Below are 220,293 nucleotides of genomic sequence, written 5' to 3'. Positions count from 1 at the left end.
GTGCGGATTGCCCGTGTGAAAGTAGGTAATCGTCAGGCTCCCCCCCACGTCAGAAACCCCACCCGCCGCGGTGGGGTTTTTGCGTTTACGCGGCCGACTTTGCGCGCTTCACTACTTTCCGATCCGCAACGCATCCGCGTAACCCGTCGACTTCCGACACGGTCGTCTAAAATCCGTGTCCTTCAGGCTCAGCCGGTCAGCACCTCCTCCAAACACACTAACCCCGCTTACGCGCCGGCGCTCGATCGGATCCCCCTGCGATAAAGCGGTCGAGTCTTTCGCTGGCCTCCGTAATCGCCCAAAGCGGAGCGCGATGCAGCTGCCGATCGTAGCTCGTTGCGATCGATGCAAAGAGCGCGAATCCCGCTTCGTCCAGCTTCCATTCGTTGCGTTCCCGACCTGCGTCGAACACCATCGCCGAGGCGCGGTCCGCGGCGTGGAGCTCTTCGTCGCTCATCGAGCCAAAGCCGGCATCAGCGAGGTAGCTGGTCAACAGCATGATCTGCGTGACCGTCTGCGCATCGCTCTTCGTACCGAGGCCGCGGCGCAGTGCGTCGAGCGACAGATGAACTCGCAACGCGAGATCGTCGGCGATCTGGCGCGCGATGGGCAACAGCATGGCTTTGGCATGCCGCGCGCGGGCGGCGCCAGTGTTGCGGAAAGGAATTGGTTGTGCCATGAAGATCCGAGGGGTTTGCCTGAGCACATGCAATAACGGCGCGCTTCGCAAAAGGTTGAGCCTTCATTGCGTTTTAGCCGCTTCCTTCGACGAAAACGTTTGCTGGCGGCCACTTGGGCGCAGATTGCCGGCACGTCGCGGCGTCCGTCGTCGAGCGAATTGGCACCTACATCGCCCGCGAAGCGCCGTGCACTCCCCACGAATCCAGCGGCTTTGCTTCCTATGCTTGCCCACGGAAAGGCGTCGCCGCATTGCCACCTCGCGCGCGTCCGGCCATCTGCCTCGGCGAAACCTCTCTATCATGACGATTGGAGCAACGCCGGCCAGCAAGCCGGAACGGAGCAAGTCCCGCCGGCAAGCGCCATCCAGCTGTCTTCGACCCGAGGATGCATCGATGCAGACTCATTCATCCAACGTTGTCTCGACGCCTGCCGATTTGCGGATCGACGGCGCGCGGCTGTGGGACAGTCACATGCAGCTCGCGCGGATCGGCGCGACCGACAAACGCGGTGTCTGCCGTCTAGCACTGATCGAACTCGACCGTGAGGCACGCGATCAGTTCATCGCGTGGGCGAAGGAGATCGGCCGCACGGTGCCGGTCGACGCGATCGGCAATATTTTCGCGGGGAGGACGGGGCTGCATGACGATCTGCCGCACAAAATGACGGGCAGCCATCTCGACACGCAGCCGACCGGCGGCAAATTCGACGGCAATTATGGTGTAGTGGCAGGGCTGGAGGTGCTGCGCCCGCTGGCCGAGGCCAACGTGCAGACCATCGCGCCGCTCGAGGTTGCCATGTGGACCAACGAGGAGGGCTCGCGATTCTTGCCGGTGATGATGGGCTCCGGCGTGTTCGCCGGCGCATTCACGCTCGAGCACGCGCTAGCGGCGATCGGCTATGCCGGCGAGCATCGCAAGTCGCACGCTGTCGGCGCATATTTCGAGGGGCATATCGAACAGGGGGCCATGCTCGAAGCGCACGACAAAGTCATCGGCGTCGTGCAGGGCGCGCTCGGGCAACGCTGGTACGACCTGACCGTGCACGGCATGGAAGCGCACACGGGGCCGATGGCGCTGCGCGGCGACGCGCTGCTCGTCGCCGCGGATCCGATCCATGCGTTGAACCGTATCGCGCTCGATCACGCGCCGCATGGCCGTAGCACGGTCGGCTGGCTCGACGTGCATACAAACTCGCGCAACGTCATTGCGGGCCGCGTGAAATTCAGCGTCGAGCTGCGCGCAGCCGATGACGCATCGCTCACTGTCATGGACCTCGCATGGCGTGCAGCGTGCGCGCAGGCGGGTAGCAATGGGGGCAACGCCGCCACCAACGCCGCCGCCAACAGCGCGAGCAGCAGCTTTGACGCCCCCATCACCATCGACATCGAGCAGGTCGTCTACTTCCCGCCGCAGCGATTCGCCGCGCAATGGATCGCCGAGGTCAGGCAGAGCGCGGAGCGGCTCGGTGTATCGTCGATGAACGCGATCAGCGGCGCGGGCCAGGACGCCGCCTATCTCGCGCGCGTCGCACCCAGCGCGATGATCTTAGTTCCCTGCAAGGACGGCATCAGCCACAACGAAATCGAGGACGCGCGCGCCGATCATCTGGAAGCCGGCTGCAATGTGCTGCTGCAGGTGATGCCGAGCGCGGCGTCGAGAACGGGGAGCATGCGCGCATGAAGATCCTGATCGCACGAATGAACCACGAGACCAACACGTTCTCGCCAGTAGAGACCCCGCTGGCCGCATTCGGCCGCAACGGTCCGAGCTACGGCCGCGCCGCATTCGACGAAAACAAGGGCATGCAGACCGCGATGGCCGCGTTCATCGACGCCGCCGAGCGCGTGCATGCCGAAATCGTGACGCCGATCTCCGCCATGGCGAATCCGAGCGGGCCGGTCGACGCCGCCGCCTACGATGCGATCTGCGACGCGATCGTGGCAGCCGCGACGGGTTGCGACGCGGTGATGCTCGATCTGCACGGCGCGATGGTCGCCGAGAACTCGACCGACGGTGAAGGCGATCTGCTCAGGCGCGTGCGTGCGTCGCTGCCGCACGCGCCGATCGCGGTCGCGCTCGATCTGCATGGCAACGTCACGCAAAAAATGATCGACAACGCCGACGTCATCGTCGGCTTCAAGACCTATCCGCACGTCGACATGTACGAGACTGGCGCACATGCTGCGCGCTTGCTGTTCGACATGATCGAGGGCCACGCGAAGCCGGTGATCGCGTGGCGTCAGCCGCCGCTGCTCACGCACACGCTGCGCAGCGCGAGCGTTGACGGCGCGATGAAACGCGCGCTCGATGCCGCGCGCGCCGCCGAGGCCGACGGCATGCTCGCGGTGTCGGTGCTGGCGGGCTTCTCGCTCGCCGATATCGAAGCGCCATGCATTAGCGTCGTCGTCGTGGGCAATGGCGAGCGCGCGGATGCGGAGGCGGTCGCCGAGCGCATCGCGCGGCAGATCTGGGACGAGCGCGACGATTTCGTCTATCGCAGCGCGCCACTTGCCGAATCGGTCGCGCGGGCGGCATCGCTGGCACGCGCCGCCGATAAACCGGTGCTGATGCTCGATCAAGGCGACAACTGCATGTCGGGCGGTACGTGCGACACGATGGATTTGCTCGAGGAAGCGTTGAGGCAGGGCCTCGAAGGTATCGTCAGCGGGCCGTTGTGCGATCCGCAGGCGGTCGCGGCCCTGGCGGCCTCGGGTGTCGGTAGCACGGTCACGCTCGCGATCGGCAACAAGCTCACAAACGATGCATTGCCCTCGCGTTCGCCGCTTGCCCTGACCGGCGTCGTGCGCGCGCTGACCGACGGCGAATACGTGATCAGCGGCCCGACCTACACCGGCCAGCGCGCGTACATGGGGCGCGCGGCAGTGCTCGACACCGGCACGGTGAAACTCGTCGTGACCGAACGAACGCATGAGCCGTGGGATCTCGGCGTGTTCGAGAGCGTCGGCATCGATCCGCGCCGCGCGCGTTTTCTGCTGCTCAAATCACGCATGTATTGCCGGCCGGTTTTCGTGCCGATCGCGGAGGCACTCGTCGAATGCGATAGCCGCGGCGTCACGAGTTCAGACTATGGTCTGTTCAGCTTTGAGCACGTGAAGCGGCCGGTTTATCCATTGGACCCTCACACCGAATGGACCGCGACGAACTGATCAACATGCATGCGTTTCGACAAATCGCGGCAAGGGCTTGTGCGGTCCGCATTGAGTCTCTATAATTCGCGCCTCTAAAGGCTCGTAGCTCAGTTGGTTAGAGCACCACCTTGACATGGTGGGGGTCGTTGGTTCGAATCCAATCGAGCCTACCAACGCATCTGTGACGTAGACGAAAGCGGTTCCGCTTTCGTCTACGGTCCTGTCAAATCGATCCAGTCGTTCCCTCAGTTTCGCCGCTCGGCATCACGTCCCCTTCGTTTTCGTTGTCCGCTCTTGGCTCGTGCACATTCATGCGCGCTCTCTCGCTGTTGCGTCGTCGTTCGACAATGCGCTGTACAGTTGGACCTTCCGCTTTCGCCGCCGACCCGACTGCCGTTCCCATCGCATCTTCGATCATGCGATGCCGGCAGCATCCAACGGAGCTGACGCAATGAAGAAGCTCATCAACGATGTGTCCACCGTGGTCCCCGATATGCTCGACGGGCTCATCGCGCTCAATCCCCAACTCTCGCTGTTGCAAGGCGGCACGATCGTCTTGCGCGCCGATGCCCAGGCCGCGGCCGCGCGCGGCGAGGTCGCGCTGATCTCGGGCGGCGGCTCGGGCCACGAGCCCGCGCACGGCGGCTATGTGGGCCACGGCATGCTGAGCGCGGCGGTGGCCGGCGAGGTCTTCACCTCGCCCTCCATCGACGCCGTGCTCGACGCGATACGCGCGGTGGCCGGCCCCGCGGGCGCGTTGCTGATCGTCAAGAACTACACGGGCGACCGCTTCAACTTCGGCCTCGCGGCCGAAATCGCGCGCGCCGAGGGCATCCTCGTTGAGATGATGATGGTCGCCGACGACGTCGCGCTGAGCGCGAGCGGCGATCACGCGGGCCGTCGCGGACTCGCGGGCACAGTGTTGGTTCACAAGATCGCGGGCGCGGCGGCCGCGCGCGGTTTGCCGTTGGCCGAGGTCGCGCGGCTCGCTCGGGAAGCGACCGCATCGCTCGGCACGATGGGCGTCGCGCTGACGCCGTGCACGGTGCCGGCCGCGGGCAAGCCCGGCTTCGCGCTGGGCGATGGCGAAATCGAATGGGGCCTCGGCATTCATGGCGAACCCGGCGTGGCCCGCGGCGCGCTGGAGCCGGCCGACGCGATCGTCGGCAAGCTGCTTGCAAAGATCGTCGACGATCTCGCGTTGCAGGCGGGCGAGCGCGTCGCGCTGCTCGTCAACAATCTGGGTGGCACGCCGCCGAGCGAACTCAACGTGGTGGCTGGTGCCGCGCTGCGCGCGCTTGCCGGGCGCGGCATCGAAGTCGCGCGCGCGTGGGCCGGCACGTTCCTGAGCGCGCTCGAAATGACCGGCGTCTCGCTGACGCTGCTGCGTATCGATGACGAACGGCTGAGCCTGCTCGACGCCGCCTCACAGACGAGCGCATGGCCTGCGTTGAGCGGCCGCGTCGCGCAGGTCGCGGTGCGTGCGGCGCCACCCGCGCCGCAAAGCGCGAGCGGCGCGACGCTCGCGCGTGACGCGACGCTGCGGCGCGCGATCGAAGCGGTCTGCGAGTGCCTGCTGGCGGCCGAGCCGACATTGACCGAAATGGACCAGCGCGTCGGCGACGGCGACCTCGGCATCAGCCTCGCGCGCGGCGCACGCGCGGTGCAGCTCGAACTCGATTCCTACGCGTGCGCAACCACCCCGGGCGCGGTTTTGCGCGGCACGTCGGGTCCGCTATACGCGGTGATGCTGTTGCGCGCGGCGGCCGCGCTCGAACAGTCGAGCGGGACCACCGCACGGCAATGGGCGACGGCGTTCAGCGCCGGTGTCGATGGGTTGATGGAACTGGGGGGCGCGAGGTCGGGCGATCGGACGATGGTCGATGCGCTGAGGCCCGCAGCCGACGCGTTGCACGACGCACTCGCTCGGGGCGCGTCGACGGATGCCGCATTGCAAGCCGCCGTCGGTGCGGCAAGCGATGGCACGTCTCGTACCGCATCGATGCATCCGCGGCGCGGACGTTCGAGCTATGTCGGCGAGCGCGCACTCGGTCATGCGGACCCGGGCGCGCACGCGGTCGCGTTGTGGCTCGCGGCGATTCGCGACGCGCTTCCCCGTTAGGCGCAGGCGGACGCGAACGTTACGGCGAACGCAAGGGACGAGCGCACTTTCACAGCAGGGAAAACTACGCCGCCGTCACGGCCGCAGCAGATCGAGCCCCGCGAACACCACGACGCCGCTCAGCGCGATCAGCGCCACCGAGTGCTGTCCAACGTACAGCAGCCCGGCAGCGGACCAACACGTGACAGCGAATGCGGCTATACGTTTCATGCTTCCTTCTTCTACGACTCGAACTCAAAAACCGACTCAGAAGCCCAACGTAACGGCCAGCACTCCACTGACGACACCGCACACCACCACTGCACAGGCCACCACCGTCAGCACGCGCCGCGGAAACGACCGCGCGAGCATCGCGAGCGACGGCACGCTGACGAGCGGCAGCGTCATCAGCAGCGCACCGGCGGGGCCGGCGGCCATGCCGAACGACAGCATAGCCTGAATGATCGGCACTTCACCCGCGGTCGGAATCACGAACAGCGTGCCGGCGATCGACAGCGCGATGATCCACAGCAGGCTGTTGTCGACGTCCGGGCCGATGTGCGGAAACAGCCACGCGCGCGCCGCGCCGAGAATCAGCACGAGCGCGATGTATTCCGGCACGAGCCGCAGCGTCATGCGCCCCAGAATCGTGATCCAGCGCGAGAACGCGGTGCCTGGATCGTCGGCGCTGACCAGTTGCGCGACGGCCTCTCGCGACGCTTGCGCTTCCTGCGGCGTGACCATGCGGTTCACGACGTAGCCAAGGCCGAACACCATCACGATGCCGAGCGCGAGGCGCAGGCCCATCCACTGCCAGCCGAGCACGAAGCCCATGAAGATCAGCGTAGCGGGATTCAGCGCGGTATTACCGAGCCAAAAAGCAATCGCCGCGCCCGGCGCCGCTTCACGCGCGCGCAGGCCCGCGACGAGCGGCGCCGCGCAGCAGGTGCACATCATGCCCGGCAACGACATCAGGCCGCCTTTGACGACGCTGTTGAAGTCGGCACGGCCGAGCGCGCGCGCGACCCATTGCGGCGGAATCAGCGCTTGTACCGCGGAGCCGAGCAGCAGGCCAAGCACCATCGCCTGCCAGATTGCCTTGCCGTAAGCGAGCGCGAAGTCGATCGCGGCCTGCCATGAGGCCGCCGGCGCGCTCGCGGACGTGCCCATCAGGATCGACTTGCCGATCGAATGCTGGCTCGCGGCGACGAACGCGCGGTTGTAGTACGGAAACCACTTCACATAGAAGAGGCCGACGACGGCGATCAGCAGGAACACGATCCAGCCAAGCGTGACGCGGGGTTGCCGAAGGGTTGATTGCATGATGGTTGTTGAATGTCGTTGTGGATCAACCGACGACTAGCGTGCGGGTATCGAGCTGCGCGAGCAGCATTTTCGCCTGCTCGACGATGTCGGCGTCGTTCGGGCGGAAATCGAGTTGCAGCGCGTCCGGCAACTCCTCGAAATGCTGGCCGCTGCTGCGCGCGTATGCGGGATCGTAGTGCCGTTCGATCAGTTCGCGCGCGAGTTCGGCGCGCCGGTTCTCGTCGACGAGCCGCAGCCAGCCCGTGACTCGCTCGCGGCTGTGCAGACCGATCAACCGTTCCAACTGTCCCTTGAAGTAATCGCGATGCTCGAACAGATGCGCGTAATCCTGCAACAGGAACGCCGCGCGGTCCTCGCTGCTCGAGCGCACCTCGACGCACGCGCCGCGATGAAACGTTTCGAGCAGTGCAAGCGGCAGCGTGACGGAGCCGATGCGCCGGCTTTCCGCCTCGACGAACACCGGCCGGTTCACGTCGAAGTCGCGCAGCGCGGTGACGAGCAGCGTGTCGAAACGCTTTTGCGACGGCTGCGCCACGCCCGTATACGCGCCGAGCAGCGAGCCGCGATGCGAGGCGAGCGCCTCGAGGTCGAGCGTCTGCGCGCCGGCCTCGTGCAGCGCCGACAGCAGCCGCGTCTTGCCGCTGCCGGTCGGGCCCACGAGCGTGATATAGCTGAAACGGCGCGGCAGGGTTTCGAGCCTCTCCAGCGTGGCGCGCCGGTAGCTCTTGTAGCCGCCGTCGAGTTGCCGCGCCGACCAGCCGATCATGTTGAACAGAGTCGTGACCGAGCCCGAACGCTTGCCGCCGCGCCAGCAGTAGATCAGCGGGCGCCAGTTGCGCGGCCGGTCGGCAAACGTGGTTTCCAGATGATGCGCGATGTTGCGCGCGACTAACGCGGCGCCGAGCCGCGTGCCCTCGAACGGCGACACCTGCTTGTAGGTCGTGCCGACCAGCACGCGTTCCTCGTTGCTCAGCACTGGCGCGTTGGTCGCGCCCGGAATATGGTCTTCCTCGAACTCGAGCGGAGTGCGAACGTCGACGATTTCATCGAAATCGCCGGCTTTGTCGAGGCTGACTAGAAGACTTTTCAAGGGAGTAGGGAGAAAACGGACCGCGGGAAGACCGAAATTATCGCATGGGCGGCTCGTTCGGGCCGGTTATATGCGTCCTTCCCGGGGTGCTCCAGTGACGTCCTTCAGCCGCCTGCCTCAGATGACTTCGACCCGCGCTTCCCCGCTCATCAGCTCGCCGATCACCCGTGCGTCGGCAAAGCCATCGGCGCGGAACAGCGCGAGCACTTCGTCGACCGCTTCGGGCGCGCACGACACCAGCAGCCCGCCCGACGTCTGCGGATCGGTCAACAACGCGCGGGCGGCGGACGGCAAGGTGGCGGGCAGCACCACGTCGTGACCGTAGGCATCCCAGTTGCGGCCCGATGCGCCGGTGAAAATGCCGGCTTGCGCGAGGCTCGCGACGTTCGGCAGCCACGGCAGGTCCGCGTAGCGCACGCGCGCGGTCAGCTTCGAGCCGCGCGCGAGTTCCAGCGTGTGGCCGAGCAGGCCGAAGCCGGTGATATCGGTCAGCGCATGTACGCCGTCGAGCCGCGCCAGCTCGGCGCCCGGCCGGTTCAGCTTGGTGGTCGCGCCGATCATTGCCGCGTAGCCGGCCTCGTCGAGCCGGTCTTTCTTCAGTGCCGCGGACAGAATCCCGACGCCGAGTGGCTTGCCGAGGATCAGCACGTCTCCGGCCTGGCCGCCCGAGTTGCGCTTGACGCGCTTCGGATCGACGATGCCCAGCGCGACGAGGCCGTAAATCGGCTCGACCGAATCGATCGAATGGCCGCCCGCGACCGGGATGCCTGCTTCCGCGCAGACCGATTCGCCGCCTTTCAGCACGGCCGCGATCACGTCGTGCGGCAGCACGTTGATCGGCATGCCGACGATCGCGAGCGCCATGATCGGCTTGCCGCCCATCGCGTAGACGTCGGAGATCGCGTTGGTCGCGGCGATGCGGCCGAAGTCGAATGGATCGTCGACGATCGGCATGAAGAAATCGGTGGTCGCGACGATCGCCTGGTCTTCGTTGAGCTTGTAGACGGCGGCGTCGTCGGCGGTGTCGTTGCCGACCAGCAGGTTGGGGAAGAACGGCAGCGGCGCGCTGCGCTTGAGCAGATCGGCGAGCAGGCCGGGCGCGATCTTGCAGCCGCAGCCGCCGCCGTGCGACAGGCTGGTCAGGCGGGGCGACTGGCTTGCTTGGACTTGGGTCATGGAGGCGAGAGTTGGGGTTCGTCGAATGACCGCATTATGAGGGTTGTTTTCACACTGTGCAGCGTCGGCACGGGCGCAAACCGGCCTGTATGCCGAAACCGTTTCGAACCCGTTTAGCCAGCGATAAACGGCCGCGTAAAAAATACTAATGCCGAAGGAAATGCAAACGGCATGTACGCGCGATGAAACGAATTCTTAATGCTACAACGCAATCCCGCGGCGCCGCGCGAATCGATCCGCGTCGACAGTTAACAAACCAGTTATCGCGATTCCAGAACCTCATTTATTACTGCCCGCGCCGGTCCCATACAGGCCATTGTCAAATCCGCCAGCCCCTTCGGGTTTTTCTTGACCGGCGGTTTTGCCGCGCGCGTTACCTTGCCCGCTGTCTTTCGACTGAGGTTTTTGCGATTCATGAACCGCCGAAGCAGCCGGTTCGGGCGTCGAACCCGTCGCGGACGAGCGGCTTTCCATTTGCGAAGAGCCGCGCGGCTGGGGAATCTGCGCGGAGCTGGGCGGGCTCGAGGCCAACAGCGCGGCGCCGACGAGCGCCGGCGAGGCCGCGCCGCGTGCCGCGCGACAGGAGAAAGTCGGGTAGCTCATAGGAGTGCAATATCCGCCGATCAGGTCAATGGGAGGCACTATTCGCGGATACAGCATGAATGGTGCCCAGCAGCGGGAATAAATCGTGCAGGGAGAGTGCCGCCCTTCATTCAAGTGAGTTTCGCATGTCCTCTTTAGCCGGGTGGCGAAGGCACTACGATCTCGCTGCATGTCGCGAAACGGCATCTATAATCAATTTTGTCCCCAAATGAGCCGAGGCCATGCAATGACGCAAATGACTCGGCGACAATTCCTGAAGGTCTCTGCCACGACACTTGCCGGATCGAGCCTGGCCCTGATGGGCTTCTCGCCGACACCCGCGCTGGCCGAAGTCCGTCAGTACAAATTGTCGCGTGCGACTGAAACCCGCAACACCTGCCCGTACTGTTCGGTGGGCTGCGGCATCCTGATGTACGGTCTTGGCGACGAGGCCAAGAATGTGAAGACGAGCATCTTCCACATCGAGGGCGACCCCGACCATCCGGTCAATCGCGGCACGCTGTGCCCGAAGGGCGCGAGCCTGATCGACTTCATCCATAGCCCGAGCCGTCTGCGCTATCCCGAGTACCGCGCGGCCGGGGCGAACGAGTGGAAGCGCATCTCGTGGGAAGACGCGCTAGACCGCATCGCGAAGCTGATGAAGGAAGACCGCGACGCGAACTTCGTCGAGACGACCGCGGACGGCAAGAAGGTCAACCGCTGGCTGACTACCGGCATGCTCGCGGCATCGGCCGGCAGCAACGAGGTGGGTTATCTGACGCACAAGACTGTTCGCAGTCTTGGCATGCTCGGATTCGACAATCAGGCGCGTGTCTGACATGGCCCGACGGTGGCAGGTCTTGCCCCGACGTTTGGCCGTGGAGCGATGACGAACCATTGGGTCGACATCAGAAACGCGGACGTGATTCTCGTGATGGGCGGCAATGCGGCCGAGGCACACCCATGCGGTTTCAAATGGGTCACCGAAGCCAAGGCGCACCGCAAGGCGCGCCTGATCGTGGTCGACCCGCGCTTTACGCGTACGGCGTCGGTAGCGGACTACTTCGTGCAGATCCGCACCGGTACGGACATTGCGTTTCTCGGCGGGGTGATCAACTACCTGCTGACGAACGACAAGATCCAGCACGAGTACGTGAAGAACTACACGGACATGCCGTTCATCGTGCGTGAGGATTTCGCGTTCAAGGACGGCCTGTTTTCCGGCTACAACGCCGAAAAGCGCAGCTACGACAAGACCTCGTGGGACTACGAGCGCGGCGACGACGGCTTCGCCAAGGTCGACCCGACGCTGCAGGACCCGCGCTGCGTCTATCAGCTGATGAAGCAGCACTACTCTCGCTACACGCCCGAGCAGGTCGAGAAAATCTGCGGCGTGCCGAAGGAGAAGTTCCAGCACGTGTGCGAGATGCTCGCGTCGACGTCGGTGCCGAACCGCGCGGCCACGATCATGTACGCGCTCGGCTGGACGCATCACTCGATCGGCTCGCAGATGATCCGCACCGGCGCGATGGTGCAGCTGCTGCTCGGCAACATCGGCATCGCGGGCGGCGGCATGAACGCGCTGCGCGGCCATTCGAACATCCAGGGCCTGACGGATCTCGGCCTGATGTCGAACCTGCTGCCGGGCTACATGACGCTGCCCATGGAAGCGGAGCAGGACTTCGACGCCTACATCGCGAAGCGCGCCACGCAGCCGCTGCGGCCGAACCAGCTGAGCTACTGGCGCAACTATCGCGCGTTCCACGTGAGCTTCATGAAATCGTGGTGGGGCGACAAGGCGACCGCCGACAACAACTTCGCTTTCGACTATCTGCCGAAGCTCGATAAGTCCTACGACCTGCTGCAGGTCTTCGAGCTGATGAATCAGGGCAAAATGACCGGCTACCTCGCGCAGGGCTTCAACCCGCTTGCCGCCGCGCCGTTCAAGGCGAAGAACGGCGCGGCGCTGGCCAAGCTGAAGTGGCTCGTGATCATGGATCCGCTCGCGACCGAAACGTCGGAGTTCTGGAAGAACCACGGCCCGTTCAACGACGTCGACAGCGGCTCGATCCAGACCGAGGTGTTCCGTCTGCCGACCACCTGCTTCGCCGAGGAACGCGGCTCGCTCGTTAGTTCGAGCCGGGTGCTGCAGTGGCACTGGCAGGGCGCGAACGGTCCCGGCGAAGCGAAGAGCGACCTCGACATCATGGCGGGGCTGTGGCTGCGTATTCGCGACGCTTATCGCAAGGACGGCGGCAAGTATCCCGATCCGATCCTGAACATGAGCTGGCCGTATGCGAACCCGGAAAGCCCGACGCCCGAAGAACTCGCAATGGAGTTCAACGGCAAGGCACTCGCGGACGTTACCGATCCGAAGGACACGACCAAGGTGCTCGCGAAGAAGGGCGAGCAGCTCGCGAGTTTCGCGCTGCTGCGCGACGACGGCTCGACCTCGAGCGGCTGCTGGATCTTCTGCGGCGCGTGGACCCAGGCGGGCAACCAGATGGGCCGCCGCGACAACTCGGACCCGACCGGCATCGGCAACACGCTGAACTGGGCCTGGGCATGGCCGGTGAACCGGCGAGTTCTGTACAACCGCGCGTCGTGCGACCTCAGCGGCAAGCCGTTCGATCCGACGCGCAAGCTGATCGCGTGGAACGGCAGCAAGTGGTCGGGCGCCGACATTCCGGACTTCAAGGTCGACGAGCCGCCCGAAAACGGCATGAATCCGTTCATCATGAATCCGGAAGGGGTCGCTCGGTTCTTCGCGCGCGAGAATATGGTGGAAGGGCCATTCCCCGAGCACTACGAGCCGTTCGAAACGCCGCTCGGCTACAACCCGCTGCATCCGGACAACAAGTTGGCCGTCAGCAATCCGGCGGCGCGCGTGTTCCCGGACGACAAGGCCACGTTCGGCACGCACGAGAACTTTCCGCATACGGCGACCACTTATCGTCTGACCGAGCATTTCCACTACTGGACCAAACACGCGCATCTGAACGCGATCATCCAGCCCGAGCAATTCGTCGAAATTGGCGACGACCTCGCGAAGGAGATCGGCGTGGTGGCCGGCGACCGGGTCAAGGTGAGCTCGAACCGTGGGCATGTGGTTGCCGTCGCGGTCGTGACGAAGCGGATCAAACCGCTGATGATCGAAGGCAAGAAGGTGCAGACCGTCGGGCTGCCGCTGCATTGGGGCTTCATGGGAGTCGCAAGGCCGGGCTATCTCGTCAATACGCTGACGCCCCCGGTGGGCGACGGGAATTCGCAGACACCGGAATTCAAGTCGTTCCTCGTCAAGGTCGAAAAGGCATAAGGAAAAGAGATGGCACTGCAATCACTGGACATCAGACGCGTTTCGGCCACCACCAGGCAGCCGCCGGTGATTCGCGAGCCGGCCACGGGCACGGTCGCGAAGCTCATCGACGTGTCGAAGTGCATCGGCTGCAAGGCCTGTCAGACGGCTTGCATGGAGTGGAACGATCTGCGCGACGAGATCGGCGTGAACGTGGGCGTCTACGACAACCCGCCCGACCTCACCGAGAATTCGTGGACCGTCATGCGGTTTGCCGAGTACGAGAATTCCGCCGGCGATATCGAATGGCTGATCCGCAAGGACGGCTGCATGCACTGCGAGGACCCGGGCTGCCTGAAGGCCTGTCCGGCGCCGGGCGCGATCGTGCAGTACACGAACGGCATCGTGGATTTCCACCAGGAGAACTGCATCGGCTGCGGCTTCTGCATCGCCGGCTGCCCGTTCGACATCCCGCGTATGTCGCAGAAGGATCGCCGCGTGTACAAGTGCACGCTGTGTTCGGATCGTGTGGCGGTCGGCCAGGAGCCGGCGTGCGTGAAGACCTGCCCGACCGGCGCGATCATGTTCGGCACCAAGGAGGACATGAAGCAGCAGGCCGAGGACCGCATCGTCGATCTGAAGGAGCGCGGTTTTCAGAACGCTGGCCTGTATAACCCGGACAAGGTCGGCGGTACGCATGTGATGTACGTGTTGCACCACGCCGACCGGCCGTCGCTGTATCACGGCCTGCCGGACGATCCGCGCATCAGTCCACTGGTCTCGTTGTGGAAGGGCATAGCCAAGCCGATCGGGCTCGCCATTATGGGGATCGCCGCGCTCGCGGGCTTCTTCCACTACACGCGCGTCGGCCCGAACGAGGTGTCCGAGGCCGACGAAGCCGCAGCCGTCAAGGAAGCCGAAGAAGCACGCCGTTCGCGGGAGGGTACGCAATGAAGCACTCTGAGCACACCGATTTCACGGACGTAGCGGGCAACCGCCTGATCGTGCGCTATACGCCGAACGAGCGCACGAATCATTGGATCACCGCGATCTGTTTCATCCTGCTTGCGCTGTCCGGTCTCGCGATGTTCCATCCGTCGATGGCGTTTCTGTACGCGGTACTCGGCGGCGGGCAGTGGACGCGGATTCTGCACCCGTTCATTGGCTGCGTGATGTTCATCTCGTTCCTGATTCTTGCGTTGCGCTTCTGGCATCACAACTATCTGGACCAGGCGGATATCCAGTGGATGAAGCAGATCGGCGACGTGCTGAACAATCGCGAGGAACGCCTGCCCGCAATCGGCAGGTACAACGCCGGGCAGAAGCTGCTGTTCTTCGTGATGGTGATCTGTATGCTGCTGCTGTTGCTGAGCGGCATCGTGATCTGGCGGCGCTACTTTTCGTTCTATTTCCCGATTGGTGTGATCCGGCTCTCGGCGCTCGTACATGCATTTGTGGCGTTTTTGCTGATCGTCGGCATCATCGTGCATATCTATGCGGCGCTGTGGGTCAAGGGCTCCGTGGGTGCGATGACACGTGGCACCGTCACGTATGGCTGGGCGCGCAAGCACCATCCGAACTGGTTCAGGGAAATCATCGGCAAGTAAATACGCTCCATGGACTCTGCTCCGATGCGGACTCTAATGCACTGGACGCAGCGCCCCTCGCACCGGGCCGCCGCGCCTCGTCGATGACGGGCGGCGGCCCTTCAGTTTTCAGAGGTCGATATCTTGACTCAACGCATTCTCGAAGCCGCCGACATCGAGTCGCTCGATCCCTCGGCAATACCCCGCATCCGCATGCCCGAGCGGCTCGCGGTATTCGCGCCGCGCGCCGCGCGCCTGCGTCAGCTCGCCTCGCGCGGCAATCCGATCGCCGGCTACCTGCGGCTCATGGCGGCGCTCGCCGATGCCCAGCAGGCGGTGCTCGCGCACTTCAAGGCCCAGCCACCGAGCCCCGAGCTGATCGCGAGCGCGCAGCAGTATTCGATGCCGCTGATTCCGGCGCTGTCCGGCGCGCGCGATCCGGCGTGGCGCGACGTGCTGCTACAACTGCTCGACAAGGTCGAAGCGGCGGGTCCGTTGACGCCGCCGCTCGTGGCGTTGTTCGCGCGCCTGCGCTCGCTCGACGTCGCTGCGCTCGAAGCGCAGGCCGACGCGATCTTCGCGCAGCGCTTCGCCGACGTCGAGCCGGCGAGCGCGCCGTTCATCATGGCCGCGCTGCAGGTCGTATGGACCGACCTCGCCGCCGACATCGACAAGCGCGCCGTACCGTACCTCGACACACCGGGCCTGTGCCCGGTGTGCGGCTCGCATCCGGTGGCGAGCACGCTGCGCATTGGCGGCGCGTACGACAACTATCGCTATCTGCAATGCGGATTGTGCGCGACCGAATGGCATATGGTCCGTAGTAAATGCTCGAACTGCGATTCGACGAAGGGCATCGCGTACCAGGTAGCCGGCTCGCCCGACGCCGACGCAGCCGCGCGCGAGGCCGAATCGAAAAACGCCGCGCTGAAGGCGGAGTCGTGCGACGAATGCCATACTTACCGCAAGATCGGCATCCAGGCGAAGGACTACGAGTTCGATCCATTCGCGGACGACCTCGCGAGCCTCACGCTCGATCTGCTGATGGGCGCGGAAGGTTACCGGCGCGCGTCGCCGCATCCATGGCTGTGGCCGGAGCAGACGGCCGGCGCGGCCGAACCAGAGGGCGACGAGTCGGCCTGACGGCGACCTGACCGGAGCCAAGTTCAAAACGACATAAGGATTGCTCGTGAGCGATGTGAGCAGCTCGGCATTGCGCGCGCTGATGGCGCGCGTGCCGTCGGTGGACAAGGTGTTGGCGTCGGAAGAATTCGCGCCGCTCATCGGCGCATACGGCCGCACCCAGGTACTCAACGCGCTGCGCGACGCGCTCGATGCGTGGCGCATCAGCGCGCAATCGGGCGATGCGGCGGCCAACCCGGCGGTGAGTGCGCTCGATACCGCGCAGCTGCATGCGTCGGTCGCCGCGGCGCTGCTCGCGCGTAACGCGTCGCGGCTGCGCAGCGTGTTCAATCTGACCGGCACCGTGTTGCACACGAACCTCGGCCGCGCGCTGCTGCCCGATGAGTCGGTGCGCGCCGTGATGAGCGCGCTCACGCAACCGGCCAACCTCGAGTTCGATCTCGCCACCGGCACGCGCGGCGACCGCGACGATCTGATCGACGATCTGATCTGCGAGCTGACCGGCGCCGAAGCGGCGACCATCGTCAACAACAACGCCGCCGCGGTGCTGCTCACGCTGTCCGCGCTCGCGGCGAAGAAGGAAGTGGTGGTGTCGCGCGGCGAACTCGTCGAAATCGGCGGCGCGTTTCGCATTCCCGACATCATGAGCCGCGCGGGCGCGAAGCTGCGCGAAGTCGGCACGACGAACCGCACCCATCTGAAGGACTATGAACAGGCGATCAACGCGCGTACCGCGCTGCTGATGAAAGTCCATGCGAGCAACTATGCGATCAGTGGCTTCACGAAGGAAGTCGGCATCGAAGAGATCGCGCCGCTTGCGCACGCGCGCGGGCTTGCGGTCGCCGTCGATCTCGGCAGCGGTACGCTCGTCGATCTCGCCGAATGGGGCTTGCCGCGCGAGCCGACGGTGCGCGAGACCGTCGCGGCCGGCGCCGATCTGGTCACGTTCAGCGGCGACAAGCTGCTCGGCGGCCCACAGGCCGGGTTGATCGTCGGGCGGCGCGATCTGATCGCGAAGATCAAGAAGCATCCGCTGAAGCGCGCACTGCGGGTCGGCAAGCTGACACTCGCGGCGTTGGAGCCTGTGCTCCAGTTGTATCGCGCGCCGGAGAAGTTGACGGAGCGGCTGACCACGCTACGGCTCCTCACGCGGCCCGCCGAAGATATTCACGGCGCCGCGCAGCGCGTGTTACCGGCGTTACAGCAGGCGATCGACGCGCGCTACAGCGTGGCCGCGGAGCCGATGTTCAGCCAGATCGGCAGCGGCGCCTTGCCCGTCGACGTGCTGCCGAGCTATGGCCTCGTCATCAGGATGACCGACGGCAAGCGCGGCGGCCGTCATCTGCTCGCGCTCGAAAAGCAGTTGCGCGAGATGGCGCGGCCGGTGCTCGGCCGGATCGCCGACGACGCGTTGCGGCTCGATCTGCGCTGCCTCGAAGCCGCCGACGAAGCGCAATTGATCGCACAGCTGATCGCGCAACCGAAAAGCAACTGAAGGACGGGCACGCATGATCGTCGGTACTGCTGGGCATATCGACCACGGTAAAACGAGCCTCGTGAAGGCACTCACCGGCGTCGACACGGACCGGCTCAAGGAAGAAAAAGCGCGCGGCATTTCGATCGAGCTCGGCTACGCGTACGTACCGCTCGACAACGGCGACGTGCTCGGTCTGATCGACGTGCCGGGCCACGAAAGGCTCGTGCATACGATGACCGCGGGCGCGAGCGGCATCGACTTCGCGCTGCTCGTAATCGCCGCCGATGACGGCGTGATGCCGCAAACGCGCGAACATCTGGCGATCGTCGAACTGCTCGGCATCCGGCGCGGCGCAATCGCGTTGACGAAAGTGGATCGCGTCGACGACGAGCGGCTGCGCGAAGTGCGCGATGAAGTGAGCGCGTTCGTCGCTGGCAGCGTGCTGCGCGACGCGCCGGTATTCGATACCTGCGCGACGCGCGCGGGCGATGCGGGCGTCGCCGCGCTGAACGCGCATCTGCGCGAGCAGGCCGCCGCATGGCGCATGAAGCGCGACGACGGCCTGTTCCGCCTCGCCGTCGATCGCGTGTTCACGCTCGCGGGGCAGGGCACGATCGTCACCGGGACCGTAGTGGCGGGCAGCGTGAGCGTCGGCGACACGATGCTGCTCGCGCCGAAAAACGAACCGGTGCGCGTGCGCAGCATCCACGCGCAGAATCGCCCCGCCGAAACCGGTCGCGCCGGCCAGCGTTGCGCGCTGAATCTGGCGGGCATCGAGAAGAGTGCGATCGAGCGCGGCGACTGGATCGTCGATCCGCGACTGTCGCAAGCGAGCGAGCGCATCGACGTCGCGTTGACGCTGCTCGCCGACGCGCCGCACGCGCTCGAACATTGGGAGCCGCTGCACGTGCATCTCGGCACGCAGCATCAGGTTGCGCATGTCGCGCTGCTCGAAGGCGACACGCTCGCGCCCGGTCAGCGCGCGCGCGTGCAACTCGTGTTCGAGCGGCCGCTGTGCGCGGTGTCGGGCGATCGCTTCGTCGTGCGTAACGCTCAGGCCAATCGCACGGTGGGCGGCGGGCACGTGCTCGATGCGTTCGCTCCGGCGCGCAAGCGGCGCTCGCCGGAGCGCTTCGGCTGGCTCGACGCGATGCAGTCGCTGCTCGACACCGGCTCACTCGACGCGCTGTTCGCGCGCGCACCGCACGGTTTGTCGCGGGCGTTGCTGGAGCGCCTCACGGGGATGCCGGCGGCGGCGCTCGCGTTGCCCGCCCCGACACGCACGATCGAACTGCCGGGCCATGACGCGCTGCTGGTCGCGGACGCGACATGGCACACGCTCGAGGGGCGCCTGACGAGTGCGCTCGCGCAATACCACGAGCGCTCGCCCGACGAACTCGGCCCGGACGTGTCGCGCTTGCGGCGCATCGCGGCGCCACCGGTCGACGACGCGCTGTGGCGCGCGCTGGTCGACGATGCGGCGGCGCGTGGCGAGCTCGTCAGACGCGGACCGTGGCTGCATTTGCCCGGCCACGCCGTGACGCTCGACGCCGCCGATCAGGCGCTTGCCGCGACGCTGCTGGCCGAGATCGAGGCGGGGCGTTTCGATCCGCCGTGGGTGCGCGAGCTCGCGAACGCGCACGGTGTGCCGGAGCAGCGCGTGCGTCAGTTGCTGCGCAAGCTCGCGCGTCAGGGCGAGCTGTTCCAGGTCGTGCACGACCTGTTCTATCACCAGAAGGTGATTCGCGAACTTGCGTCGATCGCGGCGGCGGAGGCGCACAAGAACGGCGGCACCGTGGCGGCCGCGCCGTTTCGCGACGCGACCGGGCTCGGCCGAAAACGCGCGATCCAGCTTTTGGAGTTCTTCGACCGGGTTGGGTATACTCGCTTTCACCGTGGCCTGCACCTCGTGCGCACGGATAGCCGCTGGCTCGATCTGCCTTGACCTGGCTGGCGGTCTGTTTCTATCGGGCTCGCGTCATTCAATCACCGTAGGAAGGCATTCGTATCCGGTGGTGCGGCTGGGCTTCAAACCCAGTTGAGGGCGTCAGACGCTCTCGGGTCGGTTCGACTCCGGCTGCCTTCCGCCACAAGGCTTTGCGGGATTTCGGCATCTGTTTTTTTGCCCGATCTTTTTTCCGCAAATTCCGCGCTTTTCCGCAAATCGTCGCCAATCACAGGCCCTCACCGTTGTCATTCTCCAGTTCAAACGGTAGTTGGAGAGTTTCATCGTAGGCTGGAGCGATGCGATCCAGTTTGTCCTTGAAGTCGCGCCATTTATTGCTGAGTTGCATGACGGTCACTACCTTTGTGATCAATTCTCTAAGACGAGGATCTCCCACATCCGGGGTAAGCAATCGGTGGAGCTGATGCTTCGGTCGACCTTCCGCGTTTTTTTTGACCTTTGCTTTGAGTTCTTTCCATACGCCTGGAGCGAGCCTCCGATAGACAATGTCATTAGTAAGATGGCCAAAATATGGTGGTCGCTTGACGGAATCGGGCTCAAATGGCAAGCCGCGAAGACGGAACATTTCTTCATAGAACTCTGCGGGAAATTTCCTGACGTATGGCTGAAGTTCCTTGGCAACAAACGCTTCGAGGATTTTCGCCAGCGCATCCCTAGCACGATCTTTCTGATATCCCGTCGCCTCGTCAACGAGAGCAATGATGCCGACGCGTGCGAAGCCTCGCACTAAGATTTCGCACTGTTCCGCGATGTGCATTTGTTGCGGTTGAAGAACTCCAGCACTGCGCGCAGAAAGTACAGACTCGCAGATATCAGCCAGAATCGTTGCCGGATAGCCATTTACCGGAACACCACCATGCGGGGCGACAAACCGAATTGGATTTCGGATCGCCGCCGTTAACTGTTTGTTTGTATAGGGGGAAACAGCTTTCCCACTGAAAAAACTGGGCAGTCGGTCGGCGCCGCTTCCCATGCCCAGGCCCGCAATCAGGCCGCGTTGAGACAGTACGCGCGTCCCGTCTTCGAGCACGTAACACGGAATCTCGACATCACCAATACGCAGTGGGTGATCCGCCGAGCCGTGGGTCGCCTTCGGCAATTCCTTCTTTGCTTCGCGTGCAGCTACGGCCTTCTTCGCCCGCTCTTTGCGCTGCTCCGGCGTTAGCTTTGCCGCCGCCGCTTTGCCGCCTTTTGCTCTTCCGCTTATCTCAGCCACGACCAACTCCCTCGATTAAGGAGTTCGCATCTTATCTTGCTTCGAACTTGAATGCAAGATACATCTATCATTAAAGTGGAAAGTTAGATATTTTATGCATTCTGACCATCGAGGGGCGTTTTGACCAAGAATCAGCGGGTCGGTTTGATCTTGTCGCCCCGGCGGTTGCGCACATAGTGCTCGGTCATGGCCACTGACGTGTGGCCGAGCTGCTTTTGGGCCTGTCGGATATCGCCGGAGCTGTCAGTCTTGTCTGTGCCGGCCTTCGCACGCAAATCCCTAAACTGGAAATCCTTATCGGCTACGCCGGCAGCACGGCGTGCTTCGCGAAAGCGTCGCTGCAGCGTGTCCAGTAGCATCCGCTGACCCTTCTCATTGACGACCAGCGCGGTACTCACCACCTTACATTCCGCCTTGCGCCGGCGGATGCGATCAATCACGGCTTTCAATTCGCCGGACATCTCCATGCGGAGTTTCTTCCCAGTCTTCCCCTGATCGATGTTCAGAAAGTTGTCGCGAATATCGCGCTCATCGTATAGGAGCGTGTCCTGCGGTCGCTGCCCGGTGAGATAGGCCAGATCCATTGCATCGCGAGTGGGGACGTCGGCCTTTTCGTACACCCTTGTGAATATCTCATCCTCGACATAGACGTCACGCCCCGTCTCGACATTCTTTCTAACGCCAAGACAGGGGTTTGCAGCCTTCGTCAGCCCGATCTCGCGCGCGAAATTGAACGCGTGGCTGAGCACCTCAATATCGCGGTTCGCGCGAACGTGACCGGCATTCGCCGGCACAACCCGGTTCTTCGATTTGTACCATTCGACTGTTTTCTTGTGACGCCAATACATGTACTGCTTGATATGTACGGGCTCGATTTCATCGAGCGGCGCGTCGTCGCCAAAAAACTCTTTCAGCAGCCCAATCTGCACGAGATTGGCGCCCTGACTGCTGGCGGCTTTTCCGGGGATGATGTCGCGGATATACGCGTCAAAGGCGGCTTTGAGCGTGGGAACGAATCCCTTCGGTATCTGTTCCTGCTCGATTTCTGACCAGCGCTTCACCGCCAGCACGAAATCGGTGCCCAGCGACTCTTCGCGCCGTGGCTTGCCGCCCAGGTCGTAGTAGTAGTACGTGACCTTCCCGCGGTGGCGGGCTCGCATTCGTGGCGGTAGGTTTTTGTTTCGGGTGGGCTTTCGTCCCATGTCTTTAACCAGCCATCATCATCTTGGGCTAGGTCGTTCGTAGGATGGTCTTGTTTGTCTCTCCGATCTAATCTGATGTTCAGCCGGGGCATTTGCGCGATGCATGTCGTCAAACGCAAACGCACCCTTCTGTCATCAACGGAGCGCTCATGTCGGAACCCTATAAAGTTGCTGTACTGATTGGCAGTCTTCGCCAGAAGTCCCTCAATCGCATGCTGGCCAACTCACTCGCGCAGATTGCACCTCCAAGGTTGTCGCTGCACATCGTGGAGATAGGCGCGCTGTCTTTATACAACCAAGACCTCGAGGACGACACGCCGTCAGCCTGGAAAACTGTCAGAAACGACGTGTCAGCAATGGATGCGGTTCTGTTCGTTACCCCGGAATACAACCGCTCCATTCCAGCCGTGCTCAAGAATGCTGTCGATGTTCTCTCCCGGCCTCACGGAGCAAGCGCATTGTTAGGGAAACCTGCGGCCGTTGTCACCTCGTCGCAGGGAGCAATGGGCGGGTGCGGTGCGAACCATCACCTTCGGCAGTCGTTGGTTTGTATTGGCGTGAACGTCATGTCCACGCCTGAAGCATACGTAGGCGGCATGGCTAGTCTGTTTGACGAGCAAGGTGTCTTGACCAATTCCGGAACCAGTCGGTTTCTGGAGGAATTCATGGCCGCATTCTCGCAATGGATCGAGCGGTTTGCGAAGGGCTAGTCTTTACAGGAAGCCCGTGCGGATATGGTGACGGCGAACGCGTCGGGCTCTCGCACCGGCATGGGCGCCAATGCTGCATCGGCTGCAGGGAATGCCACGGTTGGCTCAACTGTCGCAGGCGTACGCAACACCGTCTCGGTCAGCACAGGCGACGGATGCGCAACTGGCCGGCGAGCGCAGCCGTTTTCGAGCAGTGATGGATCGTTCGCCCTACGAGCGCTGCATGGGTTAGACGCGTTGCACGCCGAAGTCCTTGAGCGCATTGCTTGGCATGTCGACGGCCTGCTCGGTAACGGCGTTATATAGCGACGCGCACTCGTCGGACTTCCAGTGACGCTCCGAAATGACTGAAACGTCATCCAGCAGCCATATCGTGTTAACGATCGAATTCCGATAATGACAACGAGATCATTCCAGTCCACTCGAGACTGACTGGGCGAGCAAACCGCAATCGATGCAGTACGCGAAGAGCAATTGATGTTGGCTCGAGTCTCCATGCTGGGCGGCTCGCGGCATGATTGTCGCCGGATATGCTCTCGGATCGCCGACGTGATAGTCTCGGCCTCAGGTATTCAATCTTCACGCCGCCCCGGACCAACATGCACACACGGTGGACCACCGACGACATTGCGCCGCAGACCGGCAAACGAGTGCTCATCACGGGAGCGAATAGCGGTATCGGCTATCAGGCCGCGCTGACGCTGATGCGCAAAGGGGCACGGGTCATCCTGGCATGCCGCGATAATCGACGCGCAGAAAAAGCTCTCGCCCGCCTGAAAGCCGAAGTTCCCGGAGCAAGCGCGGAACTGGCGATCCTCGAGCTCGCTTGCCTCGCGTCCGTCCGCTCGTTCGCGCAGAAAGAACTCGCGGAGCAACGCCGCATTGATATTCTGGTGAACAATGCCGGCGTCATGGCGCCGCCGAAACGTCTTGAGACCAGCGACGGCTTCGAGCTGCAGTTCGGCACCAATATGCTCGGCCATTACGCACTCACGGCGCTGCTCATGCCCGCTCTCGAACTTGCCGCGGCTGAATCGCCTGACCGGCCACGCGTCGTGACGATTGCTTCCATCGCGCACAAGCAGGGGAGAATTGATTTCGACGATCTGCAGTCGGAGAAGCATTATTCGCCGATGCAGTCGTATCGCCAGTCGAAGCTGGCGAATTTGATGTTCGCCTTCGAGCTCGACCGTCGACTGCGCGCGGCGAATTCCCGAGTCATGTCTGTAGCCGCCCACCCCGGGGTCGCGAACACCAATCTGTTTCGTTCCGGCGATCGTTCCCCGCTCTCACGTGCTGCTCGCAGCCTCGCTGGCCACGTTATCAGCGCCGCGCTGAACAGCGAATCCGCCGGCGCGCTGCCGACGCTCTACGCGGCGACGTCGCCCCACGTCGATGACGGCGGCTATTACGGGCCGCAAGGTTTCCTCGAGGCACGCGGGCGCAGGATCGGCGAAGCGAGTGTCGCGACGCAGGCCATGGATGAATTGACCGCCCAGCGTTTGTGGCAGGTATGCGAATCGCTCACGCAGATTCGCTTTCATCTGCAGTCCGAGCGGACCGCGTGAGTTGGACGCACGATGCCGCCGGATTTTTTTTGAATCGCGCTAATTGAACGACAGGTTGCAGCACCATGCGAATACTCATTATCGAGGACGAGCCGAAAATGGCGTCCTATCTCCGCAAGGGCCTCATGGAAGCGAGCTTCCAGGCGGATACCGCCCTTGATGGCAAGGAGGGCCTCTTCCTTGCGCTTAGTGAAGACTACGATCTGATTCTGCTTGACGTGATGCTGCCCGAACTCGACGGGCTCGAAGTCCTCAAGCGTATACGGGAGAAAAAACATACGCCGGTACTGCTGTTGACGGCTCGCGACACGGTCCAGGACAAAGTCGTCGGGCTCGAGTCCGGTGCGGACGACTACCTGTCCAAACCGTTCGCCTACGCCGAATTGCTGGCGCGGGTCCGTGCGCTGCTGCGAAGGCCGGCGCAGTCGTCGGTCACTGTTTTGTGTGTCTCCGACATGGAGATCGATCTGGTCAGGCGGCGCGTGCGGCGCGGCAACGTGCGCATCGAATTGACGGCTCAGGAGTTTGCACTGTTGAAGTTGCTCGCCGAGCGCCAGGGCGAAGTGCTGACCCGGGCTTTCGTGACTTCCCACGTGTGGGATATCAACTTCGACAGCGACACCAATATCGTGGACGTGGCGGTCAAGCGTCTGCGCACGAAGATCGACAGCCCGTTCGAAAACAAGCTGTTGCATACGGTTCGCGGCATGGGCTACGTGCTGGAGGACAGGGCATGATTGGGGCCGGCGCGCCGTATTCACTGCTGAAGCGGCTCGCGCTCGCGTTTTCGATTCTTGCCATCCTGGTGCTTTCGCTCGCCGGCGGCCTTCTCTACCATACGCTCTCACTGGAACTGCGACGCCGCGACGACAGCGAAATTGCCGAGAAGCTTCAGGAGTTCATGGAGCAGGCTCGCACATTGGGCAGCGCGGTATCGGTCGCGCAAAACGGTGCGGTATTTCAGGAGGCGCTGCTTTCACATCCCGCGGTGTCTTTCGCGATATCCGGCGGGGGTGGTGAACTGTTGGTGTACACCGGGGGACGCGGGCAGCATCTGGCATCCGGGCTGGGCAAAGACGCCGAGTCTGGTCCGTTCACCTGCAATCCGCCGGTCGTCGGGCCTGCCCGCTGCGTTGTGGGGCGAGAAAAGCTGTCGTCCGGCGAGACGATCCAGATCGTTCTCGCGCACGCGGCTCATGTACGGCGCTCGGTGCTGCGCGCTTTTCAGGAGGACCTATTGCTCGTGCTCGTCGGCGGTTCGCTGCTGATGGGCTCACTCGGTTATGCGATCGCGAAACGGGGTCTCGCGCCTGTGAAAACGATCGGTGCTCGCATTTCCAGCATCGAGGCACACAATCTGGACAATCGCTTGCCGATGGGCGGCGGCCCCGTCGAGCTTCACGACATAGCTGTCCCGGTCAATCGCATGCTCGACCGGCTCGAGCGCGCCTTCACGCGCCTCTCGCAGTTCTCGTCGGATTTGGCGCACGACATGCGCACGCCGCTCGCGAATATCATCAGCTCCTCGCAAATCACGCTGTCCAGGCCGCGCACGATTGATGAGTACGAGACGCTCATCGATTCGAATATCGAGGAGTGCGAGCGACTGCAGCGCATGATCGAGACCATGCTGTTTCTCGCGAGGGCGGATCATGCCAGACAGCAACTCAAGCTAGGGTCGCTCGACTGTCAAAGCGAATTCGCCAAACTCACCGCATTTTTCGATGCCGTCGCGGAGAATAAGAGCGTTCGGTTCTTCATCGATGGGCCCGTGCAAGTGCGAGCCGATCCGACGCTGTTCAGGCGCGCCGTCAGCAATCTGCTATCCAATGCGCTGGAGCATGCCGGGACCGCGTCCGAAGTCGTGCTACGAGCGTTCCGCTCGGGAGAGTATGTGGCCGTGCAGGTCATGAATAACGGCGAGAGCATTCCGCCCGAACATATCGATAAAATCTTCGAACGCTTTTATCGCGTCAATGCTGCCCGCGAGGGATCGGCGAAGAATACCGGGCTCGGTCTTGCGATCGTCAAAGCGATCATGGAATCGCACCGAGGCAAGGTCGAAGTGCTGAGCCGCGCAGGCAGCACGGTGTTTACGCTGTATTTTCCGGCTCTCGTCTAAAGCGCGGCGCGCCGCGCCGCAGCCCGTTCTCCTCCTCTACCTCGCGCACGTCGCCAGCCTTAATGTCAAAAATGACATTCAGCCGCAATGTGTGTATCAGCCGCAGATTTCGATAATCGACACCAGGCGATCGAGGACATTAAGTCCTCGCTCTTCGAGTGTGTCAGGTCAATTCGATTCTGCGAGGGACTCATTGAAAACCAACTACCAGAGACGCCTGTATGCGTCCGTCGCCGGGGCCGGCTTGATCGTTCTGTGCGGCGCCTTCGCGATTCATTCGCGGACCACGTGGGCAACGGCCGAACCCGTAGCGGCTGAATCTGCCACGTCAGCGGTAGCGAGCAGTACGCCTACCGTTTCCAGCGCCGTCGACCTGGCGCCCGAGGCGCTCTCGAACCTGCATCTGCAGATCGCCGACGCGGCGCTTCGCCCAGGCGTGCGGACCATCACCGCGCCGGGCGTGATCGCCTTCAACGGCAAACAGCTGGCACAACTGAGTTCCCCATCCAGAGGTCGGATCGAGGCCATCGACGTCGCGGTTGGCGACCACGTGCGTGCGGGGCAGCGACTTGCCGTGCTCGACGAGTTCGACCTCTCCGATGTGCGCAGCCAGCTCGCCAGCGCGCAAGCCGCGCTCGCCGATGCGACGGCCGCAGCCGACGCGGCACACGCCGCGCTCGCGCGCGGCACTGAGTTGGTCGACGCCGGCGGCATTGCGCAAAGCGAACTCGAGCGCCGTCGCGCGATGGCGGCCAATGCCGATGCCACGCTGCGCTCCCGGCAAGCGGATCTGCAGAAATGGCGCGGCATGACACAACGATTGATGCCGATCGATGCCGCCGCGAAGGCAAAAGGCGACATGCGCACCCTTGCCGCATTGAGTCCGCGCGACTCGCTCGGCGCCGTGGTCGCGCCATTCGACGGTGTCGTCACGGCGGTGAGTACGGCCGCCGGCAACATCGTCGATACGTCGCAGTCGCTCGTCACGGTGACGGATCTGTCGACCGTGTGGCTGCAAGTCAGCGTGCCGGAACACGACGCCGCTGCCGTGCACGCGGGTCAGACAGTCGCGGTGAACGTCGATGCCTATCCGAACCAGCCGTTCAGCGGACGCGTCATCGACGTCGCGGATCAGGCCGATCCGAATACGGGCACCGTCACGGTGCGTTGCGAAGTGCCGAACCCCGGCGGCCTGCTGCGCGCCAACCTGTTCGCCACGGCAAACATCGCGGCGCCGCTCGGCCACGATTCCGTGCTGGTGCCCGATTCCGCGTTACAGGACGTGAACGGGCAGACGGTCGTATTCGTGCCTGCGGGTCAGGGTCACTTCCTCCCGCGTACGGTCCGTACCGGCGTGGCCGAGAGCGGCATGACCGAGATCGTGAGCGGGGTCACGGCCGGAACGCCGGTGGTCGCCGACGGCAGCTACTGGCTGAAGGCCGCGCTGATGCAAACCACCATTCCCGACGAAGGCTGAACCGCGAGCGCAGGTCATGATTACGAAGATTGTCGATGCGGCGCTGAAGAATCGCGCCATGGTACTGATCCTGGTCGCCGTACTGATCGCCTTTGGGCTCGTCAGCATGCAGCGACTGCCATTCGATGCGCAGCCCGATATCTCGCCGGTCCAGGTGCTCGTGACGACGCAAGCGCCGGGGCTCGCTCCGGTCGATATCGAACGCTCGATTACCGCGCCCGTCGAACTCGCCCTGCAAGGGTTGCCCGGCATGCAGGCGCTGCGCTCCATTTCCCGTTATGGGCTGTCGGTCATCTACGTGCGCTTTGCCGACGGCTCGAACATCTATCAGGATCGCAATCTGATCGGCGAGCGCCTGCAGACGGTGCAGCTTCCGCCCGGAACAAATTCGCCTCAGATGGGACCGCTGTCGGATGGCCTGAGCGAGATCTATCAATTTCAGGTGCGTGGCCACGGGCAATCGCTGATGACGCTGCGAACGTTGCTCGACTGGCAGATCGCGCCGAAATTCCGCGAAGTGCCGGGCGTGGTCGACGTCAACGTGAACGGCGGCGAATTGAAGACCTACGAAGTGCAGGTGGCGGACGACGCGCTCACGCGCTACGGCCTTTCGACCGCCGACATCTTCAATGCCGTGCAGATGAACAACGGCGCAACCGGCGGCGCGACCATCGAGCACAACGGCGGGGAGGCCATCATTCGCGGCGAAGGGCTGCTTCGCAACGCGACTGACATCGGCAACATCGTGTTGCGCACCGAGCCGGATGGCACGCCGCTTTACGTTCGCAATGTCGCGCGCGTCGTCGAGGCGCCGATGCCCCGGCTTGGCGCGGTCACGCGCGACGGCCAAGGCGAAGCCGTTGTCGGCGTCGTTCTGATGGGACTCGGGCAGAACACGCGTATCGTCGCGCAGCGGGTTCAGGACGCCGTCAAGGAAATCAACAGGACGCTGCCGCCCGGCGTCGAAATCGCACCGTACTACAACCGCGCCGACCTGATGAACCGCGTGCTGCATACGGTTGCTCACAACATGGTCGAAGGCGCCGTGCTCGTGATTGCCGTGCTGCTGCTGTTGCTCGGCAATGCGCGCGCCGGCCTGATCGTCGCGCTGGCGATTCCTTTGTCGATGCTGGCCGCGGCGATCGCCATGTACAGCGCGGGCATGTCCGGCAATCTCATGAGCCTGGGCGCCATCGATTTCGGCCTGCTCGTCGACGGTGCGGTGGTCATGATCGAGAACATCGTACGGCGGCGCGCGGAAGCACCGGCGCGGCCCATGCGGGCGGTCGTGCTCGAGGCATCCCGGGAAGTGGCGCGGCCCGTCACGTTTGCGGTCCTGATCATTACCGCCGTCTATCTGCCGATTCTCAGCCTCCAGGGCGTCGAGGGAAAGATGTTCCGCCCGATGGCGTTGACGGTCGTGTTCGCGCTCCTCGCGTCGCTCGTGATCACGTTGACCGTGATGCCCGTTCTCGCGAGCTTTCTGCTGCGCGGCAAGGTGGCCGAACACGAGAGCCGCATCATCCATTGGATACGGCGGCGCTATGAGCCGGTGCTCACGCGCGCGGCGCATCGTCCCGTGCTGACTATCGGGCTTGCCGTGCTGCTGCTCGCGCTCGCGGGCGTTCTCGGCTCGCGCCTCGGTGCGGAATTCCTGCCGCGTCTGGAAGAAGGGGCGCTCACGGTCACGACCACGAAGCTGCCCGGCATTTCCGTGCCGTCGGCGGTCGAGTCACAGACGATGGTCGAGCGAACGCTAATGCGCTTTCCCGAAGTCCAGTCGGCAGTCACGCTCGGGGGCAGTTCCGAGATTCCCACCGATCCGATGGGTGTCGAGCAAAGCGACACTTTCATCATGCTCAAGCCGAAATCGGAGTGGAAGACCGCGCAGACTCAGGAGGGACTGGTCGAAGCGTATTCGGATGCGCTCAATCGCGCGGTTCCCGGCCTCACGCTCGATTGGGCCCAGCCGATCCAGATGCGCATGGACGACATGCTGGCGGGCGTGCAGGCGGATGTAGCCGTGATGATTCACGGCAACGACCTCGACGCGTTGCACGATACCGCGCAGCGTATTGCGAGCGTGATCGCTCGCGTGCCGGGAGCCGCCGACGTGCAGGCGCAACAGACGGTCGGCCAGCCGTACTTGCGCATCATCGTGAACCGGGATGCGGTGGCGCGCTATGGCCTCAATGCGAGCCAGGTGCTCGACGTGGTGCAGGCGCTTGGAGGCCGCACGGTTGGCTCGATTTCGAATAACGATGGCCGCTTCGACATACGCGTTCGTCTGACGCCGCAAGACCGCACTGATGTGGCGCGAATCGGCGCGCTACGCGTGAGCAACGGCACGGGCAAGGCCGTGCCGCTCGCCGAAGTCGCCGACATCCGGATGGAGCCCGGTCCTTCGACGATCGAGCGCGAAGAGGGGCAGCGCGTGATCATGGTGCAGGCCAACGTGCGCGGCCGCGATCTCGCCGGGTTCGTGCTCGCTGCGCAACATGCCGTGGCCACGCAGGTCAAGCTTCCGCCCGGGTACAGCCTGTCCTGGAACGGCAGCTTCAAGAATCTGCAGGAGGCGATGTCGCGGCTCTACGTGGTCGTGCCCGTCGCCCTGGCGGTGATCTTCGTCCTGCTTTATCTGATGTTCGACAGCGTGAGCCTGGCGGCACTCATCTTCTTCAACGTGCCGTTTGCGGCAATCGGCGGGATCCTGGCGCTCTGGACTCGCGGCCTGCCGTTCAGCATTTCGGCCGCCGTCGGCTTCATCGCGCTGTTCGGCATTGCGGTGTTGAACGGGGTCGTGCTGGTCAGCTACATCGTCGAGAAGCGGGCGAGCGGCCTTGGCGCTATCGAGGCTGCGCGGCAGGCTGCCTTGACACGGCTGCGTCCCGTGCTGATGACGGCGACTGTCGCGAGTCTGGGCTTCCTGCCTATGGCTTTTTCCACGAGTTCCGGCGCGGAAGTTCAACGGCCGCTCGCCACGGTGGTGATCGGTGGACTGATATCGGCCACGCTGCTGACCTTGCTGGTGCTGCCGTCCCTGTACCCGTGGTTCGACCGCCGCAAGCGCACGGTGCCGCAAGAGCAGACCGTACCGGAATACGCAGAATGACACAGGGTGCTACTCACATGATCACCTTCAAACGTTCGTCCAGCCTGTTGATACCGTTGCTGCTCGCGGGTTGCGCGGTCGGTCCCAACTTCACGCAGCCTGCCGCACCGGCTGGAGCCGGCTATACGCAAGCGCCGTTGCCTTCGAGGACCGCGGCGGCGGCCGGCGCGGATGGGCCGGCGCAGGACTTCGTCGCCGGCGGCGATATACCCGGGCAATGGTGGACGCTGTTCCAGTCTCCGCAGTTGAACCAGCTGATCGATCGCGCGTTCAGGCGCAGCCCGACGATCGACGCCGCACACGCTGCGCTCACTAGCGCGCGCGAAAACATGCTGGCGCAGGAGGGGGCGTTCTTCCCCAGCATCGGTCTCGATGCGTCGGGCAGCAGGAACGGGACGCCGACTGCGAGCCTCGCACCGGTCGCGGCGAACAACCAGCGCATCTATTCGCTCTACACAGGCGAGCTGACCGTTTCATATTCGCTCGACGCATTCGGCCTGAATCGCCGGACCGTCGAATCGGCGGCCGCGCAAGCCGAGAACCAACGCTTCGAACTCGAAGCGGCCTATCTGACGTTGAGCAGCAACGTGGCGCTCGCGGCGATCGACGAAGCGGCCTTGCGAGGTCAGCTTGCCGCGCAAGAAGAGATGATCAAGGCCGACACCGAACTCGCGGACATCGTCCGCCGTGAATACACGCTCGGCGAGGCCGCACAGGCCGATCTGTTGCAACAGCAGGCTGTGCTCGCCCAGGCGCAAGCGGCGTTGCCGCCGCTCGAAAAGCAACGGGCGCTACAGCGCGATGCGCTGACTGCTCTGGTGGGAGGCTTTCCGAATGAAGACCTGGCGGTGCACTTCGATCTGGCGGACCTGCACCTGCCTGACAATCTTCCGGTGAGTCTGCCGTCCAGGCTGGTCGAGCAACGCCCGGATATTCGCGCCGCTGCCGCCACGCTGCACGCGGCCTCCGCACAGGTCGGCGTCGCCATCGCCAACCGGCTGCCGCAGATCTCACTGACCGCCGCACTGGGCACCTCACCGAATGCTCTCGCCAACGCGTTCACGCCATACAACCAGTTCTTCGACGTGGTCGGCAAGGTCGCGCAGCCGATCTTTCAGGGCGGGGCGCTGCTGCACCGCCAGCGCGCCGCACAGGCGGTCTACGAGCAGGCCGGGGCGCAGTATCGCCTGACGGTCATCAACGCGTTCCAGAACGTTGCCGATGTCTTGCAGAGTGTGCAAGCCGATGCGAAGACGCTGGAAGCGTCCGTGGCCGCCGAACAGGCTGCATCGCGCAGCCTCGAGATCGCTCGCCGGAAGCTGCAGACGGGGGAGATCGCTTACCTGTCCGTGCTGACGGCACAGCAAAGCTATGAAACGGCGCACGTCGCCGCGATCCAGGCGAGAGCTGCGAGGCTCGCGGACACGGCGGCGCTCTTTCAGGCCGTCGGCGGCGGTTGGTGGAACAGGTCGGACGCGCTGGTCTCGAGCGCGGCGCTGAAAGAAGCTCATTGAGTCGGAACACACGACACATTCCTCATGATACGAACTCTCATTGGCCTGATCTTCGTCGCTCTGCTGAACGGCTGCGCCTATTCGTCGGCACAGGCTCACCGTGCGCCGCTTGCGCAGACGGCGACAACCCGGACCGTCGACTATGCGGGCCTGCCCTGTGGCAATCAGCAAGTGCACGTCAAATCGCCGGCGTGCTACTTCCCGCGCGAAGCGCAAATACCTGCCGCCACGCTGCAGGCGGGGACGGCGTCATCGCATTGAGTACGACGCATTGCGCCCGGCAGTCGAAGCGTCCAGCTTGCCGGGCGCGCTGCCGACTCGACTGGGCGTGCGACAGCATCGACCCGCTCGCGGCGCTGATGTCCTGCTTCGCGCCCGTGCAAGCATTTGGGCGCGCTGGAACAAGTCCACGGAATTTCGTTCACCTACCCTTGGTTTCGTGCGATGCAACGAGGCGTACATAGGGTGGGCCTTTGACATCTGCCGTTCAGGAGTATGGGGATGAACACAAATATTGTCGGTCATGGACGTGGCATGCCGCGCGCGGGCGGTTTTGGCCGCCGCTGGCGCGAGCTGCTTCTCGGCGCTGCCAGTCTGCTGGCGCTGATGATGTCGGGTCACGCTCAAGCCGCCGCGCCGGTGCCCGCCGAGTGCGCCGCGTTGCAGGCGAAATACCCGCAATTCAAGGGCAAGACGCTGATCAACGCGATCAACCCGCACACGCCGGGTTACGAAGCGCTGGACCCGAACGATCCGACGAAATACATCGGTTTCGACATCGATCTCGGCGAGGCGATCGGCAATTGCCTCGGCTTCAAGATGGCGTACAAGCCTGTCGCGTTCTCGGCGCTGCTGGCGACGCTGCAAAGCGGACAGGCCGACATCGTGATCTCCGATATCTATGCGACCGAGGAGCGCGCGAAGGCGGCAGACTTCATCACCTATTCGAAAGTGTTCGACGGCGTGCTGGTTGCGAAGGGCAATCCGAAGAAAATCAGCGGCATCAACCAGACGATGTGCGGCACGACCGCTGCGGAGAACACCGGCTACGTCGAAGTGCCGCTGATCCAGAAGCTCGCACCGGCTTGCAAGGCGGCGAACAAGCCGGAAGCTGCCGTGCAGCTGTACGACAACAACGCGAACGCAATCCAGGCGATTCTCTCAGGCCGCGCCGATACCTACATCAACGACGTCAATACGGTGGACCAGGCGGTCAAGGCGTATCCGGGCCAGCTCGAAAAGGCCAATGCGGTGACACTGCCGTATTCGATTGGTATCGGCGTACCTAAAACGAATCCGGCAATGCGCGCGGCGGTAATGGCGGCGCTCGTCGCGATCCAGAAGTCCGGCACCCAGACCGAGCTGCTGAAGAAGTGGTCGCTTGGTGCTGAAAATCTCGAAACTCCCAAGCTGATTGCCTCGAACTGATGAATTTGTTCCTGCACTATGTCGGCCTGCCGTATCTGTTAAGCGGCATCGGCTTCACCATCGCAGTCACGCTCCTCGGGCTGGCTGGCGGTCTGATCGTGGGACTGGTGCTCGCGAGCATGCAACTGAGCAAGGTGGGGCCGCTTGCCGTCATCGCGCGCGGCTACACGGTGATTTTTCGCGGAACGCCGCTGATCCTGCAACTCGTGTTCGCGTACGACGCGCTGCCGCACATCGGTTTGAAGTTGAGCGCGATGGGCGCCGCGGGTCTCGCGCTTGCGGCGAACGAGGGGCCGTTCATCGCGGAAATCCTGCGCTCCGGCGTGCTCGGCGTCGACCGTGGGCAAGTTCTTGCGGCGCAGGCGCTCGGCATGACGCCGACCGTGTTGCTGCGCCGTGTGATCGCGCCGCAGGCGATCCGCACCATGGTGCCGGCGCTCGGCAACGAATCGGTCAGCGCGTTGAAGAACTCGTCGCTGGCCTCCGTGATCGCGGTCGACGAACTGACCTTGCGCAGCACGCAACTCGCGTCGTCGACGTTTGATTTCTTCTCGATCTTCTTTGCGTCCGGGCTGATGTATCTCGTGCTGACCGGCTTGATTGCCGCGATCCAGCTATTCGCCGAAACCGCGCTCGATCTCGATCGCAGTCCGTCCGGACGCTTTGCGCGACTGCTGCCGTGGCGCCGGGCCGCGCTCGCCGTGGAGCCCTCCGCCGCAAGCGCGACGCTATCCGTCGGTGCGCCGCTGGACGCCGCGCCCGTGCCGGTTGCGCGCAAGGCCCATGCGGAGCGCGCAAGCCGCTACGAACTACTGCAGACGCAGAAAGCGGCGGTGCAGGTGAAAGGGCTAAGCAAGCGTTACGGCAAGCAGACGGTGCTCGACGGCTTCGACCTCACGGTCCGCTTCGGCGAGGTCATTGCGCTGCTCGGGCCGAGCGGATCGGGCAAAAGCACGCTACTGCGCTGTATCAATCACCTGGAGCAGTGGGATGCCGGCGAAATCCGTATCGGCGGCAAACGCATCGGTTTTCGGGTCGACGGTCAGCCAATGACACAGGGCGACCTCGCCAACGAGCGAGCGAGTGCCGGCGTCGGCATGGTGTTCCAGCATTTCAATCTATTTAGCCATCTGACGGCATGCGAGAACATCGCCGGGCCGCTGCGCTGGGTGCACGGGATGCCACCGGCCGACGCCGAGCGCCGCGCGCGCGAACTGCTCGAACGCGTCGGCCTCAGTCATCGCGCGGATGCGTTGCCGCGACATCTGTCGGGCGGACAGCAGCAGCGCGTCGCGATTGCCCGCGCGCTGGCGCCGAATCCTCGCGTGCTGCTGCTCGACGAACCGACCTCCGCGCTCGACCCCGAACTCGTCGGCGAGGTACTCGACGTGATTCAGCGGCTCGTGGACGAAGGCGGCCTGACCATGATCATCTCCACGCACCAGTTGCGCTTTGCCGATCAGGTCGCCGATCGTGTCGTGTTCATGAGCGGCGGCGCGGTGGTCGAACAGGGACCCACGCATGAAGTGCTCACCCAGCCGCGCCATCCGTTGACAGCTCGATTTCTGAGCGTGATGGGCGCGGACGACCGGCTCGAAGTCGCGTCTTGACGGCGCACGCCATTCAGCATCGCCCGGCCGTTCGTGCCGGGCGTCTTACGAGGTTCGAACAGACATGAAGCACCATACACTCCCGGTTTCGCCTGAAACGGTTCACTGGGGTTACTTCAGCAAACAGGTCGCGCCCGCGTTGACGCTGCGTTCCGGCGACCGGGTCACCATCGAGACGCTGACCCACCATGCGAACGACGACCACGAACGGATGGTCGCGGGCGACCCCGGCGCCGAAAGCATCTTTCAGTGGACCCGCGAGCACAAGGCCATGCCGCGCCGGGGCGCGGGGCCAGCCGACGGACCGTTTACGCTCGGCTCGGGCGAAGGTGTCGGTGTGCATCTGCTGACCGGGCCGGTCGCGATCGAAGGGGCCGAGCCGGGCGACGTGCTCGAAGTGCGAATCCTCGACGTGCGCCCGCGGCCGAGCTGCAATGCGTGCTATCGCGGCCGTTGTTTCGGTTCGAATGTCGCCGCATCGTGGGGCTTTCATTACCACGATCTCATCGAGGAGCCGAAGCCCCGTGAAGTCGTGACGATCTTCGAGCTCGATACCTCGGGCGAGCCATTTGCGCGTGCGGTCTACAACTACGTGTGGACGCCGCAAACCGACCCGGACGGCGTGGTCCACGCGATGATCGATTACCCGGGCGTCAAGGTCGACCCTACGCTGGTGAAGAAACGCGAGAACATCCTGCCGAACGTGAAGGTGCCGGCCAGGCTGCATTTCGGCACGATGGGGCTCGCGCCGGCGGAGCTCGACTATGTCAGCTCGATTCCGCCCAGCTACACCGGCGGCAATATCGACGATTGGCGCGTCGGAAAAGGTGCGCGGATGTATTACCCGGTCGCGGTCGAAGGCGCATTCTTTTCTGTCGGCGATCCTCATGCGGCGCAGGGTGACAGTGAACTTGGCGGTACGGCGATCGAAACCTCGCTCACCGGCGACTTCGAGTTCGTGCTGCACAAGAAGAATGACCTCGGCGGCACGATTCTCGAAGGCCTCACGCACCCGATGCTGGAAACCGACGACCAATGGTCGGTGTACGGATTCACTTTCGCCAACTACCTGGCGGAACTCGGCCCGGCCGGACAGACCGAGGTGGCACAGCACGCGAGCCTCGACAAGGCAATGCGCGACGCGTTCCGCAAGCTGCGCCGTTTCCTGATGACCGTGCACAGGCTAAGCGAGGATGAGGCCATTGCGCTGATGTCGGTCGCCGCGGATTTCGGCGTCACACAGGTGGTCGACGGCAATTGGGGTGTGCATGGATCAATTCGCAAGAACGTCTTTGTCGGCGGCGCCGGCCGCTGAGACGTCCCGCTCGGGCCGCGGGCGATTCGCCGCGCGTGTGCGCGGGCGTCCCGTATGCGTCAGTTCAGTGCACAGGGGCGTTGCTGGTGCCTGCGCGCGCAATCATCGCGGTCGGGCGGCCACCGGCGCTCGGGCCGCCGCGCCCTCGCGATGCACCCGACCCGAGTTGGTGCGGTTATTGCTTTTTTGGGCGACCCGTACCGCTCGTCGAATCTGTCCTCGGGTAGCGGGCGTTGCGCTCGTGCGACGCGCGTCTGTTCTGGAGTCAACGTTGGATTTGCTGCGCTTTACTACCGAGTCCTATTCGGAGGCCGAACGGCTTCGCGCGTGGGTTAAAGCGCTTGACACGATGGGGTGGCGTAGCGGTGCGATTGCTTCTGTGCGGGCGTTGCGTGGCACGATCGTCGCGCAGAGGTCGCCCGGCGGTTTTGATCTGGGCCTGCTGGCGTCGGTGGCGCAGACGCTCGAACCAAATGCTGCCTGTGGCGACGGCGTGCTGATTGTGCTGCACCTTGACGGTGTGGCGACGCTGCAGGCAAACAGCGGACGTCAGCCTCTGGCAGTGAACGACCTGGTCTTTCTGCCGTCGGGCGAAGGCGCCTCGCTGCTTTTCGCGACCGATTTCCGCGCTTTTGTCGCGCGTGTACCGCGCTCGGCGATCAGGGGGCGGCTGTTTGCATCGTCGATGAACGCCGGCCGGATCGCCGGAGATGTCGGTGTCGGGCATGTGTTTTCCGGTTTTCTTGCGTCGCTTGCGGAAGGCGTGGAGACGATGTCCGCCAACGACCTGCGTCCGCTCGAGCTCGCACTGGTCGAGTTTCTGGTGGCGATTCTGTCCGTGCAACAGCGCGAAACGCCGCTTAGCGGACTGACATCGTCACAGGCGGCCATCTTCTCGCGCGTGTGCCGCAGTATCGATGCGCAGCTTGGCGACCCCAACATCAGCCTCGCGCGTCTCGCCACAGAGGAGCGCGTCTCGCAGCGCTACCTGCAAAAGCTGTTCGAAAGTGCCGGCCAGAGCTTCTCCACGTATTTGCGGCTCAGCCGCCTTGAACGCTGTAGGGCCGAACTCGTCGATCCGCTCCACGAAAAGACGTCGATTTCGGATATCTGTTTTCGTTGGGGCTTCAACGATCCGGCGCATTTCAGCCGTGCGTTTCGCGAGCAGTACAAGACGTCGCCGCGCGCCTTCCGTCATGAAGCGAGCCTCGATTTGGCCCGGCATGTGGTGCAGCGCATTTCGCGCGGATTGCCGCTCAACACGGATGCGCTGCTGGTTCCCGCGAAAGCGTCGTCGCGGGAAGCAACGCTCGACGCTGCCGGTGCGATCGTAGCCAGTCGCCCTGTCGACACGCGAACCGGCTCGAGGCAGGCAATCAGCAGCCGGTCCGGCAAGCCGCGCCACCATCTGTTGCGTGCAACGGCCAACACGGTACATTGGGGCTATTTCTCGCACGACCTGAAGCCGGTGCTCGAAGTCGACAGCGGCGATAGCGTGACGATCGAGACGCTGACGCAGCATGCGTCGGACGACTGGGCGCGTATGGTGGCCGGCGATCCAGGCGCTGAAAGCGTGTTCCACTGGACCGCCGAGCGCAAAAACGTGAACCGGCGCGGCGCCGGACCGATCGACGCATCGATCTACGGTCGAGGCGCAGGCGAAGGGTTTGGGGTGCATATCTGCACCGGCCCGATTGCGGTACGTGGCGCCGAGCCGGGCGACATACTGGAAGTCAGGATCCTCGAGGTGCATCCGCGGCGCTGCGCGAATCCGCAATTCAGCGGGCGGGCGTTCGGCAGCAATGCGGCCGCGTGGTGGGGTTTCCATTACCGTGAATTGTTGACCGAGCCTAAACCGCGCGAAGTCGTCACGATTTATGAACTCGACGCAGAGCCCCGGCCGGACCAGGGCACGCCCTTTGCGCGAGCGGTCTACAACTACCGCTGGACGCCGCAATGCGATCCGTTCGGTGTCGTGCATCCGACCATCGACTATCCGGGCGTTCCGGTCGATCATTCCACCGTTGAGGAAAATTATGGAATTCTCAAGGGTGTCAAGATTCCGGTGCGCCCGCATTTCGGTCTGATCGCGGTCGCGCCGCAACAGGACGGTCTCATCGACTCGATTCCGCCGTCCGCGTTCGGCGGCAACCTGGACAACTGGCGCGTCGCGCAGGGTGCGAGCGTCTATCTGCCGGTGGGTGTTCCCGGCGCATTGCTGTCGGTCGGGGATCCGCACGCATCGCAGGGCGATTCCGAGCTATGTGGGACGGCGATCGAATGCTCGCTGACCGGCGAGTTCCAACTGATATTGCACAAGAGAGCGACTTTGACCGGCCAACCGTACGCGGATCTCACGTATCCGCTCGTCGAAACCGCCGACGAGTGGGTACTACATGGATTCAGTCATGCCAACTATCTGGCTGAATTCGGCACGCACGCGCAGAGCAAGGTCTACGAGAAGTCGACGCTGGATCTCGCGATGCGTGACGCGTTCATCAAGACGCGCCGCTTTCTGATGACGACCAAGGGCCTTACCGAAGACGAAGCAATCTCGTTGATGTCGGTCGCAGTCGACTTTGGTGTGACACAGGTCGTCGACGGCAACTGGGGTGTGCACGCGATCATCCGCAAGGCCTTGTTCACGGAATAATCATCTTGTCGTGCGCGCGCGATCGGTCTGCCGAAGCGGTGCGCACGGTGCTTTCCTTTTTCCGGAGTTACCGCGAATGGATGTATCTACAAAATTCTGGATGGTCGAGGGCGGCCCGACACCGGTAGGCCCTTTCTCCCATGCAACCGAGCACGACGGCTGGGTGTTTCTCACAGGCCAGATGCCGACGTCGCCGGAGGACGACAACGCACCGCTTCCCGAAGGCGTGGCCGCCCAGACGACACGAGTGATGGACAATCTGATACTGGTGATGAAGGGGATGGATCTGGGCCTCGAACATGTCCTTTCGGCGCGGATTTTCCTGACCGAATTCAAACGGGATTACGCGACGATGAACGCCGTCTATGCAGCTTATTTTCCGACTGGGAGATTGCCGGCGCGGACCTGTATCGGCGTAACCGGATTGGCGCGTGACGCGCTCGTCGAAATTGACTTCATTGCTCGCAGGCCGGGTTGAACAGCGACTCGATGCAGCCGTTATACCTGGCAGTCAATGTGCCCATGCTACCGCGTCGTCTCGACGGTCACCTCGCCGTGCAACAGGAATGAGGTCATCTCAGGTGCGTCGCGACGGGCATCGGTCACGAGCGTCCACTCGCGTTCGAGCGGTGTCCAGTGTTGCTGGCTTGCGCGGTCCAGCTTGTGCGAGGTGACCAGTACGAAGAGTTGGGCAGCCTGCCTGATGACGCATTCCTTCAGGTAGGCCTGCTCCGCTGACGCCTCGCAGAGGCCTCGGTCAGCCACCACGCCGTCCGCGCCGAGAAATGCCTTGTCGACCGACAGGCGGCTCAAGGCAAGCTGCGCAAGCGGGCCGAGCGTGCTCATGCTGGTGGGACGCAGATCGCCGCCGATCAGCGTGACGGGCACTTCGCTCGCAGCGAGCGTGTTGACGGCCAACAGATTGTTGGTCACGACGCGAACCTCGCGACGGCCGGCGAGCAAACGTGCCATTGCCGCGGTGGTGGTGCCGCCGTCGAGAAAGATGGCGTCGCCATCCTGCACATGGCTCACGGCCACGCGCGCGATGGCCTCCTTTTGCTCGCGAAAACTCTCGCGGCGGCTATCGAGCGATTCCTCGGGTTCGTGAAGACCGAGCGAAGCGGCCGCGCCTCCGTAGGTGCGCACGATGCGCCGTTCGTCGGCCAGCGCGCGCAGGTCGCGGCGGACCGTCGCCTCGGACATGCCGAAGTGCTCGCACAACGCGCTGACATCGGTCATGCCGGAGAGGACGGCCTGCAGCATTGCCTCGCGGCGGTTCGTAACTTTCATGGTGATGGTTTGCCCGGGTGGTGCGCCGTGTAAAGGCGTCGAATCGCGTAAGTGTAATCAAACGGTGCGCCGCGCGAATGTGCCCGCCTGCGGCTGCAGGCGGGCTGCGTCAAATTGACTGAATTGATTGAATCGATCAATTCAGGCGGCAAGCCCAGCGCCCCCATAATTTTCAAAATTCCAGGCTGTAAAAAGGGCTATTCCAGAAATGTTTGCGCGAAGCAGAGGGCGGGCGTACACTCACGAATGATTGAATCGATCATTATAGTGATCATATCGATCACAAACAACCGTGAGACAACTATGGCCCAACTACCCATCAAGCGCGCAATCGAACGCGTACCCGGCGGAATGATGATCGTCCCGCTCCTTCTCGGCGCAGTCATCGCCACCTTTCTGCCGGGCATGCCGAAATTCTTCGGCTCCTTCACGAATGCGCTGTTTACGGGTGCGTTGCCTATCCTTGCTGTGTTCTACGTGTGCATGGGCTCGTCCATCGATATCAAGGCGACGCCCTATCTGCTGAAGAAGGGCGGCGCGCTGTTTGCCGCGAAGGTGGGGACGGCGATTGTCGTCGGTTTCGTGCTGGGCCATTTTCTTGGCGAGATGCCCGTCTCCTCCGGACTGTTCGCCGGCATGTCGACGCTCGCGGTGGTCGCCGCGATGAACGACACCAACGGCGGCCTCTACATGGCGTTGATGGGGCAATATGGCAAATCTGAAGACGTCGGCGCGTACACGATCATGTCGCTCGAATCCGGCCCGTTCCTCACCATGGTCACGCTCGGCGTGGCCGGGCTTTCGGCGTTTCCCTGGCAGACGCTGGTCGGCAGCGTCCTGCCGCTGATGGCCGGCATGCTGCTGGGCAATCTCGACCGGGAAATGCGCGCCTTTCTTGGCCGCGCCGTGCCGGTCATGATTCCGTTCTTCGCGTTGGCGCTCGGTGCGAGCCTCGACCTGCACAAGGTATGGCAAGCGGGCCTGCTGGGCATCGGCCTCGGCATTGCCGTGGTGATCGTCACGGGCATTCCCCTTTACCTGACCGATCGGCTGACGGGCGGCACGGGTGTCGCTGGGGTGGCGGCCGCCAACACGGCGGGCAACGGCGCGGCGGTGCCGGCGCTGATCGCCGCGGCCAACCCGGTCTACGCTGAAGCCGCCAAAAGTGCGACGCTGCTGGTTGCCGCGTGCGTGGTCGTGACGGCCATCGTCTCGCCCATACTCACCGCGGCTGTCGCAAAGCGTGTCGCCACGCGCACGGAAGCGAGAGACTCGACCGTCGGAGCGACACGTTGAGCATGACCAAACTTCTGATCGTCGCCGACGACCTGTCCGGCGCCGCCGATTGCGCGATTGCCTTCGCCGCTGCTGGTCTGCGCACGGCGGTGAGCCTCACGGCGGCGCAGGCGATACCGCACGCCGAAGTGATCGCGGTGGATACTGACACGCGCCGTATGTCGCCCGCTGACGCGGCACGTTGCACGGGCGCGGCGTGGCAGGTATACGGCGCGCCGGCCTGCCGGTTGTACAAAAAAATCGATTCCACCTTGCGCGGCAACTGGGCCGCCGAAGTCGCCGGCTTGCAGCCGCTCGCGGGGCTCGCCATTGTCGCGCCCGCTTACCCGGCAACCGGGCGTACTGTGTGTGACGGCCGGGTCTTCGTGCACGGCATTCCGCTCGAAGAGACCGAAACCTGGCAGCTCGAACACGCTGAACGTTCTGTCGATCTCGCGACGATGCTGGAGTCCGCGGGTCTCACCACGGCGCTGCTGACGGTCGCGGCGCTGCGCGGCGATCGGCGGGCATTGCGCGAGACGCTTGGCGCGGTGATGCGCGGCGGCATGCAGGCGCTGGTCGTCGATGCGCAAACCGATGCGGACCTCAGGGCGCTCGCCGAGGCCACGGCGTCGCTGGACGGCGCGTTCTTCTGGGTCGGCTCCGGCGGACTGGCTCGCGAGCTGGCTTTGGTGAGCGGCCAGTCCTCGCCCGCGCCGGACCAAAACGCGGCGCCGCCGCAGATGTACCGGCAGGACGGCGCGGTGCTGATTCTGGTCGGCAGCCTCTCGGCGGTCTCGGAGCAGCAATGCGCGATGCTGCGCGAGCGTGCGGGCATCGCCGAGTTCGTGGTGCCGCCCGCCTTGCTGCGAGACGCCGAGCGGCATCCACAATGGCCGGGCTGGCAGGCCCGCGTGGCCGCTCACCTTGGCGAACGCACCGATCTGCTGCTGCGAATCGGGCGCGACGAAGCGTTCAATCCGGCCGAAGGTGCGCACCTGTCGAAGGCGCTGGCGGCGCTCGTTGCGCCATCGTTTGCGCATCTCAGCGGACTGATCGCCACCGGCGGCGAAACTGCGCGCGCGATGCTGAGCGCGGTCGGTATCGCCAGTTTGCAATTGCTGTCGGAGATCGAGCCGGGCGTCGCGGTAGCGCGTCCGCATGGCCGCGAGCACCTCAGGATTGTCACCAAGGCCGGCGCATTCGGCAGCGCGCATGCGCTGTACGGCGCTTACCTTCATCTGAGGAGCGCGACCGACTCCGCGCACGGCGGGCCGGAAGTCAACAGCCCGGCCGGCCCCTCCACACCCTCAACGGCTCGCAACGCGAGCCCACGGAATTCAGCCAAAACACTATGAGCAACTACCTTCCTGTCATCGGCATCACGATGGGCGACGCAGCCGGCGTGGGTCCCGAGATCGTGGTCAAGAGCCTGACGCACGAGTCGGTCTATCAGCAGTGCCGCCCGCTTGTCATCGGCGATGCGGCACGCCTCGAACGCGCGAATGAGATTCTCGGCGGTAGCGCCACGGTGCGTCGTATCGAGAACGCGTCGGAGGCCCGCTATGAGTCGGGGACCATCGAGTGTATCGACCTCGCGCTGATTCCCGTCGACCTGCCATTTGGCAAGCTGTCGGCACTCGCGGGCGACGCCGCCTACCGCTACATTGCGCGCGCGGTCGAGCTGGCAAAAGCCGGCGAGATCGACGCGATCTGCACGGCGCCCTTGAACAAGGAGGCGCTTCACGCTGGCGGTCACAAGTATCCTGGCCACACCGAGATGCTCGCATATCTCACCGGCATCGACGAAGTCTCGATGATGCTCGTCGCGCCTAAATTGCGCGTGATTCACGTGACCACGCACATTGGCATCATCGATGCGATTCGCAAGATCGAGCCGGGCCTCGTGCAGCGCACGATCGAACGCGGTCATGCGACGCTCGTGAAGGCCGGCATCGCCAATCCGCGCATCGCGGTGTGCGGCATCAATCCGCATGCGGGCGAGAACGGCCTGTTCGGTTACGGCGAGGAAGAAGAAAAGATCGTTCCCGCGGTGCAGCGTCTTCGCGAGCGAGGCTGGGACATTGAAGGTCCGTTGCCTGCCGACACGCTTTTCTTCCGCGCCGGACGCGGCGATTTCGACCTGGTGGTCGCGATGTATCACGATCAGGGTCACGGTCCGGTCAAAGTTCTTGGGCTGGAGGCGGGTGTCAATGTCACGGTCGGTCTGGAGGTGATCCGCACCTCGGTCGATCACGGCACGGCGTTCGACATCGCCGGCAAGGGCATTGCCGATGAGCGCAGTCTCCTCGAAGCCTTGCGTCAGGGCGCCGAGCTCGCCACGCGGCGAGCCTGAAGCGCGGCGATGGGAGTACCTGTGCGCAGAACCGCGGACTTTCACCAGAAGCTGCTGGAGGCCGGCGTCGCGCTGTTTGCCGAAACCGGCTATCACGGCACCGGCGTGAAGGACATCGTTGCGCGCGCCGGCGTGCCGAAGGGTTCGTTCTACAACTACTTCGACAGCAAGGAAGCGTTTGGCGCGGCGATCCTGCGTCACTACGCGGACGAGCAGGCGGCAGAGTGGCAGCAGTATTCGATCGAAGCGGATGCGCCTGATCCGCTGCTCGCGCTACGCGGCATCTACGAGCGCATGGTGGCCGACTACGAGGCTTGTGAAGATCGTTGCGGATGCCTGCTAGGCAATTTTGCCGGCGAGATCGCGCAGTCGAGCGATCTGTGCCGTCGTGCGGCGCGCCTGACGGTCGACGAATGGCGCATGCGTTGTGCGGAGTACCTGCGCAGAGGACAGGAGTTCGGTTCGGTGCGCCGCGATCTTCCGGCTGAAGCAATGGCAGACCTTTTCTGGAACATGTGGGAAGGCAGCCTGTTGCGGATGAAGCTGGAGGACTCGGTCGAACCTTTGAAGGCCTGTGTGCATTCGATGTTCGATCTGTTTTTCAAGTCCCGGCAATAACAGTAAGCGAGGTCGGCGCGCCGGGCGGCGCGCAGTCGCTCTGCGGTGCGCGGTTTGTCCGCAGTTGAGACGACCGGTCATATCAATGCAGGAAAGCAAGGTCCCCATGCAAAACTTCATCTTCCACAATCCAACTCGCATTCTGTTCGGCGAAGGCCAGATCGCCGCACTCGACACCGAGGTCCCGGCCAACGCGCGCGTGATGATCACGTGCGGCGGCGGCAGCATCAAGAGCAATGGCGTGCTCGCGCAAGTACAGGCAGCGCTCGGCGAGCGCCCCTATTTCGTGTTCAGCGGCATCGAGCCCAATCCCACCTACGAAACCTTGATGCAGGCGGTCGAGTTGGCACGTGAGCGCGACCTCGACTTTCTGCTCGCGGTCGGCGGCGGCTCGGTGATCGACGGCACGAAGTTCATCGCGGCCGCACTGAAGTTCGACGGCGAGCCGTGGGACATCCTCGCGAAACAGGTCGAAGTGCGCGACGCGATGCCGTTCGGCAGTGTGTTGACGTTGCCGGCCACGGGTTCCGAAATGAACAACGGCGGCGTGATCAGCCATCGCGCGAAAGGCGACAAGCTGCCGTTTCGCAGCGATGCAACCTATCCGCGATTTTCCGTGCTCGATCCGGTCACGACCTACTCGCTGCCGCCGCGGCAGATCGCCAACGGCGTCGTCGACGCATTCGTTCATGTCGTCGAGCAGTACCTGACCTATCCGGTCGATGCGAAAGTGCAGGACCGCTTTGCCGAAGGGCTGTTGATCACGCTGACCGAAGTGGGTCCGCAGGCGCTTGCAGAGCCGCACAACTATGCCGTGCGCGCCAACCTCATGTGGACCGCGACGCTCGCGCTCAACGGCCTGATCGGCGCAGGCGTGCCGCAGGACTGGGCGACTCACATGCTCGTCCACGAAATCACCGCGCTGCACGGGCTCGATCATGCGCAGACGCTCGCGATCGTGCTGCCGGCCATGCTGAGCGTGCGACGGCAACAGAAGCACGCCAAGCTGCTGCAATACGCGGAGCGCGTCTGGAACATTACCGAGGGTAGCGAGGACGAGCGCATCAGCGCGGCGATCACGGCAACCCGCGTGTTCTTCGAGCGCATGTCGCTCGGGACCCGGTTGCGCGACTATCAGATTGGCGGCAGCTCCATCGGCACGCTGATCAACAAGCTCGAAGAGCACGGGATGACGGCGTTGGGCGAGCACGGCGACGTGACGCTCGAAGTCAGCCGCCAGGTCTATCAACTTGCAGTCTGAGCGATCCCGTGTCCGCTTGACTGTTCTCCTGGATTATCACCATGAAGATTGGATTCGTAGGTCTTGGCTCGATGGGCGCCGCAATTGCGATGAACCTGATCGAGTCGGGGCATGAGGTGCATGTTTTCAACCGCACGGCCGCGAGGGCGGAGCCTTTGCGCGCCGCTGGCGCACGGGTCGCCGCAAGCCCGGCGCACGCCGCGGAGTCGGCTGACGTCGTTTTCACGATGGTCGCCGACGATGCCGCGCATGCCGCCGTCACGTTCGGCGAGGCCGGTATTGCTAACGCGCTGCGACCGGGCGCGCTGCATATCTCGATGAGCACGATTAGCGTGGCGGCCGCGCAGGATCACGCGGCGCGCTACCGCGAAGCGGAGCTCCCTTTCGTGTCCGCGCCGGTATTCGGCCGGCCCGACGCCGCTGCGGCGCGCAAGCTCTTCATCATGGCCGCGGGCGAGGACACGCATCTCACCGTCGCGGTCCCGCTTCTTGAGCAACTCGGACAGTCGGTCGGCATCGTCGGCACGGATCCTTCGCAGGCGAACCTCGTGAAGCTGATCGGCAATTTCATGCTGTCCGCGATCATCGAGACTTTGGGCGAGGCCTGTGCGGTGGCCGGCAAGGCGGGCATCGACCCGATGCGCCTCGTCGAATTGCTGACGAGCGCGAACTTCAACGCGCCGCCGTACAAGATCTACGGCCCGTTGATCGCGTCCCAGCAGTTCCAGCCGCCGGGTTTTTCGTTGCCGCTCGGCCAGAAGGACAACCGTCTGATGCTGGCGGCCGCCGAGGCGCTGGGAGTGCCGTTGCCGCTGGCGAGCCTCGTGCGTGACCGCTTCCTGACCTTGCGTTCGCAAGGGATGGGCGCCGCGCACGACTGGTCGGCGGTAGCGTTGTGTGCGTTGTCCGATGCGGGCATGAGCAAGCCGGTCCACTTCCCGACCTAGCCGCCTCGCGACTGATTCGGCGGTCTTCACGCTGAGCCCCTGAACGGCTTACTGCTGCCGTGGCCAGCCGCGGCGGCAGTAAGCCGTTCAGGGGCTACCATCCGAATCTTTGCCGGAGACTGTCTGCACTGAACGAGGGTGTGAGCCCCACGGCGAACATTGTCATGTCATCGGTGAAAGCGCACGCGTGCGGTCATCGAAAGTAGGGGAATCGGAGCCGTCGCTTCGTCGCACACGATATCGCGAGCCAAGCGCTCCGCTTAGTCACAAGCTGAAGGCCATTCATCAGCGGTCCAAGGATGGCGACCTCGCCTCGAGTGTCAACGGGGCATTCAGTTGATGTCGTGGCCGACCCGCAAACTCTTTCCGATAGGCTGCGGGAGTCGTCTTTTTTAGTGCGCGAAATTGACGGTTGAAATTGGCAACGTTGGGAAACCCCGAATGCGCGGCGATAACCGACACGGGCCATGAGGTGTCTGCGAGCATTCGACATGCGTGACCGATTCGCACACGGCTCACATACTTCCCGACACTTTCGCCGATATGTTGAACAAAATATCGATTGAGTGTGCGCTCTGAAAGGGTTGCGGCGGCGGCTAATTCCGCCAGTGTCAGCCGTTCGGCAAACCGTGCCTCGATAACTGCCAACGCCCGATTTATCCGCTCCGGCTCGTGGCCGGAAGGCCGCCCCACGTTGCCCTGATCAAATGCGCTGGCGGACGCGAGTGGCCGTGCTTCCTCATCGGCCAATGTGCACAGGATGTCCAGCGCAACGCTGAGTCTCTCTCTGGGAGACACTGACAAAAGACCCTCGAGTCGGCTACGCACCGTTGCCCCGGCTTCCGCTCTGAACGCAAGGCCGCAGGCAGCGCGTCGCAGAAGCCGATGAAGTGCTTCGTACTCGGGGCAGCAATCTGCCAGTCGTCGCGCCCAGTCGCCTTCGAACCAGATGACGATAGCGACCTGCGGGGCGCTGTCGTCGATCGAACGGTTCGACGACCAGGTATGAGGCAAGTCCGGCGGGACGAGCACCAGGTCATCGCCCTCGTACCCGGCGATCGAGTCACCGATGTAGCGCTTGCCACGGCTATTCATCGTCAAGGTGAGTTCATATTCCGGGTGATGGTGCCATTCGAACGGTATACGCGGAAGCTTCCGGTGATAAACCCGCACGGAGCATCCGGCGCTCATCTCGACATGTTCGTATAGAGGCTTCATGGCTGGAATCGCAAAGAAGTTGACCTTATTGTATCACCCGTCCATCGTGGCCCAGGCTAAGCTTCAGTCATCAAAGAGCACCAGGAGACGCCACCATGGAATCCCTTCATATCGACGATTTGCCGACCGCTATTCGGGCGGTTAAAAAGCTGTTGCGCGCCGGCCTTCCGAACTATAAGGAAGTATTCCAGCAGGTCGAAGCTGAAATTCAGCGCAAGGTCGCTACCATCGTGGCGCAGCGTGCCCGCGGTGAGTCGGTCATTCCTGAAATCCAGTATGCGGATATCGCGGCTGACCGGGTGAGCGCCGCGCAGATCGCATCGATCAAGGATCGAGGAGCCTGCGTCGTCCGGGGCGTGTTCAGCCGCGAGCGCGCTGAAGGCTGGGACGCGCAGGTCGCTGAGTATGTCGAGTCCAATGACCTCGACGAAAAACTCGCGCATCGTGCAGAAGACAAGTACTTCGGCAACCTCGCTTCGAGCAAGCCCCAGATCTATGGCATTTACTGGTCGAAGCCTCAGGTCGAAGCGCGCCAGGCGCCCGAACTCACTCAGACGCGCGTCTTTCTGAACCGCCTCTGGAAACACGACAGCGAAGGGCGCGTTCATTTCGATCCGGACCGCGTTCCGGTGTACGCGGACCGGCTGCGACGTCGCCCCCCCGGCTCGGAGTCGCTCGGGCTGTCTGCTCATTGCGACGGTGGGTCAGTCGAACGTTGGCTTGACGACAATTTCCGGCGTGTTTATCGACACGTGTTTAGTGGCGACTGGCGCCGCTACGACGCGTTCGATGCCGCGTATCGCCCCGAGGCGAGAGAGATTCCGTCACCGACTGTCTGTTCGATGTTCCGTACTTTCCAGGGCTGGACAGCGCTCACTGCGCAAGGTCCGGGAGACGGCACGCTTCAGCTTGTGCCAATTGCCAACGCCATGGTGTATGTGTTGTTGCGCGCTCTCCAGGATGACGTGCCAGACGACGATCTGTGCGGCGCATTACCTGGCCGCGCACTTTCGATCAAGCGGGAGTGGCATGGTCCGCTTCAAGAAGCGTTGTCCTCCATTCCACTGATGCAGGCAGGGGACACCGTCTTCTGGCATAGCGACGTGATTCACGCGGTCGAAGATGCTCATCGTGGCAAGGGCTACAGCAACGTCATGTACATATCGGCTGCGCCAGCGTGTGCAAAGAACGACGCCTACCTTAAACGCCAGCTGCCGACCTTTCTCAACGGAGATAGCCCGCCGGACTTTCCTGCGGACAATTTCGAAGTCGACTTTGTCGGACGTGCGGCTGAGGCAGACCTGACTGAACTCGGCAAGGACCAGATGGGCTTTACGCTGTGAAACGCCCTCGCTGGGGGTTCAAGGCAATCGCCGATTCGTAGGCGGGTAGCCTGGTCGGTTCGGGGTTAGCCAGGCGGCCCGACACGATCCGGCCAGGCTCTCTGGCCGACGCGCGATGCATCAAGGGGACAGAAGTCTATTGCCGCTGGCCTGCAACGCGACGTTCTGTGCGGGTGGGATCGATCGACAGAGACGGGTGGCGCCCCGCGGAGCCCACGCTTGATTCCCTGACGACCAGCTGCGGAATGGCGAAGTACTGCACGGGTGGTTCTTTTCCGTCCGCCGCTGGATCGAGCCTGGCCAGCAGCGTCTCACTCGCGATCGTGCCGAGTTTGTCCGCGCCGGCGGAAAGAGTACTGAGCGGCGGATTGGTATGTTCTGCCGCCACCACATTGTCACAGCCAACGACCGCGAGCGCCTTGCCCGCACGTTTGCCCATTCGGTCCAGCTCATGCAACACGCCAAACGCAACCTGGTCGTTATAGCAAACCACCGCCGTCGGACGAGGCCGCATCTCGAAGATGGAGCGGACTGCCTTGCGACCGCCATCCGGAGTCAGTTCAACATCGATGATCCACTCGTCGGCGACAGTCAGGGCATGACTGGCCATCGCCGTGAGGTAGCCCTGCCTGCGCTGGTTCGCAACCGCATACCCGGTTCGATTGCCGGCGAATGCGATACGTGTGTGGCCCTGAGCAATCAGATGTTCCGTCGCGAGAGCGAATCCAAAGCTGTTGTCGACTCCGACCGTGTCGACATCCGTGCCCATCGGTCGCATGACAAGGACAAGTGGAATTCCCCAGGACTTGATCTCGTCCGGCAGTTGCTCAGGTGTTCCCAGCGCAGGAGACATGATCAGGCCGGCCACATTCTGCTCACGCATCGATTGCAGAACACGGGTTTGGGTCGCGACGTTTTCGGCAGTGTGCGCCATCAGCGTCGTGTATCCGGACTGCGCGAGCACCCGCTCGATGGCGACGAGCAGCTCGACGAAGAAGGGGTTGGTAAGGTCATTAATGACCATGCCGACGATGGTACTTCGGGTCCCGCGCAGGTTTGCTGCGCCGCGGTTGTAGACGTACCCGAGGAGTTGTGCCGCCGCCCGAACCTTGTCGGCCGTCTCCGCCTTGATTTTCGGGCTCTGCTGAAGGACCAGCGAGACCGTCGACTTGGATACGCCCGCAGCCGCTGCAATGTCCTGAATCGTCGGAACTGTTTTCATGTTGCTTTGCACAATTGGAACGTTCCAAAAAGTATTTGACACGGTGAAATGAGTCTACTACAGTTGGTTGGAACGATCCAATAAACGCTAGTTGGATCGTTCCAATGGAGAGAGACAATGACTTCCAAGATTCGCTGGGCGCTGATCGGCGCCAGCACCATAGCCGACGAGTGGATGGTCAACGCGATCCGGTCGCAGCCGGACGGCACGATCGAAGCCGTCGTCAGTGGCAGCGCCGGGCGCGCTCGCGAGTTCGCCGACAAGCATCGGATTTCAAAGTCCGGCACGAACCTCGATGAGATCCTCGCCGATCGCGACATCGACGCGGTCTACATCAGCAGCACCAACGAAAAACACCTGCCTCAGGTACTGGCGGCCGCTGCCGCCGGCAAACACGTACTCTGCGAAAAGCCGCTTGCGCTCTCAGAGGCTGATGCGAGCCAGATGATTGAAGCGTGCGCCGCCCATCAGGTTGTCCTCGGCACGAACCATCACCTGCGGTGTGCAGCGACACACCGCCGTCTGCGTGAACTCATCCGTTCAGGCGCGGTGGGCACGCCGCTTTACGTGCGAGTCTTCCACGCGGTCTCCCTGCCGCCGCACCTGCGCGGCTGGCGAATCGAGCGCCCCGATGCGGGCGGCGGCGTCGTGCTCGACATCTCCGTGCACGACGCTGACACCCTTCGCTTCATTCTGGATGCAGAACCCGTCGAAGTGAGCGCGATGACCTCGTCCGGAAGCATGGGTACACGCGGCCTCGCCGACGGCGTGATGGGAATCATCCGGTTCAGTAACGGCGTGCTTGCTCAGATACACGACGCGTTCACCGTGCCGTACGCACCGACCGGCCTTGAGGTTCACGGTACCGAAGGCTCGCTCATCGCACGTGACGTGATGACCCAGCGCGCCGTTGGAGAAATCGAGCTGCGTTCAGCAGCAGGCTTCGAAATCATCGAGGTCGTCCACCAGGACCTTTATGTCACCGCGGTCGCCCAGTTCCATCGCGCTGTTCTACTCGGTGAGGATCCCGCAGCAACCGGCCGGGACGGATACCGGTCACTGGTTAGCGCGCTTGCGCTTCAAGAGTCGGCTTCGACCGGTGCACACGTCGCCGTCCCGCAGCAGTACGCGCGCTGAGTCAGGATGAGGAGATTTATTGTGGGTTCCAGCAAAGTTATTTCGATGGCGACTGCCGCAGGCCTGATCAACGATGGTGACGTTGTGACCGTCAGTTCGTCTAGTGGCCTTGGCTGCCCCGACGCCATGCTGGCGGCGATCGGGACGCGCTTTGAAACCGAAGGCCATCCTCGAGCACTTTCGCTGCTGCATCCGATCGCAGCTGGCGACATGTATGGCGTCAAAGGCGTTGATCATCTGGCGAAGCGCGGTCTTATCAAGTCGATCATCGCCGGTTCGTTTCCCAGCGGCCCATCGAGTCTACCGATGCCCGACATCTGGCGGATGGTCGTCGACAACGAAATCCGCGCATACAACCTCCCGAGCGGGGTGATGTTTGACATGCATCGGGACGCGGCCGCGAAGCGCCCTGGTGTCCTCACCAAGGTGGGGCTCGACACTTTCGTCGATCCGGACCGGCAGGGCGGCGCAATGAACAGTCTCTCGGAATCCGAGCCGATCGTGGACAAGGTCACGTTCGCGGGCGAGGAGTGGCTCTTCTTTCCGAATATCGTGCCGCGCGTCGCTATCGTGCGTGCCACCACAGCGGATGAGCGGGGCAACCTGTCTTACGAACACGAAGGCGCGCTGCTTGGCGGCCGCGACCAGGCGCTTGCGGTGCGCAATAACGGCGGCATTGTCATCGCCCAGGTCAAGCGAGTCGTGAAGGCTGGGTCGCTCGGTACGCAGCAGGTGCATATTCCGTGCAACCTCGTTGACTACGTGGTCGTGGACCCCGAGCAGAAACAGACGACGCAGATCGAATACGACCCGGAGATCAGCGGCGAAATCAAGGTTCCGGACAGCGAATTTGCATTGGCCGACTGGAACGCAGAAAAGGTGATTGCCCGTCGCGCGGCGATGGAGATCGCCGACGGAGACGCGGTGAATCTTGGCTTCGGCATTTCGGCCAACGTTCCGCGCATTCTCCTTGAAGAAGGACTCAACGGCCGGGTGACGTGGGCCATCGAGCAGGGTGCGGTGGGCGGTATGCCGCTGCTCGGCTTCGCCTTCGGTTGCTCGGCAAACGCCGACGCGATCATGCCGTCGCCTTCGCAGTTCATCTACTTCCAGGGAGGCGGCTTCGACGTTTCGCTGCTGTCGTTCCTGCAGATCGACCGCAACGGCCACGTGAACGTGTCGAAGCTGCCCAGCAAGCCGTACCTGACTGCCGGATGTGGCGGCTTCATCGACATTACGACGCACGCGAAGAAGCTCGTCTTCTCGGGCTTTTTCACAGCCGGCGCGAAGCTGGAGGTCGGTCACGGACGGCTGACGATCCTTCAGGAGGGCAAATCGAAGAAGTTCGTCGGCGAGGTCGACCACGTCACGTTCAGCGGCCGCATGGCGCAGCAGCGTGGTCAGCAAGTGCTGTATGTGACTGAACGCTGTGTGCTGCAGCTCACGAAGGAAGGTCTTGAAGTGATCGAAGTGGCGCCGGGCATCGACCTGAACAAGGACGTGCTTGAGCAGGCGGACTTTCCTCTGATTGTTTCACCGGATCTGAAGACCATGAATGCGGCGATTTTCAGCGAATCGCCGTACGGCCTGCAACTCGGGGAGGCACGTCGTGGCTGATATCGATGGAATCCAGTTCGAGCGCAGCGGCGCAGTCGCTGTTGTCACGTTGAACCGCCCCGAGAAGCTCAATGCCTTGACTCCACCAATGCTGATGCGTCTGGAGGCGGTCGCCGCTGAGCTTGATACGTGGACCGATGTGCGCGCCGTGGTCCTGACGGGTTCGGGAACGAAGGCTTTCTGCGTGGGTGCGGACATCAATGAATGGTCCGCGCTGACGCCACTTGATATGTGGCGTCAGTGGGTACCGCGCGGACACAGGATCTTTGATCGTTGGGCTGCGCTTCGTGTACCGGTCATCGCCGCTATCAATGGACACGCGCTCGGAGGCGGGCTGGAGCTTGCCGCAGTGGCGGACATCCGGATCGCAGACCCTGCCGCGACCTTCGCGCTTCCGGAAGCCGGTATAGCGACATGTCCGGGTTGGTCTGGCACGCAACGGCTTGTCTCGATCATTGGGGCGAGCAAGGTCAAGATACTCGCGCTCACCGGCAGACGTATCGACGCCACGCGCGCTCACGAGATTGGTCTGATCGACGAGCTTGCGTCAGCGGGCGGTGTATTGAACGCCGCGCTGGAGATGGCCGAACAGATCGCCCGTCTCGCGCCCGTGTCGGTGCAACTGACCAAGCAACTGGTGAACGCGGCAAATGGCGAGGGTGCTGCGGCCACCCTTGAGGCAATGGCGGGTGCATTGGCGGCAACCACCGCGGATGCGCGTGAGGGAATGCTGAGCTTTCGCGAAAAGCGGCCGGCGAACTTTGAGGGTAACTGACATGACGACTGCAAACATGAATCCGGAACTGGCGCCCTTGCTTGTGGCGTCTCATAAGACTGACTTCGAGGTGTATCACGGTCGCCTCTACATCGACGGGCAGTGGCGCGAGGCTGGTGGCGGCGAACGTGTCGAGCGGCTCAGTCCGGCTCACGGCGAGCTGGTCAGCACCTATGCCGTGGCGACGCCCGAGGACGTCGACGCGGCGATCGACGCAGCCCATCGTGCATTTCACAACGGCCCCTGGCCAAAGATGAAGGGAGCGGAGCGTGCCCGCGTGCTGCTGGCGGTCGCGGATGGCATCCAGGCCCAGATTGAGCGTCTTGCGCTAATCGAATCGCTGGAGAACGGCAAGCCGCTCACCCAGGCGCGCGCGGAGGTCGCCGGTTGCGTCGATCTGTGGCAGTACGCTGCGAGCCTTGCTCGCACCACCAGCGGTGACGCCTACAACACCTTGGGCGAGGACATGCTTGGACTGGTGTTGCGTCAGCCGATCGGGGTGGTCGGCATCATCACGCCATGGAATTTTCCGCTGTGGATCCTGTGCCAGAAACTGCCATTCGCGATGGCAGCGGGCTGCACATGCGTGATCAAGCCCAGCGAGCTGACGTCCGGCACGACCGTCATGTTGATGGGGATCCTTGAAAAGGCCGGCGTGCCAGCCGGGGTCGCGAATGTCGTGACGGGCAAGGGCTCACGCGTCGGTCAGCCTCTCGCCGAGAGTCCGCGGGTCGACATGCTCTCGTTCACGGGTTCGACCCATGTGGGGTCGATGCTCGCCGGGGTGGCCTCGAAGAAACTCAAGAAAGTCGCCCTGGAACTGGGCGGCAAGAATCCTCAGATCGTTTTTCCGGACTGCGACTGGGATGCCATGGTCGACGCGGTCGTGTTCGGCGTGTACTTCAATGCCGGCGAATGCTGCAACAGCGGTAGCCGGGTTCTGGTGCATGAGTCCATCGTGGAGCGGTTTGCGGCTGCTGTTATCGAGCGCGCCCGCGAAGTGCCTGTCGGCGATCCGCTTCATCCTGATGCGAAGGTCGGCGCGATCGTCAGCGAACAGCAAATGAACGACATCCTTGGTCATATCGAGACCGGTGTCTCGGCAGGTGCGAAGGTGCGTCTTGGCGGCGGGCGTTACGCAAGCGCTAACGGCCTTTATCTGCAGCCGACCGTCCTGACCGATGTCACCGCAGACATGAGTGTCGCAAGAGAGGAAATTTTCGGCCCTGTCTTGAGTGTCATCGCGTTCCGCGATCTGGATCATGCCATCGAAATCGCAAACGACACGGCGTACGGCTTGTCGGCCGCGGTGTGGAGCAGCGATATCGATACTTGCCTGAAGGTCGCACGCGGTGTCGACGCAGGGACGATCTGGGTGAACACCTTCCTCGACGGATATCCGGAACTCCCGTTTGGAGGATTCAAGGCGAGCGGCGTCGGTCGCGAACTCGGCAAGCAGGCGGTCGAGGACTATACGGAGACGAAGACGATTCAACTGCATATCGGAGAACGCAAGAACCTCTGGTTGCCGGCGAAGAAATAGCAGGCAGGAAATAAGCCTCGGGCGGGAGGGGCCGCCGGGAAAAGACTGAAAACCCTCTCCATCAGAGAGAGCAACCCATCTGGAGTGAGACATGTTGAGGAAGACACTTTTTGCACTCGTGGCAGCCATCGCCGTCAGTGGCAGTAGCGCGGTATCGGCGGCCGACACCAAATCCGTCGAAGTGATGCACTGGTGGACCTCGGGCGGCGAAGCCCGTGCGCTGGAGGTATTAAAGGACGGTTTGAAGCAGCGCGGATACGCCTGGAAGGACGCACCGATTGCAGGGGGCGGCGGCGAAGCAGCGCGCACGGTGCTGAAAGCTCGCGTTGCATCCGGCAATCCGCCTGACGCCATCCAGATGCTCGGCTTTACCATTCCTGAATACGCGTCGCAGGATTTTCTGACCAACCTCGATTCGATCGCGGCAAAGGAAGGATGGGACAAGCTCGTGCCCGGTCCGATTCAACGTTTCTCGAAGGTCGATGGCCATTGGGTAGCGGTGCCGGTCGACGTTCACCGGACCAACTGGATCTGGGCGAACAAGAAGATTTTCGATCAGTTGCACCTGACTCCGCCGCAGACGTTCGACCAGCTGGTTGCCGATGCCGCCGTGATTCGCAAGGCTGGCTACACGCCGCTCGCCCACGGCGGGCAGCCGTGGCAGGAAGCGACGATTTTCGATAGCGCCGTCATGTCTGCCGGCGGCCCGAAATTTTATACCCAAGCCCTTGTCAATCTCGATCCTGCCGCGCTCGGCTCAAAGACGATGGAAAAGGCATTCGACCAGATGCGCGCGCTGCGCGGTATGGTCGATCCGAATTTCCCGGGTCGTGACTGGAACCTCGCAACGTCGATGGTCATCAACGACAAGGCCGCGATGCAGATCATGGGCGACTGGGCGAAGGGTGAGTTCGTGAACGCCGGCAAGAAGGCCAATGTCGACTACCTGTGCTTCCAGTATCCCGGCACCCAGGGCGACTTCATCTTCAATACCGACCAGTTTGCGACGTTCAAAAAGAGCGATGCCAGCGTGCCTGGTGAAAATGCGTTCGCGTCGACCGTGATGGACAAGGGCGTCCAGGCGAAATTCAATCAGATCAAGGGAGCGATTCCGGCGCGTCTCGATGTGCCTTCCGATGGGTTCGACGAGTGCGGCCAGAAATCGATGGCTGATCTTCGCTCCGCGTTGAAAAGCGGCACGATGGTGGGCAGCTTCGCGCACGGACACGCAATGCCCGATGGGCCGAAGAACGCGGTCTATGACGTCGTCACGCATTTCTTCAACACCAACGAGTCATCTGCCGATGCGGTGAAACAGCTGGTCGACGCTGTCAACAACGCCAAGTAGGCCGTTCACCGTCTTAAAACTCACGGGGGCGCGCCAGCATGCCCCTGCGAAGACCCGATGCTCCCGAAGTAGAGGTGGTTGCCATGCACACTACACACCGGACCGTCCATACCTCGTCACGAGGTACGACGGACGAATCCCAGCTTCACGACAAACGCCGGTCAAGCCTGAGAAACCGGTTCGAGCAGGTATTGCCAAAGCTCGTGTTGTCGCCCACGTTGATTACGACGCTGATCTTCGTCTACGGTTTTATCGTCTGGACCACGGTCCTGTCGTTCACGCGCTCACGCGCGTTTGCCAATCTGCACTGGGGCGGCCTGATGCAGTACGGACGCGTCTGGACACATCCGCGCTGGCACGTTGCGGTCACCAATCTGGGAATCTATGCATCGCTGTATGTCGTCCTGTGCATGGGGATTGGGCTGGGCCTCGCCATTCTTCTCGACCAGCGCATCAGGGCGGAAGGCGGTCTGCGCGCGATCTTTCTTTATCCGATGGCGATCTCCTTCATCGTAACGGGCACAGCCTGGAAATGGATACTGAATCCCGGTCTCGGGCTGACGAAGCTTTTCCACGACTGGGGTTGGACCAGTTTCAGGTTCGACTGGATCATCGATGATCGAATGGCCATTTACACCGTGGTCATCGCCGCGGTGTGGCAGGCGTCCGGCTTCGTCATGGCGATGTTCCTCGCAGGCCTGCGGGGTATCGATCAGGACATGGTCAAGGCCGCGTCGATCGATGGGGCAAGAATGCCGGCTATCTATCGACGCATCATCATTCCGCAACTGCGTCCGGCTTTCGTTTCCGCGTTCGTGATCCTCGTTCACCTCGCGGTCAAGAGCTATGAACTGGTGGTGGCCTTGACAGGCGCAGGTCCCGGCTATTCGACGGAGTTGCCCTCGACGTTCATGTACTCATTCACCTTCACGCGAAACGAGTTGGGAATGGGAGCGGCGAGTGCGGTCATGATGCTGTGCACGGTCGCCGCGATCATGGTTCCGTATCTCTATTCAGAGCTTCGTCCGCGCAGCGGCAGCGGCTCGCATTAGTCCAGTCAGGAGATCGTCATGTTGAAAAAAGGCTGGGACTCGCCGCAAATGGTGATGGGCAAGCATAACTACGTATCGAGGATTGTGATCTATGGACTGCTGGCGGTTTTTGCCGTCGTCTATCTGATCCCGCTCGCGGTAATGATGCTGACGTCGTTCAAACCTCTTTCGGAGGTGTACAGCGGGAACATTCTCGCGTTGCCTCGTGCATGGACACTGGAGCCGTGGCTTAAAGCCTGGGGGGAAGCCTGCGTTGGCCTCGATTGTTCTGGCGTGAAGGGGTTTTTCTGGAACTCGACACGGATGGTCATTTCCGCCGTTGCGATTTCTACCTTCCTTGGCGCGCTCAACGGGTACGTGCTGACCAAATGGAGATTCAAGGGCGACAACATCCTGTTTGGACTCGTGCTGTTCGGATGCTTCATCCCGTTCCAGATCGTGCTCATTCCGATGGCTACCTTCCTCGGGAAGATCGGACTGGCACAGTCCATTACGGGTCTCGTCTTCGTGCACATCGTCTACGGTCTGTGCTTTACGACTTTGTACTTCCGTAACTTCTATGTCGCGTTTCCCGATGAACTGGTGAAGGCCGCAATGATCGATGGAGCGCGCTTTTTCAGGATCTTCCTGCGCATCCTGTTGCCGTGTTCCGGCGCCATCATCACTGTAACGGTGATCTGGCAGTTCACCAATATCTGGAACGACTTCCTCTTCGGTGCTTCATTTACGACGGGCGGCACGGCGCCGATTACGGTCGCACTGAACAACATCGTGAATACGTCGACGGGCGTGCGTGAGTACAACGTTCAGATGGCAGCCGCCGTGATTACCGCGCTGCCCACTCTTCTGGTCTATGTGATCGGCGGCCGCTATTTCGTGCGCGGCATGATGGCCGGTTCGGTAAAGGGGTAAGGAAATGGCTTCTCTGCATATTTCAAATGTCCGCAAGGCCTACGGCCCGACGGAAATCCTGAAGAACATCAACATCGATGTGACCGATGGCGATTTCCTTGTACTTGTCGGGCCGTCCGGTTGCGGAAAATCGACCCTGCTGTCGCTGATCGCGGGACTCGACACTATCTCCGGCGGGGAGATCCGGATCGACAACGACCGTGTGAACGACCTGCATCCCAGCGAGCGGGATATCGCGATGGTCTTTCAGAGCTACGCGCTGTATCCGAACATGACGGTCGGCCAGAACATCAGCTTCGGTCTCGAGATGCGCAAAGTGTCGAAAGTGGAGAGGGATAAGGCCGTCGCGGACGCTGCAAGACTGCTTCAGATCGAGCACCTGATCAAGCGCCGCCCGGGCCAACTCTCGGGCGGTCAACGGCAGCGTGTCGCCATGGGACGGGCGCTGGTGCGGGACCCGAAAATCTTCCTGTTCGACGAGCCGCTGTCCAATCTTGACGCAAAACTGCGCGTTGACATGCGCACCGAAATCAAGAAGCTGCATCAACGGCTCGGCGCGACCATCGTGTACGTGACTCACGATCAGATCGAAGCAATGACACTCGCGACCCGGATTGCGGTGATGAAGGGGGGCGTGATCCAGCAGTTCGGCACGCCAGCCGAGATCTACAGTACGCCGGCCAATACCTTTGTCGCGACGTTCATGGGCTCCCCGTCGATGAACCTCATTCCGGCAGTGCTCTCAGCCCGGAACGACACACTCGTTCTGACGATGGGCGAAGGCAGTGCAGCGGTTAGCCTTGATCTGCCGGACCAGTCCGCCGCAGTCGCGCGATACGCGGGCAAGAAGGTGATTGCCGGCCTTCGGCCAGAAGCGATCGGTGTGGAATCCTCGCGGGTCCCGGATGCGGTGCGCGAGGTAGCGGTGAAGGTGCTGGTCATGGAGCCCACGGGACCGGACACGCTGGCGGCGCTCGAAATGGGCGGGGTCGAAGTCGCGGCCCGACTGGGCGCCGACATTCCGCATAGCCCGGGCGAGCACTGCAACCTGCGGGTCGATCTGTCGAAGCTGGTCCTCTTCGATGCGCAAACGGAAGAAAGGATAGCGTGATGCATGCCGATGTCGTCATCGTTGGTTCGGGCGTCGGCGGCAGCGCGATTGCCCTGCAACTCGCCGGTACGGGTGCCAGTGTCGTAGTGATCGAGCGGGGCGACAATCTTCCCCGCGAACTGCAGAACTGGGACGCGGAAGCCGTATTCGGCCAGCTCCGGTATCGCACGCGCGATACTTGGCTCAACGGCGCTGGCGAGCGCTATCGCCCTGGCCAGTACTACTTTGTCGGCGGGCATACGAAGTTCTTCGGCACCGCCATGTTCCGGCTGCGTGAAGCCGACTTCGAAGAACTCGCGCATGAGGAAGGCGTGTCGCCCGCGTGGCCCATCAAGTACCAGGACCTCGAAAAATACTACGACCAGGCCGAGGAACTGTTCGGTGTGAGAGGGTCCGCTGGTCAGGATCCGACCGAGCCGCCGAGATCCGTCAATTATCGTCATGGACCGATACCTGACGAACCTGTGATTGGCAGGCTCCGGGAGAAGCTTAGGCAGCAGGGCCTGCATCCGTTCTTTATGCCGGCTTCGGTCGATTTCGGCGACGGCGGCGCGTGCGTGCGCTGCGGCACATGTGACGCTTTTCCTTGCCGCATTGACGCGAAAGGAGACGCCGAGATGTGCCTGTTGCGCCCCGCGCTGAAACGAGGAGGCGTGTCCCTGCTGACGGGCGCGCGCGCGACACGACTTGTGACCGACCCGACAGGGCGAAGAATTTCGAGCCTCGAAGTTCAGACGCGGGACGGTCCGCTTACGGTCACTGGCGACACGTTTGTGCTGTCGGCAGGGGCGATCAATAGCGCCGTTCTGTTACTCGCCTCGGCTAACGACAAATTTCCGAACGGGCTTGCGAACACGTCTGGAGCGGTCGGGCGGTACTACATGAACCATAACTGCACCGCGATTCTGGCAATCGACCCGAAGACGGTCAACGACACCCGTTTTCCGAAGACGCTTTCGGTCAACGACTTCTACTTTGGCGGCGTGCATGACCGGTGGCCACTGGGCAATCTGCAAATGCTGGGGAAAATCCGTGAACCGATGCTTCGTGGCGCGCTTCCGTATGTGCCGAGGAAGCTTCTGGAATACATAAGCCGTCACAGTGTCGACCTTTACGCGATGTCGGAAGACTTGCCGAGCGCCGATAGTCGCGTAGAGCTAACGTCGTCCGGTGACATCCAGCTGACGTGGAATCGCACCAACCTTAAACCGCACCAACGCTTCGTGCAGAAAACGAAGGGTCTGCTCAAGGATGCGGGCTATCCGCTGGTAGTCAGCAGACGCTTTGGCGAGGACACGCCGTCCCATCAATGTGGGACTGTCCGGTTCGGCAATGACGCTGGGTCCGCGCCGCTCGATCCGTTCTGCAAGGCGTATGACCACCAGAACCTGTACGTCGTTGATGCGAGCTTTTTCCCCTCGTCTGCTGCGGTCAATCCGGCACTGACGGTAGCAGCCCAGGCTCTACGGGTCGGCGAACACCTTCGTTCGGAGCTGACGCGCAGCCGCACGGCTAGCGGAGACCACGCTTTTGACGGAGGCCGACATGCCTGATGACGCAATGCAACCTCTCGCAGCGCTCGTCACGGGCGGCCGCCGCGGAATCGGGCGCGCGATCGCTGTGGAGCTCGCGTCGCGCGGCTATGACGTGGCCATTACCGACGTCGTCGATGACGAAGAGACCGCTCTGACGCTAAGGGCGATTGAGGACCAGGGACGGCGGTCCCTCTTTGTCCAGGCGAATTTGCAGGACGTAGCGTCACACACGCGAGTGCTCGAACGCGTGCTGGCATGGTGCGGCGATCTGGATTGCCTGGTGAACAACGCGGGAATCGGCTCGCCCGCGCGTGGTGATCTGCTGGATGTGACTTCTGAGGCGTTCGACACCGTGCTTGGAGTGAATCTGCGCGGAACCTTCTTCATGACTCAGGCGGTTGCTCGCCATATGTTGAGCGCAGAGCCAGATCGCCCGCGCGCGATTATCACGGTCTCGTCGGTATCAGCCACGATGGCGTCACCTGAGAGGGCCGAGTATTGCCTCTCGAAGTCCGCTTTGCCGATGATGACAAAACTGTTCGCACTACGGCTTGCTCATGCAGGCATCCCGGTTTTTGAGGTGCGGCCGGGGATTATCCGGACGCCGATGACCGAAGCGGTTGCGCAGAAGTATGAGGCGCGTTTCAAGGAGGGGCTCGTTCCCATGAACCGTTGGGGCGAGGCTGACGATGTCGCGAAGGCGGTCGGCCAGCTTGCGGGCGGTGCGTTGCGGTTTGCCACAGGCAGCGTGCTCCAGGTTGATGGTGGCCTCTCCATTTCTGCCTTTTGAAGGTGAGCAGCATGAAGACCGACAGCTACGACTACATCATTACGGGCGGAGGGTCAGCCGGTTGCGTACTGGCGAATCGCCTGAGCGCCGATCCTTCCATGACGGTTCTGCTGCTTGAGGCTGGCGGCGGCGACCGGAACCCGCTTTTCCACATGCCCGCTGGTTTCGCGAAGATGACCAAGGGCATCGGTTCATGGGGCTGGCATACCGTGCCTCAAAAGCATCTGAAGGACCGTGTCTTGCGCTTCACCCAAGCGAAGGTCATCGGTGGCGGCTCGTCGATCAACGCGCAGATCTATACGCGCGGCGTGCCAGCGGACTACGACGAGTGGGAGAGCATGGGTGGCGCAACGGGCTGGAGTTACCGCGATGTACTGCCTTATTTCAAACGATCGGAGAACAATCAGCGCTTCGCGAATGAATACCATGCCTATGGTGGCCCGCTAGGCGTGTCAAATCCGATCAGTCCTCTGCCGGTCTGCGAAGCGTTCTTCCAGGCGGGTCAGGAGATGGGCATGCCTTTTAACGCCGACTTCAACGGCGCTCAACAGGAAGGTCTCGGCTACTATCAGCTGACGCAGTTCAACGCGCGGCGCGCATCGGCATCCGTCGGGTTCCTTGAGCCGATCCTCGGGCGGCCGAACCTCACTGTCAGGTTACAGTCACAGGCGCTGCGCGTAATCGTCGAAGGAGGGCGCGCAGTCGGCGTAGAACTGGTCAGTGGAACCGACCGCACGCCAGTTGTTGTGCGCGCGAGGCGGGAAGTGATCGTGTCTTCCGGGGCCATTGGATCCCCCAAGCTGCTGATGCAATCAGGCATCGGCCCGGCTGATCATTTGAGGTCAACGGGTGTACCCGTCGTGCATGACATGCCGGGCATCGGCTCCAATCTGCAGGACCATCTCGACCTGTTTGTCATCGCTGAATGTACTGGCGATCATACGTACGACAAGTACAACAAACTCCAGCATGCAGCGTGGGCAGGCCTGCAGTACCTGCTTCTGAAGAAGGGCCCGGTTGCTTCGAGCCTGTTCGAGACGGGCGGCTTCTGGTATGCGGACGGAATCGCCGCGACACACGCCCGGTCGCCCGACATCCAGTTCCATCTCGGCCTGGGTTCAGGAATCGAAGCGGGCATGGCGAAACTTCGCCATGGCGGCGTCACCTTGAATACCGCATATCTTCGGCCCAAATCGCGCGGCAGCGTACGTCTGGCAAGTGCCGATCCTGCGACAGCGCCGCTGATCGACCCGAACTACTGGTCGGAGCCGGAAGACCGCCATACAGCGCTCAAGGGCCTGCGCCTTGCGCGCGAGTTAATGAATCAGCCCGCGTTGAAGCGTTTTGTGCAGACGGAAGTCCTGCCCGGTCCGCGTGTCAACACGGACGACGAGCTGTTTGATTATGCGTGTGCCAATGCCAAGACCGATCACCATCCGGTCGGTACGTGCAGGATGGGGCGCCCAGAGGACGAACATAGCGTAGTCACACCTGAGCTGCGAGTGATTGGCATTGACGGACTTCGCGTGGTCGATGCCTCCGTGATGCCGCTCATTCCGTCGTGTAACACCAATGCACCGACCATCATGGTCGCGGAGAAGGCAGCCGATCATATCCTCGGTCGCATCCCGGCGCCAAACGCTGTGCGTGCCAAACGAGGTGCGAACGAGATCCCGACATCGACCGCCTTCTGAGAGATAGCCATGAAAATCCTTCTGCCAACCCGTAATGGCGAATTGAATCCGTATACGTTGAAGACCTTGGAGGAGAACATCACGCTGGAGTCGAAATGTGAGTTCAATCGCGTGGCATACGCTGCAGCGCATGTCGTGGTTGATCCCGCGCTCGGCTATGAGCCGTGGTCGGACGCGCCGGCGATCGATTGGGACAGGACGCTCGCGTTTCGAACCTATCTGTACGGCCTCGGTTTCAAGGTTGCCGAAGCCATGGACACCGCGCAAAGAGGCATGGGTCTGGGCTGGAAGACGGCATCCGAACTCATTCGCCGAAGCATCGCGCACGCGAGAACTATCCCGGAAGCGGATCTAGCCTGCGGTGCTGGCACCGATCATCTGGACGACCGGCGGCGGCATAGCCTGTCGGATGTGATCCAGGCGTACAAGGAGCAATTCGAAGTCGTGGAAGCGTCCGGTGGCCGGGCCATCATGATGGCAAGTCGTGCATTGTGCGCCGCGGCCCGATCGCCTGATGACTACAAGAAGGTGTATGAAGCTGTACTTGCCGAGAGTCGCAACAAGGTCGTGCTTCACTGGCTGGGCGAAGCATTCGACGCTTCGCTCGCAGGATACTGGGGCGGTAGTGACGTTCGCGCCGCAATGGCAACTGTACTCGACATCATCCGCCAGCATTCGGGCAAGATCGAAGGCATCAAGATTTCGTTGCTGAACGCCGAATACGAGTGCGAGCTTCGCGCCCAGTTGCCGGACGGCGTGCGGATGTATACCGGTGACGATTTCAACTACGGCGATCTGATCGCAGGTGACAGCACGGGCATATCGCACGCGTTACTGGGCATATTTGATCCGATTGCACCAGTCGCGGCGAAAGCGCTGGGCCAGTTGGCCAGAAACGATATCGCGGCCTACCACGACACGATGCGACCCACGGTGGCGCTGTCGCGTGAGCTCTTCAGTTCGCCGACACAGTACTACAAGGCGGGGGTTGTCTTCCTCGCGTGGCTGAACGGACATCAGGACCATTTCTCGATGGCCGGCGGCATGGAGTCGGCGCGGTCGGTGCTGCATTTCGCCGAAGTGTTCCGGAAAGCGGACGCCTGTGGCGTGTTGATCAGGCCCGAACTCGCCACGCAGCGAATGAAAGCCTTCTTGCAGGTGCGGGCAGGAATCGTCCAATGAACTGGATCGCAATGGCTGCGGACCGGATTACGCGGTGAGAGGGTGAGATGCCGAGTAGAGCCTTGAGTTTGAAAGATGAGACATTCGATCAACAGGCGATGCGATCGATGTTGCCTGCTTTCAACGCGGAAGTCGCGCAAGCTTGGAGAGATCGTTGTGAATATCGCGTCCCGTCGCAGCCTTCCTGTCGCCGTGAGTGCGGTTCATCCGCGCAGTGCGCTCTTCTATTGCGCGCTGGAAGGAAGCTGTGCAGACAACGGCCAATGGATTCGCCGCAAGGAGAAGGGCCCCTACGAAGCCTTTTTGAAACCGTTTCTTAGTCTCTTGATCTTTCGACCTCTCAATCTCTCGAAGGCGCAGCGCATGCACTCACACGCTGCGCCCAAGCGCATCGTCACAAACGCGGCACCGCCGCAATGCCGATCCTGAAGTTGCCACGCGTATCGTCGGCGGCCTGACCGCGCGCTTCGTAACGTTGCTGCACGACGCCGTTCTTGCCGAAGCCGGGGATCATCGAACGCGGCGAGCCGCGGCGCAGCCACAGACGCAGCAGATGACGACGCCGTTGCGGCTCCGGAAAATCCGTGAAGCGCGTGCGCGAATGCAGCGCCGCGTAGTTCGAGAGCCACTGGATATCGCCGGGCCGGAAATCCATCGCGAGCGACATACCCGGCTCGTACGTGATTGCCTCGAACAGTTCGAGTACCTCCTTCTGCTCAGGCGTGAGCCGCGGCACTTCTGGATAGTCCTGCGCGGTCAGGATATACAGCGATCCCGCGTACATGCTGAACACGCCGTCGACGAAGCTCACGATCGGCGAAACATACGTATTGGCAGGCGAATTGTGGTCCTGGCGGCGCCAGTCCCAATGAAACGGCTCGAGCAGCAAAGGCGCGAGGTCGGGCCGGCGCTTGAGGATTTCGTTGTAGATCTCCGCGCCGGACACGATGCACGAGGCGCCGCCTTCGAGCGCGGGGCGCAGGCACATCAAGGCGACCACATCCGAGCTGTCCGAGTGAAACGGCAGCAGGTCGCGGATCTTGGCGGACAGCGCGTCCGGATCATCGAGCATCTTGTCGGAGGTCGCGTAGACATGATCGAGCAGATCGCCGAGTTCGTTCTGGCGGATCGGGTCGCCCATATGCAGACCGAGTATGTAGTAGATCGCCGCCGACATCGCATCGGAATAGAGATGCGTGCGCAGCCCGCGCACGAGGACGAAGCCGCGGCCTTCGTCGATGTCGCTGCACCATTCGTCGATGGCGGCGGCGCATGCGTTTAGCGGATAGTCGGACGCCTTGACGAAACGCAGGTCCGGGTCGTCTTCGACGAAGCGCCGGCCGAGCGCCTCCAGTTCTTCGATCTGGTCCTCCTTCAGATAGTAGATCCAGTCCTGCTTGTCGAGGAGCTTGTCGCCGCGCCAGGCGGCGGCGCCGGAGACAGGGGACAGCGCTACGGAAGTCGTCATGATGGTCTTGGGGGAGTGGTGACTAAAAACGTGATCGTCGATCACGAACGTATCATGGCCAAATTGATGCGTGCATTCTTGTCTGCAGGCGTACGGCCTCTTGCCGCTTCAGTTTTTATACGACGATGCGGCGCTCAGGCGCTCAGGCGCTTGAGCGCGGGCAGATAGCTGTCGGTGGCAAACGGGCCGAGCATCGAGAGAGCCGCAAGCAGCAACGTGAGCGAGCGGATTTGCATATGGACGACATCGCTCAGCCGTCAGACGGGCTGGTTCGTCGCCGCGAGCATGATCTCGCGGATGCAGACGTTTTGCGGCATTTCATAGGCGAAACGGATCGCCTCGGCCACTTCCTCCGGCTGCAGGATGACGCCGCCGATCGACTCCTTCCACATCTTGAAGCCGGCCTTGATCGCGTCGTTGGTGGTGATCGTCTGCAACTCGGTATTGCACGCGCCCGGCGCGATCAGCACCACGCGCACGTTATGTGGCGACACTTCCTCGCGCAGGTTTTCCGACAGCGCATGTACCGCGTGCTTGGTGCCCACGTAGGCGACGTGTTGCGGATAGGTCTTGCGTCCCGACGTGGAACTGACGTTGATGATGGTTCCGCGCCGCCGCTTGACCATGCCCGTGAGCACTGCGTGCACGCCGTTCAGCACGCCCTTGACGTTGACGTCGAGCATGCGGTCCCATTCCTCAGGCGGCTGCCCGGTCATATCGCCGAGCAGCATCACGCCGGCGTTGTTGATGATGGCATCGGCGGGGCCGAACTTCGCCTCGGCGGCCTCGACGGCGGCGGCGAGCGCTGCGCGATCGGTGACGTCGACCTGGCGGCACAGCGTATTGGGCAATTCCAGCGACTCGAGGCGCTCGAGCCGGCGCGCGAGCAGCAGCAGCGGATAGCCGAGCTGCGAGAGCAGATGGGCGGTCGCCTCGCCGATCCCGGAACTCGCGCCTGTGATGATGACGAGACTCTTCGACATGTTCTTTCCTTTGAGCGGTGAGCTTTGAGTAATGGCAACGCCAACTGCGGCCTTGCGAGCTTAGGACGAAGCGCCGGCCGATGCTTGTCTGCGCGCGCGTGAACTCTTGCCGAAAACCCGGCTTTTTGACGGGTGAGACGCGAAGTTTTTTGACGGGGTATTAGTCAATTCGCCGCGCGCATTTGGTCAAGATTTGCCGAAATTGCCTGGATAGCGTTGAACGTATCGAATTTCGCTGCCTGTAAGGCACGCGGCAGCGGTTCGTTTTGAACAACTCCGTTCCCCTCTATCCAGGATCACGCTAATGAAAAAGTATTTGACGGGCACTGTCATGCTGGTTGCGATGAGCGGCGCGCATGCGCAGAGTTCGGTCACGCTATACGGTCTCATCGATGCCGGCTTCACCTACATCAGCAATCAAGGCGGCGGCCGTCTTTATAAGTTCCAGGACGGCGCCAACTTCGGCAACCGCTTCGGCTTCAAGGGCAGCGAAGATCTCGGCGGCGGTCTGAAGGCCATCTTCACGCTGGAAAACGGCTTCTCGCTCGGCACCGGCCAGTTGCGCAACAACGGCGCGCTGTTCGGCCGGCAGGCCTTCGTCGGCATTGCGAGCCCTTACGGCACGGTGACGATGGGCAACCAGTATGACTTCATCGCCGACTACATCACCCCGTTCAACCTGAACGGCTATGCGAGCGTCTACGCGGGGCACATGGGCGACATCGACCGTATTTCCGGGGTGCAATTGCCGAACTCGGTGAAGTACCAAAGCCCGACCTACCGCGGCTTTAGCTTCGGCGGCATGTGGAGCTTCGGCAACGTGGCGGGCAACTTCAAGCAGAACAGCGCGTGGAGCGTAGGCGCGGGCTACAAGGACGGCGGCCTCAGTGCGGCGGCGATCTACGAGCGCCTTTACGACGTCGACATCTATCCGTATGCGCAGTTCGGCGTGTTCAATTTCCTCGGCCAGACGGTCGCGACGCGCAACTCCGACGGCAGCGTGACCGATCTCTTCTACTCGTCGCCGTTTATCGTCGACAGGCAGTCGGAGTTCGGCGTCGGCGCGAGCTACACGCTCAACAGGCTCACGCTGTCGGCCAACTTCACGTCGACCCATCTGCAAAGCACCACCGGCAGCGCGACGATGAACGTCTACGAAGCCGGCGCGATGTATTTCGTGCGGCCCGATATCGCGCTGATCGGCGGCTATCAATACACGACCTGGGATCACACGCACTGGCATCAACCCACGCTGGGCGCGCAGTATTACCTGAGCAAGCGCACGAACTTCTACGTGAACGTGTCGTACCTGCACGCGCAGCCGGGCGTCGACGCGAACCAGGGGGCGGGCTTCTATTCGCTGCCGCCGAATTCAAACACGCAATTGACTTCCCGCATCGCCCTGATTCATCAGTTCTGACGCCGTCCGGCCCGCGCGCGAAAGGCAGGAATGCGTGCGCGCGCCGACAAGACAGCGTGGTTTTGTCCTCTTAACCTGATGCCATGCCGTGACAGTTTCACGGCCTTAGCGGCAACGAGGCGCTTCGCGCAAGGAACGGATTTCTCCATGACTACACGCAGAAACTTCATCCAGATGCTGGGCGGTACGTTGGCGGGACTCGCCACGCAGGCCGCCGGCACCCTCGGCGGCCTCGGCGCACTGACGGCGAGCAGCGCCGCTCTCGCCGCGAACGCGCCACTCACCATCGCCTTTCCGACCGACGTGCCGTCATGGGACCCGCTCGTGCGCGTCGCGCCGAATCCCATCTCGATCTACCGCAGTGTCTACGACGCGGCGCTTGACATCGACGCGAAGGGCAAGCTCGGCCCGGGGGTCGTCACCGCGTGGCGCTGGAAGGACACGGCGGGCAAGGTGCTGGAGCTCGACTTTCGCCGCGACGTGCTGTTCCACAACGGCGACAAACTGACCTCCGACGACTTCAAGTTCACGCTGTTCGATCGCCTGCAGGCCGACAAGTCGCTGCAACTCGGCGGCATCTGGTGGGCGCTCGAAGCCATCGAAACGCCGACGCCCACGCGCGCGGTGATGCACTTCAAGGTGCCGATGGTCACCGCGCCGGCGTTCCTCGGCTACATGGGCAGCTACATCCTGCCGCGCAAGTACTTCGAGCAGGTCGGCGCGACCGGCTTCATCGCGAAGCCGGTGGGCTCGGGGCCGTACCGGCTCGTCGCGTATGAGCGCGATTCGCGCGTGACGCTCGCCGCATTCGACAAGCACTGGCGCGGCGCGCCGAAGATCCGCGATGTCGTGTTCCAGGTGGTGAAGGACCCAACCGCGCGCGTTGCGGCCGTGCAGGCGGCGCAAGCGGATGTCTCCGGGATGCTGCCGTTGCGTGAGGCGGTGCGTCTGTCGCAAGGTGGCACGGACGATAGCAAGATTACGCCTACCATCGATTCGTATCTGATCCATATGATCAACGGCGGCCCGACGCAGGACCGCAATGTCCGCCTCGCGATGCATCACGCGATCGACAAAGAGGCGTTGGTGCACGCGTTCTTCAACAACGTGCCCGCGCCGATGTCGACCCCCGCCGCGCCCGGCACGCCTGCGTTCGATCAGGACTACAAGTTCGCCTTCGACCCCGCGCTGGCGAAAGCGCTGCTGGCGAAGAGCGGCTATTCGACGGACAAGCCCGTGCGCGTGAAATTTCTCGCGACCAACGGCGTGTATCCGAGCGATTACGACATGGCCCGCGCGATCCAGCAGATGTGGAAGAAGGTGGGCATCGAAGCGGAGTTGAGTCCGATCGAAACCGCGCAGTTCTTCTCCCAGGCCGTCGCGGGCACGCTGCCCGGCCCGACCTTGTGGATGTGGCAGAACGGCAGCGGCGACCCGGAACTGTCGGCGGGCTCGTATCTGAATCCGAAGACGGGCTTCTCGGTGTGGCGCAGCGCCGACGTGTCGCCGCATCTCGACCCGCTGCTCGTCGAACTGGATGAAGCGAAGCGCATCGCGGGCTACAAGGAATTCCACCGTTGGGCGGTCGGCGAAGGTTACGCGCTGCCGCTGATGCAGGGTATCGCCACGGCGTCGTATCGCAAGGGCGTGCGGTACACGCCGTTCCTGAGCGGCTGGATGCTGCCCGCTTACTGGAGCGCGTGAGCGCGCGCCGTGGATCCGTCAGAGAGATCAAGAGAATTGGCAATGGTCAACAAACCCTTCAATCCGAAGTTCGACGCCGCTTTCTTTGCCGCGCTGGAGCGCTCCGCCATGCATGTCAGCCAGGCGGAAACGCTGCCGCCTTCGTGCTATACGGACCCCGACTTCTTCGAGTTCGAGAAGGAAGCGCTCTTCAATCACGAATGGCTGTGCGTCGGACGCGAAGACTGGATCAGCAATCCGGGCGACTACTTCACGACCTCGATCGTCGGCGAGCCGCTCGTCATCACGCGTAATGCGAAGCGGGAGATCAAGGCGATGTCGTCGGTGTGCCAGCATCGCGCGATGGTCGTCGCCGAAGGTTTCGGTAATGCGCGCGCGCTGCTGTGCCCGTATCACCACTGGGCCTACTCGCTCGACGGCGAACTGATCGCCGCGCCCGCGATGGACGAGACCGAAGGCTTCGACAAAAAGGACTTCTGCCTGCCGACGATGCAGGTGGAGTGCTGGCAAGGCTTCATCTTCATCAACTTCGATCACGCCGCGCCGCCGCTCGCGCCGCGCCTCACCGCGCTCGACGCCGTGCTCGGCAACTTCGATCTGAAAAGCGCCGAAGGCCCGCGCCCCGAGCGGCCGTTTCACTTTAAGTGGAACTGGAAGGTGATGTTCGAAAACAACAACGACGGCTATCACGCGAACCGTCTGCATCACGGGCCGTTGCACGACTTCGTGCCGAGCGCGCTCGCGACTTTCCCGCCAGAACTGCCGCAGGACACGGCGGGTTACTACCGCTTCAACGGCACACTGCACGTCGACGCGGCGTTCAACCCGACGCAAAAGGCGTTGTTTCCGCGCTTTCCCAAGCTCACGGACGAAGAGCGCAAGCGCATGCTGTTCGCTAATCTCCCGCCGACGCTTTCGCTCGTCGTGACCGTCGATAGTGTGATCTACATGATCCTGCGCGCCGATTCCGCGGGCACGCACTATCTCGATCAGGGCGTGCTGTACGCGCCCGGCACGATGAAGGATCCGCTCTTTGCCAAGCGTGTCGAGATGAGCACGAGCGCAGTGTCGGACATCATTGCGCAAGATCTGCATGTCGACGAGATGGTGCAGGTGGGCCTGCAGTCGCGCTATGCCGTGCGCGGGCGCTACTCATGGCAGGAGCGAGCGCAGCAGGAACTCAACGCGTGGCTCGTGCCGCGTTATCGGGCCACGTTCCAGCGCATGAGCGAGACTGCCGCCAGCGCGCAGGGCCGGCTCGCCGCGATCGACGTGGTCGTCGCGGACTGACGACGAGACGCCTATGAGCACGTCCATCGAAGTGAGCACGCCGCGTGAGCGTGGCTCGTTCGCGCAGCATCGAGCGGTGAAGTTCGCGCGGCGAGTCGCACGCCGCGTGGTCATATTGCTGGCGGTGTCCGTCGTGATTTTCGGCGCGCTGCGGCTGTTGCGCTCGGACCCGGCGGCGATGCTGCTGCCGCCGAACGCGAGCGTCGCGCAGATCGCCGAAGTCAGACACACGCTCGGGCTCGATCAGCCGCTTGCCGTGCAGTACCTGCACTGGCTCGCGGGCATGCTGAGCGGCGACTTCGGCCGCTCGGTGCAGAACGGGCAGCCGGTCGGCGCGCTGATCGCGAGTGCATTGCCGACGACGCTGCAACTACTCTTTGGCGGTCTGCTGCTCGGCATCCTCGCAGGCATCGTGAGCGCGGTGTATGCGTTCAGCCGGCGCGATACGCTTGCCGAGCGTCTCTGCGAAATGCTCAACGGCCTGGCGATGGGGGTGCCCGATTTCCTGTGGGGCATCCTGCTCGTCCTACTGTTCGGCATCGCGCTGCGATGGCTGCCGTTCCTCGGGCCGATCGACAATGCGTATGCCGTCGCGCGTCACACCGGCTTCCTGCTCGTCGATACGCTGCTCGACGGTCAGTGGGCCGCGTTCGGCAATGCGCTCCAGCATCTCGTGCTGCCGTGCATGGCGCTCGGCATGGGCATCGCGCCGTCGCTCATGCGCATCCTGCGCTCGAGCCTGCTCGATACCTACGCCGAGGAATACATCCACGCGGCGCGTTTGCGCGGCCTCACCGAAGCACAGATTCTGCGTCAGCACGCGTGGCGCAACGCGGCCCTACCGACGCTGAACATTCTCGCGATGCAAGTGAGTCTCTTGATCGGGGGCACGCTGCTCGTCGGAAAAGTATTCGGTATGCCAGGCATCGGCACGCTGATGATCAACGCGATCGGCGCGCGCGATTTGCCGGTGATCGAAGCGCTGGCGCTCATCTACGCGGTCGTCGTCCAGTGCTCGAACGCCGCCGCCGATGCGCTCGAAGTCCTGCTCAATCCGCGTCTGAGGGTCGCATGAATACACCTTCTGTTTCTCAGCCGGCCGTGCGGCCATCGTCGCTTTCGCGCGCCGCACTGTGGCGCATCGCCCGCGAGCCTCGGGTGCTGTTCGGCGCGACCGTGCTGGCGCTCCTCGTGCTCGCCGCGCTGTTCGCGCCCGCCGTTGCGCCGTTTCGTCCGGACGATCAGGATCTGCTCAACACCTTGCTGCCGCCCGCTTGGGCGCCGGGCGGTTCGAGCGAGCACCTGTTCGGCACCGATTCGCTCGGCCGCGATGTGCTTAGCCTCGCGCTGTACGGCGCCCGCATCGCGGTGCTGGTGGGCTTTATCGCGCCGCTCGGCACCGCGCTGATCGGCTGCGCGCTCGCGCTTCTTGCGGGCTGGTGCGGCGGCAGGATCGACTGGGCCGTGCTGCGTGTGGTCGAAGTGTGGATGTCGTTCCCGGCGGTGGTGCTTGCGCTCGTGCTGGTGGTCGCGCTGTCGCCGAGCATTGCCAACGTGATCATCGCGTTGATCTTCGTCGACTGGACGCGCTTTTGCCGCGTGCTGCGCGCGGAGGTCGTCGTGATCCGGCGGCGCGACTACGTGGCGGCGGCGCGCATCGCGGGCGCCGGACCGCTCGCGACGATTCTGCGCGACGTGCTGCCCGCGTTGCTGCCGACGCTCATCACACTGATGAGTCTCGAGGTCGGCATCGCGATCGTCGCGGAGTGCAGTCTGTCGTTCGTCGGGCTGTCGGCGGACGCGAGCCAGCCGAGCTGGGGCAGCATGATTTCCGATGGCCTCGCCAACGTGTTCAGCTCACCGTGGGGCCTGATTTTGCCGATCGCCTGCATGGTGCTCTCGGTGCTCGCGACGACCTTCCTCGGCGAAGGCTTGCGGCGCGCGACCGACGCGCGTCTTCTCGAACGCTCGGAGCAACGCCCATGATCGGGCTCTTCAAGACTTCAGCGCGAGCGGCGGCCGTCGCGACCAGCGCGGGCTTCATGGACGATGCGCTGCTCACGCTCGTCGCGCTCAATGTCGAGTGCGACGGCGTCGCGTTGCTGCGCGATATCGCGCTGTCGGTGCGGCGTGCCCGCACGCTGGGGCTCGTCGGCGAATCCGGCGCGGGCAAGAGCATGCTCGGCCGCGTGCTCGCGCGCAGCCTGCCGCGCGGCTTCGAATTAAACGCGCAGACGCTGCGTTTCGCGGGCATCGATCTGCTCGGCGCGAGCGCGTCGCAACAGCGTGCGCTGCTCGGCAAGCGCATCGCCTACATTCCGCAGGAGCCGATGAGCGCGCTCGATCCGACGCTGGCGATCGGCAAGCAGTTCGCGCTGCATCTCGCACGGCTCGGCGTCGCAGGGCGCGAGCGCCGTCAGCGCAGCATCGACGCGCTCGCGGAAGTGCTGCTGCCCGCCCCGGCGAGTTTGCTGGCGCGCTATCCGTTCGAGCTGTCGGGCGGCATGTGCCAGCGCGTGTGCATCGCGATGGCATTCGCGAGCAATCCGGACCTCGTCATCTCCGACGAAGCCACCACCGCGCTCGACTCGACCACGCAACGCCACGTCGTCGAATTGATGCGCGAGATGCAGGCGCGGCGCGGCACTAGCGTGATTTTCGTCACGCACGACATCGGCCTCGCGCTGCACGCGTGCGACGACATTGCCGTGCTGTATGCGGGCGATCTGGTCGAATCAGGTCCGGCGCGGGAGGTGGTTGCGTCTCCCCGCCATCCGTATACGCGAGCGCTGTTGCGCGCCAATCCGTTGCTCAAGGGCGAACGCGTGCGCGTGGAGCCGCTGAACGGCCACATGCCGGGTTTCGAGGAGCTGCCGGCGTTGCGCGGCTGCCGCTTCGCCGCGCGCTGTGCCGCTGTCACGCCCGCCTGTGAGAGCGCGCCGATCCCTTTGCGTGACGACACCCGCGCCGGCGAAGCACACGCCGTGCGCTGTCTACGCGCCGGTGCATTGCCCGATGATCCTGCACGCGCGCCGCTCGCCGCGCGCACGGTGATGGCGACCGCGCCGTTCCTCGAATTGCGCGGCGTCGGCAAGCGCTACGAGAAGTCGTCGGTGGCCGCATTGCGGCCGCTCGATCTGAGCGTCGCGCCGGGCGAATTCATCGGCGTGGTCGGCGAAAGCGGCAGCGGCAAGAGCACGCTCGGGCGCCTCGTGATGGGGCTCGACACGCCGAGCGAAGGACGGATTCTGCTCGACGGCATGCCGCTCGACGCGAGCCGCGCGATGTGGCGCAAGCGCATCGAGGCGATCCAGATGATCTTTCAGGACGCGCGCGCCGCGCTCAATCCGCGCCGGCGGCTCGCGAGCATCGTCACGCAGCCGATGGAGAGCCGTCCGCATCTACACGTGGACCGCGCGCGCCGCGCGCTCGATCTGCTCGACGAAGTCGGGCTCGCGCAGAGCTACGCCGCTCGGTTTCCATCGCAACTATCGGGCGGGCAGCGACAGCGCGTGAACATCGCGCGCGCGTTGTGCGAAGTGCCGCGCCTCCTGGTTGCCGATGAAATCGTGTCGGGGCTCGACGTTTCGGTGCAGGCCCAGATCATGGAGCTGCTGCTCGCGCTGCGCGAGTCGCACAAGATCGCGCTGATGCTGATCTCGCACGACCTCGCCGTCGTCCGCTATCTGTGCTCGCGCGTGATCGTGATGCAGCGCGGCGTCGTGGTCGAGGCCGGGCCGACCGAATCCGTGCTCGCGAATCCGCAGCATCCATACACCCGCAGCCTGATCGACGCGGCGCCGCACGTCGCGCAGGCCGCTTCAATTTGCCGGCTCGAACGCCTAAACGTATAAGCGCATAACGACCATGTCCCTGAACCCGACCCGCATGCCCGTGATGTTCTTCGGCCACGGCAGCCCGATGAACGCGCTCGACGACAATCGCGCCACCCGCGCGTGGGCGTCAATGGGCACCGCCGCCGGTACGCCGCGCGCGATCCTGATGATTTCCGCGCACTGGCTCACCCACGGCACGGCCGTCACCGCGATGCCGCAACCGCGCACGATCCACGATTTCGGCGCGTTTCCGCCTGCGCTGTTCGCGCAGCGCTATCCCGCGCCCGGCGATCCCGAACTGGCGCAGCGCATCGCGAAGTTGCTCGCGCCGCTGCCGGTGGCGCTCGACGAGCGCTGGGGTCTGGACCACGGCGCGTGGTCCGTGCTGCTCAAGGCGTTTCCCGCTGCGCAAATTCCGGTCGTGCAACTGAGCATGGACCGCAATCGCGATGCGCGTTACCACTACGAACTGGGCCGCGCGCTGCGGCCGCTGCGCGACGAGGGCGTGCTGATCGCGGCGAGCGGCAACATCGTGCACAACCTGTCGGCGATGGACTGGGGCACGCCCAACTCGGGCTACGGCTGGGCGCAGACGTTTCACGATCACATCGCGAGCGCGATTGCCGAAGATCGGCCGACCGACGTGATCGACTACGAGCGCATGGGCGCGCCCGCGTTGCGCTCGGTGCCGACGCCCGATCACTACTGGCCGGTGCTGTACGCGCTCGGCGCACGTCACGCGGGGGACGCCGTGAGCTTCGCCAGCAACTTCCTCGAATACGGCTCGCTCGGCATGCTGAGCTTCACGCTCGGAGAGTCGGCCGACGCACGTATGCGGGGGACCGCATGAACCTGCACGAGGCACCGCATCTGCAGGTCGAGGCGCGCCTGAAGCTGCGCGTCGTGAGCCGCGCGAAGGTCGCGCGCAACATCGTCGCGTTCGAGTTCGAAGCGGCCGACTATCTGCCGCTGCCGGCCTTCGAGGCGGGCGCGCACCTCGAGATCGACTGCGACGGCCTCGCGCGGCAATACTCGCTGTGCAGCGATCCCGCCGACGCGATGCGCTATCGCGTCGCCGTCCAGCACGACGAGGAGGGCCGGGGCGGCTCGCGTTTCATGTGCGAACGGGTGCAGGTCGGCGACGCGCTCGACGCGCTCGGCCCTCGCAATCACTTCCCGATGACAATGGCGCCGCTGCCGCCTTTGCTGATTTCGGGGGGCATCGGCATCACGCCGATGCTGTCCATGGCGTGGTCGCTGCACGCTGCGGGCGCGCGCTTCGCGCTGCACGATTTCGCGGCCACGCCCGAGCGCCAGGCCTTCGTCGAGGAGATCGCGCGGGCGCCGTGGAGCGCCAATGTCACGCGTCACCTCGGGCGTTGCGACGACTTCGCGACGCTGATCGGCCGCTTCGAAGCGGGACGGCATCTGTACGTCTGCGGACCGTTCGCGATGATCGATGCCGTGCTCGACACTGCGCGCGCGCTCGGCTGGTCCGACGATCATCTGCACTGCGAACGCTTCGCCGCTCCGTCCTCAACGGGGCGCGAAGCGCCTGCACGAGCCGGCCTTCCGTTCGATGTGGAACTCGCGTCGACCGGACGACGCGTGAGCGTTGCGGTAGGACAGAGCGTGTGCGCCGCGCTCGCGGACGCCGGCGTGCATGTGCCAATGTCTTGCGAGCAGGGCGTGTGCGGCTCGTGCATTACGCGCGTGCTCGACGGCGTGCCCGATCATCGTGACTGGATATTGAGCACAGAAGAGCAGGCCTCCGGCAAGGTGTTCACGCCGTGCTGCTCGCGCTCGAAGACTCCGCTTCTCGTACTCGACCTCTAACTTTCGACGAGCAATTCCATGGCATTGATTCCGACCGAAGGCGCAGCGCGTGTCCATATTGAACCCAGCGCGCTGCACACCTTGCGTGCGACGCGCGAGAACGTCCACTGGGGTTATTTCGACGCATCGCTCGCGCCCGCATTGACAGTGCGAAGCGGCGATCTCGTGTATGCCGAAGCGCTCACGCATCACGCGGGCGACGCGCCCGATCTGATGATGGACGACGCGATGCGCGCACTCTGGCGGGCTATTCCCGAACACGACCGCAATCCGGGCGTGCACATCATGACCGGCCCGATTCATGTCGAAGGCGCGCAGCCGGGCGACATGCTCGAAGTGCGCTTTCTGCATATGACGCCGCGCTGCCGCTACGGCTCGAACCTCGCGGCGAATTGGGGCTATCTCTACAAGGAGATGGGCGAGAAAGAGCGCGTGACCATCTATGAACTCGACGAAGGCGCGAACCACGCGTCCGCCTTGTACGCCTACGATTTCAAGGGCAAGTATCTGACGCCCGGCACCATCACCGATTGCCCGGTTTGCGACCGTCAGCCGGCGCTCGATGGCGTGCGCATTCCGGCGCGCCCGCATCTGGGCACGGCCGGCGTCGCACCCGCCGTCGACGGCCGGGTGAGCACGATTCCGCCCGGACGCCACGGCGGCAATATCGACAACTGGCGCATCGGCGCCGGCGCGACGATGTATTACCCGGTGCAGGTGGCGGGCGCTTTGTTCTCGATCGGCGATCCGCACATCTCGCAGGGCGATGGCGAAATCAGCGGCACGGCCATCGAGTCGTCGCTGAACGTGACGATGCAGATCGTCGTGCGCAAGGACTTTTCGTTTCCGACGCCGCTGCTGGAAACCGCCGACAGCTGGATCGTGCACGGCTTCGATCCGCGGCTCGAGCGCGCGTTGCGCAATGCGTCGCTCGATACGATGCTGCTGCTCGAAGAACATGTTGGGCTGTCGCGCAACGACGCGTATTCGCTGATGAGCGTGGCGGGCGATGTCGGCATCACACAGGTCGTCGATTCGACGCTCGGCGCGCACGTGCGGCTGCCGCGCGGTATCTTCCCGAAGCTTGGCAAGAAGTGAACCGACTGCGCGAGATCGAATCGTTCGTGAGCGTCGTCGATGCGGGCGGTTTCGCCGCGGCGGCGGACGCGAGCGGCGTGTCGCGCGCGCTGATGTCACGGACCATTCAGGGCCTCGAAGCCCGCCTCGGCACGCGGCTCCTGCATCGGACCACGCGCAAGGTCGCGTTGACCGCGGCGGGCGAGGCCTACTATCGCTCGTGCCGCGACATCCTTGAGCAGCTCGATACCGCCGAGCGGGCCGCGCAGGACGAGCGCAGCCGCGCGTCGGGCGAGCTGCGCATCAGCGCGCCGGTCAGTTTCGGCATCGCGCATCTCGCACCGTTGTGGGCCGGGCTGTTGCTGCGCGCGCCCGAGGTACGGCCTGTCATTGCGCTGTCCGACGCGCTGGTCGATATAGTCGCCGAAGGATTCGATCTGGCCATTCGCATCGCCCGGCCGGTGGCATCGTCGCTCGTGCATCGCCGGCTGGCGAGCACGCCGCTCGTGATGTGCGCGTCGCCTTCGTATCTCGAACGGCATGGCGTCCCCGGCACGCCGGCTGATCTGTCGGCGCATCAGTCGGTCGCATATGGCTACTTCAGCGAGCGGCACGAATGGCGCATGCGCGAGCGTGCGACGGGGCGCGAGCATACCGGCCGGCCGCGTCCGGTGATGAGCGCCAACAACGGCGAGACCTGCGTCGCCGCCGCCGAAGCGGGCGTCGGGCTGGTGCTGCAACCTGCGTTTCTCGTTATGGACAGCGTTGCGCGCGGGCGCCTCGTGCCGGTTCTCGACGAATTCACGCCGCCGCCCATCGGCATCTATGCCGTCTATCCCAGCCGGGTGCAATTGCCCGCGAAGACGCGTGTGACGGTGGATTACCTCGCCGAGCAATGGCGCGATGCGCCGTGGACCGCTGCGCCCGCGCGCGATTGATCACGACGGTGCAGCGTGCACAAACAAGAGTCAGACGGATCGTTCGCGGGGCAGGAATCGCGGCAAACGGGCCTGCTTATCATTCATCTGACATGGTGCGGCAATTGCATACATTGACGAAGATCAATGAATGTCGGAGAGCAGGGTATGTCGCTAAAGTCCTGGCACTTTTCCACGCAGGCGATCTCGACCGAAGAGCGTCCTCAGGTCTGGCGTGACGCGATGAACGCGGCGTGTCTGCCACACGACGCCGCGCCGATCAATGAGGGCTTCGAGGGCGACGTGGTTGGCATCGTCTCGCCGACGGGCATCGAGTTCTCTCGCGTGCGGGCCACGCCGCTGACCATCTCCGGCAGCTTTCGCAATCAGCAGGCGGCGCTGTGGCTCGCGTTGCTGCTCGAAGGGCGCTCGATGTTTCTCGGTTCCAACGAGCGGGTGCCCGTCGCACGCGGAGACATGCTCTACGGACCGTGCGGCAGGGATTCGACGCTGGAGTTGCGCGCGGATTTTCGCCTGCTTTACGTGCGCGTGCCGACCACTTTACTGCACCCTGGGCTCGTCGATCCGCGCCGACTTACCTGCGGCGTGCTGCCGGGCGACTCGAGCCTGACGCGCGTGCTGGCGGCGATGCTGCGGGCCGTCGGCGACGAGCTGGAGGGCCTGGACGCCGAGGACATTCACCCGATCGAGGTGGCGCTGTCGGAGTTTCTGGTCGCGAGTCTCGCGAACCATCACGCGGTGCACACGCTCGGTGACCGCAAGCGCTCGGAGCATTTTCTGCGCATCTGTCAGTCGATCGATCAGCAGCTCGGCGATGTGGAACTGTCGCTGAACACGATCACGGAGCAGCAGCGCGTTTCCTCGCGCTACGTTCAGAAGCTCTTCGAGGATGCGGGCATGAGCTTTACGGGCTATGTGCGCGACCGGCGGCTCGAGCGTTGCCGGCAGGAGTTGATGAGCCCGGCGCATCGGGGCCTGTCGGTGTCGGAGATCTGCTTTCGCTGGGGTTTCAACGATGCCGCGCATTTCAGCCGCAGCTTTCGCGCGAAGTTCGATATGACGCCGCGTAGTTGCCGCAAGGAGAGCGGGGTGAGCGGTGACGTGTGAGGCGTGAAGCGTGAGCCCTCGGGCGTGAGACCGACGGCCTTACAAAAACGCAAAAACCGCCTCTGCCGGTCAGGCAGAGGCGGTCTGCATCGTCAGACCAAGTGGCTGGATCAGCGTTTGATCCACGTCGGCGAGATCTGCACACCGAGACCTGCCCCATAGCCAAGATAGATGTTCAGTCCGGCGACGGCTTCGAGATAACGCGCGTTCTTGAGGCCACCTGCATCGACGCTCGAAAAGCCCATGGACTCGGCCACGGCGGCGACTTTCTGCTTTGCGTCCGGTATGTCGCTCGCGACGAACACCGAAGCCGGCTGCGACGGGAACGCCGCGCCGCCGTCGAGCACTTGCGCGAACAGCGTGTTGAACGCCTTGACGACCGACGCGCCGGTCAGCTTCGCGATTTCCTCGGCGGCCGACGTGGTGTGACCGATGTTGAGGCCCATGTAGTCGTCGGTCAGCGGGTTCGTCACATCGACCAGCACCTTGCCTTCGAGCGATCCCAGTTCGGCGAGCGCGGCGGCGGCATTGCCGTACGGCACGGCGAGCACGACGAGTTCGGCCTCTTTCGCGGCACCAGCCAGCGACGCGCTTTTGGCGCCATATTGCGCGGCCACTTTTTCTGCGCCTTCGGGCTTGCGGCCGGTGACTTCAACCTGGTGACCGGCAGCGCTCAACTGCTTGACCATCGCCGCGCCAACATTCCCATATCCGACTACCGTGATTTGCATTTCGCTTCTCCTTGTTGAGTTTCGTTGGAGAAGAATTTACGTGAGGTGTCCAATACGATAAATGCCGAGGATGTTGACAATGTGTTGACCGGTGAGTCGTTTGGCCGGATGGCGGCGGCGCGTGTCTGAGCGCGGCCATGTGTGGTTGTGGGTCACGCTGGTTGAAGCAAGCGGCTGCGCCGTGCACAGCCTCCGTGAATCAGTGCACCGAAACACACTGCGAAACGGTCCACGATGAAGCGCGCCTGGCTCTGCGCCGCACGACTTGTGCCGTCAGGAAATAGTCGTCGATAGTCGCAAAGCCTTTCCGGATAAGCATTTGAGGTCTGTGCCGGCAAATCTGGCACAAAGCCTGCGTTCCATCGCTCGACTTGTATTCAAGATTGAACTCATGGAACGCATTGCTCCGTTCAAGGTTCGCGCGCTGCTAGACGCCTATCGTCAAGGCGAAACATCGCCAGGCGACACGGTCGCCACAGTGCTGCAACGTCTTGCCACCACCCATCGTCCGGAAGCGTGGATCCTTCGCGTGTCCGAAGCCTCGCTCGTCGCGCGCGCCACCGAACTCGAACGTCTGCTCGCCGACGAGGGCCCGGCGCTCTTCGCCCGCATGCCGCTCTTCGGCGTGCCGTTCGCGGTGAAGGACAACATTGACGTCGCCGGCCTGCCGACAACCGCCGCATGCGATGCCTTCGCCTACACGCCGGACGAAACGGCGTTCGCGGTGGCGCGTCTGCTGGACGCGGGCGCGATTCTCGTCGGCAAGACCAATCTCGATCAGTTCGCGACGGGTCTCGTCGGCACGCGTTCGCCGTACGGCGCGGTGCGTCAGATCACGCGCGATGAATACGTGTCGGGCGGATCGAGCTCCGGTTCGGCGATTGCGGTCGCGACGGGCATCGTCGCGTTCTCGCTCGGCACCGATACCGCGGGTTCCGGACGCGTGCCTGCGGGCTTCAACGGGCTGGTGGGGCTCAAGCCGTCGCTCGGGCTCGTCAGCAAGCGCGGCATCGTGCCGGCGTGCCGCACGCTCGATACGCTGTCGGTGTTCGCGCACGACGTCGCCGATGCCTGGCAAGTGCTCGATCGGCTCGCGTTCTACGACCCGCACGACGGTTACTCCAGGCCGCTGCCCTCGCGCGGTTTGCAACACGCGCCATTGCGCATCGCGATTCCCGACACGCTCACGTTCTTCGACGACCACCACGCATCGGCCGCCTTCGCCGCGACCATGGACGGCATCGCCAGGCATCTCGCGTTGACTCCGTCGACATTCGACTTCGCGCCGTTGCAGCAGATCGCCGCGCTTCTTTACGACGGCCCGTGGGTGGCCGAGCGCCGCGCCGCGCTCGGGACGTTTTTTATGACGCATCACCACGATATCGACACAACCGTCGCGAAGGTGATCGGCCAGGCGGAGCGTTTCGATGCGGCCGCCGCATTCGACGGGCAGTATGCGCTTGCGAGGCTGGGGCGCCAGGCAACAGCGCTTTTCGAGCACGCCGACGTGCTGATCGTGCCGACCACGCCGACGCACCCGACCATCGCCGAAGTGCAGGCCAACCCGGTGGAGGTGAACAGCCGTCTGGGCGTCTATACGAACTTCGTCAATCTGCTCGATCTGTGTGCGCTCGCCGTGCCCGGCGTGCCGCGCGCCGACGGTCTGCCTGCGGGCGTGACGCTGATCGGACCATCGGGCGCGGACCAGCAGCTCGCGTTGCTCGGCGCGCGTATTCAGGCGCTGTTCAGCGAAGCCGTCGAGCAACGCGATGCCGACGCGATCGCGAGCCAGCCGCTGCCGATCCAGGAACCGGTCGTCATGCTCGCCGTGGTCGGTGCGCATCTGCGGGGCGAGCCGTTGAACTGGCAACTGCTGCAAGCCGGCGCGCGCTTCGTCGAAGCCACCACGACCGCGCCTCGCTACCGGCTCTATGCACTCGCCGGCACGTTGCCGCCGAAACCCGGTCTCGTGCGCCGGACGGGCGACGTGGCAGGAGGCGAAGCCATCGCTATCGAACTGTGGGAAGTGCCGCTGCGCACCTTCGGCGCGTTCGTCGCCGCCGTGCCCGCGCCGCTCGCCATCGGCACGCTCGAGACCATCGACGGACGCAGCGTGAAGGGCTTCGTCTGTGAGCCCTCGGCGATCGAGCACGACGCGGGCGCCGTCGACATTACCGCTTACCGCGGCTGGCGCGCGTATCTCGCGCACCGCGCGCCGCAGCCGAACGCCTGATGCCCGTCATCGGAAATCCAGCATTCAGAACGCAGTGCACGACCAACTCAAGCAAACCACACCATGACTCAACGTCGCGACTTCATCAAGCAGGCGGGCGCGTTCGCGCTCGGCAGCCTGCTGCCGCTCGAAAGCGTGTTCGCTGCAGAAAAGCTCACCGTCGGCGTGATCTACGTCGGCTCGAAGGGCGACTATGGCTACAACCAGGCGCAGGCCCAGGCAGCCGCGGTCATCAAAAAGATGCCGAACGTGAAGGTGGTCGAAGAAGAAAATGTGCCGGAAACGGTGGCCGCGCAGAAGTCGATGGAAGCCATGATCGAGCAGGACGGCGCGACGCTCGTTTTCGCCACCTCGTTCGGCTACTTCGATCCGCACGTGCTGAAGATGGCGGCCAGGTATCCGAAGGTGCGTTTCGCGCATTGCGGCGGCCTCTGGAAGCAGGGCAACCCGCCGAACATCGCGAGCTACTTCGGCTACATCGACGAATGCCAGTACCTGAACGGCGTCGTCGCGGGCCACATGAGCAAGAGCAAAAAGCTCGGTTTCATCGCGGCCAAACCGATTCCGCAAGTGCTGCGCAACATCAACGCGTTCACGCTCGGCGCGCAGTCGGTCGATCCGTCCATCACGACACACGTCATTTTCACGGGCGACTGGTCGATGCCGGTCAAGGAAGCCGAAGCGACCAACAGTCTCGTCGATCAGGGTTGCGACGTGCTGACCTGCCACGTCGACGGTCCGAAGGTCGTGATCGAAACGGCGGAGAAGCGCGGCGCGATGAGCTGTGGTTACCACGCGAGCCAGGCGGCGCTCGCGCCGAAGGGCTATCTGACGGGCGCCGAGTGGGACTGGGCGACGCCGTACAAAACGCTCGTCACTCACGCGCAGACCGGCACGCCGCAGCCGAACATTCTGCGCGGCGGCCTCAAGGAAGGTTTCGTGAAGATGTCGCCCTATGGCGCCATGGTGACGGCCGCCGCGAAGACCAAAGCCGACGCGGTCAAGGCGCAGATGATGGCCGGCCAGTTCGTCATCTTCAAGGGCCCGCTGAAGGACAACAAGGGCGGCACCGCGATCGCGTCCGGCACGGCCTACGCTCAGACCGACATCACGCTCGAAAGCATGAATTATCTCGTCACGGGTGTGGTGGGCCAGATCTGATCCAGCGTGCTGACAGCGCAATTCGCGCAATTGAAGGAGAGACCATGCGTGCTCATGCTTCCACGGTGACGTCGTCCGGCATTGCCCGCGCGCTGCTCGGCGTGCTGCCCGCACTGCCGACGCTCGCGGCGGTCGCCGGCACGCTGCTGCTGTTCGCGATCTTTCTGCTCGTGCAGGGCCAGCCCGCGGGCGACGCGATCGTGCTGATCGCGCAAGGCGCATTCGGCTCGGCGTTCGCGTGGCAGAGCACGCTGCTGCGCGCCGCGCCGTTGATGCTCACCGCGCTGTGCGTGGCGCTGCCTGCGCAGGTCGGCCTGATCGTGATCGGCGGCGAGGGCGCGCTCGCGCTCGGCGGACTCGCTGCGGCCATCACGCCGCAACTGCTGCCGCACGGCACGCCGTGGTTCGTCGCGACGCCCGCGATGGCGCTGGCGGGCATGATCGTCGGCGGTGCGTGGATCGGCACGGTCGGCGCGTTGCGGCAGTGGCGCGGCGTGAACGAGACCATCAGCTCGCTGCTGATGTCGTATATCGCGATTGCGTTGTTCAAGCATCTGGTCGAAGGGCCGTTGCGCGATCCGGCGAGCCTGAACAAGCCGTCGACGCTGCCGCTGCCCGATGCGTTCACGGTCGGCTCGCTGCCGGGACTCGATGTGCATTGGGGACTCTTCTGGGGCGCGCTCGCGTGCGTCGGCGCGTGGATCTTCGTGCGTCACAGCACCAAGGGTTTCGCGATGCGCGTGACGGGCGGCAACGCGCGCGCCGCGCGCCTCGTCGGCCTGCCAGTCAACTCGCTCGCGTTGACCGCATGCGTGCTCGGCGGCGCCGCCGCGGGACTCGCCGGCGTGTTTGAAGTCTCGGCGGTGCAGGGCAGCGCGAACGCGTCGCTGCTCGCGGGTTACGGCTACGCGGGCATCCTCGTCGCATTCGCTGCACGGCAGAATCCGCTCGCGATCATCGCGTGCGCGCTGATGATCGGCGGCATCGAGGCGAGCGGCAGTCTGCTGCAACGCCGCCTCGATCTGCTCGACGCAACGACGCTCGTCTTGCAAGGGCTGCTGTTCGCAAACCTGCTCGCGTGGGAAGCGCTCGGCGGCCGGCTCGCCGCGTGGCGCGTGAAGTTGCAGGCGGTCGCGCAATCCGGACTGCCGCATCCGCTGGAGCAAACTCATGCCTGATCTGCACTCGCCCGTTGCCGTGCTGCTGCTCTCGCTCTTTGCGGGCGCGATTCGCGTCAGCACGCCGTATCTTTTCGTGAGCCTTGGTGAATGCCTGACCGAGAAGGGCGGTCGCGTGAATCTCGGGCTCGAAGGCATTCTCGTGTCGGGCGCGATGAGCGGTTACGCAGGCTCGTACCTGACCGGTTCGCCATGGCTGGGCGTGCTTGTTGCCGGATGCGCGGGCCTGCTGCTCGGTTGCCTGCACGGACTCGTCTGCTCGCTGCCGCGCGTGTCCGACATCGCGTTCGGTATCGCGTTGATGCTGTTCGGCACGGGCCTCGCGTTCTATCTCGGCAAGCCGTTCATCGAGCCGCAGGCGGCGATGCTGCGCTCGTTCGACTTGGGCGCGTGGAGCGCATCGCCGCAATTGCATAACGCGCTGCATGTGAATCCACTCTTTCTGATCGGCGTCGTGCTTGCGTTCGTTCTGCAATGGGGTTTGCGCTCCACCCGCTGGGGCATGACGCTGCGGCTCGTCGGCGAAAACGCGGAGAGCGCACGGGCGATGGGCTATCCGATCACGCGCGTACGCATCGCAGCGACGGCGGTCGGCGGATTTTTCGCGGGCGTCGGCGGCGCGTATCTGTCGCTCGTTTATCCGGGTAGCTGGAATGAAGGCCTGTCGAGCGGTCAGGGGTTGATGGCCGTCGCGCTCGTGATCTTCGCGCGCTGGCAGCCGCTGCGCTGTCTGTGGGCGGCGCTGCTGTTCGGCGCGGCCGGCGCACTCGGCCCCGCGCTGCAGGCGGTCGGCGTGACGAGCGGCTACTACCTGTTCAACGCCGCGCCGTACGTGCTCACGCTCGCAATCATGATCGTCAATTGCCGGCCGGATCGCACGCTCGCAGGTGCGCCCGGCGAACTGAGTCTCACGCGCTGAAACCGCCGAAGCGATCCACCTACTTTTTGTCTCACCAGGAGTCCGACATGGCCCGTTTCATCGAAGCCCGACCGTATCCGTGGCCCTACGACGGCGCGTTGCGCGCCGACAATACGGCGCTCATCATCATCGACATGCAGACGGACTTCTGCGGCATCGGCGGCTATGTCGACAAGATGGGCTACGACCTGTCGCTGACGCGCGCGCCGATCGAACCGATCAGCCGCGTGCTGGCAACGATGCGCGAGCAGGGTTTCACCATCATCCATACCCGCGAAGGACACCGGCCCGATCTGTCGGATCTTCCCGCCAACAAGCGCTGGCGCAGCCGCCGCGCGGGCACGGACGGCATCGGCATCGGCGACGACGGTCCGTGCGGCAAGATCCTCGTGCGCGGCGAACCGGGCTGGGACATCATCGACGAGCTCGCGCCGCTGCCGGGCGAGATCGTCATCGACAAGCCGGGCAAGGGCTCGTTCTGCGCCACCGATCTCGAACTCATTCTGCGCATGCGCGGCATCGTCAATCTGGTGCTGACCGGCATCACGACCGACGTGTGCGTGCATACGACGATGCGCGAAGCGAACGACCGCGGCTTCGAATGCACGGTTCTCGCCGACTGCTGCGGCGCGACCGACAAGGGCAACCACGACGCGGCACTGAACATGGTGCTGATGCAGGGCGGCGTGTTCGGCACGGTGTCGGATTCCAGCGCGCTGATCGCGGCGCTCGGACGCTGATCATGTCGACGCTCGCCAGCATGAAACCGCTGCCGTCGCACACCGGCGCGCTCGGCATCGAGGTGCTCGGCGCGAGCAAGCGCTTCGGAGCTTTCCGCGCGCTCGACGACGTGACGCTCAAGGTGCGCGCAGGCACGCTGCACGCGCTGCTCGGCGAGAACGGCGCGGGCAAGAGCACGCTCGTGAAAGGTCTCGTCGGTTATGGCGTGCTCGACAGCGGCCAGATCGCCGCGGACGGCCGCGAAGTGCGCATTGCTTCGCCCCGCGATGCGCAGGCGCTCGGCATCGGCATGGTGTACCAGCATTTCACGCTGGCGGCGGGTTTGTCGGTGGAAGAGAACCTGCTTCTCGCGCGTGGCCGGATGCCGTGGAAAATCGACTGGCAAGCCGAACGCAAGGCGCTCGGCGCGTTCATGCGCGGCATGCCGTTCCGGCTCGCACTCGACACGCCGGTGTCGAGTCTCGCGGCCGGCGAAAAGCAGAAGCTCGAAATATTGAAGCAACTGTATCTGCGTCAGCGCTTCCTGATTCTCGACGAACCGACCTCGGTGCTGACGCCGCAGGAAGCGGACGAAGTGCTCGGCCTCATGCGCGATCTCGCGACGCGCAGCGAACTCACCGTGCTGATGATCACGCACAAATTCCGCGAAGTGATGGCCTACGCGGACGACGTCACGGTCCTGCGCAAGGGCCGCTTAGTCGGCAGTTGCGCGGTGCGCGACACCGACCGCGACCGCCTCGCATCGTGGATGATGGGCAGCGACGTCGGTTTCGACGCGCGCGCGACGGCCGGCATCGACGACGTGCGGCCTGCGCGCAGGCCGCTTGTCGCCGATGCGCCGGTGGCGCTCGAACTGTCGGCGCTGACGGTGGTGGACGATCGCGGACACGCGGCGGTGCGCGATGCGTCGCTCGCGGTGCGCGCGGGCGAGATTCTCGGCCTGGCAGGCGTGTCGGGCAATGGCCAGAAGGAGCTGATCGAGGCGCTGGTCGGCCAGCGGAGCGTGCGATCGGGCGACATGCGCGTGAAGGGAGAAGCGTACCGCGCGACGCGCGAAGCGATGACGCGCCTGAAAGTCTTCGCGTTGCCCGAGGAGCCGCTGCGTAATGCGTGTGTCGCGAATCTGAGCGTCGCGGAAAATCTCGCGTTGCGCGACTTCGATCGCGCGCCGTTGCGCGCGGGCGGCTGGCGGCTCAACCGTCGCGCGTTACGCGAACGCGCCGAACAGCGCGTTGCCGAGTTCAACGTGAGGCCGCCGGTGCCGGAGCGCGCGATCGGCACGCTGTCGGGCGGTAACGTGCAGCGCGCGGTACTGGCTCGCGAACTCGGCCAGCCGGTCGATGTGCTGATCGTCGCCAATCCGGTGTTCGGCCTCGACTTCGCGTCGGTGGCCGATATACACGCGCGCATTCTCGCGGCCCGCGACGCGGGCGCGGCGGTGCTGCTGGTGAGCGAAGACCTCGACGAGTTGCTGGAACTGGCCGACCGCATCGCAGTAATCGCGGAAGGGCGGCTCGTTTTCGAAACCGCCGTGGAAAACGCGGACCGCGTGCTGCTCGGGCGCCACATGGCGGGCCACGGCGACGATCGGCAACCCGAAGCGGCGGACACCGCCGCCGCCTTTCATGGAGCATGACAGATGAGTTCGAGTGGACTCGGCGGATTGAACCGCTCGCCCGCGGGCGTCGTAATCGGCCTCGTGCAATTGCAGAATCCCAATGTAGAAACGCCCGCGCAGCTCGCGGCGCAGACGCAGCGCGTGGTCGAACTGGTCGGCAAGGCGCGGCGCAACAACGCGGCGATGGATCTCGTCGTGTTTCCGGAATACGCGTTGCATGGCCTTTCCATGCGCACCGACGACGCGATCATGTGCAGCCTCGACGGCCCCGAAGTGGCCGCGTTCAAGGCGGCGTGCGTCGAGCACCGCATCTGGGGCTGCTTTTCGATCATGGAGCGCAATCCAGGCGGCAATCCGTACAACAGCGGACTGATCATCGACGACAAAGGCGTGATCCAGCTCTACTACCGCAAGCTGCATCCGTGGGTGCCGGTCGAGCCGTGGGAGCCGGGCAATCTCGGTGTGCCGGTCTGCACCGGGCCGCGCGGCGTGAAGCTCGGCCTCATCATCTGCCACGACGGCATGTTTCCGGAGATGGCGCGCGAAGCCGCCTACAAGGGCGCAGAAGTGATTCTGCGCACGGCGGGATACACCGCGCCGATCCGCCACGCGTGGCGCATCACCAATCAGTCGAACGCGTTCCAGAATCTCGCGCAGACGGCGAGCGTCTGTCTGTGCGGCAGCGACGGCACGTTCGATTCGATGGGCGAGGGCGTGTTCTGCGATTTCGACGGAACGGTGATCGTGGAGGGAAGTCATCGCCCGGACGAGGTCATCGTCTGCGAGATGCGGCCCGATCTCGTGCGCGAGGCGCGTATCCATTGGGGCGTCGAAAACAACATCTATCAGTTCGGACACCGCGGCTACGTTGCGGTGAAGGGCGGCGCGCAGGATTGCCCCTATACGTTCATGCATGACATGGTGCGCGGCGAATATCGTTTGCCTTGGGAGGCCGAGGTGCGCGTGACCGATGGCACGCCTTGCGGCTTCGCACCGCCGGAACGCACTTACAAGGGGTGACTGCCATGCCGACCGTCAACCAGGCGTTACCGTCGCCGTTCGCGTTCGAGCCGTCGAAGACGGCGCTCGTCGTGATCGACATGCAACGCGATTTCATCGAGGCGGGCGGATTCGGCGCGGCGCTCGGCAACGACGTGTCGCTGCTCGCGGACATCGTGCCGGATGTCGCGCGGCTGATCGCGCATGCGCGCGCGCACGGCTGGCACGTCGTGCACACGCGCGAATCGCACGTGCCTGATCTGTCCGATTGTCCGCCGGCGAAACGTCTGCGTGGGCAGCCGAGCGCGCGCATCGGCGACAAAGGGCCGATGGGACGCATACTCGTGCGGGGCGAACCGGGTAATGCAATCATCGACGCGCTCGCGCCGATTGAAGGTGAACTCGTGATCGACAAGCCGGGCAAGGGTGCGTTCTACGCGACGCGGCTCGGCGAAGAGCTTGCGATGCGCGGCGTCACGCATCTCGTGTTTGCGGGCGTAACGACTGAAGTGTGCGTGCAGACCTCGATGCGCGAAGCGAATGATCGCGGTTACGACTGTCTCGTGATCGAAGGCGCGACCGCGAGCTACATTCCCGCGTTCAAGGAAGCAACGCTGGCGATGATCCGTTCGCAAGGCGGCATCGTCGGCTGGACTGCGACGCTCGAACAATTGCTGGAGGCCGACGCTTGACCACATCGCCTGTCATCAACGACCCGGCGATCGTCGCCGAAGTGACCGCCGTGTTCGAAGCCTACGAACGCGCGCTGGTCGATAACGACATCGACACGATGAACGTGTTGTTCTGGGACGCACCGGAAACGGTACGCTATGGAATTGCCGAAATCCAGCACGGCGGCGAGGAGATTCGCGCGTGGCGGGAATGGTGCGTGCCGGTGCCGGCTTCGCGCAGACGGCGTCGCACGATCGTGACGACGTTCGGCCGCGACTATGCGACGGTCAGCACCACGTTCACCAGCGACGCCACGCCGCTCGTCGGCCGTCAGATGCAGTCGTGGGCGCGGCTTGGCGCGCACGATGCGCCGTTCGGCGGCTGGATCGTGGTTGCTGCGCACGTGAGCCTGATCGAAGCGCCCGATGTGCCCGACGTGCAAGCCGCCCACGGGAAACGCGGATAATGCCGGGACGATTTGCAGGAGACTGGTCATCGAACCCAAACGGCTGACCGAAGCTAAAGACCCGATCGACGAACCCGACGACGTGGCGCCTGATGCGTCGAAAGTCGTCTACGGCGCGAACCCGCTTGCCGAGCAGGTGTATCTGCAACTCAAGCAGGACATTTTCGACTTCCGGCTGTTTCCGGGCGATCGCTTCTCGGAGACTGACATCGCGCAGCATTACGGCGTGTCGCGCACACCGATGCGCGACGCGCTGTTCCGTCTGCTACGCGAAGGCTATCTGGAAGTCGGCTTTCGGCGCGGCTGGAAAGTGTGCAACATCGACTTCGAGCGGCTCGATCAGCTGTACGACCTGCGCATCGTGCTCGAACTGGCTGCTATAGAGCGCGTGACGAGCGGCTCGAACAATCGCGCGATCGACGCGCTCAAGGCCATCTGGTGCGTGCCGCGCGACGCACGCGAGACCGATCCGGCGCGCATGTTCCGGCTCGACGAAGGCTTTCATCGCGGGCTGGTGGAAGCGACGGGCAACGCCGAAATGCTACGCGTGCATAACGAAGTGACCGAGCGCATTCGCATCGTGCGACGACTCGATTTCCTGAAGCCGCATCGCACCGACGCAACCTACGACGAGCACGCCGCGATGCTCACGCTGATCGAACGCGGAAAGCTCGCCGAAGCGGGCATTATGCTGCGCGCGCATGTCACGCAGAGCAAGCTCGAAGTTCGCAAGATCACTGTTTCGATGCTCGCGCAGGCGCGGGACAGCAAGTTGCCGTTTGTGAGTTGAGGTAGGACGGGTCGTGACTGATTTTCACGTCGCGAGCGGCCAATTTGAATGGAATGAACGCCCCCCACCCAGTCGGTCCGTGTGTGCGATCCACTGCTATGCGGCACTTCTGTCAGTTGGAGAAGTGGTTGATCATACTCATCTGGTCAACCGAACCATGGGATCTGTCATGGCACATATGATCGTGGGTGTGGACATCGCAAAGAACGTAATGCAGGTTCACTGGGTGGATCCGGATAGCGGCGAAATCGTGATACATCAGCACCCAGGGCCGGTCTGATCGCTATGATCTTCCATTCGCAGCAGGCGCCCCGCATTGGCAATTACAATGAACGTGCCAAGGTTATGCAACAGCGCGATCCAGACGGCGCTTAACGTGCCCGTCGCCGCCAGCACAATCACCGCGACCGTCCACCCCAGGCCGATCGCTACATTGGTGGTCGCCGTGTGCAGGCAGCGCCGCCCAAGCCGCACGCAGGTCACAATACGTCGCAGATCGTCGCCGAGCAGGACGACATCGGCCGAGGCCACCGCGATGTCGATGCCGCGCTCGCCCATTGCAATGCTGGTAGGCCCCGCCTTGATGGCAAGCACGTCGTTCAGGCCGTCGCCGACCATCAGGGGATGATAGCCGGCCGCCATTTCCTGCACGACATAGTCAAGCTTGTCATGCGGCAATGCCTGAGCTACGACGATCCCAATACCCGTTTCCGCCGCGAGCTTGCGAGCAATGGGTTCGCGATCGCCGGTCAGAAGAGTCTGACGCGTCAACCCGAGTTCCCGTAAGTCGGCGAGGGCGTCCTTCGCCTCCGCGCGCAGCGCGTCGGCGAAACCGAACCACGCCAGCAAGCGGCCGTTCAAGGCGAGTCCCACGCAGGGACCCTCGATCTCGCGCGGCGGTTGCGGCAAGGCCTGCACGTAGTCCGCGAGCAAACCGTGGCGGCCAAGCACGGCGACGCCTTCAGCAGTATCGGCCACGATGCCGAGGCCTCTCAGTTCGCGAGCCTGTTCGAGCGGCGCCTCTTCGACGCCCGGATTGGCATCCGCCGCATAGCGCACCAGCGCGCGACTCACCGGATGCGCACTGCCTCCGCCAAGGCGCCCCGCCAGTTCCAGCACCTGCGAAGCATCGACACCCGGTTCCAGCAACACCTGCTCGACGCGCAATTCGCCGTAAGTCAGCGTGCCGGTCTTGTCGATCACCAGCGAATCGATCTGCGCAAACTTGTCGAGAAACGCTGCGTTCCTGAACAGGATGCCGTGCCGCGCGCCCGCGGCGATTCCGGCAATAGCCGTGGACGGCGCGGCGAGCACCAGCGCGCACGGGCACGCCGCAACGATGACCGCCAGCATCGCCGAGGCATTCGCCGAGGCGAACCATACGATTGCCGCGATCAGCAGGACGAGACACAGATAACCGCCCATGTAGCGCTCGAGTATCTGCGTAATCGGTGGCTTTGCCTGCTCGGCTCGCTGCATCAATTCGATGATCCTGCCGAGTGTCGAGTGTTTGCCCGCGTGCGTGACGTCGATGCGTAGCGGACCGTCGAGATTCATTGCACCGCCGAAAACGGCTGTCCCCTGCGCGACGTCGAGCGGCACGGACTCGCCGGTAATCGGCCCATTGTCGACGCTCGACTGGCCATGCTGGACGACGCCGTCGGCGGGAATCCGTGCGCCGGCCACCACTTCGATCTGGTCGCCGGCCCGCAGCGCGTCGTAGGGCACTTGTTCGATCGAACCGTCTGCCCGAATGCGTCGCACCTTGCCCGACGCCAGCCGGCCGAGCGCCCGGATCGCCTCCTGCGAGCCGAGTACGCTGCGCTCTTCAAGCGCGTGGCCGAACGTCATGACGATCGGCAACAGAGCCGCCGTGGCCATATCTCCCACGGCCCACGCAGCCAGCATCGCCAGCGCGATCAGGCGGTCGGTCACGCCGTGCAGACTGGGCGACTTGAGGCTATGCCACGCGCTTGCGAACACCGGTCCGGCCACGACCAGCGACGCAAGTCCGGCGAGTACCTGCGCCAGCGTTTCATCCGCCGGGGCGAAAGCATGCCACGCTGTCGACAACACCAGCAGGCCGCCGGCCAACAGCGCAAGCGCGACGTGCCGCGTCATCGCCCGCTGTTCGTTTGCCGACAAGGCGATCGGCCTGCCCTGAGTGAGGCCGTCGGTGTGATTCGCGTGCGACGCGTGGTCGTCAGTGTGTCCTGGGTGCCCGATCCTCGCGCTCATCTCGCATTCCCCGGCAGGATCAGGTTCGATGTGTTGTGCGGGTCGACGGTCGTCACGCTGGCCGCTTTCGAGAGGATCAACTGCACCCGGTCCCGATAGACGCGCGCGAGAAGGCCCGGATCGCTGTTATTGCGCAATGGCGCTTCCAGTTGCTGAATGGTCAAGGTTTTCGCCCGTGCGGTGGCGACGCGTTCAACGGCACTCGCCTGTGCGTTCTGCACGATCCGGTCCGCGTCCTGTTGGGCATCCTGCCGGGTCTTCTCGGCGGCTGTGCGTGCTTCGGCCATGCTGCGCTCGGCCACCTGCAATGAGGTCAGGACCGAATTGAACGCACTGACGGCGGCAGCAGGGAATGCGGCCTCGACATCGACTCGCGCAACTTCGACGCCGAGTCCCGCATGCTGCGCATCGAGTTGCCTCAGGTGTCGCTCGATTTCCTGCGCGAGATCGCCGCGCAAGCGCTCACGCTTGACGGCCAGTTGCTGATCTGCCGACAGCCGTTCCGGCCGCGCGACCAGGATCGCATCGAGGTTGCGCTGCGCCACAACCGCGACCGCCGACGCCGACACGATCCGCTCGAGCGCGGCATCGAGCCGGTCTTTTTGCAGGACATAGGCGTAGGCATCGACCACCCGGTAATACAGCGTGGCATGCAACTGCAAGACGCCGTTGTCGCCGGTCAGCAGGTAACCCGAGCCGGCGAGCGCATCGGGCAACAGCGCGCCGGCTGCCGGCGCGGCTGGCAAACCACTCGGTCCTGTCGCGCCGTCCGTGTCGGACAAGGGCGGCACTTCCGGCAAATGGGCGTCCGCGTCGCGCGCGCGCGGATCGCGTTCGAGCGACTGAATGCGTTGTTCGAGCACGCGCGCACTGCCAGGCACCATCAGGGTCGACTCGAACGGACGCGGCCAGGCAACCAGTAGTCCCGCGTCCTGGGTGCGCACGAATGCGCCGAAGCGCAGCACGACCGCGCGGCTGTCGGGCGGAATGCGCCGGATGTTTGAACCGGCCCATGCGCATGCGGCGAGAACAGTGACGGCTACCACGAACCAGAACGAGACCCGAACCGCCTGTGCGCCGGGCCCGAGCGGCGGCAAGCTGGTGTCCGTGGTCATCGCGCGGCCCTGGAATTTTTCGACGCCGACGCAGATACCATGCCCGCGTCCGCCTGCCGCGACGGCTCGGCCCCCAGCTCGACGGGCCCTCGCACCAGCGCCTGGAACGGCGCCGCATCGGTGCGCAGGATCAGGTTCGTATTGGCGCTGACCACCGAGTCGAGCGTGTCGAGCGAGCGCAACATCGTATAAAGGCGCGGATTGCCGGCATAGGTGTTGCCATAGATCGCGGCGGCGTCCTGGCGGGACTGCGCTTCGATCTGCGCAGCATTCACGTTCGCGTCGGCAACCGCCAGACGGGCGTCGCGATCCGCGTCCGAGCGGATCTGCGCGGCCTCGCGATTGCCGTCCGCCGTGCGCTGCGCAGCAACCGTCTCGCGCTCCGCGCTCATCCGGCTGACCGTCGCCGCGAGTGTCACCGCGGGCAACGTCAGGCGCTCCAGTCCCACTTGAACGACATGCACGCCGTAGGCCGAGTAAAGCTGCGCGTCGATCTGACTGCGCAGTGCGTCCTCGAACGCGGAGATGCGTACCCGTGAGGGATCCGTGTTGACGAGCGACGCCAGCTCGAAGCCGGCCGACGTGGTTTGTAATGACGAACCGAGCAGCGAGCGGATTTGCTGCGCGGCCTCGTCGGGCCGGTTGCCCACGGCCCGAACAAAGCGGCGCACGTCGTTCGGATCCGCAGCGACTTTCCACGCGACGTAGGCCTGCACGATGATGCGCAAGCCGTCACGCGTACCCACGTCCTGCAAGCCACTCGATGTCGTATGCAGGCGCAGATCGACCGGCACCGCCGCCTCGATCGGCGCGGGCAAACGCCACGCGAGACCGGGTTCGAGCAGCACGCGCACGGGTCGCCCGAAGCGCGTGATCACCGAGGCCTCACCCGCCCGCACCGAAATGAAGCTCGCCACGACAAACGCGATGACGACGCACAGCGCGGCAAGCAGGACGCGCACGTAGAATGGACCGCCGCGAGCCGCCTGTCCGTTGCCGTGATCGTGGTGGTGATGCCCGTGGCCATTGGTATGCGAATGGAACAAACTCATGAAGTCACCTTGAGAACAGCCTGTCCGGCGTGTGGCGCGCGCATCAGTTGCTACGACGGAAGCCGGCGAGATCGCCGGCCGTGAAAGTGCGCAGATCGAGGGTCGCGCGCTGGTCGGCGACCAGCCGGTCGTCGATCACCGTGATGCGCGCGTTCTGCAATCCACGCTGCAACCGCGCCAGGTAGTACTCGAACGCAAAGGCCGGTCCGCCCAGACGGTATGCCACCGTGTCGGCGGCAAAATCGATCTGCTGCACATGCGCCGACGCAAGCGTGTCTGCCGCTCGCGCCGAAGCCTGAGCGACCCCGGTGAGCGCCTGTTGCCGTGCATTGCCCAGCACTTGCGCCGCGAAGCCATGCGCCCTGGCGACACTTGCCTGCGCGCGGATCTGCGCGGCCTGCACGTCGTGATAAGCCGAGGCAGCGCCCGCTGGCGGGTGCACGCTCTCGATGACGACCGCCACGACTTCGATGCCGCTCGCGAGCTGATCGAGTTGCCGCTGAACCGCGCCGCGCACCTTTTCAGCAATGGCGGTCTGGCTTGTCTCGAGCAAAGCCTGCAGCGTATGCGAGGCGAGGTAGTGCATCACCTCGCGATTGGCGATCGAGCGGACCGTGCCTTCCGGATCGACCGACCGGTACAGCGCGGCCCGCGCGGCAGCGTCGCTCAAGCCCACGCGGTAATCCAGCCGCACATCGGCGTTGACGATCTGAAAGCTCTGCTGATCGCCGGTGGCGCCGGCGATCACTTGGCTCGTCTCCCATGGATGCCGGACGTCCCAGAGACGGTTCAACTGCTCAGACGTCGGACCGTCGGCGTCGACGGAGGGTGCCGCGACGCTGCTGTCCTCTGCGCCACCCGAGACGATGAGTTGATGCACCGCGCCGTTGTCGACAAGTCGGGCCTTGCCGAACGGCCAGGGCATGCCGATATGCAGCCCGGGCGACCACACGGCCACCGGCGCGCCGAATCGCTCGTATACCGCGCGTTGCGAAGGGTCTAGCACCACGACGGAGGTCAGCAACCACGCACAGACGGCCATCGTCACTATCGTGGCGGGTAACAGCCGCATGACACTGCGCAGCACCCAGTTCTGGCGCAGATCGATGCCATAGCGGTCATGCAATTCGGCGCCGATCGACGCCAGCGGCGAGCGGCGATAATGCAATAGTCCGGCAAGCACGCTCGATGGCACATGCGTCGCATGTTCACCGGCGCGCGGCGGGAAGATCCGTAGAAGAAGCGTGCGCACCGCCATTTCGACGGCAATGGCCGCACAGAAGACTGCGGCAATATGCACGACCAGATCGAGCGTCATATGCGCGTAGACCAACCATCCGGCCGACAACGCCGCCCCGAGTGCGCACAGGAGTAGAACGCGCAGCAGGCCCGCCAGCGACGCGGACAGCGAGTCACGCGAGCGCTGCGCGTCGTGGGCGTAAAACCGTTCGGCAACGAGCGTGAAAAAAGCCAGAGTCTGCGCAGCCGCGCCGCTGACGATCGTGAGGGACGGCGCAACCATCGCGTGGATCAGCACGTCAGGGGCCAAGGGCTGGAACGCCATTGCGGCGATCGCCACGGACAGTCCGGCGCACATTGCAACGCACCAGGGCTGCCAGCGAAGGATGCGCACGAGGTTGCTGAAGTCCGGCTTTCCGGCGTCGCGCGAGACGACTTGCTTCACGAAACTTACGCCGCGCTTCCAGTTCGATTCCTTCTCCGGATACGCCGGTGCGCGCGCTGCCGATGAACGCCAGAGCGCAACGACAAGCACGTTCAGGCATGCGCTCGCCATCACCGCGCTCCAGCGCAAATCGATGGGCACGCTCTTCGACAGGCTCAAAACGCCCAGCACCCCTGCCAATGCCGCAGCCACCCATCCGGGCAGCAAGGCATCGTTACGTCCGGCCGACCGCTCACGCGCGTCACTTTCTTCCCGCCTCTCCCGCGTCGACATCAGCGATCCTTACCAATCAATTACAAACTGTGTGAGGAACAACGTCCCTGAAGGCAGCTGCCATGATCTGCGAGGCGCAATTTAACGCGTCAGGTGGGGAAACTCAAGGTTGTCCGTCGACAGGAATCAACGGCCATAAAGGGAGCAGACTCTGGAGGTTGTCGCGACGCCATCTTCCGTGCCACGGTCCGGCCGCACCGCGATCAGGCATAACGGGCACGTCGAAGATCTTGTGCTGCTGCGAGCCTTGCCTGCATCAGGCGCGCTCATTCTGCATGAACCTAGGTTCGCGAAACACCTGCCAGCGACCAGGCTCGTGCCCGGGTCCATACCTGCCCCACTCCGTAACAGGCGGCCCCAAGGATGCCGACGAAAAAACCGACTGGCCAGTTGGAGACATAGGAGAGGGCGATCGATGTCCACACCGTAACGAGCGAAATTCCAACCGACACGCATATCGCAAGAATCGGCCGGTCAGTCAGCGAGCGGGCCGCAGCCGCGGGCCCGATCATCAGGCTGAACACCAGCAGCGCGCCTACTACCGGGAGCGCCATTGCCGTCGCAAGCGCCAGGATGCTCATGAACGCAAGTTCCATCGCGCGGCTCGATACGCCTCTCGCCTTCGCCAGATCGGGCGATACCGAACTGAGCAGGAGTGGCCGGAAGAGCACAACCGTAACCGCAATCGAGAACCCGCTGATCGCGGCAACCGGCGCGAGATCGGTGTTGCTCACGCCCAATACTTCGCCGAAGAGAAGGGCATAGACCGCTTGTGAATACTCGCTCGTCATGCTCAGGAACAGCGCCCCGAGGCCTAGCAGCGTGACGAGGCACAGGGCGGTTGCGACTTGGTGACTTCCGCGCCGGCCCAGCCAACTGATTCCGAACACGCCGAGACCAGCGAAGACGATCAGGCCGAAGAGCGGATTGATACCGAGCAGGCTTGCCGCTGCAGCACCCGGAAAGGTGCCGAGCGGCAACGCGTGCGCGGCGAACGAGGCGCCTCGAATCACCACGAAGAATCCGATGAATCCGGCGACCGCTGCTACGATGCTCGCCACGATCCATGTGTTGGTCATGAAGCTGGAGAACATGGTCAGGCCTCACCCGCTTCACGGGTGTTCAGGGCAATCCGCGCGCCCGTTGGGCGCTTTCGTACCGGTCCGGCGCGACCTGTGATGACATACAGGGCGAAGATGAGCGTCACCACGAAGAAGCTCACTGGCCAGCCGTGCCCGCGTGTCCAGTAGTAGCTGTCGTACGCGAGCAGGATGCCACCCCAGGTCGTGCCCAGGCCGATTAACGCGGACAGACCCGTGGCCCAGCCTGGCCGCTTTGCCACCCTCAAGGCGATCGCCGCCGGACCTATCAGGAGTGCGGTCGACAGGATGGCGCCGACGGTAATGGCTGATAGGGAAACGGCCAGCGCCAATACCAGCAGGTGCAGGAGTCCGACCGTCCGTACCCGCACGCCCATGACCGCGGCCAGCTCTGGGTCAACGGAGCTGAGCAGCAAGGGACGATAAAGCACGCCCGCGGCAATCAACGCCCCCGTACCCACCGCCAGCGCAAGCGGAATGATCGATGCCGGAATGGCGAACATTGATCCGAACATGACGGTGATGGCCGCTCCAGTCGTGCTTTTCGATGTCACGTCGAGGTAAAGAAACAGCGCGGCAAGACCAAGCCCCGCGCCCAGCACGACGCCGGTCACAAGGTCGCGCTCACGGGCGCGGCGCACCCGCACCAGTTCCATGCCGCCCGCTGCCATGACCGCCATGATGAGAAATCCCAGCAACGGGTTGATGCCGAGCAGGAACGACGCAGCACCGCCCGCGCTGCTGACGTCGGCCAGCGCGTGGCCGGCGAAGGACTGGCCCTTCATGACGGTGAATACGCCAATTACACCGGACACGACCGCGGCGCCGCCGCCGACTGCCATCGCGGTATGCACCGGTTCGCTGCTAAAGAAGCCCGGTTCAAAGATCAGGGTGAGCAGGGAATCCATCTTGAATCAGGGAACCTGCGCAATGTGGGCGGGGTCTCGCCGAACGGCGGCAAGCATTTCGGCCTCGGTGCCGGCGGCAATCACCAGCACGCGGCCGTGCACGCGGACGACATCGATGTGATAGCCGTACAGTCTGCTCAGGACCTCGGTACGCACCACTTCGTACGTCGCCCCGCTCGCTGCGTGGCCATTGGCGAGGTAGACGATCCGGTCCATCACCGGCAACAAGGGATTCATGTCATGCGCCGAAAGCAGGACCGCAAGCCCGTGCTCGACGCTCAGGCGGCGCAACAGCGCGACAATTTCGGCGACGCTGCGCATGTCGAGGTTGGCCAGAGGTTCGTCCAGCAACAGCAGCCGGGGACGGCGAACCAGAGCGTGTGCGATCAGTACCCGCTGCTGCTGGCCTCCGGATAGTTCCCCGATGCGCTGGTCGGCGAAAGGCTCTGCATCCACGGCTTTGAGCATCCCGTCGACCGCCTCGCGGCGCTTGATCGACGGTAACGGCAAGCCGAGCCTGTGGCCCTCGAGGCCGAGCGACACCAGATCCCGCGCACGCATCGGGAGGTAGGGGTCGAGCGCGATCTTCTGCGGGACGTAACCCACCGAGGTCAGGCCGCGCGCACCATTGATCCTGATGCTACCTGCACTCGCTACCTGGAAGCCGAGGATCGTACGCAGCAGCGTGGTCTTGCCCGAACCGTTCGAACCGATAAGGCCGCAGAACTCTCCCGCTTCCAGACTGAAACTCACCTCATGTAGCACGCTGTGCCCCGGGAAAGAGACGCTCACCCGGTCGACCGCAAGGACCTCATTGCCAGGGCACATGCGGCTCACTGCACAGCCTGCAAGGTTTCGGTGGACACTTTGGAAGTCACAGCCTTTTCCAGGGCATTGACTTCCGCCAGCATCCACGACTGGTAAGTAAAGCCGGGGGTTGGCATGGTCTCGTAGACGCCGACCACCGGAATACCATTTTTCCTGGCCAGATTGAGGAACGACTGGGTGAGCGCATCCGTGACCTGCTGGTTGTAGACGAACACCTTGACCTTGCGGTCCGTGTACAGGCTGTTCTGTTTCGTCACGTCCTGCGGAGAGGGATCGGTGCCGTTCATGATCGCCGCCTGCAGGCTGAAGGGTGTGGCGATATCGGTGCCGACCGCTTCGAGCATGTAGTTGGCGACCGGCTCCGTCACCGCGACAGGCGTTTTCGCATAGTGCGCCTTGAACGATGCAATTGCAGCCAGCCAGGGCTTGAGTGATGCGTCGAACTTCTTCACGTTGGCTTGAAAGTAGGCTGCCTGCGCGGGGTTCAATGCGGAAAGGTCCGCCGCCACTGCCTTCGCAACCACCGGCATGGTTTTCGGGTCGTACCAGAGGTGCGGGTTCGGCGTGCTGTCGGGCAGGCCGAGCAGGTGTTGGGCGTCGATGACCTTGCGTTTGCTATTGGGCGCGGCTGCAATGATCTTGTCGGCCCAGGCGTCATATCCCACGCCGTTCTTGACGATCAGATCGGCGGAAGCAATCTGCGCTGCCACCTTCGGGTTGACCTCGAAGGCGTGTGGATCCGTATTGGGATCCGTTTCGATCGCGCTCACCTGAACGTACTTGCCGCCGATCTGGGCGATGACGTCGGCGTACTCGTTTTCCACACCGATGGCGTTGATTACGCCAGCCGCCGCTGATGCCGCCATGGCGCTTTCCTGATGCACGGCAAGCAGTACCAATGCAGCCAAAAGGCTACCGATGGGCTTTCGTGCGGCGCGCCAAACAAACCGGTTTGGCTGTCCTGAACTCCAGGATAAGCGGTGCTGAACGGAGTTGTGAAGCGTGGCGGCGATTTTCATTGGCGTTTCTGGTCACGAAAAATAGAATTCCGATAGACTTAGATGCGTTATAACATAACAAATGTGGTGTCCAACGTTTCCACCGGACAGACGGGCCGTCCCGAACCGTGGCATCAGCTAGGCGGGCTGTCACCGCATTGGGGGCACCTCGACCGTAACCATTCGCTCAGCGCCCGGGCACCTCGGTGGGCGAACATGCTTGAGCGCGTGCCGCTCACAGGAGAATGCAATGCAAGATGCAACCGGCTTCCAGCGTATCCCGACAACCATCCTGACCGGCTTCCTCGGTGCCGGAAAAACGACCTTGCTCAACCGCATCCTGACCGAGCATCACGGCGGACGCGTTGCGGTCATCGAAAACGAGTTCGGCGAAGCGGGCATCGACAACGAATTGCTGGTGCAGGACGGTAACGAGCAGATTGTCGAAATGAACAACGGCTGTATCTGTTGTACGGTGCGTGGCGACCTGGTGCGTATTCTTTCGACGCTCGCCGCGCGACGGGAGTCAGGAGAACTCGCGTTCGAGCGGGTCATCATCGAGACAACGGGACTTGCCGATCCGGCGCCCGTCGCGCAAACGTTCTTTGTTGACGATGTCGTGCAGGAGAAATACTTGCTCGACGCCATCGTGACGGTGGTCGACGCGCGGCATGGCGGCGAGCAGCTCGACGAACATCACGAAGCGCAGGAGCAGGTCGGATTCGCGGACCGTATCCTCGTATCCAAGGTGGACCTCGTTGGCGAAGAGCAGGCGCAGCAACTGATGCGCCGGTTGCGGCAGATGAACCCGCGCGCGACGATCAGGCCAGCACATTTTGGCGAGACGGACCTGAAGCAACTGCTCGACATCCGCAGCTTCAGTCTGGATGCCATCGTCGACATCGAGCCCGATTTCCTTGAAGACGTTTCGCACGAGCATGACGACGATGTGACGTCCTTCGTCTACCGCACTACTGCGCCTCTGGATCGCGACAAGCTCGAGGCGTTCTTCAGCGCCACGGTTGCGATCTATGGTGCCGCGATGCTGCGCTACAAGGGCGTGCTGAACCTGGCGGGTGTCGACCGCCGCGCAGTGTTCCAGGGCGTACACATGATTTTTGGCGCGGATATCGGTAAGTCCTGGGGCGCGAATGAAACGCGCGAAACCCGGATTGTTTTCATCGGCAAACAGTTGCCACATGATCTTTTCAAGGCGGGCCTCGACAATTGTATGGCTGACGAAGTCCTGCAGAACTGACACGAAGGATCGCAAGCCTGTTTGCCGCGCACACGCCTCGGCCAGCAGGCTGGCCATGTCGATTCGTGCGATCTTTTTCACCACGTTTGAGGCTCCACTGTTTCCATGCACAAGCTCCCCGTCACCGTACTGTCCGGCTTTCTCGGCGCGGGCAAGACCACGCTTCTGAACCACGTCCTGAATAACCGCGAAGGCAAGCGGGTGGCCGTAATCGTGAACGATATGTCGGAAGTCAACATCGACGCTCAACTGATTCGCGACGGCGGCAGCCAGCTCTCGCACATCGACGAAAAGCTCGTCGAAATGAGCAACGGTTGCATTTGCTGCACATTGCGCGAGGACCTGCTGATCGAGATCCAGCGGCTCGCGCGGGAGAAGCGCTTCGACTATCTGCTGATCGAATCCACGGGCATATCCGAGCCCTTGCCGGTGGCGGAAACCTTCACGTTCCGCGACGAACAAGGTCACAGCCTCTCGGATATCTCTCGCCTGGACACGATGGTGACGGTCGTCGACGCCTATAACTTTGTGCGCGACTACGGTTCCCACGACTTCCTGGCGGATCGCGGCGAAACGATGGGCGGGGAAGACCGCCGCACCGTGGTCGATCTGCTGACCGAGCAAATCGAGTTCTGCGACGTGATCGTGCTGAACAAGACGGACCTTGTGAGCGCAAGCGATTTGGAGTTGGTCAAAGGCGTGCTGCGGGTGCTGAACGCCCGCGCGAAGATCGTCGAAAGCCGCTTTGGCCAGGTGCCGATCGGGCAGGTTCTCGATACCGGCCTGTTCGACTTCGAAGCCGCTGCGCAAGCGCCTGGGTGGCTCAAGGAGATGCGCGGCGAACACATTCCCGAAAGCGAAGAATATGGCATCACCAGCTTCGTCTACCGCGCGCGCCGTCCGTTTCATCCGCAGCGTTTCTTCGAGTGGATTCAGTGCGAATGGCCGGGCGTCGTGCGCTCGAAGGGGTACTTCTGGCTAGCCTCGCGCAACCATGCGGTCGGCGAATGGTCGCAAGCCGGCGCGATCTCGCGTCACGGACGCGCCGGGACCTGGTGGGCGGCCGTGCCCAGCCACGCCTGGCCGCAGGAGCCCGAAGCACAGGCGATGATCCGAAGCCGCTGGCATGAGCGTTTCGGGGATCGTCAACAGGAACTGGTCCTGATCGGCACCGGAATGGACGAGGCAGCCTTGCGTGCGTCCTTTGATGCCTGCCTGCTAAGCGAGGACGAACTGGCCCGTGATGAAGTCGCGTGGCACAAATTTACCGACCCGTTCCCTGAGTGGACGCAGTAAGGTGTGTCCACCCAGGCAGTAACCTGGCACCAGGCATACTCAATCGCATTGAGGTACTTCGCGTGCCTAGTGCGGGGCACTCAGGCGAGTTCAACCGGGCCGTGGTCGTCGCAATGATCGCCGTGCGGATGGTGCAGGTGGCCGTTGACCAGGTAGTCGACGTGATCGCCATGCGGTACCGCATCGTGGCCGCATGCCGGCCCGTGGACATGTCCCGGCTCATGACCGCCGCAGTTGGAAGTACATTGATCCGGATTTTTTGCGCTCACCTCCACCCGGTGTTCGTCCACGTGATCGCCATGGGGATGGTGCAGGTGACCATCATGCAGATAGTCAATGTGATCGCCATGCCTTATCGCAGTGTGTCCGCAGTTCGGACCGTGCTGATGGTCATGATGGGCATGATGCGGTTCGTTGCAGGTGCTCATAGCGATGCTCCTCGACTCACGTGATAGTGAACGCATGACGGGGGCTTCGCGGCGTGCCAGCAACCGGCAACGGTTAATCCGGCCAGATGTTAAGCGATCCTCCTCACGCACGGCGAAGCCAACGCCCTTTGTTTCCCCCTAAATGATGCCATACCCCCAATAAAGTAAACGCGTCCGTGCCTTAATTAACTGGCGCGGCGGGTGCGATAGTCGGAAAACATCGGGGCTTGCCTTGCAGGTCAGCGGCAAAACGCGTCATTCCTCCTTCGGTGGCACATCAAGTTCGGAACGGCGGATGCTCCACACACGTGTTCAGCCATGTCGCTGATGACACGCTTTACGTGCTCGTCAGCTGCTACATAGAAAATCTGTTTCCGCCGATCGGCGCGCAGCAGCCGGGCTGCTCGCAAAAACCGCAGGTGATGAAAGAGTCACGTCGCCAATAGATGACGCACCGCCGCATGCATGGAAATACTGCGGTTGCCCGTCCTTTGCCCAGTTCGACCGACGTCGAATGGCTGGGTCCCAGGCTCGAACGTGTACGAAGGGTCGAATTGAGCGATTAGCTATCCGCAACCGAGCGATTGCGGCTGCACCTTCAAGGTGGGGCCGTCGCGAGGCCTGATGTCCGTGCCGGGGCGCGGCGTGCCGGACTTGTGGCCAGCCGCGCTCGCAACAGGTCGTCGGGATATTTGCCAAAATGTGAACGTCGTTTATGATAGCGAATGGACGGCCGCAGTCTGGCGGCGATCTAACGCTAGTCGTAGGCGGGTGCTCTGTCATCTCGCAGGTATCCGGCTCGGCTTTAACCTTTACGCCGAAAGTTGTTGGTAGTTATGAGGCGTGGGCCAGACTACAGGAGGAGCTCGCCGTGCCACGCGAAGCCGTCACCGCCTGCCGCATCTGCGCCGGCAACTGTTCACTGCGCTTGACCCTGGACGACGCCGGACGCGTCGTTGCTGCGCGCGGCGATCGCGACAATCCGCTCACGCGCGGCTACGCCTGCATCAAGGGCGCGTATCTGCATGAGGCGCATAACAGCGCCGAGCGGCTCCTGCACCCGCTCAAACGGCAGCCCGATGGCAGTTTCGTGCAGATGCCGCTTGATGTAATGCTGGCAGAGATCGCGGCGCAACTCCAGGCACTGATCGAGCGCCACGGCGCCGATGCGGTCGCAGCCTTTCGCGGCACCATGAACTACTCTAACCTCGCCGCCAGTCATATGTTGCCCGCCTTTCTCGCGGCGCTGGGTTCGAATTCGTTTTTCTCGACAATGACCATCGACCAGTCGGCCAAATGGGTGGCATTTGAGCGACTGGGCGGCTGGGCTGCCGGCAAAGATCCGTACGCGCTCGCCGACGCGCTATTGTTCGTCGGCACCAATCCGCTGGTGTCGCTATCCACGTTCAACTTTGCATTGCAGAATCCGGTCAAGCAACTCCACGAAGCGAAGGAACGCGGCCTGAAGCTGGTGGTGATCGATCCACGAGAGACAGAGACCGCCCGCCATGCCGATGTCTTCCTGCAGGTGCTGCCGGGCGAGGACCCGACCGTCCTGGCTGGCCTGCTGCGCATCATTCTGTGTCGCGGCTGGCACGATGCTGAATTCTGCGCGCGCTACGTCAAGGACCTGCGACGACTGGCGCGCGCGGTCGAGCCGTTCACGCCCGAATACGTCGCCCAGCGCGCCGGCGTAAGCATTGAAGGGCTCGAAGCCGCCGCTGCGGCCTTCGCGGAACCCGTCCGGGAGGCCGGCGGCCTGCGCCGCAAGCGCGGCTCGGCCGCGTCGGGAACCGGGCCCAATATGGCGCCGCACTCCAATCTGGCCGAGCATCTGGTCGAATGCCTCAACGTCGTGTGTGGCCGCTTCGCTCGCCCCGGCGACCCTGTACCGAATCCCGGCGTGGTCGCCCCACGCTACCAGCGCCGCGCCGGAGTGATTCCGCCACGCCGTTCCTGGGAATCCGGCTGGAAGAGCCGTGTCGGCGGCTATGGCATGCTGTTCGGCCAGAAGATGAGCGGCACGCTGGCCCAGGAAATCACTACGCCTGGCGCCGGCCAGATCCGCGCGCTGTTGGTCGACGGCGGCAATCCAGTCGATGCCGTGCCCGACCAGCGCCGCATCGCCGATGCGCTGCGCCAACTGCAACTGCTGGTATGCATCGAGCCATTCATGACTAACACTGCGCGGCTCGCGCACTATGTGATTCCACCGAAGCTGATGTTCGAGCGCGCCGACCTGCATTCGCGCGACTACGAGTCCTACATCATGTTCCAGCCTTACGCACAATACTCGGCCGCCGTGGCGACGCCGCCGGAGGAATCCGAAGTCGTGGACGACTGGTTCGTATTCTGGGATCTGGCGCGGCGCCTGGGCAAGACCATCATATTCGACGACGTTCCGCTCGATATGCGCGCAGCTCCGACCATCGACGAGCTGCTTGCGATCCTGGTTCGCCACGGTTCGATCTCATTCGACGAACTGAAGCTGTACCCACAAGGGAAAATCTACGAGATCGAACCGATGATCGTGCAGCCCGGCGAGCCAGCGAATACCGCGCGCTTCGACGTGATGCCCGACGATGTCGAGCGCGAACTCGCGGGCGTACTGAACGAAGCGGGGGCGCCGGCGGGGTTCACGCATCGCCTGGCGGTGCGGCGCGTGCGCGACGTGCAGAACACCATGTACCACCACCTGCCCGCGGTCCGCCGGCGCATGCCGTTCAATCCGGCCTTCGTGCATCCCGATGACCTGGCTGCTCAAGGACTGACCGAAGGCCAGTGCGTGATCATTGTTTCGCCGCACGGCCGCATTCGAGCTATCGTCAAAGCGGACGCCGCTCTGCGCCGAGGCGTCGTGTCAATTCCGCACGGCTGGGGGCCGATGCCCGACGAGGAGCCCGAACCCTACGCCGGCGCCAATCCAAGCCAGTTGCTCAGCACTACGGTTGGCCTTGATCCGATCAACGCCATGCCGGTAATGAGCGCGGTGCCTGTACGCATCGAAGCTGTAGACTGAATCGCAAGAGAGAATCCCCCGGTTCGAATCGAATGGTTTGTTTTCGAGCACGACGATGCAGCTACCCGGCCGTCCTGCCTTGCCCGAAATCTGGCGAGCGAACCGAAGACACGACGCCACCACAACGTCCAGCAGCTCTGCGTGACGCTCGCGCATCCGATCGTCGCGCGCGACTATGCGGGGCCGGATATCGCGATTCGTCCGTTCGTGCCGGCCACGCGCTTTCAGACTTATTTGCTGTTCCCGCCGCATAGGCCGCGCGAGCGGCTTGCGTCGGCGTTCGTCGACGTCTTGCGCGGCTTACACGACGAACTGCTCGCCGAGGTACTGCCGCCGACGCGCAATGCGGCGCCTCGCGGGCGGTTGAAGCAGCGGGCAAGGGCTCGAGACGATTACCCCAATATCGCGCGTATTAGATCAGTTCGACCACGCGGGCTTTGGCCACCGTTGCGCAGAGGTTTCCCGATATGCAGTTGACCGAATATCAGCAGTCGAAAAGGCCGGTAGCCCGGCAGGCGACGGAACCTGATTGTCGAGCGTCGGTGGACGATTCGGATGAGCGAGCGGGGCGTACAGCAGGCCCAACGGCTTGCTAGGTCTTCGCAGATGCAGACCGCGCTCCGCACGCGCGAATCACGAGTTGCACGACGTGTTCGGTGGCTGCATGGAAGGCTTTTTGCGATAGTGCACGCTTGCCGCTGAGCGCGCGTATCTGCGCATCGGAATCCGCGTAGTGCTGCGTCGTGGCCCAGATCATATACATCAGCGTTTGCGCATCCACGTTCGCGAGCAGGCCGCGCGCAACCCAGTCGTCGATGACGGTCACGCGCGTGTCGAGCCACGGCTTCACGCGTTGCGCGAGGATGTCCTGCATGTGTTCGGCGCCATGAATGATTTCGTTTGCCCATACCTTCGATCCAAGCGGCCGCCGTCGGGACAACTCCATCTTCGCGCGCACATAGCCGCCGATCGCTTCGACAGGGTCGTCGCTCCCTTCGAACGTGTTTGCCGCGCGATGCCAGTCTTCGAACAGGTCTTCGAGCACGCGACGATAGAGCGCGAGCTTCGTCGGGAAGTAGTAATGGACATTGGCTTTCGGTAAGCCCGCGCGTTCGGCGATCATCGCCGTGCTCGCGCCATCGAAGCCGCGCTCCGCAAACACGGCCTCCGCGCACGCCAGAAGGTGCGCTTCGTTGCTCTCGCGAATCTGGGCCTTGCGTCGCCGCAAAGGTGGTGCTGAATCGTCGTTATCCGCTTCGCTCAACATTGTGTCGTCGTGTTTCATCGTGGGCCTCGGTGCCGCGTCGCGCTTTATTCTAGCCGCTTGCGTCAGCGTCGACATAGCCGTTCGTGCCGCCTTGTCATGCGAACAAAAAGACATGCTGCATCGCTATGGCATGCTTCTCGCTCTCATCGGGAACTGTTTCGGTTCGCACAAAAGACGTTGATTTGATGATTTTAATCGGCTACAACCTGTCCAACCGGACAGGATTCGCAGCAGGCTTCATGGTCAGGGTTTACCAAGACTGTGATCCGACGTTGCAGGCATTTGCGCAACGCACGCCGCGGGTGCATCGATGCCCCAAAGCGAATCCCGATTGTGTAGCCGATGCACCAGTTTCACTTCGTCGCGAGGCAATGCAAGGCGTCTCGCGGTTGAACTGCAAGCGTGTTGATCGAGAGGAGCAAGACGAATGAATGCGGTATCCGAAGGGTTGAAACAGGGACTCGATACGTCGATCGCGGTCAACGGCAAACGGTTGTGGGATAGCCTCATGACGATGGCAAAGATCGGCGCGACGAAGAAGGGCGGCGTCTGCCGTCTCGCGCTCACCGATCTCGACAAGGAAGGGCGTGACCTCATCGTCAGTTGGGCGAAGGAGGCGCGCTGCACGGTGAGCGTCGATCAGATGGGCAATGTGTTCATGCGGCGCGCGGGCTCGAACCCGAATGCGCTGCCTGTGCTGACGGGCTTGCATGCCGACTCGCAACCGACGGGCGGCCGCTTCGACGGCATCTACGGCGTGCTCGGCGGGCTCGAAGTGATTCGCAGCCTCAACGACCGCAACATCGAAACCGAGCATCCGATCGAAGTCGTGATCTGGACCAACGAAGAAGGTTCGCGCTTTGCGCCCGCGATGGTGGCATCGGGCGTGTTCGCCGGTGTCTTTACGCTCGACTATGGGCTCTCGCGCAAGGACGTCGACGGCAAGACGATCGGCGAAGAGCTGAAACGTATCGGCTATGCGGGCGACGTGCCGTGCGGCGGCCATCCGCTGCACGCGGCGTTCGAATTGCATATCGAGCAGGGTCCGATACTCGAAGCCGAGCACAAGACGATCGGTGTCGTCACCGATGCGCAAGGTCAGCGCTGGTACGAAATCACGCTGACGGGCCAGGAAGCGCATGCGGGCCCGACGCCGATGCCGCGCCGCAAGGACGCATTGCTGGGCGCGGCGCGTGTCGTCGATCTCGTGAACCGTATCGGCCTGGAGCACGCGCCGCTTGCATGCGCGACGGTCGGCATGATGCAGGTCCACCCGAACTCGCGCAACGTGATTCCGGGCCGCGTGTTCTTCACGGTCGATTTCCGTCATCCGGACGACGCCGTGCTCGCGAAGATGGATGCCGCGTTGCGCGAGGGGGTTTCGAAGATTGCGGGCGGCATCGGCCTCGAAACACAGCTCGATCAGATCTTCTACTACGAGCCCGTCAAGTTCGACGCGGCATGTGTGAAGTCCGTGCGCGTCGCCGCCGAACGCTTCGGTTATTCACATCGCGACATGGTGTCGGGCGCGGGCCATGACGCGTGCTATCTCGCGCAAGTTGCGCCGACATCGATGGTGTTCGTGCCCTGTGTCGATGGGATCAGTCACAACGAAGTCGAAGACGCGACGCCCGAATGGATCGAGGCGGGCGCGAACGTATTGCTGCACGCGATGCTGGAGCGCGCTTGCGAGAGCGACTCTTAGGCGCGCGATGATGCTGTAGCGTTGCAACGCTTCACCCTTGAAACACGCCGTCCCGGCTTCGCTCGCGCAAAGCCGGCAGGCACCGCTACGTCCTCATTTTGATGAAGGAACGTGTATGGCCATCAAGCAAACCGGCGACATCGCGGCGCACCGTCTGTCGTCCGAACAGCTTTCGTGCGAGTTCGATGATATTGCGCCGCTGCTTGACCCGACGGCCGCCGCGGCGGCTGCGAGCCGCTGTCACTACTGCTACGACGCGCCATGTGTGCAGGCCTGTCCGACGCAGATCGACATTCCAGGCTTTATCCGCAAGATCGGCAATGGAAACCTGAAGGGCGCCGCCACCGATATTCTCTCCGCGAATCCATTGGGCGGCATGTGCTCGCGTGTGTGCCCGACGGAGATCCTTTGCGAAGGCGCCTGCGTGCGCAATCATCAGGACGCGCAGCCCGTGGCGATCGGCGCGTTGCAACGGCATGCGACGGACTGGGCGATGGGGCGCGAGGCTGTGCAGTTCGAACGCTCAACGGATAGCGGGCGTCACGTGGCCGTCGTCGGCGCGGGGCCGGCGGGGCTTGCGTGCGCGCATCGTCTGGCGGTGGCGGGTCATCGCGTGACGATCTACGACGCCCGCGATAAAGGCGGCGGCCTCAACGAATACGGGATCGCAGCATACAAGACCGTCGACGACTTCGCGCAACGGGAAGTGCAATGGCTGTTGTCGGTAGGCGGAATCGAGTTGAAGACTGGCGTCGCACTCGGCCGCGATATCACGCTCGATACGTTGAGGCAGCAACACGATGCAGTGTTTCTTGCGGTCGGACTCGCTGGTGCGCGCGTCCTGGAACTCGAAGGCGAGTCGCTGGACGGCGTCATGAACGCTATCGATTTCATCGCGCAGGTGCGTCAGGCGAGAGACCTGTCGACCGTGCCCGTGGGGCGCCGCGTGATTGTGATCGGCGGCGGCAATACGGCTGTCGATGCAGCCGTGCAAAGCCGCAAGCTTGGCGCCACGAGCGTGACCATGGTGTACCGGCGCGGCGTCGAATCGATGAGCGCGACATGGGCTGAGCGCGAGTTCGCGCAGAAGCAAGGCGTGACGCTCGTCACCCATGCAAAGCCGGTGCGATTGATCGGCAGCGATGGATCCGTGACAGGCGTCGAATTCGAACGCGCTGCAAATGGCCGCGGCACGGAGCGCTTCACAGTGGAGGCCGACATGGTGCTCAAAGCAATCGGTCAGACGCTGGTATCGATCGGACTCGATCACGAACTGTTGACGTTCGATCAAAGCCGCATTGCAGTCGATGCGGACATGCGTACGTCGTTGGACAAAGTTTGGGCAGGCGGCGATTGCACGGCATCGTGCGGCCTTGATCTGACGGTGCAGGCCGTACAGGACGGCAAGCTCGCGGCGGCATCGATCGATGCGGTTTTCGCGCTCGCCTCCGTGAAGGCGGCCTGAAAGCGCGATATCGAAAGCAAACGCCAACGCACGCAACGCCGCACGAAAACCGAACTCCACGGAGCCGAACATGGCCGATCTACGCTGCACGATTGCCGGCATCACATCGCCGAACCCCTTCTGGCTCGCTTCCGCGCCCCCGACCGACAAAGCCTATAACGTGAACCGTGCATTCGAAGCGGGCTGGGGCGGTGTCGTGTGGAAGACGCTCGGGCTCGATCCCCATGTGGTGAACGTCAGTTCGCGTTACGGCGCGGTGCAATGGAACGGCCAGCGCATCGCGGGTCTTAACAACATCGAACTGATCACCGACCGTCCGCTCGATGTCAATCTGCGCGAAATCAGGCAGGTCAAGCGCGATTGGCCCGAGCGCGCGTTGATCGTCTCGCTGATGGTGCCTTGCAATGAGCGCGACTGGAAATGGATTCTGCCGCTCGTCGAGGATACCGGCGCCGACGCTGTCGAACTGAACTTCGGTTGTCCTCATGGAATGAGCGAGCGCGGCATGGGTTCGGCTGTCGGCCAGGTTCCCGAGTATGTCGAGATGGTTACCCGCTGGGTGAAGGAATGCACGAAGCTGCCGTGTCTGGTGAAGCTCACGCCGAACATCAGCGACATCCGCATCGGCTCGCGTGCCGCCTACAAGGGCGGCGCGGACGGTGTGTCGCTGATCAATACGATCAACTCGATCGTCGCGGTCGACCTCGACCAGATGGCGCCGATGCCGACCGTCGACGGAAAGGGCACGCACGGCGGCTATTGCGGCCCCGCCGTCAAGCCGATTGCGCTGAACATGGTCGCTGAAATCGCACGCGATCCGCAAACGCCGAATCTCCCGATATCGGGCATAGGCGGCATTTCGTCGTGGCGCGATGCGGCCGAGTTCATGGTGCTGGGCGCCGGTAGTGTGCAGGTGTGCACGGCAGCGATGCACTGCGGCTTTCGCATCGTGTCCGATCTCGCGGACGGTCTGTCGAACTGGATGGACGAAAAAGGCTACGCGACGCTCGACGATATTCGCGGCCGCGCCGTGCCGAACGTCACCGAGTGGAAGTATCTGAACCTCAAGTACGACATCAAGGCGCGCATCGATCAGGACAAGTGCATCCAGTGTGGCCTCTGTCATATCGCCTGCGAGGACACGTCGCACCAGGCGATCACGCGCGAGAAAGAGGGCAAGCGCCATTTCGAAGTGATCGATGCGGACTGCGTCGGGTGCAATCTTTGCATGCATGTGTGTCCGGTCGAGCAATGCATCACGATGGAGCGTGTCGATAGCGGCGAGTACGCGAACTGGACCACGCATCCGAACAATCCGGTGCATGTCGTCGCAGACGCACCAAAAACGGCTGATGCACAGCAAGCGGCCAAGGCAGCCTGAAAAAGCGGCAGCACCCACAGTCAACGAACGACCAAGTGGAGATCCATCGATGAAGCAGACAGCGCAATCCGCCGGCGCGTCCGATGCGACCGGCGCGCACGGCGGCAGTCTTTATAACGACGACCTCGCGCCCACGGGCCCGGCGCAGCGCACATGGAGGTGGTATCACTTCGCCGCGCTGTGGGTTGGCATGGTGATGAACATCGCGTCGTACATGCTCGCGGCGGGCTTGACGGAGGCGGGCATGTCGCCGTGGCAGGCGGTGTTGACCGTGTTGCTCGGCAATGTGATCGTGCTGGCGCCGATGCTTCTGATCGGACACGCGGGCGCCAGGCACGGCATTCCGTACGCGGTGCTCGTGCGCTCGTCGTTCGGCACGCAGGGCGCGAAGCTGCCCGCGATGCTACGCGCGATCGTCGCGTGCGGCTGGTATGGCATCCAGACGTGGCTCGGCGGCAGCGCGATCTATACGCTGCTCAATATCCTCACGGGTAATGCGCTGCATGGCGCGGCGCTGCCGTTCCTCGATATCTCGGTCGGACAGCTCGCGTGCTTCCTCGCGTTCTGGGCGTTGCAGATCTACTTCATCGTGCATGGCACCGATTCGATTCGCCGGCTCGAAAGCTGGTCCGCGCCGATCAAGGTCGTGATGTGCATTGCGCTGGTGTGGTGGGCGACGTCGAAAGCGGGCGGCTTCGGCTCGATGCTGTCAGCGCCCTCGCAGTTTGTACCGGGCGGCAAGAAGGAAGGGCTTTTCTGGGTGACGTTCTGGCCAAGCCTGACCGCGATGGTCGGCTTCTGGGCAACGCTCGCGCTGAATATCCCTGATTTCACGCGCTTTGCGAAGACGCAGCGCGATCAGATGGTCGGCCAGACGATCGGATTGCCTGTACCGATGGCGCTGCTTTCGGTGATCTCGGTCGTCGTTACGTCGGCCACCGTCGTGATCTATGGCAAGGCGATCTGGGACCCGATCGATCTGGCGAGCCGCATGACGGGTATCGGCGTCGGCGTCGCGCTCATCATCCTCACGCTCGACACGATGTGCTGCAATCTCGCCGCGAATCTCGTCGGCCCTGCATACGACTTTTCGAGTCTGTGGCCGAAGGGCATTTCGTATCGCACGGGCGGCTTCATGACGGCGAGCATCGCGATCGTGATGATGCCGTGGAAGATTCTCGCGACCACTCAGGGCTACATCTTTACCTGGCTCGTCGGCTATTCGGCGCTGCTTGGTCCTGTCGCCGGCATCCTGATGGTCGACTACTTCTTCATTCGCGGCACGCGGCTCGACCCGCGCGAACTGTTCGACGAGAACGGCGAGTACAGCTATTCGGGCGGCTGGAACATGGCTGCCGTTGTCGCGCTAGTGATCGGCGTGCTGCCTAATTTGCCGGGCTTTTTGCACACGGCGTTCCCCGCATCGTTTCCGAACGTGCCAGGGTTTCTCAATACGCTCTACACGTATGCATGGTTCGTGGGACTGGCGCTTGCATCGATCGTCTACGGCACATGGATGAAGCTGCGCCGCAGTCAGGGCGCGAGCATGGCGAACGCGTGAAATTCGTGATCTGAAGGAGGAGGCAACAGATGACAACCCTGATTCGCGGCGGCACGGTGATCGATTCCGACCGCACGCACAGAGCCGATGTGTTGATCGCGGACCCGCGGGACGGCGGCACGATCCTGCAGATCGATCGCACGATCGAGCCGCCCGAGGGCGCGCAGGTCGTCGATGCGCACGACCAGTACGTAATGCCTGGCGGCATCGATCCGCACACGCACATGGAGCTGCCGTTCATGGGCACAACGGCTAGCGACGACTTCTATACGGGCACGGCCGCGGGCCTGTCGGGTGGCACGACGAGCATTATCGACTTTGTGATCCCGAGCCCGAAGCAGCCGCTGATGGATGCGTTCAGGCAATGGCGTGGCTGGGCGGAAAAGGCATCGTCGGATTACGGCTTTCATGTGGCCGTGACGTGGTGGGACGACTCGGTCTATCGCGACATGGGCACGCTCGTGCACGAACATGGCGTATCGAGCTTCAAGCACTTCATGGCCTACAAGAACGCGATCATGGCCGATGACGAAGTACTCGTGAACAGCTTCTCGCGATCGCTCGAGCTCGGGGCGCTGCCAACGGTGCATGCGGAGAATGGCGAGCTCGTGTTCCAGTTGCAAAAGCAGCTATTGGCGAAGGGTTTCAAGGGGCCGGAAGCGCATCCGCTGTCGCGTCCGCCCGAAGTGGAAGGCGAGGCGGCCAATCGCGCGATTCGCATTGCGCAGGTACTCGGTGTGCCCGTGTACATCGTGCACGTTTCGGCAAAAGAAGCCGTCGAAGCGATTTCGCGCGCGCGCAATGAAGGGCAGCGCGTGTTCGGCGAAGTGCTGCCGGGGCATCTGGTGATCGATGAGTCTGTGTATCGCGACCCTGACTGGACGCGCGCTGCCGCGCATGTGATGAGCCCGCCGTTTCGCACGAGCGAGCATCGCGAGGCGCTGTGGCGCGGCCTGCAATCAGGTCAGTTGCATACGACAGCCACCGACCACTGCGTGTTCTGCGCATCGCAAAAGGCGATGGGACGCGAGGACTTCACGAAGATCCCGAACGGCTGCGGCGGCGTCGAAGACCGGATGTCGGTGCTATGGCACGAGGGGGTGAATCGCGGACGCATCACGCCGAATGAGTTCGTGCGCATCACGTCGACGAATGCCGCGCAGATCTTCAATCTGTATCCGCGCAAAGGGGCCGTGCAGGTGGGCGCGGACGCGGATCTCGTCGTTTGGGATCCGGCTGCGACGAAGACGATCTCGGTGAAAACGCATCATCAGAAGGTCGACTTCAACGTCTTTGAAGGGATGAAGGTGCAGGGCGTCGCGATGCACACGTTCACGCGCGGCGCGCATGCGTGGGCGGACGGTGATCTGCGCGCGCAGCGTGGCGCAGGGCAATACCTGAAGCGGCCGCCGAACGCTGCCTACTACGACGCGGTGCGTGTCGCGAACAAGCTGAAGGAGCCGCATCCCGTCGAACGCTGAGGTACTGCGGCTTTTGTTCGCGACGCTGCGCTTTCGTTGGTTTCTTGCCTGACCGGCGACGTTCGCCGGTCCGACGACTTGAGCAGGTGTTTCGAACAGTCGAAGTTGAGCGCGCTTATTGAGGCGCTTTACTCAGCGCTTTCCAAACGACTTTTGCGGCGGTCCGAAATGCGTCCAGATCAGGCGCGTTATCTCCGGCTCGACGGATAAAAACGACCAGGCCTTGCAAGTGCGAGACGAGCAAAGCACCTCGGAGCGCGCATTCCCCAGACGTCAGCGCCGGGTTTATCTTCGCAACAAGACTCGCAAAGATTTCCTGGAATTCTCCCGTGATTTCCGCCGTCAAATCGCGCGCAAAATCCTCATGCTCGGCCAAACTCCACGATTCGAGGGCGAAGGCGCTCGTGCTGGTGCCAGGCCGCGTCAGTGCAGCAAACGCCTCGTCGATGATCGCATCGAGGCGGGCTTCCGGCGATCGAAGCTTATCCCTGGCGAGCGTTCGATAAAGCTCAAGGTAGCGGTTGGCCATCGCTCTCAACGTGGCTCGCAACAGGTCTTCCCGGGTACCGAAATAGTGCTGCAAGGTGCTCAGGCGAATACCCGCATCGCTCGCCACACGGCGTTGGGTGAACCCTGCGTTACCTTCGGTAGCGAAAACGCTGATCGCGACCTGGAGGATCTCCGGCACGCGCGTTGTTCTGTTGCCTCGCCGCCTGGGCTCGGCTGGCGCGCTCGAGCCTAGCATTTCCGCCGATGTGATCGTCATTTCTTTCATCTGCGCCCAACTCCTCAGTGACGGGTTATCTCCGCAGGACAGTTCCTTCCGGCCGCCGAAATGGTGCGCCCGACTCGGCTCGCGCCTGGCTCAAGAGGTGATTCCTCAGTCAGTGTCTCCGCGCCGCCGGGCAACCGAAGCAGCCATCCCTTCTTGTCATCCGACGTATGTATGGTAGGTCAAGAAACCAATTAAACACAGTTTTTAACATACTCCCAATCACGGGCTTAACGATCAACTGCTTCGGTCTGACCCACGGAGTGGTCGCTAAATCCTCGTACTTATTGGTACTTCTACCCTCCTTACTGGTCTTGATCATTGGTCTATCGACCACTAGTATTTGGTCATAAGACCTATTTCAGCGGGTCTGTTGCTGAATGCGTCGAGGCAAGTTCGCGACCTGATCTATCCGCACGAAGCGCGCGCCGGCGACGAATCCGCGGCCGACTTGCACACCGAATTCCTCGAGGACGTGGCGGCGTGACGGCGCACGGCAAGGGGCGCGGCCGATCAACGGCCATGGGGTTGAAGGAGCAGCAGATGAACACCGATCAGAAGTCCTTGCGATGGTTGATTGACAAATGGCTGGCGCCCACGCCGGCTATGCCGGTCCGCCTGAAGCGATACGGTCGTGCAAACTCGAGCCAGAGACGCTGCGTGCGCGTGGAGTCGTTGCGAACGACCGGCTCGCTGGCCATTTTCTTCTTCCGGCACGATGACGGATCGTGGCGCGTGTTCCCGCCCGCGTCCAGACGGCCAGTGATGCATGCCTACCAATGAACTGGATAGACAGACCTGGCACGTCAGCACGGGAAATCTGGTCCGCCTGGTCGGCCGTGTGATAACACGGCCGGGGTCGCATTTTTAGTACAAGCCGCGGTTTCGCGTTACCGATGTCTGGAATCGTCCGGCCTTAAATGCTGCCTGGTGCTCGCCATACTGTGCAGATGGCGAGCGCCAAGGAGATCCTGCCTCGGAGGGGACTGCGATGAAACGGCGTGCGGGAGGTGTTGGAGTAGTGGGCGCGCGGTGGGCGTTGTGAGGGTCCTGGCTGTCGCATGGTGAGCTTGGGACCTGTCCAATGAGCAGGTATTCAACGCGCACTGCGCTTATCACGCATGGAACTGCATGTTTATCGTCCCGTTCCGGGCTGGGCACTTCCCTATGTTCCCAGGAGCTCATCGAGACGGTCTTGCTGGATGCCGGGAGGTCCGCGATGCGCGCTTACCGGCTTGCGGCGTGAGCGACGGGTCGATAGTCGGGCGATCTGAGGAGAACGCAATGAACATCCTGGAACTGGCGGGGAATGCCGGAATGCTGGTCGTACTTGATGGCAGGATCGGTTGCACCGACTACCGAAGCGTCCATGGAACCCTGGATGCGTTTCAGCGTTTTGTTCATGCGTTGGAGTCGGCATTGGCGAATGGTGAGGAACCCGATTGGTCTCGGTGTCCGGGAGGAGGCCCGTGCGCCGAGTCTTCGTCATCTTGACAGTAGAAGCGCACGCGCGCCAGACCGGCAGCGGCGCTGTCATTCATCAAGTTGTCCCCCTCTTGCTAACGGCCATTTTCTGCAGCGGACCGTGACGCGCTCAGCGGTGCCGTCATGCATGCAGTGGGATGGCGTTGTTACATGAGTGTTGCGTCGCAGTCGTGCGATCAACGGGCCTTTCGGCGTTGTCGACTTGACGTGGACCGCGTGAGTTCTGCCGGTAACCTATGGCGTCCTCATTAATGTTTACGGTTGGCGGCTTCGACAATTGTCCACCGCTGCCAGGCGGCGAATCGCGCCTCAAGTTCGTTGTAATGGCACGATGCTTCTGACGGATCGGTCCGAACGCAACGCCTGCGTGCGCTGCGGGATGCGGAATCCTTTCATGCGTGTGAAACAGGGATTTTGCTTTGTTCATCCAGACATCTTTCCCGCGCGCCTTCTCAACCTGACAGCGACGTCTCGGCAGCACCACTCTTGTCGATGGTTACGGTTTCGGGCGCGCCATTCTGATCGATGGCCTTCTCGAAGTACCGTCGGGCGGCAACTGGCTTCTGGGGGGGCGCATGCGTGTTCGCTCGGATTGATCCCGCGGGACAACTGCGAAGAAGTTGTGGACGCGAGGGACCTTGATCCAGACGGCGTTTGCCTGGACCGCGTGCAACTGCACCGGGCCGGTTATGCATGCATAGCATGCCATTCGGCCGGATCGTCTATCGCGTCCGGTCAACTGCACGTTGGATCCCGCGAATACGGAGCGCATGAACCAAGGTGGGAACATCTGTTTTGCACTCCGGCAAGATCATCGAGTGTCACGTCGCGCGCAGAATGAGCGGTAATGGAAGAGGTTGTGGCGTAACCAGCCTGGACGAGGATTTCTCGACTACCGCGCGCAGCGCGAGACATCAGGGTTAGCAGGACCGCCGGGGACGCTCTGATATCGTGCGATGTTTCTCGGGCGTCGTACAAACATAAAGAACCGAGCCGCCATGAATCGCATTGTATTTGCCTTTTTCTGCCTCGAACAACATCGTCGCGCGATTGAGTCGTCTTTCCAACGGGCAGACGGCGCAATGCACCCCGTCATAAAGAGCCTTGCTAAAAGCCGCATCGTGCACTAAAAAACATCTACTTGCTTCGCATGTCTACTGGCCGCCCGGCCAATGCAATGGGCGCCTCCACCCCAGCGAGCGCGACAGTCCATGAGTCTTCTTGAGCTCAGAGGCGTTTCCAGACATTTCGGCGCCATTCAGGCCCTGATCGACGTAACGCTCAGTCTGGAACCAGGTCAGGTGGTCGGGCTCATGGGCGACAACGGGGCTGGGAAATCGACGTTGGTGAAGGTCGTCGCCGGCAACTTTCCGCCTTCGCACGGCGAAATCCTCATCGATGGAAGGCCCGTGCATTTCAACAAGCCGGTCGACGCGCGCGCTCGCGGCATCGAGGTCGTCTATCAGGATCTCGCGCTTTGCGACAACCTGACAGCGGCCGCCAATGTCTTTCTTGGCCGCGAACTGCGGGTCGGGTTCGGGCCAATCCGCGTGCTCGATCACGCGACCATGTATCGGCGCGCCGGTGAACTGTTCAAGGCACTGAAGTCCGAGACGCGCCCGCGCGACCTCGTCCGGCAAATGTCCGGGGGGCAGCGGCAAGCCGTGGCCATCGCCCGCACGCGCCTCTCGGAAGCGCGGCTCGTCCTCATGGACGAGCCGACCGCCTCGATCAGTGTCCGGCAGGTCGCCGAGGTGCTCGATCTCATCAAACGCCTGTCCGAACACGGTATTGCGGTCATCCTCATCAGCCACCGCATGCCTGACGTATTCGCCGTCGCCCACCGCGTGGTCGTCATGCGGCGCGGGCGCAAGGTCGCGGACAAGAAGACTGAAGAGTCCTCCCCGGAAGAAGTGACCGGTCTCATCACCGGAGCCATCGCCGCCGCCTGAACCTGCCTCGCACGGGAGACCCAATGTTGAACGACGCACCGCGAAGGCCCCCTCCAATGCCAACATTGCTCGATGATCCACAGTCCGCGAGGACGCATACCCGCTGGTCGGGACTGCTTGCAAGCCAGGTGTTCTGGGTCGTGCTGGCAACGACCGTCGCCTGCCTCGTCCTTTCTTTTGCGACCTCGACCTTCGCGACCTCCGAGAACCTTTTCAATGTCACGCGAAACTTTGCGTTCGTCGCCATCGTCGCGCTCGGCATGATGGCGGTAATCGTCACGGGCGGCATCGACATTTCGGTCGGCTCGACGATCGGCATCAGCGGCATCGTGCTCTCGGTCGTCATGAACGCGGGCTACCCGATCTGGGCCGGCATCGGCATGGGGCTCCTGACCGCCGGGCTCGTCGGTCTCGTCAACGGCGTGCTCATCGCGTATCTCGGCATGCAGCCTTTCGTCGTGACGCTCGCCATGCTGAGCGTCGGCCGCAGCCTCGCGCTCGTGATTTCCCGCAGCCGGACCATTTTCGATTTCGGTCCCGATGGCAGCAAGCTCCTTGCGCTCGGCGGCGGCGCGACGCTCGGTGTCGCCAACCCGGTGTGGTTCCTGATCCTGCTTGCGCTGCTGTTCTGGTTCGCGTTCGGCTGGACGCGCTGGGGCCGCTACGTCTTCGCGATCGGCGGCAACCGCCATGCGGCGAATCTGACTGGAGTGCCGGTGCGCCGCATCGTCTGCTCCGTCTATATGCTTTGTGGCCTCATGGCGGGCGTCGCGGCGATTCTCGAAGTCGGCTGGCTAGGCGCGGTGACGACAGGCCTCGGCACCGGCGATGAATTGCGCGTGATCGCTGCCACCGTGGTCGGCGGAACCAATCTGGCCGGCGGGGTCGGCAGCGCCTTCGGAACTGTCGTCGGCGCGGCGCTCATCGAAGTCATCCGCAACAGCCTGATCCTGCTCGGCGTCGACGCGTTCTGGCAGGGCACGGTGGTCGGCACCTTTATCATTGTCGCGGTGCTCTTTAACCGGCTCGGCGGCGAGCGGCAAGGAGATTGAAATGTCTTCGGATGCACCGGCCGCATCGCGGCGGGTGCCGCAGGAGGCGGGCGCGGCCGGATCAGACGCGGAACTGGCGGACGCACGGTTTCACAAGACCGCAAGATTCCGCTCAAAGGCCGAAGCCCGATTCCGGGCCTGCCGTGGGAAACGTTGTGAAACTGGGTGGGCAGACATGGGCACCGTAGAGCCGGCGCCGAACAGGAGGAAACCATGAAGAATCTATGGATGTGTCTTGCTGTGGCTGGAGGACTCGCAATGCTGGCGTCTCCAGGCTTCGCGGCGGACAAAACCCTCGCGCTGGTGGTCAAGGGTCTCGACAACCCGTACTTCGACCTCATGCATCAGGGATGCGAACGGGCGAACAAGGAACTCAACAAGCAAGGCTACAACTGTTACTACACCGGCCCCGCGACCGCTGCGGACGAGAGCGCGCAGGTGCAGATCATCGACGATCTGCTGACCAAGGGCGTCGCGAGCATGGCAATCTCGCCTGCGAACGCGCCGGCCGTGGGGGAGGTGTTGCGCCGCCGCGGCGGATCGATCCCCGTCATCACCGCGGATGCCGATCTGTTGCCGAAGGATGCCTCGCTGCGCAAGGCCTACGTCGGCACCGACAACTACGAGCTGGGCGCCAAGCTCGGCGAGCAGTTGAAGATGCTGATGCCGAAGGGCGGCAATGTCTGCCTCGTGATGGGCAATCCGGCGGCGGAGAACATCAACCAGCGGGCCCAGGGCGCGCGCGACGTGCTCTCCGGGAAGAAGGGCATCTCGAAGCTCGCTGGCGAGAACGGCTGGCATGAGATCAGTGGCTGCCCGCTCTACGTGAACGACGACGCCGCCAAGGCGAACCAGATGATGCAGGACACGCTGACCGCCAACCCCACGGGTCTTGACGCCTTTCTGCTGGCGGGCGGCTGGCCGCTCTTTGCGCCGCAGGCCTTTTCGCAGGTCGTCGCGCCGATCATGGACAAGATCAAGAACGGCAAGTTCGTGATCGTCTCGGCGGATACGCTCGGGCCCGAATTGCAGGCGCTCAAGGAACGTAAGGTGAATGTGCTCGTCGGCCAGCGGCCCGAAGAAATGGGCTACCGGGCCGCGATGGTCATGCGTGACCTCGCGCAAGGCAAGTCGGTGCCTCCGGTCATCCACACAGGACTCGACGTCTGCACGTGGAAGAACGCCGACACTTGCCTGAAGCATTGAAGGTCCGGCGGCCCACGTGGATCACGATGACGCGCCACCGCGAGACTCGCTAAGAGCCTCGTGAGCGTCCGGGCGTTACGCCGCTCCCCGCCGGGTGCGCCGGGGACTGCCCGGTGGCATGGGCGCCACCGGTCATCGGTGCAATTGACGATGCGTGGCGACCCTTCTCGCGACATGTCCGCTCAAAGTGGTTCGTTTCGCAACTCAACCCAGTCGCACGCGGGTAACTTTACCGTCCGCATCGGTGGGTGCGACCTTCCTGATGTCACTCCCGACCCAGCGCACTTCAGAAGATTTCAGATGCGATCGCATCGCCGCTTCTGCAGCAATAGGGTCACCTGCTTCCAGCGCATGCAGGACTTTTTCGTGCTCCTCAACCGCAGCCATCCATGTGGCCGTATTTTCAGCGAGTTCGCTAATCCTCGCCCCGATCGGATCACGCCTCGCGTCAAACAGATCGGCCACATACCGGCTCAACACCGTATTGCCGGCCGCTTCCGCGATGATCAGGTGGAACTGCCGGTCCGGTTCCAGAGGAGATTTGCCGGCGGAGGCGAGGCGATGCATCGCCTCCACGCTGCGCCGCAACCGGTCCAGAAAGCCGGCTGTGAGCCGCGTGCTGGCGAGCACGACGAGGCTGCCTTCGATCACGGCCCGCGCCTGCATGATTTCCGTCGGACTTTCGCCTAGCACAGCCAGCGACCCTTCACTTTCGTTTGCGGTTTCGCGCACATAGACGCCCGAACCCATACGGGTCTCGACGCTGCCGCCGATTTCCAGGGCGATCAACGCCTCGCGCAGAGATGGGCGCGAAACACCCAGTTGCTGCGACAACTCGCGCTCGGCCGGCAGTCTCGAACCCGGAGGGAAATCGCCTCCGTGGATGAGGCCGCGAATCTGGTCGGCGACCAATTGGTAAAGCCGCTTTGGCTCAGTCTGTTTCATTTTGCTGCCGGAAGAAAAAAATGGCCCGGTCGTCCCTCGACCGGCGATCAAGTCTACCACGCAAGCCCGGCAAGGCTTTGCGCACATTCGGCAGGAACGATACGGGTTTGTACCTGGTAAGGCCAATATCGACAGGATACAAATTGGCTTGACCAACTGCGCGATTTATTTTCTAATCTGCCTCAGATTGGCCTGACCAACACAATAGCGCCGTAGATCAAAGAAGGAGACACGCGTGACAGATCTGAGCGCCGACCTTGCACCGCGCGCCGTGAACGGCTTCGCTCCGAAGGAACCCCCGGAGCTACTGAAATTGAGCGGGCTGGGCAAGCGGTTTCCGGGTGTCGTTGCACTGGAGGACGTGCACTTCGAATTGCGCCGCGGCGAAGTGCACGCGATTTGCGGCGAAAACGGCGCCGGCAAGTCGACCCTGATGAAAATCGTCAGCGGCCAATACCAGCCCGATGCCGGCACGATCGTTTTTCGCGGGATGGAAAGGCGGTTCGCATCCTCACTCGAGGCACAGGAAGCAGGCATTGCGATCATTCACCAGGAACTGAATCTGGTGCCCCACCTCTCGATTGCGGAAAACATCTACCTGGCACGCGAGCCCAAACGCGGACCGTTCATCGATCGCGCACGACTGAATGGGAACGCCCAGCGCGCGCTCGCCCGCATTGGATTGTCGTTGCCGCCCACCAGGCTGGTGGGGACGCTGTCGATCGCCCAACAACAGATGGTCGAAATCGCCAAGGCTCTCTCGCTCGACGCCCAGGTGCTGATCATGGACGAACCCACTTCGTCGCTCACCGAATCCGAAACCATGCACCTGTTCCGGATCATCAAGGAGTTGCGCGAGAACGGGGTCGGCATTGTCTACATCTCTCATCGTCTCGACGAAATGAAGCAGATCGTCGACCGCGTGACGGTGCTGCGCGACGGACACCACATTTCAACGGACGATTTCGCGGCGACCAGCATGGATGAGATCGTTGCGCGGATGGTCGGCCGGGCGCTGAATGATGCGTACCCGCCGCGCCGCTCGGTCGTGACGCAGGAGGTGCTGCTGCGTGTCGACAATCTGTCGCGCGCACCGGCATTTGGGCCGGTTTCGTTCGAACTGAGGCGAGGCGAGATTCTGGGCTTCGCCGGTTTGATGGGCGCAGGGCGGACCGAAGTGGCACGGGCGATTTTCGGCGCTGACCAGCCGGACGGAGGCGAGATTCATATCGGGAGCGAGCGCGTCTCGATCCGCTCGCCTATCGACGCGATTCGCCACGGCATCGCGTATCTGTCGGAAGACCGCAAGAGCGACGGCCTCGCGCTGAAGATGCCGGTCGCGACCAACATCACGCTGGCCAATATCGAGGCGGTGTCGGGTCGCGCCGGCTTCATCCGCTTCGCCGAAGAAGCGAGCATCGCACAGCGTTACGTTGAAACGCTCGGAATCCGCACGCCGACGGTCCATCAACTCACGCGCAACCTGTCCGGCGGCAATCAGCAGAAGGTTGTCATCGGCAAATGGCTGTTTCGCGAATCGAAGATTCTGTTTTTCGACGAGCCCACGCGCGGCATCGATGTCGGCGCGAAATACGCGATCTACACGCTGATGGATCAGCTCGCCGCGCAGGGCATCGGCGTCGTGCTGATCAGTTCGGAATTGCCCGAGATCCTCGGTATGTCCGATCGCATCGCGGTATTCCACGAAGGCCGGATCGCCACGATCCTGGAGACGCGCCACACCAATCAGGAAGAAATCATGCACTTCGCATCGGGACGAAATCATGCTTGAAATAACATCCGAACAGACCACTACGGTCGACACCAGCGCGAAGCTCCGGCGTCGCGACCTGATTCAGAAATTCGCCGCGCTCGGCAGTCTGATCATGCTGGTGGTCGTCTTTTCATCGACCAGTTCCGCGTTCTTCTCGCTCGAAAACGGCATGACGGTCGCTTTGCAGGTGACGTCGATTGCCTATCTCGGCGTGGCGGCAACCTGCGTGATCATTACGGGTGGAATCGACCTGTCCGTGGGTTCCGTCCTTGCGCTGTCAGGTGTGGTTGCCGCGTTGCTCGTCAAGGCTGGCGTGCCGATTCCTCTCGGCATGTTCGGCGGCGTCGTGGTGGGCGGCCTGTGCGGGCTCGTCAATGGCCTGTGCGTCACGCGTATGGGTCTGCCGCCCTTTATCGCCACCCTCGGCATGATGCTGGTCGCGCGCGGTCTCGCGCTTCAGATCACGGGTGCGCGCCCGGTTTCCGGACTCGGCGACGCTTTCGGCGAACTCGGAAATGGCGCGTTGTTCCGCATCTCGCATGTCGGAGCGGACGGATTCCCCGATACGGTATTTCCGGGGATTCCTTATCCCGTGATCATCATGGTCGTGCTGGCGGTGGCTGTATCGATCATGCTGACGCGCACCTCGCTCGGCCGGCACATCTACGCGGTCGGATCGAATGCCGAAGCCGCGCGGCTCTCCGGCGTCAATGTCCGACGCGTCACCTTATTTACCTATGTGCTGTCCGGCGTACTCGCCGGTCTGACGGGGTGCGTGCTGATGTCGCGCCTCGTCACGGCGCAACCAAACGAAGGCGTCATGTACGAGCTCGATGCGATCGCGAGCGCCGTGATTGGCGGGACGTCGCTGATGGGCGGCGTCGGCACGATTTCGGGTACGGCCATCGGTGCGTTCGTCATCGGCGTACTGCGCAATGGCCTGAACATGAACGGCGTATCGAGCTTCGTCCAGCAAATCATCATCGGACTGGTCATTCTCGGCACGGTCTGGATCGACCAGGTCAGAAACCGTCGATAAAGCACATCGAATGATGCCATTCGAGAAGTCCAACAAAGCAGTGCAATCACCAACCAAGGAGTGAGACATGAAAAAGATGTATCTGGCATTGGCCGCCGCACTTTTGACCGCAGTGACGGCCCACGCGAATGCGGCGAGCGGAGAGATCGCCGTGATCGTCAAGACGGCCAACTCGAATTACTGGCAGAACGTGCAAAAGGGCGCAACGGAGGGCATGAAAGGGCTGAACGGCTACACGATGACGTTCCAGGGACCGGCGACCGAGTCAGCCGTGGCGGACGAAGTCAATATGGTCGAGAACGCGGTGAACCGGCATGTCGCGGCGATCGTGCTCGCGCCGTCCGATCCCGATGCGCTGGTCCCGGCAATGAAGAAGGCCTGGGAGGCAAAGATTCCGGTCGTCCTGATCGATTCGCTCGTGTCCGATTCCGGCAAGCAGTATTACCAGTCGTTTCTCTCGACCGATAACGACAAGGCCGGTGAATTGTGCGCGAAAGCAATGATTGACCGCGTCGGACAGACAGGAAAAATCGCTGTGATGTCGTACGTGGCCGGCGCGGGTTCTGAGATCGGCCGCGTGGGCGGTTTCCGGAAGTATCTCGCGCAGCACTCGAAGCTCCAGATCGTCGGACCGTTCTACTCGCAGTCGCAGATGGCGACCGCGCTCAATCAGACGACCGACGTGCTGTCGGCCAATCCGGATCTGAAGGGCATCTTCGGTGCGAACGAACCGACCGCCGTGGGTATGGGGCGTGCGTTGGCGCAGTCCGGCAAAGCCGGCAAGGTGGTCGCGATCGGTTTTGACGGCAACCAGGACCTCCAGGGCTTCGTCAAGGACGGCACCATCCAGGCCATCGCTGTTCAGGGCTCGTATCAGATGGGCTACAAAGGTGTCAAAACAGCGGTGGAGGTCATCGAACGCAAGCCGGTTACGAAGCAGCTGGATACCGGTGTCGTGATGGTCGACAAGAACAATATCGATCAGCCGGTCGCGAAGAACGTGTTGTATTGAAGCGCGGCGCGGACGACGCCTGACGGCGTTGTCCGCCCTTGAGGACTGCGCCGTTCAAGACACGCTGTAAGGCGTTGGACATCCGGCAACGAATCCCTGGAAACGGAATTCCTGATGAAAGCAAGTGATCTGCGTGATCTGTCGCGTGGGGCAGTGCAACTGAGCGCACTCGGTATGGGCTGTTCGCAACTTGGCGGCTTGTATCGCACGATGCCGCCGGAACAGGCGCGCGCGCTGATGGACGAAGCATGGTCGCTCGGTCTGCGCTATTTCGACACCGCGCCATTCTACGGGTACACGCTTTCGGAGCGCCGCGTGGGCGACGCGCTGTCAGCACGGCCACGCAACGAGTTCGTGCTGAGTACGAAAGTCGGCAGGCTTCTTCGGCCGGATCCGACTGTTCAAAGCGGCGATGACGGCTGGGCTGAACCGCTCCCTTTCCGACCGCATTACGACTATAGCTTCGATGGCGTAATGCGGTCTTTCGAAGACAGCCAGCAGCGTCTTGGTATTCCGCAGATCGATCTACTGTATGTGCATGACGTCGGTCGAATGACACATGGGGATGCAAACGTCGAATTCTGGAAACAGCTGACCGAGGGAGGGGGCTTCCGCGCACTCGACACGCTGCGTGGTGCAGGGCAGGTCAAAGCCATCGGTCTTGGAGTGAATGAATGGCAAGTTGTGCACGAAGCCATGCAGGAGATACAGCTCGATGTGACGTTACTCGCGGGCCGTTATACGCTGCTCGAGCAGGATTGTCTGTCGCCGTTTCTCGACGATTGCGTACGGCATGGCAATTCGATCGTGGCCGGCGGTGTGTTCAATTCCGGTGTGCTGGCAGGTAATGGCAAGTTCAATTACGGGGACGCCCCCGCCGGTGTCGTGTCGCGCGTCCACCGGCTGGCTGAGGTTTGCCGCGAATTCGAGGTTCCGTTACCCGCGGCGGCACTGCAGTTTCCCCTTGCGCATCCCGCGGTTGTGTCGTGCGTGGTCGGCGCGCGCAGTGTCGAACAACTCCGGCAGAACGTCGCGTGGTTTGAGCAGGCGCTGCCAGCCGGATTGTGGCGGGAGCTGAAGTCGGGCGGTCTGATCGCGGACACCGCACCTGTGCCCGAGGTGGTCCAGTGAGCCTGCGTATCGACGCACATCACCATTTCTGGCACCTCGCGGCGCGTGTGGGGCATTGGCCGCCTGCCCGCCTCGAAGCGATCTATCGAGACTTTGGGCCGGCCGATTTTGAACCGCTGCTTGAACAATGCGGCATCGACGGAACCGTCCTGGTCCAGTCCTTACCGGGCAGCAAAGACACCGGGTTCCTGCTCGAATTGGCGACCGGTCACTCTTTTATCCGTGGCGTGGTGGGATGGGCCGACCTGAAAGCACCGGACGCGCCGCAAACGATCGATGCTTTGGCCCGCCACCCGAAGCTGAAAGCGCTGCGGCCGATGCTGCAGGATCTTGCCGACGACAACTGGATCGACGACCCGGCATTGCGACCGGCGATCACGGCGATGCTCGCGAATGACCTTGCATTTGATGCACTGGTCGTCCCGCGTCAGCTCCCCGGACTGGTCGCATTCGCGAGGCGATATCCCGGTCTGCGGATTGTTATAGATCATGCAGCCAAGCCACTGATCGCTATCAGGCAACTGGAGCCGTGGCGAAGCGCCATGGACGATCTGGCCAAACTCGAAAACGTACATTGCAAGCTGTCCGGCTTATGGACGGAAGCGCCGCCGCACACGGACGTTGCTGCTTTCGATCCCTACATGGAAACGCTATTCCGATTGTTCGGTGCCCGCCGTCTGCTGTGGGGGAGTGACTGGCCTGTCCTGCGGCTCGCATCAGGCTTCGGCGACTACGCCGGGTGGCTTGCCGCCTGTGAAACGTACTGCGAGCGGTTTGCCCGTGGTGAGGATAAAGACGCCGTGTTCGGCGGCAACGCTTATCGCTTCTACCGGCTCGAAGAATAGGGAGAGTGTGATGCAACGAATGGGAATGGTCATCGGCATTGATCCGCAGCGCGTCGACGAATACAAACGCCTGCACGCGCAGGTGTGGCCGACGGTGCTCGATCGCCTGAAGCGCTCGAATGTCACCCGCTATTCGATTTTCCTGCGGGAACCCGAGAACCTGTTGTTCGGTTACTGGGAATACGTCGGAACTGACTATGAAAGCGATATGGCGGAGATTGCGAGCGACCCCGAAACACAACGTTGGTGGAGCCTGTGCGGTCCGTGCCAGAAACCGCTGCCGAGTCGTGCGCCGCCGGAACACTGGGCCCGGATGGAAGAGGTCTTTTACCTCGAATAGGTGTCGTCGCAACATCGCACTCGTTTGATCTCGCCGTAAAGAGACAAATTAGCCGAGCCCGCATCGAAACCGGATCATGGCTTCGCGGGTCCTGTACTTGAAAGAGGAAACCTCATGCTCACCGTTATTTGTGAAACTCCCGGCGTACTGCGCTCCGAGACGCGCTCAATGCCATCGCGAGACAGCGGCGAGGTGTTGCTACGAGTGCGACGCGTCGGCGTATGCGGCACTGACCTGCACATCTTTACCGGCAATCAGCCATTTCTAGCGTACCCCCGCGTGATGGGACATGAACTGTCGGGGACGGTCGAAGAGGCCGATGCGGATTCCGGCCTGGCCGTCGGCGACCCGGTCTACGTGATGCCCTACCTGTCATGCGGTCAGTGCATTGCTTGCAGGAACGGCAAAACGAACTGCTGCGTGAACATTCAGGTATTGGGCGTCCACCGTGATGGCGCATTGACGGAGTATCTAAGTCTGCCGCGTCAGTTCGTTCACAAGGCTGAAGGGATCACGCTCGATCAGGCGGCAATGATCGAGTTTCTCGCCATTGGCGCGCACGCGGTTCGTCGCGCGGACGTTCAGGCGGGACAGCGCGTGCTGGTAGTCGGTGCAGGTCCGATCGGTATGGCCGCAATGATCTTTTCACGTCTGCGCGGGGCCACGGTGACGGCGCTCGATACACGGCTCGATCGTCTCAACTTCTGCGCGGAGAAAATTGAAGTGGCGGCTACCGTGCAGATCGGCGATACCGACATCGACGAACTGACGAAACTCACCGACGGCGAATTCTTCGACGTGGTCTTCGATGCGACGGGTAATCCGGCTGCCATGGAGCGCGGCTTCGAGTTTATTGCGCAAGGCGGAAAATATGTGCTGATTTCCGTGGTGAGAGACCAGATCACTTTCTCCGATCCGGAGTTCCACAAGCGCGAAGCCACGCTGATCGGAAGCCGCAATGCGACAGCGGAAGATTTCGAAACTGTGCTCAGAGCCATGAGTGCTGGCCAGGTGCCCGATGCGGCACTCAATACACACCGGATGAAACTTGCCGAAGTTCCCGCGGAATTTCCGAAACTGCTCGAACCGTCCGCGGGCGTAGTGAAAGCCATCATCGAATGCTGACGATCACGCATATCGGATATCAGCCATGAGCCAGCCAATTCTTCAGTTCGGGACCAGCCGCTTTCTTCAGGCGCATGTCGACCTGTTTGTTTCGCAAGCCATGGTGCGCGGTGCCGCGCTCGGCGGCATAACGGTCGTGCAGACGACCAGCAGCGAGGCAAGTCAGAAGCGCATTGCCGCGCTGGCAGGCGGCGGACGATATCCGGTACGGATTCGAGGTATGCGTCACGGAGCACAGGTGGACGAGATGCTGAGTGGCGACGCGGTACGCGCAGCCTGGCACGCCGAGACTCATTGGAAACAGGTGCGAGATGCCGTATCGGAACATGCCCAAGTGATTGTTTCGAATACGGGAGACAGGGGGTTCTGGCTTGATGACAGGGATACCGCAGCGCTTCTGAATCATCCGGAGCGCGTGCCACATAGCTTTCCGGCCAAGCTGTTGGTGTTGCTTCATGCCCGTTGGGAAAGACATCCTGATGCGCCGCTTTCTCTTTTTCCGTGCGAACTCGTGGTCAACAATGGCGATACGTTGCGCGAACTCGTCGTGACACTGGCGACGACATGGCGCCTGCCGGAGTCCTTCACTACCTATCTTCGAACGCGTTGCATATGGGCCAATTCCCTCGTCGACCGCATCGTTTCGCAGGCAATTGAACCGGTAGGCGCCGTTGCCGAGCCGTATGCGCTCTGGGCAATTGAGCAGCAGCCGGGACTGGTTTTGCCCTGCACTCACGAAAACATCGTGTTGACTGACAATCTGCAGCACTTCGAGCGTCTGAAGCTGTTCATGCTCAATCTCGGTCACAGCTATCTGGCGCAGCGCTGGCTAGAGGACCGCAGGCCGGTTGACGAGACCGTATGTCAGGCAATGAACGACCCGATCCTGCGCGCCAACCTGGAAACTGTCTGGGCGGAAGACGTGCTCCCGACGTTTGCGGCCCTGGGTCAGCGCGAGCGGGCTCTCGCGTATCTCGTCGAATTACGCGATCGTCTACTCAATCCATTTCTCGAGCACCGGATAGCGGACATCGCGCAGAATCACACCGAGAAATTGCAGCGGCGTTTTTTGCCGCTCGTGCAACTTGCCGACAAGCTCGGTGTGAATCCTGGACCACTGCGAATACGAGCGATGCTGGAGCGCGTCGCATCGGTTTAGGAACTGCCTCGGGAACATGAACACGGAATCGGATTCTTTGATTCTCTTGCGCGCGTCGTGCGGTGCCGGCCGAGGTCGAGTGAATCTCGGGACGGCGACGTTGCGCACGCGTGCATCGGTCCCGGCTGGCCACAAAGTGGCTGTGCGTCTCATTGAAAAGGGCGCTCCCATTCTGAAGTACGTCGGGTCATCGGTATTGCCACGCGATATCGAGGCGGGGCAGCATGTTCATACGCATAACGTCGAGATGAGCGCAGTCGGCGACGAACACATCCGTTGTACCGCGTACGAAGCGCCTGAACTGAACGAGTCGCCTGCTTGAAAGCCACGCGGGCATAAAGTCGATCCTGCTTCCGTCCCGCGTTCGTGACAGTAGCCGTAAATATCTGGCAGGCTCTCTGCATGCCGAAGTCGCCCGTTCTGGGAAAAGGCATTGCTTTAATCCGCGCTTCCCGAACTTGCGCCAGACCATGCAAAGGCAATCTGGCACAGGCAGAACCGGGCGAAAAAACGAGCATTAGCAGGGTGCGGAAATACCGACTGGGCGGGGTGCGCAGCCATACGGGGTTATTTCGGAAGCTGGGTCGGGACTTGCGTCGATGCCTGTGTCAGAAGCTGGTTCGGAAGCTGCGTCGACGCTTGCGTCGGAAGTTGCGGAAGTTGCGGAAGCTGCGGAAGCTGTGGAGGTTGCGGAAGCTGCGGCCTATCCTGTGAAAGCTGCTTCGTGGAGGGTTGCCCGGCGGACGCTGGCTGCTGCGACGGCAATTGCTGCGGCAGATTGTTTTGCGCAAACACGGATGTGCTAGTAAGGAACGCGAACAGTACAAGGAAGGTCTTTTTCATTTCAATTCTCTACAGTTGGTTGTGTTGATTTTGATGCGATTAGCAGCGGCAGGCCGTATCAACGCGCCGCCGAGGTTGCCTTGTAACGCCAGGACGCTGTTGCGGTACTAAAGTCGACGGGGTTATCCGACGCTACGTTGTCTGACCGGAGGAAAGCGGACGAACTAGTCACCCCGCCGTAGTTGTTGAACGCCTGTCGTTGGGCTTCCACGCGGGCTAACACCGCCTGAAAGTCCATTGCATGTTGCGTACCGGCGCTCATGCGTTCGTGGTAGCCGACCGTTTGACGCTGAACCGGTTGCGCAGCCGCTTGCTCATACGTTTGCGGACCATTGTCGTTAGCGAATGCGGCGGTCGAGAACGACAGGATCGACGCGACAACAGGGGCGGGGATGAAGCTCTTCGACTTTGGCATGAACAGACTCCATATCGAGCGTCGGGTGCAGGAGACGCGGTGTTAGGGGAACAACGGTCTGGCGAAGCCTTGAGTGCTGTTTGCCAGTTCGTTGAGCGCCAGTTTAGTCACTTACCGTCTGCTTACAAGCATCCCCGGGACAACGGATAGTTGCCGTCGCTGCAAGGTTGCAGCCGATTGCGCTGAAGCGGTGCGCGCTTCTTTAGTGTGTCTGGAGGCAGGGGCGGTGCGGACCGTCTGCATGACACGCAGCACATTCGCTTCGACGGCATCCGCTGGGTATCGGAATACGTTCCGCTTGCTGTTCTTATGTCAGCGATTCGCGATTCACGCAAACCGTGTATTGAAGGCCTCGCAACTCATAATTGCGCGCGTCGAATGGCGGCGCGCTTTGCTTATACTGCGTCCACCTGAAATACGCTTCGTTTTTACGCAGGAATACTTATGGCACACCAACTTACTTTCCACGCCGGATCATCGAACACGGACGTCATTCACGACATCGTTCAGCACGCGTTGCGCAGCGCTGCTACGGCCTCCACCACGAATGGAGCTATCGATGTGCTTGGTCAGGCGCTACTCGAGGTCGAGCGCCTCGCCGCGCACCCGAGCGTTCTGACGCACTGAGCCCTCTGCGCGTCTGCGAACTGGCCGGGAATCAGACCGGCAGCGCGGCGCACGGCGTACCGGCGATGGCGGATGCAGCGCGGTTCGATATTTAGAATCAATATTGACTGAACGCGCTAATGTGATAACATTATCACATAGTGGCCCGTGTGCGAAGTTGCTGTAGGCGAGTCGCCGCAATGCCAGCGCACGCCGCATCAACCGTGGAGATGTCACCCATGACTGCTCAACCAGACCTGAACGATTCGCTGCATCGGTGGCAGGAATGACGCGACGACCGCGCTTCTTTTTCGCCTTGCTGTGCTCGTTCCCGCTTGCTGCGACGGTCTGCGGTTGTTCCACGACCGTGGTGCCCACACCTCGCGTCATCGCGATTGTCGTTCCCGCGATGCCAGCACCGGCAATGATGTCGCCGCCCGATCGGATGGCGCCTCCAATGTGGATCGAAGTCACCGGGCAACCCGGCGGCCGATCGCAGACAGGCACCAACAAGCCGGCGACGCCGCAAGACCCGTCGCGCCAGCAGGGCGATGACAGGTGGCCCCACAGCGCGGCTAGCGGCGCGACGCCGATCTGACGGATGCGCCGCGCGGCGACCTCTGCATCGCCGGCTCCTGCGGTTAAGACGGATGCTTCCGCCGATGCTTCGACCCAACGACCAAAGCCACTCGATCACTCGCCCAGTGGGGGCGCTTATGACTGTATACCATCGTCAATCTCTGTTTTGGGGCGCCGTTGCGTTAGCGGCCGGCGTGTTGCTGTGGAACCTGCGTGCCGTTCTCACGCCGTTTCTGCTCGGTGCGCTCGTCGCATACATTTTGCAGCCGGGCGTGGAGTGGCTGGTACGCCATCGCATTCCACGCGGCGTTGCGGCGCTGGCGATGATGTCTTTGTTTGCTCTGTCCGTCGCACTCGTCATGTTGCTCATGTGCGTAGTTGTTCAGAAGGAAGGGCCCGAACTCCTCAGGCAAATTCCATTTATCGTCGCAAAACTCGATGGATGGCTGAAGCCGCGTCTGGCTTTTCTGGGACTGGATTATTCGCTCGATGTGACGAATATCCGCGACGCGCTGGCGGCGCGTCTCAAAGCGGACGGGCAGGGCGCGATGCTTGCCGTATGGCAGTACCTGCGCACCAGCAGCAACGTGATGATCAATGTCGTGAGCAATGCGGTGCTGATGCCACTCGTCCTGTTCTATCTGCTGTACGACAGACACGAGGCGTTCGCGCGCATGGCGAGCTTCGTGCCGCGGCGCTGGCTCGGCAAGACACGGGAATTCGTCGGAGAGATCGATTGCATGATGTCGCAGTACCTGCGCGGGCAACTGCTGGTGATTGCAGTGCTCGCCGTGTTCTACCCGACTGTCCTGACGATCGCAGGGTTGGATCTGGCGGTGCCCGTCGGCCTGTTTAGCGCGCTTGCCGTATTCGTTCCCTATATCGGCTTTGCGACCGGCCTCGCGTTCGCGCTCCTTGCGGCGCTGCTGCAATTCGGTGACTGGTATGGCCTGGCCGTGGTGGTCGCGGTGTATGGCGTCGGCCAGATTCTTGAAAGCTTTGTGCTGACGCCGAGACTGGTTGGCGAGCGCATCGGCCTTCATCCGCTCGCGGTCATCTTTGCGTTGCTGGCTTTTGGGCGGCTGTTCGGATTCTTCGGTGTGCTGCTCGCGTTGCCGGTCAGCGCCATCATCGCATCGGCATTGCGGGAACTGCGCCACCGCTATCTCGCGAGTGCGCTTTACCAGGGCTGACCGGCATCGCGATCGCCCGATTCGATGTCTGGGCACCTGCCCCGCCTACCCATCAACCCGACACCGCACCGGGCGGCCGCGCCTGCAACGGTGCGGAAACACCGCGCTAATTGCACTGTCACGGCAAGCTCGGAGCATCGGGAACGGTGGGCAGTGGACGTCGCGCGATCCGCTCGGCCTCTACACGTGTGAGACCGAACGCCTGCAACACAATGGCGGCGGTTCGCTGGGCAAACTTGTCCTCCTTCGAGCGAAGCACCTTTCGCGCACGAACAGTCCGCTTCGACGAGATGGCCAGTTGCAGTTCGGCGGCAATTCCCGCGAGCACCGTGCCAATCACGGAGATAACGGACACGAGCCGGTCCGCGATCACAAAGCGCCTTTCTGAAATGCCCTTCTCGCTATCGCGCAGCAGGCGCAGGCCGAGACCCCTGCTGAGCAGGCGCGGCGACAAACCTTCGCGAATGAGGAGTTGCCCCCAAACCGGCTCGCGGTAGGCCCGCAGAAGCGTGTGACGGACTGAGACGGCGATCACTTCCGCTGGATCGGACAACCCCGCGGCGAGGCGATCGAGCGTATCCGCAAATTCCTCGAACAGCCATTCGATGAGCGCCGTGAAGATGCCTTCCTTGGATTCGAAGTGGTTATAGAAGGAACCGAACCCGACGTCGGCTGCCTCGGTGATTTCGTTAATGGTGACGGAGCTCAAACCCTTGGCCGCCACCAGTTCCAGCGCAGCGTCGAGCAGGCGCGCGCGCGTCTCGCGTTTGCGACGGGCACCGCGCGGGTAGCTTCTGTTGATCGCGTCGCGGGACGCACCTGGCGCCTTGAGAGAGCGTCCGCGGCTCGCGCGCGGTTTGGGGGCTTGTGGCATGTCGGCTCCGTAGTCGTGATTATTCGATGTCAGGATTCTAGATACATATGTCATAGTTGACAATAGACTCAGTATTGGGTCTAATCTCACCCCAGACGCCGACAACCGGACGTACGAAGGACCCAACGATGCCGACGGAGCAAAAAAATTCCGTTAGCGGTCGATCCCAGGTCCTCGGCCGGAACTGACAGACCAGCAGATCACCGGGCGGTAGGCATGAGCGGACGCTGCCCCACGTACCGATTGCGTGGAGGCACATCGAGATGGCAAGTACCGACATGCACGTCGATAAGTAGGACTAACGTACCAACGAACCTTGTTTTATGCGTCCGCGCTGATAGCGAACCGTGCTTGCTGGCACTCGGGTTTGCACGGCATCGGGAAATTTTCTTACCAGCGTTATCACCCGTCTTGTGAACATCGTGAAACATTCCGGCCCTATCGCGCAGGCGCCTGCGCGTCGCTTCTTACCTTCCCTCGTCCAATCGCCGCAGTGCGCACGCGTGGTGCTTGCGGCTTGCTGCGCGGTCATGCTCGCGGCATGCCACCAGCGCGAAGCCGCCGCTCCAGAGCCGAAGCCCGTGGTCGCCCTGGCCGTCCACGCTGACGGGCGCACGGCAAGTGCGTCGCTGCCGGCTCAAGTGCAGGCGCGCTACTCCACGGCGCTTTCGTTCAGAGTGGGCGGCAAGATCATCGAACGGCGCGTTCGCCTCGGCGATGCCGTCAAGGCGGGACAGGTCGTTGCGCTGCTCGACCCGACCGATCTGCGCAGTAACCTTGCTAACGCGCGAGCGCAGCTCGATGCCGCCGAACACCGGTTCGTCTTCGCGAAGCAGCAGCTCGATCGCGACCAGGCGCAGGCGCAAGCAAACCTGATTGCACCGGCGCAACTCGAACAGACGCAGGACGCGTACGCATCCGCTGTTGCGCAGCGCGACTCGGCGCTCGCCCAGATGGCGCTCGCCTCGGACAATCTGCGCTATGCGACGCTGCCAGCGGACCACGACGGCGTGATTACCTCGGAGGACGCCGACACGGGCCAGAACGTTCAGGCAACCCAATCCATCTATCACCTCGACTGGACGGGCGACGTGGATATCGTCTGTGACGCGTCCGAGCGCATGCTGAGCTCGCTGACAGTCGGCAGCATGGCGCGCGTGAGCCTGCCCGCGTTGCCCGGCAAGACCTTCGAGGCCCGCGTGCGCGAGGTGTCGCCTAGCGCGGATCCGCAAAGCCGCACCTGGCGCGTCAAGCTCACCCTGAACGCGCCCAGCCCCGCAGTACGCCTCGGCATGACGGCCACCGTTGCGTTCGATGTCGGCGGTGACGCGTCGGGCGCACAGCCGTTCACCGTGCCGGTGACGGCGCTCTTTCATCAGGGCGAGAACCCTGCTGTCTGGGTGGTGCGTACCGGCACCGACACACTTGAACTGCGTCCTGTGACGGTGCAGCGATACGACGAGCGCACGGTCTCCATCGCATCGGGCCTCCGCGACGGCGACCGCGTCGTGGTGCAGGGCGTACACGCCGTTAGCACGGGCCAGCACGTGCAGGTGGTGGCGCCCCTGCATCGGGAGGATTTCCCGTCATGAACTCCCGTGACCAAGAACCCGTGCGCGAGAGCGCGCCTGTCCCGTCTTCCGGGGCAGACAAATCTGGCGAAGGCAGCTTCAATCTTTCCGCCTGGGCGTTGCGTCATCAGCAGCTCGTGATCTTTCTGATCGGGCTCGCCACGCTTTTCGGCGTGATCGGTTATACGCAACTCGCGCAGTCGGAGGACCCGCCGTTCACCTTCCGCACGATGGTGATCAAGACCTACTGGCCTGGTGCGACTGCGCGCGAGGTGCAGGAACAGATCACGGACCGGATCGGCCGCCAGCTACAGGCCGCGCCGAACATCGACAACATCAAGAGCTACTCGCGGCCTGGCGAGTCGATGATCTTCTTCGCCATGAAGGACTCCGCGCCCGTCAGGGAAGTGCCGGACACCTGGTATCAGGTGCGCAAGAAGGTCGGCGACATTGCCGCGACGCTGCCGAAGGGAACCGTCGGCCCGTTTTTTAACGACGAGTTCGGTGACGTCTACACCAACATCTATGCGCTTGAGGGCGACGGCTTTTCGCCGGCGCAACTGCACGACTACGCTGACAGGCTGCGCACCGTCCTGCTGCGCATACCCGGTGTGGCGAAGGTCGACTATTTTGGCGACCCCGATCAGCACATCTTCGTCGAGATATCGAATGCGCAGCTCACGCGGCTTTCGATCACGCCGCAACAGCTCGCTCAGGCGATCGACGCACAGAATGCCGTGGCGCCCGTCGGCACCATCACGACCGCGGACGACCGCGTGTTCGTGCGCCCGAGCGGCGCGCTCAAGGATGTGCAGGCGCTCTCCGACATGCTGATCACCATCAACAGGCGCACGTTCCGGCTGGGCGACATCGCGAAGGTCACGCGCGGTTATGACGACCCGCCGGCGACCCAGATGCGCGTCGGCGGCCAGGCGGTGCTCGGCATCGGCGTGACGATGCAAAAGGGCGGCGACGTGATCGACCTCGGCAAGGCGCTCGACGCAAAAGCCGCCGAACTGCAGGCCACGCTGCCGGCAGGTCTGAAACTCGCTCCGGTTTCGAGCATGCCGCACGCGGTCAAGCACTCGGTGGACGAGTTCGTGAGATCGGTTGGCGAAGCGGTGGCGATCGTGCTGGTCGTGAGCCTGGTCTCGCTCGGCTTGCGCACCGGCACGGTCGTCGTGATCACGATTCCGATCGTGCTGGCGGTGACGGCACTGTGCATGCACATGTTCAATATCGGCCTGGACAAGGTTTCGCTCGGTACGCTCGTGCTCGCACTAGGCCTGCTCGTCGATGACGCGATCATCGCCGTCGAAATGATGGCGGTGAAGCTGGAGCAGGGCTGGAGCCGGGCGCGCTCGGCAGCGTTCGCGTACACCAGCACGGCATTCCCGATGCTGACGGGCACGCTCGTCACCGTATGCGGCTTCCTGCCGATCGCGCTCGCCAAATCGAGCACGGGCGAATACACGCGTTCGATCTTCGAGGTGTCGGCCATCGCGCTGATCGTTTCGTGGTTCGCGGCCGTTGTGCTGGTGCCGTTGCTGGGTTATCACCTGCTGCCGGAACGCAAGCCTGAACCCGGCGGTGCACACCATGATCCGCATGAAATCGGCAACACCGGCTTCTACCGGCACCTGTCGGGATGGGTTGCGTGGTGCGTCGAGCGTCGCTGGGTCGTGCTCGGCGTCACCGTCGTGCTTTTCGCGATTTCCATGCTGGCCTTCACGCGCGTGCCGCAGCAGTTCTTCCCGAACTCGGAACGGCCGGAACTGCTGGTCGATCTGCGGCTGCCGGAAGGCGCCTCGTTCGAAGCGACGCTGCGTGAAGCGAAGCGCCTGGAAAAGGTGCTCGACGGCAAAGCCGGGATCGCCCACTTCGTCGACTTCGTCGGCACCGGCGCGCCGCGTTTTTACCTGACGCTCGACCAGCAGCTTCAACAGCCGAATTTCGCGCAGTTCGTGATCACCGCAAAAAGCGTGGAAAACCGCGAGGAACTGATGCGTTGGCTCGACGGCAAGCTCGAGAAGGATTTCTCCGGCGTGCGGGCGCGCGTCTCCCGGCTCGAGAATGGTCCGCCGGTCGGCTTCCCGATCAAGTTCCGCGTGAGCGGCGACGATATCGCGACCGTGCGATCGATTGCTCAAGAAGTGTCGGACAAGGTCCGCGCCGATCCCCGCACGCGCAACGTCCAGTTCGACTGGGACGAGCCGGCGGAGCGCTCGATCTCGTTCGAGATCGATCAGAACCGCGCGCGCCAGCTTGGTGTCACGTCGGAAGACGTGTCGAACTTCCTCGCGATGACGCTATCGGGCTACACGGTGACGCAGTACCGCGAGCGCGACAAGCTGATCAACGTCGATCTGCGCGCGCCAAAGAGCGAACGAGTCAATCCGGCGCAGCTCACGAGCCTCGCGATGCCGACACCCAACGGCCCGGTGCCGCTCGGTTCGCTCGGACACGTGCGCAATACGCTCGAGTACGGCGTCATCTGGCAACGTGACCGCCAGCCGACCATCACGGTGCAGGCGGACGTGCGCGGCGACGCGCAGGGCATCGACGTGACCCACGACATCGAACGTGCGCTCGCGGCGCAAACCGCCAGGCTGCCGGTCGGCTATCGCATTCAGGTGGGCGGCGCGGTCGAAGAAAGCGTGAAGGGCCAGACGTCGATCAATGCCGAAATGCCGTTGATGATCATCGCCGTGCTGCTGTTGCTGATGATCCAGCTCAAGAACTTCGCGCGGACCTTCATCGTCGTGCTGACGGCGCCGCTCGGCCTGATTGGCGTCGTGGCCGCGCTGCTGCTGTTCGGCAAGCCCTTCGGCTTCGTCGCGCTGCTGGGCGTGATTGCCATGTTCGGCATCATCATGCGCAACTCCGTGATTCTGGTCGACCAGATCGATCAGGATATCGCGGCAGGGCAGCCGCGCTTCGACGCGATTATCGGCGCCACCATAAGGCGTTTCAGACCGATCATGCTGACTGCCGCCGCCGCCGTCCTCGCGCTGATTCCGCTGCTGCGCTCGGGCTTCTTCGGTCCGATGGCGACCGCGCTGATGGGCGGTATCACGATCGCGACGGTACTGACCGTATTCTTCCTGCCCGCGCTGTACGCGGCGTGCTTCAGGGTCCGGCACGACGAGCGCGGAACGCAACCGGTCGTCGCCGAGCAGATGGAGGTTTGATGATGAGCTTCGCCTACAAGACATCCGTGATGGCCGTGGCTGTGGCCATCGCACTGACGGCCTGCACGTTCGGCCCCAACGGCGCGCCCCCGGCGATGCCTTCGCCTGCGCACTACGGTGCCGGGGCACAGCCGGCGAAGACCGTCGCAGCGGGCGGCGTGGCGCAGCAGTTCGATATCGGCGCAGTGGGCGTTCCGCAATGGTGGCAGCTTTACCGGTCGGATGCGCTGAGTGCACTGGTCGAGGAAGGCTTGCGCAACAGCCCCACGCTCGGGGCTGCGCAGCGGACGCTCGCAGCCGCGCAGCAGGAACTGCGCGCCCAGGTCGGCGCATCGACGCTGCCTTCAATCGATGCTGTCGCACAGGTCGATCGCGGACGTTCACCGCTTGTGCCCGGCATTGGCCCCAGCGAGGTTCGCTATAACTTTTTTGCCGGACAGTTTCTCGCGTCCTACACCTTTGACCTGTTCGGTGCGACGCGTTCGGCGAATGCGGCCAGCGCCGCTCGCGTAGACGTGCAGGCGTATCAACTGGAGGCGGCGCGGCGCGCGCTCGCGGCAAACATCGTCGGTACGACGATCAGCGCGGCGGCACTCGATCGCCAGATCGCGCTTACCGAACGGCTCGTCGCCGTGGCCAGGACGGTCGCGGACGAGGACCAGCACCGCTACGCACTCGGCTCGGTCTCGCGTGCGCAGGCGCTTGCGTCGACGCAGGATGCGGCTTCGGCTGCGGCGAGTCTTCCTGCGTTACGCCAGCAGCGCGCCACAGCCCTCCATGCGCTCGCGGTGCTGATGGGCCGCACGCCGGACAACGCGCCGGCCGTTCCCGACCTCGACAGCCTGACATTGCCCGAACACGTGCCCGTCGTGGTGCCGTCGGATCTGCTGCGTTCGCGCCCCGACGTTCAGGCAGCCGACGCCGCCGTGAAGGCCGCTGCCGGCGATGTCGGCGCGGCGACCGCGCAGCTCTTTCCGAGCCTGTCGCTGACGGCCTCGATGGGCCGCGGGGGCTTTAGCTGGCCGGCGGTTCTCTCGGGCGCGGGCGGCTTGTGGGCGATCGGTGCGAGCCTGTCGCAGCCGATTTTCCATGGCGGGGCGCTGTTCGCGCACCGCAAGGCGTCGATCGATGCTTACGATGCGGCGGTGCTGAACTACAAGTCCACCGTTCTGTCGGCGTTCCAGAATGTCGCGGATTCGCTTGCCGCACTGGATAACGACGCACAGACACTCGCGTCGACCGAAGCAGCGGCACAGGCAGCGCAGGCGGGGTTCGACGATACCGCGTCGCGCCGCCGCATGGGTTCGCTGCCGTCAACGGCGGAGCATGCCAGCGAGCAGCGCTTTCTCAACGCACGGATCGGCGCCGTGCGCGCGGCAAGCCAGCGCATGACCGATACCGTCGCACTGTTCCAGGCGATGGGCGAACTGCCGCCGGGCCAGCCGCAAACAGCGTCGGCGCAATGATCGCGTGTCGATGAAGACGGGAAGAGCGACCTGCCGATCAGGCCGCTCTTCCTCGACTGTACCGGCGGGTATCGGAGCAGTCGTTTCATATCCGAAATAAGAATGCGCCCACGTGCAGGAAGGTCAAGACGGACTTCACGTGCATCGAACGCGCCAGAACTTCAGGTTGTCCGGTTCCTGTATGGACTATAAGAAACTGATCGCCTGTCACGAGTGCGATCTGCTGTTTCGCAAGCCTCTGCTACAGGGCGGGCAGACTGCGAGCTGCTCGCGCTGCCGTGCGAGCCTGGAAGGAACGCAGGGAGCGAGCGTGCCCCTCGACCGGATTGGTGCGCTCACCGTTGCAGCTTTGATCACATTCTGTATTGCGCAGGCTTTCCCGGTTATACAACTGCAGACCAACGGTATGACGTCGGAGGCGACGCTATTCGGCGCGGTGCAGTCGTTGTGGACGGGGCACATGCGCATCGTCGCAATGATGGTCTTGTGTTCGGCGATCCTGTTTCCGCTAATCGAACTCCTCGCCCTTCTCTATGTGCTCGTTCCGCTGCGCCTTGGCAAGGTAGTACGTCATTTCAATCGAATGCTTCGCGTCGTGCAGCTCATCCGTCCATGGGGCATGGTCGAAGTGTTCATGCTCGGCGTGGTCATCACGATCGTGAAAATGGTCAGCATGGCGCGGGTGATCCCTGGGCCAGGACTGTTTGCATTCGGTGCACTCACGTTGATGTTGGCATTTCTCTCGACTTTCGACCCGCGCGTGCTCTGGTCAACGCGGGACGAAATAAAGTTTCGACGACCCGCTGAGATCCGCTGGACCAGAGTGAAGCACAGGTGTGCCCCGCGAGCCCCGACGTTCTTCGGGCGGAAGCCCGCGGCGGCGGCGCATATGACGGCGCGGCGCGCCGGGCTCATAGCCTGTCATACCTGTGGACTGGTGCAGAAGCACATCGCGGCGTCCGCAGAGCAGCGCTGCTCGCGGTGCGAATCGGTGCTGCACACGCGCCGTCCCGACAGCGTGACGCGCACGTCGAGTCTGGTTCTTGCCGCTGCGCTCGCCTACATACCCGCGAATCTGTTGCCGATCATGCACGCGTCATCCCTCGGCCACTCGGAGGACGACACGATCCTCGGCGGCGTGGCGTACTTCTGGACTTCAGGCGACTGGCCACTCGCCGTCGTCGTGTTCGTAGCCAGCGTCGTGGTGCCGATGCTCAAACTCGCCATTCTCACGCTGCAGATCGTAGCGGCCCGTCGCAGTCCGGACTGGCAGCCGCTCGAACGCGCGAGGCTGCATCGGCTCGTCGAGTGCGTTGGCCGGTGGTCGATGCTCGATGTCTTCGTTGTCGCACTGACGGTTGCGCTGGTGCATTTCGGTTCGTTTGCCGTTGTCACTGCCGGTCCGGGCGCGCTGGCTTTCGGCGCGGTGGTGGTTCTCACCATGCTGGCGTCGCATCAGTTCGATCCGCGGCTGATCTGGGACAACGTTCGCTGCGGGCCAGCGCGTGGTTCACGGCGATGAACGAATACCGTTCTAGCGGCGTCCGCACTCCTAAATAACCTCATATTTTCGAACTACTCTCCGAGCGATGCATCTTCCCACGCCACCCAGACCTGACATCAAGTCGCGAAAGCGCTGGATTCCCTCTCTCATCTGGTTAGTGCCGCTCATCTGTGCGCTGATCGGTGTTGCGCTGGTAGTCAAATCCATCACCGACAAGGGACCGACAGTCACGGTCACGTTCAGCAACGCTGAGGGCATGGAGGCGGGCAAAACGAAGGTCAAATACAAGGACGTGGAGATCGGTTCGGTACAGGCGGTCACGCTGTCAAAGGATCTGCAGCACGTCATCGTCACGATCGAGCTGACCAAACAGGCAGAAAAGTTCGCGAGCCGGGGCACGCGTTTCTGGGTGGTTCGCCCGCGCGTGGGCGCTAACGGCATCTCGGGCCTCGGTACGCTGCTGTCGGGCGCGTATATCGGTGTCGACGTCGGGCAGTCTTCGGAAAGGCAAACCGCATTTGTCGGCCTCGAAAGACCGCCGATCGTCACTTCCGGGCAGCCGGGGCATCAATACACGCTGAGAGGCGACTCCTTGGGCTCCGTCGATATCGGCGCGCCGATTTTCTACCATCGCATCCAGGTAGGCCAGGTGGTCGGTTTTTCGCTCGATCCGCATGGCACCGGCGTCATCGTCAATGTTTTCGTCAATGCCCCGTTTGACCAGTATGTCGGCACCAATACAAGGTGGTGGCACGCAAGCGGTGTTGACCTCCGCCTCGATTCGAATGGATTGAAGCTCAATACGCAATCTCTGGCGACAGTGGTCGTCGGAGGCCTGGCGTTCCAGTCGCCGCCGGGTCAGGACGCCGGACAACCGGCCGCTGAGAAGGCCATATTCCGACTCGCATCGGACGAGTCGGACGCGATGCGCGAGCCCGACGGCGCGCCGCTCAATGTGGTGATGCGGTTCAACCAGTCGCTGCGCGGCCTGTCTGTCGGCGCTCCTGTCGACCTTCGAGGCATCGCGCTGGGGCAGGTGACGGACATCGGTATCGAATACAACGAAAAGGAGAAGAGTTTCAGCATGAAGGTATCGCTGGCGCTGTATCCCGACCGGCTCAGCCGGCGCTCCAACGAAGCGCTACCGGCTCCGAACTCGCAGGGTGGTCATGAGTTGCTGGAAAACCTCGTCATGGAGGGAATGCGCGGTCAGTTGCGAACCGGCAACCTGCTGACAGGCCAGCTATTCGTGGCGCTCGACATGTTTCCGAAAGCGCCTCGGGCGAGCGTCGATGTACACCGCAATCCTATTGAAATGCCGACTGTGCCTAACACCCTTGACGAACTTCAGGTGCAGATCGCCGATATTGCGAGGAAGCTGAATCAGGTGCCGTTCGACAAGATCGGAGCCAACCTTAACGGCGCACTTGAAAACGCCAACAAGCTGTTCGGGCACATGGACACAGAGGTCGTTCCGCAAGCCCGCGACACGCTGGCGGCTGCGCAGAAAACCTTCAGTACCGCCGAAACGACGCTCCGGCAGACCGCGCCCCTGCAGTCGGACATCCAGGATGCGATGCAGGAACTGACACGCACCCTGCAATCCCTCAATGCGCTCGCCGATTATCTGGAACGTCATCCCCAGGCGCTCCTGTTCGGCAAGAAAGGAGACCAACGGTGAAACTGATCCAATCCCGCGCGCGGCGCGCGATCGCCCGTATTGCGACCGTCATGGGTCTGGCCGCGCTGAGCGCCTGCGCTTCCCCGCCGGCCCGCTTCTATACACTCGGCACTGACAGCGAACCGACGCGTGCAAATGTTTCGGTCAGTCCGGCCTTCTGGATCGACATGCGCACGGTGAAGGTGCCGGTTTCAGTCGCAAGGAGCCAGTTCGTCGTACACGTCGATGCGGCGCGCGTCAGGGTTCTGGAAAACGAGCGCTGGGCATCGCCGCTTGCAGACGAGATCCGTAATGCGCTGCTCGCGGCCGCGACTCGGCAGGCGGGCGGCCCCGACACGTACCAGCCGGGTCACGCCGAGGACGCTCGCACGTATCAGGTCTCCGTCGACGTGCAGCGTTTTGAATCGTGGCCCGGCTCACACGCGCTGCTTGACGTCACCTGGAGTGTACGCAAGTCGAACGACTCACGAACGTTGACCTGCCGCAGCATAATCAGCCAGCCCGTATCGGCCGGCTACGATGCACTCGTCAACGGCCATCGAGTCGCAGTGAGAAGGATAGGCACTCAAATTGGCGAAGTCGTCCGGGAATTTTCGACGGCGCCGTTCGTGTCCGCCGTTGCACCGGCGCGCATGCCCGCGAGTACGAGAAGTTCGGCGTTGGCATGCCCGGCTCCGGCGGGTTGAGCCGATACAGGAATTAATGCGCAACGCAGCGGGAGGGAAATGGAACAATCCCGTCGCCGCAACTATGCCGGCACATTGACGCTCGTCGGGACCGATGCTTGCAACAGCAGCGGGAACGACGATTCCTGCTTGCGCAGGGAGGTCGATGACCTGTGCATCGCGCTCTTTGATCGCTGGTGCGAACGCCGCGAGATCGCGCCACTCGTCTACCTGCTCCATGCGTGGCCGTTTTTGCCGTCGGCGCCTCAACCGGTCAGAGTTGTGTCGCGAACGCTTCACGATCTTTCGAGGTTCCACAGCGAAGCTCTCGGCGGTAAGGAGCGCGAGCTGATTGCCAGCGTGAAGGCTTCAGCAGGTGATTGAGTATTAATCGCTAGTGGCCCGACGGGCTTCTTCGCCGGGCCGCACCCGGCTGAGTTCAGGCCGATCAGACCGATGGCACCGATCGGACCGGACCTCTGAGTTCAATCGGCGTCGACAGTCTCCTCCACGACCGGCAGCGGACGCGCTGCAATCTTCTCCGCCTCCGCACGCTTGAGCCCGAGTGTCTGCAGCAGCACTGCAGCCGTGCGCTCAGCGAAGTGCTCCCCGCTGAAGCCAAGTTCCTTAAGTACGGCTGCCGCGGGCGCGCCCGGAGCGACGTAGTTCAGCTCGGCGGCAATCACACAGAGGACAGTGCCGCCGACCGAAAGAACTCCGATGAACGGGTCGGCGACCACGAAGCGCTTCGCGGCAATACCGTTACTGATGTCGCGCAGCAGCCGCTGGCCGAGCCCGCGGCTGAAAGCGCGCGCTGAAAACCCTTCGCGTATCAGGAATCGTCCCCACACGGGATCGACGCGGGCGCGCATCACGGTATGGCGCACGGAGACGGAAATCACCTCGGCCGGATCGGAAAGGCCACCGGCGAGCCCATCCAGCATGTTCGCGAATTCCTCGAACACGGTGTCGACAAGCGTCGCGTAAATCGCCTCTTTCGATTCGAAGTGGTTATAGAACGAGCCAAAGCCGACATCGGCGGCTTCAGTGATTTCATTGATCGCGACGCCCTCCATGCCCTTTTCGGCCATCAGCCTAAGGGCGGCGTCGAGCAGGCGCGTCCGCGTCTCGCGCTTGCGACGTGCACCGCGCGGCTCCCGTCCTTCGGCAACGGCAACGGGGGCGACCGGCGCGACCGGCGCGGCACGGGTGGGACGTTTTGCTGTCCGGGGATTTGTAGTGTTCGGCATGATGGATCCAAGCTTGGTTATGCCTAAGTATAGATCGTAATGTCTAGGTTGACAAAACACTCAGGAATGACTTTAATGTCATTAAGACGGCCCGAACGCGAGCCTTTCATACAAATACAACAGACAACAGCCGGAGTGACTGTGGAGACAGCAGCAAAGGACGGCGCCGCGCCGTCGAGCCAGAATGGCCGAGTTCGTCCGCACGGGCGCCCTCATGTAGTCCGGGCCCGCTACCTGGTTGGTGCGGACGGCGCGAGCTCACTGGTTGGGCAGCAATTAAAAGGCAAGACTTTCGCCGAAGACTGGCTGATCGTCGATGCGCGACATGTTCCGCGCCCCGTTGACCACATCGAATTCATCTGCGATCACCGTCGACCGACCCCCAGGATGGTCGCGCCTGACGGCCGTGAGCGTTGGGAATTCATGCTAGGGCCTGGCGAGCGTCGCGAGGATATGAAATCGGAGACGCTCATCCGGGAGTTGCTCTCACCATGGGGCAATGTCGACGACATGATCAACGAGCGCAAGGCCGTGTATCGCTTCCATGCACGCACCGTTGATGCATTCAGCAACGGTCGGGTGTTTCTCGCAGGCGACGCGGCCAACATCACGCCCCCGTTCGTCGGGCAGGGCCTGGTTGCAGGACTTCGGGACGCCGCCCCATGCGAAGGCAATGATCAACCTCGCAAAGTTCATGGGCAAGCTCGTCATGCCGCGAAGCGGCGCCGTCGCGCTCCTGACTCATGGATTGATGCGCGACCGTCCGGCCACCGACGTGAACCGTATCGTGCGGGAGAGTCTTGCGTTGCTGTGTAGTCCCGTCGGCGCGCTCGCGCTGGAAGTCCAATACGCAATCCGAACTGTCTGAATCCTTTTTAGCCATGAAACTCACTACTGCGCAACCGGCCCGTCATCCCAATCCCACGACCAGAGCGTCGGCATTAGCCTATCTGATGTTCGACCGGCCGGATCTCGAGAAAGCCGAGCAATTTCTCAATGACTTCGGGCTTCGAACTGTATCGCGCGGTGAAGCGCTATTGCTTCTACGGGGAACGGGTGCTTCGCATTTCTGCTATGTCGTCCGGAAGGCGCCGAAATCCCGGTTTATTGGTTTTGGGCTACAGGTCGACAACAAGGCCGATCTTGATGCACTTGCAAAGCTACCTGACGCTTCGGCGGTCGAACGCTCGCCCTTGCCCGGCGGCGGTTATGCAGTACGACTGACCGACCCTTCAGGCTTTCGCGTCGATGCGATATGGGGCCAAACGGCAGCCGCAACGTTGTCCCATCGGCCGCCTTTGTCATTCAACTCCGTGGATGCGACGGTCCGGATCAACGGGACGCAGCGACCGCCCGAAGGCGCGCCGGACGTTATCCGGCTCGGACACGTCGTGCTCGAACTCGTTGACTATCAGGAAACCTGCGCGTGGTATACGCGGCATTTCGGCCTCATCCCAAGCGACGTGCAGGTGCTTCCCGATGGCTCGCCCGCCGTCGCGTTCATGCGGCTCGATCTCGGCGACAAGCCGTCCGATCACCACACGCTCGCGCTAGCACAGGGCTTTTTACCCACCTATAGCCATAGCGCCTACGAAGTCGTCGACGCCGATGCGGTCGGCATGGGCCAGCGCATTCTGCGCGACGAGGGCTGGACCCATGCATGGGGGATCGGCCGACATATCCTGGGCAGCCAGGTGTTCGACTACTGGCAGGACCCGTGGGGCGACAAGCATGAGCACTATTGCGACGGCGACCTCTTTACGGCGGACGCGCCGACGGGTGTCCATGCGGTGAGCCGCGAGGCGATGGCCCAATGGGGACCGACGATGCCACGCAGCTTCACGAAGCCCAGGTTCACACCCGCGCGCGTCGTGGCACTTTTCAGAAACCTGCGCCGCAGCCCCGACCTGACGTTGAGCAAGCTGCGTACGTTGGCGAAGCTTTTCGCCTGAACCACCGCACTTTCAGAGAATCCGGAGATCGATAAATGGCACTTCACGTTCTGCATTACCTTCATGATGGCCGCGCCCAGTGGGGCGTAGTCGCCAATGGCGCCATCACGCCGATTCCTGGCGAATTCAAGTCGACCGCCGAGTTTATTGAAGCCAATCCCGTCGAACGACTGGCGGTACTGGACGGTTCTCCGATTGCCGAATCGGATGTGCAATGGTTGTCGCCCGTGACCGCCAACCAGCAGTTCATCTGCCAGGGCGCGAATTACCGCCAGCATATGATCGAGTCCGGCATGGACCCGGATGTGAAGAAATTCAACATGATCTTCACGAAGGCGACGAGCTGCATCGCTCCGGCCGACTCGTCCGTGGTCAAGCCAAACGAGGTGCAGTTGCTCGACTACGAGATCGAACTGGGTCTGCTCCTCAAACGCGACGTCACGTCCCGCGCAACGGTCACCGACGAGAACCTGCATGAGTACATTGCTGGTGCCGTGATCGTCAACGACTACTCCGCGCGCGATATCCAGATTCCGCAAATGCAGTTCTACAAGGGCAAGAGCTATCGCACGTTTGGCCCAGTGGGTCCTTACCTTTGCCTTCTTGAGAAACAGGATATTCCGAAGTTAAAGGAGCTCGTGCTGACGCTGACGGTCAACGGAACGGTCCGCCAGAATGACTCCACTTCGGGTCTCGTCTACAGCCCGGCAGAGACCTTGACGGAGCTTTCCGGCGTGCAAGATCTGCACGCCGGCGACCTGCTCGCGACGGGTACGCCCGCCGGCTGTGCACTGAGCATCCCGTCGCCCGAAAAGCAGCGTGCCGCGGCGCAGCTGCCTGAAGCGGAAAAATGGCGCCTCTTCCTGAAGATGCAGGCGGAAAGGCCGCAGTACCTGAAGGTGGGGGATGTCGTGGAGGCGCATATCGTCAGCTACGATCGCTCGATCAATCTGGGCGTGCAGCATAACGTCGTTGTGGAAGAGGCAGCATGAAAGGCGTCGCAAACCTGGACGAAGTCCTTGCCATCGAAACCCAAGGGCTGCCGGCGGATCTCCCGACGAGCACCTACGAGATGATCTGCCGGGGCGCGGCGATTAATCCATCGGCACCGGCACTTTCGTTCTTTGCAACGGCCGACGACTATCGGAACGCCGAGTGCTGGACATACAGTGAACTCGTGCGCGATATCACGCGCACCGCGAACATGTTCTCGCGCCTCGGAGTGCAACGCGACTCAGTCGTCGCATACGTTCTGCCCAACCTCCCTGAAACGCACTTCGTGATCTGGGGTGGGGAGGCCGCTGGAATTGTCTGCGCGATCAATCCATTGCTTGAACAGGAAGCCATCGGCCAACTCCTCAACGCTGCAGGCGCCAGCGTGCTGGTAACACTGGCGCCGTTTCCCGGAACTGATCTTTGGCAAAAGACACAAGCGGTGCTGCACAAGGTCCCTTCGCTGAAGGATCTGGTGCTCGTGAATATGGCTGAACGCGCGACAGGGCCGGAACAGTTCGCGGCGCTGATGCTGCAGCGTGGCGAGTGTTCAAGGCTGCATGGCGAGGGTGGTGTGCGCAGCGTGGTTCCTGCGCATATAAATATCCACGACTTCGGCGCTGCCATCGCGCAGGAGTCGGGCACGGCACTTCGTGGCGCGCGGCACTTCGGCGCCGACGACGTGTCCTCGTACTTCTGCACAGGAGGTACCACGGGACTGCCGAAGATCGCGATGCGCCGTCACGGCAACGAGGTGGCTAATGCCTGGAGCACGGGTCAGTTCTTCGGTGACAGCGTGGGGCCGGGCAAGACCATTTTCTGCGGACTGCCGCTCTTCCACGTCAACGCCGTCATGGCGACCGGTCTTCTGCCTTTCTCCAGAGGCGCCCACGTCGTGCTCGGCACGCCGCAAGGCTATCGCGGCGACGGCGTCGTCAAACGTTTCTGGGAAATCGTTGAGTATCACCGCATCAACTTATTCAGCGGCGTCCCGACACTTTATGCTGCGCTACTTGATATTCCTGTCGGCGAGCACGATGTCAGCTCGCTCGAATATGGACTGTGCGGTGCGGCTCCCATGCCGGTCGAAGTTTTCCGGACCTTTCAGGAAAGAACGCGCATCAGGATTCTCGAGGGCTATGGTTTGACCGAGGGTACCTGCGTGAGCAGCGTCAATCCGCCTCTGGGCGAGCGCAGGTTGGGGTCGATCGGGCTTTGCATTCCGGGCCAGGCGATGAAAGCCGTCGTCGTCGACACCGACGGCAGCTATGTGCGGGATTGCGGTATTGATGAGGTCGGTTTGCTGATCATTTCCGGCCCGAACGTTTTTCTCGGATATACCATGCCCGAGCAGAACAAGGGTCTCTGGCTGAACCTCGGCGATGGCAGGCGCTGGCTCAATACCGGTGACCTCGGTCGATGCGATGTCAAAGGTTATTTCTGGCTTACCGGTCGCAAAAAGGAAGTGATCATTCGTGGCGGTCACAACATCGATCCGGCAGCGATCGAGGAACCGCTTTATCGCCATCCTGCCGTCAAGATCGCGGCGGCCGTCGGTCGTCCCGATGCACACGCCGGGGAATTGCCGATTGCCTATGTCCAGCTCAAGCAGGGTGCAACCACGACCGAGGACGAACTAGCCGAGTTTGTGCGACTCGAGATCGGCGAGCGCGCGGCACTGCCGAAGCGGATCAGAATCGTGGATGCGATGCCGCTCACTGGCGTGGGGAAGATTTTCAAGCCGGCGCTGAAACAGCGTGAGACGGCAGACGCGTTAGAGTCGGCTCTCGTGGAAGCTGGCGTCGAGGGTGCAACCGTTAGCATCATCGAAGATGGTTCGCGCGGGGTTTCACTCCACGTCGAGCTTCCCGACCCCGCGCTCGAAGCACTGGCGACTTCCATTCTCGGGCGCTTTCCGTTCGCATTTTCGCTTTCGGTTGTCGCGAGGCCATCACGGACAAAGCAATGTTGATGTCACGGCGGCGACGGGGACGCCAAGCTGGCCAAGGTGATAGGAGCCTGGCATCAACGGACGTGTCCGGTCACGCGCACGCGGCCCGATGCCGCGTTCCAAACGCCAGTGTCATGAGTTAAAAGCTCACGTCGGTTTAGAGGGAAGAGGACGAGTATTGCTTCAGAACGGTCCTTGCGTTCGCTTGTTGAAAAATGGCTCGGGCCAATATCGGCGCCGGTTGGATTATTTTTCTTTCGTCCAGCAGGCGGTACGGAGGATACAAAACTACGACAAAGATAACGCGAAAGCGTATTTCCACATGACGTGTACGAGGCCGCAGCGGTGCTAGAGAAATTGATGCTGTATTCATGTCACTTAGTATGACTACCTAATCAGATGGAACCGGTGGCCTTGATATGCGCACGGGGCCTAGGAGGAACGACGCAGCGACCCGGGACGGCGCGCCGGATTGGTTCCACAGGATGCACCACGGGTTCACAAAAATGCCCGGACAACGAGACAGGAGAAGACACGTGATGAACTACAGACGAATGATCCGCTCTGCCAGTATGGCGGCTTGCCTCTGCTCGGCTGCGCATACCGACAATGCAAACGCCCAGTCGGCGGGAAGCATTACGCTGTCGACAGGATGGCTTCACATTGCGCCACAGGGCGACGCAACGCCACTCACCGTGGAGAGTATTGGCGGCGAAACGGTGAATCGCCAATTAGCCGGTACCGGGGCGCATGCGACGTCAACGGATACGGTGGGAATTAACACCGAGTACTACGTTACGGACAACATTGGCGTCGCCATGCTTCTGGGACTGCCATTGACAGTGAATCTGGTTGGCGACGGGACGCTAGCGAAGTATGGCAACCTCGGCTCGACGAGGCCGATGCCGCCCGCCATCGAACTTCGATACCACCTCTTTTCAGCCGGCTCGAAATTCCGTCCATTTATCGGTTTGGGCGTGAACTACACGTGGTTCACCCAGGTTCGGACGACCAATAGCCAGTTTGTCACTGATAGCGTTGGTCCCGGTGGTTCGGCACACGCAACACTCAGTTCATCGTGGAATCCGGTATTCGAGATCGGGGCAAGTTACGCGATTACAAAACACTGGGCTGTCGGAACCTCCGTCAACTACATGCCGGTTAAGACCATGCTTACGTTAGATGGTCAGACCGCGAATGGAACGCAGATCGTTTCCAAATCGACGCTCCGACTCAATCCCCTTAGCGTCTTCGTGAACGTCGCCTATGCGTTCTAGCGCGTACGACTCGCTAATGCACCGATCGAGAGATTTGAATGCCCATCGAAGAGATCGACTACGTGATTTTTCGCGCCCCGGGCCTTGCAGCGGTCCGCGACGTCATGCCACCGCTAGCGCACCCCGCTTCCCTTTGGATCGAATAATGAAACGACAGGTCCTCAAGACTATTCTTTTTGCTTTGCCCAAGGTTCTTGACCTGACGGCACGCCGCTTTCCCGCTTATCGTGACCGCCTGAAGGAGCGCGATCTCGTGGCCTGGATCGGACTCGCGGATCAAAGCATCGGTCGCGTCATCAAGCTCAGGAACGGACGCGTCCGTTCTAGCGCCGGCAGGCATCCGCGGCCCGACGTGAGCATGGTCTTCAAGGATGTCGCCACCGCCCTGAAGTTCCTTTCCCCCAACCCGGACCAGGGCGAAATCATCCACGCTGCCAAGAACTTCAAGGTGGTCACCGAGGGCGAGGACGAACTGCTGGTTTGGCTCATGCAGACCCTGAGCATGATGCGGACCGTCGGCCTGCCGATGGGCACGCCTTTGCGCGACGGCACCCGCCGCTACACCACCTGCACCAACGGCGGGCCTCTGTTCGTCTACGTCAAGGATGGCCGCATCGTTCGGGTGACTCCGATCGAGCTGGACAGCACGGATGCACCAAGTTACGTGATCGAGGCGCGCGGCCGCCGTTTCAGCCCGCCACGGCGTAGCCTGGTCGCGCCCCACGCCTTGACGCTCAAGTCGCTCGTCTATTCCGACAAGCGCATCCTTCATCCCATGAAGCGGGTCGACTTCGACCCTGACGGCGAACGCAATCCCCAGAACCGGGGCAAATCCGGCTATGTGCGTATCGGTTGGGACGAGGCGCTGGACATTGTCGCCAGGGAAATCAACCGGCAGAAGCGCGTTCACGGTCCCGGCTCCATCACCTTCCCGATGTCGTCCCATCACCAATGGGGCAACGTGGGCTATTACCTCAGCGCGCTGACGCGCTTTGCCAACCTGATCGGCTTCACCCGGGTCGCGGCCAATCCGGATAGCTGGGAGGGCTGGTACTGGGGCGCCATGCATCATTTCGGCAACTCGATGCGCGTCGGCGTGCCATCCGGCTATGGTGGCGTCGAAGATTGCCTGAAGGAAGCCGACATGATCGTCTTCTGGTCCTGCGACCCCGAAAGCACCAACGGGGCCTATGCGGGATTCGAGGGGACTCCGCGGCGCCTGTGGGCAAAGGAACTCGGCATTGAGTTTGTTCATATCGACCCGCACTGCAACCCGACCGCGCAGTTGCTGGGCGGCCGCTGGATTCCGGTCCGACCACAAACCGATGCTGCTCTCGCCACCGCCATCATGTACGTATGGGCCATGGAGGGCTTGTACGACGAGGATTACATCGCCACCCGCACGACCGGGTTCGACGAGTGGAGGGCCTATCTTCTGGGCGAATCCGACGGCGTTCCCAAGACGCCCGAGTGGCAGGAGGGCGAAACGGGCGTGCCCGCCAAGGACGTCCGTGCGCTTGCGCGCCGATGGGGGAACAGGAAGGTCCATCTCGCGGTCGGGATGACCGGCGCGGGATTCGGCGGCGCGGGCCGCGGTGCGACCGGAGCGCAATGGGCGCGCTGCATGATCATGATGATGGCGATGCAGGGCTGGGGCAAACCGGGGGTCAATTTCGGCTGCCTTGAGGCCGGGGTGCCCCACGACCTCCATTTCTATTTCCCCGGCTACGCGGACGGCGGTATATCCGGCGACCTGGCGTGGACCGCCAATGCGGTAAACAATTACCAGCGCATGCCGCACATTCTGTCCATGAATCCCGTCAAGCAATTGGTCCCGCGGCAGCAACTGCCGGAGGCCATCATCAACGGCCATGCGACGGGCTACCTCTGGGACGGCATGTCCCAGGAAGCCCAGTTCGCGCCGTTCAGCTACCCCATGCCCGGATATTCGCCGATCCACATGATCTACCGCTACGGCGGGTCCGCCTTCAGCACGGTGACGAATTCCGGACGCTGGGCTGAAGCCTACCAGCACCCGAGCATCGAGTTCGTGGTCAACCAGTCGATCTGGATGGAGGGCGAGGCCCAGTTCGCCGACATCATCCTGCCGGCGTGCACCGCGCTGGAGCGCTGGGACATCGGCGAATGGGCGAATTCCGGCGGCTACGCCCATCATGGGTTTAGCACGGTCAATCATCGGGTGATGACGCTGCAGCACAAGTGCATCGAGCCTTTGGGCGAGTCCCGTTCCGACTACGACATCTTCGCCGCCATCCTGACCCGGCTGGGCCTTGGCGGGGTGTTCACCGAGGGATGCAGCGAACTGGACTGGGTCAAGCGGGTCTTCGACTCGTCGGACCTGCCTGATCACGTTTCGTGGCGCGAGTTCTGTCGCAAGGGCTATTTCGTCGTGCCGCCCGAGAAGCCCGAGTTGCGCCATCCGGTGGACATGCGCTGGTTCGCGGAAGGCCGGCGCAAGGATCTGCAGGAACCCCATCCGCTGCCGTCGCAGTTCGCCGAAAAATTCGGCATGGGTCTGCAGACACCGAGCGGCAAGCTGGAGTTCGTGCCCGAGTTGCTGAAGCGGCACACCGCGGACAATCCCGAGCGGCCGCCGCTAAACCGATATATGCCCTCATGGGAGGGGAGGCGCTCGGACCTGGCTCAGCGCTATCCGCTGCAGCTGATCGCCACCCACAGCCGTTACAGCTTCCATACCCATTGTGACGGCAAGAACTCCGCGGTCAACAGTGTCGAGGACCATCGCGCGCTGATTGGCGGGCACCGCTTCTGGCTGCTGAGGCTTGGTCCGGCCGACGCGGCTATTCGAGGCATTGCCCATCGCGACCTCGTCAAGGTGTACAACGACCGCGGCGCGGTGATCTGCGCGGCCGACGTCTCGGCGCTGGTCACCGCGGGAGTGGTCAAGTCGTACGAGGCGAGCGCCGAGTTTCAAATGATCGAAATAGATGGCGAGCGAGTCGAGATAGGCGGTTGTATGAACGTGCTCACCCCCGACCGGCCGCAAACCGCCGGAACCAGCAGTATGAGCCCGAACTCCTGCCTGGTGCAGGTCGAGAAGTGGCGAAGCGCCGAGGCGTTCGTGCTCGGTCGCGCAGCGTGAGGACTACAGAATGAGCAAGTTGAACCTGGTTATCAAGGTCGGGCGTTGCGAGAACTGCCAGAACTGCGTCATTGCCGCCCGGGACGAGCACGTCGGCAATGACTTCCCCGGTTATGCCGCGCCCGCCGCAGCCAGCACCGACAGCCCCGTTCGCATCCTGCGGCGCGTTCAGGGCGACTCGCATATGGTTGAGACCACGTATCTGCCGGTCATGTGCAACCACTGCGACGAAGCGCCTTGCATGCGAGTGGGCGGCGACGCCATTCGCAAGCGCGCCGACGGCGTCGTCATCATCGATCCGGACAAGGCGCGGGGCCGCAAGGACATCGTGAAGTCCTGCCCGTACAAGGCGATCGTCTGGAACGATGAGCTGCAACTGCCGCAGACCTGGATCTTCGATGCCCATCTGCTCGACCAGGGCTGGCCGAAGCCGCGTTGCCAGCAGTCGTGCCCCACCGACGTCTTCGAGACGGTCAGGCTCGATGACGCAGCGATGGCCGAGAAGGCCCAGCGCGAGGGGCTCAAGGTATTGCGGCCCAACCTGGGCACGAAGCCGCGCGTGTGGTACAGCGATCTCGAGCGCTGGGAAACCTGCTTCATCGGCGGAAGCGTCAGCGCCCGGATGGAAGATGTGGTCGAGTGCGTCACGGATGCGGCGGTCGCCCTGTACCTCGGCAATCAGAAGGTCGCCGAAACCGTCTCTGACGGCTTTGGCGATTTCCGGTTCGGCGGTCTGGCCAAAGGAAGCGGCATGTACCGGATCGAAATTCGTCATGCCCTCGGCAGCGCCTGGCGCAAATGCGAATTGGGGGGCGAAAGCGTTTACCTGGGCGAGGTCAGCCTCGCCCAGTCGACCAACGGTATGGAAGTCGCGAGATCATGAGCACCGCAACGAAGCTGCCTGGCATGCGACGGGCGGACCGCTCACGCTTCAGGATAGGCGACGTATGCAGTCGCCGACCGACTCAAGGGCGCACGCTATCGCCCGAAGATCTTCCAACCGGACGAAGGAGCTCATGACGTCCTCGCGCGGCGCGCCTCTGCGCTTTTTCCGATGGGCGTCTGGATGCCTTGGTCCGGAATACCAGTGCGCGGTATGACTGTTCCGATTTCCTCTCACGTTTGCCAGATGTCGTTGACTTTATTGACAACAAAATCAGATATGAGTCTAATGTCGCATCAACCGCGAGGCAGCCTACACGGGCGTCGACGGAATCATTGCAAAAGCCGTCATCTGACAAGCGCGCCGATCTGGCCGGCACCGCAGATGACGGCCTGACCGGTACTTTATGCCATGAAGCGGGACCGCCTGACACGGGCACAGCGCAGAGAGCAGACGCGCGAAAGCCTGCTTGAGGCTGCGCGGAAGATGTTCGTTAAAAAGGGATTCGCCGCGACAAGCGTGGAGGACATCGCTGAGGCGGCTGGCTATACGCGCGGCGCATTCTACTCAAACTTCGGGAGCAAGCCGGAGCTGCTGATCAGGTTGTTGCGCCGTGACGACGATAGGGCGCGGACGAATCTCCTGTCGATGATGGAGAAGGGCGGCACGCCCGATGAAATGAAGGACCGCGCCATCGCGTGCTACAGCCAATCTTTTATTGAACACCATTGCTTTCCACTTTGGGTCGAGGCCCAGTTGCTCGCGTGCAGGGACACCCCGTTTCGGGAGCGCATTAACGCCTTCCGGCAGGAGAAGCTGGAACAGATCAGCGTGTACATCCGCATGCTTTCGGAGCGCAACGGCAGGCCATTGCCCCTGCAGGCCGAGGCTCTCGCGGTTGGCCTGGCGAGCCTGTGCGAGGGCGTGCAGTTCTTCAGGATGTGTAGTCCGCAAACGGTGAGCGACAAGGTGCTGCAGACAGTCCTGGCTGGATTTTTTTCGTGCATGTTGTGGCGACCGCCGGAGGAAACAGTCTACGACGGTCATCGCCTGGACGCACCCGGCTGAGCCGCGAAAGTCAGAACGCCACCGCGCACGAGGGCCCGTTCCGTTGCGAAGGCCTGACACGATAAAGGTGAAGCGGCAACCGCTCGGGCAAGGGGCCGTGGATACCAGGGTCGGCAGCAGCACAAATGAGCGGAATGAACCGGGTTCGGTGTTGAACCACCTTGTCGAGGCTATCAGCACCACTACGGCAAGGAACTGCGCATGGGCGCACCACAGCGACTCATATGACTGGATCTACTGGCACAGCCCATTTCCCGCGGCAACTCCTTACGAGTGAACGCGGCATGGCGGCGCAGAGCTGTCGCTAAGGCGACGCGACCGCTCGATAAGTGGCCGTGGGCGTCAGTCGGAGACATCGACAGGTGCCACTCGACCCCTTCACTACAGCACACTGGCCGCCCAAGCAGGCTAGACGTCCCGCTACGGCTATTTTTCAGGCGGCGCACAGAATTTCGATTCCCGACGTGCAAGGAAGAACGGGATGAGGTCGGGGCCGACCCGCCGTTCGCGCTCTTTTCATCTGTCACCCATATCTGACGTGTGGAACATGTCTGATTGCATTGTCAACTGTGACGAAAAGCCGTAAAATTCACGCGTGGATGAAGCGTGCGATGGGAGCGTCGTTATGACTGACGGCGCCCGGGTCGTCAACGCTACTCGTGATGGGCGCGAAGGTCTCGATAGGTGGGAAATCAGTGAAGGATACAGTCTCCGGACAGGCGCTCGGGTTGCGCCAGACGTTCGCCAAAAGTACTGCGCGTGTGGTCGCTGTCACAGCCGGCTCTGAGAGATCGGGCTGCACGGCTGCCGTCGTCCATCTCGCGATAGCGCTGGGCAAGCAAGGGCTGGACGTGCTCGTGGTGGACGAGTGCCCTGGCGACGGATCGGCGAGCGCGGTGCTCGGCGCGATCCGGGCAGCGGGCGGGTCCGCTTCCGTGCCGAATGGCAGGCTGCCGCGTGTGCTGCCGGTAGAAAATAGTCGATTGCCGATCGCCATCACCGGCCCCGGCCATACGAATGAACAACGCTACGGAGCCATCGAGCACGACGCGGTGCCCGCCACCGCCCCTGATGTCGTACTGATCGACGCTGCGCTTAGCGACGATGGCGCACTTTCACCGCTTGCCTCGCAAGCTCACGATGTGGTGCTCGTCACGACGATGACGGCGGATGCTGCAGCAAACACGTACGTTCGCATGAAGCACCTGCATCTCACGCAAGGGATCGCACAGTTCCGCATCGTTATGAATCGGGTCGAGAATCAAGCGGACGCTCACGCGGTTCTGGCGAGCCTCAGCGGAATTGCTCGCGATCATCTGGCTGCCTCCGTTCTTGATGGAGGCTGTATCAGAGCCGATCCCTGCATTGCGCGAGCCGCCGAGCTGCCGTGCGCTATCGCAGATGCGTTCCGTCCTTCCCCCACCGCGGACGATTTTGCGCGTCTCGCTACCGATCTCCAGTCGTGGCCGCGGTGGCCTGCAGGCTCGTGGCGGGAACCCATGTCAACGCTGCCTGGCGTCTGCACCACGCGCCCGTGGGCTTGCTCGCCGTTTATGAACGCCCTACGGTTGGTGCCTGCGCGAGAGACATCGAAAACGATGTGCCGCATCTATAAGCCGCGCTTCAATTGACAAGGATAGTCCGAGCTACCGTTTTCAGATCAATTTTCAGTATGACGAAACATCTACCTTTATCTTGTCCGGTCGCAATGTTCTGGCCGCGGGCGAAACGCTAAAACCATGGAATATATCGAAAGCTTGCGCCTATTTCGCGCAATTGTAGAGGTCAAGAATTTCCGGCGGGCTGGGGAAATGATGGACTTATCGCCATCGGTCGTTTCGCGGGCGATCGCATCGTTGGAAGAGCGGCTCGGCACCCGGCTTTTTCACCGCTCCACCCGACAATTTTCGCTGACGGAAGCGGCAGAGCGCTTTTACAACGGCTGCACTCGGATCCTGGATGATCTCGACTGTCTGGAAGCCGACGCGGCAAGTCAAGGTCGACTGCCTGCGGGCGCCCTCAGGCTGGTCGCACACACGACCGCCGCGCTGACATGGCTTGCACCACTAATTGCGTCATTCAAACTCAAATATCCGAGCATTACCGTGGACGCCACGTTAACCGAGCGGCCAGTCGACCTGACAGCGGATGGTTACGACGTCGGTATCGTTTTGCCTTTCATGCTGGCGACGGATTTGGCCGTGACGCGACTTCTCCATAGGCTTCCGTTGGTGATTGTTACCACGGAGGCTTATCTGGGCAGGCGCCCTCGGCCTCGGCATCCGGCTGACCTGGCAGACCATGTATTCGTCACTGTTCCGCCTTCGATGCACAAGCCATTCGTCACCTTTCGAACGGAGCACGAAAACGTCGCGGTCCCGATCCACTACGAAATTACATCGAACAACCCGATCTTTAATCGTGACATCGTGCTCCAGGGATTCGGCGTCGCTCTGCTTCCGATTACGCTGGTAGAGCACGATATAAAGGCCGGGCGGCTGGTTCGCCTGCTTGAGCAGTTCGAGATCGCAGATACGACGGCCGAGGTCCGCCTGGCTTACATGGGACGCACGCTGTTACCCCCGAAGGTGAGGGCGTTTATCGACCACACGTCGCAGTTCTTTGAGGACGGCGCCGAAACGCCTCCTCGAGCTCGTTAGACTGCGGCTGGGCACAGCATCGATTTCTCGAGTTCGCGCACATGGGTGCTGATCGGCAAAGGAGGTTGATTGGCCATGAGCCGAGTGCCCGGCCGGTTTGAACCGCCCGGCCCGGTGAAACACGGCGAGCGGCATCGTCCCGGCTTGCCGGTTCGCCGATGCCGCTCGTTAACTCTAACTGTAGAAGCTTGCGGCTTTCATCGTTGATGGCGCCGACGACAAAGCACTGAACACCAACGGTTTCCGCGCTGCTAGCGACTGCATCGATCGAACGCACCAGAAGGTGTTCGCCGAGGCCTCACTGCGCGCTTATCGAGTGATCCGCGACAGCGGTTGCAATGCGCTGCGCAGCCGCGGTCAGCTGCTTAAGCAGCTTGCCATGATCCATGAATTCGAAACGTTGCAGCGATGTAACCAGAGCAAGCGCAGCGCTCGCCTGCGGGTCACTGGAAAACAGCGGTACGCCGATCGAAGCCATTTGTGCCTCCAGCTCGCCGCGCGAAATGTAATAACCTGACTTGCGTATCCGCTGCAGGCCGTGCCAGAAGTCCTCAAACGTATCGCCCATGCCCGTGGCACGAATCTCGGCTGCGTATTTTTCGAACAGTCGCTTGAGTCGCGCCCGCGGTAGTGTCGCCAGAATCACTTTTGGGGCGGCCCCCAAAAATAGCGGCCGGGGGCGGCCCCTGCCGTACGCGAGATCGAGCCCACCACTCGAACTCTCCCGATGAGTATCAACAATTTTCTCGTCAAACATCCTTGTCATGACGCAATCGCAGCCAGTCTGTTCCGATAGCTCGCGCATCAGCGAATGCCCGATGGAAAAAAACGGGTCGATCGTACGCAATTGATAATCCAGGGTCATGACCCTGGGTCCCAATGTGTAGCTGCCACTGCCGAGCCGAGCAAGCAACCCGGCGTCGACCAGTTCACGCAAATAGCGATAAGCCGTCGGAGTTGAGCAGCCGATCATGGTGCAGATTGTCTCCAGTGACCACACTGGTTTCTCGATCGAGAAGAGATCGAGAATCGAGAGCATTTTGGACGAGCTTGACATCGCAGCGTTTTGAACGAAAGTGGGGCGGGAGTAGCCGCTATTGTAGCGAAGGCCGCGTTGCTCCCGCCCGCACACGTCTGTCAGGCAATCCCCATCTTCTCAGCCATGCGTGCCTGCCACGCTTCTCGTGGCTCAAATCCGGGCAGCGAGCGAGCATGGTTTTCGACTTCCTTCATCAGCAGGTCGTCGGGGAGCGACATATCCACCGACACCTTCGTCGGCTGGCTGACGTACCACGGCGTGTCCACGAACAACTCGAGTCGATTGCCTTCGGGGTCGCGCGCATACACGGATACAGCGTTGCCGTGAGTGGTGGGCTGGATGTCGGTTGCGCCGCTTTCGGCGAGACGTCCAAATAATTCCCGCAGCGTGGCGAGACTGTCGGCCCGCAGCGAAATCTGGTTGATCACGTTGAACGACACGCGGTCGGGGCGGCCGGTGGCAAGCACGATCTGGTGATGCTCCTTCGGGTCACGGCTCAGGAACACCAGCTCGACCGGACCATTCGGCCCGGCAAGTTTGCCGGCGTCGGTGATCGTGAAGTCCAGTAGCTCCGTGTAGAACCGCGTCATCGTGGCCAGGTCCCTGACGTACATCCCGACATGACTAAAGCTCAGTCCCTTGCGCATATCTGTCTCCTATAAAAATCGTATTGTGATAATGTGCCAAAAAATAGCTCGACGCACAAGCGATCTGATGGATATATTTATCACCATCAGATAATGACAAAATTGGAGACGATAGACATGTATGACGTCGCAGTCATCGGGCTCGGCCCCGTGGGCGCAACATTCGCCAATTTGCTCGCGAGATACGGATTGACAGTCGCGGTATTGGAGCGAGAGTCGGCCCCGTACGCACTGCCTCGCGCGGTTCATTTCGATGCGGAATGCATGCGCGTATTTGACGCGATTGGCGTCGCGCACGAAGTCGCCGCGTCTTGCCACATTTCGCCGGGCATGAAGTTTGTCAACGCTAGCGGACAACTGCTGGTGGATTGGCCGAGGCCACGGGAAATCGGCGCGCAGGGCTGGCATTCGAGCTATCGTTTCCATCAGCCGGACCTCGAGCGCATCCTGCGCGCGCGACTGGCCGAGCAGGGAAGCGTCTCGGTGCAATTGCGCAGTGAGGTGTACGCAATCGAAGAGTCGGCCAGCCATGTCCAGGTCAAATACGAGGACCTCTCCTGCGGCAAGCTCAAGACCATCGAGGCGGCGTATGTGGTGGGGGCCGACGGCGCCCGCTCGCTCGTGCGCCGACTGATGGGCAGCGAAATGACCGATCTGGGGCTCCATGAGCGCTGGCTGGTCTTTGACGCGGTGCTGAAACGTCCCTGGTCCGTGCTGGGCGATCACAGCGTCCAGTTTTGTGATCCCGCCCGGCCCGCTACTTACGTGCGTGGAATTGGCGATCGCCGTCGCTTCGAAATCATGCTGCACCCCGGCGAAGACGCTGCCGAAATGGCACGGCCAGAAACGGTCTGGTCGCTGATCGAGCGCTGGATGACCCCGGACGATGCCGAACTCGAACGCGCGGTGGTGTACACGTTCCATGCGCTGGTCGCGCAACGCTGGCGCCGCGGCAGGCTGATTCTGGCGGGCGATTCCGCGCACCAGACGCCGCCCTTCCTCGGGCAGGGCCTGTGTGCCGGCGTTCGCGACGCCGCGAACCTCGCGTGGAAGCTCACGGCCGTGTGCCGCCACGGGGCTGACGGCACACTGCTCGATACGTACCAGGACGAGCGCGCGCCGCATGCGAGCGAGTACATCAAGCTGGCCGTGGAACTCGGTCGCATCATTCAGGCGCGGGATCCGGAAGAGGTTGCCGAACGTGACCGGGCGCTGGCTATCGCGCCGCGGATGCTGCGCAGCCTGAGTCCGCGCCTGGGCGAGAGCGATCTGCGTGTGGCGCAGGCGGCAAGCGGCATCGTGGCGCCTCAGCCGATGCTCGCGGGTGGACAGCGCCTCGACGTGATCGCCGGTCAAACGTTCGCCATCCTCGCCAGGCCGGGGCTGCTGGATACCGCGTCTGCCGAAGCGCTGCGCGAGCGGATGTCGTATCCGCTCTCGGTGATCGATGACGGAAACGCCGAAGCGATGGACTGCCTGAAGGAGTTCGATGCAGCGGCGATCGTGATTCGCCCGGACCGCTATGTCTTTGGTACGGCCTCGGACCTGCAGCAGTTGCTGGCGCTCGTCGATGGTCTCGGTCGGATTATCGAAGCTGGAAAATCGCCGGCCCCGGTGTGCTGATGGGGTCAATCGTCAACCGTGGGAGCGCCGCCTGTGTTGAGGCGCGCCACGGGCATCACTTTTAACAAGTAGCAGTCGAAACCTGGAGATTTACTCATGAAGTTCGTCAGCTTTTCCCGCAGCAACGCGAACAGCTTTGGCGCAGTCACCGAGCAGGGCGTGGTCGACATCGGCGCGCGCCTGAACCTGACGGACCTGGGCGCGGCACTGCGTCAGGTCGGCATCGATGCGCTCAAGGATCTGGGCGCCAGGTCAGACGCTGACTTCGCGCTGTCGGACATCAATGCGTATCGCCCGGTCGTCGCTGATCCGGACAAGATCCTGTGCGCTGGACTCAACTACGACGAGCACGTGCAGGAAACCAGGCGGCAACGCACCGAGCGCCCGACCATCTTCATGCGGGTCGCTGAATCGCAAATCGGCCACGAGCAAGCGATCCTGCTGCCGCCGGAGTCGGATCGGCTCGACTATGAAGGCGAGATCGCCGTTGTGCTCAGCAAGGGCGGCCGCCGCATCTCTGAAGACAAGGCCTACGAGCATATCGCCGGTTTCGCGTGCTACAACGACGGCAGCATTCGTGACTGGCAGATGCATACGTCGCAATGGGGCCCGGGCAAGAACTTCGAGGCGACCGGGGCATTCGGACCGATGCTCGTCACGTCCGACGAGATCGGCGAGACCGAAGCGCTGACGCTCGAGACGCGCCTGAACGGCCAGGTCATGCAGCATGCGACGACGGACATGCTGATCTTCTCGATTCCGACGCTGATTGCTTACTGCTCCAGCTTCATCACGCTCAAACCGGGCGACGTGATCGTGACCGGCACGCCGGGTGGTGTCGGCGCCAAGCGCAACCCGCCGGTCTTCATGAAGACCGGCGACGTCGTCGAGGTGGAAGTGAGCAAACTCGGCGTACTCCGGAACCACATCAGCGCTGAATGAGGCCTCAGGAACCGGCTCCATCTGGTTGCCGATAGCTGGAATTTATCGTCAGCTGACGGGCGCTTCGCCGACGGCGGCAGGTCTTCGATACGCGCGGCGACGTATTCGCGTCGCATCGAAGGTTCGCCGTATTCGAATAGGTCGACAGGAGCGATCGAATCCGTCCATGGATCTGAATGGGGCGGCTAGCTTTAAACAACGGATGCTTCGTAGTCGCGCCCGGCCTCCAGTAGTGATTGCAAGGCAGAAAAATTACATCACAAGAGATGATCGCACGTATGTGCAAATCACCACGGTAACGCCTCAAAAAACACCAGGAGACAACTTTATGGATATCCGCGAAGCGATCAAGAACCGGCCGATGCAATCGCAACAGATCGTGGTGCTTGTCATTTGCATTCTGCTCACGATGATCGACGGTTACGAGATCATCGTGCTGCCATTCGTCATGCCGCATCTGGCGAAGGCGTGGAAGCTGAGCCACGTTGAAGTCGGCTATCTACTTAGCGCGAGCGTGTTGGGAATGGCGATTGGCGCGGCAATCATCTCCCCTCTGGCAGACCGGATCGGGCGACGGGCTCATATCCTGCTGTGCCTTGTGCTGGTTACCGTCGGTATGCTGTTGTCCGCCCGAAGCGAGAATTTCCGCGAACTCGTCGTTGTGCGGGCGTTTGCCGGCCTGTTCATCGGCGGCTTGATCGCCAGTATCAATGTTCTTGTTTCGGAATATAGCTCGGACAAGTGCCGTGGCGTCGTGATGGGCCTATATGGCATCGGCCTGCCGCTCGGCTCCGCGCTCGCCGGAAGCGTCGTGGAGCCGCTCGTCGCGAGCTACGGATGGCGTGGGCCGCTCGCATTCGGTGCGCTGCTGACCTTGACGATGACTGCCGTTGTGAGCGCGATGTTGCCGGAGTCGGCCGAATACCTGATTGAGCGCCGCCCAAAACGAGCGCTCGAGAAGTACAACAAGATCGCTGCCCGGCTCGGCCACCCGCCATCCACCGCGCTTCCTGAGGCTTGCCGCAAAAGCGACGGACCGGCTCTCGCGGTCGCGGTGAATATGATTTTCGGGGGCCTCATGCTGCGCCGCACCGCGTGCCTTTGGCTAGGCTACGCGGGACTTATCTCCGCCTTTTATTTCGCAAATGCCTGGACCGCGAAGCTGGTCGCGGACGCGAGCGGAAGCCCAGCGTACGGCGTGCGGGTTGGGATGCTCATCATGATCGGCGGTGTCATCGGGTCGTTGCTGTTCGCTGCCCTGTCGCTCAGGATCCGTCCAGTTATTGCGACTGCACTCGTTCTGACCGGCGGCGCCGTCGTGTATACGGTGTATGCCACGTACTTCAGGGATGTCGCACTGGCCATCCCGCTTTCCATGCTGGTCGGCGTCAGCGCGAGCGGCGGCGTCTGTGCCTTCTATGCGATCAGTCCGCCTATCTATCCTGCGATTGTGCGAGGGACAGCAGTTGGTCTGATGATCGGATTCGGACGTGCCATTTCTGTCGTCGTCCCAATCTGGACGGGCTACATGCTGTCCGTCGGCTGGACACCGTCGACGTTATATCGCGTGTTCGGCGGTGTGCTGGGGGCTGCCGCCCTGTTCATGCTGCTTTTAGATCAGGCGCGCGCCGCGCAGGTACCCGATGTCGGAATGCACGGAGCCGCCGATAAGTACGGGGGATGAATTCGTTGTCGACATGAAGACGGACGTGACCTGTATCAGTGAAGCCGTCTGCTAGACCAGAGGATCTCCGCCCTGCAATTGCGTAATTGCATGCCCTGATTTGTCCCGCCACTCGGCGGCTGATCACCTGAATATTCCAGAGCGCCATCCGTGGCGAATTGCGTCGATTTTATCAATATGGATCGCTAATTAACATGCACGATAACCATTTCGAAGCGGTCCCGAATCGCCAGATCGGCGTCCGCATTACCGCTGCCGGCGGCCCCGAAGTTCTGGTTCCGGTCGAATTGCCGGTCCCGGAGTGCGGCCCTTCGGACGTTCTGATCCGTGTCGTATCGGCCGGCGTAAATCGCCACGATGTCAATCAGCGTCGCCGGGGTCCCGACAACGTTCATAGCCCTATCCCGGGACTCGAAGTCTCCGGTGTCATAGTGGGTATCGGTCAGAACGTCACAAACGTCAGGATCGGCGATGAGGTATGCGCTCTCGTCAATGGCGGCGGCTATGCGGAGTATGCAATTGCCGACGCGGGACAGGTATTGCCCATTCCGCCTGCGATCTCGTTGCGCGATGCCGCTTCGCTGCCGGAAGCGCTGTTCACAACGGTACACAACTTCTTCAACGTGGCGAAACTCGCTCCCGGCGAATCCGTCCTGATCCACGGCGGTACGAGCGGCGTTGGTACTGTGGCGACCCAGGTCCTAACAGCACGAGGCCACGCAGTCTATGCGACATGCGGGACCGACGAAAAGTGTGCGCTGGCGGAGGCGCTCGGCGCGGTGAAGGCGTTCAATTATCGGACGGTCGCCTTCGCGGAAGCCGTGCAGGCAGTCACTGGGGGGAAAGGTGTGGACGTCATCCTCGACCTGGCCGGCGCCGCCTACGGTCGCCAGAACATCGAGGCGCTCGGCCGCCGGGGCCGCGTGGTGCATCTGTCGCCAGGTGGAGATGCCGAACTGTCCTTTCCGCTGCGTGAACTGATGCGCAAGGAGGCAGTAGTGACGGGTTCCTTGCTGAGGCCGCTGCCGGACGACGAGAAGGCGGCCATCGCGTGCTGGCTGTACGCGCAGGTGTGGCCTCTGCTCGGCACCGCGATCAAGCCGATGATCGCGCGACGTTTTCCGCTGAAACAGGCGAGCGCTGCGCACGAGGCCCTGGAGCGAGGCGAAGTGGCGGGCAAGATTCTGCTCGACGTTATGGAATCATCAAATTAAAGAGCGTGTGCGAGACCGACAATAAAATTCGGGCGTCTCTACATATGCGCGCGGAGTTGCCAGCATTAAAGGTTTGATCGGGCAATTCCGCCTTATCCAGTTCTCGTCAAACACTGGAGGAGACCTATGAAAAAGTACGGATTGACGGGCTTGACCCTGGTGGCAGCAACAACATACGCTCAAAGCAGCGTGACGTTGTACGGCATAGTTGATACGGGCGTGGCTTATTACAACCACGCGGCAGGCGGCGGTTCGTTTGTCGGTGTGCCATCGATCACCGGCGAAGTACCGTCCCGCTTCGGCTTGCGTGGAAGCGAAGATCTCGGGGGCGGGCTCAAGGCGCTGTTCAACCTCGAGAGCGGTTTTGCCCCCGGCACCGGCGCACTCGGATACGGCGGACGGCTGATGGGCCGTACCGCAGACGTCGGGCTGAGCTCGTCATACGGTACTGTGCTGCTTGGCCGCCAGTTCAATATGACCTACTACGCGCTGGCTTACGCCGACATCATCGGGCCATCGCTGCACTCGTTCGCTAACTTCGATCCGTATCTGGCCAATCCGAGAAGCGACAACTCGGTCTCCTACACCGGGAAATTTGGTGGACTGACGGTTGGCGCGACCTACAGCTTCGGCCGTGACGCAGCCGGGCCCGCCGGTCCGCCGGCGACCAATTGCGGCGGCCAGGCGCCGGGTGACTATCTGGCCTGCAAGCAGTTCACCGGCATGCTCGCATACGCGGGCATCAATTATGGCTTCGCGGGATCCTACGACCAGATGCGTGGTGGAAAGGGAGCGTCTGCGCCGCTCACGAGCAGCGCCTTCACCGATACGCATACAGTGGTCGGCGCTTACTACCGGTTCGCGCAAGCCAGGCTGGGAGTGGGCTGGATTCATCGTATCGTCGACGCTGCGGCCGCATCGGTGCGCTCCGATCTGTATTTCGGAGGGGTCAACTATACGCCTGCGCCTCAGTGGTCACTCGACGCTCAGGTATCACACTACATCGCGCATGGGATCTCAAATGCGACGCTGGTTGCGGCACGCATGAACTATCTGCTTTCGAAGCGCACATTCGTATATGCGCTTGCTGGCTACATGTTGAACAGCCAGACCAGCGCGGTTTCGGTGGCGGCAGGCGGCACGGTCGCGCCGGGCGTGAACCAGACCGGTGCCATGCTGGGCGTCCAGCATCGTTTCTGATCGCTGGCGATCAAGTCCATCACCAGGCACCGGTATAGATGAATGCCGTCATCTTCAATGGGCCTGTCTGGCGCAGACAGGCCCGTGTCTGACGGTGTATTGTTGCGGCGACCGGCTCGTCGTATTCGAGTTGTACTCGAACATATCTGGCTACTGCGCGACGAGCTGAATGATTGTAGAAACCGGCGTCGATGTTTTTGATCGGGAAAACTACGCATCTAAAAAAGATTCGGACTTTCCCTGCCAACTTGATCAAGCCATCCGAAGTTCTAGCAGCGCGAGGGGGCGGGGGCGACACCATCCCAGGACCCGGCTCCACACGGTGAGACGATGGGCGGCCGAGGATCGCCAGCCCTGAAAGCGCACTCCGATGTGTGTTGCGTCGAATGGAGTAGCGCCGAGGCGCTTGCTCCTGCCGAAAAACGCGAGCGTGGTCGGTGTGCCAAGGTCAGTAACCTGGCGGAGGCGGCGTATCGTAGGCTGGCGGAGGCGGCGTATTGTAGGCCGGCTGCAATCGCGTCGCTTGCTCTTGCGTCCGATACACATCGGCGGCGCTGCGTGGGACCGGCACACGCTCGCCATTTGCGTACATGCACTGAATGTACGCCTGGTCGTAGCGGTGTTGAAGGCTGGTGGCGGAGCTTTGCGCCATGCCGGCGCCGATCATGCTGCCGCCGAGCAGACCCGCGCCCGCGCCGACCGCTGCGCCACGGCGGCCGCTGAACGCCGCACCGGCCGCCGCGCCGAGCGCGGTGCCGACGGCCGTACCGCCGAGGGCGCGGGTCGCTGCGGCCTGTTGGGTGCTCACGCCGCCGGTCTGCTGGGAAGCAAATTGCTGGCACGTCGCGTCATCGGCGCGGAATTGATCGAAGGACTTGCCAGTGCCGGGCAGGGCCATCACAGTGGGACCTGTTGGCATGCCAGCACAGCCGGCCAGGGCGATGGTGCCGGCCAGGCTGACGACGGCGGCGACTACCGCAGATGCGCCCCGCTTCGCGCGCGATTGCGGGGAGATGGAATTCATTTCGCTCATATCATTTCGGCCCGGTTGGCCTCACGGGTACTTCCACCCAGCCGCTCGAACATCCCTTCACGTATGGGTAATATTTTTTGTCACCGGGCAATACCACCAGGTATCCGCCGGCGGACTCGTTTGGGTTTTCTCGACATAGACGGTGGGCGGGGCCGACTGGACCGACTGGACAACGACGGGGACAGGTGCAGCGTAGACGACCGGGGGCGGCGCGACGAAGAGGGGGGGCGGAATGCCAACTAAAACCCCCACCCTCACATGCGCTTGCGCGGTGCTACTCAGGCATACGGCTGTCGTCGCGATCAGGGCAAGCACAGCTATCCTCAACCTCATAAGCTTTCTCCTATTCGATGAAGCGGCGCCGTCACCATCGGCGCCTGACGGACGGCACCGTCTGACGAAGGGCAGCGCCCACATGCCGTACGAGTTTGCAGTCAAGGTGCCGATCACAACCTTCGGATGATCCTGAGGAACCCGTGCCTTTCGCCGAGCCGTGCGTGCGGAGGTGGTATGCCTGCGTCGCTATGGTCAAGCCGGGACAAGTCTGCAACTCGCCCACCTTAATGCCCAATCAACCTTCGCTGTAGATCGAACGATACGAGGCCAACTGAGCGGGAGTCGTTGCCACCGCAGCTGCGGAGCCCGATTTCACGCAACCATAGCCACTGAACGCCTGCTGTTGAGCCGCCACGCTCGCGAGCGCGGCGTGTATGTTCGCCGGATAGGGCGCGTCACCGTTGGTGCCGTTGTAGCCCGCTTGCAGTCGGATGACTTCTTCGCGCACTAGCTCACGCGTGAGAGGACCGTTGCCCTGCGCGGACGTGCCCGTGGGCAGAGCGATGACTGACATGACGGTGAGAAAAGGCATGAACGCTTTGGCCATAATGAAGCTTCCAATCTCGAGCGCCTGGAACAGCAGACGCGGGGTTAACTAAACAACGACCAGGCGAGGTCTTGAAGCCCGCATGCCGGTGCCGTTGAAGTCCGTCATCTTCTTATGGATTAGTCACAAATAGCTCTCGTCAATACATTGTTTCCGTGCTTGAAACCGCTGACTTTCGCGGCGCGTTGTGCGGTCTCCGGTGCATTGGCCTATCTACTGGCCGCGGGTGTAGGCCTGCCCCATCCGGTCTGGGCTTCGATGTCCAGCCTGATCGTCTCTCAGGAAAGCCTCGACCAGACCCGCCATACGATCGTCGGGCGGATCGCCGGCGCTGTGGTCGCCGTCCTGGTGGGCGAGGTGGCGAACCAGGCCGGTGTCGGGACCGCACTCCAGATCGCAGCAGCGGTTGGCCTGTGCGCACTATTCGCGAAAGGCAGGCCGTCCATTCGCGTCTGCCTGTGGACTTGCCCGGTCGTGCTGTTGACTATTTCTCCGGGGTCATCGGTCGCTCACGCAGGATTGATGCGGGCCAGCGAAGTGATTCTCGGTGCACTCGTCGGCGGTCTGATCCATCGGCTCATGCACTGCATGACGGCGGGGCGCTTTCGGCGTCCCTCAACGACGGCGTAGCGCAGGAAGGCAACGTCCAACGGTCCTCGCCAACCTGGACGTCGACCGCGCGGCAACGCTCGCCGCTCCGTCAACATGGGCAACGCCCGCTTTTGACAGTCAACCTTTCCATTTATTTTGGCCCTCGCGATCTTGGGGATTGTCATTCTTCTGCTCTTGAAGTGATCGGCAAGGCTGATGCGAAACCGTGCGCGTGCTGACCCCGCTCGCGGTGCGATACGGGGTGCGCCTGACGTGCGGGTCTCTGTCGCCAATAGCTGGTCCGGGTCGATCAGATTGTTCAGGTACTTCGAGGACTGGATCTTCGTGTCCTCCGGCAGATGGCCATCGGCCTTCATCTCACGCGCCGCCCGGTGTCAGGCGGCATACCCACCGAGCGTGATCGTCTCCGGCGAGATCTCGATTCGTCCGCGCTTCAAGATGAACTGGTTCGTTTGGAAATATGGCGTATCGTGTGAAGCAGGACAAGGGGGCGCAGCCAGGCAGGGCCGCATCGCTCCCTCTGCAGAACGGGCCGCCGAGCGAAACAGTTACAAGATAAGTATTGACGCTGGTCCGCCCGGCGGGTAATGTGCCGTTCGAAGTTCAAGAAGTTCGATTGCTGTTCATCAATTGCTCGCTCCTCAGCGGTATTCGTTGTCCTCTCCCTCCTTGAAGCTTCACACACTCTTTACTAGAGCAAATCTTCGTATTTTTCCTCAAGGATTCTTCATGGATACCGGCACCGTTAAGTGGTTCAACGACAGCAAAGGCTTCGGCTTCATCACCCCGGACAAGGGCGGCGACGACCTGTTCGCTCACTTCTCCGAAATCAGGGGCGACGGCTTCAAGACACTGGCTGAAAATCAGAAGGTGAGCTTCGAAACGAAGCAAGGCCCGAAGGGGCTGCAAGCGGCTAACATCAAGCCGATGTAATGTTGAAGGGCCCCGGCCTCCCGCGACGGATGCCGGGTTGCAGCGATACCCTCGCGGAGCTTTGTCTCCCTCAGTTGGCGCGGTCGATCCTGATTGGCATCTGTTTATTGAGCAGCTTGCCAAGCGCCATACGCCTCGTTGCGCCTCATTCTCCCCCCAGGCTTCAACGCCATTTTTCGCTTTTCGACTGCTTCAGAATTCGGCTCGAATGGCTTTGAATCGGCGCACCCGTGCACTTTTCGCACGGCACGTGCGCGCTCAAATATCATTAAAATTAAAATGCAAAACAAACAAGTTCAACAATACAGCGGCTATGCCGTCCAATCCTCGGCGCATCGTTTGCCCGACGGTAGCTTCTCATCTAACCTGCTGCTCGAATGCATTGATAGTGCGCGAGCCGAAGGCCGCTACTCGTTCTATTCCCTCGAATATTTCAAGAGTGAAGAGCAGGCGTTGCAGCACTCGACCCAGTGGGCACGCAACTGGGTCGACACGCGCGGTTAAAGACGACGCCACGGTTCGAAACACCCAACGCATCTGAGGCGCCAGGGCGGGTACAACAAAACGCCCCCACATCACGCGAGATCCCGATTGCACATCGTCGGCACGCATGGCGGACAACCCCCCTTCCTTGTGGCCCCGCCGATAGTGGCGGAGCAGATGGCGGTCTTTGGTTACAATGCAGGACTAGTTCGCTTCGCAAATGCCCAAAGAAGAACTGCTGGAACTCGACGGTATCGTTGAGGAAGTGCTGCCAGACAGCCGTTACCGCGTCACGCTCGACAATGGCGTGGTGGTAGGGGCGTATGCGTCCGGTCGTATTCGCAAGAATCACATTCGCATCCTTGCGGGCGATCGGGTAACGCTGGAACTCTCGATGTACGACCTGACGAAAGGACGAATCAATTTTCGACATAAAGATGAACGGAGCGGTGGCGCAACGCAAAGAGCCGCATTTCACCGTCGTTGATGGCGCGATACGCGACCGTCGGCTGTGACCCTTACCTGTGCCGCGACGCCGCGTGCACATCCACATCACCATTCGCCATTGCTGCCGGATCTCAACCAAGGAAAAAAATTGACTACCGTAATTCTGAAAGCCGACGAGCCCATGGAAGTTGCAATACGCCGTTTCCGTCGCGCGATCGAGCGCACCGGCTTGATTCCCGAGCTTCGTGCCCGGACAGCCTATGAAAAACCTACCACAGAACGCAAGCGCAAAAAGGCTGCTGCAGTGGCGCGCCTGCGCAAGCAGATCAAACGGTCGTTGCCGCCGAAAAAGCGGTACTGATCCGGAACTGCAGAGCAGCCATGCAGAAGCGGCCGTCCAGTGCACAGCCGGATGTCTCGTGTAACCTTCGCATGGGGAACCGCTTCTGATCTTGGCCGAGTGACACCGGTTGAATCCGCTTTCGCATACCGGTCACTCGATTTTCTGCGATCGATAGACCGCTTCAGGTCGGGCGCTGCCCTTCGCGGCGGGTAGCCAGCGGCCAGGAGCGGCGGCAATACATCTACGCAGTCGCCAGGAGATTAGAGTCACCTGCCCCTCGTCCCCTTTATAATCCGGCATGACTCCCTCCACTCCCCATGCAGCAACCCGACGACCGGAACCGCCCACGCGATTCATCGGTTTGCCGATTGCGCACACTTCAGCGGCCCATTCGCCTTCCACGCATTTCGAACGCTCGCGCCACGAGCCGCACGGGTCGGTCGTATGAAGATACCTAAACGGCTTGCACCGCTTCTCGACGAAGGACTCATCGACGAAGTGATCGGCCAGTTGATGAGCGGCAAGGAAGCAACAGTCTACCTCGTGCGCAGCGGCCACTCGATGCGCTGCGCAAAGGTCTACAAGGACGCTAAGCAGCGCAGTTTCCGGCAAGCCGCGTCGTATCGGGACGGCCGCAAGGTCAAGAATAGCCGGCAGGCGCGTGCGATGGAAAAAGGTACTCGCTATGGCCGCCAGATGCAGGAAGAGTTGTGGCAAAACGCCGAAGTCAACGCATTGTTCCGACTTGCCGATGCGGGCGTGCGCGTGCCGCAACCCTATATTTGTACCGATGGCGTGTTACTGATGGAACTGGTGGTCGACGCAGCGGGTGACGTCGCGCCACGCCTCAACGACGTCCATCTGACCGAAGCGCGCGCCCTTGAACTGCACGCCCTCCTGCTTAACGAGGTTGTCCGCATGCTCTGCGCGGGTGTGATTCACGGCGACCTATCCGAATACAACATCCTGCTGGCAGCTGATGGGCCGGTGATCATCGATCTGCCTCAGGCCGTCGACGCAGCTGCCAACAACGAAGCCGCTTCGATGCTCAAGCGTGACGTCGACAACCTGGCTGCGTACTTCGGACGGTTCGCACCGCAAATTCTCAGCGCGGATTACGGAACGGAGATCTGGGCGCTGTTCGAAGCAGGCGGGCTGCAAGTCGATGTCAAATTGACCGGACGCATCGAGCTCGACACGCGGCCAGTCGACCTCGATAGCGTGCTGCAGGAACTCGAAGAGACACGTCTTTACGAAGACGCGCGAGTGCGGCGCCAGCAGGAACTGAGCGCAGACTGATAACCGTGCTCGATGTACCCCGGACGATTGCCCCGCGATAAGGTCTTCGACGAATGTCGCACCAGCAACCGGTTGCGCACCGTCAGAATATTCGAGTTCGGCCAGAAAGGGCCACTCGTCACCATTTTCACTCGGGCGTGCAGACGTCAACTCCGCTACCCGCGACCAGCCATTCGGCTTGCGTAGGTGAACTTCGTTGACGCCTCTGGCAAAGACAGCTCAGGCAACCAATAGGAGACGATGGCAATCGGTCGAAGTCGTATGCCTGGTCGGCGCTGAACAATTCGTCTCTCGTGCCGCCGGAATCACACCATTGCGTCCACAGCAACGTCGCGCTTGAACAGAGCCGTGAGAACGAAGAAACAAAGAAGCCACAGTCTCCTTGGGAGTACCCGAGGTTGTGATCCGCGCCGCACTGCACCGCGTTCATCGGCCTCGATAGCGCGCCTACGAGCCAGTTGCGATCAGGCGTTCCGTGCCTTCGTGTGACCGATGGTTGGCTCGACTGCACTTCGCCGCCGATACAACGCTCACTGCGAGGCGACGTCAGGGCAGTGAGCGAACCTGTTCCGCGGGACAGGGCGCTCGAGCCCGTGGCTTTTGCGTTTGCCAGGACAAAGGAATCCACCGCGCACAAAATACGGGAACACTGCATGGACGTGGGGGACTGCTGACATTTTCAGCACCCTTGCGCATGCGAATGCGTCCGGTCGCCGCCAATATCGGCTTTATGTGCCAGCGGAGGCCGCCGGCGAGCCGCTGCCACTGCTTGTGATGTTGCACGGCTGCACGCACGACGCACACGATTTCGCAGCGGGCACGCCGGTCTTCCGGTTCGATGTGCGCACAATCCGCTTTCGCGCTCGCGGCGAAGAAAAGCGGCACATATGCCCGAAAGGCTGGCACGGGCAACAGGACACGGCCTTTTTCCCAAAGTGGCCACTCATCGCCTTTCATGGCAACGCGGATGCCACGGTTAACGTAGCGAATGCCACGCGACTCCTGCACGGCGTTAACCCCTGCCTGACCACGGTAGAAAACCGCGTCGAATACATGAGGCCGACTTGCCTGCACTGTCCCGTGGCGGGTCTTGGGCGACAATATGGACGCGGATCTATGGGACATTCATGGAGCAGGGCTCGCGTGGGCGGGCGGCAACGCACGAGGCAGTTACACGGCCCCCACAGGTCCGGATGCGAGTGCCGAAACGCTGCGCTTCTTCCTTGATCATCCGCAACCGCAACAGTGCCGTCCTGTCTCGTGCTAACTGCGATTGCGACAACGTGGCGTCCGTTCTGCATATAGAGCATGTCGGCCATACAGGCACAGCGAAATGGTATGCCAATTCGTAAATCGATCGAGGCGTGCCGATTCGCAGCTTCGCAGCGCATCCGGTCTTCGGATCGCTTCGTCTGCAAAATGGCCCCGCGCGTGGAACAGTTACAAGATAAGTATTGACGCTGGTGCCACTCGGCGGTTAGGGTGTCGCATGAAGTTCAAGAAGTTCGATTGCTGTTCATCAATTGCTCGCTCCTCAGCGGTATTCGTTGTCCTTTCCCTCCTTGACGCTTCATACGCTCTTCAACGGAGCACATTTTCCCGTTTTTTTCTCAAGGATTCTTCATGGATACCGGTACTGTTAAGTGGTTCAACGATAGCAAAGGTTTTGGCTTCATCACCCCGGACAAGGGCGGTGACGATCTGTTCGCTCACTTCTCCGAAATCAGCGGCGACGGCTTCAAGACGTTGGCTGAAAATCAGAAGGTGAGCTTCGAAACGAAGCAAGGCCCGAAGGGTCTGCAGGCAGCTAACATCAAGCCGCTGTAAAGTTTGAAGGGCCCGGCGTCCCGCGACGGACGCCGGGTTGCAGCGACATCCTTGCGGAGCGTTGTTTTCTAAAGTGGCGCGTTCGCTCCTGGCTGCATCGGTTTCGCCAGCACCTTGCCAAGCGCCATACGTCTCGTTGCGCTCACTTTCCCCTCTGGCATTCGCGCCACGTCTTCGCTTTCCGACTACTTCAGATTCGGCCTGAGATGCCTTTGAATCGGCGTAGCTATGCACATTTCGTAAGACACGCGCGCACTCGACATTATTAAAACTAAAATGCAGAACAGACAAATTCAACAATACAACGGCTATGCCGTCCAGCCCTCGGCGCATCGTTTGCCCGACGGCAGTTTTTCCTCCAACCTGCTGCTCGAACGCGCCGATAGCAAGCGCGCGGACGGCCGCTACCAGTTCTATTCGCTCGATTACTTCACGAGTGAGGAGCAGGCGTTGCAGCACTCGACACGCTGGGCACGCAACTGGGTCGACACGCGCGGCTAACGGCGACGCCCCAGTTCCGCGCGCTCAACGCAACTTAGGCATCAGGACGCGTGCAATAAGGCGCGCGATCGATCGGTTACTTTCCGTTTTGAGCTGGGCGCTCAGTGCGAACTTCTGGATTTTCTCTATCGACGTCTTCGGCATTCTATACACGGCATCGAAGTCTACGACGCTCATGAGCTTTCAGACCAGGTCGAAGTGTGAACGCAGGCGCGGGCGGACGGCAATCACCCATCGGTCACTATGCGGCCGAGATGGAATGGACAAGGCTTCCCTTCGGACATGACGGTATCTACTTCGTGTTCGACGCCTGAGGAGGCGATGACCGGAACTGGCAGCAATGCGGTCGCATTGGCATAGCCTGCCGAGCATGTGGCGACTGACGATCAGAAGGTCAACTTCTTTATCATGCACATTGTTGATGGCGTGCCCCTGGCGCGCGCGAACACGGGTACCTTCTGCATAGACTCGGGTTCTGGCTTTAGCACTCAGGGGGATTCCAGGATGGTGCGATCAAAGCCGTCAGTATCAATCAGCATTTCGGCGTAGGCCACCGACGCGCGCCTTGCGTCGCCGGCATTCACGAAGGGCCTTTTGCCGGGCACACGGAATAAGCGACTTCGCGGGTTGTCCGTCATGGAATCCGGGTCGCTGATGCGAATCGACGCATCGAATCCTTCCTCGTAATTGTGACCATATCCCGGTTGAGTCGTGCGATGCGGATACACGAGTAGGGAAATATCGAGACCTCGATAATGGCGGACGGTTGTCATCAGGTCACTCCTTTTGGCCGCAGCAAGCAGCACGTTTTTGATCGTTGTGCAGGTTTGGCCGAAGGAGATACGCCCCCGAGCCACACCGACGAGGCGACCGGAACGACGTTTCCTGGCTAGCTGTCCGGTACGCGAATACCCGAGCTTCGTGCTTAACATCCGCAAGCGTTCCCTCACCCGGCATTCCGCTCACGTTTGTCCGATCGGGCACCGCACTGTCCCGAACTCACGAAGTGGGTCGCTCCCGTATCCTTGGCCAGCCTCATCGCGCGTGGCAAGCAGACGCTGTTGATCGTGGCGTTCTTGGAGAGTTTCAACGTAAGCGTGGAGGTGGAACTAGGCAGACAGCCGTCGCCCGGCCATCTAGGTAAACGCTATGGCAATCCGGGCAGTGCCCCCTTTGCCGACCTTAACTTTCAAGGTACGCGCGACAGTACCATCGGTCAATACAATTCTGGTAACAGTCGCTGCGCCGCCCGATGTAACCCGTTCCAGCGTATAGTGAGTCATACCCCGTGGAGTGACCAACATGTCGACACACCCGTTTTTTCTCTACAAGGGGTACGAACTTCATCCCCTTGTCTTTCCCCGCACATTCAGTCGCTTTGACGGACATTCCCGTTACGCGGAAGGTTATGAAATTGCAGTACGGATATGTCGTCCGGCGGCGACAGCAATTCCCTCCGCAAGCCGGGTCTTCAGGCTGAACCAAACGCATACATTCTCTGACTTCGGTACGGCAAGGCGAGCCGCCCGGCAGCAGGGGAAGGACATCGTCGACGGAAAGGTGAGCGGCGCTTCGGTCATCGACATATGAAAACGCCGCTGACGGGCAGCATCTGTCGATGTGCTCGATCGTGCGACGAATTGCTGCCTACCTGATGGCCGATCTGATCGTCGCACCCACATAAAAGGCGGCCAGCACCTCCAGCTTTTTGGCGACCGGCATGGCAGCATTCCGCTGCGCAACGGACCCTTTACCCGGCGGTGAGCATACCTCATTGCCGGAACAGCGGGACAGGGCTGCAATCGACGTGCTGCTCGGGACGCTCGCCGGCGATCACCTTCCCGAACGATTCGCGATTTGCCCATCCCCGAAGATTCGATGTGGCCGGTTGCAAAAACGTACCGCAGACCTGCAAGTCGAGCAGCAATTGGCGTCGCTGGCTCACGCCGTCTCGTCGCCCAATCGGGCCACGCGCTCCCAGCTGTTCCGCGTCGAACACGTACCCCCGAAATGAAGTCGGTCCGGATAGCCGTTGCATGTCACGCTCGGCAATCGCGTGGTCGCGGATGCGTCCGCCTCTAGCCAGAGGCGCCAACACCGCATCGGTCTCCTCGCGGGCGGTCGGGTAACGCTGACACTCCTTATGACCTGACGAAAGGGTGAATCGATTTCTGCCAAAACGGGCGAACGGGGCTGCAATGCAGTTTCGCGCGCTTCGTTCCGCCGTCGTTGAATTGTTGACGTCGAGACTGCTTGCCGCGCATGTCGGAGGCGCGCTCTGCGTCGCCACATGATGAGCCTGAGAAGAGAGGCAGTCCGATGTGGATCTTCGGATCGCCGCCGCCTACCGGCGCTGCGGTACGTAAGTGCCGGGTTGACTTGCATGTTCCCTGTGCTTCTCTGACGGCGCCTGAAGCACGAGTTTTTCTGTACAAATCCATCAATGGGCGTAGCATGAAATCGTCACTCTACCTGCGACCGTTCCTCGCGTCCTTAAGCTGCGTGCCCGACGGAATCGTAGATACGCTTTCACCCAGAACCGAAACGTGGCCGACCTCCTGAAGGGCAGCGGACGCAGTGGCACACGTCACTACGCTCCGTCTTTTCCGCTACACAATGAGACGGCCTCAAAGGTACCGATCACGACCGGTTCCCGTCTCTACCGCAGGCTCGAACTTCATCCGCTGATGGTTGCTCAGAGCCGTTGCAAACATTGGAGTTTGGTATGGAAAGAAATGACCTGCTGAAATGGATTCGGTGCAACGGTGCTGACATCGTCGATCGGTTTCTGCCGCCCGGCGCACAGGGCGAACTGGATAGCCTCATCCATGACCGCCGTCACGAGATCGATGCGGGCGCGTTTCTGATGTTCATGTCGATTCGTACGCTTCTATGCGAACGCGGCATGGCAAGCTGCGAATCGGATCGCGAGGCCGGACAAATCATGGCCATGCTGAGCACCTAGGTCGCGCTTTTCGACGCTCCTCTGAGACAGTCGCAATCGAGCGATAACCCCAAAGGAATACCATGCGCTTCAATTCCACCCTGATCGTTATCGACCCGACCCCCCGGCGGGCCGACGGCGAGTACATGGCCCACGCACGCATCAGCGGCAGCCGTGCCGACGGCACCGGGTACGAGATTCATTCGAGTGGCGATCTGGCAGGCTTCGACGCACGCGAGGACGCGATAGCCTACGCGAAGAACTGGGCGCAGGACTGGCTGCACGCGCGTTTCGGGTGACAGACGTCTGACCTGGGGACGCGACGAGAGAGGGATTCCCTGGTCCGCGAAGTCTGCAAATCCCTGGCTACTGCTTCCAGAATCTGCTGCGCGTCGTCTCTGCTCGTGGTTTTACACCTGCCGGGACGCGCCTATTCCATCGCCGGTCCTCACAGACCGACCACGACTGCATGAAGCAAATCCGCAGCATCGTCGCAACAGGAAGGGTGTGCGCCTCGAGTGCCAATTCGGCTCGTGCTGCTCCATCCACGCGATCAGCCTCGATGGCCCCTCGCACGTCATTGTGGATTTGCGCGGGTCTTTCCAAACTGACGATTTAGTCCGCGGTTCGGGACGTCGCACTTCCTCGCTCAGCCGTGAAAGCTGAAGCGGGAAGAAGCAAGGTGTCAGTCGCCGCCGTGGGACTCTCGCGTCGCCATTATTGTTTCATTGCGCCAGTTGCGTTCGAGTTTGACGCGCCTTGAGGCGACATCGCGTGCTCACGCTTCTGCATCAATGTGCCACTGGCGGGCTTGCTATTGCCGGCGTCCGCAGCACGGCCCATGCTCTGGCCAGCGGCACCCGGCTGCGCGTTTTCAGTATCACGGTTTGCTGGCGCAGCTTTGCCGGTATTGGTCTGCGCAAATGCGCAAGCGCTAGCGATGATGGAAATTGCGCTGATTCCTGCCATTATCCACTTCATGATCGTCTCCGGTTCGGGAACTGCTTTTCTATGTCTGACCTAGTGCAGCACGACGCATGCCCGGAGGAAGTGGCAAACAATAAGCGTGCGCTGTTGCCGCCCGCGAGAAGGTCGGAATGCGAAGCCCCAAGAAGTTAATCGACTTAATAATTACTTGCCCGATTTACGTTCTGGTACGTGTTTTCGTGACGGCTTGGGTCATGTCAACGATCACGGGAGTTCCTTGCCGCGAACGCGGATGCGCCGCCGTTCAAATTCGCGGGACGGCCGATTAACTCAATCAGGCCGCTTTATGCCAAATGAATCGCGCCATTAAAACCGGCCACCCGGTTGCCCGTCTCCGGTTCGGGGTTCACCACTTCGCTGGAAGCTGGCTATCCGTTCCCCTTGCCGCTTGGACCGGGCTTCGTGCTCGAACCTCAGATGCAGGTTATCTGGCAGCACGTCGGGTTGAACGAAGCCAATGACGGGCTAGGTCCGGTCGACCCCGGCTCCACGTCAGGCGTGACCGGGCGGCTCGGGCTGCGTGGTCAGTGGACCATCTAACGCGCCGGCGGAGACGTATGGCAGCCGTGTGCGCACCAATCTCTGGCGGGACTGGGGGCTCAGGCAGCGACGACATACTCCGGCGCCGAGCAGGTGCCACTCGGACAGCAGTTCACGCGTATGGACTTCGCCGCAGGCGTGACGGCGAAGCTCAACACACGTATGAGCCTGTATGGACAGTTCGGCTATCAGTTCTCGATCAACGATTCGGTCAGTGGCAGCCAAAAGGGCGTCTGGGGCGACGTCGGTTTTCGCTACGCCTGGTGAGCAGCCGTTCACTGCAGGTCTCGCGCTGAGCGAGAGTAGATACGGCAGCCTGTAACCGCAGGCGGGATGTTCGGCACGAATCCTGCGATTCTTCACGCAGCAACGATTCTTTCCTATGCTTAAAGCAACGGGCGAGCCCCCCGGAGCTGCCATCGCCGCGTCGCAGGGGCGGGGGGCCGCGCGCCTGCGCCGTGACATCGAATCAAAGCAGCCGTTCGCGCATGTTTCGATGACTCACCGGCTACCGGGCGGTCTGGATGGCAACGTTTGGACTACCCAGCAAACGAACGGAGCGTGGCGATGAAGCGGAGCGAGTCACCCCAGCCGGTCACGATGCTCGAAGCACTGATACCGATCGCTGGCCTCGTCTTTCTCGTCAGTCTGTCCTTCTACCTGTTCGGCGATGGTGGTGCGAACGGGCCGAACCAGGTGGCACTCGTCGTGGCGACCATGCTGGCCGTATTTGTCGGTTGGCGTCGCGGTCATTCGCTCGCTTCGCTGGGCGAGGCCGCGAATGCAAGTGTCAGTTCCGGTATCGGCGCGATTCTCATCCTGTTCGCAGTCGGCGCGCTGATCGGCACGTGGGCGCTCTGCGGCACGATCGTCGCCATGGTCTATTACGGGTTGAGATTGCTGAGCCCGGACTACTTTTACGTCACGGCGGCTGGAGTCTGCGCGGTGATCTCGTTTGCCATTGGGACCTCGTGGACTGTCGCGGGTACGATCGGAATCGGCCTGATGGGCATTGCGCACAGCATGGGCCTGAGCCCCGCCATAACGGCCGGTGCGGTGATTTCCGGCGCTTATTTCGGCGACAAGTCTTCACCGCTCTCGGACACCGCGAATCTTGCGGCCGCTGCCGCGGGTGTCGATCTGTATCAACACGTGCGCGAGACGCTGCTGACATCACTCGTCGCGATTGTCATCACGCTGGCCGTGTTTTATCTGCTTGGCCGCCCGGGCGCCTTCGATGCGAGCGCGGAGGTTGCTGCAATGCAGAGCGCATTCTACATATCGCCCGTGCTGTTCCTGCCGCTCGTTCTTGTCGTCGTGCTGACGCTGTTCCGGCTTCCGCCCTTTACCACCATCTTTCTTGGCGCATTGGCGGGTGGCGTGGTTGCAGTTTTCGTCGAGCCAGCGCGAGTGCTCGCATTTGCCTCCGCGCGAGAGGGCGTGCCGATCCCGATTGCGATGCTCAAAGGCGTATGGCTTGCGCTTGGGAGCGGCTACAAGTCCACGACTGGAAATCCAGTGCTTGATACGCTCCTCACTCGCGGCGGTATGGACAGCATGTTGAATACTATCTGGCTGATCATCACGGCACTGGCATTCGGAGGGGTGGTCGAGAAGTGCGGTGCGATAGAGCGCCTCATTGCCCCGGTAGTCGATTGGGCCAGGAGCGGCGGGGCGCTGGTCGGTTCCCTGGTCCTGGCGACCATCGCGACGAACATCGTTACGGCAGACCAGTTCATCGCAGCCGTGCTGCCGGCCCGGATGTTCAGGAGTGCATTCGCGGCACGCGGCTACGCGCCCATCGTATTATCGCGTTCCGTTGGTGATTCGGCCACGACCACAGGCGCGCTGATCCCCTGGAACAGTTGCGGCGCGTTTATGGCAGTGACCCTTGGCGTGCCGACACTCAGCTATGCACCCTATGCCGTATTTTGCGTGGTAAGTCCGTTGCTGACGGTGGCGATCGCCTACGCGGGTATCCGCATGCCACGCGTCCCCCCTGCCCAAGCCGAGACCTCAACGGCAGGCGGCCCCCCAACTCCGGTCCATGAAGACACCAAGCAGAATTGACGGGTATGCTTACTCGAGTCGTGAGGCACCCTCGCTCGTGGCCGATACCCGGCGCGCATTGCGTTTCCAACCTATTGCAAGCATTCTTCCGTCCGACGAACCGTCGGCAATACTGTAAGGAGCAGTCAAGATGAAAATGCAACGAAACGCTCCCCGGATCGCGTCCATGATGCTCGCCGCGGCGTTCACACTGGTTCAGGCAGGCGTCGCAGAGTCGCAGACGGCTGCTCCGCAGAGCGCCAGCGAGATCCATAGGACCGGCATGCCCGAGACGCAGCAGCAGGGCGACATATCGTTCGTGACCGGCGGAGTCGGTCGCGACGAGTCGACTGCGCTGCGGCAGGCACGAAGGCAGTGGCCGTTGTCTCTGCAGTTCACCGGTCCCGGGGCGAGCTATGTGGCCGACGTCCAGGTGAAGATTGCCAAAGCTGGCGGCGCGACCGTGTTCGAGGCCACGTCGAAGGGGCCCTACATGCTCGTGCGGCTGCCTCAAGGGCGCTATACGGTCAACGCCACTTACGGCAGCGTGACCAGAAGGGAGACCGTGAACGTCCGCGGCAATGGCAGCGCGCGTGCGACGTTCGCGTTTCCGTCCACCCACTGAGCGCAGTCCCGACGCCGCGCCGCAGGTCGCGCGCGTCGCCTTCGTTTGACGACGGGCCAGGACCCAGCCATAGGCTTATTTGGCTTTTACACGCCAGTATCTGTACTTTTGCGGAACGAAAGCCTCATGCCTTGAGCACGTTCTTCCCCTTCGTCCCGAGCAAGGGCAAGTCGCGGATCCGCACACCGGTCGCGTCGTCGATCGCATTCGCGAGCGCCGCGGCGGCCGGGCCTTGCGCCGCTTCTCCGACCCCGAGAAATGGCAGGCCCGGCCGGTCGATCAATAGCACGTCCACGCGTTTCGGTACGGACGAGAAGCGCATGATCGGATAAGTGCTCCAGTCATAGCTCGTGATGCGTTGCGGGTCGAAATGCGTTTCTTCATAAAGCGTCCAGCTCGTGGTTTGCAAAATGCCGCCTTCGATCTGATTGCGCACGCCGTCCGGATTCACGATCTGTCCGCAATCGACGGCTGCTACGACACGCTCGATGCTGAGCTCGCCGGTATCGCGCATGACCGTCACGTCCATCGCGACGGCAAGGTAGGCCATCAGGTTCTTGTATTGGGCAAACGCAAAGCCGGTACCGTGCGAGCGCGGGCTCGAGTCGCCCGTTCGCGCGCTGCGGGCTCGCCAGCCGAATTGATCGACTACGGCGCTAATGACGCCATGCGCGCGCGGATCATCGAGATGTTTGAGGCGAAACGCAACGGGGTCGGCGTGCGCGGCTCCGGCGAGCTCGTCGATGAAGCTCTCGATCGCGAACACGTTCATGTGCGCGCCGAGCGAGCGCATGGCAGAGACGCGTATCGGCATCGTGGGCACGAAGTGATGCCGCACGTGCAGGCCGGGCACGCGGTAAAGCGGAATGCTGTTGCGGTCGCCTCCGCCTTCCGGCATCGGAATCGGCTTCGGCGGCGCGGGGGTGAACGGTTGCGCAAGGAGCTGCGCGGGCAACAGGCGCCCCGCATTCTCGATGCGGTTGTTATGTGTGTTGCTCCATAGCTCGTAACGCCAGTCGGCAAGCGTGCCTGCCGAATCGAGCGTTGCATGCGCCTCGACCGTCATGGCCGGGCCGAACGGCTCCCACATGTGTTCCTGTTCGCGCATCAATTGCACGCGCACCGGGCGGCCAGGCAGCTCGCGTGCAACGAGGGCGGCGTCGGCCGCGACATCGTCCGCGCCGTTGTGTCCGTAGCAGCCCGAACCTTCCACATGCACGCAGCGCACCTTGTCGGGTGGCATCGCGAGCATTTCGGCGATGCCCGCACGCAGCGGATAGACGCCTTGCGTGTGCGTCCACACGGTCATCACATCGTTGTCGAGCTGCGCGACAGCGCACGATGGCCCAATCGAGCCATGCGTCAGATACGGCCTCGAATAGCGCGCCCGCAGCGTCGCCACAGGCGCGGCCGCGCCCGTCGCTGCGCCCTGATCGGCCACCGCGATTTCCTGCGAAGGCAGACTCATCAGCAGCGCGTGAACGTTCGCCGGATCGGGCAGCGGCGGCCCGGCCTGCCATTGCGCGGCAAGCGCAAGCTCGCGCATCGCGAGGATCGCGCGCCATTCGTCGTCGGCGACCACCGCGAGGTAGTTGCCGTTGCGCACGACCTTGATGACGCCGGGCAGCGCTTCGACGCGCCCGCTATCGACTGCGACGAGGCTCGCGCCATAAGACGGCGGCCGCACGACGCGGGCATGCAGCATGCCGTGCGGCCGCAGGTCCTGGACGTAGCTCGTGCCGCCCGTCACCTTGCCCGGTATATCCACGCGCGGCAGCATATGGCCAATCAGCGCGTAGGCCGATGGCGGCTTTTTCGGCGCGTCGGGCTGCGCGTTCTGATGGAGGTCCGCGTATTGCACGGCTTCGCCATAGCTCACGCGTCTTCCGTCGGCGGCAATGACGGCGCCGTCGCGCGTCGTCAGGGCCGCTGCGTCGACGCCCAACTGCGACGCCGCGCTCGCGACCAGCAGCGCGCGCACCTGAGCGGCGGCGTTGAGGATTGCGGTGCCGCTGTCCGCCATCGTGTGACTGCCTGCGGTGTAGCCTTCGTTCGGCGTTGCGGCGGTGTCGGCGGTGATCAGCTCGATCGCATGAGGCGCGAGATCCAGCTCTTCCGCGGCGACCTGCAGCAGCGCGGTGCGAATGCCCGTGCCAAGCTCCGCCTTGCCCGTGAATACGCTCACCTGGCCGTCACGGCCGACCTTGATCCACGCATCGAGCAACGGCGTGCTCTTGAGACTGCCCGGCAGCTTCGGGGCGCTCGCGGTGAAGGTGCCCGCTTCGGTGGTGGTTTGCGCAAGCGCGGCCATGCCGGGCACGATCGCGAAGCTCACCATCAGCGAGCCGCCAACGAGGAAGCGGCGCCGCGCGGGGTCATCGGGGCCGATGCCGTGAGCGACGGAGAACGGGCGGCCGTCGCTCACGACTGCGCTCCCTCGTCCGTTCGCGGCGAAGCCGTCGCGACTTGCCGGATCGCCGCGAGAATGCGCATGTGCGTGCCGCAGCGGCACAGGTTCGGCTGCATGTAGCGGCGGATCTGTTCATCGCCTGGGTGCGGGATTCGCTCCAGCAGCGTGTGCGCGCGCATGATCATGCCGGCGATGCAATAGCCGCATTGCGCGGCTTGCTCGTCAATGAAGGCTTGCTGAAGTGGTCCCGGATGTTCCGCGCTGCCAAGTCCTTCGACGGTTCGCACTGGCCGGTCGCCAACGGCCACGACCGGCATGAGGCACGAGAACACCGGCTCGCCGCCGACGCTGACCGTGCATGCGCCGCATTGACCGAGACCGCAGCCGAACTTCGCGCCATCGAGCTGCAACTGGTTGCGCAGCACGTAGAGCAGCGGCGCTGACGGGTCGACATCGACCGTATGACTGACACCGTTGACGTTGAGTGTGATCATCGTGGCAGGCCGTCCTTGCGAAAATGCGCGACCGCGCCGGCGTCGAGCGAGGGCCATGCGCCGCGGGTAGTGAAGCGCTCGCGCGTGTAGTTGGCGAGCTCCGCTATCTGCGCATCCGTGAATGTGTTGGCCAATGATGGCATGAAGGGCGCGCTATCGCTTTCGTGCCAGTCGATTCCATCGAGGATGATACGGACCATGTTGCGTGGGCTGTCGGCGTTGACGGCCGTGGAAGGGACAGCGACGGTCGAGCGTCCCCGCTCGACATCGGTGCGCCTTCGGCATGGCACGATGCGCAGGCCGCGGAGAATAGATTCGCGCCGCCGCCGGGCGCGGTGGACACGGGCGCGGCGGAAGCGGAGGGCGAGGCGACCGGATGCTCCGGCACGCCCGGGCCCCCGGACGGCAACGCCAGCAGATACGCGGCAATCGCCTCTACGTCGGAGGCGGACGCGTCGGCGAGCATGCGCGTGACCGGGCGCATCGGACCCGCCGCCGCCCCATGGGCGCTCGCGAGGCCCGTGCGCAGATAGCTGACGAGCTGTGCCTGCGTCCAGGGCGTGGGGCGTGAAGCGAGGTTCGTCAGCGCGGGCGCATCCCATCCGTCGATCGTGCCGCCTTGCAGCGCGCGGTCGCGGCGCTCGGCACCGAGGCGGTTGAGCGGCGTGTGGCACGCACCGCAATGACCGAGGCTTTCGACCAGGTAACGCCCGCGTACGACGTCCGGCGCTTCGGTCGGCGACGGTGGTGGTTCGGTACCGGTATGCAGGTAAAAAAGATTCCACACGGCCATGATGGGCCTGAAGCCGAGCGGGAAGATCAGCTCGTTGTGCGGCGCAGGCGCCTTGACGGGAGCGCGACTCATCAGCCACGCATACAGCGAGCCCATATCGGCATCGCTGATGTGCGTGAAGTGCGGATACGGGAACGCGGGATAGAGCAGATGGCCGTCGCTGGACACGCCGCGCCGCATCGCGCGCGCGAACGCGTCGAGCGACCAGCCCCCGATACCCGTCTCGTTGTCCGGGGTGATGTTGGTCGAGTAAATGACGCCAAACGGTGTTTGCAGTGGCAGTCCGCCCGCGAGGGGCAGGCCGCCCGTCGCGGTGTGGCACGCGACGCAATTGCCAACGGCCGCGAGCTTCGCGCCGCGCGCCGCGGCCGCGGTATCGCTGCCGGCCGCGAAGGGTGCGGTCACGGCATTCGGCGCGGGCTCCCGTGCATGCGCGGTGGGTCCGCCGTATGCGGCCATGAGGGCAACCACGACAACGGCCACGCCTGCACTCGCCACCCGTCCTTTCATCTAGCCTCCATCGCCGAGCCGTCCGCATCATGGTTCCAGACTACGTCGCGCGGCTCCAGGTGGCGCAAGCCGCGTTCCTGATATTCACGGAAGTCTGCGGCTGTCCGCCGCTCCGCGGTTCGCCGCCGTCTACAAGGACGGAAGCTCCAGTGGCGAACAGCGGCAGGTCGCGATAACGGTCTCGCCTAGCCGGCTGCGATCGCGATGGCGATCTGCACGAAAAGCACCTTGACGATGGTCATCGACGGAAAAATCATCGCGTACATGACGTCGGGCTGATCCGTCGGCGCGATGCGGTTGGCGAAGGCGAGAATCGCGGGATTGCCGGTCGCCCCGCAGATCACGCCGACCGATGTATCGAAAGACAGTCTGAAGACCCACAGGCAGCACACAGCCGTGACGCCGACCAGCACCAGCAGCGTGATCACGCCATAAAGCAGCAGCAGCGGTCCGGCGGTGCCGACGGTCGCGACGAACTTCGGTCCGCAAGACAGGCCCACCTGCGCGAGAAAAATCGTCAGCCCGAGATTGCGCAGCACGAGATTTGCAGAGAGCGGCATCACCCACACGAACGGTCCGTTGCGGCGCGCCTTGCCGAGGCACAGCGCGACCAGTAGCAACGCCGCGAGACCCAGGCTGAACGCGCCGAGACCGGGCGCGCGCAGCGGGATCGCGCCGACCAGCAGCCCCGCTGCCGCGCCGATGCCCAGACAGATGAAACTGAGGTCGGCCGTGCCCTTGATCGAATCGCCGAAAAACGCGCGGACCCTCGCGCGATGCGCGCTACTGACGAGCAGGCCGACGCGGTCGCCAGCTTCGAGAACGAGCTCTGGCGTCGACAGTAGATCGGCGTCGCCGCGCCGCACGTGCGCGACCGCGCAGTTCACGCCATCCGGAAAGCGCAGATTGCCGAGCGCCGTGCCGACGACTGACGGACTCGACGCGAACACGCGCATATAGTCCAGGTCTTCCCGATGACTCGAGATACGCCCGGGCTGTAGCTCGCCGCAGAGCGCCGTTGCTTCGTCGAGCGGGCGGCGCTCGGTGGCGGTAGCAAGAAGGACGTCGTCGACGCGCAGCGTGAAGTCGTCGCTGGGCAGCTGATTGTGATGCGCGCGCCGCACGGCCGCGATCACTACGCCGGCAGGCAGGCGAGTCGAGAGCTCCGACAGCTTGAGACCGAACAGACTGGCATTGCGCAGCGCGATTTCCGCGGTCTCCAGCACCTTCGCAGACGGTTTCGATATTTTGGCTTTCAGGACTGAGTTCAGCACGTAGAGGAATAGGATCGGCCCGGCCACGCCGAACGGATAGGTGACGCTATAAGCCACGGCGGCATTGCTGCTTTTCATCGATGCGATGGCAACCTGCAGGCTCGCCGTGCTGGTGCCGCTGCCGGCGAACATGCCGAGCGCATCGGCGAGCGTGATGCCGAAATGGATGAAGGCGCACGCCACGAGACCCGAAGCGATCACGCCCAGACATGCGGCCGCGTTGGCCTTCACGCCTTCCCGGCTCGTGAGTCCGCGGAAGAACTGCGCGCCGTACTGAATGCCGATGCCATACAGAAACAGCAGCAGACCGAGCGTGCCCAGCAACGCCGGCGGCGCGGATTTCGGCGCGAACGCGCCGAGCGCCAGTCCAACGAACAGCACGGCCCCCGAGCCTAGAGCCACGCCCTTGATATTGATTTCGCCGACCAGGTAACCGAGCGCGATGGTCAGAAAAAGCGCGAACAGCGGCTGAGTTTCGAGGAAAGTTCTGACTGCTTCCATGCCGCCCCCTATAGGTGGACAAAGCAACGCGACTGAGCGCTTCCACCGGGCAGGCCTCGCGTTCGACGCGCGGCAGTTGCTGACGATACTCGTTGCTGCTATCGCATTGCGCCTGCGAGGTTGCCCGAGCCGAGACCCACGATCAGATCGAGTGCGCCGTTCTTCAACGCTTGCGTCGTGACCACGCCCGCCGCTTTCAATGCGGCCGCGTCGATGCGCGACGCGTCCGATAGCTCGACACGCAAGCGCGTGGCCGCCAGCGCGTCGAGCTTCCTGATGTTGGCCGCGCCGCCCAGCGCCGCACGAATCTTTTCCGCGCGCTCCGTTTCCTGCGGCGAGTTTTGCACCGAGGCGGCCACAGCCGCTGGAGCCGCCGCCGCGCCTTCCACACCAGGCACTCCGGCCGCCGGCAAATCCGCTTCGGCGCCCGCTGTCTTCAGATAGTCATGCATGTCGGTTTTCATGTTCTCCGACAACGGCCCGAAGATCGCCTGCACGCCGTTGCCAACGCGCACCACACCCGCGGCACCGAGCGCCTTGAGCTTGTGCTCGTCGACGCGCGCCGGGTCCTTCACGGAGATGCGCAGCCGCGTGATGCAAGCGTCGAGACTCGTGATATTGGAGCGGCCGCCAAAGGCGAGCACGAGTTCGCGCGAACGTCCTCCCGCGCCGCTCGCGGCAACCGCCGCTGTTTCCGCCGCGTCGTCCTCGCGGCCGGGTGTCTTGAGGTTGAAGCGCGTGATGACGAAGCGGAACACGCCGTAATAGATCACCGCGTAAATTGGACCAAGGATGAAAACGTACCACGCGTGCGTGGCCTTCCCGCCGATCAGGTTGAACATCAGAAAATCGATGCCGCCTTGCGAAAACGTGAAGCCCATGCGCATGCCCAGTGTGTTCGCCACGAACTGCGCCGACGCCGCGAGGCATGCGTGAATCAGGTAAAGCACCGGCGCGACGAACAGGAACGCGAATTCGATCGGCTCGGTGATGCCGGTGAGGAAAGAAGTCAGCGCGGCCGAGACCATCATGCCGCCGACGGCCACCTTCTTCTCCGGCTTCGCGCAATGCCAGATCGCGATCGCCGCGGCCGGCAGGCCGAACATCTTGAACAGGAACGCGCCCGCGAGGATGCCCGCGGTCCGGTCGCCCGCGAAAAAACGGGTGATGTCGCCGTGAACCGTCCTGCCGGTCGTCGGGTCGAGGTAGCTGCCCATTTCGAAGAAGAACGGCACGTTCCAGATGTGATGCAGGCCGAACGGAATCAGCAGACGTTCGACGAAACCGTAGACCGTCGCGGCGGTGCGCGGGTCGGAAACCGCCGCCCAATGCGAAAAAGCCTTGATTGCGCTGCCGATCGGCGGCCACACGAAAGACAGGATCGCGCCGAGCACGATCGAGCCGATCGCGGTCACGATCGGCACGAAGCGCTTGCCGGCGAAGAAGCCGAGATAGGCCGGCAACGTGATCCGGTAGTAGCGGTTGAACATCCATGCCGCAAGACCACCGGCGAGGATGCCGCCGAACACGCCGGTCTGGATCGACGGTATGCCCATGATCGTGTCGGTTTCGACGCCCTGGAGCTTGCCGATCACACCCAACGTAGCCGTCATCACCAGATATCCGATCGTTGCGGCGATGCCCGAGACGCCATCGTTCTCGGTGAAGCCGAGCGCGACGCCGATCGCGAAGATCAGCGGCAGGTTGCCGAAGATCACGTCGCCCGCGTTCTTCATCAGCGCGAGCACGACGGCCGGCACGTAACCGTGAAAGTCGGTGGCGCCGAGACCGAGCAGCAGGCCGGCCACCGGGAGCACGGCGACGGGCAGCATCAGCGATTTGCCGATCTTCTGCAAGACTCCGAAGGCATGCGAGAACATGGCTGATCTCCTGTTGATCCGCTCACTCGGCAAAGCGCGACAGATGCGCGCGGACTTGCGCGGCGGTGCCCAGACACAGCACCTCGGCGGCGAGCTTCCTGGCTTCTTCGGTCGTCACGCGTGCAAGCTGAGCCTTGATCGAACCGACCGCCGGAATGCTCACCGAAAGCTCGTCGATGCCAAGGCCGACGAGCACCGGCACCGCCATCGCATCCGAGGCGATGCCGCCGCAAATGCCGACCCATTTGCCATGCTTGTGCGCACCGTCGACCGTCATGCCGATCAGACGCAACACCGCCGGGTGCAGCGCGTCGGCCTGCTTCGCGAGTTGCGGATGGCCGCGGTCCATCGCGAGCGTGTATTGCGTGAGATCGTTCGTGCCGATCGAGAAGAAGTCGACTTCGCGTGCGAGCGGCTCGGCGATCAGCGCGGCCGCGGGGACTTCGATCATGACGCCGACTTTCACGCTCGCTGCGCGATCGCCGGCTTCTTCGAGCAGGATCTTGCGCGCTGCCCGCACCTCCTCGATCGTGGCGATCATCGGGAACATCACGTGCAGATGCCCAAGCGGCGCCGCGCGCAGGATCGCGCGCAGTTGCGTGCGGAAGATGTCGGGACGCTCCAGGCTCACCCGCACACCGCGCAGGCCGAGAAACGGGTTGTCTTCCTTCGGCAGCGGCAGATACGACAACGGTTTGTCGCCGCCGACGTCGAGCGTGCGGACCACGAGCGGCCGCTCGCGGCCAAGCGCTTCGGCGACGGCGCAATATTCGGCGGCCTGTTCGTCTTCGGTTGGCGCGGTGTCTCGCGCGTCGAACAGGAACTCGGAGCGCAACAGGCCCACGCCTTCGGCGCCGGCCGCGACCGCGTCGCGTGCTTCCTGCGCATTGCGGATGTTCGCGACGACCTCGACGCGGTGGCCGTCGGCCGTCATTGCGAGTTTGGTTGCCGCGAGCTTTTCGTCTTCGCGTTTGGCGGCCTGGCGGCTGATGCGTTCGCGCGCCTTCTCGAGTTCCTCGGCGCTCGGGTTGCGCCGCAAGCTGCCGCGCGAACCGTCGAGCACGACGGGCGTGCCGTCGGCGAGTTGCAGCGCGCGCGCGTCGATACCGCAGATCGCCGGAATGCCGAGCGAGCGCGCGAGGATCGCGACGTGGCTCGTCGCGCCGCCGCTCGTCGTGCAAAAGCCGAGCACCTTGCTGCGATCGAGCGACGTGGTGTCGGACGGCGACAGTTCCTCGGCAATCAGGATCGTTTCGTCCGGCACGTCGATCTGCGCCTGCTTCACGCCGGCGAGCAGCGCGAGTACACGGCGGCCGACGTCGCGGATATCGCCCGCGCGTTCGCGCAGCAGCGGATTGTCGAGCTTTTCGAGCGTGCTTGCCTGCTTCTGAAACGCATCGCGCCACGCGAACCCCGCGCCCTTTCCCGCGCTGATGCTGCTGATCGCGGCGTCGTTGAGGTCAGGATCGTCCAGCAGTTCGAGATGCGCGTCGAGAATCTGCGCTTTCGACGGATCGGTGAGCGTCGCCTTGAGCGCCTCGATCTGCTGACGCGCCTGATGCTGGGCCGCTTCGAGTTGCGCCCGTTCGCGTTGCGGCGACTCGCCCGCTTCGTTCACCTCGATGACCTGCTGGCGGAACTGCACGATCCTGCCGACCGAAAGCCCCGGCGAAGCGGATACGCCGATGAATTCGTTGGTGTCGGCGGGAGCCGCTTCGGTCGGTGCTGGCACCGGCGCAGCCGGCGCGGTTGGCGCAGCCGCCGCGGGTGCGGGCGCGTCGCCGGGCTTTTCGCCCGATCCGTCGGCAAGCAGACGCGCGACGGTGCTGGCCGCCTCCGCCGCGTCGGGACCGCGGGCCTCGACGCGCAGCTTGTCGCCGAACTTCGTTGCGAGCCCCATGATCGCGACGACGGACTTGGCATTTGCGCTGGCGTCGCCGCGCAGCAGCCGGATCTCGGACTTGAATTTCTTCGCCTCGACCGCGACGACCGCGGCGGGCCGTGCATGCAGGCCCGCTGGATTCGGCAGCGTGATCTCGTCGGAGAGGATCGCGCCGGTGGCGCTGGCCGTGTCCTTGTCCTCCATGCTGCCGACCAGCTCGACGTACAGCGCGACGTCGGTGCCAGCGACGACGAGCCCTTTCGCGGGAACGTAGCGCGTGACGAGATCGCCATTGGCGATCACCATTTGCGTGAGCAGGCTGGTTGCTCTTGCGCCGACCACGATTGGGTCGAAGCGGATCAGCGGCGTGCCCGCCGCGACGGCGTCGCCTTCCTTGACCAACGGCATGAAGCCCTCGCCGCGCAGCAACACGGTGTCGAGCCCGATGTGCAGCAGCACTTGCAGACCGTTGTCGCCGGTGATCGTCGTGGCGTGGCCAGAGCTATGGAGTTGCGTGACCTTGCCGGCTAGCGGTGACAGCAGTTCATCCGAGGTCGGATCGATCGACACGCCATCGCCGACCATCTTCTGGGCGAAGACCGGATCGGGCACGCTCTCGAGAGGAACCAGTACGCCCGACAGTGGCGCCATCAACCCGATGCGCAGAGGACGCTGAGGAGCTTTCATCGCCAAGACTCCTTGTACATTGACGCTCGCCTGAGGTGGCTCGACTCGAGCCGCGTGAGCGCGACATTCACACGTGCGGTCGGCACCATTGCCGCTCACGCCGCTCACCCACTTGTGAGCGGCGCACGTTACAAAAGCGTCGGAGACAAAAACTCGGGAAGCCAAACAAGGTCGCGCACGTCGACCGGGATGAATGGAGAAACGTCAGGCGCGCTCCGATGGCGCTGTTTGCGTTTGCCGGGCCGCCTCGCACCCATGCATAACCCTTTGCACCGTGGTCCCGGAAAAAAGGACCCGGAAAGCGCTCTGAAAAAGAGCATATGTTACTGAGCGCAGATTGCAAGACAAGACGATTTCGGACGGGAACGCCTGAAATTTGCAATTTCCTGGCGGGAGATGGAGCGGTCTTTATTAATTGGCGTGTGACGCGTTCAATAATCTGTGTTTTATCCGCTTAGCGAAAGGCGGCGGCCCGACAAGACGCTCACCCTTTCCTGTTCAGAGTAGATCCGTGACGACATCCACCCAATTCCGCGCCCAACTAGGCGGCTACGGATGCAATCGGCATATTGGGGCGGCTCTCTTTCCCGAAATATGATTTTTCTAGCGCATGGAGGGCGCGCTGATAATCAGGGGACTGGAAGAGCCGTACGCGGTCGTTTCGCGGGACTAGCTGACTCATAGCGAGATATCGCCGCAGAGGCATTGTTCAGCCACACCTTCTAGTCTTTTCATCGGACGACTCTTTTTCTGACATGAGACCCAGCCTAAAGTACGAGACTTCAATCTGGCATCAAGGTCGTCATGCAAATCGATACACCTGCAATCCCGGCATCGTTGGAAGGACATTCAACCTCCGCGGGTCAATGGCTCTCCGTCATAGCGGTAGCGGTAAGCGCATTCGCTTTCGTCACTGCCGAGTTTTTGCCTGTCGGGCTGTTGCCACAAATCGCACACGACCTCGGCGTGTCGACCGGTGTCGCGGGGCTCATGGTCACCACGCCCGGTGTGATGGCCGCGATATTGGCGCCGACGCTGATAGTCAGCGCGGGCCGCATGGACCGCCGGTACGTTTTCCTGCTCCTCACTGCGGTACTGTTGATCGCGAACATCGTGTGCGCGATCGCACCGAACCTCGCGATCATGCTCGTAGGACGGGCTCTGCTTGGCGGCGCGCTGGGTGGCTTCTGGACTCTGGCGACGGCGGCGGCTCCTCGACTCGTGCAAGCAAAGGATGCCGCCAAAGCGACCGCGACCATTCTGACCGGCGTGACCTGCGCAACCGTGATCGGCGTGCCGCTCGGGACGTTTATCGCGTCGTTTGCATCGTGGCGCATGGCGTTCGCCGCCACCGCGGGCCTCGTGTCGCTCGCCTTGGTGGCGCAGGCGTTCCTCGTGCCTTCGTTGCCGTCGGCATCGGCGTTGCGGATCGCCGATTTCAAAACCCTGCTTGGCCGGCCTCATACGAGGTTGAGCATGGTGATGGTCGCGCTCGTCTTCGGCGCGCATTTCTCGACCTACACGTATATTGCGCCGCTGCTCGAACATGACTTCTCGTTGAGCGCCATCACGCTGTTGCTGTTCGGATTCGGTCTGATCGGCTTCTTCTCCAATGCGTTGACATCGATGGTGATTTCGGAACATCTAAAGAAATCCGTCGCCGCGATGGTTCTGCTGCTATTAGGCGCGATGTCGTCGATGTTGCTGCTCGAACATTCGCCGATCGGCGAGACCGCGGGGATGCTGCTGTGGGGAATCGCGTTCGGAGCGCTTCCGCTTTGCTTCAGCGTGTGGATTCAGCGCGGCACGACAGACCTGCCCGAAGCGGGGTCGGCCATGTTCGTCAGCATCATCCAGGTGGCGATTGCGGTGGGCTCGGCAGTGGGGGGCACCATTGTCGACCGTGCGGGCGTTCACGCTAACTTCACGCTGGGACTTGGACTCGCGCTACTGGGCCTCGTGACACTGCAACGGCTTGCTGTATTGGAACGACCAGCCACGGCGGCTTCCCTTGATTGCGCCTGTGATGCGTCGGTTGACTGACGCGTCGAGTCAGTACGTCGCGTGACCGGACCGCACCGCGCTAGCCAGCTGTGGCGACCGCCAGGCGACCGAATCCGTCAACCAGCCGTCTTCACGACTCTGGGTTGAAACGGGGCGTTGAGCGGCACGTCGCCAGCGGCCTCGTTGCGGGCGGCGCTCGTCGATAGATAGCGCAAACAGCACACGCGCAAAAAAGACGCGAAATTCAACGGCTCTTCGCCGCGCAAGGCGACCAGTTCGTCGTGAAGCTGCACCACGAACTGGGTCGTCGTCACGTTCTCGCGGTTGGCGATTTCCCGAAGCACGTCCCAGAAGAGATTTTCGAGCCTCACCGTGGTCACGACGCCATGAATCCGCAGCGCGCGCGTACGCGACTCGTAGAGGATCGGATCAGCGTTGACATAGACGTTGCACATACGTTCAGCCTTTCTCGCGAATGATGACGTCGCAGGACGCGAAGCGCGCGGCGCGGGCGCTCATGCCGTCGTGATCGAGCGTAACACGGTTGGTCGCCCGCGATGCCGCGCCTGGGTCGAGGCGCGCTCCTTCAATGCGAGATGCGCGTGCCCAGCAGCGCAAGGAACTGCGCGAGCCAGTTCACGTGCGAGGTCCATGCGGGCGCGGTGACGAAATTCTCGTCGGTGATCGCGTCAGGCCAGTCGAGCGCCACGTACTCCGCGCCCGCGAGCTTCACTTCGGGCGCGCAGGCCGGATACGCCGAGATGCGCCGGCCTTCGATCACACCCGCCGCAGCCAGCAGTTGCGCGCCGTGGCAGACCGCGGCAATCGGCTTCTTCGCTTCGGCGAATTGGCGCACCCAGCCGATCACTTCGTCGTTGAGCCGCAGATATTCGGGGGCGCGACCGCCGGGCACGAGCAGCGCGTCATATTGCGCGGGGTTCACCGATGCGAAATCGGCGTTCAGCGTGAAGTTATGGCCACGCTTTTCGGTGTAGGTCTGATCGCCCTCGAAGTCGTGGATTGCGGTGCGAATCGCGTCGCCCGCGCGCTTGTCGGGCGCGACGACGTCCACCGAATGCCCGACTGCCGCCAGTGCCTGAAACGGCACCATCAGCTCATAATCTTCGACGAAATCGCCGGCGATGATAAGAATTCGCTTTGACATGCTTCGTCTCCTCTCGAATGGGGGTGGGAAATGGCGAGGCGGACGCGCGATCGTGGTGTGAAGGCGGCGGCCGTTGAGAAGTAATATAGCGATCGACGCAGTGGGCCAGGTAATACGCGGCTAAATGCCGACCAGGGATTTCACTGAGCTGAACGGAACTCAGCCCGAATGCGGCAGACGATCGCGGTAGGTGGAGCGGTCGGTGTCGCCATGATCTGGCCGAACAGCCTCGGCATCGCGGTTTTCACGGTGGTTGCGGTGCTGGCGGCCACTGAGTTTTTCCTGCTTCCACCAAGCGAAAGAAAAAGAGTCGCGCTCCATTCGAGCGCGACTCTTTTGTCATTGGGAACGTCCATTCAACCGCGCAGGTTCGACACACATCGCTGCAGCACCTTGCGCAGCGTATCGACCGGGATTTCCGTTACTCCGTCCAGCATGGACGCTTCGAGCGCGTCGATCGCCGAATCGCATTCCCGCAGTACCCGACGCCCTTCGTCGGTCAGAAACAGATGAATCAGTCGACCGTGGGTAGGATGCCCCACGCGTCCGACCCAACCGTTGGCTTCCATCGTCTTGACAACTTCGTTGGCCGACTGCGGCGTGATGAACGAGCGTTCGGCGAGTTTCGCGTTGGTCATCGCGCCGCTGGCGCTGATCACGGAGAGCGCGGTGAACTGAGGCAAGGTCAACCCGAATTCACCCAGTACATCGATCAAACTGCGTTTGAGCAGACGGTCGAGTTGGCCGACCACATAGGAAACGCGGGCAGGTGGCGCACCGGTTTTCGTTGAACCGGCCTGTTTGGCAAGGGGCGTTCGCCGCTTCTCCATTGTCTTGATCATTATCAGGTTGTCTTAGGTGTTTCTACCAGGCATATCATATTCTACTTTCAATATCAGGGCACCTGAGACTAGACTCATCATCAATTCCAGGGGCGCTGTGGGAAGGATTCTGATAAGTGACGCAAGATCATTGCCAGAAATCTTCTCCTTCCCATGGCCGCTTCGTCGAAGAACGAAGCGTGGCTCGCCTCTGGCAATTCAATCAAACGTGAAGGAGACGTCATGTCAAGTGTTGCTAATCGGTCGAGTGCGGTGGACTCCAGTACTGCACTAACGTTGGCATTGTGCTTTCTCGTCGCGGTGCTGGAGGGTATCGACCTGCAGTCCACCGGCGTTGCGGCGCCTCGAATGGCGCACGAGTTCGGCTTGTCGGTCAGCCAGTTGGGGCTCGCTTTCAGCGCCGGTATGTTGGGGCTTTTGCCGGGCGCGATGATCGGCGGCAGACTCGCCGACCGGATCGGCCGCAAGCGCGTTCTGATGATCTCGATGGCGATTTTCGGCATCTTCTCGATCGCGACCGCGCAAGTCTGGAGTTTCGAAAGTCTGCTGATTGCTCGCGTGCTGACGGGCATCGGGCTCGGCGGCGCGATGCCGAACCTGATCGCGTTGTCTTCCGAGGCGGTCGATGCGCGTCACCGCAACACCGCGGTTAGCGTCATGTATTGCGGTATGCCGCTCGGCGGGGCGCTTGCCGCATTGATCGCCGTACTGAGCGCGGGTCCGACCGCGTGGCGTCATATCTTCTACGTGGGCGGAGCCGGACCGCTGATCATCATTCCGCTGCTGATGGCATTGCTGCCTGAGTCGCGCGAATTCGCCACCGAATCGCGGGAATTCGCGACGGCGGACAAGCCGCTCCTTTCGACGCGTGAAGTCCTGTTCGGCGAGGGGCGCGCCGCCGCGACGATCGGTATCTGGATCAGCTTCTTCTGCACGCTGATCGTTCTTTACTTCCTGCTGAACTGGCTGCCTTCGTTGACCGTGGGGCGCGGCATGAGCCGTTCGCAGGCCGGGATTGCCCAGATCTTTTTCAACGTCGGCAGCGTGATCGGCGTACTGGGCATCGGTCTGCTGATGGACCGGTTCAGACAAGGCCTGTCAGTCACGGCAATCTATGCGTGCATCGTCGGTGCATTGGTCGCGCTTTCGCAAGTCGCCAGCATCGAGACGCTGTCCGTTGCCGTGCTGTTTGCCGGAATGGGCGTCGTCGGTGCGCAGTCGATGCTGTATTCGCTGTCCGCCGCCAGCTATCCGACCAGCGTGCGTGGTACGGGAGTCGGCGCCGCGGTGGCGGTGGGACGCGTCGGCTCGATTGTCGGCCCCTTAGCCGCTGGGCAATTGCTTGCTATGGGAAAGAGCTCGGCGCTCGTCATCGGCGCGAGCGTGCCGGTGACGATCATCGCGGCGATTACAGCATTGCTCGTCATTCGCTCCAACGCCGCGAAACGCTAACTCTTCGTTGATGGACCCAGCTGGCCCGGCGTTTTCGCGCCGGGCCATTTTTCATGCGTCATTCGTGATTCGTCGTGGCCTCGGCCCGCAGATCAAGCAACCTGACGGCGTTCTCCTTCAGAACGAGCGGCTTTACTTCGGGCTTGATGTCGAGCGTATCGAAGTCTTCGAGCCAGCGGTCCGGGCGGATCAGTGGGAAGTCGGACGCGAACAGCACCTTGTTGCGCAACAGCGTGTTCGCATACTTGACCAACTCGGGCGAAAAGTACTTCGGCGACCAGCCCGACAGATCGATATACACGTTCGGCTTGTGCAGCGCGATCGACAGCGCCTGCTCCTGCCATGGCCAGGAGGGATGCGCGATCACGATCTTCATGTCGGGGAAGTCGGCGGCGACATCGTCGAGGTAGATCGGCTCCGAATACTTGAGACGCAAACCGCCGCCGCCGCGCATGCCCGAGCCCATGCCCGAGTGCCCACTGTGAAATACCGCCGGCAGCCGGTACTCGGCAATCACTTCGTAGAGCGGGTATGCCATGCGGTCGTTGGCGAAAAAACCCTGCATCGTGGGGTGAAACTTGAAACCGCGCACGCCGTGCTCCTCGATGAGCCGCCGCGCTTCGCGCGCGCCGAACTTGCCTTTGTGCGGATCGATGCTCGCGAACGCGATCATGATGTCGCGGTTGTTCTGCGCGAACTCCGCGACCTCTTCGTTCGAAATGCGGCGGCGCCCGATGTTCGCTTCGCAGTCGACGGTAAACATCACGAAGCCGATATTGCGCTCCCGATAGTGCTCGATCGTTTCGGGAATGGTCGGGCGACGCCCCTGTTTGAGCACGGTGCCGAAGTATTTGTCGGCGGCTTCGTCGAATTCTTTTGCAAACAGGTCCGGCGGTTGGCAGCACGACACCTCGGCATGCACGTGGGTGTCGATGGCCTTCAGTTGATCGATGTTCAATGGGGTCTCCTATGTGTAATTAAAGCTGATGCGTCAGGCTGAGCGAAGATTGCGCACGCACATCAACAGCAGGTTTTTCAGCATCTGTGAACCGTGTTCATCGATTTCCCCGAGCATCGATTGCTCGACCCTGTCAGCGGCACCGTCGCACTGAGCCAGCAATGTTTCGCCGGCCTTCGTCAGCGACAGCAGGCCGACGCGACGGTTGAGCGGACCGGCCACGCGCGTCACCCAGCCATTCGTTTCCATCGATTTGACGACCGCGCTGGCCGCTTGCGGCGTGATCAACGAGCGCTGCGCGAGTTGTGCGTTCGACGAACGTGCGCGCGCCCGCAGCACCGACAGCGCGGTGTATTGCGGCAACGTCAGACCATGCGAGGCAAGCGCTTCGGAAAGCTGCCGCGTGAGAATCTTGTCGAGCTGCCCGGCCAGGTAGCTCAGACGCACCGGAGCGGCAGCGTGCCTTCGATCGCGCAGATTGCGCCGCGCCGTGGCGCGCGCTGTCGTTTCAGACCCTGACGGCTTTCTCGTGATCGTCGGCATAGGCGGTTAGGGGTTTGTACCAAGACATCTATATTGTACTTTACTTATCAGGTCACCTGATATTAAATTGAGTTCAGGCCGCGAGGGCGGCATTGATACGGAGAAGCAGATGAGTTACGAAGGACGCTGGAAAACGGTCAAGGTCGCGGTGGAAGGCGGAATCGCCTGGGTCACGTTCAATCGTCCGGATAAGCGCAACGCGATGAGCCCGACGCTGAACAAGGAAATGATCGACGTTCTCGAGACGCTCGAACTCGACGCCGAAGCCCAGGTTCTCGTGTTGACCGGCGAAGGCAGTGCATGGACGGCCGGCATGGATCTGAAGGAATATTTCCGCGAAGTGGACGCGGGCCCGGACGTGCTGCAGGAGCGGATTCGCCGCGACGCGAGCCGCTGGCAATGGCAATTGCTGCGCATGTACTCGAAGCCGACGATCGCCATGGTCAACGGCTGGTGCTTCGGCGGTGGCTTCTCTCCGCTCGTCGCCTGCGATCTCGCGATCGCCGCGGACGAAGCCGTGTTCGGCCTGTCCGAAATCAACTGGGGTATTCCGCCGGGCAACCTCGTGAGCAAGGCGATGGCAGATACGGTCGGTCATCGTGAAGCGCTGTACTACATCATGACGGGCGACACCTTCACGGGTCCGCAAGCCGCGAAGATGGGTCTGGTGAACAAAAGCGTGCCGCTCGCGCAACTGCGCGACGAAACGATCGCTCTCGCGGCGAAGCTGCTGAACAAGAACCCGGTCGTGCTACGCAACGCGAAGCATGGCTTCAAGCGTTCGCGCGAACTCACGTGGGAGCAGAACGAAGACTACCTGTACGCGAAGCTCGACCAGGCGAACTATCGCGATCCGGAAGGCGGCCGCGAACAGGGCCTCAAGCAGTTCCTCGACGACAAGAGCATCAAGCCGGGCTTGCAGACCTACAAGCGCTAAGCGGCGCACTTCAGCGGGACGACTGAGGAGACGAACACATGCATCAAACGAACCTTTTGATTGGCGGCGCGAAACGTGCCGCGTCGAACGGCAAGACCTTCGAGCGCATCAATCCCGCGACGGGGGCGGTTGCCACCCGCGCCGCGGCGGCCACCGTCGAGGATGCCGATGCGGCCGTCGCCGCCGCAGCGCGCGCGTTCCCGGCATGGGCGGCGCTCACGCCGACGGAGCGACGTAGACGCCTGCTCGCCGCCGCCGACCGCATGGACGCGCGCACGGCCGAGTTCATCGAGATCGGCGCGGCCGAAACGGGTGCGATGGCGAACTGGTACGGCTTTAACGTCATGCTCGCGGCCAACATGCTGCGCGAAGCCGCGGCGATGACGACGCAGATCGACGGCGCGGTGATTCCGTCCGACGTGCCGGGCAGCCTCGCAATGGCCGTGCGCCAGCCGTGCGGCGTCGTGCTTGGCATGGCGCCGTGGAACGCGCCGGTGATCCTCGCGACGCGCGCGCTTGCCATGCCGCTCGCGTGCGGCAACACGGTCGTGCTGAAGGCATCGGAAGGTTGTCCCGGCGTGCATGCGCTGATCGGCGAAGCGCTGAACGACGCGGGTCTCGGCGAAGGCGTCGTCAACGTGCTCACGCATGCGCCGGAAGACGCGCCCGCGATCGTCGAGCGTCTGGTCGCCAATCCTGCCGTGAAGCGTGTGAATTTCACCGGTTCGACGCGTGTCGGCCGCATCGTCGCCGAGCTGTCCGCGCGCCATCTGAAACCCGCGCTGCTCGAACTGGGCGGCAAGGCGCCGGTGCTCGTGCTCGACGACGCGGACCTCGACGCTGCCGTCGAGGGCATTGCGTTCGGCGCGTTCTTCAATCAAGGGCAGATCTGCATGTCGACGGAACGCGTGATCGTCGATCGCAAGGTTGCCGATGCGTTCGTCGAGAAGCTCGTCGCGAAAGCACGCACGCTGAAGGCAGGCGATCCGACACAGCCGGGCTCGATCCTCGGCACGCTCGAGAGCGAAGCCGCCGCGCGGCGCATTCGCGCGCTGGTCGAAGACGCCCGCGAAAAGGGTGCGAAGTTGCCGCTCGGTTGCGAGGTGAAAGGCGCGATCATGCAGCCGGTGATCGTCGAGAACGTGACGCGCGAGATGAAGCTTTATGCCGATGAATCGTTCGGCCCCGTGGTGACGGTGCAGCGCGTGGACGGCGACGAAGAGGCGCTGACGGTCGCCAACGATAGCGAGTACGGCTTATCGGCCGCCGTGTTCAGCCGCGATATCGGGCGCGCGATGAACGTCGCGAAACGCATCGAGTCGGGCATCTGCCACATCAACGGCCCGACCGTGCACGACGAGGCGCAGATGCCGTTCGGCGGCGTGAAGGCCAGTGGTTATGGGCGCTTCGGCAGCAAGGCTTCGATTCCCGAGTTCACCGAGTTGCGCTGGATCACCGTGCAGACGAGTCCGCGTCATTATCCGATCTAGGCGTCGGCTCTGGCCGCAACGATTGCGGCCACCCCATCCTTGCATGAAATGGCACAACTAGGAGACAGGTTTTGGAATCGGAGCACAGCCACGCAAGCTCTCTGGCGACCGGATACCGGAGCGTCGCCATCGGAGCGCCTTCAGCGCGGATCGAGAAACGCGGCGACTGCTGGTACCTCGAGACACTTGAACCTCTGGGTCCGTTTCCGGAGCGCTTTACGGACCGCCTGCTGAGCGGCGCACGCGCGCATCCCGACCGGCTGCTCGTCGCACGACGCGATGCCGCAGGCGCGTGGCAGGGCATCACGTATGCGCAGATGCTCGAGCGCGCGCGTGCGATCGGGCAGGCGCTGCTCGATCGCGATCTCAGCGCCGAACGCCCGTTGGTGATCCTGTCGGGCAACAGCGTCGAACATATGCAGCTCGCGCTCGGCGCGATGTGGGCGGGTATCGCTTATGCACCCGTTTCGCCGGCCTATTCGTTGATGTCGGGCGATTACGGAAAGCTGCGCCATGTCCTCGAACTGCTCAAACCGGGTCTGGTCTACGCGGACGATATCGGCGCATACACAGCGGCGCTCGATGCCGCGCTGGGAAGCGACGTCGAACGTGTCAGCGCGGTGCCCGCGCCAAACGCGTCGAGAGTGACGCGCTTCGACGCATTGCTCGACACGGCCCCGCGCGACGTCGACGCTGCCAACGCGCGCGTGAACGGCAACACGATCGCGAAGTTCCTGTTCACGTCCGGCTCGACGAACCTGCCGAAAGCCGTGCCGACGACGCATCGCATGCTGGGCGCTAACCAGCAGATGCTGCTGGAAACCTTTCCGCAGTTCGGCATCGAGCCGCCGGTCCTCGTCGACTGGCTGCCGTGGAATCACACATTCGGCGGCAGCCACAACGTCGGCATCGTGCTGTACAACGGCGGCACACTCTATATCGACGACGGCAAACCCGTGGCCGGCAAATTCGACGAGACGCTGCGCAATCTGCGTGAGGTCGCGCCGACCATCTACTTCAACGTGCCGAAGGGTTGGGAAGAACTGACCATCGCGCTGGAAAAGGATGCGGCGCTGCGCGAGCGGTTTTTCTCGCGCGTGAAGATGTATTTCTTCGCGGGCGCCGGTCTGTCGCAGGCGGCGTGGGAGCGTCTCGAGCGCGTAACGCTCGAACATTGCGGAGAACGCATCCGCATCATGGCCGGTCTCGGCATGACCGAGACCGCGCCGTCGTGTCTGTTCACGACGGGACCGATATCGTGCGCCGGCTATATCGGCTTGCCGCCGCCCGGGTGCCAGGCCAAGGTCGCGCCCGTCGATGGCAAATTCGAAGCGCGCTTTCGCGGCCCTCACGTGATGGGCGGTTACTGGCGAGCATCGCCGGCGCTTCAGAGCAGCGTGTTCGACGATGAAGGCTACTACCGCACAGGAGACGCCGTGCGTTTCGTCGACCCGCAACGTCCCGAACTGGGCCTGATGTTCGATGGCCGCATTGCGGAGGACTTCAAGCTTGCGTCGGGAACGTTCGTCAGCGTCGGGCCGATGCGCTCGCGCATCATCAGCGAAGGGGCGCCCTACGTTCAGGATGCCGTCATTACGGGGATGAATCGCGACGAAGTGGGCGCGATGATTTTTCCGCGCCTCGACGCGTGTCGCTCGTTGGCGGGTTCGCCCGCGGATGCGAGCGCCGAGGACGTGCTCAACACGGCCGCCGTGCGCGCTTTCTTCAGCGAACTCCTCGCGCGGCTGAATCGGAGTGCGACAGGCAGTGCCTCGTTCATTGCCCGCATGCACCTGCTGAGCGTGCCGCCGTCGCTCGACCTCGGCGAGATCACCGACAAAGGCTCGATCAATCAGCGCGCCGTGCTCCAGCACCGGGCCGCGCTCGTGGAAGCGATGCACATGGCCGACGCCGCCGACGCGACGGTGATCCATGCGCGCAGAGGCAGCTAGTCCAGCGACAGGAAGAAATGACGTTGACTTATAAGGCGCCGCTACGCGATATGCGCTTCGTAATGGACGAGTGGCTCGACGTCACTTCGTGGTGGCGCGACGTGCCCGACTGGCAAGACCTCGACTCGCAGACCGCGCAGCAGGTGCTGGAGGAAGCGGCGCGTTTCGTCGAGGAGCGCATCGCGCCGCTCAACGCGAGCGCCGATCTTGAAGGATGTCGTTTCGACGCGGGCAAGGTGACGACGCCCGCGGGTTTTCGCGAGTCCTACGCGGAATTCGTCGAAGCGGGTTGGCCGACATTATCGCTCGACACCGGGCACGGCGGACAGGGCCTGCCGCAGCTTCTCGACGTCGCACTTCAGGAAATGCTCGCGGGCGCCAACCATGCATGGTTGATGTCGCCCGGGCTCACGCACGGCGCGACGGCATGCTTGCAGACGTATGGCAGCGAACGCGTGAAAAAGGCATTGCTGCCGAAAGTCGCGAGTGGTGAGTGGCTATCGACGATGTGTCTGACCGAGCCCCAGGCCGGCAGCGATGTCGGCCTGATCCGTTCGCGCGCGACTGAAGCACCGGGCACCGACGGGTATTTCATCGACGGCAGCAAGATCTTTATCAGCGGCGGCGCGCACGATCTGACGGAGAACATCGTTCATCTGGTGCTCGCTCGAGTGCCTGATGCGCCGCCCGGCACGAAAGGGTTGTCGCTGTTCGTCGTGCCGGAATGGCTGGAAGACGACGACGGTGGGCGTTCGTGCAATGGTGTCTATTGCGAAGGCATCGAAAAGAAAATGGGCCTGAAAGGCAGCCCGACCTGCACGATGCGCTTCGAACGCGCATTCGGTTGGCTCGTCGGTGAAGCGCATCGCGGTCTCGCGTGCCTGTTCGTGATGATGAACGCGGCGCGGCTGCAGGTTGCGATGCAGGGCCTCGGGCATGCGCACACCGCGTGGCAACGCGCGCACGCTTACGCGCAGGAGCGCGCGCAGATGCGTGCAGTGAGCGTGCCGGCCGGTGCGAACGTCGCACCGGGAAAGGCTTCGCCAATTGCGTTTCATCCGGCCATGCGGCGGATTCTGATGGAGCTGCGCGCGATCGTCGAAGGCGAGCGCGCGATCGGTTACTGGACCGCGCATTGGCTCGACATCGCCGCACGTCATGCCGATGCCGCCGAACGGGAACAGGCGGCGCAGCTCGCATCGCTGTTGACTCCGATTGCAAAGGCGTTTTTTACGGCCAACGGTTTTGGCGCCGCATCGAACGCGCTGCAGGTGTTCGGCGGCTACGGATACACCCACGAGTACGGCATTGAACAGACGTTGCGCGATAGTCGCGTGTCGATGTTGTACGAAGGCACCAACGAAATTCAGGCGATCGATCTGCTGATTCGGAAGGTGCTGCCCGATGGGGCGGTGGCGTTCGATGTGCTGCTTCGCCACGTGCGCGCGGAAGCGCGGCTGTGCCAGGAGTCCGATCCGCCGGTTCGTGCCGCCGGCGCGAAGCTCGCAGAACTCGCACAGACAGTGGAGAGCACGACACGGTCGATCAAGGCACGCCACGCGCAAGACCCGGAGACGGCCTACCGGGTCGCGGACGACTATCTCGCGATGCTTGGCTGGATGCTGCTGGCGTTCGCATGGGCGCGCGCGCTGCGAATCGCGACGCCGCAATGCGAGGCGGAAACGTTCTATATGGAGAAGCGGGAGACGGGCCGCTTCTTCTTCGACTACCCGCTCGCGGCCTTCGCTTATCGCCGCAGCCTCGTTGAAGCCGGTTGCGAGGCAACGCTGCCGTACGTTTGAAAGTCAGCTCGAGCAACACCTGCCAGATCAATACCGCTCGGCCACGTATTTAAACGGATAGTCTGGTTCCTTATAACCGTCGGGCTTTTGCCGTTTCGGCAGCGAGACTTTCTTGCGGGCAGGCTGCTTGTACGGAATTCTCTGAAGCATGTCGCTGATGATGTTCAGTCGCGCGCGCCGCTTGTCGTTTGAATTCGCTATGAACCACGAGGCATAGTCGGTGTCCGACGCCGCGAGCATCTCATCGCGGGCACGCGAGTAGTCATACCATCGGCTATAGGATTTCAGGTCCATCTCGGTCAGTTTCCAGACCTTGCGACCGTCGTTGATGCGTGCCTCGAGACGTCGGGTCTGTTCCTCGGGGCTGACCTCGAGCCAGTACTTGAGGAGGATGACCCCGGATTCGACGATCGCCCGCTCGACGAGCGGCACGGCCTTGAAGAACTTCTGCACTTCCTCCTCGGAGCAGAAACCCATCACGCGCTCGACGCCGGCGCGGTTGTACCAGCTGCGGTCGAAAATGACGATCTCGCCCGCGGCCGGCAAGTACGGCACGTAGCGCTGCACATACATCTGGCTTTTTTCACGTTCGCTAGGCGCGGGCAATGCAACGACGCGGAAGACGCGCGGACTGACGCGCTCGGTCATCGCCTTGATCGTGCCGCCTTTGCCCGCGCCGTCGCGTCCCTCGAAGACGACGCAGACCTTGCTTCCCGTTTGCACGACCCATTCCTGCAGCTTGACGAGCTCCACGTGCAGATCGAAAAGCGCCTTGCGATATTCCTTGTACGACAGCGCCCTGTCTTGCTCGGGCTGCCCGTTTTCCGACTTCGCTTTGGCCATTATCTTCTCCCCAGCGCGGACTGTTCCAGCGTACTACGCAATGATCCATTCCCACGGTAGAGCGCGACGCGAAGCAGGGCCATACGACCTTGGTCCAATATCGCCGGTACAGTGCGCGCTGTATGCTGCGGGCGTCTGCTCGCGTCTGCCCGATCCGACTGTCCTCGTCGCGCCTCGTCCGTATGCCAGCAAAGGGCGGGTTCGGTTCACGTCATCGCCACAGGAGGCCTCATGGACGCCACGGGTCACACGCAGCAGGAAAACGTCGGCGATAGGGAGCCGGTTCTCGATGTCGTCGATCGAGTGTGCGAGTTATGTTTCGGCCTCTTCATGGCGCTGACGTTCGTCGGCACCGTCTCGGCCGTCGGCGCGGGTGCCGACGCGGGGCACAAGATGTTCTACACGGCGCTCGGCTGCAATCTCGCATGGGGCCTCGCGGACGCGGTGATGTTCCTCGTGCGTACGCTGGTGGCTCGCGGCAGGCGTGTGACGCTTGCGCATTCCGTGCGGAGCCAGCCGAATGCGGCCGCGGGCGTTCGGACGCTTCACGACGCAATGGCCGCGTGGCTCAGACCGTTGATCGGCGAGACGGAGCTCGAGTCCATCCGCAGGCGTGTTGCGGCGCGGCCGGATCTGCCGCAGCGAGCAGTATTCGTGCGCGACGATTTCATCGCCGCCGCGGCTATCTTTATGCTCGTAGTAGCCGCAACATTCCCGGTCGCGTTGCCCTTCGTGCTGTTCGCGAACGTTCCGACTGCGTTGATCGCCTCCCGTGTCTTGACCATCGCGATGTTATTCGGCAGCGGCATGGCGCTGGGGCATTACGCGGGATTTCGCGGCTGGCAGGCCGGCCTTGCGATGGCGGCGGTCGGCGTCCTGCTCACCGTGGCGATCATCGCGCTCGGCGGATGATCGAGGTCGGCCCCCGCCAATCAGCTTCGCTGGCTTCGCGTTTCATTCATCATCGACACCGCGCTTCCTGTAAGACCAAGGTCCGATTCCGCAGCGGTTTCAGCGTGACATCATGTATCTGCAAGCGTTGTAGTCGTCGCATCCGGATACCGAAGAAAATCGACGGGCGGCGATGGCATTGATGGTTCCTTGGGCGGCTATGCCGCTTCACGGCGGAGAAAAAAGATCGAGGCTTCCAGCCATCAGGACTGGCGACTCGGATCGTAACCAGAACGGAGTCGATAGTGAACAGACGGAACTTTGTGCACACGCTCGCGCTTACATCCATGGCCGCGAGTCTGGCTTTGGCGGGTTGCACGACGACCGGAGGCAGTGGCGCGAGCGCCACTACCGACGCCGCCAAACGGCAGGAGATCGATGCGGCCGTGAACGGTGCGCTGTCGAAATTGTTCGATACGGTGCAAGGCTCGCACGAACTGGTATCGAAGGCGCAGGGCGTGCTGGTGTTTCCATCGGTGAGGAAGGCGGCGTTCATCGTCGGTGGCGAGTACGGTGAAGGGGCATTGCGCGTCGGGGGAGCGACGGTCGGCTATTTCAGTACCGCCGCGGCATCGTTCGGATTGCAGGCCGGCGCGCAGTCGACCGCCGTGTTCTTCCTGTTCATGACGAAAGATTCGCTCGAGAAATTCCGCAACGCGAAGGGCTGGTCGGTGGGCGCCGATGCTTCGGTTTCACTGCTGAAAGTCGGCGCTACCGGCGCGATCGATACCACGTCGGCGACCGCCGATGTCGTCGCGATGGTCTTGACCAATACGGGCTTGATGGCCGACCTGTCGCTGGCCGGCACCAAGGTTACGCGCATGAATCTGTAACAGGGCGCGGCAAGCAGCGGCATTCGATCGAATCGTCATGGCGCTGTCACACGGCGGCGCGGCTATCGCGCGTTGCGCGGTTTCGTTACAGCGAGGCCGCGCGACACGCTACGCGTGCCTTGGCACGGCGACGCGAAGCGGATAGTTTTTGGCGGACTCACCCCACTTAGCCTCCCTATCATCCCTCCCGTTGTTCGCACGAAACGCTGCGAGCCAGATGTGCTCGCGACTCGCAGCGACGCTCCCTGTAATCTGCACTGACCGTCCTGTTTATTCAATACCGGTAGAAAAGACGAAGCCGAAACACGCGTTCTCGCCGCGGTGCCGCGTTTAGTCATCTGGCTGGCATAATTTTATTTTTTCGTGGTCGATGAATGCAAATGATTCGTACTGTAATAGCGGGCGATAAAAACGTTGACTTGCGTCAAAAAAATCGCCGACCAATTAGTTAAATTGGAGAATTAGCGTTGGGTATACCCGCTGACTCTGCGATTCGCGATGCATGAAAGCTTTATGGTTGGAAGTTTTCATCTGAAAGCGCTATCTCGCCGGGCTTCACGGGCTAGTGCAAATCCGTCACGTTGCAGGGAACATTGCGGCTCATACGGCGACGTTGCCAGTTTGCTAACTTTCTGTGCGTGCAAACGGACGGCACGGACACTGCCTCGCCCGGCAATAATTAACTGCCTAACAAACTCTGTCGCCATTTTCCGATTGATGGCGGACAACGCAGAACACTATTGAGTAGTTTCCCGAGTAAGCGGCATAAATTAAGGTAACCCTTCGGTAAGTGATTCTGGATAGCCTATACTGATTTCCAGCCACCAGGCGTGCGAAGTACCGATTGTGAAGTCGATTATGTGGTTCGAAGCCCAAAGATAAAGACGTCGCAGTTGTACGGAATCCGTTCGCACTGGACCCGGAGGTGCCAATGATTAATCTGATCGTGCACGGCAGACAACTGGCGATCGGGGTAGCGGGAATTCTCGCGGCGCTGCACGCGCAACCGCGCCACATGGGTCAAAGCGGCCCGTCACAGATCGACAATGCGCGCAACGACGGTGCTCCACTATCCGGACACGACCGTTCCAGACAGTTGTCACCCAGGCATCACCGGTTTCAGCGCGCTCGCAGCATCCCCGGCGTGTCGAGCCGACAGAGTACCCGCGATACCCGCGATACCCACGAGCCGCCGTACGCGTTGCCGGCATGGCGGCGCTATGTCGCCGCTTGCGCGTCGTGGCTGCGAGGCGAAGGCGATAGCAGCACGCGGCGCATGCTCGACGCGAGAATGCCGCTGTGCGAGACGCTCGAAATGTTGCCGGTTCCGATCGTCACGGTCGATCACCGGGACCAGATCATCTTCGCGAACGCGCGGGCCGCGCAACTGTTCGGCTACACCAGGGAAGAGCTGATCGGCGCGCCGACCGCCAAGCTCTTTCCGATCGATGGCATCAATGTCGATCGGTCGGGCCCAGGCAATCGTGGCGCGAAGATACAAATCCGCGGCGTCACGACCACGCAGGTTTTGATCGCGCGGCGGCGCGATGGCGGCGGCTTTCACGCGGAGGCGGAAACCACGCGATGCCGTGTGCACAATCAGGAATTGCGGATCACAGCTATATCGGAATGCAGTGCGTGCGGCGAAGTCGATGGAAATACAAGGGATCTCGCGCATCTCGCGCGCGTTTCTTCATTGGGCGAACTCGCCGGATCGCTCGCGCACGAGTTGAAGCAGCCGCTTACCGCGATCCTGTTCAACGCGCAAGCCGCACGCAAATTCATGGATGCGGAGACGACCAACGTAGTGGAGCTGCGCGAAGCGCTCGAAGACATCGTCGCCGACAATTGCCGCGCGAACGAGGTGCTGCAAAGGATTCGCGCATTGGTGCGCAAAGGCGATGTCGAGTTGCAGTTGCTGGACGTCGGCAACGTCGTGCGCGACATCGCGATGCTCGTGCACAGCGATGCGTTGACGCGCGGCGTGCGCACGAGCTTCGACATTCCGGAGAATCTGGCGCTGATTTGCGGCGACAAGGTTCAGCTTCAGCAGGTGATCCTGAACCTGCTGCTCAACGCTTTCGACGCGGTCAAGGATTGCCCTGCCGCGGACCGCCTCGTCGAAACGACGGCGCGTGTGGAATCGGACGGACTGGTACGGATAACGGTAAAAGATCGCGGCCAGGGCCTCGACGTCGACAGCATGGAAAGGATTTTCCGGCCATTTTTCACCACCAAACCGCAGGGGCTCGGACTGGGTCTTTCGATCAGCCGCACGATCGTCACGGCGCACCGCGGCCGGCTATGGGCGGAAAACAACGAGGGCAAAGGGGCATCGTTTCACGTCACGCTTCCCGTCGCGACCGATATCCGACAGAGACTCGTGCCCTGATCATCATGAACCAGACCAACACTCGCGTCTTCATCGTCGACGACGACGACAGCGTGCGCAGCGCGCTCGCCCGCTTGCTGCGCGCCTCCGGCTACCAGGTCGAATGCTTCGACAGTCCTGAGGCCTTTCTCGAACGAGCCGATTTGACGAGCATGCCAGCCTGCCTCGTTCTCGATCTGCAGATGCCTGGCATGACGGGACTCGAAGTGCAGCGCAAGCTCGATCAGCTGCTGCCGATCGTATTCCTGACCGGGCACGGCGACATCGGCTCGAGCGTCGACGCGATGAAAGGCGGAGCGGTCGACTTTCTGCCCAAGCCGGTGCGCGACTCGCTGTTGCTCGCCGCGGTAGATCGCGCGCTCGCGCGCGCGTATGTGGAAAGCAGGCGGCGCCACGAACGCGAGGAAATAGAAGAGCGGATGCGGCATCTGACCCGCCGCGAACGCGAAGTCATGGAACTCGTCGTGACTGGCCGCCTGAACAAACAGGTTGCGAGCGATCTGGGCGCGGCCGAAAAAACGATCAAGATTCATCGGGCCCGCGTGATGGAGAAGATGAAGGCCCGCTCGATCGTCGACCTCGTTCATCTGGTGCGAAAGGGCGGCGTTTGTACGGCCGACGAAGAATAATCGCGCGAACCAGGCGCCGACTCCCGCGTCGCGCCGCCACTCCAGCGGTGCTGGCCGACACCGCTAGTGGACCAAAGTCTTATATCTCATCGGGGTTTCAACCAGTACGCTAAGGCATCAGTGGTCCACTTTCCGGAGCGACTGCGCGTTCGCGCTGTCATATGGTCAACCCTAACCAATTCGTTGCGGTGGTCGACGATGACGAGTCGGTGTGCCGAGCCATCAAGCGTTTGCTGCATTCCGAAGGTATCAGGTCGGAGACGTTTTGCAGCGGTGACGAGTTCTTGAATGCGCTTGCGGCAATTCCGTCGTATCGGCCTGCCTGCGTGATTCTGGATGTCCAGATGCCGGGAACCAACGGCCTGGAAGTCCAGCGTCAGCTCGCGCAAATGGGCGTGCCGGTCATCGTGATTACCGCCTATGACGATCTCTCCGTCCGCCAGACCGCGCTCGCGGCCGGCGCGGCCGCGTATCTGCGCAAGCCTTTCACCAGCGCGATTCTGTTCAAGGCGGTCGAGGTGGCCATCGGCGGTCCGCCGACACCCTGAACGCGCGTCTTCGCGCCGGATGATATGAGACCAAGGTCCGATTGTCGCCGTTTCTTCGGACCACCAAACTGAACTCAGTCAACGCGTCGAACCGAACGCCGGCTGCGCCGCACCGAACTCGAAACCGGACAGGTTGTGGCGCATGCGTGCCTTTGCGCGTGCGATGCGCCGCGCGGAATGCGGCAGCGTTCAAGGATAAAAGCGGGAGCGCACGTGATGAAATCAATTTCGGTTTGTCTCGCGATTCTTCTCGGTACCGCTGCGATGCAGGTGGGCGCGGCGGACTTCGACGGCAGCAAACGGCTGATCTGCGCGACGATCGACGCGCACGCCTGCGATCCGGGCATCGCCTGCACGCGCGCGTTGCCCGCGGATCTCGGTCTGCCGAAATTCCTGACTCTCGACTTCGACAAACGCGCGGTCGTCGGTCCCGCGCGCACGACGCCGATGCTGTCGGTCACCAAGGAGGCGGATCAGCTCCTGATCCTCGGCAATGAGTTGGGCTTTGGCTGGACGCTGGTCGTCGATTCGACGGACGGCGAGATGACGCTGACGATCGCGAACAGAAACGATGCCTTCGTGCTGTTCGGCAACTGCACGCCTTTGTGATCAGACGGAGTGCGCGATGAAAACCGTACCCGTGTCCCTGGCCTCGCCGCGGCCACATTCTCGCGGCGCTCTCCCATTGCTCGCCATCATCGCGGCGCTGACGCTGCTCACGTGGCTCGCGTCGTGCAAGAAGGCACCACCGCCGCCGGTCGTCGCCGCGCCGGAAGTGACCGTGATGACGGTGACGCAGCAGGACACGCCGGTCGACTTCGAATTTACCGCGCAAACGCAGAGTTCGCGTGAAGTCGAGATCCGCTCGCGGGTGGACGGCTTCCTCGACAAGCGCATGTACACCGAAGGCGCGTTGGTCAAGACGGGACAAACGATGTTCCAGATGGACCGCAAGCCGTTCGAGGCCGCGCTGCGGACCGCGAAAGGTCAACTGGCCCAGCAGCAGGCGCGTCTCGAAGTCGCCAAGGCCAATCTCGCGCGCGTGGTGCCGTTGGCGGCGCAGAACGCGTTGAGCAAGAAGGATCTCGACGACGCGGTCGGCAACGAGAAGCAGAGCGCCGCCGCGGTGATCGCCGCCCAGGGCGAAGTCGACACCGCACTGCTGAACCTCGGCTACACGACGATCAAGTCTCCGCTGAACGGCCTGTCGAGCTTCGCGCGTCAGCAGGACGGCAGCTACGTGACGGCCACCTCGAACGGTTTGCTGACCTACGTGTACCAGCTCGATCCGATGTGGGTGAACTTCAGCATCTCCGAGAACGAGATGCTGAAGTACCGGGATGACATTGCGGCAGGACTATTGAGGTTTCCCGCGCACAACGATTTCGTCGTGCATCTGATCCTCGCCGATGGCTCGCCCTATGCCGAGCAAGGCCAGATCGACTTCGCGAACCCGGCGTTCAACACCGAAACGGGAACCTTCCTCGTGCGTGCGACCTTCGAAAATCCGAAGGGCACGCTGCGCCCCGGCCAGTTCGTGCGGGCCCGCGTCTCGGGCGCGATCCGTCCCCACGCGACACTCGTGCCGCAGCGCGCGGTGTTGCAGGGCGCGAAGAGCCACTTCGTGTGGGTCGTCGGTAGCGACTCGAAGGCGCATCAGCGCGTCGTCGAAGTCGGCGACTGGCAGGGCGATAACTGGTTTGTTTCGGACGGTCTCAAGGCGGGCGAGCGCATCGTCGTGGACGGCGCGCAGCGCGTTACCGCGGATTCGCAGCTAAAGATCATCAAAACCCTGGCGGCCGGCGGGAAAAGCCCGGCGGCGGTGGCGACGGCTGCGTCGCAAGGCGCCGCGGCAGCGCCCGCCGCCGAGTGACGGGGCAGCCGCCATGAACATTTCGCGCTACTGCATCGATCGGCCGATTTTCGCGTCAGTCATTTCGATCGTCATCACGCTCGGCGGCGCATTGGCGATGTTCTCGCTGCCGATCGCGCAGTACCCCGACATCACGCCGCCGCAAATCACGGTGTCCGCCACCTATCCGGGCGCCAGCGCCGAGGTCGTCGCGAACAACGTCGCCGCACCGATCGAGCAGCAGGTCAATGGCGCGGACAACATGATCTACATGAACTCGTCGAGTTCGTCGACCGGCAGTATGACGCTCAACGTGTACTTCCAGATCGGTACGAACCCCGAACTGGCCCAGGTCGACGTGCAGAACCGCGTGAATCTCGCGCTGCCGCAACTGCCGCAATCGGTCCAGGCGCAGGGCATTCAGGTACAGAAAAAGTCGCAGGCGTTCATGATGGTGATCGCGATCTATTCGCCCACCAACCGCTACGATGCGACGTATATCGCGAACTTTACGAACATCTACGTGCTTGACGCGATCAAGCGGATTCCGGGCGCGAACCAGTCGAGTATCTTCGGCACGCCAGACTACGCGATGCGGATCTGGCTGAAGCCCGACCGGATGGCGCAGCTGGGCGTGACGGCCGCCGACGTGCAACGGGTCGTCGCGAACCAGAACCAGCAGTTCGCGGTGGGCAGTATCGGACAGTCGCCGACCAGCGGAGCGGTCCAGCAATCGTTCGCGGTCACGACCACGGGGCGCCTCGCCGAGCCTTCGCAGTTCGACAACATCATCGTGCGCGCCGCGAGCGGCGGCGCGGCGATCGTGCGGCTCAAGGACATCGGCCGCGCCGAGCTCGGCCAGAAAGACTACTCGATTCGCAGCCGCTTCCAGGGCAAGCCGGCCACCGTGCTCGCCGTGTATCAGCAGCCGGGCGCCAATGCGCTCGACGTGGCGAAGCAGGTGCGCACGACACTCGCGGAACTGAAGAAGTCGTTTCCGGAAGGCATGAGCTACGAAATCGCGATGGACACGACCGAGTTCACGCGAGCGTCGATCTCGGACGTGATCCATACGTTCTTCGAAGCGCTGGTGCTCGTCGTGATCGTCGTGTTCGTATTCCTGCAAAGCCTTCGCGCGACGCTGATTCCGATCATCGCGGTGCCGGTGTCGATCGTCGGCACCTGCATGTTCATGCTGCCGCTGGGCTTTTCGATCAACATGCTGACCTTGTTCGGCATGGTGCTCGCGATCGGTATCGTCGTCGACGATGCGATCGTCGTGA

At 62.7% G+C, this 220,293-nt stretch carries 183 protein-coding genes, 2 tRNA genes and 6 pseudogenes (1 of these 191 only partly in view); 141 read left to right on the top strand and 50 right to left on the bottom strand.

Going from position 1 to position 220,293, the window contains the following annotated elements; translation table 11 throughout:
* Positions 1–217: 217 nt before the first annotated feature.
* A complete protein-coding gene (locus HDG39_RS16645; protein ID WP_184007022.1) occupies positions 218–679 on the bottom strand; it encodes a hypothetical protein in 462 nt (153 codons plus the stop codon).
* 394 nt (positions 680–1,073) lie between these two features.
* Here HDG39_RS16645 and HDG39_RS16640 point away from each other — a divergent pair, with 394 nt between their 5' ends.
* From HDG39_RS16640 to HDG39_RS16625, 4 genes are all read left to right on the top strand, one after another.
* Positions 1,074–2,360 (top strand): allantoate amidohydrolase, encoded by a 1,287-nt coding sequence (locus HDG39_RS16640; RefSeq protein WP_184006992.1) that lies wholly within the window; start codon positions 1,074–1,076, stop codon positions 2,358–2,360.
* Positions 2,357–3,847, top strand: a complete 1,491-nt coding sequence (locus HDG39_RS16635; RefSeq protein WP_184006991.1) for a M81 family metallopeptidase — start codon at positions 2,357–2,359, stop codon at positions 3,845–3,847. Before HDG39_RS16640 ends, HDG39_RS16635 begins: the two co-directional genes overlap by 4 nt.
* A 78-nt stretch (positions 3,848–3,925) precedes the next feature.
* Positions 3,926–4,002 (top strand) — tRNA-Val (locus HDG39_RS16630).
* Between the two features lie 278 nt (positions 4,003–4,280).
* The gene (locus HDG39_RS16625) at positions 4,281–5,951 is read left to right on the top strand and encodes a dihydroxyacetone kinase family protein (RefSeq protein WP_184006990.1); all 1,671 of its coding nucleotides are present in this window, start codon (positions 4,281–4,283) and stop codon (positions 5,949–5,951) included.
* A 75-nt stretch (positions 5,952–6,026) separates the two neighbouring features.
* On the opposite strand, the gene HDG39_RS35085 is transcribed toward HDG39_RS16625, so the two are convergent.
* The 5 genes from HDG39_RS35085 to HDG39_RS16605 all read right to left on the bottom strand — a co-directional run bounded on the left by HDG39_RS35085 (position 6,027) and on the right by HDG39_RS16605 (position 10,125).
* The gene (locus HDG39_RS35085) at positions 6,027–6,161 is read right to left on the bottom strand and encodes a hypothetical protein (RefSeq protein ID WP_260327971.1); all 135 of its coding nucleotides are present in this window, start codon (positions 6,159–6,161) and stop codon (positions 6,027–6,029) included.
* A gap of 36 nt (positions 6,162–6,197) precedes the next feature.
* Entirely contained in the window at positions 6,198–7,253 is a 1,056-nt protein-coding gene (locus HDG39_RS16620) for a permease (protein ID WP_184006989.1), read from the bottom strand.
* Positions 7,254–7,278: 25 nt separating this feature from the next.
* Positions 7,279–8,346 carry a tRNA 2-selenouridine(34) synthase MnmH gene (gene mnmH / locus HDG39_RS16615; protein ID WP_184006988.1) on the bottom strand — a complete coding sequence of 356 codons (1,068 nt, stop codon included), beginning with the start codon at positions 8,344–8,346 and terminating at the stop codon, positions 7,279–7,281.
* 117 nt (positions 8,347–8,463) lie between these two features.
* On the bottom strand, positions 8,464–9,522 hold the full coding sequence (gene selD / locus HDG39_RS16610; RefSeq protein ID WP_184006987.1) for a selenide, water dikinase SelD: 1,059 nt from the start codon (positions 9,520–9,522) through the stop codon (positions 8,464–8,466).
* A gap of 279 nt (positions 9,523–9,801) precedes the next feature.
* Complete coding sequence (locus tag HDG39_RS16605; protein WP_184006986.1) at positions 9,802–10,125, bottom strand: beta-xylosidase; 324 nt, start codon at positions 10,123–10,125, stop codon at positions 9,802–9,804.
* Positions 10,126–10,351: 226 nt separating this feature from the next.
* Between HDG39_RS16605 and fdnG the strand changes: the two genes are divergently transcribed.
* From fdnG to HDG39_RS16570, 7 genes are all read left to right on the top strand, one after another.
* Positions 10,352–13,420, top strand: a complete 3,069-nt coding sequence (fdnG, locus tag HDG39_RS16600; RefSeq protein ID WP_184006985.1) for a formate dehydrogenase-N subunit alpha — start codon at positions 10,352–10,354, stop codon at positions 13,418–13,420.
* Between the two features lie 9 nt (positions 13,421–13,429).
* Positions 13,430–14,353, top strand: coding sequence for a formate dehydrogenase subunit beta (fdxH, locus tag HDG39_RS16595; RefSeq protein WP_184006984.1), 924 nt, complete (start codon positions 13,430–13,432; stop codon positions 14,351–14,353).
* Positions 14,350–15,006: a formate dehydrogenase subunit gamma gene (locus tag HDG39_RS16590; RefSeq protein ID WP_184006983.1), complete on the top strand. Its 657-nt coding sequence runs from the start codon at positions 14,350–14,352 to the stop codon at positions 15,004–15,006. Before fdxH ends, HDG39_RS16590 begins: the two co-directional genes overlap by 4 nt.
* 123 nt (positions 15,007–15,129) lie before the next feature.
* On the top strand, positions 15,130–16,128 hold the full coding sequence (fdhE, locus tag HDG39_RS16585) for a formate dehydrogenase accessory protein FdhE (protein WP_184006982.1): 999 nt from the start codon (positions 15,130–15,132) through the stop codon (positions 16,126–16,128).
* Positions 16,129–16,174: 46 nt separating this feature from the next.
* Positions 16,175–17,623, top strand: coding sequence for an L-seryl-tRNA(Sec) selenium transferase (selA, locus tag HDG39_RS16580; protein WP_184006981.1), 1,449 nt, complete (start codon positions 16,175–16,177; stop codon positions 17,621–17,623).
* Positions 17,624–17,636: 13 nt separating this feature from the next.
* Complete coding sequence (selB, locus tag HDG39_RS16575; protein ID WP_184006980.1) at positions 17,637–19,550, top strand: selenocysteine-specific translation elongation factor; 1,914 nt, start codon at positions 17,637–17,639, stop codon at positions 19,548–19,550.
* A 49-nt stretch (positions 19,551–19,599) separates the two neighbouring features.
* Positions 19,600–19,695, top strand: a tRNA-Sec gene (locus HDG39_RS16570).
* Between the two features lie 84 nt (positions 19,696–19,779).
* Here the strand turns inward: HDG39_RS16570 and HDG39_RS16565 are convergent.
* Positions 19,780–20,787, bottom strand: coding sequence for a P63C domain-containing protein (locus tag HDG39_RS16565; RefSeq protein ID WP_311666231.1), 1,008 nt, complete (start codon positions 20,785–20,787; stop codon positions 19,780–19,782).
* Between the two features lie 131 nt (positions 20,788–20,918).
* Positions 20,919–21,989 (bottom strand): tyrosine-type recombinase/integrase, encoded by a 1,071-nt coding sequence (locus HDG39_RS16560; protein ID WP_184006978.1) that lies wholly within the window; start codon positions 21,987–21,989, stop codon positions 20,919–20,921.
* Between the two features lie 149 nt (positions 21,990–22,138).
* Here HDG39_RS16560 and HDG39_RS16555 point away from each other — a divergent pair, with 149 nt between their 5' ends.
* The 13 genes from HDG39_RS16555 (at position 22,139) to HDG39_RS16495 (ending at position 39,976) form a co-directional block, all read left to right on the top strand.
* Positions 22,139–22,699 carry an NADPH-dependent FMN reductase gene (locus tag HDG39_RS16555; RefSeq protein ID WP_184006977.1) on the top strand — a complete coding sequence of 187 codons (561 nt, stop codon included), beginning with the start codon at positions 22,139–22,141 and terminating at the stop codon, positions 22,697–22,699.
* A gap of 599 nt (positions 22,700–23,298) precedes the next feature.
* Entirely contained in the window at positions 23,299–24,267 is a 969-nt protein-coding gene (locus tag HDG39_RS16550) for an oxidoreductase (protein ID WP_184006976.1), read from the top strand.
* Between the two features lie 65 nt (positions 24,268–24,332).
* Positions 24,333–25,004, top strand: a complete 672-nt coding sequence (locus HDG39_RS16545) for a heavy metal response regulator transcription factor (RefSeq protein WP_184006975.1) — start codon at positions 24,333–24,335, stop codon at positions 25,002–25,004.
* The gene (locus tag HDG39_RS16540) at positions 25,001–26,389 is read left to right on the top strand and encodes a heavy metal sensor histidine kinase (protein ID WP_184007021.1); all 1,389 of its coding nucleotides are present in this window, start codon (positions 25,001–25,003) and stop codon (positions 26,387–26,389) included. The genes HDG39_RS16545 and HDG39_RS16540 overlap by 4 nt, the downstream gene beginning before the upstream one ends.
* Positions 26,390–26,582: 193 nt before the next feature.
* Complete coding sequence (locus tag HDG39_RS16535; RefSeq protein WP_184006974.1) at positions 26,583–27,866, top strand: efflux RND transporter periplasmic adaptor subunit; 1,284 nt, start codon at positions 26,583–26,585, stop codon at positions 27,864–27,866.
* A 16-nt stretch (positions 27,867–27,882) separates the two neighbouring features.
* Positions 27,883–30,978 (top strand): efflux RND transporter permease subunit, encoded by a 3,096-nt coding sequence (locus HDG39_RS16530; protein WP_184006973.1) that lies wholly within the window; start codon positions 27,883–27,885, stop codon positions 30,976–30,978.
* Positions 30,979–30,995: 17 nt separating this feature from the next.
* Positions 30,996–32,492 (top strand): efflux transporter outer membrane subunit, encoded by a 1,497-nt coding sequence (locus HDG39_RS16525; protein WP_184006972.1) that lies wholly within the window; start codon positions 30,996–30,998, stop codon positions 32,490–32,492.
* Between the two features lie 24 nt (positions 32,493–32,516).
* Positions 32,517–32,753 carry a hypothetical protein gene (locus HDG39_RS16520; RefSeq protein ID WP_184006971.1) on the top strand — a complete coding sequence of 79 codons (237 nt, stop codon included), beginning with the start codon at positions 32,517–32,519 and terminating at the stop codon, positions 32,751–32,753.
* A 240-nt stretch (positions 32,754–32,993) separates the two neighbouring features.
* The gene (locus tag HDG39_RS16515; protein WP_184006970.1) at positions 32,994–33,920 is read left to right on the top strand and encodes an ABC transporter substrate-binding protein; all 927 of its coding nucleotides are present in this window, start codon (positions 32,994–32,996) and stop codon (positions 33,918–33,920) included.
* Positions 33,920–35,530, top strand: coding sequence for an amino acid ABC transporter permease/ATP-binding protein (locus HDG39_RS16510; RefSeq protein WP_184006969.1), 1,611 nt, complete (start codon positions 33,920–33,922; stop codon positions 35,528–35,530). Before HDG39_RS16515 ends, HDG39_RS16510 begins: the two co-directional genes overlap by 1 nt.
* 64 nt (positions 35,531–35,594) lie before the next feature.
* Positions 35,595–36,845: an acetamidase/formamidase family protein gene (locus tag HDG39_RS16505; protein WP_184006968.1), complete on the top strand. Its 1,251-nt coding sequence runs from the start codon at positions 35,595–35,597 to the stop codon at positions 36,843–36,845.
* A gap of 271 nt (positions 36,846–37,116) precedes the next feature.
* Positions 37,117–39,498 carry an acetamidase/formamidase family protein gene (locus HDG39_RS16500; protein WP_184006967.1) on the top strand — a complete coding sequence of 794 codons (2,382 nt, stop codon included), beginning with the start codon at positions 37,117–37,119 and terminating at the stop codon, positions 39,496–39,498.
* A gap of 76 nt (positions 39,499–39,574) precedes the next feature.
* Complete coding sequence (locus HDG39_RS16495) at positions 39,575–39,976, top strand: RidA family protein (protein WP_184006966.1); 402 nt, start codon at positions 39,575–39,577, stop codon at positions 39,974–39,976.
* 47 nt (positions 39,977–40,023) lie between these two features.
* Here the strand turns inward: HDG39_RS16495 and HDG39_RS16490 are convergent, their stop codons facing one another.
* The gene (locus HDG39_RS16490) at positions 40,024–40,788 is read right to left on the bottom strand and encodes a DeoR/GlpR family DNA-binding transcription regulator (protein WP_184006965.1); all 765 of its coding nucleotides are present in this window, start codon (positions 40,786–40,788) and stop codon (positions 40,024–40,026) included.
* A 303-nt stretch (positions 40,789–41,091) separates the two neighbouring features.
* Between HDG39_RS16490 and HDG39_RS16485 the strand changes: the two genes are divergently transcribed.
* The 6 genes from HDG39_RS16485 to HDG39_RS16460 all read left to right on the top strand — a co-directional run bounded on the left by HDG39_RS16485 (position 41,092) and on the right by HDG39_RS16460 (position 47,245).
* Complete coding sequence (locus HDG39_RS16485; RefSeq protein WP_184007020.1) at positions 41,092–42,084, top strand: 2-keto-3-deoxygluconate permease; 993 nt, start codon at positions 41,092–41,094, stop codon at positions 42,082–42,084.
* A gap of 2 nt (positions 42,085–42,086) precedes the next feature.
* Complete coding sequence (locus HDG39_RS16480; protein WP_184006964.1) at positions 42,087–43,421, top strand: four-carbon acid sugar kinase family protein; 1,335 nt, start codon at positions 42,087–42,089, stop codon at positions 43,419–43,421.
* Complete coding sequence (gene pdxA / locus HDG39_RS16475) at positions 43,418–44,419, top strand: 4-hydroxythreonine-4-phosphate dehydrogenase PdxA (RefSeq protein ID WP_184006963.1); 1,002 nt, start codon at positions 43,418–43,420, stop codon at positions 44,417–44,419. Before HDG39_RS16480 ends, pdxA begins: the two co-directional genes overlap by 4 nt.
* 21 nt (positions 44,420–44,440) lie before the next feature.
* Entirely contained in the window at positions 44,441–45,037 is a 597-nt protein-coding gene (locus HDG39_RS16470) for a TetR/AcrR family transcriptional regulator (protein WP_184006962.1), read from the top strand.
* 106 nt (positions 45,038–45,143) lie between these two features.
* Positions 45,144–46,298 (top strand): alcohol dehydrogenase, encoded by a 1,155-nt coding sequence (yqhD, locus tag HDG39_RS16465; protein ID WP_184006961.1) that lies wholly within the window; start codon positions 45,144–45,146, stop codon positions 46,296–46,298.
* A gap of 41 nt (positions 46,299–46,339) precedes the next feature.
* Positions 46,340–47,245: an NAD(P)-dependent oxidoreductase gene (locus HDG39_RS16460; protein ID WP_184006960.1), complete on the top strand. Its 906-nt coding sequence runs from the start codon at positions 46,340–46,342 to the stop codon at positions 47,243–47,245.
* Between the two features lie 285 nt (positions 47,246–47,530).
* Here HDG39_RS16460 and HDG39_RS16455 read toward each other — a convergent pair whose 3' ends face one another.
* Positions 47,531–48,463 carry a helix-turn-helix domain-containing protein gene (locus tag HDG39_RS16455; RefSeq protein WP_084754396.1) on the bottom strand — a complete coding sequence of 311 codons (933 nt, stop codon included), beginning with the start codon at positions 48,461–48,463 and terminating at the stop codon, positions 47,531–47,533.
* Positions 48,464–48,558: 95 nt separating this feature from the next.
* Between HDG39_RS16455 and HDG39_RS16450 the strand changes: the two genes are divergently transcribed.
* Entirely contained in the window at positions 48,559–49,806 is a 1,248-nt protein-coding gene (locus tag HDG39_RS16450; RefSeq protein WP_184006959.1) for a DUF1479 domain-containing protein, read from the top strand.
* 136 nt (positions 49,807–49,942) lie between these two features.
* Here HDG39_RS16450 and HDG39_RS16445 read toward each other — a convergent pair whose 3' ends face one another.
* Positions 49,943–51,028, bottom strand: coding sequence for a LacI family DNA-binding transcriptional regulator (locus tag HDG39_RS16445; protein ID WP_184006958.1), 1,086 nt, complete (start codon positions 51,026–51,028; stop codon positions 49,943–49,945).
* A 117-nt stretch (positions 51,029–51,145) separates the two neighbouring features.
* Here HDG39_RS16445 and HDG39_RS16440 point away from each other — a divergent pair, with 117 nt between their 5' ends.
* From HDG39_RS16440 to HDG39_RS16385, 12 genes are all read left to right on the top strand, one after another.
* Positions 51,146–52,165 carry a Gfo/Idh/MocA family protein gene (locus HDG39_RS16440; protein WP_184006957.1) on the top strand — a complete coding sequence of 340 codons (1,020 nt, stop codon included), beginning with the start codon at positions 51,146–51,148 and terminating at the stop codon, positions 52,163–52,165.
* Positions 52,166–52,210: 45 nt separating this feature from the next.
* Entirely contained in the window at positions 52,211–53,782 is a 1,572-nt protein-coding gene (locus HDG39_RS16435; RefSeq protein ID WP_184006956.1) for an acyl CoA:acetate/3-ketoacid CoA transferase, read from the top strand.
* A complete protein-coding gene (locus HDG39_RS16430) occupies positions 53,775–54,557 on the top strand; it encodes an enoyl-CoA hydratase/isomerase family protein (RefSeq protein WP_184006955.1) in 783 nt (260 codons plus the stop codon). Before HDG39_RS16435 ends, HDG39_RS16430 begins: the two co-directional genes overlap by 8 nt.
* Positions 54,558–54,573: 16 nt before the next feature.
* Positions 54,574–56,100 (top strand): aldehyde dehydrogenase family protein, encoded by a 1,527-nt coding sequence (locus HDG39_RS16425; protein WP_184006954.1) that lies wholly within the window; start codon positions 54,574–54,576, stop codon positions 56,098–56,100.
* A gap of 91 nt (positions 56,101–56,191) precedes the next feature.
* Positions 56,192–57,448, top strand: coding sequence for an ABC transporter substrate-binding protein (locus HDG39_RS16420; protein ID WP_184006953.1), 1,257 nt, complete (start codon positions 56,192–56,194; stop codon positions 57,446–57,448).
* Positions 57,449–57,486: 38 nt separating this feature from the next.
* Positions 57,487–58,500, top strand: coding sequence for an ABC transporter permease subunit (locus tag HDG39_RS16415; RefSeq protein ID WP_260327954.1), 1,014 nt, complete (start codon positions 57,487–57,489; stop codon positions 58,498–58,500).
* A 54-nt stretch (positions 58,501–58,554) separates the two neighbouring features.
* On the top strand, positions 58,555–59,412 hold the full coding sequence (locus HDG39_RS16410; RefSeq protein ID WP_409259172.1) for a carbohydrate ABC transporter permease: 858 nt from the start codon (positions 58,555–58,557) through the stop codon (positions 59,410–59,412).
* A 4-nt stretch (positions 59,413–59,416) separates the two neighbouring features.
* Entirely contained in the window at positions 59,417–60,523 is a 1,107-nt protein-coding gene (locus HDG39_RS16405; RefSeq protein WP_018424419.1) for an ABC transporter ATP-binding protein, read from the top strand.
* Entirely contained in the window at positions 60,523–62,076 is a 1,554-nt protein-coding gene (locus HDG39_RS16400; protein WP_184006951.1) for an FAD-dependent oxidoreductase, read from the top strand. The genes HDG39_RS16405 and HDG39_RS16400 overlap by 1 nt, the downstream gene beginning before the upstream one ends.
* Positions 62,069–62,848, top strand: a complete 780-nt coding sequence (locus HDG39_RS16395) for a 3-ketoacyl-ACP reductase (protein WP_184006950.1) — start codon at positions 62,069–62,071, stop codon at positions 62,846–62,848. The genes HDG39_RS16400 and HDG39_RS16395 overlap by 8 nt, the downstream gene beginning before the upstream one ends.
* An 11-nt stretch (positions 62,849–62,859) precedes the next feature.
* Positions 62,860–64,542, top strand: a complete 1,683-nt coding sequence (locus tag HDG39_RS16390; protein ID WP_184006949.1) for a GMC family oxidoreductase — start codon at positions 62,860–62,862, stop codon at positions 64,540–64,542.
* A 9-nt stretch (positions 64,543–64,551) separates the two neighbouring features.
* Complete coding sequence (locus HDG39_RS16385) at positions 64,552–65,724, top strand: dihydrodipicolinate synthase family protein (RefSeq protein WP_184006948.1); 1,173 nt, start codon at positions 64,552–64,554, stop codon at positions 65,722–65,724.
* Positions 65,725–66,118: 394 nt separating this feature from the next.
* Here HDG39_RS16385 and HDG39_RS16380 read toward each other — a convergent pair whose 3' ends face one another.
* Complete coding sequence (locus HDG39_RS16380) at positions 66,119–67,192, bottom strand: TauD/TfdA family dioxygenase (protein WP_184006947.1); 1,074 nt, start codon at positions 67,190–67,192, stop codon at positions 66,119–66,121.
* Between the two features lie 257 nt (positions 67,193–67,449).
* Positions 67,450–68,175, bottom strand: coding sequence for an SDR family oxidoreductase (locus HDG39_RS16375; RefSeq protein WP_184006946.1), 726 nt, complete (start codon positions 68,173–68,175; stop codon positions 67,450–67,452).
* 304 nt (positions 68,176–68,479) lie between these two features.
* Between HDG39_RS16375 and HDG39_RS16370 the strand changes: the two genes are divergently transcribed.
* The 11 genes from HDG39_RS16370 to HDG39_RS16320 all read left to right on the top strand — a co-directional run bounded on the left by HDG39_RS16370 (position 68,480) and on the right by HDG39_RS16320 (position 81,383).
* Complete coding sequence (locus tag HDG39_RS16370) at positions 68,480–69,595, top strand: porin (protein WP_184006945.1); 1,116 nt, start codon at positions 68,480–68,482, stop codon at positions 69,593–69,595.
* Positions 69,596–69,742: 147 nt separating this feature from the next.
* Positions 69,743–71,299 (top strand): ABC transporter substrate-binding protein, encoded by a 1,557-nt coding sequence (locus tag HDG39_RS16365; protein WP_184006944.1) that lies wholly within the window; start codon positions 69,743–69,745, stop codon positions 71,297–71,299.
* Positions 71,300–71,341: 42 nt separating this feature from the next.
* The gene (locus HDG39_RS16360) at positions 71,342–72,589 is read left to right on the top strand and encodes an aromatic ring-hydroxylating oxygenase subunit alpha (protein WP_018424429.1); all 1,248 of its coding nucleotides are present in this window, start codon (positions 71,342–71,344) and stop codon (positions 72,587–72,589) included.
* A 13-nt stretch (positions 72,590–72,602) separates the two neighbouring features.
* Positions 72,603–73,664, top strand: coding sequence for an ABC transporter permease (locus tag HDG39_RS16355; protein ID WP_184006943.1), 1,062 nt, complete (start codon positions 72,603–72,605; stop codon positions 73,662–73,664).
* Positions 73,661–74,575: an ABC transporter permease gene (locus HDG39_RS16350; protein ID WP_221305761.1), complete on the top strand. Its 915-nt coding sequence runs from the start codon at positions 73,661–73,663 to the stop codon at positions 74,573–74,575. Before HDG39_RS16355 ends, HDG39_RS16350 begins: the two co-directional genes overlap by 4 nt.
* Positions 74,572–76,443, top strand: a complete 1,872-nt coding sequence (locus HDG39_RS16345; RefSeq protein ID WP_260327951.1) for a dipeptide ABC transporter ATP-binding protein — start codon at positions 74,572–74,574, stop codon at positions 76,441–76,443. Before HDG39_RS16350 ends, HDG39_RS16345 begins: the two co-directional genes overlap by 4 nt.
* A gap of 13 nt (positions 76,444–76,456) precedes the next feature.
* Entirely contained in the window at positions 76,457–77,275 is an 819-nt protein-coding gene (ygiD, locus tag HDG39_RS16340; RefSeq protein WP_260327950.1) for a 4,5-DOPA-extradiol-dioxygenase, read from the top strand.
* Positions 77,272–78,261, top strand: coding sequence for a PDR/VanB family oxidoreductase (locus HDG39_RS16335; RefSeq protein WP_184006942.1), 990 nt, complete (start codon positions 77,272–77,274; stop codon positions 78,259–78,261). The genes ygiD and HDG39_RS16335 overlap by 4 nt, the downstream gene beginning before the upstream one ends.
* A gap of 18 nt (positions 78,262–78,279) precedes the next feature.
* Entirely contained in the window at positions 78,280–79,359 is a 1,080-nt protein-coding gene (locus HDG39_RS16330; RefSeq protein ID WP_184006941.1) for an acetamidase/formamidase family protein, read from the top strand.
* Positions 79,356–80,276, top strand: a complete 921-nt coding sequence (locus tag HDG39_RS16325; protein ID WP_184006940.1) for a LysR family transcriptional regulator — start codon at positions 79,356–79,358, stop codon at positions 80,274–80,276. Before HDG39_RS16330 ends, HDG39_RS16325 begins: the two co-directional genes overlap by 4 nt.
* Positions 80,277–80,423: 147 nt before the next feature.
* Positions 80,424–81,383 (top strand): helix-turn-helix domain-containing protein, encoded by a 960-nt coding sequence (locus HDG39_RS16320; RefSeq protein WP_184006939.1) that lies wholly within the window; start codon positions 80,424–80,426, stop codon positions 81,381–81,383.
* Between the two features lie 110 nt (positions 81,384–81,493).
* Here HDG39_RS16320 and HDG39_RS16315 read toward each other — a convergent pair whose 3' ends face one another.
* Positions 81,494–82,150: an NADPH-dependent F420 reductase gene (locus HDG39_RS16315; protein ID WP_311666366.1), complete on the bottom strand. Its 657-nt coding sequence runs from the start codon at positions 82,148–82,150 to the stop codon at positions 81,494–81,496.
* Between the two features lie 355 nt (positions 82,151–82,505).
* On the opposite strand from HDG39_RS16315, the gene atzF reads away from it, so the two are divergent.
* From atzF to HDG39_RS16265, 10 genes are all read left to right on the top strand, one after another.
* On the top strand, positions 82,506–84,347 hold the full coding sequence (gene atzF / locus HDG39_RS16310; RefSeq protein ID WP_184006937.1) for an allophanate hydrolase: 1,842 nt from the start codon (positions 82,506–82,508) through the stop codon (positions 84,345–84,347).
* Between the two features lie 63 nt (positions 84,348–84,410).
* Positions 84,411–85,508 carry a BMP family ABC transporter substrate-binding protein gene (locus HDG39_RS16305; RefSeq protein WP_184006936.1) on the top strand — a complete coding sequence of 366 codons (1,098 nt, stop codon included), beginning with the start codon at positions 84,411–84,413 and terminating at the stop codon, positions 85,506–85,508.
* Between the two features lie 44 nt (positions 85,509–85,552).
* Positions 85,553–86,686, top strand: a complete 1,134-nt coding sequence (locus tag HDG39_RS16300) for an ABC transporter permease (RefSeq protein ID WP_184006935.1) — start codon at positions 85,553–85,555, stop codon at positions 86,684–86,686.
* A complete protein-coding gene (locus HDG39_RS16295; RefSeq protein ID WP_184006934.1) occupies positions 86,679–87,605 on the top strand; it encodes an ABC transporter permease in 927 nt (308 codons plus the stop codon). Before HDG39_RS16300 ends, HDG39_RS16295 begins: the two co-directional genes overlap by 8 nt.
* Before the next feature lie 47 nt (positions 87,606–87,652).
* Positions 87,653–88,345 carry a biuret amidohydrolase gene (biuH, locus tag HDG39_RS16290; protein WP_184006933.1) on the top strand — a complete coding sequence of 231 codons (693 nt, stop codon included), beginning with the start codon at positions 87,653–87,655 and terminating at the stop codon, positions 88,343–88,345.
* Positions 88,346–88,347: 2 nt separating this feature from the next.
* Positions 88,348–89,982, top strand: coding sequence for an ABC transporter ATP-binding protein (locus HDG39_RS16285; protein ID WP_184006932.1), 1,635 nt, complete (start codon positions 88,348–88,350; stop codon positions 89,980–89,982).
* Positions 89,983–89,985: 3 nt separating this feature from the next.
* Entirely contained in the window at positions 89,986–90,984 is a 999-nt protein-coding gene (locus HDG39_RS16280) for a formamidase (protein ID WP_184006931.1), read from the top strand.
* Positions 90,985–90,989: 5 nt separating this feature from the next.
* The gene (locus HDG39_RS16275; RefSeq protein WP_184006930.1) at positions 90,990–91,655 is read left to right on the top strand and encodes a cysteine hydrolase family protein; all 666 of its coding nucleotides are present in this window, start codon (positions 90,990–90,992) and stop codon (positions 91,653–91,655) included.
* On the top strand, positions 91,652–92,101 hold the full coding sequence (gene hpxZ, locus HDG39_RS16270; RefSeq protein WP_184006929.1) for an oxalurate catabolism protein HpxZ: 450 nt from the start codon (positions 91,652–91,654) through the stop codon (positions 92,099–92,101). Before HDG39_RS16275 ends, hpxZ begins: the two co-directional genes overlap by 4 nt.
* Positions 92,061–92,891: a GntR family transcriptional regulator gene (locus HDG39_RS16265; RefSeq protein ID WP_221305760.1), complete on the top strand. Its 831-nt coding sequence runs from the start codon at positions 92,061–92,063 to the stop codon at positions 92,889–92,891. Before hpxZ ends, HDG39_RS16265 begins: the two co-directional genes overlap by 41 nt.
* Positions 92,892–93,149: 258 nt before the next feature.
* Here HDG39_RS16265 and HDG39_RS16260 read toward each other — a convergent pair whose 3' ends face one another.
* Genes HDG39_RS16260 through hflK form a run of 4 tightly spaced genes read right to left on the bottom strand, consistent with a single transcriptional unit; the run spans position 93,150 to position 98,875 of the window.
* Positions 93,150–95,129, bottom strand: coding sequence for a heavy metal translocating P-type ATPase (locus tag HDG39_RS16260; RefSeq protein ID WP_221305759.1), 1,980 nt, complete (start codon positions 95,127–95,129; stop codon positions 93,150–93,152).
* A complete protein-coding gene (locus HDG39_RS16255; protein WP_184006928.1) occupies positions 95,126–96,244 on the bottom strand; it encodes an SPFH domain-containing protein in 1,119 nt (372 codons plus the stop codon). Before HDG39_RS16255 ends, HDG39_RS16260 begins: the two co-directional genes overlap by 4 nt.
* Positions 96,241–97,296 carry a protease modulator HflC gene (gene hflC, locus HDG39_RS16250; protein WP_184006927.1) on the bottom strand — a complete coding sequence of 352 codons (1,056 nt, stop codon included), beginning with the start codon at positions 97,294–97,296 and terminating at the stop codon, positions 96,241–96,243. The genes HDG39_RS16255 and hflC overlap by 4 nt, the downstream gene beginning before the upstream one ends.
* Positions 97,297–97,339: 43 nt before the next feature.
* Complete coding sequence (gene hflK, locus HDG39_RS16245) at positions 97,340–98,875, bottom strand: protease modulator HflK (protein WP_311666257.1); 1,536 nt, start codon at positions 98,873–98,875, stop codon at positions 97,340–97,342.
* 58 nt (positions 98,876–98,933) lie between these two features.
* On the opposite strand from hflK, the gene HDG39_RS35080 reads away from it, so the two are divergent.
* Positions 98,934–99,338 (top strand): hypothetical protein, encoded by a 405-nt coding sequence (locus HDG39_RS35080; protein ID WP_260327943.1) that lies wholly within the window; start codon positions 98,934–98,936, stop codon positions 99,336–99,338.
* Between the two features lie 196 nt (positions 99,339–99,534).
* Here the strand turns inward: HDG39_RS35080 and HDG39_RS16240 are convergent, their stop codons facing one another.
* From HDG39_RS16240 to HDG39_RS16225, 4 genes are all read right to left on the bottom strand, one after another.
* Positions 99,535–100,347, bottom strand: coding sequence for a metal ABC transporter permease (locus HDG39_RS16240; protein ID WP_184006926.1), 813 nt, complete (start codon positions 100,345–100,347; stop codon positions 99,535–99,537).
* 2 nt (positions 100,348–100,349) lie between these two features.
* The gene (locus HDG39_RS16235) at positions 100,350–101,261 is read right to left on the bottom strand and encodes a metal ABC transporter permease (protein WP_184006925.1); all 912 of its coding nucleotides are present in this window, start codon (positions 101,259–101,261) and stop codon (positions 100,350–100,352) included.
* Positions 101,262–101,267: 6 nt separating this feature from the next.
* The gene (locus tag HDG39_RS16230; protein ID WP_311735892.1) at positions 101,268–102,014 is read right to left on the bottom strand and encodes a metal ABC transporter ATP-binding protein; all 747 of its coding nucleotides are present in this window, start codon (positions 102,012–102,014) and stop codon (positions 101,268–101,270) included.
* A gap of 80 nt (positions 102,015–102,094) precedes the next feature.
* Complete coding sequence (locus HDG39_RS16225) at positions 102,095–103,108, bottom strand: metal ABC transporter solute-binding protein, Zn/Mn family (RefSeq protein ID WP_260327942.1); 1,014 nt, start codon at positions 103,106–103,108, stop codon at positions 102,095–102,097.
* Between the two features lie 229 nt (positions 103,109–103,337).
* Here HDG39_RS16225 and HDG39_RS16220 point away from each other — a divergent pair, with 229 nt between their 5' ends.
* The 5 genes and pseudogenes from HDG39_RS16220 to HDG39_RS35075 form a co-directional block, all read left to right on the top strand.
* Entirely contained in the window at positions 103,338–104,345 is a 1,008-nt protein-coding gene (locus HDG39_RS16220; RefSeq protein ID WP_184006924.1) for a CobW family GTP-binding protein, read from the top strand.
* Between the two features lie 105 nt (positions 104,346–104,450).
* Positions 104,451–105,641, top strand: a complete 1,191-nt coding sequence (gene zigA, locus HDG39_RS16215) for a zinc metallochaperone GTPase ZigA (RefSeq protein ID WP_184006923.1) — start codon at positions 104,451–104,453, stop codon at positions 105,639–105,641.
* A gap of 113 nt (positions 105,642–105,754) precedes the next feature.
* A complete protein-coding gene (locus HDG39_RS16210) occupies positions 105,755–106,093 on the top strand; it encodes a hypothetical protein (RefSeq protein ID WP_184006922.1) in 339 nt (112 codons plus the stop codon).
* An 847-nt stretch (positions 106,094–106,940) separates the two neighbouring features.
* Positions 106,941–109,088 carry a molybdopterin-containing oxidoreductase family protein gene (locus HDG39_RS16205; protein ID WP_184006921.1) on the top strand — a complete coding sequence of 716 codons (2,148 nt, stop codon included), beginning with the start codon at positions 106,941–106,943 and terminating at the stop codon, positions 109,086–109,088.
* A gap of 141 nt (positions 109,089–109,229) precedes the next feature.
* Positions 109,230–109,565, top strand: a pseudogene (locus HDG39_RS35075) (hypothetical protein); the annotation flags it as partial.
* A gap of 115 nt (positions 109,566–109,680) precedes the next feature.
* Here HDG39_RS35075 and HDG39_RS16200 read toward each other — a convergent pair.
* Positions 109,681–110,373 (bottom strand): TetR/AcrR family transcriptional regulator, encoded by a 693-nt coding sequence (locus HDG39_RS16200; RefSeq protein ID WP_184006920.1) that lies wholly within the window; start codon positions 110,371–110,373, stop codon positions 109,681–109,683.
* Positions 110,374–110,782: 409 nt separating this feature from the next.
* Between HDG39_RS16200 and HDG39_RS16195 the strand changes: the two genes are divergently transcribed.
* From HDG39_RS16195 to hydA, 5 genes are all read left to right on the top strand, one after another.
* Entirely contained in the window at positions 110,783–112,060 is a 1,278-nt protein-coding gene (locus tag HDG39_RS16195) for a Zn-dependent hydrolase (protein WP_184006919.1), read from the top strand.
* A gap of 115 nt (positions 112,061–112,175) precedes the next feature.
* Positions 112,176–113,525, top strand: a complete 1,350-nt coding sequence (locus HDG39_RS16190; protein WP_184006918.1) for an NAD(P)-dependent oxidoreductase — start codon at positions 112,176–112,178, stop codon at positions 113,523–113,525.
* Between the two features lie 70 nt (positions 113,526–113,595).
* Positions 113,596–114,906, top strand: a complete 1,311-nt coding sequence (gene preA / locus HDG39_RS16185; RefSeq protein WP_184006917.1) for an NAD-dependent dihydropyrimidine dehydrogenase subunit PreA — start codon at positions 113,596–113,598, stop codon at positions 114,904–114,906.
* A 49-nt stretch (positions 114,907–114,955) separates the two neighbouring features.
* Complete coding sequence (locus HDG39_RS16180; protein ID WP_184006916.1) at positions 114,956–116,467, top strand: NCS1 family nucleobase:cation symporter-1; 1,512 nt, start codon at positions 114,956–114,958, stop codon at positions 116,465–116,467.
* A gap of 29 nt (positions 116,468–116,496) precedes the next feature.
* Positions 116,497–117,948, top strand: coding sequence for a dihydropyrimidinase (gene hydA / locus HDG39_RS16175; RefSeq protein ID WP_184006915.1), 1,452 nt, complete (start codon positions 116,497–116,499; stop codon positions 117,946–117,948).
* 115 nt (positions 117,949–118,063) lie between these two features.
* Here the strand turns inward: hydA and HDG39_RS16170 are convergent, their stop codons facing one another.
* Positions 118,064–118,723, bottom strand: coding sequence for a TetR/AcrR family transcriptional regulator (locus HDG39_RS16170; RefSeq protein ID WP_184006914.1), 660 nt, complete (start codon positions 118,721–118,723; stop codon positions 118,064–118,066).
* 540 nt (positions 118,724–119,263) lie between these two features.
* Between HDG39_RS16170 and HDG39_RS16165 the strand changes: the two genes are divergently transcribed.
* Positions 119,264–119,503 (top strand): hypothetical protein, encoded by a 240-nt coding sequence (locus HDG39_RS16165; protein ID WP_184006913.1) that lies wholly within the window; start codon positions 119,264–119,266, stop codon positions 119,501–119,503.
* A 1,178-nt stretch (positions 119,504–120,681) separates the two neighbouring features.
* Here the strand turns inward: HDG39_RS16165 and HDG39_RS16160 are convergent.
* Positions 120,682–120,759, bottom strand: a pseudogene (locus HDG39_RS16160) (IS6 family transposase); the annotation flags it as partial.
* 657 nt (positions 120,760–121,416) lie between these two features.
* Here HDG39_RS16160 and HDG39_RS16155 point away from each other — a divergent pair.
* From HDG39_RS16155 to HDG39_RS16145, 3 genes are all read left to right on the top strand, one after another.
* Positions 121,417–122,157: an ATP-binding cassette domain-containing protein gene (locus HDG39_RS16155; RefSeq protein ID WP_184006912.1), complete on the top strand. Its 741-nt coding sequence runs from the start codon at positions 121,417–121,419 to the stop codon at positions 122,155–122,157.
* 56 nt (positions 122,158–122,213) lie between these two features.
* The gene (locus HDG39_RS16150; protein WP_018424474.1) at positions 122,214–123,209 is read left to right on the top strand and encodes an ABC transporter permease; all 996 of its coding nucleotides are present in this window, start codon (positions 122,214–122,216) and stop codon (positions 123,207–123,209) included.
* 258 nt (positions 123,210–123,467) lie between these two features.
* Complete coding sequence (locus HDG39_RS16145; protein ID WP_018424475.1) at positions 123,468–124,415, top strand: sugar-binding protein; 948 nt, start codon at positions 123,468–123,470, stop codon at positions 124,413–124,415.
* 204 nt (positions 124,416–124,619) lie between these two features.
* Here the strand turns inward: HDG39_RS16145 and HDG39_RS16140 are convergent, their stop codons facing one another.
* Entirely contained in the window at positions 124,620–125,360 is a 741-nt protein-coding gene (locus HDG39_RS16140) for a FadR/GntR family transcriptional regulator (RefSeq protein ID WP_184006911.1), read from the bottom strand.
* A gap of 244 nt (positions 125,361–125,604) precedes the next feature.
* Between HDG39_RS16140 and HDG39_RS16135 the strand changes: the two genes are divergently transcribed.
* The 9 genes from HDG39_RS16135 to HDG39_RS36035 all read left to right on the top strand — a co-directional run bounded on the left by HDG39_RS16135 (position 125,605) and on the right by HDG39_RS36035 (position 134,107).
* A complete protein-coding gene (locus tag HDG39_RS16135; RefSeq protein WP_184007010.1) occupies positions 125,605–127,152 on the top strand; it encodes a sugar ABC transporter ATP-binding protein in 1,548 nt (515 codons plus the stop codon).
* Complete coding sequence (locus tag HDG39_RS16130) at positions 127,145–128,173, top strand: ABC transporter permease (RefSeq protein WP_018424478.1); 1,029 nt, start codon at positions 127,145–127,147, stop codon at positions 128,171–128,173. The genes HDG39_RS16135 and HDG39_RS16130 overlap by 8 nt, the downstream gene beginning before the upstream one ends.
* A 67-nt stretch (positions 128,174–128,240) precedes the next feature.
* Positions 128,241–129,185: an ABC transporter substrate-binding protein gene (locus tag HDG39_RS16125; RefSeq protein WP_184006910.1), complete on the top strand. Its 945-nt coding sequence runs from the start codon at positions 128,241–128,243 to the stop codon at positions 129,183–129,185.
* A gap of 114 nt (positions 129,186–129,299) precedes the next feature.
* Positions 129,300–130,316, top strand: a complete 1,017-nt coding sequence (locus HDG39_RS16120; RefSeq protein ID WP_184006909.1) for an aldo/keto reductase — start codon at positions 129,300–129,302, stop codon at positions 130,314–130,316.
* Positions 130,313–131,161, top strand: coding sequence for an amidohydrolase family protein (locus HDG39_RS16115; protein ID WP_184006908.1), 849 nt, complete (start codon positions 130,313–130,315; stop codon positions 131,159–131,161). Before HDG39_RS16120 ends, HDG39_RS16115 begins: the two co-directional genes overlap by 4 nt.
* Positions 131,162–131,186: 25 nt before the next feature.
* The gene (locus HDG39_RS16110) at positions 131,187–131,501 is read left to right on the top strand and encodes an L-rhamnose mutarotase (RefSeq protein ID WP_260327932.1); all 315 of its coding nucleotides are present in this window, start codon (positions 131,187–131,189) and stop codon (positions 131,499–131,501) included.
* 114 nt (positions 131,502–131,615) lie between these two features.
* On the top strand, positions 131,616–132,626 hold the full coding sequence (locus tag HDG39_RS16105; RefSeq protein WP_184006906.1) for a zinc-binding alcohol dehydrogenase family protein: 1,011 nt from the start codon (positions 131,616–131,618) through the stop codon (positions 132,624–132,626).
* Positions 132,627–132,651: 25 nt separating this feature from the next.
* Positions 132,652–133,785 carry a mannitol dehydrogenase family protein gene (locus HDG39_RS16100; RefSeq protein WP_018424484.1) on the top strand — a complete coding sequence of 378 codons (1,134 nt, stop codon included), beginning with the start codon at positions 132,652–132,654 and terminating at the stop codon, positions 133,783–133,785.
* Between the two features lie 16 nt (positions 133,786–133,801).
* Positions 133,802–134,107 (top strand): SAF domain-containing protein, encoded by a 306-nt coding sequence (locus HDG39_RS36035; RefSeq protein WP_184006905.1) that lies wholly within the window; start codon positions 133,802–133,804, stop codon positions 134,105–134,107.
* A 579-nt stretch (positions 134,108–134,686) separates the two neighbouring features.
* On the opposite strand, the gene HDG39_RS16090 is transcribed toward HDG39_RS36035, so the two are convergent.
* Positions 134,687–135,043, bottom strand: a complete 357-nt coding sequence (locus HDG39_RS16090; protein ID WP_184006904.1) for a hypothetical protein — start codon at positions 135,041–135,043, stop codon at positions 134,687–134,689.
* 444 nt (positions 135,044–135,487) lie between these two features.
* Here HDG39_RS16090 and HDG39_RS16085 point away from each other — a divergent pair, with 444 nt between their 5' ends.
* The gene (locus HDG39_RS16085) at positions 135,488–135,670 is read left to right on the top strand and encodes a hypothetical protein (protein ID WP_184006903.1); all 183 of its coding nucleotides are present in this window, start codon (positions 135,488–135,490) and stop codon (positions 135,668–135,670) included.
* 695 nt (positions 135,671–136,365) lie between these two features.
* Complete coding sequence (locus tag HDG39_RS16080; RefSeq protein WP_184007009.1) at positions 136,366–137,421, top strand: AI-2E family transporter; 1,056 nt, start codon at positions 136,366–136,368, stop codon at positions 137,419–137,421.
* A 118-nt stretch (positions 137,422–137,539) separates the two neighbouring features.
* Here HDG39_RS16080 and HDG39_RS16075 read toward each other — a convergent pair whose 3' ends face one another.
* Entirely contained in the window at positions 137,540–138,295 is a 756-nt protein-coding gene (locus tag HDG39_RS16075; RefSeq protein ID WP_184006902.1) for a TetR/AcrR family transcriptional regulator, read from the bottom strand.
* A gap of 530 nt (positions 138,296–138,825) precedes the next feature.
* Here HDG39_RS16075 and HDG39_RS16070 point away from each other — a divergent pair.
* The 7 genes from HDG39_RS16070 (at position 138,826) to HDG39_RS16040 (ending at position 148,757) form a co-directional block, all read left to right on the top strand.
* Entirely contained in the window at positions 138,826–139,887 is a 1,062-nt protein-coding gene (locus HDG39_RS16070; RefSeq protein WP_221305771.1) for an efflux RND transporter periplasmic adaptor subunit, read from the top strand.
* Complete coding sequence (locus HDG39_RS16065; protein ID WP_184006901.1) at positions 139,884–143,057, top strand: efflux RND transporter permease subunit; 3,174 nt, start codon at positions 139,884–139,886, stop codon at positions 143,055–143,057. The genes HDG39_RS16070 and HDG39_RS16065 overlap by 4 nt, the downstream gene beginning before the upstream one ends.
* 2 nt (positions 143,058–143,059) lie before the next feature.
* Positions 143,060–144,523: an efflux transporter outer membrane subunit gene (locus HDG39_RS16060; RefSeq protein ID WP_184007007.1), complete on the top strand. Its 1,464-nt coding sequence runs from the start codon at positions 143,060–143,062 to the stop codon at positions 144,521–144,523.
* A gap of 181 nt (positions 144,524–144,704) precedes the next feature.
* Positions 144,705–146,045, top strand: a complete 1,341-nt coding sequence (locus HDG39_RS16055; RefSeq protein WP_184006900.1) for a paraquat-inducible protein A — start codon at positions 144,705–144,707, stop codon at positions 146,043–146,045.
* A gap of 67 nt (positions 146,046–146,112) precedes the next feature.
* On the top strand, positions 146,113–147,708 hold the full coding sequence (locus HDG39_RS16050; protein WP_184006899.1) for a PqiB family protein: 1,596 nt from the start codon (positions 146,113–146,115) through the stop codon (positions 147,706–147,708).
* A complete protein-coding gene (locus HDG39_RS16045; RefSeq protein ID WP_184006898.1) occupies positions 147,705–148,394 on the top strand; it encodes a PqiC family protein in 690 nt (229 codons plus the stop codon). The genes HDG39_RS16050 and HDG39_RS16045 overlap by 4 nt, the downstream gene beginning before the upstream one ends.
* 39 nt (positions 148,395–148,433) lie before the next feature.
* Positions 148,434–148,757 (top strand): hypothetical protein, encoded by a 324-nt coding sequence (locus HDG39_RS16040; protein WP_184006897.1) that lies wholly within the window; start codon positions 148,434–148,436, stop codon positions 148,755–148,757.
* 101 nt (positions 148,758–148,858) lie between these two features.
* Here HDG39_RS16040 and HDG39_RS16035 read toward each other — a convergent pair whose 3' ends face one another.
* Entirely contained in the window at positions 148,859–149,623 is a 765-nt protein-coding gene (locus tag HDG39_RS16035; protein ID WP_184006896.1) for a TetR/AcrR family transcriptional regulator, read from the bottom strand.
* A 156-nt stretch (positions 149,624–149,779) separates the two neighbouring features.
* On the opposite strand from HDG39_RS16035, the pseudogene HDG39_RS16030 reads away from it, so the two are divergent.
* From HDG39_RS16030 to HDG39_RS15985, 10 genes and pseudogenes are all read left to right on the top strand, one after another.
* Positions 149,780–150,380, top strand: a pseudogene (locus tag HDG39_RS16030) (FAD-dependent monooxygenase); the annotation flags it as partial.
* A 124-nt stretch (positions 150,381–150,504) separates the two neighbouring features.
* On the top strand, positions 150,505–151,575 hold the full coding sequence (locus tag HDG39_RS16025) for a VOC family protein (protein WP_184007006.1): 1,071 nt from the start codon (positions 150,505–150,507) through the stop codon (positions 151,573–151,575).
* 35 nt (positions 151,576–151,610) lie between these two features.
* A complete protein-coding gene (locus tag HDG39_RS16020; protein WP_184006895.1) occupies positions 151,611–152,567 on the top strand; it encodes a fumarylacetoacetate hydrolase family protein in 957 nt (318 codons plus the stop codon).
* Complete coding sequence (locus HDG39_RS16015; RefSeq protein WP_184006894.1) at positions 152,564–154,540, top strand: acyl-CoA synthetase; 1,977 nt, start codon at positions 152,564–152,566, stop codon at positions 154,538–154,540. Before HDG39_RS16020 ends, HDG39_RS16015 begins: the two co-directional genes overlap by 4 nt.
* 518 nt (positions 154,541–155,058) lie before the next feature.
* Positions 155,059–155,796, top strand: a complete 738-nt coding sequence (locus tag HDG39_RS16010; RefSeq protein WP_184007005.1) for an OmpW/AlkL family protein — start codon at positions 155,059–155,061, stop codon at positions 155,794–155,796.
* Positions 155,797–155,941: 145 nt separating this feature from the next.
* Entirely contained in the window at positions 155,942–158,920 is a 2,979-nt protein-coding gene (locus HDG39_RS16005) for a molybdopterin-dependent oxidoreductase (RefSeq protein ID WP_184006893.1), read from the top strand.
* Between the two features lie 10 nt (positions 158,921–158,930).
* Positions 158,931–159,803 carry a 4Fe-4S dicluster domain-containing protein gene (locus HDG39_RS16000; RefSeq protein WP_184006892.1) on the top strand — a complete coding sequence of 291 codons (873 nt, stop codon included), beginning with the start codon at positions 158,931–158,933 and terminating at the stop codon, positions 159,801–159,803.
* 411 nt (positions 159,804–160,214) lie between these two features.
* Positions 160,215–160,871 (top strand): TetR/AcrR family transcriptional regulator, encoded by a 657-nt coding sequence (locus HDG39_RS15995; protein ID WP_184006891.1) that lies wholly within the window; start codon positions 160,215–160,217, stop codon positions 160,869–160,871.
* 662 nt (positions 160,872–161,533) lie between these two features.
* A complete protein-coding gene (locus HDG39_RS15990) occupies positions 161,534–162,502 on the top strand; it encodes a MinD/ParA family ATP-binding protein (protein WP_184006890.1) in 969 nt (322 codons plus the stop codon).
* A gap of 108 nt (positions 162,503–162,610) precedes the next feature.
* Positions 162,611–163,531, top strand: coding sequence for a LysR family transcriptional regulator (locus HDG39_RS15985; protein ID WP_184006889.1), 921 nt, complete (start codon positions 162,611–162,613; stop codon positions 163,529–163,531).
* A 298-nt stretch (positions 163,532–163,829) separates the two neighbouring features.
* On the opposite strand, the gene HDG39_RS15980 is transcribed toward HDG39_RS15985, so the two are convergent.
* Both HDG39_RS15980 and HDG39_RS15975 read right to left on the bottom strand, forming a co-directional pair.
* The gene (locus tag HDG39_RS15980) at positions 163,830–164,570 is read right to left on the bottom strand and encodes an IclR family transcriptional regulator (protein WP_184006888.1); all 741 of its coding nucleotides are present in this window, start codon (positions 164,568–164,570) and stop codon (positions 163,830–163,832) included.
* Positions 164,571–164,668: 98 nt separating this feature from the next.
* A complete protein-coding gene (locus HDG39_RS15975; RefSeq protein ID WP_184006887.1) occupies positions 164,669–165,217 on the bottom strand; it encodes a VOC family protein in 549 nt (182 codons plus the stop codon).
* Between the two features lie 117 nt (positions 165,218–165,334).
* Between HDG39_RS15975 and mhpA the strand changes: the two genes are divergently transcribed.
* The 5 genes from mhpA to HDG39_RS15950 all read left to right on the top strand — a co-directional run bounded on the left by mhpA (position 165,335) and on the right by HDG39_RS15950 (position 171,880).
* Positions 165,335–166,840: a bifunctional 3-(3-hydroxy-phenyl)propionate/3-hydroxycinnamic acid hydroxylase MhpA gene (gene mhpA, locus HDG39_RS15970; protein WP_184006886.1), complete on the top strand. Its 1,506-nt coding sequence runs from the start codon at positions 165,335–165,337 to the stop codon at positions 166,838–166,840.
* A gap of 96 nt (positions 166,841–166,936) precedes the next feature.
* A complete protein-coding gene (locus HDG39_RS15965; RefSeq protein WP_184006885.1) occupies positions 166,937–167,782 on the top strand; it encodes a fumarylacetoacetate hydrolase family protein in 846 nt (281 codons plus the stop codon).
* Positions 167,783–168,110: 328 nt separating this feature from the next.
* A complete protein-coding gene (locus tag HDG39_RS15960) occupies positions 168,111–169,466 on the top strand; it encodes an MFS transporter (RefSeq protein ID WP_184006884.1) in 1,356 nt (451 codons plus the stop codon).
* Positions 169,467–169,660: 194 nt separating this feature from the next.
* Positions 169,661–170,680 (top strand): NAD(P)H-quinone oxidoreductase, encoded by a 1,020-nt coding sequence (locus tag HDG39_RS15955; RefSeq protein ID WP_184006883.1) that lies wholly within the window; start codon positions 169,661–169,663, stop codon positions 170,678–170,680.
* A gap of 126 nt (positions 170,681–170,806) precedes the next feature.
* Positions 170,807–171,880 carry a porin gene (locus HDG39_RS15950; protein WP_184006882.1) on the top strand — a complete coding sequence of 358 codons (1,074 nt, stop codon included), beginning with the start codon at positions 170,807–170,809 and terminating at the stop codon, positions 171,878–171,880.
* Positions 171,881–172,328: 448 nt separating this feature from the next.
* Here the strand turns inward: HDG39_RS15950 and HDG39_RS15945 are convergent, their stop codons facing one another.
* On the bottom strand, positions 172,329–172,904 hold the full coding sequence (locus HDG39_RS15945; protein WP_409259168.1) for a YMGG-like glycine zipper-containing protein: 576 nt from the start codon (positions 172,902–172,904) through the stop codon (positions 172,329–172,331).
* Between the two features lie 580 nt (positions 172,905–173,484).
* The gene (locus HDG39_RS15940; RefSeq protein WP_184006880.1) at positions 173,485–173,796 is read right to left on the bottom strand and encodes a DUF4148 domain-containing protein; all 312 of its coding nucleotides are present in this window, start codon (positions 173,794–173,796) and stop codon (positions 173,485–173,487) included.
* A 159-nt stretch (positions 173,797–173,955) separates the two neighbouring features.
* Here HDG39_RS15940 and HDG39_RS15935 point away from each other — a divergent pair, with 159 nt between their 5' ends.
* Entirely contained in the window at positions 173,956–174,426 is a 471-nt protein-coding gene (locus HDG39_RS15935) for an FUSC family protein (protein WP_184006879.1), read from the top strand.
* A 260-nt stretch (positions 174,427–174,686) separates the two neighbouring features.
* On the opposite strand, the pseudogene HDG39_RS35630 reads toward HDG39_RS15935, so the two are convergent.
* Positions 174,687–174,818: pseudogene (locus HDG39_RS35630) on the bottom strand (IS6 family transposase); the annotation flags it as partial.
* A gap of 319 nt (positions 174,819–175,137) precedes the next feature.
* On the opposite strand from HDG39_RS35630, the gene HDG39_RS15930 reads away from it, so the two are divergent.
* The 8 genes from HDG39_RS15930 to HDG39_RS15895 all read left to right on the top strand — a co-directional run bounded on the left by HDG39_RS15930 (position 175,138) and on the right by HDG39_RS15895 (position 180,241).
* Positions 175,138–175,341, top strand: coding sequence for a cold-shock protein (locus HDG39_RS15930; protein WP_017773014.1), 204 nt, complete (start codon positions 175,138–175,140; stop codon positions 175,339–175,341).
* 279 nt (positions 175,342–175,620) lie between these two features.
* Positions 175,621–175,845 (top strand): hypothetical protein, encoded by a 225-nt coding sequence (locus tag HDG39_RS15925; RefSeq protein ID WP_184007004.1) that lies wholly within the window; start codon positions 175,621–175,623, stop codon positions 175,843–175,845.
* A 199-nt stretch (positions 175,846–176,044) separates the two neighbouring features.
* On the top strand, positions 176,045–176,311 hold the full coding sequence (gene infA, locus HDG39_RS15920; RefSeq protein WP_184006878.1) for a translation initiation factor IF-1: 267 nt from the start codon (positions 176,045–176,047) through the stop codon (positions 176,309–176,311).
* Between the two features lie 108 nt (positions 176,312–176,419).
* Positions 176,420–176,632: a 30S ribosomal protein S21 gene (gene rpsU / locus HDG39_RS15915; RefSeq protein WP_026226536.1), complete on the top strand. Its 213-nt coding sequence runs from the start codon at positions 176,420–176,422 to the stop codon at positions 176,630–176,632.
* A 426-nt stretch (positions 176,633–177,058) separates the two neighbouring features.
* Positions 177,059–177,913: a PA4780 family RIO1-like protein kinase gene (locus HDG39_RS15910; RefSeq protein ID WP_018424490.1), complete on the top strand. Its 855-nt coding sequence runs from the start codon at positions 177,059–177,061 to the stop codon at positions 177,911–177,913.
* 732 nt (positions 177,914–178,645) lie between these two features.
* Positions 178,646–179,140 carry a PHB depolymerase family esterase gene (locus HDG39_RS15905; RefSeq protein ID WP_311735891.1) on the top strand — a complete coding sequence of 165 codons (495 nt, stop codon included), beginning with the start codon at positions 178,646–178,648 and terminating at the stop codon, positions 179,138–179,140.
* A 396-nt stretch (positions 179,141–179,536) separates the two neighbouring features.
* Positions 179,537–179,740 carry a cold-shock protein gene (locus HDG39_RS15900; RefSeq protein WP_012428559.1) on the top strand — a complete coding sequence of 68 codons (204 nt, stop codon included), beginning with the start codon at positions 179,537–179,539 and terminating at the stop codon, positions 179,738–179,740.
* Positions 179,741–180,016: 276 nt separating this feature from the next.
* Complete coding sequence (locus HDG39_RS15895) at positions 180,017–180,241, top strand: hypothetical protein (RefSeq protein WP_184006877.1); 225 nt, start codon at positions 180,017–180,019, stop codon at positions 180,239–180,241.
* Between the two features lie 488 nt (positions 180,242–180,729).
* Here HDG39_RS15895 and HDG39_RS15890 read toward each other — a convergent pair whose 3' ends face one another.
* Positions 180,730–181,014 carry a hypothetical protein gene (locus tag HDG39_RS15890; protein WP_018424492.1) on the bottom strand — a complete coding sequence of 95 codons (285 nt, stop codon included), beginning with the start codon at positions 181,012–181,014 and terminating at the stop codon, positions 180,730–180,732.
* 529 nt (positions 181,015–181,543) lie between these two features.
* Between HDG39_RS15890 and HDG39_RS15885 the strand changes: the two genes are divergently transcribed.
* Positions 181,544–181,831 carry a hypothetical protein gene (locus HDG39_RS15885; protein ID WP_084754409.1) on the top strand — a complete coding sequence of 96 codons (288 nt, stop codon included), beginning with the start codon at positions 181,544–181,546 and terminating at the stop codon, positions 181,829–181,831.
* A gap of 181 nt (positions 181,832–182,012) precedes the next feature.
* Here the strand turns inward: HDG39_RS15885 and HDG39_RS15880 are convergent, their stop codons facing one another.
* A complete protein-coding gene (locus tag HDG39_RS15880) occupies positions 182,013–182,186 on the bottom strand; it encodes a hypothetical protein (RefSeq protein WP_184006876.1) in 174 nt (57 codons plus the stop codon).
* 780 nt (positions 182,187–182,966) lie between these two features.
* Here HDG39_RS15880 and HDG39_RS15875 point away from each other — a divergent pair.
* Both HDG39_RS15875 and HDG39_RS15870 read left to right on the top strand, forming a co-directional pair.
* Entirely contained in the window at positions 182,967–183,206 is a 240-nt protein-coding gene (locus tag HDG39_RS15875; protein WP_184006875.1) for a hypothetical protein, read from the top strand.
* A 62-nt stretch (positions 183,207–183,268) separates the two neighbouring features.
* Positions 183,269–183,484 carry a hypothetical protein gene (locus tag HDG39_RS15870; RefSeq protein ID WP_018424494.1) on the top strand — a complete coding sequence of 72 codons (216 nt, stop codon included), beginning with the start codon at positions 183,269–183,271 and terminating at the stop codon, positions 183,482–183,484.
* Between the two features lie 418 nt (positions 183,485–183,902).
* Here HDG39_RS15870 and HDG39_RS15865 read toward each other — a convergent pair whose 3' ends face one another.
* A complete protein-coding gene (locus HDG39_RS15865) occupies positions 183,903–184,166 on the bottom strand; it encodes a hypothetical protein (RefSeq protein ID WP_184006874.1) in 264 nt (87 codons plus the stop codon).
* A gap of 330 nt (positions 184,167–184,496) precedes the next feature.
* Here HDG39_RS15865 and HDG39_RS15860 point away from each other — a divergent pair.
* From HDG39_RS15860 to HDG39_RS15850, 3 genes and pseudogenes are all read left to right on the top strand, one after another.
* Positions 184,497–184,979: pseudogene (locus tag HDG39_RS15860) on the top strand (autotransporter outer membrane beta-barrel domain-containing protein).
* Between the two features lie 300 nt (positions 184,980–185,279).
* Positions 185,280–186,782 (top strand): Na+/H+ antiporter NhaC family protein, encoded by a 1,503-nt coding sequence (locus HDG39_RS15855; protein WP_184006873.1) that lies wholly within the window; start codon positions 185,280–185,282, stop codon positions 186,780–186,782.
* 130 nt (positions 186,783–186,912) lie between these two features.
* Entirely contained in the window at positions 186,913–187,386 is a 474-nt protein-coding gene (locus HDG39_RS15850) for a carboxypeptidase regulatory-like domain-containing protein (protein ID WP_184006872.1), read from the top strand.
* A 124-nt stretch (positions 187,387–187,510) separates the two neighbouring features.
* Here the strand turns inward: HDG39_RS15850 and HDG39_RS15845 are convergent, their stop codons facing one another.
* From HDG39_RS15845 to ptsP, 6 genes and pseudogenes are all read right to left on the bottom strand, one after another.
* Positions 187,511–189,811, bottom strand: a complete 2,301-nt coding sequence (locus HDG39_RS15845) for a xanthine dehydrogenase family protein molybdopterin-binding subunit (protein WP_184006871.1) — start codon at positions 189,809–189,811, stop codon at positions 187,511–187,513.
* Positions 189,808–190,290: a (2Fe-2S)-binding protein gene (locus HDG39_RS15840; RefSeq protein WP_184006870.1), complete on the bottom strand. Its 483-nt coding sequence runs from the start codon at positions 190,288–190,290 to the stop codon at positions 189,808–189,810. The genes HDG39_RS15845 and HDG39_RS15840 overlap by 4 nt, the downstream gene beginning before the upstream one ends.
* Positions 190,287–191,593 (bottom strand): annotated as a pseudogene (locus HDG39_RS15835) (c-type cytochrome). Before HDG39_RS15835 ends, HDG39_RS15840 begins: the two are co-directional and overlap by 4 nt.
* 185 nt (positions 191,594–191,778) lie before the next feature.
* Positions 191,779–193,368, bottom strand: coding sequence for an aspartate:alanine exchanger family transporter (locus tag HDG39_RS15830; RefSeq protein WP_184006869.1), 1,590 nt, complete (start codon positions 193,366–193,368; stop codon positions 191,779–191,781).
* 98 nt (positions 193,369–193,466) lie between these two features.
* Positions 193,467–195,248: a PTS glucose transporter subunit IIBC gene (ptsG, locus tag HDG39_RS15825; RefSeq protein WP_184006868.1), complete on the bottom strand. Its 1,782-nt coding sequence runs from the start codon at positions 195,246–195,248 to the stop codon at positions 193,467–193,469.
* A 22-nt stretch (positions 195,249–195,270) separates the two neighbouring features.
* Positions 195,271–197,817, bottom strand: coding sequence for a phosphoenolpyruvate--protein phosphotransferase (ptsP, locus tag HDG39_RS15820; protein ID WP_184006867.1), 2,547 nt, complete (start codon positions 197,815–197,817; stop codon positions 195,271–195,273).
* Between the two features lie 804 nt (positions 197,818–198,621).
* On the opposite strand from ptsP, the gene HDG39_RS15815 reads away from it, so the two are divergent.
* Positions 198,622–199,860 (top strand): MFS transporter, encoded by a 1,239-nt coding sequence (locus HDG39_RS15815; protein ID WP_184006866.1) that lies wholly within the window; start codon positions 198,622–198,624, stop codon positions 199,858–199,860.
* A 77-nt stretch (positions 199,861–199,937) separates the two neighbouring features.
* On the opposite strand, the gene HDG39_RS15810 is transcribed toward HDG39_RS15815, so the two are convergent.
* From HDG39_RS15810 to HDG39_RS15795, 4 genes are all read right to left on the bottom strand, one after another.
* A complete protein-coding gene (locus HDG39_RS15810; RefSeq protein ID WP_184006865.1) occupies positions 199,938–200,276 on the bottom strand; it encodes a ribbon-helix-helix domain-containing protein in 339 nt (112 codons plus the stop codon).
* Between the two features lie 131 nt (positions 200,277–200,407).
* On the bottom strand, positions 200,408–200,986 hold the full coding sequence (locus HDG39_RS15805) for a DJ-1/PfpI family protein (protein WP_184006863.1): 579 nt from the start codon (positions 200,984–200,986) through the stop codon (positions 200,408–200,410).
* A 159-nt stretch (positions 200,987–201,145) separates the two neighbouring features.
* Positions 201,146–201,307 carry a hypothetical protein gene (locus HDG39_RS15800; protein ID WP_184006861.1) on the bottom strand — a complete coding sequence of 54 codons (162 nt, stop codon included), beginning with the start codon at positions 201,305–201,307 and terminating at the stop codon, positions 201,146–201,148.
* Between the two features lie 35 nt (positions 201,308–201,342).
* Positions 201,343–201,828 (bottom strand): MarR family winged helix-turn-helix transcriptional regulator, encoded by a 486-nt coding sequence (locus HDG39_RS15795; protein ID WP_184006860.1) that lies wholly within the window; start codon positions 201,826–201,828, stop codon positions 201,343–201,345.
* A 222-nt stretch (positions 201,829–202,050) separates the two neighbouring features.
* On the opposite strand from HDG39_RS15795, the gene mhpT reads away from it, so the two are divergent.
* Complete coding sequence (gene mhpT / locus HDG39_RS15790) at positions 202,051–203,280, top strand: 3-(3-hydroxy-phenyl)propionate transporter MhpT (protein WP_184006859.1); 1,230 nt, start codon at positions 202,051–202,053, stop codon at positions 203,278–203,280.
* Between the two features lie 58 nt (positions 203,281–203,338).
* Here mhpT and HDG39_RS15785 read toward each other — a convergent pair whose 3' ends face one another.
* On the bottom strand, positions 203,339–204,238 hold the full coding sequence (locus HDG39_RS15785) for an amidohydrolase family protein (protein WP_184006858.1): 900 nt from the start codon (positions 204,236–204,238) through the stop codon (positions 203,339–203,341).
* A 33-nt stretch (positions 204,239–204,271) separates the two neighbouring features.
* On the bottom strand, positions 204,272–204,685 hold the full coding sequence (locus HDG39_RS15780) for a MarR family winged helix-turn-helix transcriptional regulator (RefSeq protein WP_311666292.1): 414 nt from the start codon (positions 204,683–204,685) through the stop codon (positions 204,272–204,274).
* Positions 204,686–204,890: 205 nt separating this feature from the next.
* Here HDG39_RS15780 and HDG39_RS15775 point away from each other — a divergent pair, with 205 nt between their 5' ends.
* The 4 genes from HDG39_RS15775 to HDG39_RS15760 all read left to right on the top strand — a co-directional run bounded on the left by HDG39_RS15775 (position 204,891) and on the right by HDG39_RS15760 (position 210,962).
* Positions 204,891–205,718: a p-hydroxycinnamoyl CoA hydratase/lyase gene (locus tag HDG39_RS15775; protein WP_090810398.1), complete on the top strand. Its 828-nt coding sequence runs from the start codon at positions 204,891–204,893 to the stop codon at positions 205,716–205,718.
* 38 nt (positions 205,719–205,756) lie between these two features.
* A complete protein-coding gene (locus HDG39_RS15770) occupies positions 205,757–207,208 on the top strand; it encodes an aldehyde dehydrogenase (protein WP_184006855.1) in 1,452 nt (483 codons plus the stop codon).
* 71 nt (positions 207,209–207,279) lie between these two features.
* Positions 207,280–209,160 (top strand): feruloyl-CoA synthase, encoded by a 1,881-nt coding sequence (locus HDG39_RS15765; RefSeq protein WP_184006853.1) that lies wholly within the window; start codon positions 207,280–207,282, stop codon positions 209,158–209,160.
* Between the two features lie 17 nt (positions 209,161–209,177).
* Entirely contained in the window at positions 209,178–210,962 is a 1,785-nt protein-coding gene (locus HDG39_RS15760) for an acyl-CoA dehydrogenase family protein (RefSeq protein WP_184006851.1), read from the top strand.
* 27 nt (positions 210,963–210,989) lie between these two features.
* Here the strand turns inward: HDG39_RS15760 and ppk2 are convergent, their stop codons facing one another.
* A complete protein-coding gene (ppk2, locus tag HDG39_RS15755; protein WP_184006849.1) occupies positions 210,990–211,805 on the bottom strand; it encodes a polyphosphate kinase 2 in 816 nt (271 codons plus the stop codon).
* Positions 211,806–212,036: 231 nt separating this feature from the next.
* Here ppk2 and HDG39_RS15750 point away from each other — a divergent pair, with 231 nt between their 5' ends.
* From HDG39_RS15750 to HDG39_RS15715, 8 genes are all read left to right on the top strand, one after another.
* Complete coding sequence (locus tag HDG39_RS15750; RefSeq protein ID WP_184006847.1) at positions 212,037–212,717, top strand: hypothetical protein; 681 nt, start codon at positions 212,037–212,039, stop codon at positions 212,715–212,717.
* A gap of 284 nt (positions 212,718–213,001) precedes the next feature.
* Positions 213,002–213,589, top strand: a complete 588-nt coding sequence (locus HDG39_RS15745) for a BPSL1445 family SYLF domain-containing lipoprotein (protein ID WP_409259169.1) — start codon at positions 213,002–213,004, stop codon at positions 213,587–213,589.
* 931 nt (positions 213,590–214,520) lie between these two features.
* Positions 214,521–215,981 carry a PAS domain-containing sensor histidine kinase gene (locus HDG39_RS15740; protein ID WP_184006845.1) on the top strand — a complete coding sequence of 487 codons (1,461 nt, stop codon included), beginning with the start codon at positions 214,521–214,523 and terminating at the stop codon, positions 215,979–215,981.
* A gap of 5 nt (positions 215,982–215,986) precedes the next feature.
* Entirely contained in the window at positions 215,987–216,610 is a 624-nt protein-coding gene (locus HDG39_RS15735; protein ID WP_184006843.1) for a response regulator transcription factor, read from the top strand.
* 161 nt (positions 216,611–216,771) lie between these two features.
* Complete coding sequence (locus tag HDG39_RS15730; RefSeq protein ID WP_018424533.1) at positions 216,772–217,158, top strand: response regulator transcription factor; 387 nt, start codon at positions 216,772–216,774, stop codon at positions 217,156–217,158.
* A 216-nt stretch (positions 217,159–217,374) separates the two neighbouring features.
* Positions 217,375–217,767, top strand: coding sequence for a hypothetical protein (locus tag HDG39_RS15725; RefSeq protein WP_090808966.1), 393 nt, complete (start codon positions 217,375–217,377; stop codon positions 217,765–217,767).
* 16 nt (positions 217,768–217,783) lie between these two features.
* Complete coding sequence (locus HDG39_RS15720; protein WP_184006841.1) at positions 217,784–219,031, top strand: efflux RND transporter periplasmic adaptor subunit; 1,248 nt, start codon at positions 217,784–217,786, stop codon at positions 219,029–219,031.
* Between the two features lie 13 nt (positions 219,032–219,044).
* Positions 219,045–220,293, top strand: partial view of an efflux RND transporter permease subunit gene (locus HDG39_RS15715; RefSeq protein WP_184006839.1) — the 5' portion only. Its footprint extends 1,985 nt past the window's final position; only the first 1,249 of its 3,234 coding nucleotides appear in the window; it begins with the start codon at positions 219,045–219,047; its stop codon lies beyond the right edge, outside the window.

The organism is Paraburkholderia lebeckiae, from assembly GCF_014201005.1.
GTDB classification, from domain to species: domain Bacteria; phylum Pseudomonadota; class Gammaproteobacteria; order Burkholderiales; family Burkholderiaceae; genus Paraburkholderia; species Paraburkholderia tuberum.
Note: the sequence above shows the minus strand (reverse complement) of the source record. Positions and strands in the feature narration are given on the sequence as shown.

Excerpts from the sequence above, each read along its gene's own strand:
- HDG39_RS16645 (WP_184007022.1), bottom strand. The coding sequence starts at position 679 with ATGGCACAACCAATTCCTTTCCGCAACACTGGCGCCGCCCGCGCGCGG.
- HDG39_RS16640 (WP_184006992.1), top strand. The coding sequence starts at position 1,074 with ATGCAGACTCATTCATCCAACGTTGTCTCGACGCCTGCCGATTTGCGG.
- HDG39_RS16635 (WP_184006991.1), top strand. The coding sequence starts at position 2,357 with ATGAAGATCCTGATCGCACGAATGAACCACGAGACCAACACGTTCTCG.
- HDG39_RS16625 (WP_184006990.1), top strand. The coding sequence starts at position 4,281 with ATGAAGAAGCTCATCAACGATGTGTCCACCGTGGTCCCCGATATGCTC.
- HDG39_RS35085 (WP_260327971.1), bottom strand. The coding sequence starts at position 6,161 with ATGAAACGTATAGCCGCATTCGCTGTCACGTGTTGGTCCGCTGCCGGG.
- HDG39_RS16620 (WP_184006989.1), bottom strand. The coding sequence starts at position 7,253 with ATGCAATCAACCCTTCGGCAACCCCGCGTCACGCTTGGCTGGATCGTG.
- selD (WP_184006987.1), bottom strand. The coding sequence starts at position 9,522 with ATGACCCAAGTCCAAGCAAGCCAGTCGCCCCGCCTGACCAGCCTGTCG.
- HDG39_RS16605 (WP_184006986.1), bottom strand. The coding sequence starts at position 10,125 with ATGAGCTACCCGACTTTCTCCTGTCGCGCGGCACGCGGCGCGGCCTCG.
- fdxH (WP_184006984.1), top strand. The coding sequence starts at position 13,430 with ATGGCACTGCAATCACTGGACATCAGACGCGTTTCGGCCACCACCAGG.
- HDG39_RS16590 (WP_184006983.1), top strand. The coding sequence starts at position 14,350 with ATGAAGCACTCTGAGCACACCGATTTCACGGACGTAGCGGGCAACCGC.
- selB (WP_184006980.1), top strand. The coding sequence starts at position 17,637 with ATGATCGTCGGTACTGCTGGGCATATCGACCACGGTAAAACGAGCCTC.
- HDG39_RS16560 (WP_184006978.1), bottom strand. The coding sequence starts at position 21,989 with ATGGGACGAAAGCCCACCCGAAACAAAAACCTACCGCCACGAATGCGA.
- HDG39_RS16555 (WP_184006977.1), top strand. The coding sequence starts at position 22,139 with ATGTCGGAACCCTATAAAGTTGCTGTACTGATTGGCAGTCTTCGCCAG.
- HDG39_RS16550 (WP_184006976.1), top strand. The coding sequence starts at position 23,299 with ATGCACACACGGTGGACCACCGACGACATTGCGCCGCAGACCGGCAAA.
- HDG39_RS16545 (WP_184006975.1), top strand. The coding sequence starts at position 24,333 with ATGCGAATACTCATTATCGAGGACGAGCCGAAAATGGCGTCCTATCTC.
- HDG39_RS16540 (WP_184007021.1), top strand. The coding sequence starts at position 25,001 with ATGATTGGGGCCGGCGCGCCGTATTCACTGCTGAAGCGGCTCGCGCTC.
- HDG39_RS16530 (WP_184006973.1), top strand. The coding sequence starts at position 27,883 with ATGATTACGAAGATTGTCGATGCGGCGCTGAAGAATCGCGCCATGGTA.
- HDG39_RS16525 (WP_184006972.1), top strand. The coding sequence starts at position 30,996 with ATGATCACCTTCAAACGTTCGTCCAGCCTGTTGATACCGTTGCTGCTC.
- HDG39_RS16520 (WP_184006971.1), top strand. The coding sequence starts at position 32,517 with ATGATACGAACTCTCATTGGCCTGATCTTCGTCGCTCTGCTGAACGGC.
- HDG39_RS16515 (WP_184006970.1), top strand. The coding sequence starts at position 32,994 with ATGAACACAAATATTGTCGGTCATGGACGTGGCATGCCGCGCGCGGGC.
- HDG39_RS16510 (WP_184006969.1), top strand. The coding sequence starts at position 33,920 with ATGAATTTGTTCCTGCACTATGTCGGCCTGCCGTATCTGTTAAGCGGC.
- HDG39_RS16505 (WP_184006968.1), top strand. The coding sequence starts at position 35,595 with ATGAAGCACCATACACTCCCGGTTTCGCCTGAAACGGTTCACTGGGGT.
- HDG39_RS16495 (WP_184006966.1), top strand. The coding sequence starts at position 39,575 with ATGGATGTATCTACAAAATTCTGGATGGTCGAGGGCGGCCCGACACCG.
- HDG39_RS16490 (WP_184006965.1), bottom strand. The coding sequence starts at position 40,788 with ATGAAAGTTACGAACCGCCGCGAGGCAATGCTGCAGGCCGTCCTCTCC.
- HDG39_RS16485 (WP_184007020.1), top strand. The coding sequence starts at position 41,092 with ATGGCCCAACTACCCATCAAGCGCGCAATCGAACGCGTACCCGGCGGA.
- HDG39_RS16480 (WP_184006964.1), top strand. The coding sequence starts at position 42,087 with ATGACCAAACTTCTGATCGTCGCCGACGACCTGTCCGGCGCCGCCGAT.
- pdxA (WP_184006963.1), top strand. The coding sequence starts at position 43,418 with ATGAGCAACTACCTTCCTGTCATCGGCATCACGATGGGCGACGCAGCC.
- yqhD (WP_184006961.1), top strand. The coding sequence starts at position 45,144 with ATGCAAAACTTCATCTTCCACAATCCAACTCGCATTCTGTTCGGCGAA.
- HDG39_RS16460 (WP_184006960.1), top strand. The coding sequence starts at position 46,340 with ATGAAGATTGGATTCGTAGGTCTTGGCTCGATGGGCGCCGCAATTGCG.
- HDG39_RS16455 (WP_084754396.1), bottom strand. The coding sequence starts at position 48,463 with ATGAAGCCTCTATACGAACATGTCGAGATGAGCGCCGGATGCTCCGTG.
- HDG39_RS16450 (WP_184006959.1), top strand. The coding sequence starts at position 48,559 with ATGGAATCCCTTCATATCGACGATTTGCCGACCGCTATTCGGGCGGTT.
- HDG39_RS16445 (WP_184006958.1), bottom strand. The coding sequence starts at position 51,028 with ATGAAAACAGTTCCGACGATTCAGGACATTGCAGCGGCTGCGGGCGTA.
- HDG39_RS16440 (WP_184006957.1), top strand. The coding sequence starts at position 51,146 with ATGACTTCCAAGATTCGCTGGGCGCTGATCGGCGCCAGCACCATAGCC.
- HDG39_RS16435 (WP_184006956.1), top strand. The coding sequence starts at position 52,211 with ATGGCGACTGCCGCAGGCCTGATCAACGATGGTGACGTTGTGACCGTC.
- HDG39_RS16425 (WP_184006954.1), top strand. The coding sequence starts at position 54,574 with ATGAATCCGGAACTGGCGCCCTTGCTTGTGGCGTCTCATAAGACTGAC.
- HDG39_RS16420 (WP_184006953.1), top strand. The coding sequence starts at position 56,192 with ATGTTGAGGAAGACACTTTTTGCACTCGTGGCAGCCATCGCCGTCAGT.
- HDG39_RS16415 (WP_260327954.1), top strand. The coding sequence starts at position 57,487 with ATGCCCCTGCGAAGACCCGATGCTCCCGAAGTAGAGGTGGTTGCCATG.
- HDG39_RS16410 (WP_409259172.1), top strand. The coding sequence starts at position 58,555 with ATGGGCAAGCATAACTACGTATCGAGGATTGTGATCTATGGACTGCTG.
- HDG39_RS16405 (WP_018424419.1), top strand. The coding sequence starts at position 59,417 with ATGGCTTCTCTGCATATTTCAAATGTCCGCAAGGCCTACGGCCCGACG.
- HDG39_RS16400 (WP_184006951.1), top strand. The coding sequence starts at position 60,523 with ATGCATGCCGATGTCGTCATCGTTGGTTCGGGCGTCGGCGGCAGCGCG.
- HDG39_RS16395 (WP_184006950.1), top strand. The coding sequence starts at position 62,069 with ATGCCTGATGACGCAATGCAACCTCTCGCAGCGCTCGTCACGGGCGGC.
- HDG39_RS16390 (WP_184006949.1), top strand. The coding sequence starts at position 62,860 with ATGAAGACCGACAGCTACGACTACATCATTACGGGCGGAGGGTCAGCC.
- HDG39_RS16385 (WP_184006948.1), top strand. The coding sequence starts at position 64,552 with ATGAAAATCCTTCTGCCAACCCGTAATGGCGAATTGAATCCGTATACG.
- HDG39_RS16380 (WP_184006947.1), bottom strand. The coding sequence starts at position 67,192 with ATGACGACTTCCGTAGCGCTGTCCCCTGTCTCCGGCGCCGCCGCCTGG.
- HDG39_RS16375 (WP_184006946.1), bottom strand. The coding sequence starts at position 68,175 with ATGTCGAAGAGTCTCGTCATCATCACAGGCGCGAGTTCCGGGATCGGC.
- HDG39_RS16370 (WP_184006945.1), top strand. The coding sequence starts at position 68,480 with ATGAAAAAGTATTTGACGGGCACTGTCATGCTGGTTGCGATGAGCGGC.
- HDG39_RS16365 (WP_184006944.1), top strand. The coding sequence starts at position 69,743 with ATGACTACACGCAGAAACTTCATCCAGATGCTGGGCGGTACGTTGGCG.
- HDG39_RS16360 (WP_018424429.1), top strand. The coding sequence starts at position 71,342 with ATGGTCAACAAACCCTTCAATCCGAAGTTCGACGCCGCTTTCTTTGCC.
- HDG39_RS16355 (WP_184006943.1), top strand. The coding sequence starts at position 72,603 with ATGAGCACGTCCATCGAAGTGAGCACGCCGCGTGAGCGTGGCTCGTTC.
- HDG39_RS16350 (WP_221305761.1), top strand. The coding sequence starts at position 73,661 with ATGAATACACCTTCTGTTTCTCAGCCGGCCGTGCGGCCATCGTCGCTT.
- HDG39_RS16345 (WP_260327951.1), top strand. The coding sequence starts at position 74,572 with ATGATCGGGCTCTTCAAGACTTCAGCGCGAGCGGCGGCCGTCGCGACC.
- ygiD (WP_260327950.1), top strand. The coding sequence starts at position 76,457 with ATGTCCCTGAACCCGACCCGCATGCCCGTGATGTTCTTCGGCCACGGC.
- HDG39_RS16335 (WP_184006942.1), top strand. The coding sequence starts at position 77,272 with ATGAACCTGCACGAGGCACCGCATCTGCAGGTCGAGGCGCGCCTGAAG.
- HDG39_RS16330 (WP_184006941.1), top strand. The coding sequence starts at position 78,280 with ATGGCATTGATTCCGACCGAAGGCGCAGCGCGTGTCCATATTGAACCC.
- HDG39_RS16320 (WP_184006939.1), top strand. The coding sequence starts at position 80,424 with ATGTCGCTAAAGTCCTGGCACTTTTCCACGCAGGCGATCTCGACCGAA.
- atzF (WP_184006937.1), top strand. The coding sequence starts at position 82,506 with ATGGAACGCATTGCTCCGTTCAAGGTTCGCGCGCTGCTAGACGCCTAT.
- HDG39_RS16305 (WP_184006936.1), top strand. The coding sequence starts at position 84,411 with ATGACTCAACGTCGCGACTTCATCAAGCAGGCGGGCGCGTTCGCGCTC.
- HDG39_RS16300 (WP_184006935.1), top strand. The coding sequence starts at position 85,553 with ATGCGTGCTCATGCTTCCACGGTGACGTCGTCCGGCATTGCCCGCGCG.
- HDG39_RS16295 (WP_184006934.1), top strand. The coding sequence starts at position 86,679 with ATGCCTGATCTGCACTCGCCCGTTGCCGTGCTGCTGCTCTCGCTCTTT.
- biuH (WP_184006933.1), top strand. The coding sequence starts at position 87,653 with ATGGCCCGTTTCATCGAAGCCCGACCGTATCCGTGGCCCTACGACGGC.
- HDG39_RS16285 (WP_184006932.1), top strand. The coding sequence starts at position 88,348 with ATGTCGACGCTCGCCAGCATGAAACCGCTGCCGTCGCACACCGGCGCG.
- HDG39_RS16280 (WP_184006931.1), top strand. The coding sequence starts at position 89,986 with ATGAGTTCGAGTGGACTCGGCGGATTGAACCGCTCGCCCGCGGGCGTC.
- HDG39_RS16275 (WP_184006930.1), top strand. The coding sequence starts at position 90,990 with ATGCCGACCGTCAACCAGGCGTTACCGTCGCCGTTCGCGTTCGAGCCG.
- HDG39_RS16265 (WP_221305760.1), top strand. The coding sequence starts at position 92,061 with ATGTGCCCGACGTGCAAGCCGCCCACGGGAAACGCGGATAATGCCGGG.
- HDG39_RS16260 (WP_221305759.1), bottom strand. The coding sequence starts at position 95,129 with ATGAGCGCGAGGATCGGGCACCCAGGACACACTGACGACCACGCGTCG.
- HDG39_RS16255 (WP_184006928.1), bottom strand. The coding sequence starts at position 96,244 with ATGACCACGGACACCAGCTTGCCGCCGCTCGGGCCCGGCGCACAGGCG.
- hflC (WP_184006927.1), bottom strand. The coding sequence starts at position 97,296 with ATGAGTTTGTTCCATTCGCATACCAATGGCCACGGGCATCACCACCAC.
- HDG39_RS16240 (WP_184006926.1), bottom strand. The coding sequence starts at position 100,347 with ATGTTCTCCAGCTTCATGACCAACACATGGATCGTGGCGAGCATCGTA.
- HDG39_RS16235 (WP_184006925.1), bottom strand. The coding sequence starts at position 101,261 with ATGGATTCCCTGCTCACCCTGATCTTTGAACCGGGCTTCTTTAGCAGC.
- HDG39_RS16225 (WP_260327942.1), bottom strand. The coding sequence starts at position 103,108 with ATGAAAATCGCCGCCACGCTTCACAACTCCGTTCAGCACCGCTTATCC.
- HDG39_RS16220 (WP_184006924.1), top strand. The coding sequence starts at position 103,338 with ATGCAAGATGCAACCGGCTTCCAGCGTATCCCGACAACCATCCTGACC.
- zigA (WP_184006923.1), top strand. The coding sequence starts at position 104,451 with ATGCACAAGCTCCCCGTCACCGTACTGTCCGGCTTTCTCGGCGCGGGC.
- HDG39_RS16210 (WP_184006922.1), top strand. The coding sequence starts at position 105,755 with ATGATCGCCGTGCGGATGGTGCAGGTGGCCGTTGACCAGGTAGTCGAC.
- HDG39_RS16200 (WP_184006920.1), bottom strand. The coding sequence starts at position 110,373 with ATGAAACACGACGACACAATGTTGAGCGAAGCGGATAACGACGATTCA.
- HDG39_RS16195 (WP_184006919.1), top strand. The coding sequence starts at position 110,783 with ATGAATGCGGTATCCGAAGGGTTGAAACAGGGACTCGATACGTCGATC.
- HDG39_RS16190 (WP_184006918.1), top strand. The coding sequence starts at position 112,176 with ATGGCCATCAAGCAAACCGGCGACATCGCGGCGCACCGTCTGTCGTCC.
- preA (WP_184006917.1), top strand. The coding sequence starts at position 113,596 with ATGGCCGATCTACGCTGCACGATTGCCGGCATCACATCGCCGAACCCC.
- HDG39_RS16180 (WP_184006916.1), top strand. The coding sequence starts at position 114,956 with ATGAAGCAGACAGCGCAATCCGCCGGCGCGTCCGATGCGACCGGCGCG.
- hydA (WP_184006915.1), top strand. The coding sequence starts at position 116,497 with ATGACAACCCTGATTCGCGGCGGCACGGTGATCGATTCCGACCGCACG.
- HDG39_RS16170 (WP_184006914.1), bottom strand. The coding sequence starts at position 118,723 with ATGAAAGAAATGACGATCACATCGGCGGAAATGCTAGGCTCGAGCGCG.
- HDG39_RS16165 (WP_184006913.1), top strand. The coding sequence starts at position 119,264 with ATGAACACCGATCAGAAGTCCTTGCGATGGTTGATTGACAAATGGCTG.
- HDG39_RS16155 (WP_184006912.1), top strand. The coding sequence starts at position 121,417 with ATGAGTCTTCTTGAGCTCAGAGGCGTTTCCAGACATTTCGGCGCCATT.
- HDG39_RS16150 (WP_018424474.1), top strand. The coding sequence starts at position 122,214 with ATGCCAACATTGCTCGATGATCCACAGTCCGCGAGGACGCATACCCGC.
- HDG39_RS16145 (WP_018424475.1), top strand. The coding sequence starts at position 123,468 with ATGCTGGCGTCTCCAGGCTTCGCGGCGGACAAAACCCTCGCGCTGGTG.
- HDG39_RS16140 (WP_184006911.1), bottom strand. The coding sequence starts at position 125,360 with ATGAAACAGACTGAGCCAAAGCGGCTTTACCAATTGGTCGCCGACCAG.
- HDG39_RS16130 (WP_018424478.1), top strand. The coding sequence starts at position 127,145 with ATGCTTGAAATAACATCCGAACAGACCACTACGGTCGACACCAGCGCG.
- HDG39_RS16125 (WP_184006910.1), top strand. The coding sequence starts at position 128,241 with ATGAAAAAGATGTATCTGGCATTGGCCGCCGCACTTTTGACCGCAGTG.
- HDG39_RS16120 (WP_184006909.1), top strand. The coding sequence starts at position 129,300 with ATGAAAGCAAGTGATCTGCGTGATCTGTCGCGTGGGGCAGTGCAACTG.
- HDG39_RS16110 (WP_260327932.1), top strand. The coding sequence starts at position 131,187 with ATGGTCATCGGCATTGATCCGCAGCGCGTCGACGAATACAAACGCCTG.
- HDG39_RS16105 (WP_184006906.1), top strand. The coding sequence starts at position 131,616 with ATGCTCACCGTTATTTGTGAAACTCCCGGCGTACTGCGCTCCGAGACG.
- HDG39_RS16100 (WP_018424484.1), top strand. The coding sequence starts at position 132,652 with ATGAGCCAGCCAATTCTTCAGTTCGGGACCAGCCGCTTTCTTCAGGCG.
- HDG39_RS36035 (WP_184006905.1), top strand. The coding sequence starts at position 133,802 with ATGAACACGGAATCGGATTCTTTGATTCTCTTGCGCGCGTCGTGCGGT.
- HDG39_RS16090 (WP_184006904.1), bottom strand. The coding sequence starts at position 135,043 with ATGCCAAAGTCGAAGAGCTTCATCCCCGCCCCTGTTGTCGCGTCGATC.
- HDG39_RS16085 (WP_184006903.1), top strand. The coding sequence starts at position 135,488 with ATGGCACACCAACTTACTTTCCACGCCGGATCATCGAACACGGACGTC.
- HDG39_RS16080 (WP_184007009.1), top strand. The coding sequence starts at position 136,366 with ATGACTGTATACCATCGTCAATCTCTGTTTTGGGGCGCCGTTGCGTTA.
- HDG39_RS16075 (WP_184006902.1), bottom strand. The coding sequence starts at position 138,295 with ATGCCACAAGCCCCCAAACCGCGCGCGAGCCGCGGACGCTCTCTCAAG.
- HDG39_RS16070 (WP_221305771.1), top strand. The coding sequence starts at position 138,826 with ATGCTCGCGGCATGCCACCAGCGCGAAGCCGCCGCTCCAGAGCCGAAG.
- HDG39_RS16065 (WP_184006901.1), top strand. The coding sequence starts at position 139,884 with ATGAACTCCCGTGACCAAGAACCCGTGCGCGAGAGCGCGCCTGTCCCG.
- HDG39_RS16060 (WP_184007007.1), top strand. The coding sequence starts at position 143,060 with ATGAGCTTCGCCTACAAGACATCCGTGATGGCCGTGGCTGTGGCCATC.
- HDG39_RS16055 (WP_184006900.1), top strand. The coding sequence starts at position 144,705 with ATGGACTATAAGAAACTGATCGCCTGTCACGAGTGCGATCTGCTGTTT.
- HDG39_RS16050 (WP_184006899.1), top strand. The coding sequence starts at position 146,113 with ATGCATCTTCCCACGCCACCCAGACCTGACATCAAGTCGCGAAAGCGC.
- HDG39_RS16040 (WP_184006897.1), top strand. The coding sequence starts at position 148,434 with ATGGAACAATCCCGTCGCCGCAACTATGCCGGCACATTGACGCTCGTC.
- HDG39_RS16035 (WP_184006896.1), bottom strand. The coding sequence starts at position 149,623 with ATGCCGAACACTACAAATCCCCGGACAGCAAAACGTCCCACCCGTGCC.
- HDG39_RS16025 (WP_184007006.1), top strand. The coding sequence starts at position 150,505 with ATGAAACTCACTACTGCGCAACCGGCCCGTCATCCCAATCCCACGACC.
- HDG39_RS16020 (WP_184006895.1), top strand. The coding sequence starts at position 151,611 with ATGGCACTTCACGTTCTGCATTACCTTCATGATGGCCGCGCCCAGTGG.
- HDG39_RS16015 (WP_184006894.1), top strand. The coding sequence starts at position 152,564 with ATGAAAGGCGTCGCAAACCTGGACGAAGTCCTTGCCATCGAAACCCAA.
- HDG39_RS16010 (WP_184007005.1), top strand. The coding sequence starts at position 155,059 with ATGAACTACAGACGAATGATCCGCTCTGCCAGTATGGCGGCTTGCCTC.
- HDG39_RS16005 (WP_184006893.1), top strand. The coding sequence starts at position 155,942 with ATGAAACGACAGGTCCTCAAGACTATTCTTTTTGCTTTGCCCAAGGTT.
- HDG39_RS16000 (WP_184006892.1), top strand. The coding sequence starts at position 158,931 with ATGAGCAAGTTGAACCTGGTTATCAAGGTCGGGCGTTGCGAGAACTGC.
- HDG39_RS15995 (WP_184006891.1), top strand. The coding sequence starts at position 160,215 with ATGAAGCGGGACCGCCTGACACGGGCACAGCGCAGAGAGCAGACGCGC.
- HDG39_RS15990 (WP_184006890.1), top strand. The coding sequence starts at position 161,534 with ATGGGCGCGAAGGTCTCGATAGGTGGGAAATCAGTGAAGGATACAGTC.
- HDG39_RS15985 (WP_184006889.1), top strand. The coding sequence starts at position 162,611 with ATGGAATATATCGAAAGCTTGCGCCTATTTCGCGCAATTGTAGAGGTC.
- HDG39_RS15980 (WP_184006888.1), bottom strand. The coding sequence starts at position 164,570 with ATGCTCTCGATTCTCGATCTCTTCTCGATCGAGAAACCAGTGTGGTCA.
- HDG39_RS15975 (WP_184006887.1), bottom strand. The coding sequence starts at position 165,217 with ATGCGCAAGGGACTGAGCTTTAGTCATGTCGGGATGTACGTCAGGGAC.
- mhpA (WP_184006886.1), top strand. The coding sequence starts at position 165,335 with ATGTATGACGTCGCAGTCATCGGGCTCGGCCCCGTGGGCGCAACATTC.
- HDG39_RS15965 (WP_184006885.1), top strand. The coding sequence starts at position 166,937 with ATGAAGTTCGTCAGCTTTTCCCGCAGCAACGCGAACAGCTTTGGCGCA.
- HDG39_RS15960 (WP_184006884.1), top strand. The coding sequence starts at position 168,111 with ATGGATATCCGCGAAGCGATCAAGAACCGGCCGATGCAATCGCAACAG.
- HDG39_RS15955 (WP_184006883.1), top strand. The coding sequence starts at position 169,661 with ATGCACGATAACCATTTCGAAGCGGTCCCGAATCGCCAGATCGGCGTC.
- HDG39_RS15950 (WP_184006882.1), top strand. The coding sequence starts at position 170,807 with ATGAAAAAGTACGGATTGACGGGCTTGACCCTGGTGGCAGCAACAACA.
- HDG39_RS15945 (WP_409259168.1), bottom strand. The coding sequence starts at position 172,904 with ATGAATTCCATCTCCCCGCAATCGCGCGCGAAGCGGGGCGCATCTGCG.
- HDG39_RS15940 (WP_184006880.1), bottom strand. The coding sequence starts at position 173,796 with ATGGCCAAAGCGTTCATGCCTTTTCTCACCGTCATGTCAGTCATCGCT.
- HDG39_RS15930 (WP_017773014.1), top strand. The coding sequence starts at position 175,138 with ATGGATACCGGCACCGTTAAGTGGTTCAACGACAGCAAAGGCTTCGGC.
- HDG39_RS15925 (WP_184007004.1), top strand. The coding sequence starts at position 175,621 with ATGCAAAACAAACAAGTTCAACAATACAGCGGCTATGCCGTCCAATCC.
- infA (WP_184006878.1), top strand. The coding sequence starts at position 176,045 with ATGCCCAAAGAAGAACTGCTGGAACTCGACGGTATCGTTGAGGAAGTG.
- HDG39_RS15910 (WP_018424490.1), top strand. The coding sequence starts at position 177,059 with ATGAAGATACCTAAACGGCTTGCACCGCTTCTCGACGAAGGACTCATC.
- HDG39_RS15900 (WP_012428559.1), top strand. The coding sequence starts at position 179,537 with ATGGATACCGGTACTGTTAAGTGGTTCAACGATAGCAAAGGTTTTGGC.
- HDG39_RS15895 (WP_184006877.1), top strand. The coding sequence starts at position 180,017 with ATGCAGAACAGACAAATTCAACAATACAACGGCTATGCCGTCCAGCCC.
- HDG39_RS15890 (WP_018424492.1), bottom strand. The coding sequence starts at position 181,014 with ATGACAACCGTCCGCCATTATCGAGGTCTCGATATTTCCCTACTCGTG.
- HDG39_RS15885 (WP_084754409.1), top strand. The coding sequence starts at position 181,544 with ATGTCGACACACCCGTTTTTTCTCTACAAGGGGTACGAACTTCATCCC.
- HDG39_RS15875 (WP_184006875.1), top strand. The coding sequence starts at position 182,967 with ATGGAAAGAAATGACCTGCTGAAATGGATTCGGTGCAACGGTGCTGAC.
- HDG39_RS15870 (WP_018424494.1), top strand. The coding sequence starts at position 183,269 with ATGCGCTTCAATTCCACCCTGATCGTTATCGACCCGACCCCCCGGCGG.
- HDG39_RS15865 (WP_184006874.1), bottom strand. The coding sequence starts at position 184,166 with ATGAAGTGGATAATGGCAGGAATCAGCGCAATTTCCATCATCGCTAGC.
- HDG39_RS15855 (WP_184006873.1), top strand. The coding sequence starts at position 185,280 with ATGAAGCGGAGCGAGTCACCCCAGCCGGTCACGATGCTCGAAGCACTG.
- HDG39_RS15850 (WP_184006872.1), top strand. The coding sequence starts at position 186,913 with ATGAAAATGCAACGAAACGCTCCCCGGATCGCGTCCATGATGCTCGCC.
- HDG39_RS15840 (WP_184006870.1), bottom strand. The coding sequence starts at position 190,290 with ATGATCACACTCAACGTCAACGGTGTCAGTCATACGGTCGATGTCGAC.
- HDG39_RS15830 (WP_184006869.1), bottom strand. The coding sequence starts at position 193,368 with ATGGAAGCAGTCAGAACTTTCCTCGAAACTCAGCCGCTGTTCGCGCTT.
- ptsG (WP_184006868.1), bottom strand. The coding sequence starts at position 195,248 with ATGTTCTCGCATGCCTTCGGAGTCTTGCAGAAGATCGGCAAATCGCTG.
- ptsP (WP_184006867.1), bottom strand. The coding sequence starts at position 197,817 with ATGAAAGCTCCTCAGCGTCCTCTGCGCATCGGGTTGATGGCGCCACTG.
- HDG39_RS15815 (WP_184006866.1), top strand. The coding sequence starts at position 198,622 with ATGCAAATCGATACACCTGCAATCCCGGCATCGTTGGAAGGACATTCA.
- HDG39_RS15810 (WP_184006865.1), bottom strand. The coding sequence starts at position 200,276 with ATGTGCAACGTCTATGTCAACGCTGATCCGATCCTCTACGAGTCGCGT.
- HDG39_RS15805 (WP_184006863.1), bottom strand. The coding sequence starts at position 200,986 with ATGTCAAAGCGAATTCTTATCATCGCCGGCGATTTCGTCGAAGATTAT.
- HDG39_RS15800 (WP_184006861.1), bottom strand. The coding sequence starts at position 201,307 with ATGGAGCGCGACTCTTTTTCTTTCGCTTGGTGGAAGCAGGAAAAACTC.
- HDG39_RS15795 (WP_184006860.1), bottom strand. The coding sequence starts at position 201,828 with ATGATCAAGACAATGGAGAAGCGGCGAACGCCCCTTGCCAAACAGGCC.
- mhpT (WP_184006859.1), top strand. The coding sequence starts at position 202,051 with ATGTCAAGTGTTGCTAATCGGTCGAGTGCGGTGGACTCCAGTACTGCA.
- HDG39_RS15775 (WP_090810398.1), top strand. The coding sequence starts at position 204,891 with ATGAGTTACGAAGGACGCTGGAAAACGGTCAAGGTCGCGGTGGAAGGC.
- HDG39_RS15770 (WP_184006855.1), top strand. The coding sequence starts at position 205,757 with ATGCATCAAACGAACCTTTTGATTGGCGGCGCGAAACGTGCCGCGTCG.
- HDG39_RS15760 (WP_184006851.1), top strand. The coding sequence starts at position 209,178 with ATGACGTTGACTTATAAGGCGCCGCTACGCGATATGCGCTTCGTAATG.
- ppk2 (WP_184006849.1), bottom strand. The coding sequence starts at position 211,805 with ATGGCCAAAGCGAAGTCGGAAAACGGGCAGCCCGAGCAAGACAGGGCG.
- HDG39_RS15750 (WP_184006847.1), top strand. The coding sequence starts at position 212,037 with ATGGACGCCACGGGTCACACGCAGCAGGAAAACGTCGGCGATAGGGAG.
- HDG39_RS15740 (WP_184006845.1), top strand. The coding sequence starts at position 214,521 with ATGATTAATCTGATCGTGCACGGCAGACAACTGGCGATCGGGGTAGCG.
- HDG39_RS15735 (WP_184006843.1), top strand. The coding sequence starts at position 215,987 with ATGAACCAGACCAACACTCGCGTCTTCATCGTCGACGACGACGACAGC.
- HDG39_RS15730 (WP_018424533.1), top strand. The coding sequence starts at position 216,772 with ATGGTCAACCCTAACCAATTCGTTGCGGTGGTCGACGATGACGAGTCG.
- HDG39_RS15725 (WP_090808966.1), top strand. The coding sequence starts at position 217,375 with ATGAAATCAATTTCGGTTTGTCTCGCGATTCTTCTCGGTACCGCTGCG.
- HDG39_RS15720 (WP_184006841.1), top strand. The coding sequence starts at position 217,784 with ATGAAAACCGTACCCGTGTCCCTGGCCTCGCCGCGGCCACATTCTCGC.